Origin of the sequence: Chitinophaga lutea, from assembly GCF_003813775.1 — a bacterium.
Taxonomy (GTDB): domain Bacteria; phylum Bacteroidota; class Bacteroidia; order Chitinophagales; family Chitinophagaceae; genus Chitinophaga; species Chitinophaga lutea.
In genome coordinates this window covers 519,043-749,728 of record NZ_RPDH01000001.1, presented here as the reverse complement: position 1 = coordinate 749,728, position 230,686 = coordinate 519,043, and the positions used below count along the sequence as shown (strand labels likewise).

Annotated in this window: 176 protein-coding genes, 2 tRNA genes and 1 riboswitch (2 of these 179 running past the window's edge); of the genes, 103 read left to right on the top strand and 75 right to left on the bottom strand. The window is 55.0% G+C overall.

What is annotated here, in order from left to right; genetic code table 11:
* The 21 genes from EGT74_RS02900 to EGT74_RS02800 all read left to right on the top strand — a co-directional run.
* Positions 1 to 7, top strand: the 3' end of a protein-coding gene (locus tag EGT74_RS02900) for a glycoside hydrolase family 38 N-terminal domain-containing protein (protein ID WP_158617975.1). The gene continues 2,621 nt to the left of window position 1, outside the view; the window shows 7 of its 2,628 coding nt (coding positions 2,622-2,628); its start codon lies off the left edge, out of view; its stop codon occupies positions 5 to 7.
* 29 nt (positions 8 to 36) lie between these two features.
* Positions 37 to 1,008 carry a phytanoyl-CoA dioxygenase family protein gene (locus EGT74_RS02895; protein WP_123845034.1) on the top strand — a complete coding sequence of 324 codons (972 nt, stop codon included), beginning with the start codon at positions 37 to 39 and terminating at the stop codon, positions 1,006 to 1,008.
* Positions 1,009 to 1,177: 169 nt separating this feature from the next.
* Entirely contained in the window at positions 1,178 to 1,756 is a 579-nt protein-coding gene (locus EGT74_RS02890) for a Crp/Fnr family transcriptional regulator (RefSeq protein WP_123845033.1), read from the top strand.
* 89 nt (positions 1,757 to 1,845) lie between these two features.
* On the top strand, positions 1,846 to 2,253 hold the full coding sequence (locus EGT74_RS02885) for a VOC family protein (protein ID WP_123845032.1): 408 nt from the start codon (positions 1,846 to 1,848) through the stop codon (positions 2,251 to 2,253).
* Between the two features lie 783 nt (positions 2,254 to 3,036).
* A complete protein-coding gene (locus tag EGT74_RS02880; RefSeq protein WP_158617974.1) occupies positions 3,037 to 6,006 on the top strand; it encodes a SusC/RagA family TonB-linked outer membrane protein in 2,970 nt (989 codons plus the stop codon).
* A 25-nt stretch (positions 6,007 to 6,031) separates the two neighbouring features.
* On the top strand, positions 6,032 to 7,564 hold the full coding sequence (locus EGT74_RS02875; protein WP_123845030.1) for a RagB/SusD family nutrient uptake outer membrane protein: 1,533 nt from the start codon (positions 6,032 to 6,034) through the stop codon (positions 7,562 to 7,564).
* An 8-nt stretch (positions 7,565 to 7,572) separates the two neighbouring features.
* Positions 7,573 to 8,244: a hypothetical protein gene (locus EGT74_RS02870; protein WP_123845029.1), complete on the top strand. Its 672-nt coding sequence runs from the start codon at positions 7,573 to 7,575 to the stop codon at positions 8,242 to 8,244.
* Positions 8,245 to 8,252: 8 nt separating this feature from the next.
* The gene (locus tag EGT74_RS02865) at positions 8,253 to 9,299 is read left to right on the top strand and encodes a DUF5007 domain-containing protein (protein ID WP_123845028.1); all 1,047 of its coding nucleotides are present in this window, start codon (positions 8,253 to 8,255) and stop codon (positions 9,297 to 9,299) included.
* Between the two features lie 26 nt (positions 9,300 to 9,325).
* Entirely contained in the window at positions 9,326 to 12,487 is a 3,162-nt protein-coding gene (locus EGT74_RS02860; RefSeq protein WP_123845027.1) for a SusC/RagA family TonB-linked outer membrane protein, read from the top strand.
* A gap of 19 nt (positions 12,488 to 12,506) precedes the next feature.
* Complete coding sequence (locus EGT74_RS02855; protein ID WP_158617973.1) at positions 12,507 to 13,994, top strand: RagB/SusD family nutrient uptake outer membrane protein; 1,488 nt, start codon at positions 12,507 to 12,509, stop codon at positions 13,992 to 13,994.
* A 34-nt stretch (positions 13,995 to 14,028) separates the two neighbouring features.
* Positions 14,029 to 14,784: a hypothetical protein gene (locus EGT74_RS02850; RefSeq protein ID WP_123845025.1), complete on the top strand. Its 756-nt coding sequence runs from the start codon at positions 14,029 to 14,031 to the stop codon at positions 14,782 to 14,784.
* Positions 14,784 to 16,454, top strand: coding sequence for a DUF5008 domain-containing protein (locus EGT74_RS02845; protein WP_123845024.1), 1,671 nt, complete (start codon positions 14,784 to 14,786; stop codon positions 16,452 to 16,454). The genes EGT74_RS02850 and EGT74_RS02845 overlap by 1 nt, the downstream gene beginning before the upstream one ends.
* A gap of 29 nt (positions 16,455 to 16,483) precedes the next feature.
* Complete coding sequence (locus tag EGT74_RS02840; protein WP_123845023.1) at positions 16,484 to 18,226, top strand: alkaline phosphatase family protein; 1,743 nt, start codon at positions 16,484 to 16,486, stop codon at positions 18,224 to 18,226.
* Between the two features lie 24 nt (positions 18,227 to 18,250).
* Positions 18,251 to 19,714, top strand: coding sequence for a M60 family metallopeptidase (locus EGT74_RS02835; protein ID WP_123845022.1), 1,464 nt, complete (start codon positions 18,251 to 18,253; stop codon positions 19,712 to 19,714).
* Between the two features lie 14 nt (positions 19,715 to 19,728).
* Positions 19,729 to 21,411 (top strand): LamG-like jellyroll fold domain-containing protein, encoded by a 1,683-nt coding sequence (locus tag EGT74_RS02830; protein WP_123845021.1) that lies wholly within the window; start codon positions 19,729 to 19,731, stop codon positions 21,409 to 21,411.
* A 30-nt stretch (positions 21,412 to 21,441) separates the two neighbouring features.
* The gene (locus EGT74_RS02825; protein ID WP_123845020.1) at positions 21,442 to 23,175 is read left to right on the top strand and encodes a LamG-like jellyroll fold domain-containing protein; all 1,734 of its coding nucleotides are present in this window, start codon (positions 21,442 to 21,444) and stop codon (positions 23,173 to 23,175) included.
* 191 nt (positions 23,176 to 23,366) lie between these two features.
* On the top strand, positions 23,367 to 23,963 hold the full coding sequence (locus tag EGT74_RS02820) for an RNA polymerase sigma factor (RefSeq protein WP_123845019.1): 597 nt from the start codon (positions 23,367 to 23,369) through the stop codon (positions 23,961 to 23,963).
* A gap of 79 nt (positions 23,964 to 24,042) precedes the next feature.
* On the top strand, positions 24,043 to 25,218 hold the full coding sequence (locus EGT74_RS02815) for a FecR family protein (protein WP_123845018.1): 1,176 nt from the start codon (positions 24,043 to 24,045) through the stop codon (positions 25,216 to 25,218).
* A 257-nt stretch (positions 25,219 to 25,475) separates the two neighbouring features.
* Positions 25,476 to 28,733, top strand: a complete 3,258-nt coding sequence (locus tag EGT74_RS02810) for a TonB-dependent receptor (RefSeq protein ID WP_123845017.1) — start codon at positions 25,476 to 25,478, stop codon at positions 28,731 to 28,733.
* A gap of 26 nt (positions 28,734 to 28,759) precedes the next feature.
* Entirely contained in the window at positions 28,760 to 30,208 is a 1,449-nt protein-coding gene (locus tag EGT74_RS02805) for a RagB/SusD family nutrient uptake outer membrane protein (RefSeq protein WP_123845016.1), read from the top strand.
* A 103-nt stretch (positions 30,209 to 30,311) separates the two neighbouring features.
* A complete protein-coding gene (locus tag EGT74_RS02800) occupies positions 30,312 to 32,297 on the top strand; it encodes an FAD-dependent oxidoreductase (RefSeq protein ID WP_123845015.1) in 1,986 nt (661 codons plus the stop codon).
* A 181-nt stretch (positions 32,298 to 32,478) separates the two neighbouring features.
* Here EGT74_RS02800 and EGT74_RS02795 read toward each other — a convergent pair whose 3' ends face one another.
* Genes EGT74_RS02795 through EGT74_RS02785 form a run of 3 tightly spaced genes read right to left on the bottom strand, consistent with a single transcriptional unit; the run spans position 32,479 to position 33,794 of the window.
* A complete protein-coding gene (locus tag EGT74_RS02795) occupies positions 32,479 to 32,955 on the bottom strand; it encodes a hypothetical protein (protein ID WP_123845014.1) in 477 nt (158 codons plus the stop codon).
* Entirely contained in the window at positions 32,952 to 33,425 is a 474-nt protein-coding gene (locus EGT74_RS02790; RefSeq protein WP_123845013.1) for a hypothetical protein, read from the bottom strand. Before EGT74_RS02790 ends, EGT74_RS02795 begins: the two co-directional genes overlap by 4 nt.
* A gap of 36 nt (positions 33,426 to 33,461) precedes the next feature.
* Positions 33,462 to 33,794: a DUF4870 domain-containing protein gene (locus EGT74_RS02785; RefSeq protein ID WP_123845012.1), complete on the bottom strand. Its 333-nt coding sequence runs from the start codon at positions 33,792 to 33,794 to the stop codon at positions 33,462 to 33,464.
* 239 nt (positions 33,795 to 34,033) lie between these two features.
* Here EGT74_RS02785 and EGT74_RS02780 point away from each other — a divergent pair, with 239 nt between their 5' ends.
* A complete protein-coding gene (locus tag EGT74_RS02780) occupies positions 34,034 to 35,938 on the top strand; it encodes a LuxR family transcriptional regulator (RefSeq protein ID WP_158617972.1) in 1,905 nt (634 codons plus the stop codon).
* 154 nt (positions 35,939 to 36,092) lie between these two features.
* Here EGT74_RS02780 and EGT74_RS02775 read toward each other — a convergent pair whose 3' ends face one another.
* From EGT74_RS02775 to EGT74_RS02755, 5 genes are all read right to left on the bottom strand, one after another.
* Positions 36,093 to 37,022: an alpha/beta hydrolase gene (locus tag EGT74_RS02775; protein ID WP_123845010.1), complete on the bottom strand. Its 930-nt coding sequence runs from the start codon at positions 37,020 to 37,022 to the stop codon at positions 36,093 to 36,095.
* Between the two features lie 73 nt (positions 37,023 to 37,095).
* A complete protein-coding gene (locus tag EGT74_RS02770) occupies positions 37,096 to 38,010 on the bottom strand; it encodes a helix-turn-helix transcriptional regulator (RefSeq protein WP_123845009.1) in 915 nt (304 codons plus the stop codon).
* 99 nt (positions 38,011 to 38,109) lie between these two features.
* The gene (locus EGT74_RS02765; protein WP_123845008.1) at positions 38,110 to 39,189 is read right to left on the bottom strand and encodes an alkene reductase; all 1,080 of its coding nucleotides are present in this window, start codon (positions 39,187 to 39,189) and stop codon (positions 38,110 to 38,112) included.
* A gap of 67 nt (positions 39,190 to 39,256) precedes the next feature.
* Positions 39,257 to 39,883 carry a chloramphenicol acetyltransferase gene (locus tag EGT74_RS02760; RefSeq protein ID WP_123845007.1) on the bottom strand — a complete coding sequence of 209 codons (627 nt, stop codon included), beginning with the start codon at positions 39,881 to 39,883 and terminating at the stop codon, positions 39,257 to 39,259.
* Entirely contained in the window at positions 39,880 to 40,575 is a 696-nt protein-coding gene (locus EGT74_RS02755; RefSeq protein WP_123845006.1) for an HAD family hydrolase, read from the bottom strand. Before EGT74_RS02755 ends, EGT74_RS02760 begins: the two co-directional genes overlap by 4 nt.
* A gap of 81 nt (positions 40,576 to 40,656) precedes the next feature.
* Between EGT74_RS02755 and EGT74_RS02750 the strand changes: the two genes are divergently transcribed.
* The 5 genes from EGT74_RS02750 (at position 40,657) to EGT74_RS02730 (ending at position 49,861) form a co-directional block, all read left to right on the top strand.
* Complete coding sequence (locus EGT74_RS02750) at positions 40,657 to 41,232, top strand: Crp/Fnr family transcriptional regulator (RefSeq protein WP_123845005.1); 576 nt, start codon at positions 40,657 to 40,659, stop codon at positions 41,230 to 41,232.
* A gap of 79 nt (positions 41,233 to 41,311) precedes the next feature.
* Positions 41,312 to 42,799, top strand: a complete 1,488-nt coding sequence (locus EGT74_RS02745) for an amidohydrolase family protein (protein ID WP_123845004.1) — start codon at positions 41,312 to 41,314, stop codon at positions 42,797 to 42,799.
* A gap of 534 nt (positions 42,800 to 43,333) precedes the next feature.
* A complete protein-coding gene (locus EGT74_RS02740; RefSeq protein WP_123845003.1) occupies positions 43,334 to 44,512 on the top strand; it encodes an ROK family transcriptional regulator in 1,179 nt (392 codons plus the stop codon).
* Positions 44,513 to 44,825: 313 nt separating this feature from the next.
* Positions 44,826 to 48,242, top strand: a complete 3,417-nt coding sequence (locus EGT74_RS02735; protein WP_220392797.1) for a SusC/RagA family TonB-linked outer membrane protein — start codon at positions 44,826 to 44,828, stop codon at positions 48,240 to 48,242.
* Positions 48,243 to 48,259: 17 nt separating this feature from the next.
* A complete protein-coding gene (locus EGT74_RS02730) occupies positions 48,260 to 49,861 on the top strand; it encodes a SusD/RagB family nutrient-binding outer membrane lipoprotein (RefSeq protein ID WP_123845002.1) in 1,602 nt (533 codons plus the stop codon).
* A gap of 83 nt (positions 49,862 to 49,944) precedes the next feature.
* On the opposite strand, the gene EGT74_RS02725 is transcribed toward EGT74_RS02730, so the two are convergent.
* Positions 49,945 to 50,829 carry a carbohydrate kinase family protein gene (locus EGT74_RS02725; protein ID WP_123845001.1) on the bottom strand — a complete coding sequence of 295 codons (885 nt, stop codon included), beginning with the start codon at positions 50,827 to 50,829 and terminating at the stop codon, positions 49,945 to 49,947.
* Between the two features lie 12 nt (positions 50,830 to 50,841).
* Positions 50,842 to 52,371: a hypothetical protein gene (locus EGT74_RS02720; RefSeq protein ID WP_123845000.1), complete on the bottom strand. Its 1,530-nt coding sequence runs from the start codon at positions 52,369 to 52,371 to the stop codon at positions 50,842 to 50,844.
* A 121-nt stretch (positions 52,372 to 52,492) separates the two neighbouring features.
* Between EGT74_RS02720 and EGT74_RS02715 the strand changes: the two genes are divergently transcribed.
* The 10 genes from EGT74_RS02715 (at position 52,493) to dapA (ending at position 66,526) form a co-directional block, all read left to right on the top strand.
* Entirely contained in the window at positions 52,493 to 54,547 is a 2,055-nt protein-coding gene (locus EGT74_RS02715) for a glucosidase family protein (protein WP_123844999.1), read from the top strand.
* A gap of 137 nt (positions 54,548 to 54,684) precedes the next feature.
* The gene (locus tag EGT74_RS02710) at positions 54,685 to 55,665 is read left to right on the top strand and encodes a GlxA family transcriptional regulator (RefSeq protein WP_123844998.1); all 981 of its coding nucleotides are present in this window, start codon (positions 54,685 to 54,687) and stop codon (positions 55,663 to 55,665) included.
* Between the two features lie 179 nt (positions 55,666 to 55,844).
* Positions 55,845 to 56,399 (top strand): RNA polymerase sigma-70 factor, encoded by a 555-nt coding sequence (locus tag EGT74_RS02705; protein WP_158617971.1) that lies wholly within the window; start codon positions 55,845 to 55,847, stop codon positions 56,397 to 56,399.
* A gap of 50 nt (positions 56,400 to 56,449) precedes the next feature.
* Positions 56,450 to 57,379: a FecR family protein gene (locus EGT74_RS02700; RefSeq protein WP_123844996.1), complete on the top strand. Its 930-nt coding sequence runs from the start codon at positions 56,450 to 56,452 to the stop codon at positions 57,377 to 57,379.
* Positions 57,380 to 57,425: 46 nt separating this feature from the next.
* A complete protein-coding gene (locus EGT74_RS02695; RefSeq protein ID WP_123844995.1) occupies positions 57,426 to 60,830 on the top strand; it encodes a TonB-dependent receptor in 3,405 nt (1,134 codons plus the stop codon).
* Positions 60,831 to 60,849: 19 nt separating this feature from the next.
* Complete coding sequence (locus EGT74_RS02690; RefSeq protein WP_123844994.1) at positions 60,850 to 62,376, top strand: RagB/SusD family nutrient uptake outer membrane protein; 1,527 nt, start codon at positions 60,850 to 60,852, stop codon at positions 62,374 to 62,376.
* A 70-nt stretch (positions 62,377 to 62,446) separates the two neighbouring features.
* Positions 62,447 to 63,712 (top strand): kynureninase, encoded by a 1,266-nt coding sequence (kynU, locus tag EGT74_RS02685; RefSeq protein WP_123844993.1) that lies wholly within the window; start codon positions 62,447 to 62,449, stop codon positions 63,710 to 63,712.
* Positions 63,713 to 63,799: 87 nt separating this feature from the next.
* Positions 63,800 to 64,381, top strand: a complete 582-nt coding sequence (locus tag EGT74_RS02680) for an SGNH/GDSL hydrolase family protein (protein ID WP_123844992.1) — start codon at positions 63,800 to 63,802, stop codon at positions 64,379 to 64,381.
* Positions 64,382 to 64,606: 225 nt separating this feature from the next.
* Positions 64,607 to 65,560 (top strand): acetyl-CoA carboxylase carboxyltransferase subunit alpha, encoded by a 954-nt coding sequence (locus tag EGT74_RS02675; RefSeq protein ID WP_123844991.1) that lies wholly within the window; start codon positions 64,607 to 64,609, stop codon positions 65,558 to 65,560.
* 84 nt (positions 65,561 to 65,644) lie between these two features.
* Positions 65,645 to 66,526 carry a 4-hydroxy-tetrahydrodipicolinate synthase gene (gene dapA, locus EGT74_RS02670; protein ID WP_123844990.1) on the top strand — a complete coding sequence of 294 codons (882 nt, stop codon included), beginning with the start codon at positions 65,645 to 65,647 and terminating at the stop codon, positions 66,524 to 66,526.
* Positions 66,527 to 67,175: 649 nt separating this feature from the next.
* Here the strand turns inward: dapA and EGT74_RS02665 are convergent.
* Positions 67,176 to 68,087 (bottom strand): ribonuclease Z, encoded by a 912-nt coding sequence (locus tag EGT74_RS02665; RefSeq protein ID WP_123844989.1) that lies wholly within the window; start codon positions 68,085 to 68,087, stop codon positions 67,176 to 67,178.
* Positions 68,088 to 68,106: 19 nt separating this feature from the next.
* The gene (locus EGT74_RS02660; protein WP_123844988.1) at positions 68,107 to 68,481 is read right to left on the bottom strand and encodes an STAS domain-containing protein; all 375 of its coding nucleotides are present in this window, start codon (positions 68,479 to 68,481) and stop codon (positions 68,107 to 68,109) included.
* 254 nt (positions 68,482 to 68,735) lie between these two features.
* Here EGT74_RS02660 and EGT74_RS02655 point away from each other — a divergent pair, with 254 nt between their 5' ends.
* The 8 genes from EGT74_RS02655 (at position 68,736) to EGT74_RS02620 (ending at position 80,746) form a co-directional block, all read left to right on the top strand.
* Positions 68,736 to 71,267, top strand: coding sequence for an ATP-dependent Clp protease ATP-binding subunit (locus EGT74_RS02655; protein ID WP_123844987.1), 2,532 nt, complete (start codon positions 68,736 to 68,738; stop codon positions 71,265 to 71,267).
* A gap of 30 nt (positions 71,268 to 71,297) precedes the next feature.
* A complete protein-coding gene (locus EGT74_RS02650; protein WP_123844986.1) occupies positions 71,298 to 71,621 on the top strand; it encodes a hypothetical protein in 324 nt (107 codons plus the stop codon).
* 452 nt (positions 71,622 to 72,073) lie between these two features.
* Positions 72,074 to 73,783: a hypothetical protein gene (locus tag EGT74_RS02645; protein WP_123844985.1), complete on the top strand. Its 1,710-nt coding sequence runs from the start codon at positions 72,074 to 72,076 to the stop codon at positions 73,781 to 73,783.
* A gap of 69 nt (positions 73,784 to 73,852) precedes the next feature.
* The gene (locus tag EGT74_RS02640; RefSeq protein ID WP_123844984.1) at positions 73,853 to 75,010 is read left to right on the top strand and encodes a hypothetical protein; all 1,158 of its coding nucleotides are present in this window, start codon (positions 73,853 to 73,855) and stop codon (positions 75,008 to 75,010) included.
* A 12-nt stretch (positions 75,011 to 75,022) separates the two neighbouring features.
* Entirely contained in the window at positions 75,023 to 76,618 is a 1,596-nt protein-coding gene (locus EGT74_RS02635) for a T9SS type A sorting domain-containing protein (RefSeq protein ID WP_123844983.1), read from the top strand.
* Positions 76,619 to 76,700: 82 nt separating this feature from the next.
* Positions 76,701 to 77,390, top strand: a complete 690-nt coding sequence (gene cmk / locus EGT74_RS02630; RefSeq protein WP_123844982.1) for a (d)CMP kinase — start codon at positions 76,701 to 76,703, stop codon at positions 77,388 to 77,390.
* A gap of 619 nt (positions 77,391 to 78,009) precedes the next feature.
* Positions 78,010 to 79,956, top strand: coding sequence for a tetratricopeptide repeat protein (locus tag EGT74_RS02625; RefSeq protein WP_123844981.1), 1,947 nt, complete (start codon positions 78,010 to 78,012; stop codon positions 79,954 to 79,956).
* A gap of 25 nt (positions 79,957 to 79,981) precedes the next feature.
* Positions 79,982 to 80,746 carry a LytR/AlgR family response regulator transcription factor gene (locus EGT74_RS02620; protein ID WP_123844980.1) on the top strand — a complete coding sequence of 255 codons (765 nt, stop codon included), beginning with the start codon at positions 79,982 to 79,984 and terminating at the stop codon, positions 80,744 to 80,746.
* Positions 80,747 to 81,558: 812 nt separating this feature from the next.
* Here EGT74_RS02620 and EGT74_RS02615 read toward each other — a convergent pair.
* Positions 81,559 to 82,785, bottom strand: coding sequence for a 4-hydroxy-3-methylbut-2-enyl diphosphate reductase (locus EGT74_RS02615; RefSeq protein WP_123844979.1), 1,227 nt, complete (start codon positions 82,783 to 82,785; stop codon positions 81,559 to 81,561).
* Between the two features lie 680 nt (positions 82,786 to 83,465).
* The gene (locus EGT74_RS02610; RefSeq protein WP_123844978.1) at positions 83,466 to 84,362 is read right to left on the bottom strand and encodes a rhomboid family protein; all 897 of its coding nucleotides are present in this window, start codon (positions 84,360 to 84,362) and stop codon (positions 83,466 to 83,468) included.
* Positions 84,363 to 84,568: 206 nt separating this feature from the next.
* On the opposite strand from EGT74_RS02610, the gene rpsA reads away from it, so the two are divergent.
* A complete protein-coding gene (gene rpsA, locus EGT74_RS02605; RefSeq protein ID WP_123844977.1) occupies positions 84,569 to 86,464 on the top strand; it encodes a 30S ribosomal protein S1 in 1,896 nt (631 codons plus the stop codon).
* A 198-nt stretch (positions 86,465 to 86,662) separates the two neighbouring features.
* Here rpsA and EGT74_RS02600 read toward each other — a convergent pair whose 3' ends face one another.
* Positions 86,663 to 87,397, bottom strand: a complete 735-nt coding sequence (locus EGT74_RS02600; protein WP_123844976.1) for a DUF3800 domain-containing protein — start codon at positions 87,395 to 87,397, stop codon at positions 86,663 to 86,665.
* A 214-nt stretch (positions 87,398 to 87,611) separates the two neighbouring features.
* Here EGT74_RS02600 and EGT74_RS02595 point away from each other — a divergent pair, with 214 nt between their 5' ends.
* Together EGT74_RS02595 and EGT74_RS02590 are read left to right on the top strand one after the other, a co-directional pair.
* A complete protein-coding gene (locus EGT74_RS02595; RefSeq protein ID WP_220392796.1) occupies positions 87,612 to 90,788 on the top strand; it encodes a SusC/RagA family TonB-linked outer membrane protein in 3,177 nt (1,058 codons plus the stop codon).
* 14 nt (positions 90,789 to 90,802) lie between these two features.
* Positions 90,803 to 92,341, top strand: a complete 1,539-nt coding sequence (locus EGT74_RS02590; protein WP_123844974.1) for a SusD/RagB family nutrient-binding outer membrane lipoprotein — start codon at positions 90,803 to 90,805, stop codon at positions 92,339 to 92,341.
* A 326-nt stretch (positions 92,342 to 92,667) separates the two neighbouring features.
* Here the strand turns inward: EGT74_RS02590 and hxpB are convergent, their stop codons facing one another.
* The gene (gene hxpB, locus EGT74_RS02585) at positions 92,668 to 93,330 is read right to left on the bottom strand and encodes a hexitol phosphatase HxpB (protein ID WP_158617970.1); all 663 of its coding nucleotides are present in this window, start codon (positions 93,328 to 93,330) and stop codon (positions 92,668 to 92,670) included.
* Between the two features lie 866 nt (positions 93,331 to 94,196).
* On the opposite strand from hxpB, the gene EGT74_RS02580 reads away from it, so the two are divergent.
* Genes EGT74_RS02580 through EGT74_RS02570 form a run of 3 tightly spaced genes read left to right on the top strand, consistent with a single transcriptional unit; the run spans position 94,197 to position 97,717 of the window.
* The gene (locus EGT74_RS02580) at positions 94,197 to 96,314 is read left to right on the top strand and encodes a HEPN domain-containing protein (RefSeq protein ID WP_123844972.1); all 2,118 of its coding nucleotides are present in this window, start codon (positions 94,197 to 94,199) and stop codon (positions 96,312 to 96,314) included.
* A 26-nt stretch (positions 96,315 to 96,340) separates the two neighbouring features.
* Positions 96,341 to 97,117, top strand: coding sequence for a uroporphyrinogen-III C-methyltransferase (gene cobA, locus EGT74_RS02575; RefSeq protein WP_123844971.1), 777 nt, complete (start codon positions 96,341 to 96,343; stop codon positions 97,115 to 97,117).
* Positions 97,118 to 97,135: 18 nt separating this feature from the next.
* On the top strand, positions 97,136 to 97,717 hold the full coding sequence (locus EGT74_RS02570) for a precorrin-2 dehydrogenase/sirohydrochlorin ferrochelatase family protein (protein WP_123844970.1): 582 nt from the start codon (positions 97,136 to 97,138) through the stop codon (positions 97,715 to 97,717).
* Between the two features lie 59 nt (positions 97,718 to 97,776).
* On the opposite strand, the gene EGT74_RS02565 is transcribed toward EGT74_RS02570, so the two are convergent.
* Positions 97,777 to 98,649, bottom strand: coding sequence for an AraC family transcriptional regulator (locus tag EGT74_RS02565; protein ID WP_123844969.1), 873 nt, complete (start codon positions 98,647 to 98,649; stop codon positions 97,777 to 97,779).
* Positions 98,650 to 99,045: 396 nt separating this feature from the next.
* On the opposite strand from EGT74_RS02565, the gene EGT74_RS02560 reads away from it, so the two are divergent.
* Genes EGT74_RS02560 through EGT74_RS02540 form a run of 5 tightly spaced genes read left to right on the top strand, consistent with a single transcriptional unit; the run spans position 99,046 to position 104,509 of the window.
* Positions 99,046 to 99,813: an SDR family NAD(P)-dependent oxidoreductase gene (locus EGT74_RS02560; RefSeq protein ID WP_123844968.1), complete on the top strand. Its 768-nt coding sequence runs from the start codon at positions 99,046 to 99,048 to the stop codon at positions 99,811 to 99,813.
* Between the two features lie 22 nt (positions 99,814 to 99,835).
* Positions 99,836 to 101,056, top strand: coding sequence for an enolase C-terminal domain-like protein (locus EGT74_RS02555; protein ID WP_123844967.1), 1,221 nt, complete (start codon positions 99,836 to 99,838; stop codon positions 101,054 to 101,056).
* 10 nt (positions 101,057 to 101,066) lie between these two features.
* Positions 101,067 to 102,707, top strand: a complete 1,641-nt coding sequence (locus EGT74_RS02550; RefSeq protein WP_123844966.1) for a sodium:solute symporter — start codon at positions 101,067 to 101,069, stop codon at positions 102,705 to 102,707.
* 46 nt (positions 102,708 to 102,753) lie between these two features.
* Positions 102,754 to 104,079, top strand: a complete 1,326-nt coding sequence (locus EGT74_RS02545) for an alpha-L-fucosidase (RefSeq protein WP_123844965.1) — start codon at positions 102,754 to 102,756, stop codon at positions 104,077 to 104,079.
* 10 nt (positions 104,080 to 104,089) lie between these two features.
* Positions 104,090 to 104,509 (top strand): L-rhamnose mutarotase, encoded by a 420-nt coding sequence (locus EGT74_RS02540; protein WP_220392795.1) that lies wholly within the window; start codon positions 104,090 to 104,092, stop codon positions 104,507 to 104,509.
* Positions 104,510 to 105,174: 665 nt separating this feature from the next.
* On the opposite strand, the gene EGT74_RS02535 is transcribed toward EGT74_RS02540, so the two are convergent.
* Positions 105,175 to 105,696 (bottom strand): acyl-CoA thioesterase, encoded by a 522-nt coding sequence (locus tag EGT74_RS02535; RefSeq protein WP_123844964.1) that lies wholly within the window; start codon positions 105,694 to 105,696, stop codon positions 105,175 to 105,177.
* 377 nt (positions 105,697 to 106,073) lie between these two features.
* Between EGT74_RS02535 and EGT74_RS02530 the strand changes: the two genes are divergently transcribed.
* The 3 genes from EGT74_RS02530 to EGT74_RS02520 all read left to right on the top strand — a co-directional run bounded on the left by EGT74_RS02530 (position 106,074) and on the right by EGT74_RS02520 (position 110,701).
* Positions 106,074 to 107,729, top strand: coding sequence for a CTP synthase (locus EGT74_RS02530; protein WP_123844963.1), 1,656 nt, complete (start codon positions 106,074 to 106,076; stop codon positions 107,727 to 107,729).
* A gap of 120 nt (positions 107,730 to 107,849) precedes the next feature.
* Positions 107,850 to 109,706, top strand: coding sequence for a membrane protein insertase YidC (gene yidC / locus EGT74_RS02525; RefSeq protein ID WP_123844962.1), 1,857 nt, complete (start codon positions 107,850 to 107,852; stop codon positions 109,704 to 109,706).
* A 50-nt stretch (positions 109,707 to 109,756) separates the two neighbouring features.
* Positions 109,757 to 110,701: a M20/M25/M40 family metallo-hydrolase gene (locus EGT74_RS02520; protein WP_123844961.1), complete on the top strand. Its 945-nt coding sequence runs from the start codon at positions 109,757 to 109,759 to the stop codon at positions 110,699 to 110,701.
* A 111-nt stretch (positions 110,702 to 110,812) separates the two neighbouring features.
* Here EGT74_RS02520 and EGT74_RS02515 read toward each other — a convergent pair whose 3' ends face one another.
* A complete protein-coding gene (locus tag EGT74_RS02515) occupies positions 110,813 to 113,224 on the bottom strand; it encodes a penicillin-binding protein 1A (RefSeq protein WP_123844960.1) in 2,412 nt (803 codons plus the stop codon).
* 91 nt (positions 113,225 to 113,315) lie between these two features.
* A complete protein-coding gene (porW, locus tag EGT74_RS02510; protein WP_158617969.1) occupies positions 113,316 to 116,288 on the bottom strand; it encodes a type IX secretion system periplasmic lipoprotein PorW/SprE in 2,973 nt (990 codons plus the stop codon).
* 309 nt (positions 116,289 to 116,597) lie between these two features.
* Between porW and EGT74_RS02505 the strand changes: the two genes are divergently transcribed.
* Genes EGT74_RS02505 through EGT74_RS02485 form a run of 5 tightly spaced genes read left to right on the top strand, consistent with a single transcriptional unit; the run spans position 116,598 to position 118,701 of the window.
* The gene (locus EGT74_RS02505) at positions 116,598 to 116,993 is read left to right on the top strand and encodes a hypothetical protein (protein WP_123844958.1); all 396 of its coding nucleotides are present in this window, start codon (positions 116,598 to 116,600) and stop codon (positions 116,991 to 116,993) included.
* A 57-nt stretch (positions 116,994 to 117,050) separates the two neighbouring features.
* The gene (locus EGT74_RS02500) at positions 117,051 to 117,500 is read left to right on the top strand and encodes a bactofilin family protein (protein ID WP_123844957.1); all 450 of its coding nucleotides are present in this window, start codon (positions 117,051 to 117,053) and stop codon (positions 117,498 to 117,500) included.
* Positions 117,466 to 117,690 (top strand): AtpZ/AtpI family protein, encoded by a 225-nt coding sequence (locus EGT74_RS02495; protein ID WP_123844956.1) that lies wholly within the window; start codon positions 117,466 to 117,468, stop codon positions 117,688 to 117,690. Before EGT74_RS02500 ends, EGT74_RS02495 begins: the two co-directional genes overlap by 35 nt.
* Positions 117,680 to 118,075, top strand: a complete 396-nt coding sequence (locus EGT74_RS02490; RefSeq protein ID WP_123844955.1) for a hypothetical protein — start codon at positions 117,680 to 117,682, stop codon at positions 118,073 to 118,075. Before EGT74_RS02495 ends, EGT74_RS02490 begins: the two co-directional genes overlap by 11 nt.
* 5 nt (positions 118,076 to 118,080) lie before the next feature.
* The gene (locus tag EGT74_RS02485) at positions 118,081 to 118,701 is read left to right on the top strand and encodes a SprT-like domain-containing protein (RefSeq protein ID WP_123844954.1); all 621 of its coding nucleotides are present in this window, start codon (positions 118,081 to 118,083) and stop codon (positions 118,699 to 118,701) included.
* Between the two features lie 64 nt (positions 118,702 to 118,765).
* On the opposite strand, the gene EGT74_RS02480 is transcribed toward EGT74_RS02485, so the two are convergent.
* The 4 genes from EGT74_RS02480 to sucC all read right to left on the bottom strand — a co-directional run bounded on the left by EGT74_RS02480 (position 118,766) and on the right by sucC (position 123,947).
* Positions 118,766 to 119,173 (bottom strand): OsmC family protein, encoded by a 408-nt coding sequence (locus EGT74_RS02480; RefSeq protein ID WP_123844953.1) that lies wholly within the window; start codon positions 119,171 to 119,173, stop codon positions 118,766 to 118,768.
* Positions 119,174 to 119,323: 150 nt separating this feature from the next.
* Positions 119,324 to 121,222, bottom strand: a complete 1,899-nt coding sequence (locus tag EGT74_RS02475) for a DUF4139 domain-containing protein (protein ID WP_123844952.1) — start codon at positions 121,220 to 121,222, stop codon at positions 119,324 to 119,326.
* 61 nt (positions 121,223 to 121,283) lie between these two features.
* On the bottom strand, positions 121,284 to 122,306 hold the full coding sequence (locus EGT74_RS02470) for a DUF4407 domain-containing protein (RefSeq protein ID WP_123844951.1): 1,023 nt from the start codon (positions 122,304 to 122,306) through the stop codon (positions 121,284 to 121,286).
* 426 nt (positions 122,307 to 122,732) lie between these two features.
* Positions 122,733 to 123,947: an ADP-forming succinate--CoA ligase subunit beta gene (sucC, locus tag EGT74_RS02465; protein WP_123844950.1), complete on the bottom strand. Its 1,215-nt coding sequence runs from the start codon at positions 123,945 to 123,947 to the stop codon at positions 122,733 to 122,735.
* A 193-nt stretch (positions 123,948 to 124,140) separates the two neighbouring features.
* On the opposite strand from sucC, the gene EGT74_RS02460 reads away from it, so the two are divergent.
* Both EGT74_RS02460 and EGT74_RS02455 read left to right on the top strand, forming a co-directional pair.
* Positions 124,141 to 124,953, top strand: a complete 813-nt coding sequence (locus EGT74_RS02460; protein WP_123844949.1) for a purine-nucleoside phosphorylase — start codon at positions 124,141 to 124,143, stop codon at positions 124,951 to 124,953.
* Between the two features lie 30 nt (positions 124,954 to 124,983).
* Entirely contained in the window at positions 124,984 to 126,972 is a 1,989-nt protein-coding gene (locus EGT74_RS02455) for a putative porin (protein ID WP_123844948.1), read from the top strand.
* Positions 126,973 to 127,031: 59 nt separating this feature from the next.
* Here EGT74_RS02455 and leuB read toward each other — a convergent pair whose 3' ends face one another.
* From leuB to EGT74_RS02430, 5 genes are all read right to left on the bottom strand, one after another.
* A complete protein-coding gene (gene leuB, locus EGT74_RS02450; protein WP_123844947.1) occupies positions 127,032 to 128,105 on the bottom strand; it encodes a 3-isopropylmalate dehydrogenase in 1,074 nt (357 codons plus the stop codon).
* 25 nt (positions 128,106 to 128,130) lie between these two features.
* Positions 128,131 to 129,624 (bottom strand): alpha-isopropylmalate synthase regulatory domain-containing protein, encoded by a 1,494-nt coding sequence (locus tag EGT74_RS02445; RefSeq protein ID WP_181954726.1) that lies wholly within the window; start codon positions 129,622 to 129,624, stop codon positions 128,131 to 128,133.
* A 33-nt stretch (positions 129,625 to 129,657) separates the two neighbouring features.
* Positions 129,658 to 130,254 (bottom strand): 3-isopropylmalate dehydratase small subunit, encoded by a 597-nt coding sequence (gene leuD, locus EGT74_RS02440; RefSeq protein WP_123844945.1) that lies wholly within the window; start codon positions 130,252 to 130,254, stop codon positions 129,658 to 129,660.
* Between the two features lie 28 nt (positions 130,255 to 130,282).
* Positions 130,283 to 131,689: a 3-isopropylmalate dehydratase large subunit gene (leuC, locus tag EGT74_RS02435; RefSeq protein WP_123844944.1), complete on the bottom strand. Its 1,407-nt coding sequence runs from the start codon at positions 131,687 to 131,689 to the stop codon at positions 130,283 to 130,285.
* Between the two features lie 181 nt (positions 131,690 to 131,870).
* Positions 131,871 to 132,362: a DinB family protein gene (locus EGT74_RS02430; RefSeq protein ID WP_123844943.1), complete on the bottom strand. Its 492-nt coding sequence runs from the start codon at positions 132,360 to 132,362 to the stop codon at positions 131,871 to 131,873.
* A gap of 284 nt (positions 132,363 to 132,646) precedes the next feature.
* Between EGT74_RS02430 and EGT74_RS02425 the strand changes: the two genes are divergently transcribed.
* The 4 genes from EGT74_RS02425 (at position 132,647) to EGT74_RS02410 (ending at position 135,327) form a co-directional block, all read left to right on the top strand.
* A complete protein-coding gene (locus tag EGT74_RS02425) occupies positions 132,647 to 132,988 on the top strand; it encodes a YciI family protein (protein ID WP_123844942.1) in 342 nt (113 codons plus the stop codon).
* A 10-nt stretch (positions 132,989 to 132,998) separates the two neighbouring features.
* Positions 132,999 to 133,457 carry a DUF1569 domain-containing protein gene (locus tag EGT74_RS02420; RefSeq protein WP_123844941.1) on the top strand — a complete coding sequence of 153 codons (459 nt, stop codon included), beginning with the start codon at positions 132,999 to 133,001 and terminating at the stop codon, positions 133,455 to 133,457.
* 6 nt (positions 133,458 to 133,463) lie between these two features.
* Positions 133,464 to 134,690, top strand: a complete 1,227-nt coding sequence (locus EGT74_RS02415; RefSeq protein ID WP_123844940.1) for an RNA polymerase sigma factor — start codon at positions 133,464 to 133,466, stop codon at positions 134,688 to 134,690.
* Positions 134,691 to 134,787: 97 nt separating this feature from the next.
* Positions 134,788 to 135,327: a hypothetical protein gene (locus tag EGT74_RS02410; protein ID WP_123844939.1), complete on the top strand. Its 540-nt coding sequence runs from the start codon at positions 134,788 to 134,790 to the stop codon at positions 135,325 to 135,327.
* Here the strand turns inward: EGT74_RS02410 and EGT74_RS02405 are convergent.
* Positions 135,311 to 135,718: a nucleoside deaminase gene (locus tag EGT74_RS02405; RefSeq protein ID WP_123844938.1), complete on the bottom strand. Its 408-nt coding sequence runs from the start codon at positions 135,716 to 135,718 to the stop codon at positions 135,311 to 135,313. The genes EGT74_RS02410 and EGT74_RS02405 overlap by 17 nt on opposite strands.
* Before the next feature lie 104 nt (positions 135,719 to 135,822).
* Here EGT74_RS02405 and EGT74_RS02400 point away from each other — a divergent pair, with 104 nt between their 5' ends.
* Entirely contained in the window at positions 135,823 to 137,019 is a 1,197-nt protein-coding gene (locus EGT74_RS02400) for an exo-beta-N-acetylmuramidase NamZ family protein (RefSeq protein WP_123844937.1), read from the top strand.
* A gap of 4 nt (positions 137,020 to 137,023) precedes the next feature.
* On the opposite strand, the gene EGT74_RS02395 is transcribed toward EGT74_RS02400, so the two are convergent.
* Positions 137,024 to 138,286, bottom strand: a complete 1,263-nt coding sequence (locus EGT74_RS02395; protein ID WP_123844936.1) for a voltage-gated chloride channel family protein — start codon at positions 138,284 to 138,286, stop codon at positions 137,024 to 137,026.
* A 38-nt stretch (positions 138,287 to 138,324) separates the two neighbouring features.
* Positions 138,325 to 138,397, bottom strand: a riboswitch (Fluoride riboswitch).
* A 164-nt stretch (positions 138,398 to 138,561) separates the two neighbouring features.
* Between EGT74_RS02395 and EGT74_RS02390 the strand changes: the two genes are divergently transcribed.
* From EGT74_RS02390 to EGT74_RS02380, 3 genes are all read left to right on the top strand, one after another.
* Entirely contained in the window at positions 138,562 to 139,431 is an 870-nt protein-coding gene (locus tag EGT74_RS02390) for a polysaccharide lyase (RefSeq protein WP_123844935.1), read from the top strand.
* 147 nt (positions 139,432 to 139,578) lie between these two features.
* Positions 139,579 to 140,166 (top strand): SRPBCC family protein, encoded by a 588-nt coding sequence (locus EGT74_RS02385; protein ID WP_220392794.1) that lies wholly within the window; start codon positions 139,579 to 139,581, stop codon positions 140,164 to 140,166.
* 5 nt (positions 140,167 to 140,171) lie between these two features.
* Positions 140,172 to 140,906, top strand: coding sequence for a DNA alkylation repair protein (locus EGT74_RS02380; protein ID WP_123844934.1), 735 nt, complete (start codon positions 140,172 to 140,174; stop codon positions 140,904 to 140,906).
* A gap of 100 nt (positions 140,907 to 141,006) precedes the next feature.
* On the opposite strand, the gene EGT74_RS02375 is transcribed toward EGT74_RS02380, so the two are convergent.
* The 9 genes from EGT74_RS02375 to EGT74_RS02335 all read right to left on the bottom strand — a co-directional run bounded on the left by EGT74_RS02375 (position 141,007) and on the right by EGT74_RS02335 (position 155,048).
* A complete protein-coding gene (locus EGT74_RS02375) occupies positions 141,007 to 141,735 on the bottom strand; it encodes a 3-keto-disaccharide hydrolase (protein WP_123844933.1) in 729 nt (242 codons plus the stop codon).
* A 10-nt stretch (positions 141,736 to 141,745) separates the two neighbouring features.
* Positions 141,746 to 142,903 (bottom strand): Gfo/Idh/MocA family protein, encoded by a 1,158-nt coding sequence (locus tag EGT74_RS02370; protein WP_123844932.1) that lies wholly within the window; start codon positions 142,901 to 142,903, stop codon positions 141,746 to 141,748.
* Between the two features lie 27 nt (positions 142,904 to 142,930).
* On the bottom strand, positions 142,931 to 143,971 hold the full coding sequence (locus EGT74_RS02365; RefSeq protein ID WP_123844931.1) for a sugar phosphate isomerase/epimerase family protein: 1,041 nt from the start codon (positions 143,969 to 143,971) through the stop codon (positions 142,931 to 142,933).
* Between the two features lie 30 nt (positions 143,972 to 144,001).
* Entirely contained in the window at positions 144,002 to 145,204 is a 1,203-nt protein-coding gene (locus tag EGT74_RS02360) for a cupin domain-containing protein (protein ID WP_181954725.1), read from the bottom strand.
* 32 nt (positions 145,205 to 145,236) lie between these two features.
* Entirely contained in the window at positions 145,237 to 146,295 is a 1,059-nt protein-coding gene (locus tag EGT74_RS02355; RefSeq protein WP_123844930.1) for an aldose 1-epimerase family protein, read from the bottom strand.
* Positions 146,296 to 146,299: 4 nt separating this feature from the next.
* A complete protein-coding gene (locus tag EGT74_RS02350; RefSeq protein WP_123844929.1) occupies positions 146,300 to 148,978 on the bottom strand; it encodes a c-type cytochrome in 2,679 nt (892 codons plus the stop codon).
* Positions 148,979 to 149,017: 39 nt separating this feature from the next.
* Entirely contained in the window at positions 149,018 to 150,499 is a 1,482-nt protein-coding gene (locus EGT74_RS02345) for a RagB/SusD family nutrient uptake outer membrane protein (RefSeq protein ID WP_123844928.1), read from the bottom strand.
* 21 nt (positions 150,500 to 150,520) lie between these two features.
* Positions 150,521 to 153,583 carry a SusC/RagA family TonB-linked outer membrane protein gene (locus tag EGT74_RS02340; protein ID WP_158617968.1) on the bottom strand — a complete coding sequence of 1,021 codons (3,063 nt, stop codon included), beginning with the start codon at positions 153,581 to 153,583 and terminating at the stop codon, positions 150,521 to 150,523.
* A gap of 325 nt (positions 153,584 to 153,908) precedes the next feature.
* The gene (locus tag EGT74_RS02335; RefSeq protein WP_123844926.1) at positions 153,909 to 155,048 is read right to left on the bottom strand and encodes a TlpA disulfide reductase family protein; all 1,140 of its coding nucleotides are present in this window, start codon (positions 155,046 to 155,048) and stop codon (positions 153,909 to 153,911) included.
* A 195-nt stretch (positions 155,049 to 155,243) separates the two neighbouring features.
* On the opposite strand from EGT74_RS02335, the gene EGT74_RS02330 reads away from it, so the two are divergent.
* From EGT74_RS02330 to EGT74_RS02310, 5 genes are all read left to right on the top strand, one after another.
* On the top strand, positions 155,244 to 155,672 hold the full coding sequence (locus EGT74_RS02330) for a secondary thiamine-phosphate synthase enzyme YjbQ (RefSeq protein ID WP_123844925.1): 429 nt from the start codon (positions 155,244 to 155,246) through the stop codon (positions 155,670 to 155,672).
* A 132-nt stretch (positions 155,673 to 155,804) separates the two neighbouring features.
* Positions 155,805 to 156,194 carry an HYC_CC_PP family protein gene (locus EGT74_RS02325; RefSeq protein ID WP_123844924.1) on the top strand — a complete coding sequence of 130 codons (390 nt, stop codon included), beginning with the start codon at positions 155,805 to 155,807 and terminating at the stop codon, positions 156,192 to 156,194.
* Positions 156,195 to 156,281: 87 nt separating this feature from the next.
* Positions 156,282 to 156,827: a heavy-metal-associated domain-containing protein gene (locus EGT74_RS02320; protein WP_158617967.1), complete on the top strand. Its 546-nt coding sequence runs from the start codon at positions 156,282 to 156,284 to the stop codon at positions 156,825 to 156,827.
* Positions 156,828 to 156,838: 11 nt separating this feature from the next.
* On the top strand, positions 156,839 to 157,705 hold the full coding sequence (locus tag EGT74_RS02315) for a transporter family protein (protein ID WP_123844922.1): 867 nt from the start codon (positions 156,839 to 156,841) through the stop codon (positions 157,703 to 157,705).
* A 1-nt stretch (position 157,706) separates the two neighbouring features.
* Complete coding sequence (locus EGT74_RS02310) at positions 157,707 to 158,279, top strand: AraC family transcriptional regulator (RefSeq protein WP_123844921.1); 573 nt, start codon at positions 157,707 to 157,709, stop codon at positions 158,277 to 158,279.
* Here the strand turns inward: EGT74_RS02310 and hemN are convergent, their stop codons facing one another.
* The 9 genes from hemN to EGT74_RS02265 are packed head-to-tail and all read right to left on the bottom strand — an operon-like array spanning position 158,280 to position 168,134.
* Positions 158,280 to 159,590 (bottom strand): oxygen-independent coproporphyrinogen III oxidase, encoded by a 1,311-nt coding sequence (gene hemN, locus EGT74_RS02305; RefSeq protein ID WP_123844920.1) that lies wholly within the window; start codon positions 159,588 to 159,590, stop codon positions 158,280 to 158,282. It lies immediately after the preceding gene.
* A gap of 1 nt (position 159,591) precedes the next feature.
* Positions 159,592 to 160,263 carry a sulfite exporter TauE/SafE family protein gene (locus tag EGT74_RS02300; protein ID WP_123844919.1) on the bottom strand — a complete coding sequence of 224 codons (672 nt, stop codon included), beginning with the start codon at positions 160,261 to 160,263 and terminating at the stop codon, positions 159,592 to 159,594.
* On the bottom strand, positions 160,260 to 160,697 hold the full coding sequence (locus EGT74_RS02295; protein WP_123844918.1) for a FixH family protein: 438 nt from the start codon (positions 160,695 to 160,697) through the stop codon (positions 160,260 to 160,262). Before EGT74_RS02295 ends, EGT74_RS02300 begins: the two co-directional genes overlap by 4 nt.
* 17 nt (positions 160,698 to 160,714) lie before the next feature.
* Positions 160,715 to 162,169, bottom strand: a complete 1,455-nt coding sequence (locus EGT74_RS02290; protein WP_220392793.1) for a 4Fe-4S dicluster domain-containing protein — start codon at positions 162,167 to 162,169, stop codon at positions 160,715 to 160,717.
* A gap of 9 nt (positions 162,170 to 162,178) precedes the next feature.
* Positions 162,179 to 163,216: a cbb3-type cytochrome c oxidase N-terminal domain-containing protein gene (locus EGT74_RS02285; RefSeq protein ID WP_123844917.1), complete on the bottom strand. Its 1,038-nt coding sequence runs from the start codon at positions 163,214 to 163,216 to the stop codon at positions 162,179 to 162,181.
* Between the two features lie 8 nt (positions 163,217 to 163,224).
* Positions 163,225 to 163,404, bottom strand: a complete 180-nt coding sequence (locus tag EGT74_RS02280; RefSeq protein ID WP_123844916.1) for a CcoQ/FixQ family Cbb3-type cytochrome c oxidase assembly chaperone — start codon at positions 163,402 to 163,404, stop codon at positions 163,225 to 163,227.
* Positions 163,405 to 163,415: 11 nt separating this feature from the next.
* The gene (gene ccoN, locus EGT74_RS02275) at positions 163,416 to 165,539 is read right to left on the bottom strand and encodes a cytochrome-c oxidase, cbb3-type subunit I (RefSeq protein WP_123844915.1); all 2,124 of its coding nucleotides are present in this window, start codon (positions 165,537 to 165,539) and stop codon (positions 163,416 to 163,418) included.
* 9 nt (positions 165,540 to 165,548) lie between these two features.
* Positions 165,549 to 165,701, bottom strand: a complete 153-nt coding sequence (gene ccoS, locus EGT74_RS02270; RefSeq protein ID WP_123844914.1) for a cbb3-type cytochrome oxidase assembly protein CcoS — start codon at positions 165,699 to 165,701, stop codon at positions 165,549 to 165,551.
* Between the two features lie 57 nt (positions 165,702 to 165,758).
* A complete protein-coding gene (locus EGT74_RS02265; protein WP_123844913.1) occupies positions 165,759 to 168,134 on the bottom strand; it encodes a heavy metal translocating P-type ATPase in 2,376 nt (791 codons plus the stop codon).
* Between the two features lie 233 nt (positions 168,135 to 168,367).
* Between EGT74_RS02265 and EGT74_RS02260 the strand changes: the two genes are divergently transcribed.
* Positions 168,368 to 169,846, top strand: a complete 1,479-nt coding sequence (locus EGT74_RS02260) for a hypothetical protein (protein ID WP_123844912.1) — start codon at positions 168,368 to 168,370, stop codon at positions 169,844 to 169,846.
* A gap of 198 nt (positions 169,847 to 170,044) precedes the next feature.
* Positions 170,045 to 171,691 (top strand): L,D-transpeptidase family protein, encoded by a 1,647-nt coding sequence (locus EGT74_RS02255; RefSeq protein WP_123844911.1) that lies wholly within the window; start codon positions 170,045 to 170,047, stop codon positions 171,689 to 171,691.
* A 263-nt stretch (positions 171,692 to 171,954) separates the two neighbouring features.
* Here EGT74_RS02255 and EGT74_RS02250 read toward each other — a convergent pair whose 3' ends face one another.
* The 3 genes from EGT74_RS02250 to icd all read right to left on the bottom strand — a co-directional run bounded on the left by EGT74_RS02250 (position 171,955) and on the right by icd (position 175,870).
* The gene (locus EGT74_RS02250; RefSeq protein WP_123844910.1) at positions 171,955 to 173,085 is read right to left on the bottom strand and encodes a TlpA disulfide reductase family protein; all 1,131 of its coding nucleotides are present in this window, start codon (positions 173,083 to 173,085) and stop codon (positions 171,955 to 171,957) included.
* Between the two features lie 159 nt (positions 173,086 to 173,244).
* Positions 173,245 to 174,477, bottom strand: coding sequence for an NADP-dependent isocitrate dehydrogenase (locus tag EGT74_RS02245; RefSeq protein WP_123844909.1), 1,233 nt, complete (start codon positions 174,475 to 174,477; stop codon positions 173,245 to 173,247).
* Positions 174,478 to 174,604: 127 nt separating this feature from the next.
* The gene (icd, locus tag EGT74_RS02240) at positions 174,605 to 175,870 is read right to left on the bottom strand and encodes an NADP-dependent isocitrate dehydrogenase (protein ID WP_123844908.1); all 1,266 of its coding nucleotides are present in this window, start codon (positions 175,868 to 175,870) and stop codon (positions 174,605 to 174,607) included.
* Positions 175,871 to 175,983: 113 nt separating this feature from the next.
* Between icd and EGT74_RS02235 the strand changes: the two genes are divergently transcribed.
* The 5 genes from EGT74_RS02235 (at position 175,984) to EGT74_RS02215 (ending at position 179,852) form a co-directional block, all read left to right on the top strand.
* Complete coding sequence (locus EGT74_RS02235) at positions 175,984 to 176,646, top strand: FAD-binding oxidoreductase (protein WP_123844907.1); 663 nt, start codon at positions 175,984 to 175,986, stop codon at positions 176,644 to 176,646.
* A gap of 260 nt (positions 176,647 to 176,906) precedes the next feature.
* Positions 176,907 to 177,623 carry a LiaF transmembrane domain-containing protein gene (locus EGT74_RS02230; RefSeq protein ID WP_123844906.1) on the top strand — a complete coding sequence of 239 codons (717 nt, stop codon included), beginning with the start codon at positions 176,907 to 176,909 and terminating at the stop codon, positions 177,621 to 177,623.
* Between the two features lie 78 nt (positions 177,624 to 177,701).
* Positions 177,702 to 178,055: a DUF4288 domain-containing protein gene (locus tag EGT74_RS02225; RefSeq protein ID WP_123844905.1), complete on the top strand. Its 354-nt coding sequence runs from the start codon at positions 177,702 to 177,704 to the stop codon at positions 178,053 to 178,055.
* 17 nt (positions 178,056 to 178,072) lie between these two features.
* Complete coding sequence (locus EGT74_RS02220) at positions 178,073 to 179,146, top strand: sensor histidine kinase (protein ID WP_123844904.1); 1,074 nt, start codon at positions 178,073 to 178,075, stop codon at positions 179,144 to 179,146.
* Positions 179,121 to 179,852, top strand: coding sequence for a LytR/AlgR family response regulator transcription factor (locus EGT74_RS02215; RefSeq protein WP_123844903.1), 732 nt, complete (start codon positions 179,121 to 179,123; stop codon positions 179,850 to 179,852). Before EGT74_RS02220 ends, EGT74_RS02215 begins: the two co-directional genes overlap by 26 nt.
* A 6-nt stretch (positions 179,853 to 179,858) precedes the next feature.
* Here EGT74_RS02215 and EGT74_RS02210 read toward each other — a convergent pair whose 3' ends face one another.
* The 4 genes from EGT74_RS02210 to EGT74_RS02195 form a co-directional block, all read right to left on the bottom strand.
* Positions 179,859 to 181,067, bottom strand: a complete 1,209-nt coding sequence (locus EGT74_RS02210; RefSeq protein ID WP_220392792.1) for an acyltransferase family protein — start codon at positions 181,065 to 181,067, stop codon at positions 179,859 to 179,861.
* Between the two features lie 130 nt (positions 181,068 to 181,197).
* Positions 181,198 to 181,587 carry a thioesterase family protein gene (locus EGT74_RS02205; protein WP_123844902.1) on the bottom strand — a complete coding sequence of 130 codons (390 nt, stop codon included), beginning with the start codon at positions 181,585 to 181,587 and terminating at the stop codon, positions 181,198 to 181,200.
* A 15-nt stretch (positions 181,588 to 181,602) separates the two neighbouring features.
* A complete protein-coding gene (locus tag EGT74_RS02200) occupies positions 181,603 to 183,483 on the bottom strand; it encodes an Nramp family divalent metal transporter (RefSeq protein ID WP_123844901.1) in 1,881 nt (626 codons plus the stop codon).
* 67 nt (positions 183,484 to 183,550) lie between these two features.
* Positions 183,551 to 184,210 (bottom strand): metal-dependent transcriptional regulator, encoded by a 660-nt coding sequence (locus EGT74_RS02195; RefSeq protein WP_123844900.1) that lies wholly within the window; start codon positions 184,208 to 184,210, stop codon positions 183,551 to 183,553.
* Positions 184,211 to 184,317: 107 nt separating this feature from the next.
* Between EGT74_RS02195 and EGT74_RS02190 the strand changes: the two genes are divergently transcribed.
* Positions 184,318 to 185,223: a hypothetical protein gene (locus EGT74_RS02190; protein ID WP_123844899.1), complete on the top strand. Its 906-nt coding sequence runs from the start codon at positions 184,318 to 184,320 to the stop codon at positions 185,221 to 185,223.
* Positions 185,224 to 185,297: 74 nt separating this feature from the next.
* Positions 185,298 to 185,684, top strand: a complete 387-nt coding sequence (locus EGT74_RS27135) for a VOC family protein (protein WP_123844898.1) — start codon at positions 185,298 to 185,300, stop codon at positions 185,682 to 185,684.
* Here EGT74_RS27135 and aat read toward each other — a convergent pair.
* Entirely contained in the window at positions 185,679 to 186,326 is a 648-nt protein-coding gene (gene aat / locus EGT74_RS02180; RefSeq protein ID WP_123844897.1) for a leucyl/phenylalanyl-tRNA--protein transferase, read from the bottom strand. The two genes, EGT74_RS27135 and aat, sit on opposite strands and share 6 nt — an antisense overlap.
* On the bottom strand, positions 186,326 to 186,631 hold the full coding sequence (locus EGT74_RS02175; RefSeq protein ID WP_123844896.1) for an ATP-dependent Clp protease adaptor ClpS: 306 nt from the start codon (positions 186,629 to 186,631) through the stop codon (positions 186,326 to 186,328). Before EGT74_RS02175 ends, aat begins: the two co-directional genes overlap by 1 nt.
* 132 nt (positions 186,632 to 186,763) lie before the next feature.
* Here EGT74_RS02175 and EGT74_RS02170 point away from each other — a divergent pair, with 132 nt between their 5' ends.
* Positions 186,764 to 188,938, top strand: a complete 2,175-nt coding sequence (locus tag EGT74_RS02170; RefSeq protein WP_123844895.1) for a cation:proton antiporter — start codon at positions 186,764 to 186,766, stop codon at positions 188,936 to 188,938.
* 62 nt (positions 188,939 to 189,000) lie between these two features.
* On the opposite strand, the gene EGT74_RS02165 is transcribed toward EGT74_RS02170, so the two are convergent.
* Entirely contained in the window at positions 189,001 to 189,447 is a 447-nt protein-coding gene (locus EGT74_RS02165; RefSeq protein ID WP_123844894.1) for a hypothetical protein, read from the bottom strand.
* Positions 189,448 to 189,661: 214 nt separating this feature from the next.
* Between EGT74_RS02165 and EGT74_RS02160 the strand changes: the two genes are divergently transcribed.
* The 6 genes from EGT74_RS02160 to EGT74_RS02135 all read left to right on the top strand — a co-directional run bounded on the left by EGT74_RS02160 (position 189,662) and on the right by EGT74_RS02135 (position 198,672).
* Positions 189,662 to 190,261 carry an RNA polymerase sigma-70 factor gene (locus EGT74_RS02160; RefSeq protein WP_123844893.1) on the top strand — a complete coding sequence of 200 codons (600 nt, stop codon included), beginning with the start codon at positions 189,662 to 189,664 and terminating at the stop codon, positions 190,259 to 190,261.
* 214 nt (positions 190,262 to 190,475) lie between these two features.
* Complete coding sequence (locus EGT74_RS02155) at positions 190,476 to 191,642, top strand: FecR family protein (RefSeq protein WP_158617966.1); 1,167 nt, start codon at positions 190,476 to 190,478, stop codon at positions 191,640 to 191,642.
* Positions 191,643 to 191,745: 103 nt separating this feature from the next.
* Positions 191,746 to 195,105 (top strand): SusC/RagA family TonB-linked outer membrane protein, encoded by a 3,360-nt coding sequence (locus EGT74_RS02150; protein ID WP_123844891.1) that lies wholly within the window; start codon positions 191,746 to 191,748, stop codon positions 195,103 to 195,105.
* 18 nt (positions 195,106 to 195,123) lie between these two features.
* The gene (locus tag EGT74_RS02145; protein WP_123844890.1) at positions 195,124 to 196,410 is read left to right on the top strand and encodes a RagB/SusD family nutrient uptake outer membrane protein; all 1,287 of its coding nucleotides are present in this window, start codon (positions 195,124 to 195,126) and stop codon (positions 196,408 to 196,410) included.
* Between the two features lie 21 nt (positions 196,411 to 196,431).
* Positions 196,432 to 197,343 (top strand): phosphodiester glycosidase family protein, encoded by a 912-nt coding sequence (locus EGT74_RS02140; RefSeq protein WP_123844889.1) that lies wholly within the window; start codon positions 196,432 to 196,434, stop codon positions 197,341 to 197,343.
* A 12-nt stretch (positions 197,344 to 197,355) separates the two neighbouring features.
* Positions 197,356 to 198,672, top strand: a complete 1,317-nt coding sequence (locus tag EGT74_RS02135; RefSeq protein ID WP_123844888.1) for an IPT/TIG domain-containing protein — start codon at positions 197,356 to 197,358, stop codon at positions 198,670 to 198,672.
* Between the two features lie 69 nt (positions 198,673 to 198,741).
* On the opposite strand, the gene EGT74_RS02130 is transcribed toward EGT74_RS02135, so the two are convergent.
* The 4 genes from EGT74_RS02130 to EGT74_RS02115 form a co-directional block, all read right to left on the bottom strand.
* Complete coding sequence (locus EGT74_RS02130; protein ID WP_123844887.1) at positions 198,742 to 200,322, bottom strand: RagB/SusD family nutrient uptake outer membrane protein; 1,581 nt, start codon at positions 200,320 to 200,322, stop codon at positions 198,742 to 198,744.
* Between the two features lie 27 nt (positions 200,323 to 200,349).
* A complete protein-coding gene (locus EGT74_RS02125; RefSeq protein WP_158617965.1) occupies positions 200,350 to 203,667 on the bottom strand; it encodes a TonB-dependent receptor in 3,318 nt (1,105 codons plus the stop codon).
* 192 nt (positions 203,668 to 203,859) lie between these two features.
* Positions 203,860 to 205,035, bottom strand: coding sequence for a FecR family protein (locus tag EGT74_RS02120; RefSeq protein ID WP_123844885.1), 1,176 nt, complete (start codon positions 205,033 to 205,035; stop codon positions 203,860 to 203,862).
* A 102-nt stretch (positions 205,036 to 205,137) separates the two neighbouring features.
* Positions 205,138 to 205,728 carry an RNA polymerase sigma factor gene (locus EGT74_RS02115; RefSeq protein WP_123844884.1) on the bottom strand — a complete coding sequence of 197 codons (591 nt, stop codon included), beginning with the start codon at positions 205,726 to 205,728 and terminating at the stop codon, positions 205,138 to 205,140.
* Positions 205,729 to 206,194: 466 nt separating this feature from the next.
* Here EGT74_RS02115 and EGT74_RS02110 point away from each other — a divergent pair.
* A tRNA-Val gene (locus EGT74_RS02110) sits at positions 206,195 to 206,269 on the top strand.
* A gap of 64 nt (positions 206,270 to 206,333) precedes the next feature.
* Positions 206,334 to 206,408, top strand: a tRNA-Val gene (locus EGT74_RS02105).
* 28 nt (positions 206,409 to 206,436) lie between these two features.
* On the opposite strand, the gene EGT74_RS02100 is transcribed toward EGT74_RS02105, so the two are convergent.
* Together EGT74_RS02100 and mtaB are read right to left on the bottom strand one after the other, a co-directional pair.
* Positions 206,437 to 207,075: a hypothetical protein gene (locus tag EGT74_RS02100; protein ID WP_123844883.1), complete on the bottom strand. Its 639-nt coding sequence runs from the start codon at positions 207,073 to 207,075 to the stop codon at positions 206,437 to 206,439.
* A gap of 253 nt (positions 207,076 to 207,328) precedes the next feature.
* On the bottom strand, positions 207,329 to 208,606 hold the full coding sequence (mtaB, locus tag EGT74_RS02095; protein WP_123844882.1) for a tRNA (N(6)-L-threonylcarbamoyladenosine(37)-C(2))-methylthiotransferase MtaB: 1,278 nt from the start codon (positions 208,604 to 208,606) through the stop codon (positions 207,329 to 207,331).
* 53 nt (positions 208,607 to 208,659) lie between these two features.
* Between mtaB and EGT74_RS02090 the strand changes: the two genes are divergently transcribed.
* Positions 208,660 to 209,424 carry a lysophospholipid acyltransferase family protein gene (locus EGT74_RS02090; RefSeq protein ID WP_123844881.1) on the top strand — a complete coding sequence of 255 codons (765 nt, stop codon included), beginning with the start codon at positions 208,660 to 208,662 and terminating at the stop codon, positions 209,422 to 209,424.
* Complete coding sequence (priA, locus tag EGT74_RS02085) at positions 209,421 to 211,862, top strand: replication restart helicase PriA (protein WP_123844880.1); 2,442 nt, start codon at positions 209,421 to 209,423, stop codon at positions 211,860 to 211,862. The genes EGT74_RS02090 and priA overlap by 4 nt, the downstream gene beginning before the upstream one ends.
* Positions 211,863 to 211,970: 108 nt before the next feature.
* Here the strand turns inward: priA and EGT74_RS02080 are convergent, their stop codons facing one another.
* Positions 211,971 to 212,615, bottom strand: a complete 645-nt coding sequence (locus tag EGT74_RS02080) for an NAD(P)H-binding protein (RefSeq protein WP_123844879.1) — start codon at positions 212,613 to 212,615, stop codon at positions 211,971 to 211,973.
* A gap of 57 nt (positions 212,616 to 212,672) precedes the next feature.
* Between EGT74_RS02080 and murB the strand changes: the two genes are divergently transcribed.
* Together murB and EGT74_RS02070 are read left to right on the top strand one after the other, a co-directional pair.
* A complete protein-coding gene (gene murB, locus EGT74_RS02075; RefSeq protein ID WP_123844878.1) occupies positions 212,673 to 213,689 on the top strand; it encodes a UDP-N-acetylmuramate dehydrogenase in 1,017 nt (338 codons plus the stop codon).
* 83 nt (positions 213,690 to 213,772) lie between these two features.
* The gene (locus tag EGT74_RS02070; RefSeq protein ID WP_246008106.1) at positions 213,773 to 214,489 is read left to right on the top strand and encodes a DUF3800 domain-containing protein; all 717 of its coding nucleotides are present in this window, start codon (positions 213,773 to 213,775) and stop codon (positions 214,487 to 214,489) included.
* Between the two features lie 218 nt (positions 214,490 to 214,707).
* Here the strand turns inward: EGT74_RS02070 and EGT74_RS02065 are convergent, their stop codons facing one another.
* The 6 genes from EGT74_RS02065 to nagB form a co-directional block, all read right to left on the bottom strand.
* Entirely contained in the window at positions 214,708 to 215,670 is a 963-nt protein-coding gene (locus EGT74_RS02065) for a YpdA family putative bacillithiol disulfide reductase (protein ID WP_123844876.1), read from the bottom strand.
* A gap of 9 nt (positions 215,671 to 215,679) precedes the next feature.
* Positions 215,680 to 216,351 (bottom strand): type 1 glutamine amidotransferase, encoded by a 672-nt coding sequence (locus tag EGT74_RS02060; protein WP_123844875.1) that lies wholly within the window; start codon positions 216,349 to 216,351, stop codon positions 215,680 to 215,682.
* Between the two features lie 6 nt (positions 216,352 to 216,357).
* Complete coding sequence (locus EGT74_RS02055; RefSeq protein WP_123844874.1) at positions 216,358 to 217,065, bottom strand: phytanoyl-CoA dioxygenase family protein; 708 nt, start codon at positions 217,063 to 217,065, stop codon at positions 216,358 to 216,360.
* A gap of 26 nt (positions 217,066 to 217,091) precedes the next feature.
* Complete coding sequence (locus EGT74_RS02050; protein ID WP_123844873.1) at positions 217,092 to 217,817, bottom strand: YqjF family protein; 726 nt, start codon at positions 217,815 to 217,817, stop codon at positions 217,092 to 217,094.
* A gap of 3 nt (positions 217,818 to 217,820) precedes the next feature.
* Complete coding sequence (rmuC, locus tag EGT74_RS02045) at positions 217,821 to 219,242, bottom strand: DNA recombination protein RmuC (RefSeq protein ID WP_123844872.1); 1,422 nt, start codon at positions 219,240 to 219,242, stop codon at positions 217,821 to 217,823.
* 76 nt (positions 219,243 to 219,318) lie between these two features.
* Positions 219,319 to 221,244, bottom strand: a complete 1,926-nt coding sequence (gene nagB, locus EGT74_RS02040; RefSeq protein ID WP_123844871.1) for a glucosamine-6-phosphate deaminase — start codon at positions 221,242 to 221,244, stop codon at positions 219,319 to 219,321.
* Between the two features lie 254 nt (positions 221,245 to 221,498).
* On the opposite strand from nagB, the gene EGT74_RS02035 reads away from it, so the two are divergent.
* Complete coding sequence (locus tag EGT74_RS02035) at positions 221,499 to 221,903, top strand: hypothetical protein (RefSeq protein ID WP_123844870.1); 405 nt, start codon at positions 221,499 to 221,501, stop codon at positions 221,901 to 221,903.
* Positions 221,904 to 222,032: 129 nt separating this feature from the next.
* Here the strand turns inward: EGT74_RS02035 and EGT74_RS02030 are convergent, their stop codons facing one another.
* The 3 genes from EGT74_RS02030 to EGT74_RS02020 form a co-directional block, all read right to left on the bottom strand.
* Positions 222,033 to 224,348 (bottom strand): glycoside hydrolase family 20 protein, encoded by a 2,316-nt coding sequence (locus EGT74_RS02030; protein WP_123844869.1) that lies wholly within the window; start codon positions 224,346 to 224,348, stop codon positions 222,033 to 222,035.
* 27 nt (positions 224,349 to 224,375) lie between these two features.
* Positions 224,376 to 227,291, bottom strand: a complete 2,916-nt coding sequence (locus EGT74_RS02025) for a GH92 family glycosyl hydrolase (protein ID WP_123844868.1) — start codon at positions 227,289 to 227,291, stop codon at positions 224,376 to 224,378.
* 283 nt (positions 227,292 to 227,574) lie between these two features.
* Positions 227,575 to 227,877 (bottom strand): hypothetical protein, encoded by a 303-nt coding sequence (locus EGT74_RS02020; RefSeq protein WP_123844867.1) that lies wholly within the window; start codon positions 227,875 to 227,877, stop codon positions 227,575 to 227,577.
* A 915-nt stretch (positions 227,878 to 228,792) separates the two neighbouring features.
* Here EGT74_RS02020 and EGT74_RS02015 point away from each other — a divergent pair.
* Positions 228,793 to 230,686 carry the 5' portion of a SusC/RagA family TonB-linked outer membrane protein gene (locus tag EGT74_RS02015; RefSeq protein ID WP_123844866.1) on the top strand. 878 nt of this gene lie beyond the right edge of the window, so 1,894 of the gene's 2,772 nt are visible here — the first part of the coding sequence; its start codon is at positions 228,793 to 228,795; the stop codon falls past the right edge of the window.

Here is a 230,686-nt window from a genome sequence, read left to right as displayed (position 1 = left end):
GGAATAAAGCGCGCCCGATTGTTAAAAATTGCATGTATGAATCAGTCTTTTCAACCAGTTCGCGATCTGTCTCATTACAGCAGCCCGATCGCCGATATGTTCGAACAGCCGAAAACCGCGGCGGAATGGGAAAAATATATGCTGACCGAACACCAGGTGGCTGCTTTCCGGGAGCACGGGTTCATTAACGGTATTCAGATATTGACGGAAGAGCAGGTCGGCATCCTGAATGAGGAGCTCGTGAAACTGCAATCCGTGAATGAAGAAGACCGCAAATTGTTTTATCACTATGAAAGCAACGAGGCGGAAGACCCGGGCAAGGTACTGTTTCACGCCATTGGCGGCTGGCGGGTAACCCCTGGTTTTCACGACCTGATCTGGTCGCCCGCATACCGGATGGCCACTTACCAGTTACTGGGGCATCCGTTCCGGCTTTTCCATGATCAGCTGTTTTGCAAGCCCGCCCTGCATGGCGGCGTAGTGGCCTGGCACCAGGATTTTTCGTACTGGACTTTTACGAAGCCGATGCACCACCTTACGTGCTGGATTGGGCTGGACGATGCTACCACCGAAAACGGCTGCCTTTATTATGTGCCGCACAGCCATAAATGGGGCCTGCTCCCGATCACGGGTTTGACGGGGGATATGACCGCCATAAAAGAGGTATTGACAGACGAGCAGTTTGCGATTTTTGAGAAAAAGATACCCAACGAACTGCCGAAGGGATATGCCAGTTTCCATCATCCGCTGACGATTCACGGGTCGTACGCCAACTATTCCGAAAGGCCGAGGAGAGCGGTGGTGCTGAATGCAATGGCAGACGGTACGCTTGGCAACAGCGCCAACTACGAACGGCTGGACGCGCTGCACAATTTTCCGGCCATGGAACAGGACCAGGTGCTGGACAGCCGTTTTTTCCCGCTTTTATTCGAGGGCGACAGGGAGCTGGGGGCCCTGATCAACGAAATACCCAGAATTGACCCTGCATGTTTGTACAATGTGGAATAACAGCATGTTCCGGAATCCCGACACAACTAACAGTAGATGGATTTTAAGAATATGTGGAAAGCAAACGCCTGCTGATCTTTATCAGCGGGCTTTGATTTTTCTTGGTAACTTGAGTTTGAATTACCTGCGATAATAGAGCGCAGTCCGTTTAACTTAACGAACCGTACAAATGAACACCGATCAATTCTTCAGGAAAATCCGGACCTACTACGACATTTCCGCCGCGGCTGAATTGGCCTGGACGAACCTTCTTCAGGAGAAAACGTACAAAAAGGGCGACAACTTTGTATCTGAAGGACAACATCCCAGGAAAGTCGGATTTGTGGTAAAAGGGCTTTTTTCCCAGAATTATATTGCAGACAGCGGCGAGGTGGTCATCAAGTATTTTTTTCCGGAGGAAAGAATGGCCGGCTCCATGGGCGCCATGTTGTCGGGTAAGCCGAGTGTGTTCTACATAGCCGCCATTGAAGATACGACCGTGCTGGAGTATGATTTTTTTGAGTTCAGAAAATTATTCGCTTCTCACCCGGACATTGCACAGTTTTATATTCATTATAATGACCGGCACTGGATTGTGGAAAAGGAGCCCCTGGAAATCATCCTGAGAGCCGAAACAGCCGCTAAAAGGTACGACGACTTCCTCCGGAAGTATCCCAACCTGGAAAAAAGGCTCAAAAAGCACCACATCGCTTCATACCTGGGCGTTACCCCCACGCAGTTGAGCAGGATATTTTTTGCCAACAAGTAACTTTTTTCCGTTTTCTCAACATATGTAAAAGTTTAAGGAAATCGGCTGCCTCATCTTTGTGTCATCATTCACAACAAAAACTTACAAAGATGGCAACTAAAATTTTTCTGAACCTCCCCGTAAAGAATCTCGAACAATCCATTCACTTCTTCACCCAGCTCGGTTTTTCCTTTAATCCTCAATTTACCGACGAAAAGGCCGGATGTATGGTGATCAGCGAAAACATTTTCGCGATGCTCCTGGTTGACAGTTACTTCCAGACGTTTACCAAAAAGCAGCTCTGCGACGCCAAAACGGCAACAGAGGTGTTAATTACCATCGACGCCGAGTCCAAGGACGCGGTCCGCGACCTGGTAAAAAAAGCAGCGGAGCTGGGGGCTGTGATCTACAATGAGGCGCAAGATCATGGTTGGATGTACCAGCACGGCTTCGCCGACCTCGACGGGCATCAATGGGAAATCGCCTATCTCGACGCTTCCCAGCTCCCAAACCAGTAAGAAAAGCGGCACAGGGCAGGCAGCAGTAATAAGCTTTATTACCGCTGCCTGCTTTAGTTAATTGTAGAAAGCCCCATATTAACGGCCGTTGGTGTTTTATGTCATCTGTCATAGAAAAGTCATGGCGATAAGCCTTTAATAACCTTATGCGTACTTCCTACACTACGCGATGATCAAAAAATCCGGGTCATTTGAACGAAAAAACGGGTATTCCGTTCACTTGTTAACATGACTTTTAAAATCGCATATCAGATATTGTCGATGAAGTGTCACATTTAAAAATGTTGCTAACGGCTTCACTCATTAGCATACTATCTTGTGCTTACAAACAGCACGGGGATGTATGGAAAATTAGGAGCCTAAAATATCCCGGAAATTGAGCAAATGAAATACACCCTGACCCAACATCCCGGCTGATAAACCAGAATCATTTTTGTAACGAATCGCTTTTTATTGTTGTTGTATGACTACAGGATTTCCCGTACAGTAAGGCATTGTTATGTTTGTTCCACCAGGCAGGAGTCGCTCTTGTGAATAAGCATTATTCCATCGGGTAAATCAGTTGTAATCACCATCACTACAAGTCTGTCAAAAAAAGCTTGTCCGCATGCGGGCCTGCTGAATTTTTGCAACAAATATTCGTCGTATCGAACGAAGGCTACTCTTTATTGTGCTTTCCGGGCTTCCTGTGCCCGGAAAGCTCCTTTCACGCTTCCGTTCTCCGAATAAACAATGCCGGGGGCCACAGCTCCGGCACTAACATTTAAAACATTCTGGCATACTATGAAAGATAAGCATTCCATGCGATGGCCTGGGGTAGGGGGACGTGTATCTTTTTCCCTCCTGGCGGCACTGTCCCTGCTGCACACGGCAAACCGGGCTTATGCTCAGGAAGCGGTGAAACCGGATGCGCCTGCGATCGAAATATCGCACCACAACGACGATGGCCGCTACGGGCGTCTGCTGCGCACTACCGACACCCTGCCCGTGAAAAAAACGGCCCTCGTGCCTTTTGTGAATCTTCAGCAAATGGTGAAAGGCAATCTTAGAGGCGTATACGCACAGGAATCCACCGGCGAGCCCGGTACGGAGCAGTTTATGTTCATCCGCGGCCTTTCCAACCCGCTGCTGCAACGTAAAGACGTTTACCAGGTGCAGCCGACGGTGTACCTGAACGGCATCCCGCTGTTGCAGGACAATACCCTGGTGTTCGACGTACAGCCTTATGATTTCACGAGGCTGGGCCCCGGCATCAACCTGCTTTCCATCATCAATCCCGACAACATCCGTGAAATACAGGTTGGCAAGGATGCGGCTACCGCGGCCATCTTCGGCCCGCGCGGCGCGAACGGGGTGATCAACATCATCACGAAAAACGCCGTGTCCGGCAAACGGAAAATCAGCATCAACAGTTATTATGGCCTGGCGATGCATGATCCGGTGTTCACAACCAATGCACAATATGAAAACGGTTTCCGCCGTCAGTTCTATCTGAAATATGCGACCGCCGCGGATTCACTGAGTTATCCCGCCTACCTGCGCGATTCTTCCAACATGCTGTATTACGGCCCCGCCAACTGGAGTGATGCATATTACCAGAACGCTACCGTGCACAACATCAACGCCAGCATTTCCGGCGGTACCGAACGCGCCAACTTCCGGTTTTACGGGGATAAAACGCAAAGCAACGGCATCGCCGGCGATTCGCGGATGGACAAGTACAATGCCTCCTTCCTCGTGAACATGGCGCCTTTGCCCTGGCTGATGGCCTCTACCATGATCAACGCCAGCCGTATGGACCGCGTTCCGGTGAAAACACTCCGCAGCCGCTTTGCGGAAGCAGCCTACATCCCCGACGTTACGGCTCCGCTCACGCCCGGCCTGGATGGTTACAACAAATACTTATACTCCTTTAATAAGTCGTTCGACAAAAATCACATGAATTCCGTGCAGGGGATTTTTGCGTTGAGCGCAAAATTCCAGCGCCTGAAAATCACTTCGCGACTGTTGTATGATTACAACGAAAGCCTGCGTGATATATTCTGGCACTCGTCGTTAATGGATGGTAACAACTACATCTCCAACTACTTCGGAAACAACCAGCGCGTGGGTATTGAAAATTCTGCCGGCTACAGCTTTCAGCTGGGCGGCGAAAAGTGGCTGGATGTGGAAGCAGGGCAGTCGTTCCAGTCCGAGCTTTACCGCTATGAGTATTCCCGTGGCTACAAAGGCCCCAGCGACCGGGTGAAGATGAACATCGTGGAGCCGAACTCGCAGAGCGAGAACTATCTCAACCCGCTCTCGTACGGCAACCAGCTGATCTACCGTTTTCTTGACGGGCAGAAGCATCGCCTGTTTTCCCTGTACGGCAACTTCACCTACCGTCACCACGACCTGTTTTCGGTGAACGTTTTGCTGCGCAACGACGGCTCGTCGTACATGCCGGCTCATGCGCGCTGGCTGTTTACGCCGACTGTAGCGTTTGACTGGAACCTGAAGAAACAGCTGGCGGCGGATAACGGCCGCATCAATGCCTGGAAACTCCGCGCATCGTGGGGAAGAATGGGCCGTTTGCTGACGGACGACCGGTATGCCGTAGGGCCGCAATATAAAGTGGATCTGGGCTGGACGGGGCATGAGAACGCCGCATCTTACAACGCTTTCCCCGGCATCAGCAGGCCGTACTCCTCCGGATGGGTGGGCAACGATATTGCATGGGGGTATACCGACATCGCGAACCTCGGAACCGACCTGGCAGTATACAATAACCGCCTGCGCCTTTCGCTCGACGTTTATTCCAAAAACGACAAAAACATGCTGCTGCCCATGCCGGTGGTGGCCGAAACTGGTTATAAGTTCGCCTACCGCAACGGCCTCGACGTGAATAACAAAGGCATCGAACTGATGGCCGCGGCGGACGTGATCAAAAAAGGCCCCTGGCAATGGACGCCTTCCCTGCAGGTGTCGTACAACAGGAATTCGCTGAAAGCATTGCCCGGCGGCGCATCGCAATTTGTGAGCGGCAACCGGAAACTGGTAGTGGGCGAGGCGATCGACCGCTTCTGGGTACTGGAGAACAACGGCATTTATGCTACCGATGCGGACGTGCCGAAGAATCCCGCCAAAGATGCGCCTGTTACTTACAAGGGCATCGCTTTCAAAGGCGGCGACCCGGCGTGGCGCGATAATAATGGCGACTATACCATTAACGACGACGACAAAGTGCTGAAAGGAAACTTCATGCCACCGGTAACCGGCGGTTTCGGGAGCAACCTGCAGTACGGTCACCTCAACGTTGAATTCAACCTCTATTTTGCTCTCGGGCAGAAGGCGGTGAATGAAGAAGCAGCGGCGCGCTACGATTTCATCAACCGTGAAGGCACTTACGATATCAACTCCGTGAAGGAGATCACGTTCTGGGAGAAGCCGAAAGACATGAAGGCGTATCCCGTATACAATCCCTGGAGCCAGGTGATCCCTTATCGCCTCGACCAGGACCTCTTCCTCGAAGACGCCTCTTTCCTCAAACTGCGCTCCGTGACTATCGGCTATGATGTGGCCGGCACAGCATGGCTGAAGAAGAAAAAAGCCGGCATTACCCGCTGCTACTTCTATGTGTCGGGCACCAACCTGCTGACCATCACCAAATACACTGGCCGCGACCCGGAGCTGACCACCTACAACGGGTACGACAACGGGTTTGCCATGCCCATCCCGAAAACGGTGATCGTAGGCCTGAAACTGGATTTATAAACACAAAGCATATCAGTTGTATATCATGAATAAATTATTCCGAACCTTCCCAAGAATAGCCATACTGGCGGCGCTGTGCTCGGTGTTGTTCAGCTGCAGCAAGATGCTGGATGTGGAGAGCAACCGTGTGAAGCCTGAAAAAGACAACTGGGAAGATATTGAAGACACCCGTAACGCCCTGATCGGCGTGTACGGATTGATGCGTGCGGCTTTGTGCGACAATGCGACGCACTGGATGCAGGGCGAGTTCCGCATGGGAGATTTTTCCGCGGTGGCGCGGCCCGACCTGAAAGCGGTGATCGGTAACAATCTCAATGCTTCTTACCCGCTTGTACAGAACCTGCAGAGCTGGCGCCGTTTTTATGCGGTAATCAATGCTGCCAACCTCTTCATCGAGCGGGCAGGCGAGGTGCGGGCGAAAGATGCCTATTACTCCGAAGGCAACTATAAGATAGACATAGCGCAGATGCGTTCGATGAGGGCTTTCGCTTATTTCTACATGACCCGTATCTGGGGCGATGTGCCTTTGCTGGTATCGTCGTTTGACGGGCAGTTTCCCCAGCTCCGCCGCACCAGCCAGGACACCGTGCTGGCTTTTGCGGAGCGCGAACTGGTGGAGGCGGCCAAAGACCTTCCATACATCTACAGCGGCGCGGACCCCCAGTTACCGAATTTTTATTACAGTGAATCCATGGGCCGCTGGAGCGGTACGCTCTTCAACAAAGTCTCCGCTTACGCTGTACTGGCGCATATTGCAGCCTGGCAGGAACGGTATGCAGATGTGATCGCGTACACCCGTTTCATCATCGATAACTATCCGAAGGCCAGCATCCGCTTTACGCCTACTACGGTGGAACTGACGCGTGCAAGCGACGGTTTCTTCGCCCGCCGCACGCCCACCCAGATACTCAACTTCACCTTCGACTACATGAGCCAGGAAGGTACCACCACCGGGCACATCGAAGAATACACCCTGGCCAAACCTTTTATCAGCAAAACGGTGCCGGAAGTGTACGTGCCGAAAGACTCCATCGTAAAAATATTCAACCAGCCCGGCGATGAGCGTTTCAGCATCGACCCCGGTACCGGTTACCCGCTGCGGGATTATTATTTCTCCAGCTACAACCAGAACATCCCGGTGTTCAGCAAAATCAAGGTGATCGAAAACGGTGCTTCGTCCGGCACTTTCCGACTCTTCACCGGCACCCTTTCTTTCACCCGCATGGAGGAGCTGGCGCTGTTGCGCGCCGAAGCCGCGGTGATGACAGGAGACAGGGGGGAAGCGGAGCTCTGGCTGGCCAACGTGATGAAAAGCAGGGGCATCGTCAACCCTGCGTTCACAGGTAAAGACCTCATCGAAGAAATATTCGCCGAGCGGCGCCGCGAGCTGATGGGCGAGGCCTGGCGCTTTTATGACCGCATCCGGTACCAGCGCATCAAAAAAGATGATCCGGCTTTCCTGAAGCTTATCGGCGAAGGCGGTATCTACTGGCCGGTAGCCGCAGACGTGCTGTCGCAAAACTCCCTGCTCACTCAAAATTCTTACTGGTTAAAATAACTGCCGACATGAAAATGCGCGATTTATATAACAACAGATTCGTGGTGGCCCTGGTAGCTTTGGCGCTGATGATGGCGGCCTGCCAGAAAGACGGCGGCTATGCGGAATACTCCCGTTCCAAAAGCCAGGTGAACCTCAATACCTACGATTACCTGAAAAGCCGCACCGGTGTGTACGATTCCATGGTGAAAGTGATTGACCGGCTAAACCTGGAACGGACCGTAAAAAGCAACCGCCTCACCATAATGGGCATCACCAACAGCAGCTTTACCGCCGCCATCAAAAACCTCAACATTATGCGGGGTGGTAATTTCAAAGAGCCGCTCTACATCGCCGACCTCGACATCAATCACCTCGATACGCTGTTCTGCCGTTACATCATGCCGGGCCTCATGCCTACCGACAGCCTGAAAGGTGCGCCGGACGGCAAATTGTACAACAGCCTGAAATTTAATGCCGTGATGAACATGCTGCTCTTTTTCCAGCCGGCATCCGGCCTGGATAAAGGCGGCCCGCAGTACATCACCTTCAGCGATACCAAAGGTTCTTTTTACATCAGCAAATGGGCCAGAACGAATACAGCCTCTATGGACACCTACACCATCAATGGCATTGTACATATGGTATCGCCGGATCATGAGTTCGGGTTCAATGAATTTATCAGCCGTTTTAAAAACTGACTTCCGATATGAGAAAAGATCTGATCATAAAAGGTGTGATGCTGCTGGTGATGGCTGGCGCTGTAAACGCCTGCATCAAGGTGCCGGCGGATATCGACTTCATCAGCTCGCAGGCCGCCTATACAAAAACCGTGTACGAACCGGTGCTGGGTCGCACCACGCTGTACCCCGAGGAACTGGGCTCCGTGCTGTTCAACGCAGACAACTCCACGCAGCCGCTCTCTTTCAAAATACTCAACATCAAAGACAGCCGCGGCGACTCGGCTGAGATATTCTATAAAACCTTCCCCGTACAGGTGTGGAAAGACGCCTACACGGGCGAAGAAACGACCCGGGCCGAACTGGAAAAGAAAAGGGTGATCGAGCACCACCGCCTCTTCGAAGTAAGGGAGCATTCGGGCCAGTTCGTGATGTGGGCGCCGGTTAACCTGGCCTACCTCAACGCCGTGCGCCAGCAACCAGATGCGGGGTATAAGTTCGATGTAGAGGTTTCCAATTCCGGTGGTACCAAAGTCATCCGCGACATGCAGCTGAAACCTTTCCGCAGCCGCCCCTTCGAGCCGGCGGTAACGGACCCCATCACAGGCAATACTTTCGGTTATGCGCGGCCTACCACACTCTTTGGTATCATGGACGTGCACACGCAGCGCACCATCACGTCGGGCGATGTGGCCGTGGTGTTCTACAAAGAACCGGAATCCACCGGCCGAACGCTCACCTTCGAATTCAGGGACACGGCCTACCGGCCCATTGATCCGAAAAACTTTGCGGCCACCAGATGGGAAGAACTGGTGCATCACTACGGCACGGCCAAATTTGAAAGTGACCGCGTGGTGTTCGATGTATCGTATCCCATCCCTCTGTCTCGCGTACCTACACGCTATACCACCGCAGGTGGTTCCCGCGCCCGGGTGAAATTCGGTTACGACCGCATCGTGAACGGCACCTCCCGCATTCAGGCGGTACTGGGGCTCGACTTTGCGATCTATGAGCCGGGCGACTGGAAAGTAATTTTCTGGTTCAAGGAAGGGAATCCTGATTTTAAAGACAACTGATCATCAAGTTTTAAAAAATAAACTGAATGCATAAGTACACAAAATCCTTTCTCGCGCTGCTGTGGATGGCCCTTACCGCCTCCGCCGCCTTTGCGCAGCAGAAAATGATCACCGTAAAGGGGATTGTTTATGAAAAGGGTTCCAATCAACCCCTGCCGGGCATCGCTATCTGGGCGGGCAATCCACCTAAAGGGGTGGCCGTTACCGGAGGGGATGGTTCCTTTACCGTTACCGTGCCGGAAGGGACCGATCTGAATTTCCGCTCCCTGGCATATGAGCAGGCCAAAGTAAAAGCGCGGGAGGGCGCGACTATGCGGATACAGCTCTCCATCAAAGAAAGCAAGCTGGATGAAACGGTGATCATCGGTTACCAGAAAAAGAAAAGGGAAACCACCACCGGCTCCACCGTGGTGATCAGCGGCAAGGAACTGCAGGATGTGCCGGTGGCGAACGTAATGGAGCTCATCCAGGGCAAGGTGCCGGGCCTCAACATTCAGAACAATACCGGCGCCCCGGGCTATGCAGGCACCATCCAGATGCGTGGTGTTTCGTCCATGAACATCACCGGCTCGGGGAACGATGCTTTCCTGTCGCCCACCTCTCCGCTGTTTATCGTAGACGGTGTGCAGGTGGATCCGAACTCCAACTTTGAATACGGTTTCCAATCGTCCGGCCCGGGTCTCAGCCCGCTGTCGCTCATACCGCAGGAAGACATCGAGTCCGTTCAGGTGTTGAAAGACGCGCAGGCTACCGCCCAGTATGGTTCCCGCGGTGCATACGGCGTTATCATCGTGACCACCAAACGCGGTAAATCTTCCGTGCCCATCGTAGCCTACACCGGCAACTTTTTCGTGAACATACCGCCAACCCTGCGGCCGGTAATCGGCGGGCATGGGGAGCGCGAACTGAGAATCTGGCAGGCGATGCTCAATACGGATTCACCGTACAAAACGGCCGGCGACATCAACCGTACGCCTTTCCTGGCCGACAGCCTCAACCCGTATTACAACCAGGCCACGGACTGGCAGGGTCTGTTCTATACCTATACCTATAACCAGACGCATAACATGACCGTGTCTGGCGGGGATAACAAGTTTAACTACAAAGCCAACCTCGGTTATTACAACGAAAAAGGCATCGTGAAAAACACGGGCTTCAACCGGTATTCGCTGGGTACCAACTTCCAGTACATGCCGTCTGAAAAGCTCCGGGTTTTTTCCAATATCAGCACGAGCCTCGGCGTAAACAGCAAGGGTAGCGGGAACGGCCTTCAGCAGGCCGATGCGGCAGACGCAGGCAACAACTCATCATTGCTGCCGCCGCCGTCATTCTATTCTTCCACTGCCTCCGCCATCGCGGCGCTGCGGACCTCGAACGTCAACAAAACGGCCAGGGTGGCTACCAGCCTTGAAGTGGATTATGAGCTGATCAAGGGCCTGCATGCCGTCAGCACTTTCAGCTTTGAAAACACCACCGCCACCGAAAACAACTACAGGCCCGCCGCCATCAACGATAACTTTTCCGAAGTTTATTCTTACAGCGACCGTAAAAGCAAGGTGTACAACCGTAACAGCCTTTCCTATTTCAGGTCGTGGGGCGCACAGGTGCACAATGTCACTATCGGCGTGTTCAACGAACTGAGCCGTACTACTTTCCAGGCGAACGTGAACCGGCTGCAAAGAACGCCTGGCGATAGCTACTACGGGCCCATCGGTTCCGATCCGTATTACAACCGTGGCGGCGTACTGCCCAATGCGGCGGACCTGCGGGAGATGTCGATCGCCACTTCGCTGACTTACGACTTCCGCAAAAAATACGTGGTTGATCTGTCGTTCCGGAGAGACGCTACTTCCCAGGCCGGCCGGAATACGCCGTTCTCCAATAACCCGGCGGTTGGCTTGCGCTGGAACTTTTATAAGGAAAACATTTTTGAAGACGCCTCCTGGCTGGAATACGGTTCCATCCGCGCCACCTGGGGCCGCAACATGATGCCGCAGGGCAGCATTTTCGATGCTTACGGCACATACGACGATCGCGGTGGGAGAAGGTATAACGAAGAACTGCAGAGTGGTATCATCTACGACGATTTGCCGAACGCCAACCTGAAACCGAAATCGGCTACCACGTACAACCTGGGTTTCGACCTTGGTTTATGGCAGGGCAAACTGCAGCTGGAGTTTGACGCCTATCACCGTTTTGTGAACAACGACATTCTTGACGTGCCGCTGCCTTCGATCAACGGGTTTAAAAATGTAAAATCCGACGATGCAGCCATCCTGAACATGGGTCTCGAAACCATGATCACGTACCGTCCGCTCTCCAAAAGCAGTGCCTTTACCTGGACAATCACGTTGACCGGCGCACTTAACAAGGATTACATCGCACGACTGCCATACGGCAAACGGGAGATTCTCCGGCCCGATCCCACTACGGGCCAGATGATCCTCCGCCGCGTAGGCCGCAATACCTTTACCAACGTGCTTTACGGGAGCAACGGCGTGTACCGCAACGACGGCATGGTGCAGGTAGACCCTGCAACCGGTGCGCCCGTGGCGGTTGCGCAGAACGGTAGCTCCGTTTATTCGTACCTGCAGGGCGGCGATGCCCGCTGGATAGACGTGAACGGCGACTACCTCATCAATACCAGCGACTACGTATACGCCGGCAGCTCGCAGCCGCTGGTGACCGGTGGTTTCAACAACTTCATCCAGTATAAGAACTATTCACTGAGCATCAATACTTCTTATACCGCCATCCGCTCCATTCTGAACAACGCGGTGGCGGCGCGGTTCCAGAATTTCTCCGACCCGCTGGGCAATTCGTCGCTGGTGCCGATCGATAATTACAACTACTGGAAGAACAACACGTCTGATGCGAAGTATCCCAACCCGTACGACTACCGCCGTTATCCTTACCTGAACCCGTTCCGGTACGATCAGACGCTGTTTGAAGAAGACGGTTCGTACTGGAAGGTGAATAACATCACCTTGTCGTACAACGTAGACAGGAGCAGGCTGAAACGGATTGGCATGAGCTCCGCGCGCGTGTACCTGTCTGTGGCCAACCCCGTGATGTGGCAGAGCTATACCGGGCCGAACGCAGAGAACGTGACCGCCCTGGGTCGCGACGACTCCAAAGGATATCCGATGCGCCGCTCCGTGAACCTCGGGCTCAACGCACAGTTTTAATCATGCAAAAATGAAGGAGATGAAAAAATATATTGTGTTCGTTGCGGTACTGCTGGTAGCCATGGCCACCACGCCCGGCTGCAAGAAGTTCCTCGATACGGAGTCGCCCACCCGCGAATCCGGCGCCAGTTTCTGGAAAACCCGTGCCGACGCCGAGCGGTTCACCAATAATCTTTACGGGGAGATGGCAGACATCCTGCTCAATAATTCCTTTTTCCTTGCCGCGGAATTCCGCTGCGGGCTTTACCGCCAGACCCGTGTATACCCCCGCGACTATTTCGACTGGTTCCCGGTGAATAACATCAAAAGCATCGTATACGGTAATAACTACTGGAATGGTTTTTTCCACTTCGACCGGCTCATCGACTGGAACCCTTATTTCAAGATCATCCAGTCGGCCGGCATCCTCATCGATCGTGCGCCGGGTGTGCCTGATTCGGAGCTGAGCCCCGAAGAAAAAAAGCAGTACGTGGCGGAAGGCGTGTTTGTCAGGAATTTCTGTTATTTCCTGATGGTGCGGCTGTACGGTGACGTACCGTATTATACCAAGCCATACTTCGATAAGGTCATCGGCCGCAGCAATTTTGTGGAGGTGCTCAACCAGTGCATCGCCGAGCTCGACAAATACAAGAACGACCTTCCCTGGTCGTACCCCGACCCTCGCAAACGCGCCGTGCGCCCGACCGTCGGTACCATGTACGCGCTGATGATGCACATGAACATGTGGAATGCCGGTTTCGACGATCTCAACAGAGGAAAATATCATGAGCATGCCGCCGCTTTGTTCAAAGAGTTTGAAGGGAAGAACAACGGCACCTATCGCCTGCTCACCACGGCGGAGTTTACCCGGCTGTTCCGCGGCGGTTCTGAAGAAGGGCTTTTTGAATTTTCACAGAACGTGAACTATGGTGAACTGCGCGGACTGGGTTATCAGTATCTGAACGACAACGTGATACGCGGCGGCTACGACCGGCCTTACCTCTACCTCCAGAAAAAATTCCTCGAAAAAATGTATCCCCTCAGCGACCCTGACAAAAGAAGGGATATCTGGTTCGATGGCAATATGATGAGTGAGAGCAGGGGCGAGTTCCTGAAGTTCAGCGGCAACCGTGGCAGCGGATCCGGGTACGACGGTAGCCTGATCGTATTCCGCCTCGCCGACATGTACCTGCTGGCTGCCGAAGCCAATGCGGAGTTGGGCAGCGACCGTTCGGAAGAAGCTATCCGGCTGCTGAATGTGATCCGCGGACGTGCGGAAGCACCAGCCTATAGCGGTGTTACCCAGCGCGACCTGCAGGATGCCATTTACTGGGAACGCACCAAGGAGCTGATGGGCGAAGGTCATTATTTCTACGACCTGGTGCGCACCAAAAGGATCCTCAACAGTGAATACTGTGCCTTCCCGATTTCGCAGCCTGCGTTCCAGCGAGGCGCATGGACCTGGCCCATCACCGAGGAAGCCCTGAAAAACAATCCGCTGATGCGGCTGAACGAATACTGGCGCTAACACCCGATTGTATCACTACCAAGAATTATGCAACATGAAACAGATGATGCGATATGAAAAACTGCTGCTGGCGATGATCGTTTTCGCAGGCCTTTCGACCGCCTGTAAAAAAGATTACTTCCAGGATACCGGCCTCGCCAAAGGGAAGTTCGACGGCAGTATCATGAAATACCTCGAATCGAAACCCTTCTACTTCGATACCCTCGTGCAGGTGATCAAGCTGGCAGGAATGCAGGATGTGCTGGAGAAAGAGCGCGTTACTTTTTTCGCTCCGCCCAATATGAGCTTCGACAGTACCCTTTCCCTGACCAATACTTTGCTGTATGCCGAAGGCAGGGATACCATCAAACGACTCGACCAGATTCCAGCGGCCATCTGGAAAAAAATGCTGGGACGGTACATCTTCAAAGGCAAAAACATGCTGAACGATTACCCGCAACTCGACCCCGTGTATTTCGCCACTTATCCCGGCCAGTTTTACGCCTCGTACTACGGCGACCTGATGAACATAGGTGTGATTTACAACAGCGAAGGCGGCGCGCAGTATGCCGGTTACCGGCAGCTGGTGATCTCCTATACACCTGATATCACCTTCAAACCCGTATCGTGGAGGCTTTGTTTCGTTGCCTCCTCGAACATAGAACCGGACAACGGGGCCGTGCACGTGTTGCGCTTTGCGGCAGGCTTCCGGAAGCAGGGTAACACGCTCTTTTATGAGCCTGGCCATTCTTTCGGATTTGATCCCTATGAATTTTATCTGTTGTGCAAACAATACGGGGTAGGAGAATAATGAAAAAGATCCATCAACAAACAAGCGTATTCAAGATGATGCAACTGCTTAAATATACTACGGGCGTTTTGCTTGCGGCGGTCATCATGACCGGCTGCAACAAGCAGGAAAAGGAATATCCCAATCCCTACCTGGGCGGCAAGGAAAAGCTGGGCATATTGTTCAGCCAGGAGCTGCCTTCCCCCCAGAACGGTAGCGTGGGCGACGTCGTTACCTTCAAAGCTGAGGGGCTGCTGCCGCATAAAGACAACCTGAAATTTTATCTGAATGGCGAACTGGCGCAGATCACCGGCGTAACCGATAAAACCATCAGCATCAAAGTTCCTGCTTCGGCCAGTTCGGGCGGCTCGCTGGTGATGGTGGGAGACCAGCTGTTTCCCGCGCCGGTGTTCCGCGTGAACGGTAAAGTGGGGCTCGACCGTACTTTCCAGGCGGGCAAGGGTACCGACGGGCTTACCACCGCCATTATCCCCACGCGCCGCAACCGCTTCCTCGTGATGGGCTCCTTTATGGAGTACGCCAGCGCCGGTGTGAGCGATCCGATGTTCGGGCTGGTGATGACGGAAAAGCATGGCCAGTACGTGAGCACATTTAAAACCGACTCCGCCGTGGGCCGCAATGGTGTATTGTTCTGCGGGGTGCAGCTGCCGGACGGCAGGTTTATCCTTGGCGGTTCCTTCGGCCAGTACGGTCGGAAAAAAGGTGTGTTCAACCTTACACGCATTCATGAAGGCGGCCAGCTCGATTCGATGGTCGTGAACGTGATCCCGCGTGACCTGGGCGGCGATCCGCACGCCGGGCACGAGGCCGAAGTGGAAGCCAGCGGGCGCGATACCGTGCCGGCCTTCAATGGCGGCTTTTTAGGTACCGTGAAAAATGTATTCCTGCAGGGCGACAAGCTCATCTGCGTAGGTGACCTGCTGCTTTACCGGCAGTATTTTTACCGGAACTCCACGCGCGACAACCGTGTGGTAGACCATCGCTTTGTGGGCGATGTGGTGCGCCTCGATCTCGACGGCAACCTCGATTCCACTTACCACTACGACCTGACAAACCACCGCGGGAAAGACGGTCCCATCGGTGGCCTCAGCAACGGTGTGCTGCTTCCCGACGGCAAACTTATCGTGATCGGTTCATTCAAAACATTCGACGGTGTGCCCGCCGGCAATATTGCACGGCTGACGGCTGCGGGTGATCTGGATCCTGCTTTCCAGGCAGGCACCGGGGCGGACGATATCATCACCGATGTGCACTACAACAAAAATACCCGCAAGCTGGTGATCGCCGGGCGTTTTAAAACCTATAACGGCCGCCCCCGGGCGGGCCTGGCCATGATCAATGAAGACGGCTCGCTCGACGAAACCTTCGTGCCCGGCACGTTTACCGACGGTGTGCCTTATTTCAGCGGCCAGATCAGCGACGGGAAGGTGATCGTAACCGGTACCTTCAAAAAATACAACGGCGTGAACCGCGAGGGTTTTATGGTGCTGAATGCAGACGGTACGCTGGCCGCCGGTTACAACAACACAGGCCGCCTCAACGGACAGGTGTACAGCATGACGGAATCGGTGACCGCAGAAGGCGAGCCCGCCGTTATTCTCACCGGCCTCATCAATTCATTTGACAACACCAGCCTGGGCGGTATTATGCGCGTTGTGCTGTCGAAATAACCTGGTTTAAAATTTAATAAGCTACGATCATGAATAAATTCATTCCGCTTTTCCTGCTGGCCCTGGCGATGGCCTGTAACAAAAAAGCAGAAGACATGCCGGGAGATGTTGAGTACAAAAACGACATCGGGCAGCTCCCCGGCACGCCCAAGGTGCTTTACCTGGTGATCGACGGGGCAAGAGGGCTTTCCATCCGGGAAATCAAACCGCCCACCATCTGGAAGATGCGCGACAGCGCGGTGTACACCTGGAACGGTATCGGCGATTCCGCAGCCGTGGACGGCGGCAACTGGGCTACCATGCTGACCGGTGTGCGGCCCATCAAACACGGCATCGTCAACAACGATTATACCAACAGCAAACTTGGTCAATACCCTGTTTTTTTCCAGCGCATCAAAGAAAGCAAACCGGCCATGCGCACGGTGGCGTTGACGGCCTCGCCGGACCTGAGCAATAAGCTCATCGGTGCAACCGCCACCGAAAACAAGTCGCTGGGCAGCGATGCGGCCGTGAAAGATGCCGTGATCGCCGAACTGCAAAAGGATGAAGCCTCCGTGGTGCTCGGCCAGTTCAAAGGCGTGGCCGATGCCGGTACGCAATTCGGGTACGATGTATCTGTTCCCCAGTACACCGACGCCATCCTGAAAACCGATGGCTACATCAAAGAGATCATGAACGCCCTCTATGCGCGTAAAACGTATAAGAACGAACGCTGGCTCGTGGTGCTGACTTCGAGCAGGGGCGGCGCCTGGCAGCAGGACCCGGAAGACAGTACAGCCATGGGTAACCCCAGGCTGAATACCTTCACCCTGTTTTTTAACAGCCGCTTCCAGAGCAAAGTGATCGTAAAGCCGCAGGACCTGCGGGTGCCGTACGAAGGCAAAACCGTCCGTCTCACCGGTGACGCCGCTGCCACCGCGGTAAGAGGCCGTTGTGTGGATAATACCATCGGCGATATTGGCAAACTGAACGGGCTGACGGTGGAACTGAAAATGAAACTCAACCGCGGGCCGAATAATAATTTCCGTTACACGTTCCCACCCTTTTTCAGTAAAACCAAAGACCGTACCGGCAGTACTATCGGCTGGGCGCTGTTTAAAAATGGACAGGGCACCACGCTTTTCCTGGCCGACGGCTCCACGAACCTGCAGTTGGTGACTGATGCTTCAAGAGGCAGCAAAAACACGGACGATGGCAACTGGCATACCTACACCGCCGTGTTCGAGCGAAGCGGGAATACCTACAAAGCATCGCTCTTCATTGATGGGGGCAACAAATTGACAGGTACTTATACGGCGAGCCGCGAAATCCTTGCGCCGGAAGGGCCGCTCACAGTGGGCTTCAATCCGTCCAACTTCGGTAATGCGATCGACTGTTACATCACCGATGTGAAAATCTGGAATACGGCGCTGCCCGACGATATTATCAAAGACTGGGCGCCACGCACCTATATCAACAAGGAACACTTTTATTTCAACAACCTCATCGGGTACTGGCCCTGCATGGACGGTAGTGGCAACCGCTTCAAAGACTATGGTCCCAATAAAAAAGATATGCTGATAGGCGGTGCTTACCTGTGGACGCCCTTCTCCGATCTGAGCAGCTACCTGTTACCCGGCATCGCCGACGGCACCAAATACGTGCCCAATACTTTCGATATTCCATACCAGATCCTGGAATGGCTGGGCATCAGGAGAGAAGACAGCTGGGGGCTCGACGGCCATACCTGGCCGGCGGAATTCCGTGACTATCCGCTGTATGGTGGGATTTGACGTTGAACTTTAAAAGCACTAGCAATGAAAACAACCGCAATAAAATGCTTCCTGATAGCTGCGCTGGCAGCCACCGCCGGCGTTTCGGGCTGCCGCAAGAACTACAATTTCAGTAACGGCTACGACCGGCCGCCTAAAATAGACACGGCCGGCATAGGCGACCTCGATACGAGCCTCAGCCGGATCGACAGCAGCGGCTTTGCTGAGGCGCGCAAGTTTCCCGGCCTCATTTCGATAGTGGAGCCACGGTTGCAAAATTACAACGTGGAGGTAGACATGAACTACAAGCTCCTCAGCCCCTACATCCGTATCAACGTGGTGCCGGGCAACTGGATCAGCACCGGGCTGTATGCCGCGCCGGGAGAGCTGGTGAAGATCGTGCTGCCGCAGGATTCCGAAGGGCTCACGGTACAGGTCGGCGCCCATACGGATAATGTAGGCAATAAAGTACCGATGCTACGTCCTGCCGTCATTTCCACGCGCAAACTGCTGCTGCCGGGCGTGAACTATGTGCGCAATATTTACGGCGGTACGATTTACCTGATTCCCGCCGCTCCCGTGGCGAAAAAAATGACGGTAACGTTCAGCAACGTGGTGAAGTCGCCGGACTTTGTGCTGGGCCAGACCACCAGCGCCGAATGGAAAGAAATGCTGCGCCGTTCCAACGTGCCGGTATTCGAAATGCGCGGCGAGCGTTTCATTATCACCATGTACCGCAAGATGATGCTGACCATGCTCGACCGGTTCGACGCAGAAGCTGTAATGAGAAAATGGGATGAAACCATCATAAAAGATTATAATGAATGGTACGGCCTCGAAGATAACCCCGTGGATGTACGCGACCAGGCGCCCACTACGCCGCACCGTTTTGTGCTCGATATCCAGATTTCGCTGGGCAGCGGGCATAGCGGGTATCCCTGCATGGCGTACCTCGACTGGCACAGCGATTTCATCGACACGGCCGTGATCAACAAAGGCGCCAGCTGGGGGCCTTTCCACGAGATCGGGCATAATTTCCAGATGAGCGACATGTGGAGCTGGGGCGGATCCGACGCATTGGGCGAAGTATCCAACAACCTGTTCGTGTTCAAGATCGCCAGTCGCTACGGCCGCAAACCACCGCGCATCTATTCAGATGAGTTCGTGACGCCTGCGCTCGCCTTCGCCGAGAAGGTGGATGCCGCTAAACGGTTTTCACAGGTAACGGACGTATTCCAGCGCCTCGTACCGTTTGTGCAACTGTTCCAGCGCTACGGTTACGGGATGATGACGGCGGTATCCAAAGCAGCGCGCCGCGAAGCCCGCGTACCGATCGTAGACGAGGTAAGAAAAAACTTCTTTTTCGTGCAGGCCAGTCTCTACGCCAAAACCAATCTTAAACCGTTCTTCGACCAGTGGGGCATCGTAGTATCGCCATCCGCCGTGGATGAAGTGAAACACCTGCCGCTGCTGACGGAGCAGCTCTGGAAAAAAGACATTCGCCTGTAAAAAATATCAAACCGATGAAGATATCTAAGAACATACAACGCAGCTGGATGGCCGGTATCATGGTGTTTTCCATGCTGGTGGCAGCCTGCAGCAAAGTACCCCTGGTGCCCTCCGACAAATCGGAAGAATTTCCTTTCCGGGACAACAGCAAGGTGTTGCTGATACTGGTAGACGGAGTGGTGGGCAAACAGATCGAACGCATCACAACACCGGAACTGGACGCCCTCAAACCGAACAGCATTTTCAGTTTTGAAGGCTCCGCCGATTCGGTAACCACCGACCCGGCGTCCATCGCGCATATTATGACCGGCAACGCTGTGGGCAACACCGAGATCAGGGACAGCTCGCTCGTGCCCCGGGTGCCCCGCGGCGAATTATTTCCTTCTTTTATCAAAAGGGTGAAAGAGCAGAAAGCCCGCCCGTTCCGGGTGGTGACGGTAACACCCTGGGAAACACTGAACAAAACACTGTTCAAAGAAGCCGATATCAGGATATCCGTTGCCGGCAACAATAATGATGTGGTGCGCGACTCCGCCATCAACCGGCTGAAGACAGACAGTGCCGACCTGGTGATCGCGCATTTTAACAGCGCCAACCTCGCCGGGCTGCAGGAAGGTTTTACCACCGATGCTCCCGCCTACCGCGACGCCCTGCTGAAAATCGACGCATACATCGGGGCACTGGTGAAAGCCATGCGGGGGAGAACAAAATTCCCGGAAGAAGATTGGCTGGTGATCGTACAATCCACCCACGGCGGTAACGGTAAAAAATACGGCGGTTTCCTCGAAAACGAGCGCAACACCTTTTCCCTGTACTACAACGCCCGCCTGAAATCGAACCTTGTGATAGCGCCTGCCGGTGTGAAGTTCGGCGTGAAACTGGCCGGCTCCGATGCCAATGCGGTGAACGCCAGCCTCAGCGATGCGGCTGCGTACAACGTGGGTGAAAAAGACAATTTCACCATCGAAATGAAAATGCGCCATGTTCAGAAGGGACAAACGGCGAACTATCCCGCGTTTTTTTCCAAACGTGCCAACTTCGCCGGTGGCGTGGTGGGCTGGGTGTTTTTCCAGGAAGGCGCATACTGGCAGTTCAATGCGGGGCAAACAGGAAAGGGGAACGTACAGGCCCGTGGCGCCAACATCAACGACGGCGCCTGGCACCACCTCACCGCCGTGATTTACACCAACTATTCCACCACGCCGTTCAAACGTTTCGTACGGGTGTACACCGACGGTATTTTTAATGCACAGTCGGAGATCACCGTATTGGGGAATATCAACAGTCCCTCCCCGCTGACCCTCGGCGCCACCCTGCCGCCGAACGGTTCCATGATAGACATGTACGTGAACGATGTGCGTATCTGGAACGACTCCCTGCCGGCAGACATCATCAAACAATACGCCTGCACCAACAAAATCGACGCTACGCATCCCAAATACGCCAACCTCATCGGGTACTGGGGCTGCGCCGAAGGAGAGGGGAACCGCTTTAAAAACAGGTTTTCCACGTCCCCGGATTTTGTGATCAAAAATGCATACAAATGGGAGCCGATGAACTCCATTTTTACCTGCGGTAAAAGTGTGCCCGATGCGCCTTATTCCAAAGAAGTGTTCAACCAGATCGCCTACTGGCTCAACGTGCCCGTTGCAAAAGAATGGGAGATCAACGGCCGCCTCTGGCTGGCGCAACTGTAGGAAAAACTATCAATCAAAAAGACATTCAACATGCGGAACATACCATTCAGGATATTTCAGGGAACGCTGGCATTGCTGTGCGCGGGCATCTTCACCACTTTGCCCGGCTGTGTGAAAGAGATACCCGATAAGCCTTATTACGATACGGACAGCAGCCGCCAGCAGTTCGGGAACATCAAACTGAAAAAGAAAAAAGTGCTGCTCATCGGCATCGATGGCGCCAATGCGAGCGTGGTAAAGGATTTGAACCCTCCCGTGATCAAAGACCTGCTGCCGGCGAGTATTTACAGTTTCAACGGCCTGGCCGACACATCGGTGTCCGTAGCATCCAGCTGGGCTACCATGACCACCGGCGTACGATACGACCTGCACCGGATTTACGACAGCTCGCTGATTCCCCTTACCGACAAAGGCGGGCATGCGGACGTGAAATATTACGAAAGTTTTATCAGCACCGTGAAGCTCGACGATATCGCCACCAAAGTAACGGTGATCACGCGTTGGGAAGACATGACGAGTTTCCTGCTGAGCAGCGCCGATAAAGTAGTGAACACGTCGCCCGCCGCCGGCGACCAGGGGGTGGAAGATGCCGCCCTGGCAAACCTGAAAGAAAGCGGCGCGGACATCACGCTGGTGAATTTCAGCGCGCCGGCCGTAGCGGGACAAACCTCCGGCTTCAGCGCCGCCAATCCCGCTTACACCAAAGCAATCCTGGATACCGATACACGTATAGGGAAGCTGCTGGCCGCCATGAAGGCGCGAAGCACCTTTGCCGATGAAGACTGGCTGGTGGTGATTCAATCCACCGGCGGCGGCTACGGCACCCGCCTGGGCAGCCATAAGGCAGAAGCCAGATATACATTCTCCATATACTATAGTCCGAGTCTTATTGCAGCTGAATATACCAAAGTGCATAAGATCGCCGATGAGGTGGTCCGTTTCAACGGAGGGGCTTCCGACTATGTGCGCGCCGTGAACAACGACGGGGGATTGTACAATGTAGGCACGGGTGCTATCACCATAGAAGCGAAAGTGCGGTTCAATAAAAACGCCGCAGGGAAATACGAATGGTCGTTCCCTCCATTTATCAGTAAAATCGCCGTGCGTAGCGGCAATACTCCCGGCTGGGCAATGTTCCGGAACGGCGATAAGATCGTCTGGTTTGTAGGGGACGGGAATAACAAATCCGAATTATTGTCCAAATCCCTCCCGGACGGCAACTGGCATACAGTGACCGGGGTGGCCTATAAAGAAGGCGCCCAGTATAAGACGACCTTCTATATCGATGGTGAAAACAAACTGACCGGCTCCATTACGTCCACGCCCACCGGCAACGTATCCACTACCGCGTCATTCATCCTCGGCTACATCACGGACCCTTTTACCAACGCCACAAACAATACGGATTTGTACATGGCGGATGTAAGGGTGTGGAACACCGTACTGACAGACCAGGAGATCAAGGACTGGGCTTATAACACCGGTGACCTCGGTGCCCACCCGAAAATCGCGAACCTCGTCGGTTACTGGCCGGGGCAGGAGGGCAGCGGAGGGGTGCTGAAAGACCTCAGCCCGTCAAAAAAGGACTTCACGCTGCAGGGGAACTATACCTGGAATTTTATGGGTAATACTTTCGATGCGGCTTCCGCCAATCCGCCGTCGCTGATCGATGTGGTGCCGTCTGTATATTACTGGCTGGGCATTACCCTGGAAGGCAATAAGAAGCCGGCCGGCACCAACTGGCTGAAACTGAAAGTGCAGTAATTTCCGTCGAGAATAACCAATATGCCGGTTCAGTCACCCGGCATAAGAAGGAGGGAGGCCGCAAGGTTTTCCTCCTTCCGCGTTATGGGGGGTGGGGGCCCGGATTTCTTCCATCTTGCAAAAAACTTTTTTTTCACTACTTTTAACATGAGGCTTCTAACCAAAATCAGCAAAAAACACCGGTCTCCCGTATGCAGAATATTCCACATAGTGAAAGCGAGTTGTTGCGTCGTATTGCTGCCGGGGACGAGTACGCCTACCAGATCATCTTCGAATCTTATTGGGATGCGGTGTATTCCGCCGCGCTGCTGCTGACCAAATCACCCGGACTGGCCGAAGATGTGGCGCAGGACGTGTTTACCATGGTTTGGGAAAAACGGACTACGCTGCCCGCTGTCGAAAAGCTCGACGGTTTCCTGTTCATTACCGCCCGTAATATCATTTACAGCCGTTTCCGCAAACTGGCGTCGGGAGATGCCTACCGCCGCTACGTGCTGGAGCGGTTTCCCGAAGAGGCTGCCGAAGGCGCCGACCGGCAGGCGGAGTTCCGGGAGCTGGAACAAACGGTGCTGCGGGCCATCCAGCAGTTGCCACCCCAGCAACAGAAAGCATTCAAACTGAGCCGTTTCGGCGGCATGCGGCATGAAGAGATCGCCCTGACAATGGGCGTTTCCCGCATTACTATAAAAAGTTATATCGTACAGGCTATTGCCAGTTTGCGCAAGGCTTTGTCCAACCACCCTTCCGGCGCCCTCGCCATCCTTTGGGGGCTGCTTTTCCTGCACTGAAATTTTTTTTGAAAATGGCACCTCCCTTTTCCGCCGATACGCGTCTTCATAATACGACCGGCATTCCGGCATTCGCGTTATGGACCATCAAACTTTTTCCACTTTATTAGACAGGTATCTGCGCGGAGACCTCAGCCGCGAAGAGGCGGCCCGCTTAATGGATTCGCTGCACGACGAAGATATGCGCCGGCAATGGGAATCCGCTGTAGGAGGGCTGCTGGAGAATAAGGCAATGCATGGCCTCTCTGACCCCGCGCGTATGGACGCCGTGCGGCGCTCCATCATGGCCGGCAAGGCCCCCGCTCGCCAAACGCAGCCCATCCTGAAACGGCTCATCCGCTATGCTGCCGCAGCCGCTGTTTTACTGTCCGCTACGCTCACTACCGTTTATTTGTTCAGGCAGGCGTCGCAAAACCGGCAGCAGGCTGCTATCCCCGTGCATGCCGGAGCATTGATCCCCGGCGGCGATAAAGCCATACTGACTTTGGCCGACGGCAGCCGCATTACGCTCGATACCGCCGGTAACGGCGCTATTGCCAGCCAGGGGAACGTACAGGTGATCAAGCTGAACAGCGGGCAGCTGGCGTATAACACCGACGCCTCCGGGAAAGGGGGCGGGATCAGTTACAATACGCTGTCTACCCCGAAGGGAGGCCAGTTCCGCATCATCCTCCCCGATGGTTCCAATGTGTGGCTCAATGCTGCATCGTCCCTGCGTTTCCCCACCGCCTTCAGCGGTAAAACGAGAGAGGTGCAGCTGAATGGCGAAGCCTATTTTGAAGTGGCGAAGAACCCGGCCATGCCCTTCACCGTGAAAGTGAACGAGATGGCGGTGCAGGTACTGGGCACGCATTTTAACGTGATGGCTTATAAAGACGAAAACAGCATACAAACCACCCTGCTCGAAGGCGCGGTGAACATTCAGCACGGCGCGCAGGCAATGCTCCTCAAGCCCGGCCAGCAGGCCCGCCTCAGCGCGGCCGGTAAAATGACGCTGAACGACAGGGTGGACGTGGAAGAAGTGACGGCCTGGAAAAACGGCTACTTTCATTTCAACCACGAAAGCCTCGAAGGGGTGATGCGCCAGATCGGGCGCTGGTACGATGCGGAAGTGACTTACGAGGGCGATATTCCGGCCAGGGAGTTCGGCGGAAAAATCGAAAGAAGCAGCAGCGTAACGGAAGTGATGAAAATACTGGAACTGAGCAAAGTCCGCTACCGGATAGAAGGTAAAAAGATCGTTATAACACCATAGTAAAAATCGTTATGTAGAAAACTAAACAAATGAAAAAAAACAGGCTCCATTGTCCTTAAAAAAATAACCGGACCCGATGGCACTCGGATCCGGTCGTGTATAAGGGCAATCCATGATCAGTTATTTCCACGGTACTCCACGTTCCCGGCCCATGGCCGGGTGGGAATTTATTACCCTAACAAACCAAAATTATGTTTTTTAGTTCTATTTGCACGCGGTATTTTAAACGGCGCACCACCGCCAAAATGCTGTTAGTTATGAAGTTCTCCGCTATCATCCTTTTAGCCGCATGTTTACAGGTCAGCGCAAAAAGTTTCGCTCAGCAGGTAACGCTGTCCGAGAAGAATGTATCCCTCGAAAAATTGTTCCGCAGCATTGAAAAACAAACGGGATACGTGTTTTTCTTCGACCACCTGCTGATCGACAAGGCGCCGAAGGTATCGGTCGACGTCAAAAAGATGCCGCTCGAAGAAGCGCTGCTGGTGTGCCTCCGCAACCAGCAACTGTCGTATTCCATCGTCGGGAAAAATATCGTCATCAAACAAAAAGAAACGTTCTCCGCGCTGTCGGTGGTGAAAACCCTGGTGCAGGATACCATAGTGACGGCCAACGGCCGGGTGACGGATAAAAGCGGGTCGCCGCTGCCGGGGGCTTCCGTGGTGGTGAAAGGTACCACCAACGGGGCCGTGACCGATGCCAACGGAAACTATAGACTGCGCGTGGCGCGCGGCACCACGCTGCTGGTGTCGTTCATCGGTTTTAAAAGCGAAGAGGCGCAGGTGATAGGCGACCAGCCGCTGAACTTTTCGCTGGAAGACCAGGTGAGCAGCACCGAAGAAATTGTCGTGATCGGCTATGGCGCCATCAAAAAGAGCGACCTCACCGGTTCGCTGAGCCAGGTGAAATCGAAAGACATCACCTCCTATCCATCCACCAACATCATGCAGGCGCTCAACGGCCGCGCGGCCGGCGTGCGCGTGATGCAGAACAGCGGTGCGCCGGGTGGCGGTATCAGCGTGCGCATACGCGGCACCAACTCCATCCTCGGCGGCAACGAACCGCTGTATGTGATCGACGGATTTCCATACAACGGCAATCCCACCTTTCTGCAAAACTCAGATATCGCTTCCATCGAAATCCTGAAAGACGCTTCGTCCACCGCCATCTATGGTTCGAGGGGCGCCAATGGCGTGGTGATGATCACCACCAAAAGCGGTCGTAAAAAAGATGCCACTACGGTAGATGTGGAAGCGGGCTACACCCTGCAGACCGTTTCGAAAAAGATGCCGCTGATGACTGCGCAGCAGTACGCATTACTCTATAACGAACAGGCCAAAAACGACGGGCTGGCCGCCTATTTCACGCAGGCGCAGATCGACAGCCTGGGCGGCAATGCGGGCACCGACTGGCAGGATCTTGTGCTGCGCACCGCACCGATCTACAACATCAGTGCGACGGTGAACGGCGGTACGGAAAAGACGAAATTCTCCCTGTCGAGCTCAGCTTACCTGCAGGACGGTATCATCGAAGCCAGCGACTATAAACGTTACAATATCCGCGGCAACATCGAGCACGACATCAGCAAGATGTTCAGCGTGTCTTTCAACACCGTGCTCACCCGCCTCAACAGTTCCCGGCAGAATTCCAGCCAGGGCAACCGTGGCAGCGACCTGATCTCCGCCATGCTGATGGCGCCGCCTTCGCTTACGCCTTACCTGGCGGATGGCACGTACAGAAGATTGAACACAGCGTATCCGTTTATTTCCAATGTGATCATCAACCCCCTCATCCCGATCAATGAACAGACAGACCGGATCAAGGGTGACCGGGTGTTCACCAATGCCGCTTTGACGATACGTCCGCTGGAAGGGCTTACCATCAAGATTTCCGGCGGCATCGATAACCTGAACGACCGGGTAGACAGGTATTCCAACATCGAGCCCACCACCAATTCCGTGGGCAACGCCGCTGTGGAAACTTCCCAGCAAACAGGGCTCCTCAACGAGAACGTGGTGACATACATGAAAGAAGTGGACAAACACTCCTTTACCCTCATGGGCGGGTTCACTTACCAGGACCATACCAGCACCTCCCTGAACGGATCCGGCACCGGTTTTCTGAGCGATGTGACCGGCACCGGCAACCTCGGCAGCGCCGCCACGCCCGGCATCCCGTCGAGCGGGTATTCCAAATGGGCATTGCTGTCGTATCTCGGGAGGATCAATTATTCCTACAACGACAAATACCTTTTCACCGCCAGCATCCGCCGCGACGGTTCGTCGCGCTACTCCAAGGAAAACCAGTGGCAGAACTTTCCGTCCGCCGCCATTGCGTGGAAGGCTTCCAACGAAAATTTCCTGAAGCAGTCACGCATCATTTCCGACCTGAAACTGCGGGCTACTTACGGCCTTTCCGGCAGCACGTCCATTTCGCCTTACGCCACGCTAAACCAGCTGGGCTCGTCCAACACCATCTTCGGCGATGCACTGTACGTGGCGTTTGCCCCCGGCACCACATTGCCCGGCGACCTGAAATGGGAAACCACCAAACAGCTGGATATCGGGGCAGACATCGGTTTCCTGCAGAACGCCCTGCGTGTTACGCTCGATTATTATAAAAAGAGAACGGAGAACCTGCTGAACACCGTGCGCCTTCCTTCTTCTACCGGTTACCTCACCACCCTGCAGAACGTGGGTGAAATGCAGAACACCGGTTTTGAGTTGGGCGTGGAAGCAGACATTCTGAAACGTGAAGTGAACTGGAGTGTGAACGGCAACATCGCCTTCAACCGCAACAAAGTGGTGAAACTCTACAAAGGGCAGGACATTTTCGGGCAGTCTTTTTACACCGGTTCCCTCAACGATTACGTGAACCTGCTCCGTGAAGGTCAGCCGATGGGGATTTTTTACGGGTACCGCGAAACGGGCTACACCTCCACCGGTCTCCTGCAATACGAGGATATCAATAAAGACGGCGCTATCAGCGCGGCCGACAAGACCTACATCGGCGATCCCAACCCGGATTTCATCTACGGCCTGAATTCCGTAACAAGCTGGAAAGGGCTGGAACTGACGGTATTCATCCAGGGCTCGCAGGGCAACGACATCTTCAATCTCAACAAGGCCGCTTCCCTCGACCTGGGCATGGGCCTGAACCTGCCGCGCGAAGTGTACGAAAGCCACTGGACGCCGGAAAATCCGAACGGCAAATACCCGAAGATCACAAGGACTTTAAACGGGAATATGTCGACCCGCTTCGTGGAAGACGGATCCTACCTCCGTTTCAAAAACATCCAGCTGGCTTACAACCTGCCCGTGCAGAAGTTTGGCTGGAAATGGATGAAGAGCGCACAGGTATACGCCAGCGGCCAGAACCTGATCACGTTCACGAAGTACTCCTGGTACGATCCTGAAGTGAACGCATACGGCGGCGCCAACTCCGTTAACCAGGGGATCGACTACGCCATTTATCCCACGAATAAATCCGTAACGTTCGGTATCCGCTGCGGGTTCTAGTTTTTTAACATCACAAGTCATTACGTATGAAACAATCCTTTCTCCTCATATTCACCGCGTTGCTGATGGCTTCCTGCTCGAAAGTGCTCGAAGAAAAACCGAAGTCCATCGCCGCAGAGCTTTTTTACAATACGCCCACTGAAGTGGAAGCCGGTTTGAACGCCATTTATACGCCCGTTCGCGGCAGCGGTACGATGGGCGCGCTCTATCAGTGCCAGCAGGAAATTTACGGCGACTACCTGATCGGCCGCGGCAGTCATGCCCCGCTGAACGATTACAACGGTCTCGATAACACCAACATTACCCGCGTCGGCGACATGTGGAGCGCCTTTTACCAGGGTATCCGCAACGCCAACATCGTGATACAGAAAGCCCCGGCCGGCAAGGAACTGACGCCCGCGCAGCTGCAGCGGTACCTTGGTGAGGCGAGGTATATGCGCGCGCTGTACTATTTTTTCCTGGTGCGTAACTGGGCCGGTGTGCCGCTGCGCACGGAGACCAATATGGATACCATCAACCTCCGCCGCTCCACGCAGGAAGAAGTGTACAGCTACATCCTGGCCGACCTGGAATATGCCGAGCAGAACCTGGGCGATGCGCCCCGCCTCATCGGCACGCCTTCCAAGTGGTCCGTGAAAGCCGTGCTCACCGATGTGTACATGAATCTGCTCCAGTATGGTAAGGCGCGGGACAAAGCGCTGGAGGTTATCCAGTCCGGCAAGTTTTCGCTCGTAAATGTAACTGTGGCCGCGGATTTTGATAAACTCTTCGGACCGGATATCGCAACGTCCACGGAGGAAATCTTCTACATCAAATACGCCCGTACGCCGTCTGGCCAGGGTTTTGCTTACCCGCAATACTGCCATTATCCGAACTCGGGGTATTATCCTCCCGGTGGGTTTTATACTTTTTACAGTGATTCGCAGCAGAACAGCTTCATCAAAAACTGGGACAAGAACGACCTGCGCTACAGCTTTAACTGGTACAGCCAGACTTTCGGCCTTGGTCCCGCTACCATCCTGAATAAAAAGTTCAGCGACAAGGGTGCGGTAACCGCCGGTGGCAACGATTATCCCATGTACCGCTATGCAGACATCCTCCTGTTTTACGCGGAAGCCGTGGCCCAGGCCGATGGCGCGCCGTCTGCCGACGCGATGGAGAAACTGAACATGGTGCACCGCAGGGCGTACGGTAAAAATCCCACCGCTGCCGATGCCACCGTGGATTTCAAACTCGCGGACTATGCTGCTAAACAACCTTTCATCAACCTGGTGGTAAAGGAGCGTGGATATGAAAACTGTGCGGAAGCCAAGCGCTGGCTCGACCTGAAGCGCCTCGGCATCGCCCAGCAAACCATCCTGGCGGTGAAAGGAAAAACGATGACGCAGCGTCATTTGCTGTGGCCCATCCCGACCATCGAGTACAACTACAATACGGCCATCGACCCGGTGAAAGATCAGAATCCCGGATACTAGACGATTGGTCCGGTAACGCGAATTTTTTAACACAACATGCCGCCGCCCCGGAGTGAATCTGTATTCCGGGTGCGGGGCGCTTTTTCAAACAAACCCGATAATAATGAATAAAAGATCAGGATTACTGCTCTGCCTGTTCGTGCTGCCGCTGGCGGTGCTCGCGCAGGCGGTGAAGCAGGTAGACATATGTGTGTACGGCGGCTCTTCGGCAGGCGTGATAGCCGCGTATACCGCCAAAAAAATGAACAAGACCGTGTTGCTGATCGAGCCCGGCAAAAGACTGGGTGGCCTTACGTCCGGGGGCTTGGGTTATACCGATATAGGGAACAAATACGCCATTACCGGGCTTTCCCGCGATTATTACCGGCGCATCGGCAAACATTATGGCAAGTTCGAACAGTGGATATTCGAGCCCGGTGTAGCGGAACGGACCTTTCACCAGTATATCAGGGAAGCGGATGTAGCAGTGCTCTACCAGCACCGCATCACTGCCGCGAAAAAAGAAAACGGCCGCGTGACGGAAATTCAGCTGGAGCCTTCCGCCGGAGGAACGGCCAGGCACAGCGTAATCAGGGCTAAAATGTTCATCGACTGTTCCTATGAAGGCGACCTGATGGCGAAGGCGGGCATCTCTTACACGGTGGGCCGTGAGGCGAATGCACAATACGGCGAAACCTACAATGGGGTGCAGCTTCGTGATAAACACCAGTTCCCCGACAGCATCGATCCCTATAAAGTGCCCGGCAAACCGGAAAGCGGGCTGGTATGGGGCATCAGTCCCGCTCCGCTGGAACCGCAGGGTACAGGCGATAAAAAAGTGCAGGCGTATAATTTCAGGATATGCCTCACCAACCAGCCTGCCAACATGGTGCCCATCACGCAACCGGAAGGATATGATCCGGCCCGATATGAACTGCTGGCAAGGGTGGTGGAAAAAATAAAACCCGGCAGCCTCAACGGCATCCTGAAATTCGACCGCATGCCGAACAACAAAACAGACATAAACAATAACGGCGCTTTTTCCACCGATATGATCGGCATGAACTACGACTACCCCGAAGCGGATTACGCCACCCGCGAAAAAATCATCAAAGAACATGAACTGTATAATAAGGGCCTGCTGTATTTCATCGGCCACGACCCGCGCATGCCCGCCACCCTGCGCGCCGACATGCTGAAATGGGGCTATCCCAAAGATGAATACAGGGAATCCGGCTATTGGTCGCCACAGATGTACGTGCGCGAAGCCCGCCGTATGACCGGCGCTTACGTGATGACGCAGGCCAACTGCGAAGGCCGCGAAGTGGTGAAAGACGGTGTAGGCATGGCTGCTTATACCATGGATTCCCACAACACCCAGCGCATCGTACATAATGGCATGGTCAAAAATGAAGGTGACGTACAGGTGGGCGGTTTCGGTCCGTACCCGATTGCGTACCGTTCCATCATTCCCAAAGCGGAGGAATGTAGCAATGTGCTGGTACCGGTTTGTTTGTCGGCTACCCACATCGCCTACGGCTCCATCCGCATGGAGCCTGTGTTTATGGTGCTGGCGCAATCAGCCGCCACCGCAGCTGCCATGGCGATCGACAAAAAACAGGCCGTGCAGGACATTGACGTGCCCGCATTGCAGGAGGAGCTTCGCCGCAGGCCGCTGGCCACCAATGCCACCGCGGAAATTCTCGTGGACAACGACGACGCCGGTAACGTGGAGATCTCGGGTGAGTGGACGAAAGAAAAAAGAGGCGCCTACGGCCCGTCGGTACATATCGCTTCCAGAAACGGCGGCAGCATCCGCTTTACGCCGGAGGTGGTGAGCAATGGCGTTTACCGCGTTTACACATATGTACCGAAACATGCCGGTCTCACTACTGTTACTAAAATCAACCTTTCCCCCGATGGAAAAACCACCACGCCAACGAAGTACACCGCGGCATCGGTGCGGGTGGAAGGACAAACGTCCGGTGAGTGGGTAGACCTCGGGACGGTGCGCCTCGAAAAAGGCCGGAAGGGTTACGTGGAAATCACCACCGAAGGCGCCGACGGAACCGTGGTAGCGGATGCCGTGCTGTTTGTGCCGGAAAAATAAAATACATCGTCTGCAGTAAAAAGAAGAGAGGCCGCACATCGCGGCCTCTTCATTTTGCATGGTCCCCGTTTTTACTATCTCCTCAACATCACAGATTTAATAACGGCATTGATGTCAGCCGGAGCGACGGTTGCCGGCAGTTGCTTTGAATGCCCGGTAATCCGGTTCCGGTTCAGCGGCTTTACCTTTGAGGCAGCATTACTTCGAGCGGCACACCACTGGCGGTGGTCCGCGGGCTGGCGTGGAAGCTGATGTTCAGCACGTCATTGATCTCACCGTAAGTGCTGGTGATTTGTGTGCCCTGGTAAAGGCTTACACCGTAAAACACCAGCCGGCGCAGCAGTTTGCCGGTTGCGCTTGATTTAATTTCTGCAGTAATGTTCATTGCGCGCCCTGGATTACAGACCCATTCCAGCGCCAGCGGATTATTACCAAGCACCACATTCGTTTGTACAAGCATTTCCCCTATGCGGCTTGCCGAAGGGATGCTGTCCGGGTAAAGACGGTTCATGGAATAGATCAGCGAGTTGGACGTATAAGTGGCTTGTTGTCCGCTGGCCGGATCGCTCAGTGCCAGCTGAATGGTAATCCCCGTTTTTTGTGCAAAGGCGCCGGAACCGAGGAAGGTTGCCAGTATGGGTAAGAGGTGTCGTTTCATGGATGCATTTTTACCGGTACACGATTCAGTTCCAGGGTGCCCGGGCTGATGACGATGGAGGCTTTGTGTTCCGCCTGTCCGTCTTCGCCTGCATAGAACACTTCCGTCGCTTCCTGCAGGTGGGCTTTCCGGAAAACGGCTTCCGCTACGATGCGGCCCGTGCGGATATTTTTTGCCACGAGCCGGCCGTCGAGGGCAATGGCGCTTTTGCCGGTCCATTGCAGGAGCTGCTCGTCCATGATGTCTGCCAGTTCGATGGAGAGATTCTGCCGGATACCGGCGCGGTAGGCGCCGGACGTAGGCCCGTCGGTTTGGAACGAGTATCCCTGCACGTTGTACCGGCTACTGTCGGTACTGCCGGTTTTTTTCAGCACGAGGGTGATCTCCACATCGCCTTGCTGCGCCAGGGCGCAGGCAGGAGCGATGGTGAAGAGCCATGCGCAGCACAAGAGCATGTATCCACTTTTCATCGGGTCTGGGTTTGGTGGGTTAAAAAACGAAAGCGCTTAGTTGAGAAAGCTGAAACGGTTCTCAAACAGCCGACCCACACCGGGCACGGGGCTGCAGCTTTCGTTATTGGCGGCAATGATGCCGAAAATGAGCAATATCAATGGAAGAAGGCCGGCGATAGACATCAGGAAGCTCAGCGGGGGCGCAACAGCCACCACGACGCCGGTGACGATGCTCAGGGCCAGGCCCAGGATCATGATGCCGAGCGACTGGCCCAGGTGGTAGCTCACGAGCGGGCTTTTTTCCGGCATGTCTTTGTGCTTGAAATAAACAATCAGCCATCCGATCAGGGTAATGTAGGCAACGATGGCCATGGTTTTGTTTGTCATACGAAACGGTTTTGTGTGATAAGGAATGTGAAGCAAAGCTATGGGCCGGCCACCGCGTTTCGTTTTTTTGGGCGCCTACAGAGCTACTACGTGGTAGTGACGGAGCGTCTACAAAGTGTCTACGGCAAATCTTATCTATTGAGGAGGGTGTATTTAGGTATTATGTAGAATGTTCATATGTAACAGGGAATACCGAATAGCCTTATTTTTACCGCATGGTAAACACCCGCAAATTGTGTTTGGCATTCATTGTTTTGATTTACCTGTTGCCCGGCAGCAGTCATGCACAAACCATTCTGATTGATTCACTCAGAGGCGCGCTCAACGCGGCCGACCTCACTACGGGAAACCGCATCATGACCATGGGCCGGTTGGCCCGGGCCCTGCACTACAAGGATATACACGAAGCCATCCGGATAGAACGGCAGGCGCTGGTATTGTCCAGGCGCGAAAAGGACGGGCAGTACGGTGCGTTCACCTACGGCACCCTCACCTATTTATATATACAGGCCAATGATGTGGCCGCGGCGAAGCGGAGCATCGACAGTGCCCTGTGGTTTGCCGAACGCACTTCCCGGAAAGACATCCAGGGGTTCGTATGGTACCGCAAGGGCTGGCTGGAATATGTGAACGACGAATCCGACAAAAGCATGCAGAGCCTGCTGTATGCGCTCAAGCTGCTCGAAGGCGGCGAGGCGTACAGTTGGGAAAGCGGGGTCTGTTATTATATAGCCGGGCTCTATTTTCAATGGAAAGACGAAAAGAAGTATGATAAATATGTGCGGCAGGGGCTGCGAGCCGCACTGCTGGGCGGCGACCCGGACGATATCTGCCGGAGCTACCAGGCCATGGGCAGCAATTTTATGTCGAGGTACCGGAAAGATACCGCACAGCACGTGCTCCTCGATTCCGTACTCCATTACAACAGCCTGGCGCTGGCGGTAGCGGAGAAAGAAAAGGGCCGCCTCATTTTCAGGAATACCGCAGCAGTAGTGGCGTTGAACAACGGGAATTTGTATTTCGAATATTTTCCGCCCGCGTATCGCGACAGTGCGGAGAGATATATCAACATAGCCCTGCAACTGGCCCGGGAGCTTCGTTACCCGGACGTGATCGCCAATTGTTACGGCATTCTCAGCGAATACGAGATCCGGGAAGGGCGGTACGATGCGGCCGAAAAGATTTTGTTGACCGCCCTGGCCGAACTGGAAACCGACTCTTCCAGCGGTAATATCACCAGGGCCCGGATGTTCCGCGGCCTGTCGAACGTAGCCGAACGTGCCGGCGACCCCGTGAAGGCACTGCGGTATTATAAAGATTACGTGCGGCATTACGAGGCCTTTTTCGATGCGGAAAAGATGGCCATTTCGAAGAAACTGGAAGCCCAGTACCAGTCCGAAAAACAGGAGCAGGCGCTGCTGGCCTTACAGGAGCGGGCCGCCTTTAACCGCAAGCTCAACTTTATTTACGGGTACCTCATCATTGCGGCACTGGTGGCGCTGGTGTTTATTTTCCGCGCATATCATTTCAGGCTGAAGGCGGCTCGGAGGCAACAGGAGTTGTTGGCCCGGGAGAAGGACGACGCGCATTGGCAGTCGCAACTACAGGCGGCGGAAGCCAAAAGGCTGGAAATGGAAAAGCAGGAAGCCCTGCTGCAGGCCAATCTCCGTGAGGAAGAAGCGGCGCGCCTCCAGGCGGAGCAACTCCTGTTGCAGGAAAGGCAGGAGCGGCTGCAGAAAGAGCTGCTGGCCGGCACGCTGCAGGTGGAAGAGAAGAATGAACTGCTGCAGGCGCTGCAAAAGAAAATCACCGAACACGCACGGCAATACCCCCCGCTGCGGCAAATGGACCGTATTATCACGGAAAACCGCCGGCAGGACGATGATTTTGAAAGTCTCAAAGCCGATTTCGCGGGTATTCATCCCGAATTCTTTACCCGTTTGCAGGAAAAATCCGGCAACACCCTCACCCGCCTCGATCTCAAATATTGCTCCTATATATTAATGGGGCTCTCCACCAAAGAGATCGCCGGCCGCCTCGCCGTGGAACCGAAAAGCATCCGCATGGCGCGTTACCGCCTCAAACAGAAGCTTGGTTTGCAAAAAGATGACAACCTCGATCAGTTTATCGGTGGACTGGTGTAATGAACCGATCGGGCAGACTGCGTGTTTATCCTTCGCTGCGTACCTTCGTAATTGATCAACTTCATCAGCGGCGTGAGTAGTTAACCGGACAGGCTGATGGCATGTTCATCCTTCGCTGCATACCTCCACAATTGATCAACGCATCTTTCCGGGCTTACTTCACCAACTGCGAAGAGGCGCTTTCCAGAAGCCCGTTTTCCGTCAGCCAGTTCCTGCATGAATGTGGCCAGTTGTCTTTGTTGTCCGGGTTCTCCACGCCGAAGCCATGGCCGCCGGCCTGATAAATATGCATGGATGCCTTCACTTTGGCGTTCACCAGCGCATCAAAGAAAACAAGACAGTTTTTTACCGGCACCACATCATCATCCGCCGCATGTACCAGGTAGCTCGGGGGGGTAGCGGCAGTTACCTGTTTTTCGCTGCTGTACAGATCCAGTATGGCTTTTGAAGGGGCCGTGCCGATCAGTCGCTCGCGCACGCCGCTGGGGATGGCCGGGTCGAAAAGCAGCACCGGGTACACCAATACCATAAAATCAGGACGAAGGCTGATCTGCTCCGGGTTCTCAATGACGGGCCTGTTGAACTGCGTGCCCACCGTGGAAGCCAGGTGCCCGCCTGCGGAAAAACCGACGAATCCGATCTTATGCGGGTCGATACCCCATTCTGCGGCGCGTTTGCGTATTATCAGCAGGGCCGTTTGCCCGTCCTGCAACGGGCCGATGGTTTTGTCGACCATCACCGCATCGTTGGGCATGCGGTATTTCAGTATGAAGGCGGTAATCCCCATATCGGTAAATGCTTTGGCTGCCTGGATATTTCTCTGCGCCGTGGGCAGCACGGCGTAACCGCCACCCGGACAAATGATCACAGCCGTACCGGTAGCCTTGGTTTTATCGGGCCGGTACACCGTGAGGGTGGGGCGGGTGACGTTTCGCGTAAGACCGGTGCTGTCTATATGCTCCACATAGCCCGGAGGCGCAGGTTTTGAGTTGGGAATGACAGAACCGTATAAAGGTATTTCTTCCTGGGCCTGAGCAACATAACCTGCGGCAGCCAGCAGGGCAGTAATGAAAATCGTTTTCAATGAAGGTGTTGATTTGATGTACGTGCCGAAATTAGCACGGCATGCAGGAAGGGCATGTGCAAAAATGCTCAATTTAGCCTTTCAGCTTTCTATAGTTCATGGGCTGAACGCCGAACATGGATTTGAATGCGCGGCTGAATGCGCTGGCATCTTCAAATCCCGTTTGCCAGGCGATCTCCTGCACAGGTGCGCCGGTATGTTGCAGGAGCTCGGCGGCGTGGTGAAGCCTGATGCGGATCAGGTACTGGTGCGGCGTGGTGCGGAACACGGCTTTAAATTGCCTCACCAGTTGCGGCACGGATAAACAGGCGGCACGGCTGAGTGCCTCCAGGTCGGGATTGTCCGTGTAGGAAGAATGCAGCAGGTCTTTGGCGATGCATAACCGTTTGTACACCTCGGTGCGCGTAATGGCCTTCAGCGCATGTACATCGCCCACCCGTTTTATATCCGACCGGTGGGTGCGGAGAAGGTAATGCAGCAGGAAAACGAGGTATTCATCCGTCATCGTCCTGTTATACCCCTGGTTGTCCAGCGCGCCGAGTAGCCGCGACAATTGCAACTGCAGTTCCGGCGTAACGGCATTGAGCGCCTGGAAAAACTCGGGCCTTGTTGTGCCGGGATGGAAAGGATCATCTAGCAGGGCATCTTCGCGGTGCAGTGCGTCATGCAGTACGGATGAAGCGAATTCCTGCTGGAAGAAAACCGACAGGATTTTTACGTGTACGCCTTTGTCGACGCGGCAGGAATAATGTTGTTCGTCATTCAGGATGAGGAACTGTCCGGGCCTGATAGCCAGCCGGTGCCGATCGATCCCGTACCATTCTTCCCCTTCCAATACCGTTTTAAAGGAAAGGCAGCCCACGTGGTCGTCACAATGGCTTTCAGTGCCGGCGGCGTTGAAGATGATGTTGTGTTTCCTGAACCTGCTGAAATGCAGTTCCTCATCAAACCCCGGCTGCGTATGATCGGGCAGGCTGGTAAAGTACATATCCCTTTTTGCGGTAGCTGTTGCAATATAGCGAATATTAGCGCCCGATGTAACAAAGGGGAAGCCGGCTGAATAAGCTGGCTTCCCCTTTACGCCTGCCTATGCGGTAACCACCTGCTCCATCCGGGGATAGTCGGTGTATCCAACTTCGCCGGGTGTGTAAAAAGTGGTGGGGTTGGGCACATTCAACACGGCATCCTGCCTGAACCTTTCCGGCAGATCAGGATTGGCCAGGAACAGTTTACCGTACACGATGGCGTCCGCCCCATTGGCGGCCAGCAGTGCTTCGCCAGATGATTTGGTGAAACCTCCGTTAGCGAAATACACGCCGCGGTAGGCTGGTCGCAGCAGCTGATGCCAGTCCACATCCGTAGCGGGCACGGGGCCCAGCGCAACGTGCAGGTAAGCGAGGTGGCGACTGCTCAGTGCGTCTGCCAGGTAGGGGTAGAGGGTGGCCGCATCGTTTTCTTCCATGTCGTGAAGGGGCACGCCCGGCGAAAGCCGGATGCCTGTTCTGCCTGCACCGATAACGGAAGCAACAGCGTCGAGGGTTTCAAACAGGAACCGCGCGCGGTTTTCCAGGCTGCCGCCGTATTCGTCGGTGCGGATGTTGGAGTTGGTGCCTAAAAACTGGTGGATGAGATAACCGTACGCCGCGTGCAGCTCTACACCGTCGAAGCCTGCTGAAATGGCATTCCCGGCGGCCGTGGCAAAATCACGGATGGTTTGCCGGATGCCGTCGGTGGTCAGTGCGGTGGGCATGACCAGGTCTTTTAAACCGGACCGGGTAAAGTTCTGCCATTTGGCGGTAACGGCACTGGCGGAAACAGGCTGTGCGCCGCCGGGCAGCATCTCGGGGAGCGAGAGGCGCCCGGTGTGATAAAGCTGCATGAAGATTTTACCGCCTTTTTCATGAACGGCGCTGGTTACTGCTTTCCAGCTGTCGATCTGTGCCAGCGTATAAATGCCCGGCGTATTGTCGTTGGCTTTCGTCAACGGCGAAATATTCACGGCTTCCGAGATGATCAGTCCGGCTGAAGCGCGCTGCGCATAATATTCAGCAGCAATGTGCGCCTGGTTACCGTCGTCGTCCGCCCTTCCGCGGGTCATGGGGGCCATGATGATACGGTTTTGCAAGGTGATGCTGCCGGCTGTCAGTGGGTCAAAAAATGTGGTCATATTGTTACTTTTTTCGGGTGGTTTGTAACAATAACGACCGGCGGCGCCCAACGGGGACAAATTATTTTCAGAGCCCTTTCATCCCTTCCTGGAACGTCTCCACAAACTGCCCCACATGGAACCCGTCTGCCAGCGCATGGTGCACATGCACGGAAACGGGCATCGTCTTAACGCCGTTTTCTTCCGTCACTTTGCCGAACGATATTTTAGGGCAGCTGTCGGGGAAATGGTAGTTGCGCGCATGGGAGAGGCTGGTGAAATCGAGCCATGGAACGGCGGAGAAATGGATGACGTTTTCCCCCGCCACGGCCGGTATCAGGCCAGTGCTTTGCTGCACCGCATCGATCTCCTGTTGCGCCGCTGCGTAAAACTCCGCCTCACCCTCATGGAAGTCCATATAGGCAAACCCGAAGGTGCCGTTCGGCCGGTTGATGGTGGGCGAAGCGTGCACCTGGTCGAACAGGAATACCCTCCCGTCCGTGATGCGGTACCGGAACGCTTCCGTCCGGTTGGCCGCTTTCAGCGCCTGGTACAGGTATACGAGGAAAAAAGAAAGGTTGTTTTCCTTAGCGTAGCGGTAGGCCTGCGTACAGTCGATCCGCACGGTGACGCCGAAAAACGGTTCGGTGAATGAAGAGAAAAACCGGAACTGGTCGGCGCGTTCCCAGACAGCGATGTTTATTTCCCGTTTCATGTGCCGAGATGGTTTAAAATGTCGGAGATCCTTTCCAGTTCGAGGAAATTCGGGTGTTCCAGCCGATGTTCATGTACTTCGTGTACCCAGGTGGTATGATAGGGGATATGCGCGGCATGGCTGTTCAACTCGAGTACGGGCAGCACATCCGATTTGATGGAATTGCCCAGCATGAGGAAGTTTTCCGGGGCACAGTCGAGGTGCTTGAGCAGCTTGCGGTAATCCGCCACCTGTTTGTCCGACATGATTTCGATATGATGGAAATAATGCTGCAGCCCCGATTTTTTCAGTTTCCTTTCCTGGTCGAGCAGATCGCCTTTGGTGGCCATCACCAGGCGGTATTTGCCTTTCAGGGCGCCGAGCACTTCTTCCACACCGTCGAGCAGCTCGATGGGTTTTTGCAGCAGTTCCTGTCCGAGACGGATGGCTTCTTCCACCAGCCTGAGGTTCGCCGTGCCCTGTGTAACGCGGTGAATGGTTTCGATCATGCAGAGCATGAATCCTTTCACGCCGTACCCATACAGGTGCAGGTTGGTCATTTCGGTTTTATACAGCTCCTGCGATACGGAGTGGTGGGGAAGATAGTCTTCCAGCAGGGCGCAGAACGCTTTTTCCGTTTCCTGGAAGTAAGGTTCGTTGACCCACAGGGTGTCGTCCGCATCGAAGGCGATGATTTTAATTTTGTCGTTCATGGCTTTTTTGTACCTTTTGCAACGCGAAAATCGGCGTTAAAATCATTGTAGAAAAGGACATTTGTCCAAGCCCGGCCTTTTATGTTACGAACCAATCCTTCCTTTTTGTCGTTCATCGAAGATATCTACCAGCAAAACCAGCATGTTGGAGATGTGGTGCTGAAGTCTTTTTCCAGGGGCAGGTTTTTGCTGGAGCAGGGGAGCCGTCCAACCAAGGTGTTCATCATCAAAGAAGGCATCGCCAAAGTGTTTTTCAGCGAGGAAAACGGAAAGGATTTCATTTTTGAGTTCCTGAGCGCCGGTGAGATCGTGGGGGAGCTGGAAGCTATCCGGGATACCGATTGCCTTTGTAATATCGGGGCGGTGTCCGATGTGCTGGCGTACGCGCTGGATAGCCGGTATTTCAGGGCATTGATGAACAGGGATATTGCATTTAACCGCCTTTTACTGAACGAACTGGCGGAGCGGCTGGCCAATACGAGTACCCGGTCTTCTTTCCAGCAGTTGTATACGATAGGGCACGGGCTGAAAAAAATCCTGGAACTGCAAAAGAAACAACAGATCACTTTGTCAAAGGAAGATATGGCCGCATATATGGGCGTTACGCTGCGGAGCCTCAACCGGGCGTTGAAGGAGTTGGAGCAGGCTAAGGAGTAATGGCGCGGAGTACGGCGGCAGCGGAATAATGTCGTAACTTAATTAAGGTGCTGCTGTATTGTCATTTAAAAACGATCTTATGTTACGGACCTCACTGTTATTGCCCCTTCTTTTGTTTGCCTGCATTTTCCTCGGAAGCAGGCCGCCGGGTGTTGATCCTGCCAGACTGTTGCTCAAAGACGTGAATCTGATCGACGGCACTGGCGCCGCTGCCAAACCGCACATGGATCTACTGATAGAGAACGGCGTCATAGTGGCCATCGGTAAAAACCTCAGCGGCGATAATGCTAGCATTGTTACGCTTACCGGCAAAACCATCATGCCGGCGCTGATCAGCGCGCATGTGCATGTGGGCACGCTCAATGGTACCACCGCCAGTGCGGAGCATTATACAAAACCAAACATCCTGCGGCAGCTGAAACTTTATCAGGATTACGGTGTGCTACAACTGCTGGTGATGGGGACCGACCGGCCGCTGCTATTTGAAAACGGGTTTTATGATTCCTCCCTGAACGGCTCCCTGCCCGGTGCGCGGTATCATTCCGCCGGTTTCGGGTTTGCAGCGCCGGGTGGTACACCGCCGCCGGTGAATGGGATGGACCGGGTCAATCGTCCCGCGAATGCCGAACAGGCGCGACGGCAGGTGGACACGCTGGCGGGCCTGCATGTCAAAACCATCAAAATGTGGGTGGACAATCTGGGCAGCACTACCCCGCGCCTGCAACCTGAGGTATGCCGGGCGCTCATCGACGCGGCGCATCGCAACGGCATGCTGGCTGCAGCGCACTTATTTTACCGTGAAGATGCACGGCGGCTGGTGGCCGATCGCCTAGATATCATCGCCCACAGCATCCGCGATCAGGAAGTGGATGATGCGCTGCTGAGGGATATGAAAGCCAGGAACATCATTTACATTCCCACCCTTGCCCTCGACAAATTTGCATACAGTTATGGCGACACACCTCCCTGGCTCAACGATCCCTTCTTTAAGCAATCGCTGGAGCCGGGCACACACGACATGATTTCCGCCCCGGCGTACCGGCAGCAAATGAAAACATCGCCTGCTTACCAGCGAAGCAAAACCGCCCACCAGGTGGCGCTGAAAAACGTGTACCGCATTCATAAGGCGGGCATCCTGGTTGCATTGGGCACCGACTCCGGCGCGAGCGCCATCCGGGCGCAGGGGTTTTCAGAGCATCTTGAACTGGAATTGCTGGTGGAGGCGGGACTCACCCCGTTAGAAGCCATTACGGCCGGAACATTGAACGCCGCACGCGCGTTGAGAGTTGACCGGCAGTATGGTACGCTCGAAAAAGGGAAGGTGGCGGATTTGCTCATCTTATACTCGGATCCTTCTTTCAGTGTTGCCAATACGCGCAATATCGCAGCCGTGTATAAAGCCGGGAGGGAAGTGAGCAAGGGGCCATTCGCAGGAGCGGATGTAACTGCATCCGGCTTACTTCAGCCCCTTTATACATTACCGCTGCGCTCCGTCTTTTTTTATTGCAGGAGCGTGGCGTCTTATGTTGATACAACTGTCATTTTTCGCAGGAGGCTTCATTTCTAGCAGGTGCCGCCATTGTATTGTCCGCGGCGGGTTGGCACCCGTTCATAGCCCTGTCTGGGGGCACTTGCGTTATCAACCGATGCTGTGCTACGGCCTGTGTTGGGATTCGTTTTACATAGGCATGCTGCATCTGCCCTTCCATGAAAGCAAAAAAGCAACAACGCTACTGGGATTGGGAGATCAGGATTTTTTACCGCCTTTCTGCGTCCTGACTTTCATTCGCCTTGATGTCTTGTCATCTCCTCAAAAAAAACGGCCCCGGAAGGAGGGGAGAAGTCTCGATTTTTACAGACCTTCTACACCCTAATTTTTCATTCGCCGTTATATCCCGCGATCTCCCACCTGAAAACAGCCAAAAACAGCCCAGGAAACATGTCGAAGTCGGGTTTTTCTATCACCTTCGGCAACCATTTTTTGTCATTTATTACCTCTCGCTTCCATTATTTTGTCCAAATTTCCCCTACTTTCTAAAAAAAATAGAAAGTATCTTGTTCATTTTAAAAATGTAAGTATCTTGTGACGGATATCCACTCTATGAAAAAATACGAGCAATACAAACGCTTAATTCTTCGAGAGTTCTACTACACCAATATTCTGTCGGCAACTGAGCTGAGCGAGCGGATAGGAAAGAGTTTGCCTTTGATCATACGGACCGTGAATAACCTAGTGAAGGAGAATATTTTGCAGGAATCCGGTTATGCACCTTCCAGCGGCGGACGCCGCCCCATTATTTATACCATTAATAAAAAAGCACTGTACATATTGTCGGTGTCCATGGACCAGCTTGTAACGCGTGTATCGCTGATGGACCTGGAAAACCGCCACATCACAGGGATTGAGAAGTTCGAACTGCCGCTGAAAGATAACCCTGACGTACTTCAGAACCTGTCCCGGAAGCTCCTTGAAGTAGTGAAGCGCTCCGGGGTCAGCAAATCGAAAATAGCCGGTATCGGCATCGGGATGCCGGGGTTTATAGATGTGGAAAAGGGAATGAATTATTCTTTCCCCATGCAGGACGGCAGCGGGCAGACGATCGTGGAATACCTTTCGGAGGCCACCAGGCTGCCGGTGTATATCGATAACGATTCAAGCGTCATCGCCCTGGCGGAGTACCGCTTCGGCAACGCGCAGCAGAAGAATAACAGCATGGTGATCAACATCGGCTGGGGCGTAGGGTTGGGCATGATCCTGAACGGGCAGTTGTTCCGCGGGAACAACGGGTTTGCCGGGGAGTTCAGCCACCTGCCGCTTTTCAACAACAACAAATTATGCAGCTGCGGAAAGAGCGGCTGCCTCGAAACAGAAACCTCGCTGCTGGTACTTTTGGAAAAAGCGGCGGCAGGCGTGAAAGCGGGCAAAACCACCGCATTGCCGAAACACTTCCCCGACGGTGACATTGAAAAAGATTGCGAGCGCATTATGCAGGCGGCGGCGAAAGGGGACAAGTTCTGTGTGGAACTGCTGGCAGCCATCGGCTACAACATCGGCCGGGGCATCGCCATCCTGATTCACCTGCTCAACCCCCAATCGGTGATTCTCAGCGGCAGGGGCTCTTTGGCTGGCAAGCTGTGGATGGCACCCGTGCAGCAGGCATTGAACGAACATTGTATCCCCCGCCTGGCAGACAATACGGCGGTAGAAGTATCGCAACTGGGTTATGAAGCGGAATTGATCGGATCTGCCGCATTGGTCATGGAGAATTACGTCAACTAAATATAAGAGGGCTGTTAAATAGTAGCAAAGATCCCGAAGAACAGGAATATCAGTGAACAGTTAAATTAATCAGTGAACATGTTTTTGGATGCAATTGCCGGTCCGGCAACGATGCAACCAAAAATAACAATCGAAGTAGTCGCTGCTTCTCAAAATTCTACAGTGAACATTTTTTAAATTTTTCGCACATGATGAATCGCAAACTGTCGTGACTCTGCGATCCCTGAAGTAAGAGTTATGAAAATTTAGTCAACCAAATTCCGGTGGTATGCAACGCCATGCCTGCCAAAATCTATCGTTAAAATTTAATCACATGAACAGATGCAAACTGCTCTTGTGGGCAATCCCCCTATTGCTCATGAGTAACGCCACGCTATTCGCCCAGGTGAAACGCACTATCACGGGCATCGTCAGAAGCGCTGACGGTAATCCTGTCCCCTTTACTACCGTACACGTCAAAGGCACTACCGTCGGCACCGTTGCAGACGGCAACGGCGCCTACAGCATTGTGGTGGATAAAGCGGACGCGGTGCTGGTATTCAGCTCCGTCGGTTTTTCCAACCGAGAAGTGCCTGTGGGCGAAGGCAATGTGCTGAACGCACAGCTCGACCCGGCAGTGGCCATGAATGAAATCGTGGTGACGGCCATGGGTATCAAGCGGGAAGCGAAATCGATCGGCTACTCGGCCCAGAAGGTGAGCAGCGTGGAAATCACGAAAGCTGCCGCGCCGGATATCGCTTCGGGCCTCATGGGTAAATCCGCCGGCCTGAACATCACACCCAACAATGGCGTGCAGGGCGGGTCCAGCCGTATCGTGATCAGGGGCAACAACAGCATCCTCGGCAACAACCAGCCGCTGATCGTCATGGACGGCATCCAGGTGCAGAACGACCCGGTGGGTGGCTCCGCGCAAACAGCCGCTACGAGCATCGATAATCCGAAAGACTGGGGCTCCTTTCTCAACTTCATCAACCCGGACGAAATCGACGATATTACCGTGCTCAAAGGCGCGACGGCTGCAGCCCTTTACGGCGCCCGCGGCGCCAACGGCGTGATCCTCATCACCAGCAAAAAAGGCGCGAAACGGAAAGGCATCGGCGTGGACTATAATTATTCTTCGGTGTGGACCAAAGCCTACCGCTTCCAGGACGTACAGAACGAATACGGCTACGGCGGCTCCAATTCCATGTGGTCTGCCGTTCCCGAGTTCCCGAAAACCACTTCCGGCGAGCTGCGTTACCCCGGTAACTACCCCTGGGACGGCCAGCCCGCAGGCGATAAATACCAGGCGGCCGGCGCCATTCCGGGCGGCTATTCCACCTGGGATATCTTCAGCTGGTACGGTCCCGCCGCTTCATGGGGCCGCAAGCTCGACGGTACGCAAATCATCTGGTGGGACGGTGTGAAACGCACCTGGTCGCCCCAGCCCGATAACCGCGAAGCGTTCTTCCGCACTGGCAACACGCAGACGCATAACCTGTCGTTCAACGGCGGCGGCGACTTCGGCACCATCCGCGTGGGCCTCACCCACGTCGGCAACACCTCGGTGCAGCCCAACAGCAACTATAAACAGAACAACGTCAACCTCGGCTCCAATCTTAACATCTCCCGCAAACTGAAAGCGGAGATCAACGCGAGCTATACCAACTATACGCGTCTCAACACGCCGGACGTAGGCTCTGAAAACGGGTGGAGCAAATTCATGATCCACGGTATGTCCAGAGACTACCGCCCGCTGGAGTTCACGAGCTATAAAAACGCAGACGGCAGCAAGAACATCTTCAACGAAACTTCGCCGCTGGGTTTTTATCCCTACAACAACAACGCGTTCAAAGACCTCTTCTGGAACCTCTACGAACATAACCAGCACCTGACCCGTAACCAGTTACTGGGCTCGGTGAGGTTGTCGGCGGATGTGACCGACTGGCTGAACGTATCGGGCAGAACCTCGCTGAACTACGCGAACACTTCCATCGAAAGCAAATACACGCCCATCGATGCCATCGGCGTACGCGGCCAGTACGGTCTGGAGCAGGTGCGCAACCAGGATGTGAACTTCGAACTGTTCACTACCCTGCATAAAGACAAACTCTTCGGCGAGCGCATCAACGCCAGCCTGCTGATCGGTAACAGTGCGCTGAAAAGCCGCATGAGCGGCAACAGCCAGTGGAACAACGGGGAGAAAACAGCGTTCTCCGTACCGCATAAATATTTCCTCGCCAACACTACCGGTACGCTCGACCTGCCGAAACAGACCTTTGCAGATTACAATCTCAACTCTTTGTTCGGCGTGCTCGACCTGTCGTACAACGATTACCTCTTCCTGCAGCTGACCGGCCGTAACGACTGGTCGTCTACCCTGCCGGTGAAAACATCGTCTTATTTCTTCCCCTCCGCGAGCCTGAGCTTCGTGTTCACGGAAGCATTTAAAATGAATGCCAGCTGGCTTACGTACGGTAAACTGAAAGTGTCTGCCGCACAAAGCGCCAACGGCGCGACGCCTTACCAGACCACCTATACGTATAACTCGAGGGTGATTTCCAATTACCTGAATGTGGATGCGAACAGCGCACCCACCACCTTCGGCGGTTTGACGGTAAGAAGGCTGCAGCCCAACCTGCCGCCGGCCGACCTGCTGGTGCCGCAACGCAACACTTCTTATGAAGTGGGCCTCGAAATGGGCTTCCTGCAAAACAGGCTGAATGCCGAGCTGACCTACTACCAGGCTAAAGCCACCAGCCAGATCATGAGCGGTTCGCTCGCATGGTCTGCCGGTGCGAACGCCATCACGTTCAACAGCGGCGAATTGTCCAACAAAGGTTTTGAGTTCATCATCCGCGCTACACCCATCGCCGGCCGTGATTTCCGCTGGAACCTGGCGCTCAACGGCGCGCACAACACCAATAAAGTGGTATCGCTGGCGGAAGGGATCGACAAATACCTGCTGCAGGACCTGTGGGGTAACAACGGTGTGCAGATGTACGTGAAAGTGGGAGAGAACTACGGTACCATTTACGGCTACGACTATACTTACAAAGACGGGAAGAAAGTGGTGAAACAGGTGCTGGATAAAAACAACGCGAACAACGTGGTAGGTACACAATATGTGACCACCGACGATCCCGTTCCCATCGGCAATGCCACGCCGAAACTGACCGGCGGTTTGAGCAATACCTTCAGCTACAAAAATTTCAGCCTGTATGTGCTTACCGACTTTAAACTGGGCGGCGACATTTACTCCGCCGACTACGCTGCGGCCATCGGTATGGGCTTATCGCCCTCCACGCTGCGCGAGCGTAACGGCGGCGGCCTGCCTTACACCTATCCCGACGGTTCCAAAGCCAACCATGGCGTGATCCTCGACGGGGTGTTCGCAGACGGAAAACCGAATACGGACGTTGTGCATTACATGTATAAATACGCCGCCGTATCGCAGGGCTGGTCGAACGTAAAAATGCCGCGGAGCGAAGGCGTTTTCGAAAACTCCTGGGCCAAACTGCGTGAGCTGACGCTGACTTACAGCCTGCCGCAGCACATCGTAAAACGTACACGCATCTTCCAGGGACTGGACATTTCACTCGTAGGGCGCAACCTGTTTTACCTGTACTCCTCCCTGCCGGATAACCTGAACCCCGAAGCCATCAACGGCATCGGCAACGGTCAGGGCATCCAGTGGGCACAGTATCCGCCCATGCGTGATTTCGGTTTCTCCATTAAAACCAGGCTCTAATCCAAAAACTGAAGACAATGAAATACGTTCAACATATATCGAAAATATGCCTGTTTGCGGGAGTGTTGGTTTTTGCATCCTGTAAAAAGAATTTCGAAACGATCAATACTCCGCCCGTTGAGGCTACGAACGCTTCCACGCCAGAGATGTTCAACGCCGTGATCAGTTCCCTGCCGCTCGATGCCGGTGAACAATCCGTACTGCATGCCTGGATATATCCCGTCACGCAGCAGGCCATCATCACGTCAGGCTCTTATCCTTACGAAAATGCGATCAACGGCTTATGGGCCAATTATTACGGCGCCCTGGCCAACTTCCGCATGATCGAAGACCGCATCAGCAAAGAAGCCAACCCGGCTTCCATGAACAACGTGTACGCGATGCTCAAAACCGTGATGGCGTACAAGACCATCAAAATGACCAACTACTTCGGCAGCATGCCGTATAAGGAGGCCGGTTACGCCGCCATCAAAAAAGCGGCGGGCTATAAAGTGCCGTACGACAAACAGCAGGATATCTACGCGGCAGTGCTGACGGACCTGAAATGGGCGGTAGACAACCTGAGCACAGCTGCCGGCCAGTACACCGTAGGCAACTATGAGACGCTGCTGAAAAACAATATCCCCCTGTGGATCAAGTTCGCGAACAGTTTGCGTTTGCAGGTGGCCATCACCATGTACGACAAGAACACCACGCTGGCCGCCACGCACATCACGGAAGCGCTGGGCAAACCCCTGCTGGAAGGCAGCGAGAATATCGGTTTGTGGCCTTCGCAGATCCCGGGCCTGAAGTTCGAATGGCGCCAGTGGTCTTTCTCCGCCAACTGTTACCTGCGTTTCGGTTCAACGATGTGGAACCTGATGTCGAACAACACGAACAAAGACGGCAGCGGTATTTTCGACGTGCGGGCGAAAGTGTTCTTTGAAGGCAACAATGCCGGCGAATGGGTGGCCTATCCGCAGAACCCCCTCACCACCACACCGTCTGAAGGCGGCGCACCGTACGATCTGGACAAGCGCAGCAAGGTATGGGGCGATAAAGGAGCGGGCTGTATCTATTCTCCTTTCAACTTCTATTTTGAAAAGGACATGACCTCCATTCCGGAGCTGATGCTCACCGCCGCGCAGGTACACCTGCTGAAAGCGGAAGCCTATAACCGTGGCCTGGGCGTTACCGCCAACCCGGCGCTGGCAAAAGTGGAATATGATAAAGCTATTGCGGCTTCGGTGAATATGTGGAAAGGGATTGCATTCAACTCTTCCGACTGGACGGTGAACAAGCCGGCTTCCGCCACCGCTACCGCAGCGGAGCTCACAGCCATCACCACCAACCCGAAAACGGCTTACGATCTGGCCAATGCGGCCAACGCCCTGCGCCAGATCTATGCGCAATTCTGGATAGACGCGTTCCGCCAGCCCTGGGACGCCTGGACGCTGCTGCGCAGAACAGGCGGTAAAACACCCATGTCGCCAGACAATACCGCGTACTATACCAAAAACTTCGCGAGCTATACACGTTTCGTATATCCGCAGGAAGAATTCAACTTCAACTTCGAAAACTGGAGGGCGGAAACGAACTCTAACGACGTGTCGTCTACCAAACTCTGGATCATGCCATAACTGTCAGGAGCAACGACCGTGTTTTTTACAAACGGAACGGCAGGCGGATTCGCCTGCCGTTCCGCATTTTATACCGGGCGGTTCTATCGTTTGATGAGGTCAATGTCTTCCGGCCCGTAAGCCGGCCAGGCGCCTGTTTTAGAGGCCACCAGGGCACCGAGCGCTGATGCGAAAGCCAGTGTTTCGGCCGGCGGCGATTGCCGCAGCACACCGGAAAGATAGGCTGCGAGGAACGCGTCGCCGCTGCCCACGGTATCTGCTACCTGTACTTTATAGCCGGGATGTTGGTGCAGGGTGTTGTTGCTGTACACCGCCGCGCCATCGCCGCCCATGGTAACGATAACAGTGGATAAACCGAACCGTTGCTGCAGCAGGGTGATCTTATCCGCCAGCGTAGCGGCGTTGCCATACCAGCTGCTCACCAGCTCCAGTTCGGAAAGGTTCATCTTGAGAATGTCGGCTTTTTGCAGCAGCGCTTCCAGGGTGGCACGGGTATAGTGGGGCGGGCGCAGGTTGATGTCGAGCACCTTCACGGCCGGCGTATCGAGCAGGCGGAAGAGCGTGGCCTGCGAATCGGGGTGGCGGGCGGCGAGGCTGCCGAAAATGAAATAACCGGCCTGCCGCACCTGTTGCGCCAGCTCCGTGCTGTAAGCGATGTGATCCCAGGCGGAAGGGATCACGATGTCGTAATGCATTTCATGATTTTCGCCGGGCTGTGCCAGTACGATGCCGGTGGGTGTCTGTTCGTCTTTTTGAATGCCGGCGGCGTTGATGCCGTGCTGTTCCACGATGCGGATCAGTTCCTGCCCGCGCTCATCGGCGCCCACACGGGTGATCAGCGAAGGCTGCATGCCCAGTTGTTTAAGATGGTACGCCACGTTCATGGGCGCGCCGCCGGGCAAAGCACCGGTGGGCAATACATCCCAGAGCAGTTCGCCGAAACATACGATCGATGGTGTTGTTTGCATGTGCGTTACGTGTTAACGGGTTTTAATTGTACCCGCGTTGCGGGCTTTCCGTTGCGCGAAGTATAAAGATGACGGCTCCAGGCCGGGCTGGTTTTGTCCTTCCCATTCCGCATCGGGCCTGCCTTTCAGGCGGCCGGTCACTTTTTCGCCCTGCAGGCCGATGCAATAGTTTTTACCGGAAGCCCACGGGTTTTGTACGGCGGCTTTTTTGACGGTGCAGTTCCATACCACCTGCGTAACACCGGCCCAGCCGTGGCCGCTGCCCCAGTTGCCCCGGTCCTGGATGTTGATGTCGCCGTCGGTAACGATGTTATCATACAGTGTGCCGCTGGCCCAGCGGTGATGGGGGCCGATGTCTGCATGCGTGCGTTTGGCGGTGCAGTTCACGAACACATTCGGGCCGCAGGTGATCGCGCCGGTCACATAATCGTGGCGGCCGTCGGTGGCGTGGCAATCCATGAAGAGATTCAGCTGGCCGGAGTTATTGAACGAATAACGGCGGCTGCCGGTGATGATGGATTTATGTTCGAAGCAGTGGCTTTCCGTAACGGTGATGTTGCGGGCATGGCGTTTCAGGTTCACACAGCTGTAACCGAAGTACCTGGCGGTCACGCCTTTCACCCAGCCGTGCTCTGCTTTATCGAAGGCAACGGCATCCCAGGCATGGTTTTCGGCGGTGTCGGAATCGAACGTCGATTCGCAGGTGAGGTCTTCCACACCCACCTGCCGGATACGGCCGTCGAAGGTATATTTGTACAGCTCGCCGCCGCCGTACTTCGTTTCCATCGGCATCACCACGGGATTATCGAGCGTTACGCGATTGCCCTGCACGGCAACCACCGTGCGCTCGTACCGCAGATCGTATTCTTTGGGTTGCCACTGGCGCGTGCCGCCGCGGCTTTCGATCTGGTCCATTTTGATATCGGTGATCCATTGCTGCGTGCCGGGCCTGAAAAGGATAACGGCATCGCCGGGTTTGAAGCCGCGGGCATTGCTGACGTTAAACGATGTGGCGCCGGTTGGGATATATTCATCCGTGATTTTTACGCGTGTGCCGGGTATTTCCGCGATCTGGCCTTCACCGTAAATATCGATGAGTGACACCTGTTTTTTGGAAGCGGCCACCAGTACCGTACCTTCTTCACCGCGCAGCACCACGCCGCCGGCCGTAATATGGATACGGTCGGGAATCGTGTAGCGGCCCTTCTTTAACAGCAGCGCGCCGCGGAAACCGTTTTTATCGGGCGTTCTTTTCGATACTTCATCGATCGCCGACTGGATCAGTTCCTGGTCGTTGTCCGTGCCGGTGGGAGCGATGGTTTTTACCACCGCCACTTCAGGCAGCGGCCGGTCGCCGAAATAATAGCCCACCCGGCTGAAATCGGGAATGGTATTGCCTTGTGCGTCGGGGATATATCGGATGTGGCCTTCTTTGTTCTGCTGCACGAATTTGCTTTGCCAGCCGGCCGGCGCCGGTTTGAAATAAATGAAACAACCGATGCCGAGCAGGAGTGCGGGAAGGGCGAATTGTCTGAATTTCATAACGTGTGTAATTTGTCGCCGGTAATTTTACATAATATTCAGAATATTTTCTCATATATTGTCGCCCGTCATTTTCCACGTTTGCAGCAACATTTTTACCTCAGCACTTAAATCCGAACTGATGAAACTGTTACAAGTATTAACTGTTGCCTGCCTGCATGTTATCCCTTTATCCGCCGTCGCGCAGGTGCCGCTGCCGGAGCAGCACGACCGATGGGGCATCCGGGGGAACAGCATCCGGTGGAATGTGGATGGCCGCCTGCCGCACACCGATCATCTTGAAATGAGCGGCGAAAAAGTATCCCTGTGGGTGCAGTACGGGCTCGACAGCACCGGCAAATCCACCGTATTCCGCACCGTGGTGTTCCCGACGTTCCGCATGCTGCCGGACAATACCCGTTCGCATATCAGCTATTCGTTTACCGACGCAGACCTGCCGCGGTTGTATGTCAACAACCGCCTCATGAGCCTCGAGCGTGTGAAGAACGGCCCCGGCCGGAATGGCGAACTGTCGTACAATATCAGGTCCTTCTCCATCAACGGTACCCTCGAAATGGATGGTGCCTCCGGTACGCCCGCCGTGGTAGCCGTTACCCGCCGACTGTTCCCTTCCGCGGATAAACCGCTGGTGGTGGAGATGTTCTCGTTCAAAAACCTCACCGACCAGCCAGTGACCGTGTTCATGGAATATCTCCGCAAAGAGGTAAGGACCGATGCCAGCCGTAGCAAAGGCGCGCAGCATTCGGTGATCATGGGCACGGTGAACGACGGCACGCACACACTGCAGCCGGGCGCTACGGCCGATTTCTCCGTCTTTTATACCGCTACCGATACGCCTGCTTCCCTGCAACTGCCCGATCCCCGTGCGGAGCAACAGCAACGGCTGGCGCGCGTGGGAGAGATCGGGGACAGGCTGCAGCTCGAAACACCTGATTCCGTTCTCAACGCCGCTTTCCAGTTCGCCAAACTGCGCGCTACCGAAAGCATTTATAAAACCAAAGGCGGCTACATGCACGGTCCCGGCGGGCTGGCGTATTACGCCGCCATCTGGGCCAACGATCAGGCCGAGTATGTCAATCCTTTTTTTGCATTTTCCGGCGATCCGATCGGCAACCTTTCCGCCATGAACGCCTACCGTCATTTCGCGCGTTTCATGAACCCGGCGTATAAACCCATTCCCAGTTCGATTGTGGCCGAGGGCGACGCTACCTGGCACGGGGCCAAAGACCGCGGCGATCAGGCGATGATCGCTTACGGCGCATCGCGGTATGCCATGACGCACGGCAACCTGGATTCCGCGAAAGTGCTCTGGCCGCTCATCGAATGGTGCCTCGAATACAGCCGCCGCAAGATCAACGACCAGGGCGTGGTGCTGTCTGACAGCGATGAACTGGAAAACCGTTTCTCCGCGGGGAAAGCGAATCTCTCCACCAACATCCTCTATTACGACGCACTGCGCTCCGCCGCCATGCTGGGCCGCGAGCTGGGTGTGCCGGCCGCGCAGACCAATGGTTATACCAGGCAGGCCGCCACGCTCCGCGGCAACATCGAAAAATATTTCGGCGCCACGGTAGAAGGTTTCAACACGTACCGCTATCACGAAAACCTCGACGTGCTGCGCGCATGGATCTGCCTGCCGCTCACCGTGGGTATCCTGGACCGGAAAGAAGGCACCATCAACGCCTTGTTTTCCCCGCGCTTATGGACGGCCGACGGGCTGGCCACCGAAGCCGGCAAAGGCACTTTCTGGGACCGTTCCACCCTGTACGCCTTGCGCGGCGTATTGCAGGCCGGTGAAACGGAAAAGGCGATGGACTTCATCCGTTACTATTCCCGCCGCCGCCTGCTGGGCGAGCACGTGCCTTACCCGGTAGAAGCCTACCCCGAGGGCAACCAGCGCCATTTATCGGCCGAAAGCGGGCTCTATTGCAGGATATTCACGGAAGGCCTATTCGGCATCCGCCCCGCCGGCCTGCGCAGCTTCGAATGCACGCCGCGCCTGCCCAAAGGCTGGGACCGGATGGCCCTGCGCAACATCAGCGCCTTCGGCCACGGTTTCGATCTCGAAGTGGCGAGAGCTGCCGGGGGGAAACTGGCCGTCACGGTGCGGGAGAACGGTAAGCCTGTCAACAGGTACACCATCAAAGACGGCGCCACGCAGGTGGTAAAGCTGTAGCCATGGCAGCTGCCTTTAGCCTGCGAGACTTATCCCGGGCTAAAGGTTGAATTATCCCCGGGTCAACCCGGTTTGAAGGGGCAAATATGCCAATCCGAGGGGTTGGATGCGCCAGTAATTCAGGGTACTTTAGCATTATGAAACACATCTCCGTTCTTGTCCCCGAAGGCGGTTCCCTCGCCAGCATCGAATGCCCCCGTTTTGTATTCGCCGAAGTGAACAAATTCCTCGAGCGGCAGGGAAAACCCGCCATGTTCCACATTGAGCTGCTGGGCCTCGGCGATACCGTGGTGCTCAATGGCGGCATGTACACGGTGCAGACCAAACCCCTGGCGGATGTCGGGAAAACCGACCTGGTGGTGGTGCCCGCGCTCAATGAGGATATGGAAAAGAACCTGGAGGCCAACCAGGGTTTCCAGGAATGGATCATCCGGCAATACCAGGCCGGCGCCGAAGTGGCGAGCCTGTGTGTAGGCGCCTTCCTGCTGGCGTCTACAGGTTTGCTGATCGGGAGGAAGTGCGCCACCCACTGGATGGGCGCCAACAACTTCAGGAGAATGTTCCCGGATGTCAATCTCGTGGAAGACAAGATCATCACCGACGAATCCGGCATCTATTCCAGCGGCGGCGGCCTGTCGTTCATGAACCTCATCATTTATATCGTGGAGAAATACGCGGGCCGGGAAGCCGCCGTGTTCTGCGCCAAGTTTTTCCAGATCGATTTCGACCGCGCCAGCCAGTCGCCTTTCATTATTTTCCAGGGACAGAAAGGCCACGAAGACGAAGGCATCAAAAGGGCGCAGGAATTCATAGAACTGAACTTCAAAGACAAGATATCGGTGGAGCGCCTGTCTGACCTGCTGGCCCTCAGCCGCAGAAGCCTCGAAAGAAGATTCAAGAAAGCGACAAGCAATACCGTATCGGAATACATCCAGCGGGTGAAAATCGAAGCAGCCAAAAAACAGCTGGAAATAAGCGCCAAGAACATTTCGGAAGTGATGTACGAAGTGGGATATACCGACCAGAAAGCTTTCCGGGCGTCATTTAAAACCATCACGGGTTTGTCGCCCATCGAATACCGGAACAAATACAATAAAAATGCGGCAGTAGAGGCGTAAGCGCTGAAGCCGCCGCCACTACCGTATACGACTGCAGAAAAGCGGCGAAGGAAGTGTCCGTCATGACCAATTTTGTACAGGAAAAGGGCCGGCGCGATCGGGCGCGGGCCCTTATTGTTTACGTACCCGCTTGGATTATCGATCCTGTTTTATTAATTTTCATACCTGTCCACAGGTTTATGGAAAACGAGCTGTTTATAAAAATCACACAAGGAGATGAGCATGCTTTTGAAACGGTGTTCCGTACGCATTTCAAAAGCATGTGTTTCTATGCGGGATTGCTGGGCCTGCCGCCGGAGGAGGCCACCGAGGTGACGCAGCTGACGTTTATCCGTTTCTGGGAACGGCGGCTCGAACTGGACCCTGCCGGCGGGCGGCTGGATGCTTACCTCTATACGGCGCTTCGCAACAACAGCCTCGACCAGCTCAGGAAACTCAAAAGGCACGGCAGGGCGGAGGTGTTGCCCGAAGGCATGGCGTCCGCCAATCCGGACTGGCTGGCTTACAAAGAGCTCGAAAAACGTTTCCGCGAGGTGCTTGATACCCTGCCGCAGCAGATGAAACAGATCTTTACGCTCAGCCGCCTCGAAGGGATGAAGTACAAGGAAATATCCGCCGCCATGAACATTTCGGTAAAAACGGTGGAAACACAAATGACGCGTGCTCTAAAACGGCTCCGCACAGACCTGAAAGATTACCTGCCTTTCCTGTTGTTCCTGTTCCTGCCGGAATAAATTTTTTCAGCGCTTGTAAGGGTATTCCCTTTTTTCAACATTATTATAGTATGCACGAGTTGCCGGACGACATACCGCTGATGCGCCACATGCTGGGAGAACCGGATGAACGGATAGACCTGGCGTTGACCTGCGACGGAAAGTTCCGGCAGCATTATGAGGCGTTGCAGGCCCAATGGAAGGCATCCGGCCTGCTCGATACGGTGGCAGCGGTGGATGTGGACCGGCAATGGGAGGCGTTCAAACGCCGCCGGCAGAAACGCACGGTGCCGTTGCTCCTCAAAATAGCCGCCGCGGTGGTTGGCGCGGCCATCCTCACGGCATTGCTGTGGCGGCAGCCGGAAAGGCATGAGCTGGTGCATCATTCGATGCCGCACGGAGAGCAGGGACAGGTGGTGCTGCCCGACAGTACGAAGGTGTGGCTGAACGCCGGTTCGGAACTTACATACGACGCCCGGAAACGGGAAGCCGTTTTACAGGGCGAGGCATATTTCGAAGTGCAGGCCGACCCGCAGCATCCCTTTTACGTGCAGGCGGGGGCCGTACGCGTGGAAGTGCTCGGCACCCGGTTCAACCTGATGGCCTATGCCGGCGACTCGCTCGTGAGCACATCCCTGCTGCAGGGAAGCGTGCGGCTGCACAGCGGCCGCGATACCGTGCTCATCCGGCCGGGAGAAAAAACGGTCTGGCACGGACAGCAACAGAAATTCAGTACAACGGATACGGGAACGGAAACGGATACACGCTGGAAAGACGGAGAGCTGGTATTCAGGAAAGAACCGCTGGAAAGGGCTTTCGCGAGGCTCGAACGGTGGTTCGGTACAACGGTGGTGTACGACAGGGACAGTTTTGCCGGTCACCAGATCACGGCGAGGCTGGAGAAAGGGGAGACGCTCGACAAAACACTGCTGTTGCTGCAGGAAATCCTGCCCATGCATTATTCCGTCAACAACAACGTCGTATACATACGGCACAAGTAGCATCATTTTTCAGCCAAATTTTATCATCGCTTAATTCAGACATGTTATGGCTTTTTTTGCAACCTGCTGTGCGCGCCTGCGCCGCAGCCTGAGAATGTTATGCCTTGCAGCGATTCTTTTGCAGGGCGCGCTCCCGGCCTTTGCGCTGAAAGCGCCGCAGCCCCTGCTGCTGACGTTCTCTCTCAAAGAGCAGCCCATCACCGCGCTGCTGGAAACCATCGAAAAAGTGAGCCGGTTCAAAGTGGTGTACGATCACAACCATGCAGACCTGCAAAAGAAAATTTCCCTCACCGCCAAAGAGCAGCCGCTGGAAGATGTGCTGAAAAACGCCTTCCGCAATACCCGGCTCAGATACAAGATCATCGACAATTACATCGTGATCACAGCGGAAGCGCCCGCGCCCGATCTGCCCGTGCAGGCGGTAACAGTCGCGCTGCCGCAGCAGGATAAAACCGTGACCGGCACCGTGAAAGGAAAGAACGGCGAAGCGCTGCCCGGCGTGAGCGTATCTGTGAAAGGCACCGCCAGCGGTACGCAGACGGATGCCGGGGGAAAGTTCCGCCTCGCCATACCGGAAGGGGACGTCGTGCTGCATTTTACCTTCATGGGTTTTTTGCCGCAGGATGTGCCCGTTTCGGGTGCGGTGATGAACATCGTGCTGGAGGAAGATGTAAAGGCGCTGGAAGAAGTGGTGGTTGTGGGATACGGCACGCAGCGGCGTAAAGAACTTACCGGGGCCGTGGCTTCGGTGAAGTCGGCCGATCTCGCCAAACTGCCTACCACCAGCGTTACAGCGGGCTTACAGGGCAAGGTGCCCGGCGTGTATGTATCGCAGGTGTCCGGTGCGCCGGGCGCGCAGGCTTCCGTACGCATCCGCGGCATCGGCACCACCGGCGGCAACCAGCCGCTGTATGTGGTGGATGGTTTTCCCATCAACACCGGTGCGCTTAACATCGGGGGCAGCGCCGACCGCATCGACGGTTTGTCGATCGTCAATCCGAACGACATCGAATCGGTGGAAGTGCTCAAAGACGCCGCCGCTGCCGCCATCTACGGCGCACGCGCGGCCAACGGCGTTATCCTCATCACCACCAAACGCGGCAAGGAAGGCGTAACCCGCGTGAACCTCGCGCTTTCCGGCGGAGTGCAGCAGCTTTGGAAAAAACCGGAATACCTCAATGCACAGGAGTTCGCCACGCTGGCCAACGAAATACATAAAAACTCCGGCATCACCCCGAACCCCGAATGGGCCGAACCGGAAAAACTGGGTAAGGGGACAGACTGGATAGACCTCATTTTCCGGAACGCCGCCCTCCAGGAATACAACATCGGCGTAACCGGCGGTAACAGCAAACTGCAAAGCGCCTTTTCCGCCGGCTACCTCAAACAGGAAGGCACCATGATCGGCACCTGGTACGAGCGTTATACCGCCCGCGCCAATATGGACTATAAAGTCAATGAGCGGCTGCGGTTCGGGGGCACCTTCTCGTTCTCTTACTCACAGGCCAAAGCCAATACCAACAACGAATTCAGGCTGGGTATCTTTAACCTCGCCAAAATGATGTACCCCACCCTCGGGCAGGACGCGGTTATCCAGGGTAAACCGGAATACTATACCACCCAGGGTGATAACCCGCTGCTCCGCGCACAGTCGATGGACCAGCGGATGCGCGATTTCCGTACGCTGTTGTCAGGCTACGGCGAATGGGAGATTATCAGCGGCCTCAAATGGAAAACCAGCGTGGGCGCCGATGTGTCCAACAACCGCAACCGCTCCTGGCTCGATAAATTCGAGCGCGGCTTTGCACGCAACCTCTCCGCCACGCTCAATGAAACGTATTCGCAGAACTATACCTGGCTGATCGAAAACACGCTCAGCTATGCGCGTTCCTTCTCCGGCCACCAGCTCAACGTGGTGCTGGGACAGTCGGCGCAGAAAAACAATTCCTCCTGGATTTCCGCCACCGGCATCGATTACCTGAACGATCAGCTGCAGGTGATCAACGGCAGCAAGGAAGACCTCCGCAAAGCGGGCGGCACGGAAGGGCAGTATGCGCTGGCGTCGTACTTCGGCCGGGTGAACTATGATTATAAAGGGAAATACCTGCTGTCGGCGAGCCTTCGCCGCGACGGTTCCTCCAACTTCGGCCCGAAAAACAAATGGGGCATGTTCCCCTCCGTGTCCGCCGGCTGGAACGTGGTGGAAGAGCCGTTCCTCCAGGATGTGCGCGCCATCGACATGCTGAAGCTGCGCGCTTCGTGGGGCCAGCTGGGGAACGACGCCATCGGCGCGTACAACTACATGAGCACCTTCCGGCTCGGCAATGCGCTCGACAACTATGTGCTCGGCACCGGGCAGGACCTGGTGGTGGGCGCCAGCATGCTGCGCCCCGGTAACCCCGATCTGAAATGGGAAGCCAGCGAGCAGGTGAACATCGGCATCGACGCCGCTTTTTTCAAAGGTAACGTGTATGTAACCGCGGATTATTACATCAAGAACACGCGCAACATGCTCGTGAGTCCCCCGGTGTCTATCGAAGCGGGTTTTCAGAATGCGCCTTTCATCAACGCCGGCATCGTTACCAACCGTGGCCTGGAATTGCTGGTGGGTTACCGCAACAAGGTCGGTGAATTTTCATTCGACGTGAACGCCAACATCGCCACGCTCAAAAACAAGGTGGTGAGCCTCGGGGTAGGGCAGCCCATTACCGGCGCTTCCCTCTCCGGGTATTTCGACCTGCGCGGTACGTACACCGAGGTAGGCAAACCCATCGGGTATTACCGCGGGTATGAAACCGGCGGTATTTACCAGACGAAAGAAGAGGTGAACAAAACCCTCCAGCCGAACGCCACCGCAGGGGATTTCCGGTTTGTTGACCAGAACGGCGACAATAAATTGTCGGACATCGATAAGATATACCTCGGCAAACCCTGGCCCGACCTGACGTACGGCCTGAACGTGAACCTGGGCTGGAAGGGATTCGACCTCAACCTGTTTTTGCAGGGCATGACCGGTTTCCAGATTTACAACATCAGCAAAATGACCGGCTACGCCATCAAATACTTCGGCGGCTCCGGCCTGATGAACGGCACCAAAGGCGCGCTCAACCGCTGGACGCCCGGCAGCAACCGCAACGACGTGCCCCGCCTGGCGTATACCGACGTGAACGGCAACTATTTCAACAGCTCCAGCTTTTATGTGGAAGACGGCGACTTTATGCGCGTGCGGAACCTGCAGCTGGGTTACAACCTGCCGCAGTCGCTGCTGCACCGCGTGAAGCCGCTGCAAAGCGTGCGGGTGTACGTGGCTGCGCAGAACCTGTTCACCTTCACCAGATACAGCGGCTTTGATCCCGAGATCGGCGATACCTCGCCGCTGGCCAGCGGCATCGACGACGGGGTGTATCCCCAGCCGCGCACTTTCAGGGCCGGCCTCAACATCGGTTTTTAATCTTTAAAATGTTCGCATTATGATACGCTTTTCAATGACGATGGTCCGCATGCTGTGTATCACCCTGCTGCTGACCGGTTGCACCAAGGATTTTCTGACACTTCAGCCCCGCGATACCCTTACCTCCGATAACTTCTTTAAAACGGAAAACGATGCACAGGCCGCGCTGATTGGTGTGTACAACATACTGGAAAGGGAAACCGGTTTCGCCAACGTGCGCGACGCGGCGGATATCGAATGGTCGATCAGCGGCGATATGGAAGAAGAAGACGGCAGCGCCAACAGGGTGGAGCTGCAAACGCTCAACTTCCCCGCCAGCAACACCATTCTCCGCGACGTGTACGAAACGGCTTACCTCGGCATCGGCCGCGCCAACATCGTGATTGCGCGCGTGCCCAAGATGACCATCCCCGAGAATGTCCGCAATGTGATTGTTGCACAGGCCAAATTTCTGCGCGGCATTTTTTATTACCGCCTCGTGAATTACTGGGGCGGCGTGCCGATCGTGCTGGAAGAACTCGATGCCAGCTCCGACCTGGAAATTCCCCGTGCTACGGCGGAGGAAGTATGGGCGCAGGTAGACAAAGACCTGCTCGAAGCCACGGCTTACCTGCCGCTGGAGTGGGACGCCAAAAACAAAGGCCGCATCACCCGCGCCGCCGCCTGGGGATTCCTCGCCAAGGCAGCCTTGTGGCGCTCCAAATGGGATGTGGCCATCCGGTTCAGCGACAGCATCCTCAAAATGCCGCAGCATCATTTGCTGCCCGTGTTCAGGGACGTGTTCCGCGAAAAGAACGAGAACAACGCGGAAGTGATTTTCAGTACGCAGTTCCGCCCTGACCGCAGCTCGCAGGGTAACAACCTCGTGAAAAGGACCGCCCCCCGCGGCGCGCCTTCCCAATACGTGGGCGACGGATCGTGGAGCAACTTCGTGCCGCAGAAACACTGGGTGAATGCGTATGAAAAGGATGCCAACGGGAAGATCAAAGACAAACGTTACTGGCAAACGATCATCGGGCCGGGCGAGCAGCACCAGGACAATGGCTTCGTGATGCCCGTGCCCGTACCGGCCGGTTATTCCAGCACCGGGTACATCATGACCAAATATTGGGAATTCCCGCCGAAAGACAATCTGCCCAATGCGGGCATCAACCCGCCCGGCCTTCGTTATGCCGAAGTGCTGCTGAACTACGCCGAAGCGCTCAACGAAAGCGCGCGCACGTCCGAAGCGCTGCAGCAGGTGAACAGGATTCGGGTACGTGCGGGGCTCGACGAACTGCCGCTCACGCTCGACAAAAACGCCACCCTCGACGCGATTTTTTATGAGCGGCGTATGGAATTCATCTGGGAGCCCGCCGGCGCGTTTTCCGATCTCAACAGGCGCGGGCGCTTCCTCGACTTTATTAAAAAGAACCGGAAAGATATCGCCACACTCGAAATAGAAAAGAAACCGTGGCTGACCGCCAACCCCATCCTGCTGCCCATTCCGCGCGCAGCCTGGGAGCGGAACAAAAAACTGACGCAGAACCCGCATTATACGTTCTGATCGTAACCCTCAGGTTGATTCAGGCTGCTCCGTTTTCGGGGCAGCTTTTTTTTTCCTTAAATTGCTGTTCATGAAAACAGCTTACGAAGCCACCGCCGCCTTTGCCCGCAGCATGGACGCGGCCGACCCGCTGGCTCCATTCAAAAACCAATTCCATTTCCCGCAGCACAACGGGCAAAACAGCATTTACTTTTGCGGCAACTCCCTCGGCCTGCAGGCCAAAACAGTGGAAGCCGCCATCCGGCAGGAGTTGAAAGACTGGCAGGACATGGCGGTGGAAGGCTACTTCAGGGCGAAACATCCCTGGCTGTATTACCAGTATAATTTCAGTACGGCCCTTGCCGCCATGATGGGCTGCAGCGAAGAAGAAGTAACGGTGATGAATACCCTCACCGTGAACCTGCACCTCATCCTGCAGAGTTTCTACCGGCCGGGAAAAGAACGGTGCAGGATCATCATGGAAGCCGGCGCATTCCCGTCGGACCAGTACGCGATTGAAACGCTGGTGCAACTGCACGGCCTGCAGCCGGATGAAACCATCGTGGAAATACATCCGCGCGCCGGCGAAAAGCTGTTACGCACGGAAGATATTCTGCAAACCATCCGCGAACAGGGCCCGTCGCTCGCGCTCGTGCTGATGGGCGGCATCAACTACTACACCGGGCAGTTTTACGACATGCCCGCCATTACCGCCGCTGCGCACGAAGCAGGCGCCTATGCCGGCTGGGACCTCGCGCATGTAGCCGGCAACATCCCGCTCGAACTGCACAACTGGGACGTCGACTTTGCCGTGTGGTGTTCTTACAAGTACCTGAACGGCGGGCCCGGTGCGGCCGGCGGGTTATATGTGCATGAACGTTTCGGCAACGATCCCGCATTCCCGCGGCTCGGCGGCTGGTGGGGGAACGATGAAAAGACGCGTTTCAAAATGGAAAAGGGTTTTGTGCCCCGCAGCGGCGCGGCCGGGTGGCAGATCAGCACCGCGCAGGTGTTCAACATGGTGGCGTTGAAGGCTTCGCTGGAACTGTTGCACCAGGCCGGCATCCGGCAGCTGAGAAACAAAAGCATCGCGCTCACGGGTTACCTGGAGTACCTGTTGCAGCAGTTGCCGCTGCCCTGCGAGATCATCACGCCCGCCGACCCGCAACAGCGCGGCGCGCAGCTGTCGCTGTTTTTCCCGGAGAACGGCAAAGCCATTCACACGAAGATGATGGAGCAGGGGATCATCTGCGATTACCGCGAGCCCGGTGTGATACGGCTGGCGCCCGCACCCATGTATTGTTCTTTTACCGATGTATTCCGTTTGTACGAGGTGTTGCGGAATTTTAGTGTGTAAGCCGGGATTTGAATCGTTGCAGCCGCTGAAAAAAGCAGCATGGCTATCCCATCACAGGACAAAATTTATCTATCCAAAATCCACCATATGAAACCACAAACCTGGCTGGCGCTCGGGGATTCCTACACGATAGGCGAAGGCGTTCCCCTCCACGACAGTTATCCCTACCAGGCCCTGCAAATGCTGCGGGCCGGCGGGCGGGCGTTCCATGCGCCGGAGATCGTGGCGCGCACGGCATGGACGAGCCACGAACTGATCGCACATGTACAGCAAATCCACCTCCAGCCCACCTACGATTATGTCAGCCTGCTGATAGGGGTGAACGATCAGTACCGGGGATTGAAAGAAGACGATTACGAAAGCAGTTTTGAATGGCTCGCCGAAAAAGCATTGCTGCTCACCCGGGGCCTCGCCGCGCATGTGACGGTGCTCAGCATTCCCGACTGGGGTGTGACCCCCTACGCCGCCGGCCGCGACACTCATGCCGCCATCGACCGGCACAACGCCATCAACCGCAACATCAGTACGCGCAAAGGGTTTCATTACATCGACATCACGGAAGAGTACAGGCGCACCGGCGGTCTGGCGGAGAATGTGGTGGAAGACGGGCTGCATCCTTCCGCGGCCGTATACCGCCGCTGGGCGGAGGCGCTGGTGAAAAATCTTTGATAATATACCCTGATATACTACATTTGCAGGCACCCCGGGAGTTCCCGGGTTTATCATTTTATGCGAAAATCCCTGTACCATGGCGGGCCTTTGGGCCGGATGGCAGGGTTTACTATCTTTATGAAACATTGCGCAGGAATAAAAGATGCCCGCGCAGTCATCCATCAGGCCATTGAAAGCAGGCAATCTCCTGGTGTAAGTACTTTAACCTTTTTAAAACTGTGTATGCAATTTCTGGATTTTGAAAAACCAATTGCGGATCTGTACGAACAACTGACGAAGCTGAAAGAGAACGGCGACAAATCCGGTGTGGATGTGTCTGCTACCGTTAAGGAGTACGAACAGAAAATAAACGACACCAAACAACAGATCTATAACAATCTTACCAGCTGGCAGAAAGTGCAGCTGAGCCGGCATCCCGAGCGGCCGTACACGCTCGAATATATCGAAAGGATGACCACCAGTTTCGTGGAGCTGCACGGCGACCGGAATGTGAAGGACGATAAGGCGATGGTAGGCGGCTTTGCCGACCTCGACGGTGAAACGGTGATGTTCATCGGCCAGCAGAAAGGCGTGAACACGAAGATGCGCCAGATCCGCAACTTCGGTATGGCCAATCCCGAAGGGTACCGCAAGGCCCTCCGCCTCATGAAACTGGCGGAGCGGTTCAACAAACCCATCGTTACCCTCATCGACACGCCGGGCGCTTATCCCGGCCTCGAAGCAGAGGAGCGCGGGCAGGGCGAAGCCATCGCACGCAACCTCTTCGAAATGGTGAAACTGAAAGTACCCGTGATCTGCGTCATCATCGGAGAAGGCGCTTCCGGCGGCGCGCTGGGCATCGGCATCGGCGACCGCATCTTCATGCTCGAAAACAGCTGGTACACCGTGATCTCTCCCGAAAACTGCTCCACCATTCTCTGGCGCAGCTGGAACTTCAAGGAGAAAGCGGCCGAAGAACTGAAACTCACCTCCGGTTACATGAGCCAGTTCGGCCTTGTAGACGGTGTGATCAAAGAACCCGTCGGCGGCGCACATTCCAACCATGAAGAAATGGCAGACATCCTGAAAGCCTCGCTCAAAAAAACACTGGCCGAATTAAAGCAGATCGATCCGGAAACCCGCATCACTCAACGTATTGAGAAGTTTTCGAATATGGGCTTTTTTGAGGAGCGTTAATACATTTCTATTGCGGGAACCAATCCAAATTTCAATATTTGCATTTTTTTCCGGGCCTATAAGGCTATTTTGACAAAGTTCGATATGCTACAGCAACAACTGAGGGGAACCGGCGTAGCGCTGGTAACGCCCTTTACTACACAAGGAGCGATAGATTGGACAGGCCTCGAAAGGCTGATCAATCACGTGATCGGAGGCGGCGTAAATTATGTGGTGACACTGGGCACTACCGGTGAAACGCCCACACTGTCTTCCGAAGAAAAGCTGGACCTGATAAAATTTACGTTCGAGAAGGTGAATAAACGGGTTCCGGTGGTAGTAGGTATTGGCGATTACAATACCGCCGATGTTGTGAAGCGCCTCGACAGCTGTCCCCTCGACGAAGCCGCCGCCATCCTCAGTGTGGCGCCTTACTACAGCAAACCTACACAGGAAGGCATCTTCCAGCATTATAAGGCCATTGCCGCCGCTTCACCCAAACCGGTGATCCTCTACAATGTACCGTCCCGTACCGGCCGTAACATGACCGCCGAAACCACCCTGCGCCTGGCGCACGAGGTGAAGAACATCGTGGCCATGAAAGAAGCTTCCGGCGATATGGTACAGTGCATGCAGATCATCCGCGACAAACCGAAGGATTTCCTCGTGATCAGCGGAGACGACGCCGTGGCCATGCCCCAGCTCGCCTGCGGAATGGACGGGGTGATTTCCGTGGCCGCCAACTACTTTGCGAAAGACTTCTCCGGTATGGTGAAAGCCTCCCTGGAAGGAAACTTCGAAGAAGCCCGCCGCCTGCATTACAAAATGCTCGAAGGTTTCGACCTGATGTTCGCAGAGAACAACCCGGCCGGCATCAAGGCGTTCCTGCACCACGCCGGCATCGTCGACAACACTTTCCGCCTGCCGGTAGTGCCCGTAACAGTCCCTTTACAGGCTAAAATCGACGCTTACCTGAAGAATTACTAAGCAGTTATTCCATCTTGTTATAGGGCCGCATCCGTTGGGTGCGGCCTTTTTTATTGGTGCTGACAGGGAGTTTTCATTCATCCCGGCCATTTCTCCTGCTTATATCCACTTTAGTCTGGCTATAGTTAAGCCATATCTTTAATAGTATGAAGGAAGTATGAAGGAGATATGACGGGAATATAAAGGAGATATGACGGAACCCCCTGTAAACATAATACCAGTAACAGTTTCAGGCTAATTCAGGTTCGAAGTTTCCCAAAGCTTGCTCCCAACGGGCCCTGGAAGGAAAGGGGGGAAGTGGTAAGGAAGTGTCATATTGTCATGTTTTTTGTGTGTAAATGACTGATAGATAATTTGTTATTTTTAGACGGTTGCATTGCCGGCTACTATGCGCCGGGCCATAAAAAAGCCCCCGCCGGAGCGAGGGCCTTTCCTGATATGGATGTGCTTGCCTGAAAACGTTGCGCCCGTGGTGAGGGCCGCCCGATGACGAAACAGGCTGACGGTCACCTGGTGAGGAAGGCTGAATGTCCCCGGGATGACGCCGACGCTGTTACCTTTATAGGTACCCGCACGGTTATAGTGTTTATTGTTTTAATGCGTAAATATAGTATCTATTAGCGCATTGCGAAATAAAATATGTCATTTTTTATTGGATAAGATAAGTCGTGCCTTCCAGGGCCAGCTCGGTGTTGGGGAACACGGGAATGCTTTCGTCGAGGAAGGGCTGGAGCTCGGTGTATTTGGAGGAGAAATGCCCGATCAGCAGGCGTTTGGCCGCTGCTTTCTGCGCCAGGGTGGCGGCCTGCACGGCCGTGCTGTGAAAACGGTCCTGCGCCCGCTGTACGAGCGCGTGCAGGTAGGTGGCTTCGTGGTATACCAGGTCGGCGCCTTCGAGATGCGGCAGCAGGTCTTCGTCGTAGATACTGTCTGCGCAGTATACATATCGTTTGCCAGGGGCCGGGGGCAGGGTTACCCAGTCGTTTTTCACGAGCTGTCCGCTTTTCTGTTCATAGTCGGCGCCGTTCTGCAACTGCGAATAATACGCCGCCGGAATATCGTATGCCCGTGCCTGTTCTGGTATCACGCGGCGTTTGCGGCGCTGCGCGGAAAAGGAAAAGCCGTAGCAGGGGATGCGGTGTTTGGTGGGGAAGTAACTCACTTCCATGTCTTTTTCGCGGAAGAGCACGCCTGTTTTATCGGGCAGCAGCGCGTGGAAGGAGAGGTTGAACTTCAGGGTGGTGGCCGCGCACTGCAGCTGCAGGCGCAGGATTTCCTCCAGCTCCGGCGGGGCGTAGAGGGAGAGGGGCTCGGTACGGCCCAGCAGGCTCATGCTGTTGATGAGGCCGATGAGGCCGAAGTAATGATCGCCGTGCAGGTGGCTGATGAAGATGTGGCGGATTTTGCTGCGCCGCACTTTGTACTTCGTCAGCTGCATTTGTGTGCCTTCACCGCAATCCACCAGCATCAGCTGATCGTTATACGAGATCACCTGTGCGGTCGGATGCCGGTCGGGCGTGGGGATGGCGGAGTTATTGCCTAATATCGTTACAGCGAACATAAGTGCCTAAAAATAGTGATTATTCCTCGTCCATATTCAGTTCACGCTCCAGGTCCTCCATCATCACCATGTCGATGGCTTCGGAGAGGGTAGGCACCACGTTGAGCATTTCGGGGTACTGCGCGGCGAGCTCAGCTGTTAAATCGCTGTTAAGGTGGGCAACGGCGGCGGACAGTCCGCGATCGTACTGGCGGCTGTACACTGTAAAAATGGCTTTCAGTCCCTCGGGAGCGACAGACTGTACGGAACCCAGGTCCAGTATAAGATTCTTTTCCGCCAGTTCAGGTAAGCCATCCGCTTCCCGGAGCAGTTCTTCTGACATTTTAGCATCCAGCGCGGGCTCTTCCAGCCGTAAAACCACTATTTTTTCTTTGGTATCAATTTTGAATTGCATATTGCCGGATGTTGTTATTTTAACATTTAAAAAAAAGGACAATCGAAAAAGGAACCAGTCCGATAAATTATCCTTGCCGGAAGCAATACCCAATCAAAACATCCATTCTTCTCGTAAGTATATTTACCCAACAAGGCCTTTCAGCGCAAAAGTAAATCTTAACTTTTTATGTACAAGGATAAAAACTAATTCCAAATTTATTTGGTAATATTGTATAAGCAAGCCCCTGTAAGGGTTTAACAAAATCAACTACAATGGATCAGAATTTTTCACCGCAAGTAAAGGAGATCATTTCGTTTAGCAGGGAGGAGGCTTTACGCTTGGGAAATGATTTCATCGGTACGGAACACCTGCTATTGGGTATTATTCGTGAAGGTGAAGGGACGGCTGTTAAAATTCTACAGGCACTGAACGTGGATCTTTATGAACTGCGCAAGGAAGTAGAACTGGCGATAAAAGACAAGACGGGCAAGAACATAGCGAATATCAATAGTCTGCCGCTCACACGACAGGCAGAGAAAGTGATCCGTGTAACCGTGCTGGAAGCGAAAGCGCTCAAGAGTCCCACCGTGGAAACCGAGCACCTGATGCTTTCCATCCTCAAGAACAAAGAAAACGTATGTACTCAAATCCTTCAACAGTTTGACGTGGACTACGATACTTTTAAAAACGAATTGGGCTTCGTAAAATCTGCAGATCCGAAAGCAGAATTCGATGACCCCGGAGAAGAGGAGTTTGAAGACGAGCGTAAGAGTTATGCTTCAAAAGCAAAACAAGCCAATACGAAGTCTAAAACACCTGTACTCGACAATTTTGGCCGCGACATCACCAAGCTGGCCGAAAGCGGTAGCCTCGACCCCATTGTGGGCCGTGAGCAGGAGATCGAACGCGTTTCGCAGATTCTCTCCCGCCGTAAGAAGAACAATCCCATCCTCATCGGGGAGCCGGGTGTAGGTAAAACCGCCATCGTGGAAGGCCTGGCCCTCCGCATCGTGCAGCGCAAGGTTTCCCGCGTGCTGTTCGATAAAAGGGTGGTCAGCCTCGACCTCGCTGCGCTGGTGGCCGGTACCAAATACCGCGGCCAGTTCGAGGAAAGGATGAAAGCGATCATGAACGAGCTGGAAAAAAACAGGGACGTGATTCTCTTCATCGATGAGATTCACACCATCGTAGGCGCCGGCGGCGCTTCCGGTTCGCTCGATGCTTCCAACATTTTCAAACCCGCTCTCGCCCGCGGCGAGCTCCAATGCATCGGCGCCTCCACACTGGATGAGTACCGCATGTACATCGAGAAAGACGGCGCGCTCGACAGAAGGTTCCAGAAAGTGATGGTGGATCCCCCGACCGTTGAAGAAACCATCCAGATCCTCAACAACATCAAACCGCGCTACGAAGAATACCACAACGTAAGCTATACGGACGATGCGATTGACGCCTGTGTGAAACTCAGCGACCGGTACATGACCGACCGCCTGCTGCCCGACAAGGCCATCGACGTGCTCGATGAAGTAGGCGCCCGCGTCCACCTCAAAAACATCAATGTTCCGCAGAACATCCTCGACCTGGAGAAACAGATCGAAGACATCAAGCAGGAAAAAAATAAAGTAGTGAAGAGCCAGCGCTTTGAAGAAGCCGCGGCCCTGCGCGACACCGAAAAGAAACTCGGCGAAGACCTCGAAAAGGCCAAAGCCGTGTGGGAAGAAGAGGTGAAGCACAAACGCTACCCCATTGATGAAGAGGCCATCGCCGAAGTGGTGAGCATGATGACCGGCATCCCCGTGAAACGGATGGTGCAGGCAGAGAATGAAAAACTGCGCCGCATGGGTGAAGACCTGAAAAGCGCCGTGGTTGGACAGGAAGAGGCCATCAGCAAGGTCACCAAAGCCATCCAGCGTAACCGCGTAGGGTTGAAAGACCCGAAAAAGCCGATCGGTACCTTCATCTTCCTCGGGCCGACCGGGGTGGGTAAAACCGAGCTGGCCAAAGCGCTCGCCAAATATATGTTCGACTCCGAAGATGCGCTCATCCGCATCGACATGAGCGAATACATGGAAAAATTCTCCGTAAGCCGCCTCATCGGCGCGCCTCCGGGATATGTAGGATACGAAGAAGGCGGCCAGCTCACCGAAAAAGTGCGCCGCAAACCTTACTCCGTGATCCTGCTCGACGAGATCGAAAAAGCACACCCGGATATCTATAATATCCTGCTGCAGGTGCTCGACGATGGTATCCTGACGGATGGCCTGGGCCGGAAAGTGGACTTCAAGAATACCCTCATCATCATGACCTCCAACATCGGCGTACGCCAGTTGAAAGATTTCGGTGCAGGGGTAGGCTTCACCACCAACGCAAGGGCCGTAACGGAAGAAGAAAACACCAAAGCCGTGATCGAGAAAGCGCTCAAACGCACCTTCTCTCCGGAGTTCCTCAACCGTATCGATGATGTGATCATCTTCAACTCCCTGTCCAAGGAGCACATCTTCACCATTATCGATATCACCATGAAGAGCGTACTGGCGCGTTTGCAGAACCTGGGCTTCAGCCTGGAACTGACCGACGAAGCCAAAGGCTTCCTGGCGGAGAAAGGCTACGACCAGCAGTTCGGCGCCCGTCCGCTGCACAGGGCCATCCAGAAATACCTGGAAGATCCCCTGGCGGAAGAAATCCTCAACATGAACATTCATAACGGGGATATCCTGATCGCCGACCTGGACAAAGAAAACCAGAAACTGGTGTTTTCGCTGAAAAATCCATCGAAAAGCAAATCAGAAAAATCAGAAGCTTAGTTTTTAAGGACTGTTAAATAGAGAAGAAGGTTGCCGGAGTATTCCGGCAGCCTTTTTTTATGGGGATGCTTTGCACGGCGGCAACTGCCCGCGTTGCAGGAAGCCTTTAGCCTTTGCCTGTTTGCCGGTGTATCCCGACAGCGTTTAACCTTTGCCTATTTGCCGCTGTATTCCGGCAGCCTTTTTTATCAGGACAGGATTTTTACAACAGCATCTCCCTGCGTTGCAGGAAGTCGTTTAACCCTGGACTATTTGCCAGGAAAAACGATGGCTCTGCGTGTGTTTTTCAACGAAGCCCATTCATCGCAGAAGTCAACGGCAACTCCCTTTTTTCATAATAATACAGTGCCGTAACCACCCCGAATTTTTCACATCAATTCACCCCTCCGGGCGGGTACGCACCCTCTTTCTGAAACCCTCTTTTAGCACGGCCTGGCGAAGCGCCGGCTCCGTATTTTGTCTTCGGTATCTTATTGGAAATCAATCGCACTTTTGCAACTGCTCACAGAGATAGAAAGCCTGCAGTAACTTTATTCAATTGATTATCAAAAGTTATATTCCCCTTCCATTATTCCTTAGATATTAAATAAATAAAAAACATTATAGAAATAACGTATTAATCAAAATATATATGTAATATTGTGCCTGCGTTGTTACCCTAAGATCGGGAGGTGGAAAATATAAATGTTCAGGCATAGTAGCTCCCGTTTTTATAGGGTTTCAGAGAGAGGTTTTTTTATCACATCGGCATGATCATCAAAAATCATATATCGTAAACTTAAGGACTTATTTTTAACCTATTACCTATGAAAAAATCACTACGCATAGCCAGTATGCTACTGGGTGCGCTGTTGTTCTTCTCCTACAGCAACAGTTTGAAAGCGCAGGTCAAAATCGGGGGCAATCCGGCAGTTGTGGATCCGAACGCCATTCTCGAACTCGAAAGCACCCGTAAAGGTCTTTTGCTGCCGAGGCTGACGGACGCCGGTTTCCAGTTACTGAACGCCAGCCCCACCATCGCAAACGGTTTGCTGATTTACCTGAGCCAGCCCTCCGGCGCTTTACAGCCCGGTTTTTATGTAAGGCAGAACAACCAGTGGCAGCTGATCGACGCCAGCGGCGGCGCATCTTCTCCCTGGAGGATCAATGGTAACGGTTTCCCCGCTGGGCAGTCGCCCTGGCTGGGTACCAGTTCGGCCAACCCGTTCACCATCCGCACCAACAACCTGCCTCGTTTAGGCATCGATGAAAACGGCGTGTTCAACTTCACGGGTACGGGTTATTCATTTGCGGGCGTAGGCGCTGCGGCTCCCACCGACAATGATGTGCTGGTGATCAACGCCAGCGGGCAGATCTTCAAAAAAGACCTCAGCCTCGTATCGGTTACTTCCCTGAACGGCCTTTCCGGCGCGCTCAACCTCGACATCAGCGCGGCCACGCATGCGCAGGCGGCGTTCACCACCACCGCCGGCAGCCCCGTTATTTCACTGGAGCTCCCCATCATGCAGGATCATACCACGCAGCAATACGGCTTCATTACGGCGGCCGATTATGAAAAGTTAAAGAACCTCACGGCCGCCAACGCTTTCACATTTGCGGACTTTGTGGCCGACGACGCGCTGGCCAACAACGGCGGTAAATTCGAATGGACCGGTACCCAATGGGAACTGCGGTTGAATGAGGCGGGCGAAAACCGCGCAGGTATCGTTACCACCGGTGCGCAAACCTTCGCAGGCGATAAAGTATTCAAAGGCAACGTAACGCTCGGAAGTGCTTCTTCCCAGCTCAACATCAACGGTCCCGTGATGTTTAACTCCCTCGTGGACATTGATGCGGCGGCTACGGAATACAACGTGCTGCTGTCGAACAGCGGCAAACTGCTCCGCTCCGTGACCGTACCCAAATGGAAATTCGGCGGTACGGGCATCTCCGGTATCTCCATCGTGGACGGTGCCACTACGCACCCCGCGGTAGCCGGTACTACGGCAGACGGCACACTGACGTTCGAAATGGTGAAAACCGGAACGGACTTCGCCATCACACCAGGTACTAATAAAATCACTTTCGATATGCCGGACGCATCCGCCACCGCGGATGGTCTGATCACCAAAGACGCGCAGGAAATCGGCGGCACCAAAACCTTCAAAGGCGAGATCGTGGCCAACGGCGCTTCCAACGCCCTGAAAGTGGACGGCGGCCTCAAGATCAAACACCGTGCGCTTGACGCAAGCGGCAACGTACTGGAATCCGATTACGTACTGCTGGTGAAAGGCAATAACGGTTCCCCCGAAGTGCCCGTTACCCTGCAGCCCGCAGCCAGCAACAGCGGCCGTGTGTACGTGTTCACCAGGCTGCCCCAGAGCGGCGTTTCTTCCGACGACGAATCTACTTCCGTAGTGCGCATCCGCGATGCGGGCACGATCGTAGCGGAAATCAGCGAACCTTATACTTCCATCACCATTTTGTCTGACGGCACCAAATGGATCGTAGTGAGCAGGTCAATGGGTGGTATATAATTTTTATCCGATTGAAGTGAACGGCCGGTAAGTTGGCCGGCCGTTCCTTTATAATCCAATTAAAAAGGTATGCACATATTCTACAAGACAAACCCGCGCATTTTCAGCCGCCTGCTGCCTTTGATGCTGACCCTGTTCGCTTTGCCGGCCGCAGCGCAGATAAAATTCGGGGGGCCTCCCGTACTCCGCAACGACGCCATTCTTGAGCTGGGCTCGGGGAAAAAGGGGCTGTTACTGCCACGTGTGAACAACGCCGCCATCGCTTCCCATCCGCTCGATACCGCGGCGGCCGGTATGTTGGTGTTCAATACCAACGATCAGAGCCTTTACATCAAAAAATTCGATGCGCTCACGCCCTGGACGCGCATCAACGACGGGAATAATCTTTCCCTGAACAGTCTGACCGACGTGAATATCGGCGCACCCGCCGCCAACCAGCTGATACGCTTTCAGGCCGGCAAATGGAGCAACTGGACCCCTGACTTTATTTCAACATCACAGCTGTTGACCTTTACCGGCGGTGATGTGGAAGGCACTACCGCACTAACCGGAAACATCGTCCTGAACCTGAAGAATTCCGTTGCCGCGGGATCTTTTCCCAAACTGACCTACAACGCCAAAGGATTGATAACCGGCGGAGGACCGCTGCTGGCTGCGGATATCACCGGCGGCTCCAATAATTACATCCAGAACCAGACGGCCGCGGCGCAAACATCCGCCGGCTTCCGCATCGACGGGGCAGGTACCGTCAAGTCGATGACCGTGACGGATATGACTGTAGACGGTGGTGTGGTGTTTACGAACGCAACAGGAACGGTTGCACAGAAAGCCGCGCAGCTCGTATGGGATAATGCCAGTAATGAACTTGGCGTTGGTACGGCTACGCCGGGAGCGAAACTCGATGTGAACGGCGACTTCAAGCTGGGTACAAACGGCACGCCGCTGGTTGGTATCCAGAAAACATCCGTGAGCGTCACGGACATCACTCCCTTTTCCTGGAGCGATGCGCCGAGGCAGGTAGTGGCGACGCTACCCACGGGGATCGTACTGAAAAGCAACGACAATATTATTGTGAACCCGCGTACGAATTTGACTGCCAGGGTTGGTATTGCATGGTCGCGAGTGACCAACGCGGGCGCGCGGCAAATCACGGTATGTTTTAATAACACCGGTAATGATGCCACAGTAGGCACAGTGGTGTTAGACGTCACCATCATTCAAAACTGATCATCCAGACCCATGCGTACCTGTCTTTCCATATTGCTCCTGTTGTTTGCACTGCCGCTGGCGGCGCAGCAGGACCTTTACATTGCGCCCGGCACCCGTTTGCAGGTAGCGCAGGGCGAGGCGCTGAGCATTTATGGCAGCGTGGTGAACGATGGGGCGCTGGGCACGGCGGATAACGCCGTGATCAACTTTTTCGGCAAAGCCTGGAACAACGGCATGGGCGCATCGATGCCCGACAACAGCCAGAATGGTTTTTCGGCGAAGGGAGGACTGTTCCGTTTTTCCGGTAACAATCCTCTATACGGCAACCTCGGCGCGCAACAGGTGTTCGGCGGGTACAGCATCGCATCGCGCCTGGGCGCTACTTTCCCGAATCTTGAAGTGGACAACCGCCTTGGTTTGCTGCTGGCCGACCTGAGCGATCTCAAGGTGCGCAATACCCTGCATTTCACCAGCGGCCATCTGTTCCTCAACGGATGGAACCTGGTGGTAGGGCACGGTAATCCCGGCACCATCACGGGGTACAGCGATCAGTCGTTTATCATCACCGGCACCGGCATCGCCGGCGGTTTCGTGTACCGCGAGCAGGTGAATGCGGCGGCGGGCAAAATCATATTTCCCATCGGTACATCCATTTCCACATACGCCCCCGCAGCCATTGAATTCGACGGCGCTGCCGACGACATCCGCGCACGGGTGTTCGACAGCGTATACCAGTATGCTATTTCCGGCATCACCAATAAACTCGACTTCACCAACAAAACCTGGAACATCGCCAAAACAAAACCGGATGCTGCCGCTACCAAACTCACGTTGCAGCATATGGATGCGGATGAAGGCTCCGATTATGCCGCTTTCCGCTCCGCCAGTTACGTGACGCGCTTTGCCAACAACACCTGGGATTACGTGGAGAATCCCGGCAGCCTGCCCATGCCCGGCAATATCACTACCCGCGGCACGCTCCGGAACGCCACCATGCACCTGCGCGTGTTGCAGGACGGCATCACCACCAATGAATATTTCACCAAGGCTTCCGTTTTATACGGACCGTATGCACCTGCTGTTTTTATTCTCTTTAACGCCTACCGCCTCAACGAAAGTTTCGCGCAACTCGACTGGTCGGTGAACCGCGAACTGAACAACGACCGCTTCGAGATCGAAAGGCGTTTCGAAAACGAGACCGATTTCACCAAGGCCGGCGAAGTGCGTTCCATAGCACCCAACGGCAACGCCAACATCCGCCTGGATTACAAATATGCCGATCCGAATTCATACGACGGCTGGACGTATTACCGCATCAAAGCCGTGTCGCGCAACGGCCGCGTGAGTTATTCCGAGATCAGGGCCGTGCCGCCGTTCCTCAGGGTGGACGTATGGCCCAACCCCAACGTGGGCCAGTTCCAGGTGCGCATCCGCGGCCAGCAGACGGAGCTGTTCATGCAGATCGTGAACAGCGCGGGCCAGCTGGTGAACCAGTACGAAATCGTCGGCGAGCGCACCATTCACGTGAGCCATCTTTCCAAAGGCACTTATGTGCTGGCATTCTACGATCAGGCCACACGCCGCCTCGTACGCACCTTCAAAGTCATCGTCATAGACCGCAGGTAACAGAAAACTCTTTGATTATTCCCGGATTTGCGGCAAATTTGCAGAAGCAATTGGTACTATCTGCATATCTAAAATCCGGGGCTTGAAAAAGATCATCATTACAATAGACGGTTATTCCTCTTGTGGAAAGAGCACGCTGGCCAGGCAACTGGCGGAACAGCTGAATTACCTGTATATTGACAGCGGGGCCATGTACCGGGCCATTACGCTGTATTTCATCCAGCAACGGGTAGACTGGGCGGACCAGGTGCAGGTAAAAAATGCGCTCGCCAGCATTCATCTCGAATTCGTTTACAACCAGATTTCAGGGCGGAATGAAATGTTCCTCAACGAAGAAAACGTGGAGCAGCTCATCCGTGAAATGCTCGTGGCCGAGAAAGTGAGCGAAGTGGCCGCTATCCGCGAGGTGCGCGAGTTTGCCGTGGCGCAGCAGCAGAAAATGGGCGTGCAGAAAGGCATCGTGATGGACGGGCGCGACATCGGCACCGTAGTATTCCCCCACGCCGAACTGAAGATCTTTATGACCGCAGACCCCGCCGTGCGCGTGGAACGCAGGTTCAAAGAGCTTTACGAAAAGAATAAGAACGTGACCCTCCACGAAGTGAAAGAAAACCTCGAGCTCCGTGATTATATCGACGCCAACCGCGAAGTAAGTCCCCTCCGCAAAGCCGAAGACGCCATCATATTGGATAACAGTCAGTTATCGATGGATGAGCAGCTGGAGCTGGTAAAACAGTGGGTGGAAGACGCCATTATGGAGCATTCATCTTGAAACTTTTTTTGTATATATCAAAAACGTTATTACCTTTGAAGTAAGAGGGATTGTTTTCCCCGGTAATACTTTATACCTCATCCTCAGAAATTCCTGCAATTTTAATGGTCTTGGCCCGTACGTTCCATAAAATGGAAATGTGACGATATATGCCGCTGATACTTTTTGGACCTGATTGACACATACCTTGAAAAGAACCTGAATTTTGTTGCACATCAGAAATGATCTGAGCTACCGGATGGCGCTACGGCGGATCCCGTAACTTTTGTATCGCAGCAAAGCGGTTCGGCGTGATGTCCAAAAAAAGGCTTTTTGCCATATCCCGGACGTATATCCAGAAAAAGACCACACTATTAACCGTTTATAACGAACTACGATATATATATCAGGCATCCGGGCTTTCGTATGGGCCGGTGTGTTTAAACTTAATGTGAGATACGGCCGTTATGGTCCTGTTTCATATTTTCAGTAGGTGTATTCGGTTAATAGGAAAGGGGCGAATTCTTTCGCCCCTTCACCATTTTAACCGGCCCGGGAAATCGCCGCGCAGCAGCTGCACCCGATTATTTCCGAATGGCCGCCGATTTCTGTATCTTAGTTGCGCTGTTCACCTATTACCATGTCTTCCAAAGGACTGATCTTTACCATCATCGTATTTTTATCCCTGTGGATGCGCGCATCCGCCCAGGACTCGTTGCAGGTATCCCGCAGCCTCGATTCCGTGCGTAAAATGCCGGACGATACGGCCAAGGTGAACCGGCTGATCAGCAAAGCCAAGGGATTATACCGCTTTTACGACAGCCGTGGCCAGGATAATGCCTACCTCCAGGAAGCCATCACCGTTGCGCAGAAACTGCGTTACGCAAAAGGCCTCGCGGAGGCCTATAACGAATTGGGGACTTCCAAACGCAACAGGTCGCAGTACCTGCTGGCCACCGATTATCACGAACGGGCCCTCAAAAGTGCGGAAGACGCCCGCGATAACCGTTTAATCACCATCTCGCTCAATAATATCGGCGTCGACTACCGGCGCCGCGACATGCTGGAAAAAGCCTTCGACTACCACTTCCGGGCCCTCAAGGCCGCCGAAAAAGATAACGACGAACGCAGCATCGCCATTGCCACCAATTCCATCGGCAACATCAAACTGTCCGACAACAAATTCCACGAAGCCATCGAGGTGTTCAACCGCAGCCTGAAACTCGAACAGAAACGGGAAAACGACCTCGGCATCGCCATCAACCTGGGCAACCTGGGATATGCCTACGAGGGGCTGGGGCAGCTCGACAGGGCCATCGAGTTTTACAGACAGTCGCTGGCCGTGAATGAAAAACTGAACAACACCACCGGCATGTCCATTTGTTACACCTGCCTGGGCACGGCCTACCAGAAAAAGAAGAACTATCCCCTGGCCATGGAGTACCTGCAGAAGGCGCTGGCCATCAATGACAAGGTAGACGACAAGATACATGTGGCCGACAGTTATATCAGCATCGGCCGGCTGCTCAACGAAGAAGGCAAGTACGAGGAAGCCCGCAAATACCTGCAGCAGGCCATCGACCTCGGCCTGAAATGGGGCTTCAAATCCACCCTCATGGAAGCCTACAAATCGATGGGCGATAACTACAAAAGGGCCGGCGACCTGACCCTCGCCATGGACAATAACAACTATTCCATCCTGTATAAAGACAGCCTGCTGCGGGAGAAGTCGAGCATCGAGTTCGCGCAGATGCAAACCCTGCACGACGTGCACCAGAAAGACAACCAGATCAAACAGCTACAGCAGGACCAGGACCTCAGCCAGTTGCGCATCCGCCGTAACCTGGCGCTGGCCATTGCGCTGGCCGGCTTCTTATTCATGCTCATCGTGGGCGGTTTCTTTTACATCCGCCACCGCAACCTGCAGGCCAACCGGCAAACCCTGCAGCTGGAACTGCGTTCGCTGCGCTCGCAGATGAACCCGCACTTTATCTTCAATTCGCTCAGCTCCATCCACCGGTACATCTGGAGCAACAACCAGGAGGAAGCGTCCGACTATCTCACGAAGTTTTCCAAACTGATGCGCATGATCCTCGACAACAGCCAGCATACGTTCATCCCGCTCAATAAGGAAGTGGAATCGCTGCGGCTGTACCTCGACCTGGAGGCCCTCCGCTGCAACAACATGTTTGACTACAGCATTTCGGTGGAAGAGCATATCAACGAAGAAGAGGTGCTGATACCGCCCATGATCATCCAGCCCTATGTGGAAAACGCCATCTGGCACGGTCTCGTGCACCGCAAGGAAAAAGGGATGCTGGACATTACCATCGGGCTGAAGGGCAAGGTGCTCGAGGTAACGGTAACGGATAATGGAATCGGCCGCAAGATGGCCATGGAAATAAAAGAGAAGAAAGACCGCATGCACAATTCAATGGGCATGAAAGTAACCGAAGGCCGCATAGCGCTCATCCGCAAGATCAACAATACCAAAGACGCAAATGTAGAGATCCACGATCTGCAGGACAACGGGCAGGCCACCGGCACAAGAGTGAGAATTGTATTGCCGGCAGAGTTTTTATTTTAAGCAGAGAAAATTTAAAAATCACCACATGAGCGAAATCAAAGCGATTATCGTCGACGATGAGCAGCATTGTATTGATGCCCTGCAGGCGATGCTGCAGAAAAAATGTCCCGAAGTAACCGTACTGGCCGGCGTAAACAGCGTACAGGACGCCCGGCGTGTGATAGACGAACTGCAGCCCGACCTGGTGTTTCTCGACGTGGAAATGCCGCATCAGAACGGGTTTGAATTGCTGAAGCAATACGAACGGATTTTCTTCGACGTGATTTTCACTACCGCCTATGAGCAATACGCCCTGAAGGCGATCAAATTCAACGCCCTCGATTACCTGCTCAAACCTTTCAGTGTACAGGACCTCCAGGAAGCGCTGCGCAAGTTCCAGGAGCGCCGGGCCAGCAAAGCCAACGATCCCGCCATCGCGCCGCTGGAGGTGTTTCTGCAGAACATGAAAACCATGCAGCAGACCAATAAAAAAATCGCCCTGCCCACCATCAACGGCCTGGTGTTTATGCCCGTGCAGAACATCGTGCGTTGCGAATCGACAGGGAACTATACCAAGCTGTTTTTCACCGACCGCAAGCAACTGCTGGTGTCGAAACCGCTGAAGGAATTCGAGGAGCTGCTGACCGATGCGGACTTTTTCAGGGTGCACAACTCCCACCTGATCAACCTGCAGCAGATGGAATCCTACATCCAGGGAGAGGGCGGCTTCGCCCTGATGAGCGACGGCACGCAGGTGGAAGTGTCACGGCGGCGTAAGGCCGATTTCCTGAAAAAAGCGATGCAGTTCTGACGGTGCAGAAGGGTCTGCCGGATTTACACCCAATCTTGCCACTTATCGGCTGTTCGATACCGGATATTAAATGGGGGTTGCGGTGGCTGAAGTGAGGTTGTACATTTGTTACACAATCAGAAAATCAATTGTTTGTTAGAAAAAAGAATTTTCTCTGCATTACTAGCGTTTGATTAGCCCCAAAGGAAAAAGGCACCTTCTGGTGTCTTTTTTGTTTTATATACCTCCCGTGTAATCAGGCGTTCGCCGGACGCTTGTTCCTTTCGGCCCGGATATGGAATGGCCGGTTGGGAGCATTTCACCCACTTTTCATGATACATGAAATATACCAGGCAGCGGTTCCTTTCGGCCCGGATATGGACAGCCGGTAGGCGTATTCCGTCAACCTTCCGTGATACGTGAAATATGCCAGGCAACGGTTCCTTTCGGCCCGGATATGGACAGCCGGTAGGCGTATTCCGTCAACCTTCCATGATAAGTGAAATATGCCAGGCAACGGTTCCTTTCGGCCCGGATATGGACAGCCGGTTGGAGTATTCCATCAACCTTCCACGATAGGTGAAATATGCCGGCCGCCGGTTCCTGTCGGCCCGGTGCGGAATAACCGGTTGCGCACATTCCATCCACCTTTCAAGTTGCCAGGCGCTTGTTCCTTTGGGGATGCGTGAGGAGCTACGCGCTGCCGTCGACCATTCCTTTATCATGAAATGATGTGTAGTCCCGACGCTTTTGGCGTTCAGGCAGGGCATACTGATCATGTCCGCGAAACTTTCATTTCATGCAGGCAGGTAACGGAAGGCAGTCGCCGGTTATCAGGAGAAGGCTGCCGCTTTCTCTTCCAGTTTTTCTTCGAGACCGTAAAAACCAAGGAGTTTGCGAATCACTCCTTCCACCACCGCATCGGGGCAGGAGGCGCCGCTGGTGAGCAGGAGGGTGACCACTTCCTTGCCGGGCAGGTAGCCGGTGCTGTGGAGTTCCTGGTGATGGTGGAAATCCCAGTGCAGTATTTCATTGGCGGAGAGGAGTTTCTCTTCCGACGAGATAAAGTAGGTGGGGAGTTTTTCTTCGCAGAGCTCCACGAGGTGGGAGGTGTTGGAGCTGTTGTAGCCGCCCACCACGATGGCGAGGTCGGCCGTAGCCTCGAGCATGCCGGTAACGGCCGTCTGGTTGTCGTTCGTGGCGTAGCAGAGCGTATCGCGGGTGTCGGCGAAATGCGCCGCCACCTGGTCGTCGGCCAGCCCGAACTTTTCGATGATGGCCTGTTTGATATAGTCGGCGATAGCCTGTGTTTCGGAGGCCAGCATGGTGGTCTGGTTCACTACGCCCACCCGTTGCAGGTGGCGGGTAACGTCGAAACCTTCAGAGTACTGTCCTTTGAACTCCTCGTAAAACTGTTCCGCCGGTTTACGGCCGTGTATGTATTCGGCGAGGCGGTGGGTTTCCTCCATGTCTTTCACCACCACGGTGGGGGTATGAAAGCGGCTGTGGGAAAAGGTGGCCCGGGTTTCTTCGTGTTTGGGTTTGCCGTGCACGATCACCGTGTATTCACGCGCGGCGATCTGCTCTGCTTTGTTCCAGACGCGTTCCACGAAGGGGCAGGTGGTGTTGTATTGCAGCGGCGTAATGCCGATGGCCTGGAGGCGGGCTTCTATCTCGAGGGTGGTGCCGAAGGCGGGGATGATCACGATGTCGTCCGAACGCAGGTCTTCCCAGGGAATGAGCTGTTTGCCGGAGGTATCCATCAGGAAACGCACCCCGCGGGAGAGCAGGTCGCTGTTCACCTGGGGGTTATGGATCATTTCGCTGAGCAGGAAAATCCGCTTTCCTTCGTTTTCGTCGATGGTTTTAAAGGCGATTTCGATGGCGTTCTCCACGCCGTAGCAGAACCCGAAGTGGCGGGCCAGCAGGATGCGTACCGGGCCAAAATCGAGCAGGGTAGGGCTGAAGTCTTTCTTCATGCGGTCCTGCTGCTTACGGTGCTGTTTAATGGCGGAAATCAGCGGACTGCGGTATATGATGGGTACGTTGAATGTTTTCATGTGTTCGGCCTCAATTGGGCAAAGATAAATGATATCTGCCGCAAGTACGAATGCGGAAATCTCAACTTTTCTAGTTAACTTTCATGTACTAAACCTTTTGTAGTAGAAACATCCAAGATCGTAGTATGTCCGGGCGCAGCCATGTGCCTGTAGGTGCCGTATATGCGGGCGTCAGTTTCCCCTCCGGAAAATGCCCGGTACGGTTGTGTTCCAGTGTATTCAGCGGGATGTTTTTTGCTGCCGGGAGCGGAGCAGTGTTTCTTTTTATGAGTATCGGGATTGCGGGAGCATGAATTGAAATGCGTTGCGGAACGGTTGAACGGGTTCCGGGTGCTCATTGGGGTACGGTGTGGTGCAGGCAGCGGCGCAGGTGCCAGTCTCCCGGAATTACGTGCTCATCGGGACACGTTGCGGTGTACGGGCAGGGATTCAGGTGCACATATCTTCCTGAATCAGGGTGCCCACTGAGTACAGGGACCGGTCTTCACAGGCGCTGCGGCCAGGTTTTTAACAGGCGGAATCGCTTCACAATGTTCGCGGAGTAGCCTTTAACAAGCATTTTACGTTTACTGATATAGACAAATGCAGTAGCCCTGGTTCTCCGGGGCTTTTTGCTTTTCTCAGGAAAAGATACGGCTGTCAGGTCTGGTTGGTTTTTTGGCCGGGCGCAGGCGAGGCTGCTATTTCTCGTCGCTGTACTTCTTCAGCCACTGTTTTTCTTCCGAAGTGAGGCTGTTGTAGCCTTTTTCGTTGATTTTATCGAGCAGCTGGTCGAGCCGGGTGGTATGCGAAGGCTCGTTATTGCGCACCACGCGGAGGGGTGATTTTTTAGGTTTGAATTTCTGGGGTTTCGGCCGGCGGGAAAACAGGCTCGTGATTTTTTCGAACAGGGCGATGAGGGGGGCGCAAAGGTCCGTGCCGTTGTTCTGGAGCGTGCGCACGTACACATACCCGAAAGCCGCTCCGCCGAGGTGGGCCAGGATGCCGCCCACGTTCCCGAGGGGGATGGTGATGATATCGATGACGATCACGCCCACGGCCACCCATTTCAGTTTGATGGTACCGAGGAACAGCAGGCCAATTTCGAGGTTGGGCATGAGGGTGGCGCTGGCGACCAGGAAACACATCACGGCCGCGGAAGCGCCGATCATGGGGCCGCCGAGCACGCCGGAAGTGGGGAGCGCGTAGTAGAACAGGACATATACCAGGGCGCCGAAGAGCCCGCTGAGCAGGTAAAGGGGGAGTACCCGTTTGTTGCCCAGCGTACTGCGGAACATATTGCCGAACCAGTAAAGGTTGAGCATGTTGAAGAAAATATGGAAAATCCCGGTGTGGACAAACATATAAGTCAGGATCCCCCAGGGCTTATACAATAATTCGTTATTATATATATTCAACTGGAGGTTATTCAGCAGGAACTGGTGGGCAACCGCCGCCACATCGAGCTGGAGAAAGGCGAGGAGGTACAGGATGCCGAGGAGGAGGAAAATGCCGATGTTCACAAACATGAGGTGATTGACCGTATTCTCCTGTTTGAGCCAGTGTTTGATATCCGATTGAAAAGAAGTGCCATTCATACCGGAAAATTAAAGAAAATTGTTGAGCTAAACGCGCAGGGGCCTGCATAGGAGGCGGGACGGGCGCTTCCCGGGTGATGAATAACAATATATGTAATCATTTGATTGACAGCCCGGATTTCGCCTAAATAAAATTGCCCGAAAGGGAATATTGGCGTATCTTTGCCTCCCTTAAAATACTTTACTTTAAAAGGAGGAAACAAATTTTGACAGAAAACAACATTACTAACGAACAAAACGCTGAACAACAGGCCCCGGAAGCAGCAGCTCCGGCAGCAACAGCGACAACAAATGCACCTGTTGCCACCGCTCACGACGATTTCGACTGGAGCGTGGACAAACGTAACGTATCTTCTTACACCAAAGAAGAGAAGGAAAAGTACGACCAGACTTACGACAGCACTTTCAAAGTGATCGAAGAGAACGGTCTGCTCACCGGTACCATCGTTGGCGTCACTAAAACAGATGTGGTGATCAACATCGGGTTCAAATCCGACGGTCTTATCTCCCTCAATGAGTTCCGCGATCTGCAGGGCATCAAAGTGGGCGACGAGGTGGAAGTACTGGTAGTTGAAAAAGAAGACCGCGACGGCAACCTGCACCTGAGCCGCAAACAGGCTCGTATGCAACGTGCATGGGAACGCATCGTGGAAGTTTACAAAACCGGCGAAGTGGTTACTGGTACCGTTACCAGCAAAACCAAAGGCGGCCTGATCGTGGACGTTTACGGCATGGAAACCTTCCTGCCCGGTTCTCAGATCGACGTTAAACCGGTTACCGACTACGATCAGTTTGTAGGTAAAACCATGGAGTTCAAGGTAGTAAAGGTAAACGAAGCTATCCGCAACGCCGTAGTATCTCACAAAGCCCTGATCGAAAGCGATATCGAACAACAGCGTGTAGACATCATCTCCAAACTGGAGAAAGGTCAGGTACTGGAAGGTACGATCAAGAACATCACCGACTTCGGTGCGTTCATCGACCTGGGTGGCCTGGACGGTCTGCTCTATATTACCGATATCAGCTGGGGCCGTATTTCTCACCCGAGCGAAGTACTCCAGATGGATCAGAAGATCAACGTGGTGGTACTGGACTTCGACGACGAGAAAAAACGTATCAGCTTAGGTTACAAACAACTGACTCCCCATCCTTGGGATACCCTGCCGGCTACTATCACCGAAGGTGCAAAAGTGAAAGGCAAAGTGGTAAATATCGAAGACTACGGCGCATTCCTGGAAATCCTCCCCGGTGTGGAAGGCCTGGTGCACGTATCCGAGATCTCATGGGCTTCCACCCCGATCAACGCCAAAGAGTTCTTCAAACTGGGCGAAGAGTACGAAGCAGTGGTAGTTACCCTGAGCAAAGACGAGCGCAAAATGAGCCTGTCTATCAAACAACTCACCGAAGATCCCTGGTCTACCATCGAAACTAAATTCCCGCTGGACAGCCGTCACAAAGGCATCGTGAAAAACATCACTCCTTATGGCGTATTCGTTGAGCTGGAAACCGGTATCGGCGGCATGATCCACATCTCCGACCTGAGCTGGATCAAACGCTTCAACCATCCGAGCGAGTACACGAAAGTGGGCAACGAGATCGAAGTGGTTATCCTGGGCATTGATAAAGACAACCGCAAACTGAGCCTCGGTCACAAACAGATCGAAGAAGATCCCTGGAACACTTTCGAAACTATCTTCCCGATTGGTTCTATCCACGAAGGAACTGTAGTGAAGAAAGACGACAAAGGCGCTACCGTGCAGCTGCAATACGGCCTGGAAGCTTACGCTCCCGCCCGTCACCTGCGCACTGAAGATGAAAAACCGATCGCCGTTGAAGATGTGAAAGAATTCATGATCATCGAATTCGACCGCAACGAAAAACGCATCCTGGTTTCTCACGCTAAAGTTTGGGAACAGGCAAAAGCCGACGAGAAAGACGCTGTGATCAAAGAAAAACGTGCTGATGCTGAAAAAACCCGCAAGACTGTGAAAAACATCCAGTCTAAGGTAGAAAAAGCAACCCTGGGCGATCTGGGCGCGCTGGCCGAACTGAGAGAAAAACTGAAACAATCCGAAGGTGGTGAAGAAAAGAAAGGTGAATAATTGACCTGATTGTTTTAAAAGATAAAAGTCCCCCGGTGTTGAGCCGGGGGACTTTTTTATTCGGATAGTTTTTGTAAATTTGTTATAGTCTGTTGCAATTGAAAGTCGTTCCAAGAACGTCGCAGGCCAATCCTGCTTAGGTTGACAATGGGCTTTTTTTATGCCTCATAGTGTCCATTTCCTCCGGCCCCACTGTTGCTATGCCTTCCTCGTACCATCGCCATACAAATGAATTTTTAAGCGGAATTTGTCAGCAATATAATTATAGAACCTTCGCTCTCCCTTTTCATATACCCGCTGTAAACTCCAGCACAAATAATCCGCAATGTTCAGTAATGGTTCACTCAACTGATCCTGTACATTAAATACGACATCCGGCGAAACGGTTGTTAAGGGCGCCTCCGTATTGAACATGCGAACTGCCTTTTCAAGGCCGGACATCAGGTTTTCATGCCGTGTACTGGCGGCAAGCTTGGCAATATTTAATACAAGCCTGTGTTCAGACGGGATATGCTGACACAGCAGGTGCGAAAGCAACTCGGCATAAAACTCATTGGAATTGTTGCCATGTTTGAGATTGAATACAATGGGAATTTTTGTAGCAATCACCGCTTCGAAAGAGCAGTCCTGTTTTTTGATAAAGTCAAAAAACAACTTGCGCACCTCAGGGATATCGTCGGTAGCATGGAAAAAGTAACCATGTTGCTGCTTCTTCTTTTCAATGCTACTGATGCCCCCAAAGTATGGAGAGGCAAGTACTTCCCGTTGAAGTTCGAGCACCTTTGCCCGAACAGCGGCCAGGTCGTCTCTAAAACCAACCATCCCCAAAATAAAATGTGTCGAAACCCCTTGCTGTCCTACAATTATCCTTTTCCCTTTGCCATAAAAAGTCGGATCGCCGGCTTCATCCAAAAAAAAGTGTTGTTTCTGCATATCCTGATTTAAAATTGTCAGTAATACGCTCTTGACGGACAACACGGGAGGTAATATAGAGGACTGAATTTAAGCATTTACACCATTCCACTAACACGCTTCATCACTTTTATACCCCGATCAATAATATTTATTAGGATAGTTTTAACACATGCCCTACCTTCGCTCCCTATAAAGTCTATATAATTAATAGGGTAAACGAACCATGAGACATTTGTACAAACTAACCCTGCTTTTGCTGCTGGCCAACCTGACTACATATGCGCAAAACAGGAAAATTACCGGCAAAGTGACTGCCGAAAGCGGACAACCACTACCAGGCGTTACTGTCTTCATCAAAGGAACCGCCACCGGTACCGTTACCTCCGCAGAGGGCAACTACACCCTCGCCGTACCGGATTCCGCCACACTGCTCACCTTTGCATTCATCGGGATGGAAACCAGATCGGTAGACATCAACGGGCAGACCTCCATCAACGTGGTGCTGCTGCCTGCCGATAAACAACTGCAGGAAGTGGTCGTAACGGCCCTCGGCATTTCCCGCAGCAAAAAAGCGCTGGGTTATTCGGTGCAGGAAGTGAAAAGCGCCGAACTGCAAACCCGGCCCACCAACGCTTTGGGCGCCCTTTCCGGCAAAGTGGCCGGCCTCCAGGTGGTTTCATCGGGCGGTAACATGGGTGGCTCCAGCAGGGTGCTGCTGCGCGGCATCAACTCCATCTCCGGCAACAACCAGCCGCTGTTCGTGATCGACGGGATTACGATCGACAACGCGGACCTCAATACCAAAAGCACCGTAAACGGTTCTGCCGGTAAGGATGTAGGCAATATGATCCAGGACCTGAACCCGGACGATATTGAAAGCATCAACGTACTGAAAGGGCCCGCCGCCGCCGCATTGTACGGCACGCGCGCCGCCAACGGCGTGATCGTGATCACCACTAAAAAAGGCCGCGCCGGCAAAGGGCTCGACGTGACCGTGAACTCCGGCATCGAGTTTGAAAAGATCGTGCGCCTCCCCGAACGCCAGAAACTCTACGGCGGCGGTAAAAGCAACACATTCCAGGAAGCGGTGATCAACGGGCAGACCTATAAGATCGTCGACTACGGCATGGACGAAAGCTGGGGCCCGAAACTCGACGGCACGCCGGTACTGCACTGGTACAACCTCGATCCGGAATATACCGACACCTATCTGAAACCGGAGCCCTGGGCATATCCCAAACACGATGTGACCTCGTTCTTCCGCACGGGCATCGCCTCCACCAACAACGTATCCATCAGCGGCGGCGGTGAAAACCAGACCTTCCGCCTTTCTTATACCAACAGAACGGTGCGCGGCACGGTGCCCAATTCCAGCCTGCACCGCAACACCATCAACTTCTCCGGCTCTTCCCGTTTTTCACGCTTCCTGGCCACGGCCAACTTCAACTACGTGAAAAACCAGAGCACCGGCCGTCCCTGGACGGGCGCATCCAACCGTAACATCATGCTCGAAGCCTTCCAGTGGGGCCAAACGCAGATCGATTACGACAAACTGCGCGAGTATAAACGCCCCGACGGTACGCCCCGCGCCTGGAACAGGAACAGCTGGGAAAACACCACCATCGGGCGCAGCACCAAGTACATCGACAACCCGTACTGGTCTGCCTACGAAAGTTATCTCAAAGAAAACCGCGACCGCTTTTACGGGAATGTGGGCCTGGCATACGACGTGAACAACTGGCTGCAACTGAGCACCAAAGTGAACGCCGACCTGTACAACTATCAGCAGCAGGACAGGATTGCGGTGTATTCCCGCAGCCAGAGCAACTACTCCGAGTACGCCAATAACTTCAGCGAGTTCAACTACGAGTTCCTGGCCAACGCCAATAAACGCTGGAGCAACATTTCGCTGACGGCTTACGCAGGCGGTAACGTGATGAACCAGAAACGCCGTGTGTCCAACGCCATCACGCAGGGCGGTCTGATCATTCCCGGTTATTACAACCTGAAAAACGCCGGCAGCGTGCTGAACGAATCCAACTTCTATCACAAGAGCATTTACTCCCTGTTCGGGAGCGTGTCGCTGGGGTATAAAAACTTCTGGTTTGTGGACGGTACCATCCGTAACGACTGGAGCAGCACCCTGCCGCTCGATAAAAATTCATTCGCCTATCCTTCCGTATCGTCCAGCCTGATTTTGTCCGAGCTGGCGCCGTTCAAGGAAAGCAGCTGGCTGAACCTGCTGAAGCTCCGGCTGAGCTGGGCGCAGGTGGGTAACGATACCGACCCGTACCAGCTGCAACAGGCCTATGAAGCCAGCCAGGCATTCAACGGCAACCCCGGTTACAAACTGCCTTCCGTGCTGGCCAACAAAGACCTGAAACCGGAGATCACCAGCTCCACTGAAGCCGGTGTAAGCCTGCGCGCTTTCTCCAACAGGATTGGCCTCGACGTGACGCTGTATAACAACAACAGCCGCAACCAGATCATCAACATCCCGGTGTCGACCGCCTTTGGGTATGAATCCAAATACATCAACGCCGGCAAGATCAACAACCGCGGTATCGAAGTAAGCCTGAACGGCACGCCGGTACAGACGCAGGACTTCACCTGGGACGTGACCCTCAACTGGTCCGCCAACCGTAACAAAGTGGTGGAACTGAACGAAGGCGTTACCACCTTCCCGCTGACGGACCCCACCGGTTCGCTCGTAACCCTGGTGGCCCGCGAAGGAGAGCCTTACGGCCAGCTGATGGGCTATGATTTTGTATATGCTCCCGACGGACAGAAAGTGATCAACGCCAACGGCGCCTACGCCCGCACGGAGCAGCTGATACCCATCGGCAGCGTGTTGCCCAACTGGCAGTTCGGCATCCAGCAGCATTTCACTTATAAAAGATTCGACGCCGGGTTCCTGGTAGACGGTCGCGTGGGTGGTAAATTCTTCTCCCAGACCTATAAAGTAGGGATGCAGACCGGTATGCTGAAACCCACCGCCGAAAACGGCATCCGCGAAAACGGCCTCGTGCTGGGCGGCGTGAACGGCACCGTGGTGTACAATGCGGACGGTACTTACACCGTGAGCAACGTGAAAGAAAACACCACCCGCATTTCCGCATACGACTGGGCATACGGCTTCTCGACGGGCCCCACTTCCCAGAGCATCCTCGATGCCACATTCGTGAAACTGCGGGAAGTGACCGCCGGTTACACCATTCCTTTCAGTAAGACTTCGACGGTGCGCCAGGTAAGGGTATCCGCTTACGGCAGGAACCTCTGGAACATTTATACCGCCAGCAAATACATCGATCCGGAGCTGACCAACAGCGGCGGCAACATCCAGGGCGTGGAAGGTGGTAACCTGCCTATCCCGGCTACTTTTGGTTTGAACGTACAGGTGAAATTCTGATAAATAGATTCGACATGAAAAAACATCTCATTTTAGTATATACATTCACGTTAGCGGCCGCCGTGGGGCTTGTTTCCTGCAGCGACAAGAAGTTCGCCGAAATCAATACGGACCCGAACCGCCCTGTAGACGTGCCCACCACCACCATTTTATCGGTTGCACAGAAACTGGTGCTCGACAATGCGCGCGGCTCCGCCGGTAACTTCCGCGGCTCGATGCTGTTCGCACAATATTTTTCACAGAACCAGTACACCACCGAATCGCGCTACGACCTGCCGCGGAGCAATTCGGATACTTACTGGGACAATGCCTACAAGGCGCTCAACAACCTGGAGCAGATCATCCGGCTGAACACCGACCCGGCTACCAAAACCAGGGTAACCGCCAACGTGGGCCCGAACGAGAACCAGATCGCCATCGCCCGCATCCTGAAAACATATGCTTTCCTCTCGCTCACCGATGCGTTCGGGAACATTCCTTACAACTCCTACGGCAATCCCGACCCGGATTTCCAGGCGCTGAAGGTGAACCCCGATGTGGTGAAACCCAAATACGCCTCGCAGGAAAAAATTTATACCGACCTGCTGAAGGAACTGAAAGAAGCCGCTGCTCAAATTGACGTGAGCGCCGTTACTTTCGGCAACTACGACGGTATTTACAAAGGCAAGCCCGATTTATGGAAGAAGTTCGCCAACTCCCTGCGCCTGCGCATCGCCATCAGGGTACGCGCCAAACTGCCGCAGCTGGCTGAAACCCATATCCAGGAAGCGATTGCCGGCGGCCTCATCGGCAGCAACGCGGAAAACGCCGCGCTGAAATATGAAGCCAAAGCCCCGAACGAGGCGCCGCTGTATCGCAATACGGTGACCGAAAACCGCCGCGACTTTTCCGTATCGCACATCCTCATCAATGTGCTGAAAGGGACTGCCGGACCGTTTACCGCGCCCGACCCGCGCCTGCGCATTTACGCACGGCCTAACAGTCGCGGTGAATACGCAGGGCAGCCCTACGGCCTGCACCCGAGCGTAGCGTCCATCCTCAAAGCGGAAGACATCAGCCTGCCCGGCACCGTAGTGAACGCGGCCGATTACAGCGAAGTGCTGATGGAATATGCCGAAGTGAGTTTCCTCTTATCCGAATACAAAAACTGGGACCAGGCCGAATACATCAAAGGCGTACGCGCTTCTCTCCAGAAATGGGGAGTGGATGCCGCCGCTGAAAATGTCTATGTAGCCGCGTTGCCCGTAGCCAGCCAGGAAACCGTGCTGTCGCAGAAATACCTCGCCCTTTACATGCAGGGGAATGAGGCCTGGGCCGACATCCGCCGCACCGGCTTCCCGAAATTCCTCGTGAAACCGGGCGACGTGGTATGGCCCACTGCCCCCGTGACCGATCCCGAAATGAAGAAGTTCATCCCGCTGGCCGGCAACGGCATTCCTTCAAGGGTGTATTACCCGCAGAAGGAGCAGACCGTTAACCTTGAAAACTTCCAGGATGCGGTAGCTGCACAGGGGAACGACAAGATCGAGACGAGGCTGTGGTGGAATAAATAGACCAATCATTATCATAGTAGAAACGGCACAGATGAATGTTTGTGCCGTTTTTTTATGGATGCCGCCGCGGAAAGCAAGGCAATTGCAGAAGAACGATGTTTTCCGGGCAATAGAATGGGCAGGTTCTAAGCCCACAAGTAAATGGACGCATCTTAACTAAAGCAACAACAGCTCAAATATCATTTGAGCCGTTGTTGTTATTGAGCGCCTTTTATTCAGAGGCAGATAATTGTCGAACTGCCAGCGTAACCGGCTCGATGTTTTCTGATTGGTAGAAGAACATACATGAAGATAGCGGCCGGACTGCCGGTGTAACCGGCGAGCCCTTATGCACCGCCCAGTTCCTTCAGCTGCACATCCCCGAATTCCAGCAGTGAATCCAGCTGGAGGTCCGCGAGGTTGAAGCGGCGGTCGTGCCGGCGGTGTGCCTCAGGTACTACGACCACTTTCATGCGCGCGGCTTTGGCGGCTACCATGCCGGTTACCGAGTCTTCAAAAGCCAGGCAGGCCAGCGGGTTGCTGTTCAGTTCCTTTGCGCAGGCGAGGTATACGGCGGGATGGGGCTTGCCGTAGGATTCGAATTCCGCGGAGGTAACCGCGTGAAACCGGTCGCGGATGGATAAATGTTGCAATACCGACTCGATGAGGCGGCGGGGAGAGGAAGAGGCCAGCCCGATTTTGAAGTTCCGGGCGTGGAAATAGTCGAGGATGTAGGAGAGGCCTTCCATGGCGCGGCCGCCCCGCAGTATTTTACCGGTGACGGTATCGATGATCTCGGTGGTGACCTGTTCGGGGCTTTTGCTGTCCCATTTGAAGTAATCGTGCCAGTAGCTGACTACTTCCTTGGTTCTCAGGCCGGTAGTATGCGATGTGAGCTCGGGGGACAGGCTGACGCCCACCGAAGAGAACACTTCGCGGAGGGCTTCGCCCCACAGCGGCTCCGAGTCGATTAAAAGACCATCCATGTCGAAAATCACCGTATTGATCATAACTTTTACTATTTGCGCCGCAAAGGTAGCTAAAATGGGGCAACTGTAACTGCTGCTGTTCAACGGAATAGGAGGGCCCCTGCAACGCCGCCGCAGGATACCGGCTTCGGTACAAGGGCATAACAGCGGTTGCCTTTGTGGGCCAAACTTCACACCAGCCCGGTGGTCACCGTGCATGGGAGGTGCGGTGGCATAACTGCCGTAGCCTCAATGTTTGCCAGCAAACCCACGAACCCGCTGGTTGTCACCGTACATCGGTTGTAATGACAAGCGGTTTACCTTAATGTCCGCCAGCTAAACCTCGCACCGGGCCGGTTGTCGTAGTACAGGGGCTTCCGTCAAACAACCTCACCAGGTGCAATGGCATACCTGCCGTAACCTCATTGCCCCGCCTGCCAAACCACCGCACCGGCCACATCGCCCGCCCGGAAGCATAACTGCCACCGCCTCAACGCCTCCCGCTTCCGCCCATGCCCCTACCGCCGCTGAAGAGTGCGACGCAACGGCCGCCACACCAGGGCGCCCCCGCCGGGCCGGCCCACCCATTAGATATTTTCTAATTTATCCCCCTGTTTTTTTATGAAAAAAGTTTTGTGTTTACATTCCCAGACTATACCTTTGTATTACTCTACAAATTCTATAGGAATATGGGTTATAATAATATGATGATGAATATGTGCGTGTACTGTTGGGATGTCTCAACAGACTAGGAGGGTTTCAATATATGAGCGAAATAAAGTTTTCAGGATCATACAACGAAGGCCTCCGATATGCAACGGGGGTTTTGTTTTTTAAGGGCCTGTGCCGGAAGTTTAAAAAAAATACCACGACTGAATACCAATTTTATCACGAGCAACTAAATTATCATGCAAAGCTTCAGAACCGAACTGGAAAATCCGATCGTAGAAAGAGACATTATCGAACTGGAACAAAAGATCAGGCTGTTTCGCGAAGGAAAGATTGCGGACGAAAAATTCCGCAGCCTCCGTCTTGCCAGGGGCGTGTACGGTCAGCGCCAACAAGGGGTGCAGATGGTGCGCATCAAACTGCCGTATGGTAAAATGACTTTGCAGCAGTGGAAACGTATTTCGGATATTTCCGACGAATATGCAACGGGCAACCTGCACCTGACCACCCGCCAGGATATTCAGATCCACTACGTATCGCTCGACAGAACGCCCGAGCTCTGGGCCAAACTGGAGCTGGACGATATCACGCTCCGCGAAGCCTGCGGTAACACCGTTCGTAATATCACCGCATCAGACAAGGCCGGCATCGATCCGGAAGAACCGTTTGATGTAACGCCATACGCCGACGCGGCTTTCCGGTATTTCCTGCGTAACCCGATCTGCCAGGATATGGGCCGTAAATTCAAGATCGCCTTTTCCAGCAGCGAAAGGGATACGGCCCTGACCTTCATGCACGACCTGGGTGTGATTCCCAAGGTGCGCGTGGTGGACGGTAAAGAAGTGCGCGGCTTCAAAGTGCTCGTGGGCGGCGGTTTGGGCGCACAGCCTTACCTCGCCAAAGTAGCCTTCGAATTCCTGGAAACAGACCAGCTCATCCCCTACATCGAAAGCGTGCTGCGCGTGTTCGACCGCCACGGCGAAAGGGCCAGCCGTCATAAGGCGCGTATCAAATTCCTCATCCAGAAAATCGGCATGGAAGAATTCGAGCGCCTCGTGAAAGAAGAATACAAAGCCGTTAAAAATAAATCCGTGCCGGTGGACTATGCGGCCTGGGCCGAACCTGCCGCTCCCGCGGCCGGTGTGGAACTGCCTGCCTTCACCATCAAAAACGAAAAACAGTTCGAAGCCTGGAAAAAGACCAACACCTTCGAGCAGAAGCAGAAAGGTTTCTTCGGCGCGTACATCCGCGTACCGCTGGGCGACATCGGCTCCGTTACCTCCCGCGCGCTGCTGGAAAAACTGCGCCCCGTGGTGGCAGACGATGTGCGCGTAACGGTGAACCAGGGCCTGCTGCTGAAATATGTGCGCCCCGAATACCTGCCGTACGTGTTCAGCCTGCTGGAAGAAGCCGGCTTCTCCGCCGCAGGTTTCGACAGCATCGCGGACATCACGGCCTGCCCGGGTACAGACACCTGTAACCTCGGTATTTCCAGCAGCACCGGCATCGCCGCCGCACTGGAAGGCGTGATCCACGACGAATTCCCGGACCTCATCTACAACAACGACATTAAAATAAAAATCAGCGGCTGTATGAACTCCTGCGGCCAGCACGGTCTCGCGCACATCGGCTTCCACGGCTCTTCCCTGAAGAGCGGTGGTAAAGTGCTGCCGGCCCTGCAGGTGCTGCTCGGCGGCGGTACGCTGCGCGACGGCGCCGGCCGGGTGTCTGACAAGGTGCTGAAAGTTCCCAGCCGCCGCGGCCCGGACGTACTGCGCACCCTGCTGTACGACTACGAAGCCAACGCGGAAAACAAGGAGCTGTTCAACGACTACTACGACCGCAAAGGCGAAAAATATTTCTACGAACTGCTGAAACCGCTGGCCGACCTGACCAGCATCCAGGACGGTGATTTCATCGACTGGGGCCAGGCCGAATCCTTCAGCACCGCCATCGGTGTAGGGGAATGCGCCGGCGTGATGATCGACCTGATCGCCACCCTGCTGTTCGAAGCGGAAGAAAAACTGGAATGGGCCGCACAGTCGTTCGCCAACAACGCCTGGGCCGACGGTATCTACCAGGCCTATGCCTGCATGATCCAGACCGCCAAGTCCATCCTGCTCGACGAGAACGTGAACTGCAACACGCAGCACGGCATCATGAGCGATTTTGACAAACACTTTGTAGAAACCGGCCGCTTCCCGCTGGAGGGTACTTTCCGTAACATGGTGCTGCAGATCAACCAGCACGAGCCTACCGAAAGCTTCGCCAAACAGTATTACCAGCAGGCCAAGGCATTTTATGACCGCGCGCAGCAGTACCGCGCGGAGAAACAGGCGGCTAACGTGAACGCCTAACCGATCAACCTTAAAAAATAACGATCATGCAAACAACACAACCGAAAGTGACGCTGGTAGGGGCAGGGCCCGGTGACCCGGACCTGATTACCGTAAAGGGGCTGAAGGCGATCCAGAACGCCCGGGTTATCCTGTACGACGCGCTGAGCAACAATGAGCTGCTGGACAATGCGCCGCAGAACTGTCTGAAAAGATTTGTGGGCAAACGCGCCGGCATGCATGTGTATACCCAGGCGGAAATCAACCGCATGATCGTTAAATATGCGCTCACCTACGGCAATGTGGTGCGCCTGAAAGGCGGTGATTCATTCGTGTTCGGCCGTGGCCAGGAAGAACTGGCTGCCGCACAGCAATACGGCATCGAAACGGAAGTGGTGCCCGGCGTGAGCAGCGCCATCTCCGTGCCCGGCGTCAATAAAATCCCCGTTACCGCGCGTAACGTGAGCGAAGGGTTTTGGGTGATCACCGGCACCACGCAGGACGGTAAACTGTCGCGCGACCTGGAATACGCCATACAGGCGGATACCACGGTGGTGATCCTCATGGGCATGAGCAAGCTGGAGGAGATCGCCGCCATCTATAGCCAGCTGGGCAAAGGCCAGGTACCCGCGGCCATCATCCAGAACGGTACCCTGCCCAGCCAGAAAATAGGCGTAGGGGTGGCGGCTGACCTGGCGGTGTTTGCCGCGCAGCAGGGCCTGCGCAACCCCGCCATCATCGTGATCGGCGAAGTTGTGCGTTTCCATGAGGCATTTCAGGCTTTACAGAGTAAATTAGCGGAAGATTATAAACTGGCCGTTTAACAATAAAACCGCGCGCGTATGGAGACCAATCATTTATTTCCCGTTTTCTTCAAACTGGAGCAGCTCCAGGTGCTGGTAGTGGGAGGCGGAAATGTGGGCTGTGAAAAGGTGAACGCCATTTTGCAGAATTGTCCCGCTGCGCGTGTGACCGTTGTAGCGACCTGGTTTCTGCCGGAGATGGACACCATTACCGCGGGTTATCCGAATGTTACCCTGGTGCAGAAAGCCTTTTCGTGCGGCGATATTTTCGGGAAAGACCTGGTGATCGCCGCTACGTCCGACAAAGAGCTGAACACCTGCATCTGGGAAAAGGCCAAGGCCTCCAAAGTGCTTATCAATGTGGCGGATACGCCGGCGCTGTGCGACTTTTACCTGGGCTCCGTGGTGCAGAAGGGCAACCTCAAGATCGCGATTTCCACCAACGGCAAATCGCCCACCATCGCCAAAAGACTGAAAGAAGTACTGGCCGACGCCATTCCCGATTCGCTTGAAAACGTACTGCAGCACCTGAACGCCATCCGCGACCGGCTGAAAGGGGATTTCGCCGACAAGGTGAAAAAACTCAACGAGCTGACGAGCGTGCTGGTGGACAAAAAATAAACATGATCTGAGACTATAAAAAGAACGAGGCTGTTCCGGACGGAGCAGCCTCGTTCTTTTTATACGGCCAGCAGCTTGATGTATTCCCGCGGCGACATGCCTTTGATCTCCCTGAAAAAGCGGTTGAAATTGGAAAGACTGTTGAACCCGCATTCATAAGCCAGGCTGGCGATCTGCCGCTCGCCGTCGGCCATCAGCTTGCAGGCATGCCCGATGCGCACTTCGTTTAAAAACTGCACGAACGTTTTTTGCGTACGGCTTTTGAAATACCGGCAAAAAGCCTGTTTGTTCATATGCGCGAGTTTCGCGACGGCATCGAGCTGGATGTCTGTTTTAAAATGGCTGAATACATGGGTGAATACGCGGTCTATCCGGTCGTTGTCTTTCGCCTGGTACGTATTCACGTAGCCTTCGCTGGCCAGCAGTTCGAATTCTTTCGAACGGATGAGCACTTCCAGTATCTGCATGAACGTGGTCAGCCGGTGCATGCCCTGCTGTGCGGTGATGTTGTGCATCAGCTGCTTCAGTTCCTCTTTCGTTTTGCCGGAAAACTTCATGCCGCGGCGGGCTTTTTTCAGTAAAGCGGCGATGTGATTCCCCTCCCCGAACATCTCCATGGCGGTCGTCAGTTTATCGGGGTCGAAAAATAAAGCGAGCGAACGGGCATGTGTTTCGTTTTCCCCTTTTTCGAAGTACCGCCGGTCGTTGTACCATACATGCGGAATATCCGGTCCCAGCAGGATGAGCTCCCCGCTGCTGAAAATCTCCACGCTGTCGCCGATGATGCGTTTGCCCTCGCTTTCTTCCACGTACACCATCTGGCATTCCCTGTGAAAATGGAATTCCGTGGAGAAGTTCGGGAGGTCGATGACGCGGACGGCAAACACATCCATCTGCACGTCTTCCTGTATTTTGGTAAAAACCGGTTTCATATTAGCGGGCAGGCTGAATTAGTGAACGAATACAGGCTAATATTAGGGAATTATGGGCATTCTGCAAATTCTGCTTCTCAGTGGAGCGGGGAAGGGATGCGTCCCAAATTAGCAGGATTGTACTGCCGGGTGAGATTGCATGCTAATATACGCCGATAACTGGTCAATGAGCCGGTTGTATTCCGGTGTGGCCGCCATTAGTTTTGTTGATATCATATTCCACGGAAAAACCACGAATGAGAGGAAGAACGTGCCGCGGCGTGGGCTCATGCCGCGGATACGGTTACAGTGTGAAAAGACTGGCGGATATGGATGGAGGTGCAGGATAGTGATCACCGCCACACCGGATGCTTTAACTTTATCCAAACGTTCAAGGTATCCCAAAAAAATTCAGACATGCAATTATTAAAAGATAAAGTGATGCTCCTCACCGGCGGTGCAGACGGCATCGGATGGGAATGTGCAAAGGCTTATGCTGCTGCCGGGGCGCTGGTCTGTATCGTGGACATTCATCCGGTTGATGAGGCGAAGCGTGCGGCGCTGAAAGGCGATCATGCCTTTTTTACGGCGGACGTGACGCGGGAGGACGATGTGCAACGCGTCATGGCGGATATCATCAGCAGGTACGGCCGGCTGGATGGCATTCACAACAACGCCGGCATCGCGCGGCCGTCGAGCCCGCTGCACAGCACCACGGAAGACGAGTGGGACCAATTGATGAACGTGAACCTGAAGAGCATTTACCGCACCACCAAAGCCGGTATCGGTCATTTACAACAATCCCGCGGCTGTATCCTGAACACCAGCTCGCTGGTAGGCAGCATCGGGCAGGAGAATCACGCCGCCTATGTGGCCACGAAAGGCGCGGTGAACGCGCTCACCAAAGCGATGGCGCTGGATTACGCATCCGCCGGCATCCGGGTGAACGCCGTAGCGCCGGCGGCCGTGAGCACGCCGATGCTGGAAGCCTGGAGCCGTGAACAGCCCAACAGGGAAGCCATGCGGCAATACCTGGATCAACTGCAACCGCTGGGCCCCATGCCCAAAGGCGACGTGATCGCCGATGCCTGCGTGTTCCTGCTGAGCGATGCGGCGCGTTTCATCACCGGGTGCATATTGCCCGTCTCCGGTGGGGCTGAACTAGGATACCGGGCGCTTATTTAAAAAAACGAGTCAACACAACTGCATGATAAAAAGTATTGAAGCGGCGGACAGGCGGTACGATCTGAAAAACGGCGCCGGCAGCGACGCGGTACATACCAACCCGCAATATGCCTACGCCGTGGCCAAACTGACGGACGACGACGGCACCACCGGCGCCGGGCTGGCCTTTACACTGGGCGAAGGGAACGACCTGGTGTGCAAAGCGGCGGCATTTTACGCCGGCCGTTTGAAGGGGCAAGACGTTGAAACGCTGATGCACGGCTTCGGCAACACCTTCCGTGCGCTCTCCAACGAGCAGCAGTTCCGCTGGCTGGGCCCGCATAAAGGCGTGGTGCACCTCGGCCTCGCCGCCGTCACCAATGCCTGCTTCGACCTCTGGGCCAAAAAACGCGGTGTGCCGCTCTGGAAATTGCTGATCAGCCTGAGCCCGGAAGAACTGGTGAACACGCTCGACCTCTCTTACCTCGAAGACGTGCTGACGCGCGAAGAAGCGATCGCCCTGCTGCAAAAGGAAGCGCCCGGTGCAGCCGCCAGGGAAGCCATCCTGCAAAGCGGTTACCCGGGTTACGATACCTCGGTGGGCTGGTTCAATTACGACGACGCACAGGTGCGCGAGAACTGTAAAAAAGCGCTGGCGGAGGGTTTCGTAGCGATGAAACTCAAAGTAGGCTCCGCCGATCCCCTGCGCGACATCCGCCGCGCCAACATCGTACGGGATACGGTAGGGGAGCAGGTAAAAGTGATGCTCGACGCCAACCAGCAATGGACCCTGCCGCAGGCCATCTCCATCTGCAACGAATTAAAACACATGCACCCGTACTGGGTGGAAGAGCCCACGCATCCGGACGATGTGCTCGCACACGTTACGCTCGCCAAAGCGATTGCGCCGGTGAAGCTCGCGCTGGGGGAGCATGTGCCCAACCGCGTGGTGTTCAAGAATTACCTCCAGACCGGCTGCGCGGGGTTCATCCAGGCGGATGCCGTGAGAGTGGGCGGGGTGAGCGAGTTCATCACCATCAGCCTGCTGTGCCGGAAGTTCGGCGTGCCCGTAGTGCCGCACGTGGGAGATATGGGGCAATTACACCAGCACCTCGTGCTGTTCAATCATATCGCTATGGGGCACGATGCTTTGTTTCTCGAGCACATCCCTCATTTGAAAGAACATTTCCTGCACCCGGTGCGCATCGAAAACGGCGTGTACGTTACGCCGCAGGAGCCGGGCAGCAGCTGTGATTTAAAATAATCTGGAAAAAATGGTCAATACGGCGGATATCGTTATTGCAGTAGGTTACATCCTGTTGATCGTGGTCATCGGTCTGTGGGCGGGCACACGCAGGAAAACGGCGAAGGATGCTTCGTCCAGCGAATATTTCCTGGCAGGCAAAACTCTGCGCTGGCCGATGATCGGGCTGGCGCTGTTCGCCACCAACATTTCGTGCCTGCACCTGGTGAGCCTTGCCCAGAGCGGGTTCGATACGGGGTTGCTCAATGGCAACTTCGAATGGATGGCCGCTTTCACGCTCATTTTGCTGGCGCTGTTCTTTGTGCCGTTTTATATCCGTTCGGGGGTGGCCACGCTACCCGATTTTCTCGAAAGAAGGTATAACAGGGCTTGCCGTGACTGGCTGGCGTTCGTGTCCATCATCGCCGCCGTCATCATTCATATCGCCTTTTCTTTTCTCGCCGGGGGCATTGTACTGGAAACCTTGTTCGGCATCAACATGTACACCAGCATCATCATCATTGCCGCCCTTACCGGGCTCTATACCATCGTAGGCGGCCTGCGGGCCGTGGTGGTGACGGAATCGATACAGAGCGTGGTGCTGATCGCAGGCGCCATCATCATCACCATCGCCGCCTGGACCAAAATGGGCGGCTGGCAGCCGATGACGGCGGTGCTACAGGAGCACAACGCGATGGATAAACTCAGCATGCTCCGCCCCGCGGGCGACGCCAGCGGCATGTCGTGGCTGGCGGTGTTCCTCGGCTACCCCGTACTGGGCATCTGGTACTGGTGCGCGGATCAGACCATCGTGCAGCGGGTGCTGGGCGCGAAAGACGAAAACAACGCCAGGGTGGGCGCACTGTTCTGCGGATTCATCAAAATACTGCCGGTTTTCATTTTTGTGCTGCCCGGTTTGTTCGCCTACGCATTGTATCGGTCCGGCGGGCTCAACGTCAGCGCCCTGCAGCAGGCGGGCAGCGACACCCTTAACACCAAAGGCATTTACACCCTCATGATCACCCAGTTGCTGCCTTCCGGCTTGATAGGTGTGCTGGTGGCGGCGCTGCTCTCGGGGCTGATGAGCCAGATCGCGGGCGCGCTCAATTCCATCGCCACCCTGGCGAGTTACGACCTGTACAAAAGATTCAAGCCGGACACGCCGGATGTTAAACTGGTCAAAGTAGGGCGGTGGGCATCCGGCATCGCATTGCTCGTGTCGGTGGGATTGCTGCCGCTGCTGAACCAATACCAGAGCCTCTTTGAGGGAATCAACGATGTGATCGCGCACATCGCTCCGCCCATTACCTGCGTGTTCCTGCTGGGCATCTGGTGGAAGAAGGCGTCGCCGAAGTCCGCGCAGTTCACGTTGTGGATCGGCTCGCTGCTCGGTGCGGTGGTGTATGCGGTGAATAAACTGTACCCGTCCAGCGTATTGGCGAAAGTGCCTTTTATGATGATGGCCTTTTACCTGTTCGCGGCCTGTGTGGTATTGCAGGTAACGCTGTCTTATATCTACCCGGTTACGCATACGGCGCAAAGCGGCACGCTCTACTGGCGCTCGTTCCGCGAACCGTTGCAAAGCAGGGGATGGAATGGAATCGGAAACTATAAAACACTGTCCGTGCTCCTCCTGCTGACAATGGGAGTATTGTACTGGATTTTCAGATAAGCACCACGTTGATAGCCGTTAGATGTTACTCTTTTAAACCACCACAATGAAAACTGTTATGGTAAAAAAAATCTCATGCCTTGTATTGTTGATTGTATTGTCCGGCACATGGCTCCGGGCCCAGTATGCCGGTACTGCACCGGTGAAAACAAGCCCTGCCGTGATGGCGGAGTTCATGGACCTTCGTTTCGGGATGTTCATTCACTGGGGGCCGGTGAGCCTGCGCGGAACGGAAATTGGCTGGTCGCGCGGCCAGCAGGTGCCGCAGCAGGAATACGACGAGCTGTACAAGGAATTTAACCCCGTACTGTTCGATGCAGACGCCTGGGTGAAAACGGCCAAAGACGCCGGCATGAAATACCTCACCATCACGGCGCGGCACCACGACGGTTTCTGCCTCTGGCCTACGGCATATACGTCTTACAACATCATGAACACGCCGTACAAAAAAGACATCGTCGGCGCGCTGGCGAAAGCCTGCAAGAAACAGGGCATCCGCTTCTGCATTTATTATACGATCCTCGACTGGTACCACCCCGACTATCCCGTGCACATCACCGGCGGTAAAATCGATCCCAAGGCGGACATGCCCCGTTATGTGGCCTTCATGAAAAACCAGCTGAAAGAACTGATTGAAAAATATGATCCGTATATGCTGTGGTTCGACGGCGGCTGGGAGTCGCCCTGGACCGATGAGATCGGCAGGGACATGTACGCCTACCTGAAAAAACTGAAGCCCGATGTGATTGTGAACAATCGTTTGGGAAAAGAAATAGCCGCTACCGACAACAAAAAGATCGACGTGGAGAAGATGATCGGCGATTACGATACGCCCGAACAGGTGGTGGGCCGGATGAACATGGTGACGCCCTGGGAAAGTTGTTTTACCATCTGCAAACAATGGTCGTGGAAACCGAACGATGCCATGAAAACGCTGCCCACCTGCCTCGATATCATTTCCAAAACTGCGGGCGGTAACGGGAATCTTTTGCTCAACGTAGGCCCCATGCCGGACGGCCGCATCGAAGCCCGGCAGGTAGCCCGCCTCAAAGAGATCGGCGACTGGTTGAAGCAGAACGGCGAAGCGGTGTACGGCACCATGGGCGGCCCTTATGCGCCCACGGACGAATATGCCGCTACCAGGAAGGGCAACAGGATCTTCCTGCACGTGCTGAAGCCCGGGCAGACCTCCCTCGCATTGAAAAACATCCCCGGCAGGAAAGTACTAAAAGCATCGGTGCTGCACGGGAGCGCTGTGGACGTACAGCAGCAGGACGGTAACATCCGCCTCGCGCTGCCGGCCCGCTCCACCGGCAACTACATCGTGGTGCTGGAGCTCGACGGTGATACCAGTGATATTCAGGTGATATAATCTTACGCGCATGAAAATCTATATCCGTATTTGCATCATGGCCTGCGCGCTGTTCGTGGCGGCCTGCACACAACCGGGCGGCTCCGGGAATGTGAAGCGCTATGCGATGGTTACCGGCATCAGGCCCGAAAAGATCGACGACTATAAAAAGCTGCACGCGGCGGTATGGGACGGGGTGGTGCGCCAGATCAGGGCGTGCAACATCCGGAACTATTCCATCTACCTCAGGGAAATCGCCGGTCAGCATTACCTTTTCAGTTACTTCGAATATACGGGAGACAACTTTGAGGCCGACATGGAAAAGATGGCGGCCGATTCTACTACGCAGCGGTGGTGGAAAGAAACCGCGCCGATGCAGCTGCCGTTGCCCGATGCGGCGGCGAAAGGGGAAACGTGGAGCGGGATGGAAGAGCTGATGTTCATTCCCTGAGTGGGTTGCAGGAGGAAAGCAATAATATGCAGACGGCCGATGATCGTAATGGTCAATGTACAGGCCGGAGCAGGCATCATCGCAGGCCTCCCTGAAATGGAAGATCAAACTGGCCAGATGGAACAGATTTCCCTATGACAGCAATGGTCGATGTACAGGCCGGAGCAGGCATCATCGCAGGCCTCCCTGAAATGGAAGATCAAACTGGCCAGATGGAACAGATTTCCCTATGACAGCAATGGTCAATGTAAAGGCCGGAGCAGGAATCATCGCAGGCATCCCTGAAATGGAAGATCAAACTGACCAGAAGAAACAGACTGTCCGATGAATGTAAAGGTCGGGAATAATCGCAGGCGTTCTTATAGTGGAAGAGTAACTGACCAGAGGAAACAGACTGCCCGATGAACATAAGGGCCGGGACAGGAATCATCGCAAGCCTCCCTGAAATGGAAAATCGAACCGGAATGAGGGAAACAGACGGCCCGACGGCCGGAACGATCAATATGCAGGAGAGGTTGCCGGAATTTGGACGATCGTAGCAGCCGGAGGGGAGCAGACGGCCCGATGGCGAGTACGGTCAACAAAAAAGCCGGTGCAGCGATGTTCCTGCCCCGGCCTTTGTTATGTAAAGAAAACCTGTCGTCAGCGGTTTTCCTCGAAACGGATTATTGTTCGTAAAACAGCGCTTTCAGTTCCCCTGCATCCGCCGGTTTCATTTTTCCGCCGAGGATAAGGCGGAGCTGGCGGCGGCGGAGCGCGCCTTCATATAACTTTTTTTCTTCCTCCGACTCGGGGACCACCGGCGGTACGGGCCTGGATTTGCCGTTCGGGTCGAGGGCCACGAAGGTCATGAAGGCTTCGTTGGATTTGTAGCGGTACTGCAGCACCGGGTCTTCGCCCCATACCCGCATGTGCACTTCGATGGAAGTGGTAAAGGCGCGGGTGACGATGGCTTCTATGTGTACCACGTTGCCCAGCTTGATGGGGGTTTCGAAGGAGATATTGTCTACCGAAGCGGTCACCACCGGGGCGGCGCAGTGTTTCATGCAGGCCAGTGCGGCGGCGATGTCCATCCAGTACATCAGGCGGCCGCCCATGAGGTTGCCAAAGGTATTGGTGTCGTTAGGCAGCACCAGTTCGGTCATCTGAATCAGGGAATCCTGTGCCTTTTTGGGCGTTAAGGTCATATCGGTCGTATTTCTTTCCGTTAATAATCGGCTGCTGGCAGCCGGCTGGCGCCTTGCACGAAACTTTCCCCGGAGGGATAATTCTCATGCCCGGCTTCGGCCCGCAAATTTACGGGAATGGCGGCAGAATTTCCCGCTTTCCACGGCGCCCCCGGAAAGTACAACCGCGCGGCAAAAGGAATTTTTTTTGAAACGCAATACCGTAGCGGGTTTGACGCGGATGGGCCATGGCTCCCGGAAAAATAGACTTGGGTGCGCAGCAAATTTGTGTAACTTTGCATGACCTTACGGAAGTAAATTACTTGACAGGATACACCAAACAGTCCGGCATCACTTCCTCTTTAGGTCAAGTAAAATTTCGGGAACATTAGTTTTTTATGGCAAAATATATCTTCGTTACGGGAGGTGTTACTTCCTCATTGGGTAAAGGAATTATCGCAGCGTCCCTCGCAAAACTATTGCAGGCACGCGGCCTTAAGGTGACAATTCAGAAATTCGATCCATATATCAATGTGGATCCCGGGACATTGAACCCCTATGAGCACGGGGAGTGTTATGTAACCGAAGATGGCGCCGAAACCGACCTCGACCTGGGGCACTATGAGCGTTTTCTCAATACGCCCACCTCTCAGGCCAACAACGTGACCACCGGCCGCATTTACCAGACGGTGATCAACAAGGAGCGCGAAGGCGCTTACCTGGGTAAAACCGTACAGGTGATCCCCCACATTACAGACGAAATCAAACGCCGCATCCTGCTCCTGGGCAAAGATGCCAAATACGATATTGTGATCACCGAGCTCGGCGGTACCGTGGGCGACATCGAGTCGCTCCCCTACATCGAGGCGGTTCGCCAGCTCCAGTGGGAGCTCGGGGAAGAAGATTGCCTGGTGGTGCACCTTACCCTCATCCCTTACCTGCGCGCGGCGAAAGAGCTGAAAACCAAGCCCACGCAGCACTCCGTAAGGCTGTTGAGCGAAAACGGGGTACATCCGGATATCATTGTATGCCGTACCGAAGAGCCCATGTACCGCGAACTGAAGAAAAAGATCGCCCTGTTCTGTAACGTGCAGGTAGATGCGGTGATCGAGGCCAACGACGTAGGCACCATCTATGAAGTGCCCCTGGAAATGATGCGCGAGAAACTCGATGTGATCTGCCTCAAAAAACTCAACCTGCCCGTGGAAAAAGAACCCGAGCTGATCAAATGGCGCGAGTTCCTCGATAAGCTGAAATATCCCAAAACCAAAGTGACCATCGGCCTCATCGGTAAATACGTGGAGCTGCAGGACGCTTATAAATCCATCCTCGAATCATTCATCCATGCGGGTGCGGTGAACGAGTGCAAGGTGATCGTACAAAATATTCATTCCGAACATATTACGCCTGAAAACGTGTGCGAGAAACTGAAAAACCTCGACGGTTTGCTGGTAGCACCCGGTTTCGGCCACCGTGGAATCGAAGGCAAGATCACGGCCATCCAGTATGCCCGCGAAAACAGCCTGCCCTTCTTCGGTATCTGCCTCGGCATGCAAATGGCCGTGGTAGAGTACGCCCGTAACGTGCTCGGCCTGCGTGAGGCGCATTCCACCGAAATGAACCCGGAAACGCCTTACCCGGTGATCAACCTGATGGAAGAACAGAAAAAGATCACCAAAATGGGCGGCACCATGCGCCTGGGCGCTTATGCCTGCGACCTGAAGGCCGGCTCACAGGCTTCCGCCATCTACGGCGGCGCTACCGCCATCAGCGAACGCCACCGCCACCGCTACGAGTTCAATAACGACTTCCTGGAACAAATGGAACAGGCGGGCCTCGTCGCTTCCGGCAAAAACCCGGAAACCGGCCTCGTGGAAATGATCGAATTGCCCTCCCATCCCTTCTTTATAGGCGGCCAGTTCCACCCCGAGCTGAAAAGCACCGTGGAAAGCCCGGCCCCCATCTTCGTGAGTTTTATCAATGCCGCCAAAACCTTTGCGGAAAGCAAAAACGGCAAGGCTAAGGCCACCGAAGAGAAGGTTATACACGATTAATAATTTTTACATATGACGTGCGCCCTCCCGCAGATGGAACTTTAACAATATCATCTGCCGGAAGGCGTACATCATTATCCCTTATATATTACCTTTGCTCCTTAAATTTTAATTTTCGACATGGATAGAAATTCGGTCATTGGTTTTGTTCTGTTAGGAGCTTTACTGATCGGTTATATTTTCTGGAACCAGAAATCAACGGAAACGGCACGGCTGGAAAAAGCTCGTCAGGATTCTATTGCCAATCTGAATAAACCCAAGGAAGAACAGGTTAAGCTGGACACTGCACTGGCTGCGGTGGTGGACTCCAACCGTCCCGTGGCGGCCTTTGGCCAGGACGCCCTGGCCGGCGAAACGGAAACTGTACTGGAAAATGATCTGGTGAAGCTCACCTTTTCCAATAAAGGGGGTATTCCCAAAACGGTGCAGCTGAAAGCGCTGCAGACCTCCGAAAAGGAAGGCAAAAACCAGCTGAAGGAATTCAAAACCTCCGACGGCCAGCCCCTCTACCTGCAGAAAGGCTCTTTTAACCGGATGGGCCTGAAATTCCCCTCCGCAGGCGGCGAGCTCAATACGGCCGACCTGTATTTTGCGCCCGCTACCTCCGAAAAAACAACCGACGGCGGCCAACGCATCACCTACCGCCTCAATAAGAACAGCGGCGCCAACCAGTATATCGAATACGTGTACACCCTCAAGCCCGACAGCTACCTGGTAGATTTTACCATCAACGCCGTGGGCATGCAGGCCGACCTGCCGAAAGGCAGCGTGCCGTTCCAGTGGAACAGCCAGGCAGACCGCCAGGAGCACGATATGACCCAGGAGCGCCTGAACAACCAGATGCACTGGCGCCTGGCCGATAAGGAGCACGATTATTTCACCCTGCAGAACCGCGCCGAAGAGAAACTGGGCCCCCTGCAGTGGCTGAGCTTCAAGCAGCAGTTCTTCAACGTGACCCTGCTGGCGAAAAAAGAAAACTTCGCTTCCGCCGAGATCCACAGCAAAGTACCGGAGAGCGGCAACATCGTAGGGCAGGAAATGACCACGCTGGCCATCCCGTACAACGGGGCTTCCAGCTTCAGTTTCCCGATGGAGATCTACTACGGTCCCAACCACTATAAAACACTGAAGTCGATGGATGTGAGCCTGGAGAAAATCATTCCCCTCGGCACCGGCATCTTCGCTTTCGTAAAATATGTGAACAAGTGGATCATCATTCCCGTGTTCAACTTCCTCGGCGGGCTGACCTCCAACTACGGTCTCATCATCCTGCTGCTCACCATCTTCATCCGTATCATCATTGCGCCGTTCACTTACCAGAGTTATGTGTCCGCCGCGAAGATGAAAGTGCTGAAGCCCGAACTGGATGAGCTGCGCGCCAAACATAAAGACGATCAGCAGGCCTTCGGCATGGAGCAGATGAAACTCTTCCGCAGCGCCGGCGTAAACCCGCTGGGAGGCTGTTTGCCGGCTTTGCTGCAATTGCCTATCCTGGTAGCGATGTACTCTTTCTTCCCCTCGTCCATCGAGCTGCGGCAGGAAAGTTTCCTCTGGGCCAAAGACCTGTCTACCTACGATTCCATTTACAACTTCGGGTTTACCATCCCGCTCTACGGCGACCACATCAGCCTGTTCACCATCCTGATGACCATCACGAGCCTCGTGCTGGCCTTCTATAACAGGGGGATGACCGACCAGAGCAACCCCGTGATGAAATACATGCCGTACGTATTCCCCGTGATGCTGCTGGGTATCTTCAACAGCATGGCCGCGGCGCTGACGTATTACTACTTCCTCAGTAACGTGATCAGCATCCTGCTGCAGTGGGTGATACAGACGTTCATCATCAACCACGACAAGATCCACGCAAAAATCCAGGCCAACAAGCTGAAGCCGGCAGGCAAAAGCAAGTGGGCGGAAAGGCTGGAAGAAATGCAGAAACGGCAACAGGACATGCAAAAAACGAAAAAGAAATAAACCGAATAAAGGCCCCGAAAACCGGGGCCTTTATTGTTTAAACAGTGAACATGAGAGTTATTTTATTAGCCGGACTATTAGCGACGGGCTTTTGCAGCGCAGCGCAGGACTATGCGCCGTCGGCAGGCAGGATTACAAAAACGGTACAGTACCTCGCGTCAGACAAACTGAAAGGCCGCGGCACCAACGAAAAAGGCGGGCAGAAGGCCAGCCGCTACGTGGCGCAGCAGTTTCAGAAACTGGGCCTGGAGCCCGGCAATAACGGTGCATTTTACCAGCCCTTCAATTTCAACCGTAACAAACACCTCAACATCCCCAGCCGCAACGTGATCGGGTATCTCGATAACGCCGCCGCCTACACGATCGTGATCGGCGCGCATTACGACCACCTGGGCACGGCCGGCCTGTTCGACGGGCGGTACCCCATCGGGCAGATACACAACGGCGCGGACGATAATGCCTCCGGCATCGCCGGCCTGCTGGAACTGGCGCGGTATTACGTGAAGAACGGGGAGAAGGAACCGTTCAACTTCCTGTTCATCGCATTCGGCGGCGAAGAGCTGGGACTGCAGGGCTCGAAGTATTACACGCAGCATCCCGTCGATTCGCTCGACAATATCCACTTCATGCTGAACATGGACATGATCGGCCGTTACAATCCCGCGCGCGGTGTGGGCATCGGCGGGTATGCCTCCGCGGTGGAATGGCCGGAGATCTTCAAAGACGTAAAAGCAGATACGATCAAATACTTCACCGATGGCGCGGGCCGTGGTGGTTCCGACCACAACAGTTTTTACGTGGCGGGCGTACCGGTGCTGTTCCTGCATACGGGCGGGCACGACGACTATCACAAACCCACCGACGATGCGCCCAAAGTGGACGCGGGCGCGGAAGCGGGCATTCTCAAGATTGCCATTCAGCTGATCAACAACGCCATGAAAAAGCAGAAGCTGGAGTACAAGGGTGAGCCTGCGCCGGTTGCTGCGGAGAAATAGCTGGCAGGCATACCTTCCGGAGCCACTGTTCAATGGCCCGGTACGTAGTAAATAAGCCATCCGGCACACATAAAAAAAGCGGGTGTATCTTGTCGATACACCCGCTTTTTTTTATTGGTTATTTTTCGGCTTCGGCGGCATCACTGCTTTGGGGCCTGTGCCGGGAGTGGTGGTTTCATCTTTCTTTTTCTCGTCTTTCTTCACCGGTTCTTTTTCCTTCGGGGTGTCTTTCGTCGGTTCCGCCGGTTCACCGTAGTCTCTCACATCGATGGTTTCGTAGTCGCTGGCGGCGCCGTTGCCTACGTCTTCGGCTTCCGCGCCTGGCTGTACGTTGCTTTCGTAGTTAAAGTACAGGTCGTTGCGCATATTGGCCGGCACCGGGAAAGTAGAGCTGGGATCGATGCCAAGTGTTTTATCGGCGTACACTTTCTGCATGAACAGCGCCCAGATGGGGAGGCCGGTGTTGGCGCCCTGGCCGAGGGCCGTGCTGGCGAAACGGAGGTAGTTGTTTTCGCAACCCACCCATGCGCCGGCCAGCAGCTGCGGGGTGTAACCGATGAACCAGCCGTCCGTATTATCGTTGGTGGTGCCGGTTTTACCGCCTATTTCGCCGGGGATGTTGTAGCGGAAACGCAGGCGTGCGCCCGTACCGCCGGAGGTGGTCACGCCTTCCATCATTTTCACCATGGTGTAGGCATCCGTTTCGCTGATCACTTCGCGTTTCTCCGGCACGTTCGTTTCGAGGATGTTGCCGTTACGGTCTTCGATGCGGGTGATGTACACCGGTTTGGTGATCACGCCGCGCGCCGGGAACATGGTGTAGGCGCGCATCATATCGAACAGCGACAGCTCGGAAACACCGAGCGAGATGGACGGGTAGGGATCTATCTTGTTGGATTCAAAACCGATTTTCGAATTGGCGAAGTTGGCGAAAGCCTGTGCGCCGAACTGTTTGATGAGGTATACGCTCACCAGGTTCAGCGATTTGGCCAATGCGCCCGCCATGGAAATGGAACCGCCTACGCTGCCTTCGGAGTTGCGGCTCACTGTCCAGTTGCCGATGGTCACCGGTTCGTTGGGCAGCATCGTGTTGGGGCTGAAGCCGTTCATGAGCGCGAAGCAGTACAGGAAGGGTTTGAATGTTGAGCCCACCTGGCGGCGTGTTTTGAACACGTGGTCGTTTTTGAAATAGCGGAAATCGGGGCCGCCTACCCATGCCTTCACCTCGCCGCTCTCAGGGTCCATGGCCATAAAGCCGGTCTGCAGCACCGCGCGGGAATATTTGATGGAGTCCATCGGCGTCATCACCGTATCGATCTCGTTCTGCTCGGGATCGGTGAAGCTGCGCCAGGCGAACACCTTCATTTTCGTAGGGGTGTTGAACGATTTGATGATATCTTCTTCCGGCACTTCATCTTCCATCATCGTTTTATACCGGTCGGATTCCTTCATGAATTTCACGAGGTCTTTTTTGGCGTCCTCGCGTTTGGTCCACACGCTGCCGGTTTTGATATTGCTCTGTTGGTAGAAGGATTTCTGCAGGTCTTTCAGGTGTTTGGCCACCGCTTCCTCCGCATACAGCTGCATGCGCGGGTTGATGGTGGTGTAGATCTTCAGGCCGTCGCGGTACAGGTTGTATTCGGTGCCGTCGGCTTTTTTATGGTTCTTGCACCATTCCTTCATTTCAGCGCGGAGCACTTCGCGGAAGTAGGGGGCCAGGCCCTTGTTGTGGTCTATTTTGTTGTAGCGCAGCGCAATGGGGCGGCTTTTGGCGGCCTCGCCCTCGGCTTTGGTGATGTAACCGGTTTCCACCATGTTTTCGATCACGGTGTTGCGGCGGTTGAGGGCGTTCTGCGGGTTCCTCCGCGGGTTGAACACGGTGGAGCCTTTCAGCAGTCCCACCAGCATGGCCGCCTCTTCCACGCTCAGCCGGCTGGGGTCTTTACTGAAAAACGTGCGGGCGCCGTTTTCGATGCCGTACACGTTATCGCCGAAAGTAACGGTGTTCAGGTATAAGGTGATGATTTCTTTTTTGGTGAAGTTCCTTTCCAGTTTGATGGCGATCACCCACTCGGAGAGTTTCTGGAAAGCGCGCACCAGCATGTTGCGGGAGCGGGCCTTGCCTTCCACGTCGGCCTGCAGGTTGAGGGCCAGCTGCTGGGTGATGGTGCTGGAACCGCGTTTTTTACCCACCAGCAGGTAAAACGGGATGGCCGCCGTGCCTTTCGGGTCGATGCCGGAATGGTCGTAAAAACTGCGGTCTTCCGTAGCCAGCAGGGCATTGATCACGTTCTGGGAAATATCCTTGTATTCGATATTGGAACGGTCTACCTGGTAAAACTTCCCCATGATGGTGCCGTCTTCCGCGATCACCTCGGAGGCCAGCGCGGTACGCGGGTTTTCAAGCTCCTCCAGGCTGGGCATATGCCCGATCAGCCGGAGATTGATGAGCAGTAAAAGGAGCAGGAACAGCGCTACGCCGCTGCCGAATACCACCCATAATATCTTGATGGATTTTCTCATATATTATTTTATGTGAAACAGTCTATAGTGCAAAATTATTCATTTTCCCCCGGAGTTCATAGGCCAGGGTGCAATACTGTATGTGCAAATATTATTCCGTTATGTAGTTGTTGCCAAAGAATTTGCGATAGCCCTCGATGTCTTTTGTATTGTTGAGCAGGATGAAGTTTTCCCTGGAAATAATGAAGAATTTATACTCGGAAGGCCGGATCCTGGGCACAATGACGGTGGACGCGGAGCGCACGGCCTCGTCGAAGTAGGTGAGGGCCTTTTCTTCCGTGGGGAACAGCCGTATGATCACCATGATCTCGGTGGGCGTGAGCACGAAACTGCTCGTTTCGAGCTGCTCGCCGGCGTGTTTTTCGGCGTTGTATTTCGAGAACTGGGTCACGGCCTCGTCTACCAGCACCTTGGTGACCCGGTTGAAATACATCACCACAAAATGCGGCACGGCGGCTTTTTCGTCGCCGAGTTTATACGGCGTTACGGGCGGCGGTGGCGGGGGCGGCGGCAGGTTGGCGGCCACCGCTGCGAGGGAATCGGCCTTTGCCTTCGCTATGCGGGCGGAATCCAGTGCAAACTGCGGCGTGGGGCTCTGCCAGGGGTACCGCATGGTGACGTTTTCGTCCACCCTGGCGGCTTGCGTGCTGTCGCGGCGCAATTCCAGCCGGCTGAGGTAATCGGTCACCTCGGCTTTGCGGTTGAGGGCGTCCATGATGGCGTTGGCCTGGCCCAGGATGGCGGGCTCGCCGGGATATTTGGCGATCACCGCGCCGATGGCGGCCTTGCCGGTACTGTCGGATTGTGTTTTGATCAGGGCCATGGCCTCCAGCAGGTCCCATTTGGGCTGCAGGGAAGAATAGCCGTAGGTGGAGTCCGCGTGCTTTTTGAGCTGGAAAACGGTATCGTAACGGCCGGTGAGGTAAGCGATGTACGCGGAATCGTAGATCATGCTCACGGCCTGCTTTTTCTCCTTGTCTTCATCCTTGGGCAGCCCGAATTGCAGGATGTTGGCGTAGTTGGTGCCGCTGAACTGCGTGAGCACCATCTGTTTGTATCGCTGCGCCTGCTGGGTATGGTTCAGCCGGTCGTGCCACACATACAGGGAATAGAGAATTTCCGCTTTGCGGGGATTGTCCGGGAAACGTATCAGCAGCGAATCGTACGAGGCGATGGCCTCGCGGGGATCGTTGAGTTTATCGTGGTACAGTTTGCCCAGCTCGTACCAGGCGTCCATCTGTTTGTTGCGCGACTCGGCGAGTTTCTCCGGCGTCAGGGGCAGGTTGGCGGCCAGTGCGCTGGTATTGAGGCTGTCGGTCGGCATCCGGTCGATGGCGGCGCTCACATCCCCGGGGGCGGGAGTTTCCGTATTGGTGGCCACAGGCGCATTGAACGCCACGCCGGCGCCCTGGCTGCGGCGCCAGTTATCGCCCAGCTGGCGGTTGCCCCAGCGGCGCTTGAATTCGGTGTAGCCGGTGGATTTGCTGGCGGGATTATAGAAATACCAGTCGCCGCTTCCCTCGTCCGTTCTGGGCGCATAACCGCTGGTGGAGGGGAAGTTCGGGTTGAAGGCGTTATTGTTCGTTTCGGTGTTGTTGCCCTTGCGGCCTTTTTCTTTTTCAGACGGCGCGGTGCGGGCGGTACGGATGGCGTTGAGCTGCTGCGACAGCAGGGAGTCGCGCATGGCCGGCGGCAGGCTGGCGATGTACTGCAGGCTGTCTTCCTGGCGGATGAGGCGGGTGCGGGCCACCACGTCGCCGAGGGCCTCCTTGCGGGTGTTCACCAGTTCCGCTTCCTCGAATTCCGGCCCCATCACGGCGGCCGTACTGTCGTAATACCGCTGGGCCGCGGCATAGTCTTTCCGGAAATAATGGATGTCGGCGATGCCTTTGAACGTCAGGGTGCGCTGGAGCATGTTGGCGCTTTCCACTTTCAGGGCCTTGGCGAGATATTCGAGGGCCCGCTCCGGCTGTTCGTTGGCGCAGAGCACGGCCATGTTGTAGTAGATGGCGTCGCGGAAGGGGATGAACCGTTCCTTGCGCAGCATGCCTTCCAGGGCGGCGATGCTCTCTTCGAGGCTGCCGCCGTTAGCTTTGGTGTTGCAGCGCGCGATCTGCACGCGGGCGTTGAAGTCGATGGTGGCGTCCGGCTTGTAGGCGATCACGTCGCGGAAGGCGTTCATGGCCGAATCGAGGCGGCCCTGGGAGGCGTACAATTGCCCCAGGATGAAGCTCATCCGCGCTTTCTGGTCGCGGCCGCTGTTGCCTTTTTTGATGGCTTTCACCAGCGGGTCGATGGTTTCGGCGTACAGGCCCTGTTTATAGAAGCGATAGGCCTGGATTTCCGCGAGCTGCCCTTCGAGGCGCTTCGGGAAAAACGGGTCGCCTTCCAGGATGTTGAGCAGGCTGCGGGCCTCGTCGTACTGTTTCTGCTCCAGGAACACGCGCGCCTGCCAGAGGAAAGCCTCGTTGCGGGCGGATTTGTGGTTGAAGCGGTTGAACCAGCTTTTTTCCTTTTCGCGGGTGGCCACGGAAATGCGGGAATCCTCGCTCCGGCCCACCACGGTATTGTACTCCGATTTCTTTTTCGGGGCAAAGGTGGTATTGATGTATTTGAACGTATTGGAGGCGTTTTCCCAATCGCCCTTGTAATAGTAGGCCTTGCCCACCAGCAGGTAACAATCGTCTATCCAGCGCCCGCGCGGGTCGTGGATCTGCACGGCCACCGAGGCTTTCTGGATCACGGAGTCGAGATCGTTGGTGTTCAGGTTGAGTTTTTCTACCGTAAAGGGGTAAAAGGGGAGAAAGACGTTGTAATTATCCTGGCGCTCGCGGTTGATACCCTTCAGGATCGCTTCGAGCTTGAGTTTGGCGTGGTAATAATAGTTGTAGCGCGTAACGGTGTTCTGCACCACTTTACGCTTGAAAGTGAAAGGCTTCTCGGCCATTTTTTCAGAAGGCGGGCGGCGGTCTTCCTGTTTGGCGGGCCTGGCCGGCGCCTGATTTTGACCAAATGCGGCCAGCACCCCCGTGCACAACGTCAAACTCAACCACCAGGCGCGCATATATAAGGATCTAGAACAATTCATGAAAAATATCAGGGTCGATATTATATAACAGTAAAACAGCGAAAATATTTTAAAGATAGCGAAGATTTGAACAATTATGAATTTGAAATGTGTATTTGGGCCCGAATCCGGGGAAATAGAAAATGACCATTATTTTATAAATAAATTTGAACGAACTTGCTATTTTACACCTTTATTCTGAATCTATTATCATATTTTTACATTCGTTTTGCAAATTACCCGCATGTATGTGCTTCTGACAGTGTGTATGCATGTATTTTACCTGTTCTAATTCGAAACTGAAAGATGGCTTTGGACGATAAACACAAGGGGCGGAGCCTGGACCGGCTGAACCACAAGTACCGGCTGGTGATCATGAACGACGACACGTATGAGGAGGTGACCGCCTTCCGCCTGTCGCGCATGAGTGTGTACGTGGCGTTGAGCACCCTGTTTGTGTTACTGGTGGCCATTACCGTGGCCACGGTGGTGTTTACGCCGCTGCGGTATTACATCCCCGGCTACGGCGATCTCAAGCAGCGCAAGGAAATCATCCAGCTGCGGATGCGGACGGACTCCCTGGAAAGGGCGATCTCGAGCCGCGACCGGTACCTCGACAACCTGAAGAATGTTATTGGCGGCAATATCAAGCTGGACACCAACATGTTAAAGGTGCCCAAAGTGGATAACAGTACTTATTAAATATTTTTTAACTATCTTGTAGCTATCTTTATTTAAAACAGAAAAACCTGAGAACCTATGTTTAACCAAAGCAAGAAAGGTGAAGGCAAAAGCCTGATGCCCACCTCCAACATCAACCTGATTGGCAGCGGCACTTCCATCCACGGCGATATCGAGTGCGAAGGGGACATTCGTATAGACGGGCGCGTGAACGGCGTGGTGACCACGAAAGCGAAGATCGTGGTAGGCCCTGAAGGCGAGATCACGGGCGACCTGGTATGCCAGAGTGCGGACATCCTGGGCAAAGTGACCGGCATCATCAAAGTGGAAGACTTATTATTCCTGAAAGGCAATGCCGTGATCAAGGGAGATATTTACACCGCCCATTTCGAGATGGAGCCTTCGGTGAAATTCAACGGGCGTTGTTATATGGACCCCGCTGAGGCGCCGCAGCCCTCACATTCATCAATAGAAAAACACTCGGATTCCAAATATGGAAGACCCGTCCTCGAGGAAGAAACCGCATAACCTGCTCTGGCGTTACGCCGGACTCGCTTTTCAAATGATGGCAGCCATTGGTATCGCCTTATGGGGAGGCTATATGCTGGATCAGTGGATAGGGATGCGTTTCCCGCTCTTCATGATCATTTTTTCTTTACTCGCATTAGCCCTACTTTTGTGGCAAATTGTAAAAGATACCGGCAAGCATGACCGATAAGTTTATCCAATGGCTGGCAGTCGTTTTCATCCTGATCTCGGCGGCACTGTTTTTATTAAAGGGCTGGCTCCTGCAATCGCTGGGCGTGCAGTTTCCCGTGCTGATGGGCGGCAACGTCGCCCTCGCGCTCATTACCATGATCAGTTATTCACTGGGCAGCAAAGGGATGTCGGCAGACAATCCCAATGCCATGGTGCGTGCCGTTTATGCGGCCACGCTGGCCAAGCTGATGCTTTGTGTGGCATGTATTGCGGTATACATCTTCATGAACCGGCAAAACGTGAACAAGGCGACGATTTTCCTGTTCATGTTCTTTTACCTCGTGTACACGGTGTTTGAAACCATCCACCTGTACCGTAAAAGTATGCGGCAAAAGAAATCCTGAAGGCGTTGAAGCAAGAAGCACCTTTACATGCATTAGCGAGTTACCTGCCCGACGGTACGTTCGAGCAGGTGATCGCCTATATCACGGAATTCAAGGTACATCTCACCATCACCCGCGAAAGGGCCAGCGTACTGGGCGATTACAGGCACCCTTACGAAAACAAGGGCCACCGCATCAGCATCAACGGCGGGCTCAACAAATACGCCTTCCTGCTCACCCTGCTGCATGAAATCGCCCACCTGGTGACGTTCATGGTATACGGCAACCGCGTATCGGCCCACGGAAAGGAATGGAAACAGGAATACAGTAAAATCCTCCGCGAATTCGTTGGTAAAAATTACCTGCCGCCCGATGTGGAAGCGGCGGTGCGCGACAGCCTGCACAACCCGGCCGCCAGCTCCTGCGCTGACGAAGACCTGATGCGGGTGCTGAAGCGGTACGACCGGAAAAAGGAAAACCATTACCTGGTGGAGCAGCTGCCCCCGGGCCAGTTGTTCAGGACCAAGGACGGGCGCATATTCCGCCGCGGCGAGCGCATCCGTAAAAGATTCCGTTGCGAGGAAGTGGACACCCGGCGGGTCTATCTTTTCAGCCCGGTGTATGAAGTGGAACTGGTCAGCGAGTAAAATACACATTATCCCTGCGGCCGCCCGGCCGCAGCAGTTCACGGTAAAGCCCCTGCCGGAAAAATCACCCTGAAATCTCCATCATATTCAGCCTCACCGGCGTGCCGGCCCTGAGCGTATGCGGTATTTCCGCGATGTGGTCCGTGTGTTTGATCAGTTCTTCGGTGGCTTCTCTCGGCGCGTTCGACTGCACCTTGATGTCGTACCGGAGGTTGCGGGCCTGCGCCGGTTCCCCGCTCCAGTCGCCGTTGATGATGATCTCGACGTGCTGCAGCTCGATGCCGCGGATGGCCGCCTCCCTGTACAGATCGTTGCACAGGCTCGCCCCGATCGACATCATGAAGAGCTCTTCTCCGCTAAACCCGATGCCCAATCCGCCTGCCCTTGGCGTACGGTCTATCACCAGGCTCCTCGGCCCCGCCCAACCGGCGGCGGCACTGCTTTCGTGGATTGTTTTCAGGTGTACTTGCATAATATGTTTAATCTACGCAAAGTTGGGGTCATAAACAAATGTCCCGGGCCAATGCCCGGGACGGAGGGTTAACATGCATTACCAGTGAATGTGTTTTTGACCGGCCTGTATTGTACGCACAGGCCAGGGCAGGCTTATCTCCGCCGGACGTTAATCGAAGTTCACCACCTTGTCTTTGGGGAATTTCACCGCGTATTGCAACTGCATTTTTTTCTCTTCCCGCGAGGCAACCTGCAAATCCCAGGTCACCTGCTGCGTGGTTTCGTCGAGGCGCGCACCGGGGTAAGCCGTTTTGCTGATCTCTATTTCCTTCTGCGTGGAAATGGGCAGCTGATCTTCCACCAGTATCCGCACCGGTTCCCGTTTATTATTTTTTACGCTGATCTCCCAGTTGTGGGTAATGGTTTGCGCGCCGCTCAGGAACTGGTGCCGCGCATAGTCTTTTTGCAGTTTGCGGTTGATCACGATGTTCTTGTCTTTGCCGAGCGACACGAACAGCGTGTCTGACGCTTCCTGCAGGTTGAGCAGCGTTTTGCCGAGGTAAGCGCCTTCGTAATAAATGCTCGCCTCGCCTTCCATCAGGTTCAGTTCTTCCCAGCCCGTAATGCCCGCCAGCAGATAGGCGGAGAGGTCGGTCTTGGGTGCGGTGTGGTACTCGTAAATGGCCGGTATCTCCATATCGCGGATGGTAACGGTGTAAGCCTTGCCGTCCGAAGGGATCGTGTAAGGGTTGATGATTTCGAAGCTGACGGTGGTGGGCTTGTAAGTGGTGGTCACATCCAGCGGGATGGTGGGTGGGGGCGTCGTTTGATTCTTGCCTTTGATGTTGATGCCCTTGATGGCGCCGGCGAGGCTCGCCGACACTTTCCGTTGTGAACTATACCCTACCACCACCACTTCATCCAGCGTTCTTTTGCTTTCCACCATGGTGATGCGCAGCGGCGAGCCCGTTACATTCACCGTCTGGTTCGCAAAACCGATATACGCCACGTTCAGCGAGCGCACATTGGGCGGCAGCTGGAGGCTGAACGCGCCGTTTTCGTTGGTGGTGGTGCCGATGCTGCGCTCCGGCACGAATATCGACGCGCCGGGCAGGGGCTGCCCGCTGCCGTCCGTCACCACGCCGCGCGCCTCGCTGTTGCCGGTGCGCGATAACAGGGAACGGGCGTTCAGCATGTCCGCGCGGGAGTTGAACGTACGCATCTGCCAGGGCTGCAGTTCGGCCCGCTGGCCGCTTTCCGAAGGGTTGCCGCTGCTCAGGCGGAGTTTGACGTTCTTCCAGTCTTCCCCGCACTGCTGGTACACATTGGCTTTGTATTCCATCGCCAGGGGGCGGCTGATACTTTCTACCCGCAAGGCGTAATTGGGATACCAGCCGGCGTTTTTCACCAGGTAACTCAGGCTGAAACCGCCGCTGATGGCTTCTTTGGCGGATACGGTGATGAGCAGGTCGCTCGTGGAACTGTCGCTGCCCGCCATCAGTGCGCTTTGCTGCGCTTCCAGGCGGTCTATCTGGTCCGTGATGTCGCGGATATTCCTGCGGATGGCCATCTGGAGGTCGAGGATCTCCGTCAGGCGGTTGCGCTGGAAGTCCATGGCCTCGCGGAGATCCTGCGTTTTCAGGCCGGTGTTGGCGCCGCGGATCTCCTGGTTTTTGGTGAGCATGTTTTCTTCCTGCGTATATACTTTCAGGCGGTTGTTTTCCCGCGTCAGTTTTTCTTCCAGGGCATCCTGCTGTTGCTGCAGCTGCCGGATGTCCGCATTGGGGGCCTGGTTGCGCAGGTAGTTCCGGTCGCGCGCCACGGAAAGAATGGTGAACGCGCCGCGGCCTTGCACCTGGATGCTTTTTTCTTCCAGCTCCGGCGATATCTGCGGGAACACGAGCGTGGTGGTGCCGGCGGGAATAGACGTAGTGGCCGAGCGCTGCACCTGCGCGCCCTGCGTATAAACGGTCACGTGATCGATGGTGGAATGAACCGTCACTTTCTTCGTTTGGGCTTGCACGTTAGCAGCCACCACGATCGTGAGCAGGGCGTACAGTTTTTTCATATCAGGAATTTATGGAAGGATGCGGGCAGGCCGCCTGATTCCATAAATTCCTGTTAAAAAATTATACGATGGCCTGTTCCACCCGCTGGCCGGTGCGCATGGCGCCTTTGGCGATGCGCTCTTCGGTTTCCATGGAGAGGATGGCTTTCTTTTCCTTTTTGTGCATGATGAAGGCGTACTCGTGCTGTTCCAGCAGATCGTCGTATGGCCCGCGGGGAGAAATGAGCTTCACGAATACCGGCGCGGTTTCGATGGCGATGAACAGGAGGATGATAAACCAGTTGGCCCAACGGATGGGCTCGCTGTTTTGGGTGAGGGTGCCGAGCGCTTCGAGGCGGGAAGCGAGGCCGTCAAGACTGGTACGTTTCAACTGGGTAACGGCGGCGGCGGTCGTGGAGTCCTGCGAGGCCAGTTCCTTGCGGAGGTCGCCGTGGCGTTGCTGCAGAAGGGCGAGGGCGGCCGTGGCGCTGTCCGCATCTGCTTTTTTAGCCTTGTAGATGGGCCCCAGGTTTTTCACGCGGGAGCCCCCGGTACCGTCGGCTTCCTGCTGGGCAAGCAGCATCAGCGTATCGCGGCGGGCGGTCTGTGCATTGATCTGCTGCTGGAGGGTTTGCAGGCGGGCATTCAGTTCCTGGGTGCGGGACTGGTACCGTTCTTTGACCTTTTCCTCCTGTGTTTTGAACTTCTGCTGCTCCATGATCACCAGTTCCGCCTGTATTTCCCGGTCGAAAATCTGCAGTTCCAGGGGTTTGGAGATCACGATGGCGATGAGCACGGCCAGGATGAGACGCGGGGTGGCCATCCACAGCTCCTGCCCGAAGCGTTCCCGTTTTTTCATACTGGCCACGATGTAGCGGTCGAGGTTAAAGATCATCAGCCCCCAAACGAGGCCGAAGAGCACGGCCGCCCAGGGCTGGCGGAACACCGTCCATAGGGCGTACCCGCCAGACAGTGCGGCCAGCAGGCCGGTGAAAAATACGGTGCCGCCGATACCGGCGTACTTGTTGAGCTCGGCGGGCGCGCGGCGAAGCAGCGGCAAATGGGCGCCGGAACAAATGAGGAAAAACTGTCTGATTCTTAACATGAAATGGCTGTGTTAATGGGAAACCAATAACCGGTCATGTTTCGGGTAGTAAGGAGGATGGGCCATAAAGGTAAAGGTTTTTTATCATGCCATGTTGGAAATGGGATGAACAGCGGTGTTTTTGTGTTGAATCAGGGGTTTGCTATACTGATGTTTTTTTACCGGTTTTTGAGCAGGATGGTACTAATTTGACATTATCGGGGAAGTACCGTTGCTGCTGGATCTACGGTGTTACACAGGAGGAAAACACAGTGTAAACAAAGGGTTAATTGGGAGATAGGTGGACTTGATGTGGACATAACGTGGAGATGGTGTGGGGATGATGTGGAGTTGTGGTGGTTATATAGTATAAGTAAGTAATATTTGACATAAAAAAAGTGCCCCGGATCACCGGAGCACTTTCAAAATAGTATTATTCTTTTCAGCTTAGGCGCTTACTGCTTTGTTCACCAGTTCGGCCGCTTCGCTCAGCAGGATGGCGGACTGTACTTTCAGGCCGCTCTGCTCGATGAGTTGTTTGGCTTCGGCAGCGTTGGTACCCTGCAGGCGCACGATGATGGGCACCTTGATGGTGCCGATGGAGTTATAGGCGTCGATCACACCCTGGGCCACCCTGTCGCAGCGAACGATACCACCAAAGATGTTGATGAGGATCGCTTTTACTTTCGGGTCTTTCAGGATGATGCGGAAACCTGCTTCCACGGTCTGTGCGTTGGCGGTACCGCCTACGTCCAGGAAGTTGGCCGGTTCGCCGCCGGAGAGTTTGATCATGTCCATGGTAGCCATGGCCAGGCCGGCGCCGTTCACCATACAGCCTACGTTACCGTCGAGTTTCACGAAGTTGAGGTTGAATTTGCCGGCTTCCACTTCGGTGGGGTCTTCTTCGGTGATGTCGCGCAGGGCTACCAGGTCGGGATGGCGGAGCAGGGCGTTATCGTCGAGGTTCAGTTTGCAATCCACGGCGATGATTTTCTCGTCGCTGGTTTTGAAGAGGGGGTTGATTTCGAGCATGGCGGCGTCGAGGCCTACGTACGCGTTGTAGAGGTTGGTCACGAACTTCACCATGTTTTTGAAAGCTTCACCGCTCAAACCGAAGTTGAAAGCGATTTTGCGGGCCTGGAACGGCTGGAGGCCGCCACCGGGGTGAACCCACTCCTTGAATATTTTTTCCGGGGTGTTGTGGGCCACCTCTTCGATGTCCATACCACCTTCGGTAGAGTACATGATCACGTTCTGGCCTTTCGCCCTGTCGAGCAGGATGGAGAGGTAGAGTTCCTTGATGGGATTGGGGCCGGGATAGTACACGTCCTGCGCCACCAGTACTTTATTCACCACTTTACCGGCCTCGCCTGTCTGTATGGTTACCAGGGTGCCGCCAAGGATGTTGCCGGCAATGGTTTTAACGTCTTCTGAATTTTTTCCCACCGCTACACCGCGCTGTTCAGTACCTCTAATTTTGCCTTTACCACGGCCACCGGCGTGGATCTGAGCTTTAACTACGGCAAACTCGTTGCCAAACTGCACTTTCAGTTGCTTATAAGCTTCTGCCGCCGCTTCGGGAGTATCTACCGGGATACCTTCCTGTACCGGTACGTTATATTTTTTCAACAGTTCTTTAGCCTGGTACTCGTGTAAATTCATCGGTAATTAAATTTGGGCGCTAATTTAGTCATTTTATGTTTTATCCGTGTATTATTTATCTTACCGATTGCCGGGCGGAGCGGCCCCTGCGGCCATGGGAACGGATGGCGCCCGGTTTGGCCGGATGAATTCTTGGGGGCTGGCTGATGGTATGGTTTATAGAATTAACTTTGCCGGGCATAAAACTAGGCTAATGCTGGAACAGATCAGGGAAGCGACCGCTTACATACAACGGTCCGTCACGGAAACCCCCGTGGTGGGCATCATCCTGGGCAGCGGCCTGGGCAACCTGGCGGCGGATATTACCGACAAGGTGGAGATTTCGTATAACGACATTCCGCATTTCCCGCCGGCAACGGTGGAAGGGCATGCGGGCAGGCTCATCCTGGGCCGCCTGGGCGGACGCCCGGTAGTGGCTATGGCAGGCCGTTTCCACTACTATGAAGGCCTCAGCATGCAGCAGGTGACCTTCCCGGTCAGGGTCATGAAGGCCCTCGGCATTCATACCCTGCTGATCTCGAACGCGGCCGGCGGCATGAACCGTCATTTCAAGGTGGGCGACCTGATGGTGATTACCGATCATATCAACCTGCAGCCGGAGCACCCGCTGCGCGGCCGTAACATCGACGCGCTCGGCCCCCGTTTCCCGGACATGAGCGAGCCTTATACCAAGGCGCTGATCGCCAAAGCGGGGGACATTGCTGCCGCCAAAGGCATATCTTTACACAGCGGCGTGTATGTGGGCGTACAGGGGCCCAGCTTCGAAACCCGCGCCGAATACAAATACATGCACGTCATCGGCGGCGACGCCGTGGGCATGAGCACCGTGCCCGAAGTGATCGTGGCCGTGCACAGCGGCCTGAAAGTGTTCGCGATGAGCGTCATCACAGACATCGGCATACGCGAGGAAGAGAACGTGATCACCCACGAAGAGGTACTGGCAGCCGCCAAAGCAGCAGAACCACATTTAACATATATTTTCAGCGAATTGGTCCGACAATTGTAGAGAATTGCGGGCCCTACACGAATCATCAGGATGAGGCATTTCACGATCGTTTTTCTTTTGCTGGTATGCACCGGCGGCGCCCTGAAAGCGCAATTCAATACCAACCGCCTCCCGGTGGGCGGTGGTGGCGGAGGCAATTCCCGTATGCAGCGGGACACATCCTCCCATGATCACGAGCCGGACACGCTCACCATCCGCTACCGGTACCTCGGCGAGCCTACGGACTTCATGCTCGATTCGTCGGTGGCCGACTTCTCGCTGAACTACCTCGGGGTGCCCGGCTCCTTCATCAACCTGGGCAACAACGGCAGCGCCTCGCGCAACCTCATCTTCACGCCCCGGATGATCCCCGGTTTCGACCCCGGTTTCCATTCGTTCGACGTATACGGTTACAACCACCAGAACGCGCAGTTCTTCAATACCAACCGTCCGTATTCCGAACTGGGCTACCTCATCGGCGGGCAGCAGGAGCAGATGATCAACCTGATGCACACGCAGAACCGCGGAAACAAGTTCAATTTTCATTTCGCCTACCGCAAAATCAACTCGCCGGGTTATTTCCGCGCGCAGGCCACCAATCACGACAATTACAAAGTAACGGCCCACTACAACAGCCAGAATAAACGGTACCACATCCTCATGAGCTATTATCTCAACAAGCTCAACGCCGGTGAAAACGGGGGGATTGTGGACACGGTGTCGTTAAGCGACCCGGAGTATAACCGGCGCCGCCTCATCCCCACGAGAATGGGTGGCGGTACGGCGCAATCCAGTGCGTTTTTCAACACCAACATCCCCGTAAAGAACGATTACCAGGAAGCCAGCATTCTGCTGCGCCAGCAATTCGACTGGGGCAGGGGCGATACCGTGCATGTGAACGATACCACCGAGTATTATAAATTCGACCCGCGGTTCAGGGTGGAACATACGTTCAGCTACACGCAGAACACGTATGAGTTCATCGACCTGAACCCCGATTCGCTGTATTATGTCAATAACTACAAACTGAAGCTGTGGCCGGAAGCCTTTGGCCAGGACACGGTGCTTACCCGCCATCGCTGGCGCGTGCTCAGCAACGACCTTTCGCTGATCTCCTTTCCCGTACTGGGCAATATGGCGCACTTCATCCGGCTGGGCGCAGGGTTCGACTATATCCAGGGCGACTTCCTGACGGCCACCACGAAGTTTTCGAACATGCGGGTGCATGGCGAATACCGCAATAAAACCCGCAACCAGAAGTGGGACCTGTCTGCCAAAGGCGAGCTGTACACCCTCGGCGAAAACATCGGGGATTACGCCGTGAGCGGTGTATTGAGCCGGTACCTGAACGAAACGTTGGGCAACATCAGCTTCATGTTCAGCAACGTGAACAAGGAGCCGTCGTACGTAAACCGGTATTTCGGCACCAACCACTTTACGGTATACGAAAACAATAACCTCGGCAAGGAAAACATCACCCAGCTGCAGTTCAAGGCAGACAACCGCCGGCTGAAATACAATGTGGCCGCCAATTATTTCCTGTTCAACAAATACACCTATTTCAAAAGTTATACGGAAAGCGATCAGTTTGCCGGGCTGTTCAACCTGTTGCAGATCGTCGCTTACAAACGCCTCGACATCAAAAGTTTTACCCTGGATGCGAACTTCGCATTCCAGCGGGTGATCGGCGATTCGCCGCTGCAATTGCCGACCGTATGGGCCCGGGCACGCATGGCGTACAACGCGCGCCTCTTCAAAAACCTGAACCTTTACACAGGTATCGAGGCCAAGTACAACACGCCGTATTACGCGGACGATTATTCCCCGGTGCTGAGCCAGTTCGTATACCAGCGCCGGTATAATATTTCGAACTATCCCGACCTGGCGGCGTTCGTACATTTCCGAATCAAATCCTTCACGGCGTATGTGCGCACGGAGAACCTCAATACGTTCCTGTGGGACAATAACATGACGGCGCCGTTTTATCCTGCCAACAACTTTGCGTTGCGCATCGGGTTGAGATGGTGGTTCATCAACTAACAACATTAAAAAAAGCCTTGCGGAGTGCAAGGCTTTTTTGTTATTGAGTATTTATTTGCTTACAGAAACTTCAGCACTTCTTCGCCGATGGCCTCGGTACCGAGGATCTTGTCGGCCGGCGTCTGCTGGTCGGCGATGTCGCGGGTGCGGAAGCCGGCTTTCAGTACCTGGTCTACCGCGCTGATCACGGCTTCCGATTCCGCTTTCATGCCGAACGAAATGTCGAGCAGCAGGGCGGCGGACAGGATGGACGCGAGCGGGTTGGCTACGCCTTTGCCGGTGATGTCATGCGCGGAGCCGTGAATGGGCTCGTACACGCCGGTGCCGTCGCCGATGGAGGCGGAGGCCAGCATGCCCATGGAGCCTGCGATCTGGGAGGCCTCATCGGTCAGGATGTCGCCGAACAGGTTGGCGGTCACCACCACGTCGAAGCGGCGGGGATCTTTGATCAGCAGCATGGCGGTGGCGTCTACGAACTGGTGTTCCACTTCCACGTCGGGGTATTCGGGCGCGATTTTCTGGATCACTTCCCTCCACAGGCGAGATGTTTCGATCACGTTGGCTTTATCTACAGAGCAGAGTTTTTTGCGGCGGGTGCGGGCGGCTTCAAACGCTTTGCGGGCGATGCGCTCCACTTCGTAGCGGCTGTATTCGGCAATGTCGAAAGCGGTGTCGCCATTGTTCTTGCGGCCTTTTTCACCGAAGTAGATATCACCGGTCAGCTCGCGGAAAAAGAGGATGTCGGCTCCTTTCAGGATTTCCGGTTTGATGCTGGACGCGCCCAGCAGTTCGTCGAATAATTTGATGGGGCGCAGGTTGGCGTAAAGGCCGAGTTCCTTGCGCATTTTCAGCAGGCCCTGTTCGGGGCGCACTTTCGCGGAGGGGTCGTTGTCGTACTTCGGGTGGCCTACGGCGCCGAACAATACAGCATCGGATTTCCGCATTTTCTCCAGCGTTTCATCGGGCAGCGGGTTGCCGGTGGCCTCGATGGCTACGTGGCCGATCAGCGCTTCGTCGTAAGTAAAGGTATGGCCGAATCTGGCGGCTATCTTTTCCAGCACCTTTTTGCCGACCGCCGTTACTTCCTGTCCTATTCCATCGCCTGGAACAATTAAAATATGTTTCGTTGCCATTCGTATTGTGTGAGTGATAATTGAATCAGATTAAGTTGAGCATTTTTTGCGTGGCTTTGATGGCCGATACGGTCTGGTCGCTGTCCAGGCCGCGGGTTTTGAATTCCCGGTTGTTGAACCGCCAGGTGATGATGGTTTCGCAGAGGGCGTCGCTTTTGCCGCCGGGCGGGATGCGTACGGCATAGTCCGTCAGCACGGGCAACTCCTGCTTCTGCTTTTTGTACACCTTTTTGAGCGCGTTCATGAACGCATCGTACTGTCCGTCGCCCTGGGAATGTTCTTCGAACTGCTCGCCCTTGACGGATATGCGCAGCGTTACCGACGGTTTGAGATTTTTGGAGTGGGTGAGCACATAGTTTTCTATCCGCACTTTGTCCTCGATGGTGTTGCTGTCGAGGATGTCGGAAATAATATACGGCAGGTCTGCCTGGGTCACCATTTCCTTTTTATCGCCCAGTTCGATGATGCGCTGGGTGACCTTTTTGAGGTCGGGGTCGGAGAGCTGGATGCCCAGTTGCTGCAGGTTGTTTTCGATGTTGGCTTTGCCGCTGGTTTTACCCAGGGCGTATTTGCGCTGGCGGCCGAAACGTTCGGGCATCAGGTCGCTGAAATACAGTTTGTTCTTTTTATCGCCGTCTGCATGGATGCCGGCGGTTTGGGTGAACACGTTTTCGCCCACCACCGGTTTGTTGGCCGGGATGCGGAAGCCGGAGAAGGTTTCCACGAGCTTGCTCACGGAATACAGCGACCCTTCTGCCACGCTGGTTTTGATGCCGGGCATGAAGTCGTTCAGCACCGCGATGGCGCTGGCCAGCGGGGCGTTACCGGCCCGTTCGCCCATGCCGTTGATGGTGAGGTGCAGCCCGTGCGCGCCGGCTTTCACGCCTTCGAGCACGTTGGCGGTGCCGAGGTCGTAGTCGTTGTGCGCATGAAAATCGAAGTGGGCCTTCGGGTAGCGCTGCACGATTTCGGTGATGTATGCATGTACTTCGGAAGGAATGAGCACGCCGAGCGTATCCGGCAGCATGATGCGTTTCACCGGCTGCTGCGTCAGAAAATCGAGGTACTGGAACACGTAGTCGCGCGAGTGGCGCATGCCGTTGCTCCAGTCTTCGAGGTACACGTTGCACTCCAGTCCCTTTTTGCGGGCGAGGGCAATCACGGCGGCCACCTCGGCGAAGTGCTGTTCCGGTTTTTTCTTCAGCTGGTGCGTTAAATGATTGAGCGAACCTTTGGTGAGCAGGTTCATCACTTTAGCGCCGGCTTTCTGCATCCATTGTACGGACACGTCGCCGTCCACGAAAGTGAGCACCTCCACCTTGTTCAGGAAACCGTTGGCTTTTGCCCATTTGGTGATGGCCTTCACCGCCGCCAGTTCGCCGTCAGACACGCGCGCCGAGGCGATCTCGATACGGTCTACCTTCACTTCCGTGAGCAGCAGCTGGGCGATGGTGAGTTTCTCTGAAGGGGAAAAAGACACTCCGCTGGTCTGTTCGCCATCGCGGAGTGTGGTATCCATAATTTCTATATAACGCTTGTCAACCGGCATTTTTTAGTACATGCTTTTTGAAGCAAACTCCGCTATCTCGCCTTTCATGGCCTGGAGATAGTCGATGTCGTCGAACCCGTTGGTGAGGTTATGCTTCTTGTAAGAATTGATGTCAAAAGATTCCTGTTCTCCCGTAGCGGCGATGGTGATGGTTTGCGCGGGCAGGTCCACCACGATCTCGGCTTTCGGATCGGCTTCGATGGCGGTGAAGATTTTATCGAGGAACGCGGGGCTCACCTGAACGGGCAGGATGCCGATGTTGAGGGAGTTGCCTTTGAAGATGTCTGCAAAGAAGCTGGATACGACACAACGGAATCCGTAGTCGTAAATAGCCCAGGCCGCGTGCTCACGGCTGCTGCCGCTGCCGAAGTTCTTGCCGGCCACGAGGATTTTACCGGAGTAGATCGGGTTGTTCAGCACGAAGTCCTGCTTCGGTGAATTATCCGGGTTGTACCGCCAGTCGCGGAACAGGTTGTCGCCAAAGCCTTTTCTTTCGGTGGCTTTGAGGAATCGGGCAGGGATGATCTGGTCGGTGTCCACGTTTTCGATGGGCAGGGGCACCGCGGAGCTTTTTAAAATGGTGAATTTATCGTAAGCCATTGTTTGTGTTTTTGTTGCTGATAAAAGATTAGGCGATCAATTCGCGCGGATCGGTTACCACGCCGGTTACTGCTGCTGCGGCCGCCACGAGGGGGCTTGCCAGCATGGTGCGGGCGCCGGGGCCCTGCCTGCCTTCAAAGTTGCGGTTGCTGGTGCTTACCGCGTATTTGCCGGCGGGGATCTTGTCGTCGTTCATCGCCAGGCAGGCGGAACAACCGGGCTGGCGCAGCTGGAAGCCGGCTTCGGTCAGGATGTCGAGGATGCCTTCGTCTTTGATCTGCTGCTCAACGATGTGCGAACCGGGCACTATCCACGCAGTCACATGATCGGCTTTTTTACGGCCTTTGATGATGGACGCAAAAGCGCGGAAGTCTTCGATGCGGCCGTTGGTGCAGCTGCCGATGAACACGTAGTCCACTTTTTTGCCGAGCATCGAATCGTTTTCATGGAAGCCCATATAGTCGAGCGATTTTTCGTAGCTGCTTTTGCTGCCGCCTGCTTCCGCTGCGAGGGGGATATGCCGGGTGATGCCCATGCCCATACCGGGGTTGGTGCCGTAGGTGATCATCGGTTCGATATCCGCCGCATCGTAAGTGAATTCGGCGTCGAAAGCGGCGCCTTCGTCTGTTTTCAGCGTTTTCCAGTAGGCGAGGGCTTTGTCCCAGGCTTCGCCTTTCGGGGCTTTTTCCCTGCCTTTGATATATGCGAAGGTAGTTTCGTCGGGCGCAATCATACCGCCGCGGGCACCCATTTCGATGCTCATGTTACACACGGTCATACGGCCTTCCATGCTCATGTTGCGGAACACTTCGCCGGCATATTCCACAAAGTAACCGGTAGCGCCGGCCGTGGTGAGGCGGGAAATGATATAGAGGGTTACGTCTTTCGGCGTAACGCCTTTGCCCAGCTGGCCGTTTACGTTGATGCGCATTTTCTTCGGCTTGGGCTGCATGATGCACTGTGAGGAAAGCACCATTTCCACTTCGGACGTACCGATGCCGAAGGCGATAGCGCCGAAGGCACCATGGGTGGAGGTATGGGAGTCGCCGCACACGATGGTCATGCCGGGGAGGGTGATGCCGTTTTCGGGGCCTACCACGTGCACGATGCCGTTTTTAGGGTTGCCCAGCCCCCAGTGGGAAATGCCGTATTTGGCAGAGTTGGTTTCCAGGGCTTTCAGCTGGTTGGCGGAAAGCGGGTCCTGCACGGGCAGGTGCTGGTTGATGGTAGGCGTATTATGGTCGGCCGTTGCGAACGTCCTTTCCGAAAACATCACCTTCAGGCCGCGGTTTTCCAGGCCCAGGAAAGCCACCGGGCTGGTTACTTCATGAATAAAGTGCCGGTCAATAAAAAACACATCAGGCCCGTCCTGGATCTTCCTGACTACGTGTGAATCCCAAACTTTGTCAAATAATGTAGCGGGTACTTTGCTCATTTTTTATATTTTATAAACGTAACTACAAAATTGTTAAAATATATCCAGAAAATCTGCTTTTTTATCACGTTTTCTCTAATAAAATCCCCGGAATACTGACGGATGGGGCAGGGGGAATGTGCCCTGGAGCTTATTGAGTTGAAAATCAGGAGGTTGCCTGAAGACTCCCTCCTGACAGTCGTTATTTATTCCGCAGATGGTATAAATAAAAACCATAATCTGTGGGCACGCCGGCGTGGCCCAGCTGGTGCAGCATCGCCGAAATGTTGCCGCGATGGTAGGTGCCATGGTTGGCAATGTGCAGCATCACCTCGCCGAGCTGCATGGGCACTCCTGCGTACACGGCTTCTTCCGTGAGGGAGCGGCTGCGGGCGATGGCGGCAATCGCCGCGCATACCTGCTGCTGCCTGGCGGCCAGTCCTTCAAGGCTATCTTCCCGCGTTTCCCCCAGCAACCGGTCTATTTCCCGGCGGATGGTCCCGTAATCGTCCGCCGCATGCTGTCCGGTGAGCACGGCATGCCAGCCCGTGTCGATGATGTACACATGCACCAGCACGTCGAACAGCGATGGGAACACGCTTTTGACCGGCTCGTGCAGCAATAACGGGGGGAGGGTTTTCAAATGATCGTACACCCGGGCATGGGCCCAGACGTTATAATCGCAAATGGTCATGATATGAATTTTAGTCAGTAAAGATCGCCGTCAGTTCAGATCGGTGAATACGCGCACGGCCGGGGAACTGCCCCGGGAAACAACTGACCGGCACTGCAGGGTTTGCAGTTAAAACGATGCGCTATGGTGAATGTGGCTGTGCATGGTAACCTCCTTTTTTACGGTGAGCAAGGAAAGTTGACATCGTAAAAATAATATTTTTCGCTGTTTTTGTCCAATCCGGGAAAGCAAGCTCGTCATAAGAGCGAAAAACAAATTATTTTAACAATCTAAACGCAGTTACCATGACTGAATTCATGCTCATCTTCCGGCACCCCCAGCAACCTTCCCACGACGTATCGCCTGAACAGATGCAGGCCGGCATCAAGCAGTGGCGCGACTGGATAGGCGCCATTGCCGCCCAGGGAAAGTTCGTCAGCACCAACCGGCTCGGTTTTCAGGGCAAAACCCTCAAACCCGGCAACGTGGTGACCGACGGGCCATATGCCGAAGTAAAGGAAATGATCGGCGGCAACCTGATCCTCAAAGCGGCCTCCATCGATGAGGCGCTGCGGCTTGCAGAAGGCTGTCCCATCCTGCTGACCGGCGGGCATGTGGAAGTGCGCGATATTATGAAAATGGACTAAACCGTTACCCATGGAATTACCAAACATCTTCACCCAACCTGTGGCGCAGGATATAATCAGGCGCATCAACCTGCTACAGCCCGGCACCACGGCGCAATGGGGAAAAATGAACGCCGGGCAGATGCTGGCGCATTGCAATGTGCAATACGAACTGGTGTACGACGACAATCATCCCAAACCCGGATTCGTGATGCGGTTCATCCTCCGGTCGTTTGTGAAGAAGATCGTTACCAGCGCGCAACCGTACAAACAGAATGCACAAACTGCCCCTGCATTTATCATCAAAGGCGACCGGGATTTTGACCGGGAGAAAACCCGCCTGATCGGCTACATCCGGCAAACGGCGGAGCTGGGGGAACATGCGTTCGAGGGAAAAGTATCGCACTCGTTCGGTGCGCTTAGCAAAAACCAATGGAACAACCTGTTCTACAAACACCTCAACCATCACCTGACGCAGTTTGGTGTGTAACAGCGCATGCAGGAAAAGGAGCTCATTCCCCGCTTGTTTAAAACAGAGTACAGCAAGATCATTGCTGTACTCTGTAAATTATTCGGCAGCAACCATCTCGAAGTCGCCGAAGATATCGTGCACGACACTTTCCTGCTGGCCAGCGAAACATGGGGGCTGAAGAGCATCCCGGACAATCCCACCGCCTGGCTGTATACCGTGGCGAAAAACAAAACCATCGATTACCTGCGGAGGAATAAAGTGTTCGCGGAAAAAGTATCCGCCGTGCTCAGCAATTCGCAGGCCGGCGCCGCCGAACCGGCAATCGATCTCTCCGGGCCGAACATTGAAGATAGCCAGCTGCGGATGCTCTTCGTGGTATGTAACCCCGCCATTCCCAAAGAAGCGCAGGTGGGCCTGGCGCTACGCATCCTCTGCGGTTTCGGGATCGATGAAATCGCGGAGGCTTTCCTCTCCAATAAGGAAACCATCAACAAAAGACTGCTGCGCGCGCGGCAGAAACTCCGCGAAGAAAACATCTCCACCGACCTGCCGGCGGAAAAAGAAATGGGTGAGCGGCTGGAGGCGGTGCTCACCACCATTTACCTGTTGTTCAACGAAGGGTATTATTCTTCCACGCAGAACAGCGTGCTGCGGAAAGAGCTCTGTATGGAGGCGATGCGGCTGTGTTATTTCCTGTTGCAGCATGCGGCAACCAACACCCCGCCGGTGAATTCCCTGCTGTCGCTGATGTGTTTCCACGCTTCCCGGTTCGACGCGCGGCTGGATGCGGCGGGGGAACATGTTTTGTATGAGGCGCAGGACCGCGAATTGTGGAATGATGATCTGATAGAAAAAGGCAATTATTATCTGATCCAAAGCGCCCAGGGGCAGCAGGCGTCGCGGTACCATCTCGAGGCGGCCATTGCTTATTGGCACTGCCAGAAAACGCCGGTGCCCGGCAAATGGGAGGAGATACTCGACCTGTACAACAAACTGCTGATGCTGGAATATTCACCGGTGGCCGCCCTCAACCGGACGTACGCGCTGTCGAGGGTGAAAGGCAAAGCGGCCGCCATCAGGGAGGCCGAGCAATTGCAGCTGTCCGGCTCGCATTTGTACCATTCGCTGTTGGGGAATCTTTATACCGGGGTGGATGGAGGAAAGGCAGCGGAGCACTATCAAACCGCGTTGCAATTGGCCAGAACGGAGCACGACCGGGCGGTGATAATGCGGCATTTGAAGGCGTTGTGAGGTCGGGAAAAAGTTGTATATTTTGAATATGCGATTTATCCCTTTACTGTTGCTTGTTTTGCAGGCCTGTTCTTCCGGAACCGTTACGAGGGTGCCGTTGAAAAACAATCTCGGTGACATAACGATGGAAATGCCAGCCCGTTGGGATACCACCCTTCAGTGGACGGACTACAGTTGCAATGCTGAAAGCGACCGGATAAAATACCGTTTTCAGCAGCGGTCAAACCCCGTAGTGTTGGAAAGCGGGTTTATTTTTTCGAACTATCCCGAAGACTCCGTGAACCAATTGACGATTATGCATAGTGGCGCGGCAGCCCCTGGCCCGGGCGGTTGGAAAACCATGGCCGAAGTGCACGTCGGCAATAAATATTATTGCACACTTTTAGATGCAAACACCCAATTTTCGCTGGATACCATCATCCGGGCCGGCCAGGATAGTTTTTCCATACTTGCACCTGTATTTACGGATACGACTGCATACTATCATCGGGAGGTGCGCGTGGCAACCATCATGAATGGCCAGTTGCTGGAGTTTGAATTCAAACTGCTGTCGAAAACCCCGCAACCTGGTATGAACCGGTTCACCGGCGAAGCTCTGGGTATTATCCGGTCCACCCGCCTCAAATATCAGCGATAACCTCCACCGCCGGGGCCTTACCCCATTTTACAATATCTTCCGCCGTCAGGATCGCATAGCGCGAGCCTGCTCCGCCCAGTTCGCCGGAATACCTGCTGAAAACGACTTTCCCGATTTTATGATGCCTGATCACGTAGGAGCAAAGGATGCAGGGCTCCACATTGGTATAGAGGGTGGCCCCATCGCAGCTGCCGTGCCGTGCCAGGGCGTCCATCACGGCGAGTACTTCGGCGTGGCGGGTGATGTCTTTGAGCTGCCTGCTTTTTTCGAAGGCTTCGCCCAGTATTGTCCCGTCTTTCACGATGAGGCTGCCCACGGGGCTTTCGCCTTCGGCGGCGGCCATGGCGCCCAGTTCCAGGCAGCGCTGCAGGTATGGATGATGTTCGCTCATATTTCAAAGGTAGGCGAAAAAGAAAATGGGTTAACTTGGTACGGGGTTAACGGTAAATGGCACTGAGTTTGTCTCTACAGTTGCAACCAGTTTAAATCATCATCATGCAAATACGATTGATCGTTATCATCCTCCTGCTGGCCACACCTTTTGTAGGCGCGGCGCAATATTCCAGTAAAGGCATCATCACCGGCGCCGACCAGGTGAAGGCCTACCTGCCGTACCTCAAAGGTAAAAGGGTGGGCATGGTGGTGAACCAGACGTCCATTATCGGCAATAAGCTGAGCGTAGACAGCCTGCGTTCGCTGGGGGTGAACATCAAGGCGATTTTCGGGCCGGAGCACGGCTTCCGCGGCAACGCCAGCAACGGCGCCGAGGTGCACGACGAAGTGGATAAGGCTACCGGCATTCCCATTATTTCCCTCTACGGAAACAAAAGGAAACCGGCCAAAAAAGACCTCGACAATCTCGATATCATGATTTTTGACATCGCCGATGTGGGCTGCCGTTTTTATACGAACATCAACACCCTGCGCGACGTGATGGAATCCTGCGCGCAGTTCGGTAAAGAGCTGCTCATTCTCGACCGGCCCAACCCCAACGGGTATGTAGACGGGCCCATCCTGGATATGGAAAATAAATCCGGCATCGGCCAGTTCCCCATTCCCATCACGCATGGCATGACCATCGGGGAATTTGCCCACATGCTGAACGGCGAAGGCTGGCTGCAGAATAAAATGAAATGCAAGATCAAAGTGATACCGGTGGCCAACTACCGCCACGATATGGATTATGAGATGCCCGTGGCCCCGTCGCCGAACCTGAATACACAGCAATCGGTGATATTGTATCCTTCCCTCTGCCTGTTCGAAGGCACCATCCTCAGCCAGGGCCGCGGCACATACATGCCCTTCACCGTACTGGGCGCGCCCCGCCTGAAAGGGATCTACGATTTCACGTTCACGCCCGTGAGTATCCCCGGCAAATCCGAAACGCCGCTGCACCAGAACGATGCCTGCTACGGCCTGGACCTGCGCCGGTTCGATATTTCCCCGTTCCGCAAGGCCGGGAAAATCAATGTCGGCTGGATGATCGACCTGTACAAAGCGTACCCGGACAAAGCAAAATTCTTTGACCGTTCCTACAGCACCCAGATCGGCGACATCAACAAACTGGCCGGCGTTAAACAGTTCAGGGAACAGATCATTGCGGGTAAAAGTGAAGCGGAGATCCGCAAAAGCTGGGAACCGGGCTTAAGCGCGTACAAAAAAATGAGGACGAAATACCTGCTCTACAAATAAGCCGTCAGGTTTTGGATTGCATGCGCTGCGCGGCATAGATGCCCGTGTGGCCGCTGAAATAATACGCCGTAAAACACGCCACGGCATAATACAGTACATATTCCCCGCCGAATAATTCCACGCCCATGATAGTGCAGGCGATGGGCGTATTGGTAGCGCCCGCGAACACCGCGATGAAGCCGAGGCCGGCCATGAGGTCTACGGGCGCGCCTGTGAGCAATGCGATGGTGTTGCCCAATGCCGCGCCGATGAAAAACAGGGGCGTTACTTCGCCGCCTTTAAAACCCATGCCCAATGTGATGGCGGTGAACAATAATTTCCAGCACCAGCTCCAGTAACCGGCGCCGCCTTCGCGGAAAGAAGATACGATCGATACGCCGTCGGGATCGGGATTGGTGACGCCCAGCCCCAGGTAATCATCCGTGCCCAGCAACGCAGTCAGCGCGATGATGACGATGCCGCCAACGAAAGGGATGAGCCATTTGACGGGGATGAACTGCCCGCTGTATTTTTTAATGGTGTGCGACAGGGTGGAGAAAAGATAACCGGCCATCCCGAAACAAACGCCGCCCCCGATCACTTTCAGCAGGAGCCAGAAGTCAAAATGGATAAAGTCGACCGTGCTGCTGATCACTTCGTTGATGGCGATGTGATAATGGGTGTGCTGTATCTGCCAGGCGGAGCAGGTCACGTCTGCCAGCACGCTGGCCATCAGGCAGGGCAGGAGCGCTTTGTGGCTGATGCGGCCCACGGTGAGCACTTCCAGCGCAAACACGGCGCCGGTGACGGGCGTACCGAACACGGCCCCGAAACCTGCGGCGATACCGGTGGTGAGGATGATACGCACATCTTCTTTCCCCAGCCGGAACCATTTGCCGAGCTGGCCGGCCAGGCTGCCGCCGATCTGCACAGCCGTACCTTCCCGGCCGGCGGAGCCGCCGAAGAGGTGGGTGATGATGGTGGTGGCCAGCACCAGTGGCGCCATTCGCAAGGGAACGCCGCCGCCGGGCTCATGGATCTCGTTCATGATGAGATTGTTGCCGGCTTCGGCGTTTTTGCCGAGATACCTGTACAGCGCATAGATCAGCAACCCCGCTACGGGCAGTAAATACAGGAGCCAGGGACGCTGCTGCCGCAGCTGCGTCACTTCATCGAGCGACCATAAAAAGAATGCGACGAGAGAGCCCACGGTAAGCGCTACCGGAACGGTGATGGCGGTCCATTTTAACAAGTGAGCGGCTATGTGTACCTGTTCTGGTTTTTTCATACCTACAAATTGAAATGAAGGCCTTTTGCAAAGCCCCTGGTTTTGTAGGCGCCATCAGTCTTTCCGGGAGGAAGACGGTTCAGGTAGGAAGACACCATTTCCTTTTTTACGGAACAAATATAACGAGATCGGGGGAGTTTTTATATACCGGCGGAAAGTCGGCCGGCCGGGCAATTTCCCCGAACCGGTTTTTTTCGTTAAATTAATAACGCAGTTAATATTGTTTGGATAACCAGGTAAACCCGAATTTTTCACGTTCATGAAAACAGCACACCATGAAAGATCATCTGAAATCTGTCAGAGCAGGCATGATCCTGCTTGTACTATCCGCTGCAGCCTGCAGCAAACCCGCAGTAACAGACAATGAACTGCTTCCTGCAAATGAAAACACGCTATCGGTGACGGATATTTCCATCGCCGCCATCAACGGCTCTTTTTCCGAGAACTGGGACAGTTACACGCACGGAACCGCCTATACGCAGGCGCAGGCCGAAGCCGATTTCGGCAACATCACCGGCTGGAACAGTTCCCGCTCGATGATCTCCAACGGCAACCTGCGCGTGACGCTTCTTAAAGACGCGTTGGGCGGAGCCAGCGGCATCATTGCCCGCACGGACATTTCCGACGGCAGCGAATACCAGGTATCGTTCAGCATCCGGTTCCACAGCGCGTTCGACTGGAGCCGCGGCGGCAAGCTGGGTTTCGGTTTCCTGATCGGCGATGGCAATACCGGCGGCGACCCCGGCTGGGACGGCAACGGCGGCAGTATGCGCCTGATGTGGTATAATAACGGCAGCAGGGTGTACTTCCATCCCTACGTGTATTACCGCGACCAGCCCGGCGAGTTCGGCGACAACTTCGGTAAATCGTACCCGGCCACCGGCAGCCTCAACAGGGGCCAGACCTACCAGGTACAGATGTATGTAAAAAGCAATACCGGCACCAGCACCAACGGGCGGGCCAAACTGGTGATCGACGGCGTTACCGTGCTGGACACGGCCATCCGCTGGACCACCAACGACAGCAAGCGCCTCATCCGCAACCTCAGCTTCCATACTTTCCGCGGCGGCAGCCAGGCGCACTGGCAATCCACCACCGACGGATATATTTACTACGACGACCTGGTGGTGACCAAAATACAATAGGCCCCGCACGATATTAACTGCCGGCCGCAGCACGCATACCCGTGTTGCGGCCTTTTTTTGGCGCACCCACCCCTTCATATTGTCGCTTCCGCACCTGCCCGGAACGGGGAATAGGGCGTACGTTTGTACCGTTAAAACACCCCGCGTATGAAAAAGACGTTACTCTTACTGACACTGCTGTATCTGTTTGCATGGCAACGAAGCGCCGGCGGTGTGATCGTTCACCCTGAAAATCAAAATCATATGACAACAGACACTTCCAAAACGCGCGACCTGATCGTGACCCGCACCTTCGATGCTCCACTTGAAGAGGTATGGAAAGCCTGGTCGGATTCCGGTTATGTAAAACAATGGTGGGGGCCGAAAGTGTTTACCTGCCCGGTGGCCAAAATGGACTTCAGGGAAGGCGGGGCCTCGCTGGTATGTATGCGTACGCCGGACGGGCACGACCTGTACAACACCTGGAACTACCATAAAATAGTGCCGATGGAACTGATAGAATTCGTCATGCGCTTCTCGGACGCCGATGGTCAGGCCGTTGACCCCGCCAAAATGGGATTGCCGGCGGAACTGGCAGCCGGCGTACGGCACAAGATCACTTTCCGGCCGGTGGATGGGAAAACGGAAATGACCGTTACAGAGTTCGGGTATACGAACGATCAGACTTACGAGATGTCGAAAGCAGGGCTGGAGGAATGCCTCGATAAAATGGCCCTGATATTCAGCAAAAAATAAAGCATATGCCGAAACAAACCATCCGTTTAACCGCGGCCGAATTCCTGGAAGGTTTGAAAGCGCTGCAGTCTGATGCCGAACAGAAAAAAATACAACGCTATTTCAAGTCAGGCGAAGGTGAGTACAGCCAAGGGGATCAGTTCATAGGCGTGCGTATGGGGCAGGTGTTTCAGTTGGCCAAAGAGATGATGGACATGCCGCTTGCACAGATCGAAAAGTTGCTGGAAAGCCCCATTCACGAGGCGCGCGTGGGAGCGGTGAGCATCATGGACTTTCAGGCGCGCAGCAAAAAAACGCCCGAAAGCCGCCGGAAGGAATTGTACGAACTGTACCTCCGCCGGCATGACCGCATCAACAACTGGGACCTCGTAGACCGCAGCGCACAGTATGTAGTGGGTGGTTACCTGTACGACAAGCCGCGCGCCGTGTTGTACAAACTGGCGCGCTCTAAAAATATCTGGGAACGGCGCACGGCCATCGTGGCTACCAGTTATTTCCTCAAACACCGCGATCGCGCGGATACTTTCAAGATAGCGGAAATGCTGCTGAAGGATAAGGAAGACCTGATTCACAAGGCGGCCGGCGGCTGGGTGCGGCAGGCCGGCAAAGGTGACCGGGATCAGCTGCTGGCGTTCCTCGGCAAACACGCCGCCACCATGCCCCGTACTTTTCTGCGGTACGCTATCGAGCACCTCAGCGCCTCGCAAAAAGCGCATTATATGGGCCTGAAAAATGCCTGACGGTGGACTTCATCGCCGGGCAACAGCAGGCGGCAGGCAAAAAAAATAACGGGCCTTTCGCCCGTTACCTGTTGAAATAAATATCGCGGGAAAACACTGCTTACCGCAGTACTTTCAGTGCTATATCCTTATACTCCACTTTCATCGGCGGGCCCACATGCACCTGCATGCCGAGCATGCCCTTGTTTTTACCGTTCACCGTGTCATTGTCGGTGACGTCGCTCATCAGCACCCCGTTGATATAGTGCTGGAGGCGGTTGCCTTTCACAACGAGGCGGCAGGTGTTCCAGTCGCCGCTTTTGATTTTTTCTTTCAGCGCATCGCCGCTGCCCAGCGAGCCCGTTACTTTGGCGGGCGTCCAGGCGTTGCCTTTGCTGCCGTCTTTCGGGCTGAGTTTGGTGTCTGGAATGGTCACGATCTGCCCGCGGTAGGCGAGCGTGGTACGGCCTCTTTCTTCATAATTCTGGCCCGTATAACGATTGGCGCCGTCGATATCCGCCTGGTAGCCTTTGAGGGCGTGCGGGACGTCGCTGAGCTTTTCGCTGCGGTAGTTGATGCCGCTGTTGCCGGCGGCGGTGATCCTGAATTGCAGGGTCAGTTCAAAATCCGCGGGCGCGCCGCCCTGCCAGATGATGAAGCTGTTTGTTTTGAGGGGTTTGTCCGGCTTGATCTCACCCACCAGGCAACCGTTTTCCACGCGCCAGTATTCGGTGTCGCCTTCCCAGCCATTGAGCGTTTTGCCGTCGAATATTTTCACGGCTTTTTGCGCGCAGGCCAGCTGCGGCAGTAAAACGGCCAGCAGCAGCGTGTATTGGAGGATTCTCAGCATATGCTTGTTGTTATTTGATCGCAAAGTTTACGTTTTCCCATGTTCCCGCTGCGGCGGAGCTCAGCACAGCTTCGCATACGGCCTGCGTTTCGTAGGCCTCGCGGAAAGTGGGGGAGCAGGGGGTGTTGTTTTCCAGGCTGCGCAAAAAGTCTGCCACCTGGTGCACGAACGAATGTTCGTAGCCGATGCCCAAACCGGGTACCCACCACTTGTTCATATACGGCTGTTCGCCATCTGTCACATGGATGGAGCGCCAGCCACGCAGCTGCGAATCGTCCGAATTCTCGAAATATTCGAGCCGGTTGAGATCGTGCAGATCCCAGCGGATGGAGGCATTCTCGCCGTTGATCTCGAAGGTGTACAGCGCCTTGTGGCCGCGGGCGTAACGGGTGGATTCGAACAGGCCGAGCGAGCCGTTCTCGAAGCGGCAGAGGAAAGCACAGGCATCGTCGATTTTTACTTTTTCCACCTTGCCGGTGAGCTGGTGCATTCTTTCTTTCACGAACGTTTCCGTCATGGCCGTTACGTTGCTGATGCTGCCGTTGAGCCAGATGGCGGTGTCGATGCAGTGCGACAACAGGTCGCCGGTTACGCCGGAGCCCGCTACGTCCGCATCCATGCGCCAGAGGCCGGCGCCGCCCTGGGGCAGGTTGGCGTTGATCGTCCAGTCTTGCAGGAAGTTGGCGCGGTAATGGAAAATACGGCCCAGCTTGCCCGAGTCGATGATCTGTTTGGCCAGCGTTACGGCGGGCAGACGGCGGTAGTTATACCATACCGTGTTGGCCACGCCGGCTTTTTCGATGGCTTCCACCATTGTTTTCGATTCCGCCAGCGTGCGCGCCAGCGGTTTTTCGCAGAGCACCATCTTGCCCCTTTCGGCGGCGGCAATGGCGATTTCGGCATGCGTATCGTTCGGCGTGCAGATGTCTACCGCATCGATGCTGCTGTCGGCGATCACCTTTTTCCAGTCGGTTTCCACTTTCTCATATCCCCATTGTTCCGCGAATGCGCGGGTTTTTTCTTCGTTGCGGGAGCAAACGGTTTTCAGTACCGGCTGGTATTGCAGGTCGGGGAAAAAATTCGGGATGCGGCGGTAGCCGTTGGAATGCGTCCGGCCCATGAATCCCGTGCCTATCAGTGCTATGTTGAGTTGTTTTTTCTGGCTCATGTTGTGTGATTGATTTGAAAGTGTCGTTTACTCGTACCAGCCGTGCTGCTCGCGTACTTTGATCATGGCGGCCAGGATATTGTTCCAGGTGCCGGGCTGTGTCATCTGCTGGTTGGGGAACATGCAGCCGTCCCAGCAGATGTGCCTGAAAGCTTTGGTGAGCTCGCCATTCTCATTCCGCAGCCAGTAGCCGGCGTCGCGGGCAATGTCGAGTTTGCCGTTGGGATCGTTGGCGAGGCAGTGGCGGCCGGTTTTGTCGTGTGATCCGGTGCCGTGTACGGTGCCGTCGTTCTGCGCCACGTGGAAATCGATAGTCCAGGGGCGGAGTGCGGCCGTAAGGGTTTTAAGCCCCTGCTGCAGCGCGGCGGTGTCGCTCCAGTCGAAGTTGGCGGGCAGAATCCTGTCTTCGGGTTTGTTGTAGCCCATCAGGTACAGCAAGGTATGCGCCATGTCCGCCTGAAAGCCCATGTTGGGGCGGCCTGTGGCTTCGAGTGTGTCGATCATGGTTTTCCAGCTGTGCATCCCGCCCCAGCATATTTCGCCTTCGGCGGCGAGCTTTTCGCCGTAATCAGCCGCTACGTCGCAGGCTTCACGGAATGTTTCGGCGATGAGCTTCGTATTGCCGGCGGGATCTTTCGCCCAGGCTTCCGGGGTGCTGGCGGAATCGATGCGCACCACACCGTGCGGGCGGATGCCGAGGCCGCGCAGCACTTTCGCGATGTGGCACGATTTGCGGACCTGTTCCACGAAACGTTTTCTTTCTTCCCTGCTGCCCATCGCGGGGCCACCGTCGGGCGGCCAGATGGGAGCTACCAGGCTGCCGATCTCAAGACCGTAAGACGATACCTTGTCCGCGAGTTTTTTGATATCGTCGTCCGACCCGTCTACATTAAAATGCGGGTTGAACAGGCCGATGTCCACACCATCGAATTTCACACCGCCTACTTCGGCGGCGGCGGTCATTTCCAGCATTTTGTCGAATGCGATCACGGGCTCTGAGCCTTCTCCCTTGCCTACAATGCCCGGCCAGGTGGCATTGTGGAGTTTCGGATAATTATTCTGCGGCATACTGATGTATTTCTTTGAAGGTGGATGTAATTATAACACGAGATCGGGATTACCGGGCCCGAAATGTTTCAGCATCACGATGGGATCGGTGGCGGATGCGTTAGTGATGGTAACGCCCTCACGCGCAGCTTTTTCACTGATGAAATATTCGTCGTGGGTAAGCTGCCCGTAGCGGATGAGCGCGGGCGTTTCGATATCCCACACGCCCATTTTGCCATGCCCCTGCATCATGATGATGCCGTAAGCGGCGGCGTCTTTGATCACCACGGTAGCGCCGGGCTCGATGGTCAGCTCCTTGGCGCTGAACGCATCGGATTTATAACATACCCAGTTTTCCGTATAGCCTTTGGCGTTAGCGGATGCGGGTTTGGGGGCCATAAAACGGTTCTGGTACAGGTTCGGGTCGAGGTTCAGGTCCCAGTCGATCACATCGAGCAGCGCTTCATAGTCGCCGATGCTTTCTTTGGGTGTGCCGTTCCAGAGGAGTTCTTCGGGTATCACGGCGTTGTTCACGAGCGACTGGTACATCGCAAACACGTCCGACGCTTTTTGCGGCTCGTAGGTGCAAAGGCTGCCGGGCGCGTGCAGCAGGCCGGGAGGCACGTCCCAGCCGGTGCCGGGGCGCAGTAAAAAGGCCTGTGAATAGTCGGTGATCTTGTTATCGCCTTTCGTGAAATTACGCAGGCATTCGCCGATCTGCTCGCGGGTGGTGCCGGGCGCGATGCCCATGAACGTGTAAGGAAAATCGCCGCCGTGGTTGTTGAGCTGCGGCGGGAAATAATACGCTTCCGGTTTGCCCAGCTGCCCGATCAGTTTCGCCTTTTCGTCGTTGTGATGGATGTGGTGGGGAAGCGGCCCCAGGTTGTCGAAGAACTTGGAGTACATGGGCCACGACTGGTACTCGTCCCAGAGCCGTTGCCCGATGAGCTCGCCTTTGAGTTCATCCACCGCATCTTTGAGCAGGAAGAGCACTTCCTTGCCGCCGTCGTTGAACACCACTTTGCTGAGGCCTTCGTGTTCGCCGGTAAGGGGGCCGTTTTTGGCAGGCGTGGTGGACGACAGCCAGCGTTCGTCGATACCGCCGCGTTGACCGCCCAGTACGTAATAATCATCCGGGTGCAGTTTGATCCTGCGGCCGGGCACGCAGAAAGACCGCGGTACCCAGGTGGGGGCAAGGCGAAGGATGCCTTTGCCCTGTTCCAGCGCTTGCGCCGCTACACTTGTTTTCGCCATTGGCATTGCATTAAGGGTGTTGGATTGTTGACTCATCGTGGAAATATTTTTTTGATGTTATTTGATTGATTCAGTATCTCCAGCTCCAGTTCGTAGGAGCGGCGCTCTCCGGGTTCAAGGAATATCAGTGTGCCCTGTTTTCTGGCGGCGGCCTGCCCGATGGGCGGATGGGTGCCCGGTTCCAGCCCGGTCACATATTCGCCCGGCCCCCAGTGTTGCCAGTTAGTGAGCCAGGGCAGCTGCGATTTTTTGAAACGCAATACGGCGGCCAGCTCTATCCGCGGATTATGCAGCCCGCAAATACTCCATCCGTCCGCATCCGCCGCTACGTCAATAAAAGCGGCCGCTTCACCGGTGCCTGCATGGTTTTCCAAGGGCGGCGCACAGCTCCTGAAATTATAATTTTTATTGAAGATTTCTATACTTAATTCATCTCTCGGCTGCCAGTCGCCTTCCCAGAGCAGGGTAGCGCCTTCATCGGCCAGCGGCCAGCCGAAATTGAAATGATAGAGCAGCATATGCGGCGCGGTGGTATTGCCGCGGTTGGTCACTTCGTCGTGCACGCGTATCACGGGTTCACCGATGCGCGCGGAAATGGTGCGTTTCAGTTCGAGCTGGGTGCCGAGCGCCGTGGCTTCTTTGATGATGCCGGTGATGCGCATGTCCATCTTTCCCATCACAGGGTCCGGCTGCTCTATGGCAATGACCTCCGCGGGTGTATTGCTGATGGGGCCATGCAGCCCGCGCTCGCCGTGCGCATCGTTTTCGGGGCCGCCGGCATGGGTCAGGCCGCAGGTGGTGAACAGGCCGCCACCAAAGGTCCTTAACCAGGTAATGCCCCTGTCCGATAACGGAGCAGGGGCAGTGAGGCCGGTATAACTGAGCCATACCAGGCTGTGTTGATTGAAAAACGCATCGGCGATATCCATACACCGGTCTGTCGCTACCTTGAACCGCAGGCCCGTTCCGGTATTGAACCAGGCGATGCGGCTCCCTTTGCCGGGACCATTATCCAGTACTGATGTTTCTATGCCTCCCAGTTGCGCATGATGCGATATTTTGTTGTGCCATTGCGGCTTGTCTGATGCCATTGTATCAACGTTTACCAAGTTTAGCGGGATGGAGGAACATACTGTCTGCCTTGTTGCCGCCCGATTTCAGGTAGGCCATCAAATCGCGCAACTCGTCGGGGTTCAGGCGGTTGATGAGGCCGGGCAGCATCACGGATACCTGCGAGGCTTTTGTGCCGGCCACTTCCTTTTTCGGCAGATCGCGCTGCATTTGCGGGGAGAAGGGGTTCTGCGAGATGACGTATTTTTCTTTGTCCTCGCTCACCAGCCTGCCCGTCACCGTGCTGCCGTCTTTCATCGTGAACACGGTGGCGCCGTACTGATCCGAAATGGTTTTGCTGGGCTCGATGATGGCCTCCAGTATGTCTTTGCTGGAGAAGCGGCTGCCGAGCTGCGTAAGATCGGGGCCTGCCGTGCCGCCTTCGCCTTTCATGATGTGGCACGATGCGCAAAGCGTGGCGTTGAACATGGCTTTGCCCTGTTCGAAGTTGCGGCCGGCCAGCCCGCTGTCGATCACCAGTGTGGCTTCTTCCAGCTTCCATCTCCTGCCGGGGCCTTTGGGCTGCGCCATACCCAGCGCCGTCCTGCCGTTGTTGTTCAGCAGGCTGTCGCCGGAAATGGTATTGAAATGCGCGTACTCGCTTTTCGGTACGTTTTTCAGCGCGTTCTTGCGGGCGTTGTTGATGAAGCCGAGGAAACTGTGGCCGCCCTTAAACCCGAACGCATTGTGGAACCAGGAGAAATAACTTTCCTGCAGCTCGGGCGTCCAACCGGTTTTGGCTTCGCTCAGCACGGTAGCGTAAAATGTCTGCTGCAGCGGCGGCATTTTCGACAGCATGCCGGCAATGTCGAGGCCGTATTGCGGGTTGCGCATGATGAGGTCGGCAGACGACATGGCGGTTTTCATCGCAGTGGTATCGTCTTTCGCTGTTTTCATCAGCGCCACCGTTTTCTGTACGGCATCGGGCGCGCCGAGGTACACGAGCAGTTTGCTGAGCGGGCTGTTCAGTTCATTGGTGGCGGCAGGGAAATGGGCGTTGAGATACGCGATGGTGGATTGTTTTATGCTATCTTCCGGCATGCCCATCCGCGCCAGCACGAGTTCGAACGCACGCAACAGGTCTACCTGCTGCGAAGCGCTGAGCCCTGCGAAGTTAACGGTTTGCAACTGCTGCAGCAGGCTGTTGCGGAGCGTGGAGTCGCCACGGCGGGCCAGGGCAATGGTGGCCTGGATGATCGTTTCCGGATCTTTTTCCGCCAGCGCCCTGGCCTGCCAGCTGGCTGCCGGCTGGTTTTCCAGCACCGTTCTGGCGGCATAGCGTACAAAACGGTCGGCATGTTTCAGTTGCGGCCATGCTGCTTCCACTGCACCGGCTTTCGCGCCGCCATGGTAACTTTCGAGCTGGCGGCGGAGCTGGTGCGCTTCACTGAGGGCCGGGGCCTCGTCTTTCGCCGTCATCTTTTCACCGTCGTCGTAATACACGCGGTAGAGATCGGATTCGAGGCGGCGGCCGCCGGTGAGGAAATACATTGCGCCATCGGGACCAATGACGCCATCAGTCAATGGGAGTGGGGCTCCTGACAAAAATTCTTCTGCTTCTGCTTTATATCCTGCGCCGTCGGGCTGCAGGTGAATGGCGTAAATGATACCAAAACTCCAGTCGAATGCGAACAGCGCCTTCCGGTATTTTTCCGGGAAGCTGGCATCGCGGCACGAAAGCAAGTTGGTGGGCGAGCCCTGGCCGATGTTCAGCACCGCGGGCAGGTTGTCGGGCCAGGAAGGCGACCATTTATCGGTGCCCGGCCGCCAGCCGAATTCGCTGCCGCTGCTCACGAAACAGATGCGCGTGGGGCGGTACCATGGTGTGCCGAAATCCCATTCCATGTCCGAGTCGTACGTGAACATATCGCCGGCATCGTTGAACGCCATGTCGAAGGGGTTGCGGAAACCGGAGCTGATCAGCTCCCAGTTGGAGCCCGTGGAATCGATGTGCGCTATCCAGCCGCCATGCGTGTTCACCACATTGTCGTGCCCGTTCGGGTCGCGGATGAGCGGCAGCAGGTTGTCGATTTCGGCGGAGAGCGGCATGCGGTAACTGTTCATCTCCGGGATCTTGGTGAAGTTGCCGGCGATCACGTACATCGATTTTTTGTCGGGCGCCAGCACAATGCTGTGCGGCCCGTGCTCGCCTTCTCCTTCGAGCGCCTTGATGAGGGTGACTTTGTCGAACTGGTCGTCGTTGTCCGTGTCCTGCAACCGGTACAGCCCGCTGCCCTTGTTGAATTTGTCGTCGCTGTTGTGATTCACCATCACATACAGGCTGTTGAACGCGTACAGCAGGCCCTGCGCATAACCCATGGATACTTTCGGAAGGGTGTCTGCCGGGTTGACGGGGCCGATGTTGAGCCGCTCGATCTTAAAGTCGGCCGAATCGCCGCCGATGGCGGGCAGTTTCAACCGGTACAGGAAACCGAACTGGTCGGATACGATGAGGCGGCCTTTGTCGTCGAAGGTCATCGCCACCCAGGAGCCCTGTTTGTTGTCGCCGGGGCTGTACAGGTGCTCTACATTGAATTGATCGGGCAGTTTGAGTTTGTCGATTTTAGGATTGCCCGTTGGTTGTTTTTGCTGCGGTTGCTTACAGGCGGTGGTGGTCGCCAACACGGCCAGCATCATCCAGCAAAGCGTTTGTTTCACTCCCATATATGTTATTTGTTTCTCTAAGGTGGATAATGTTAAAAATCACCAGCCCGTGTTCTGCTCGAATCCGTTCAGGCGTATTTCGCGTTCCGGGATGGGGAAGAGCAGCTTGTAAGGCTTGACGTCATACGATGCGGCGCTCAGGCGGGTGAGGCGGGCTTTTTCCGCTTTGCCGTGCTCGGTCATCACATCTACCGTCTTGCCGGTGCGCAACAGCTGGTACCAGCGGTGGTTCTCGAACGCCAGTTCCACCCGTTGTTCATGCTGTATGGCATCCCTGAAGCCGGCCTGTCCCAGCCCTGCCAGCGGCAACAGCCCGGCGCGCTGGCGCACGAGGTTCAGGTGCGGATAAGGATCGCCGCTGCCGCTTTCGTTGATGGCTTCGGCCAGCATCAGCAGCACATGCGCGTAGCGGTATACCGGCCAGTTTTCGTTGGCGCGGCCGTCGCGCTCGTACGGCGGGTGATAGTATTTTTTGATGAAAGGCAGTTTGCCGCCGAAGGCTTTCGCTTCCTCGAACGGCGTATTCGTCGGACTATCATACAGCGCCACGGATGCGGCTTTCCTCGCATCGTTCGGCTCGTAGGCATTGTAGATGCCGGGGGTAGGCGTATTGTTGCCGCCCAGGTTGCCGTTGTAACCGGTGAGGTCTTTCTTGCCGTTGATGGGCCCGAACACAAAAATGTAATTACTGTTTTCGGTTTCGAGCCCGCTGTTGAACTGCACGGAAAACACCGATTCGATGTTGTTCTTTCTGGAAGGCTCGAAGTTGTCGCCATACTGCGGCAGCAGGCCGTAACCCAGCGTCAGCACCTGCTGCAGCGAGGTCACTGCGTTGGCGTAATCTTTCCGCGTGAGGTACACATCGCCCAGCAATGTGAGGGCTGCGCCTTTGGTGGCACGGCCAACGTTGCTGCCCGTGTAATTGGGCGGCAGGCCGGCAACGGCGTCTTTGGCGTCCGCGATGATCTGCGCATACACTTCATCCACGGTGGCGCGCTTGGGCGTAAAGGCTTCCGCCGGCGTGGCCGCTTCTTTCAGGTTCAGCGGCACACCGCCAAACAGACGCACGAGGTGGAAGTAGTACAGCGCCCGGAGGAATTTCGCTTCGCCGGCGTATTGCAGTTTGGTGGCCTCGCTGGAAAACTTCACCCCGTCGATGCGGCTGATGATCACATTACACTGATTGATGTTGCGGTACAGCTGATTCCATACGGTGTTGACGTAGTTGTTGCTGGAGGTGATGAGGAACTCGTCGATCTCCTCCCTTTGCTGTGCGCCGCGGTCGCTGGCGTTGTACTGGTAATTGGTATTGTCTGCGCTCATTTCGGTGAGCGCCCAGAAATCGCTCGTATAGAGATTTTGCAGCGTGCCGTACGCGCCATTGACGGCGCGCAGCACCTGCTGTTCCGTCTGGTAGTAGTTTTCACCGGCGGAGAAAGCTGCGGGCTTTACATCCAGCATATGGTTACAGGCAGTGGATGACAAGGCCAGCAGGCAAATACAATATATACTCGTTTTCATGTTAGCAGTTTTGAAGCACGGTTAAAAAGTAAGGTTCGTACCCAGCGAAAAAATGCGCGGAACCGGGTAGTTCGAATAGTCGATGCCCGGTACCAGCGCGCCGCTGCCGCCTTTGCCGAGGTAATTGCTCACCTCGGGATTGCCGCTGTATTTGGTGAACAAAAACGCGTTCTGCACACTGGCGTAGATGCGTGCGCTGGAAATGAACCCCTTTTTCGGGATGGTGTAACCCAGCGTAATGTTTTTCACCCATGCATAGTCATTTTTCTCCACGGTGAGCGAACTCACGTCGCGGAACATTACGCGGCCGCGGCCGGAGCCGTTGGTGGTGGGAATGCGGCCGTTGCCGGGCTGCGATTCCGAACGCCAGCGGTCTTTTACTTCGCGTCTTACATTGAACACCCCGTCGATGTTGCCGTTATAATCGTTGGTGGCATGCAGCCGGTCGGCGCCCATCGACCCGACCACGAGCACACGCAGGTCGAAGTTGCCGTACGTGAGCGTGTTGGTGAGGCCCCAGATGAAATTGGGGTAGGGGTTGCCGATCACGTCAAAGTCCTGCCGCGGCGTGATCTGCCCGTCGCCGTTGACGTCTTTGAACCGGATATTACCGGGGATAGCGCCGGGGAATGCCGGGCCTTTTGCTACTTCCGCCTGGTTCTGGTAAATGCCGTCGAACACATACCCATATAGCATCGCGAGCGGACGACCTACCATCGTTACGTTGGTGGGATTGCCCTCGCTGCTGTTGCCGGAGTAAATGGGATCGTTGCTGCGGCCGAGCGCCAGCACCTTGTTCCGGTTGAACGCTATGTTGAAGCTGGTGCCCCAGGTGAAGCGGGAATTTTCGATGTTGCGTGAGGCGATGCCGATCTCAAGCCCCCTGTTCTCCAGGTCGCCACGGTTTTCCGTAACGGTGGTGAAGCCGGATGAGCCGGGGATTTCCACCTGCAGCAACAGGTCTTCCGTATTCCGCTTGTACAGGTCGGCGGTGATGTAAAGCCGGTCTTTCCAGAGCCCCACGTCCAGCCCGATGTTCAGTTCGCGCATTTTTTCCCAGCCCAGCACGGGGTTGCCGAAGCTGTTCATCACGCGGCCGCCTGCGAGCGCGCCGCCCAGCACGTAATCCGCCGTACCGATGTTGCTCATGTAGGAATAGTTGCCGATGTTGAAGTTGCCGGTGAAGCCATACGAAGCCCTGATTTTCAGATCGCTGAATACGGGTGCGCCGAGCATGAAATTTTCCTGCGATACGCGCCAGCCGAGAGCCAGCGAAGGAAAGGTGCCCCAGCGGTTGTCCGCGCCGAAGCGGGAAGAACCGTCGCTGCGGATGGTCGCGGTCACGAGATATTTGTCTTTATATGCATAGTTCACACGGGCGAGGTACGACAGCAATACCCATTCCTGTTTGTCCGTTCCACCGGTGAGGGTGGCTGCGGCGTTGAGGGTTTTGATATTGTCGTCGGGGAAATTGGTGCCGGTGAAGTTTGCGTACGTTTCGCGCTGCTGCTGTACGGTGTAACCCAGCAGGGCCGTCAGGTTGTGACCGCCCGCGGGCGCCCAGTTGTAGGTGAGCGTATTTTCGTTGAGCCAGTTCATGATATTGGCGTTGCCCACGCTGCCGGAGGGAATGGTGGGCGGGGCGGAATTGGTGCCGCCGAGCGTGGAAGGGCGGAAGTATTCCGCTTTCGCGCTTTGCCAGTCAACATTGAACGTGCTTTTGAACTTGAGGTTTTTGATTACCTCCAGTTCGCCCCAGCCGCTGATGATGAGCCGGTTGTTCTGTGCGTTGTTGATGGTTTCGTTGAGCAGCATCACCGGGTTGGGCAATCCGAACGTGCCGGGGCTCTGGATGAACGCGTTGTATGAACCATCGGGACGATATACGGGCTCGATGGGGCTGGCGATGCCGAACACTTCATCACGGCCCTCGCCGCGGATGGAGCCCTTTTTCGTGGCGAATGAAGGAGCGATGTTCAGCCCCACTTTCAGTTTGTTGCTCAGGATGGTTTCCACGTTGGCGCGCACGGTGTACCGTTTGTAGCCGGTGTTGATCATCACGCCGTCCTGGTTGAGATAACCGGCGGATACATACGTTCTTGTTTTTTCGCCGCCGCCGCTCACGCTGACATTCACTTCCTGCATGGGCGCCACCCGGGTCACTTCTTCAAACCAGTCGGTGCCTTTGCCGATGAGGGCGGGGTTCCGGTATTTTTCCGGGATGTCCGCTTCGGTGGGCTCGCGGTGCTGCTCGAACCGGATCTTGTCTTCCGTCAGTTCTCTCCAGAACTGGGCGAACTCCTGGCCGTTCATGAGATCGGGACGGCCCTTCTGCGGCACGGTTTGCCAGCCGGTGCTGGCGGATACCTGTACCGCGGGTTTGCCGCTGCTGCCGCGTTTGGTGGTGATGAGCACCACGCCGTTGGCGCCGCGCGAACCATAGATGGCGGTGGCGGATGCGTCTTTCAGCACGGCCATCGACTCAATGTCCTGCGGGTTGATGGCGTTCATCGGGTTGGAGGTTTCCACCGAGGTCGTGGATAACGGGAACCCGTCGATCACATACAGGGGCTGACTGCCGGCGCCTACCGCGCCGATGCCTCTTACCTGCACCTGCGGGCCGCCGCCGGGGATGCCGTTGGAGGTGTTGACCTGGATGCCGGCTATCTGGCCGGACAGTGCCTGGTCTATCCCTGCCACCGGCAGGTCTTTGATGTTTTTCATGGGCACGATGCCCACGGAACCGGTCACATCTTTTTTCTGTTGTGTGCCGTAACCAACTACAACCACCTGCGTCAGCACCTTGTTGCTGCTTTCGAGCTGGATGTCTATTTTGCTGCGGTTGCCCACGAGCACGGTTTGCGAAACGAAGCCGATCATACTGAATACAAGCGAATCAGCAGGTGCGGCTTTCAGGGAGTAACGCCCGGAGGCGTCTGTAAATGTACCTTTGTTGCTTCCTTTTACGCCTACGGTAACGCTGGGGAGGGCAGCGCCGGTGGCCGCATCGGTAAGGCGGCCGGAAATGTCGGTGATGTTTTGAGCGTAAGCGAAGGAAGAGATACATAAAAATGACAACAACATCTTTCCCGCACGGTGTAGACGTGGATGTTGGGCGCGATTCAGAAATACGGGTTTCATCATAACTGGTGGAAATTAAGTGGTGGAATGTTGCGGGTACCCGGAATCTAATTTAGACGAATGATTAAAGATTCCTGTCCTGTTGCGTCCTGTTCCATCCTGTACTGTCCTGCCGGAATGGGGAATTGCGGCCGGCAGCGGTTGCGTTTAATGCACGGCGTAATTGAGCCCGGCGGGCATGTTTGCTACACGTAAATTCTTGCGGGCATAGTTTTTCCATTCAGGCGGAATGCCTGTTGGAGTGGGTTTCAGAGGTGTCTGATGATTTTCAGGGGAGTGTTTTTTCAAGGAATGTCCGGAGCGCTTCACCCCGAAGATTTTTCGCGATGATCACCCCGTTGGGATCGATCAGGAAATTCATGGGAATAAGCCTGATGCCGTATTGCCGGGATACCGCGTTTTGCCAGCCTTTCAGGTCGGAAACCTGTTTCCAGGGGAGATTGTCTTCCCGGACGGCGGCCAGCCATTTGTGGCGGTCGCTATCGAGTGAAATGCCGAGTATGTCGAAGTTCTTCGGGCTGAATTGTTTGTACGCCGCCAGCAGGTTGGGATTTTCCGCGCGGCATGGGCTGCACCAGCTGGCCCAGAAATCGATCAGCACATATTTGCCTTTGTAGGAGGCCAGCGAGATCCAGTTTTGCAGGCTGTCCTGCTGGCGGAAATCGGGCGCTTTCTTTTGCAGGCCGGTCAACTCCTCTACGGTGAACAATTCATAATACAGCCTGGCGGCTTCGGAGTGGTTCCTGATCCTTTCGGAAAGCGTGTTGAAAGCGAGCCGGGCGGTATCAGGACCCAGGCGGTCCCGGATCCGGTTAATGCACGTCAATGCGGCGTACCGGTCAGGATTGGCGACGAGCAGCCGGTAATTGGCACGCGCCTGTTCATCGGCATACCAGCGGTCCATCCAGATGTACTGTTTCGCCAGCACGGTATCCCCGCGGCGTGCGGCTGCATTTATGCTATCGGCCATGGCTCTCATACCAAACCCCGGTGGTGATGTGAGGCGGTGGGTTTCTGCAAACAAGGTGAACTCGGTGGTGATGGTAACGTCTGCGCTCCCGAATTTCGCGGTGTCTCCGGTCATGATCACCTGTTCATTGTCTAACAGAATGGGGCGCCAGTTCATCGGCTTGGCCGCCATCTCCACAGACATGAACCCGGGCTCGGCCTGCACGCCGCGGAAAACAAAATGCCCGTCGGTGGCAAAAACGGAGTCGTAGTATTTCACCTCGAATCCGGGCCCCATGCCGAATTGTTTGTTGGTCAGGTACACTTTCTGATTGCCAAGCCCCCTGATGTTTCCTTCAATTACAAAACCGGGTGTGCGTTTGGCCGGCTGGCCGGCTTTCTGCTGGGCATGGAGGCAGAATGGGAACATCAGTAACAGGAAGAGGGTAGCAATGCGCATGGGGATCAGCGTTTATGCATCCAAGTTATGCAGGGAAATCCTAATAAAATGTGAAACAACCCCCGGCCGGCTGAATTTCACATTTTATTAAGAATAACCGCCGGGTGACTGCCTGCTTCTTTGTCATCCGTCGATTCGGCCTATCTTTGCCGCAAGCTGCATTCGAAGCTTGCTTCACACCACATTTACCGGCTCATGAAAATATTCCAGTCATCACTGCAACTGCCGCCTAAAAAAAGAGGCTTCCATCTGGTCACTGCGGACGTATTGCACGCGCTGCCGCAGCTGCGCGAATTAAAAACGGGCATCTGCCAGGTTTTCATCCAGCATACCTCCGCGTCGCTCACCATTAACGAAAACGCCGACCCCACGGTACGGAAAGATTTTGAGACCTACTTCAGCAAAGTGGCGCCGGAAAATGATCCGGATTATGTGCACAACGATGAGGGGCCGGACGATATGCCGGCGCACCTGAAGGCGTCTTTGCTGGGCTGCTCCGTTACCATTCCCGTGCACAACGGCCGGCTGGCCCTGGGCACCTGGCAGGGCATTTATTTATGCGAGCACCGCAATTATGGCGGCGGCCGCAGGCTGGTGATCACGGCGTGGGGGGAAGAGGGTTGATGAATGCCTGCCCGCCGGTGGATTGCCTGCGCTGAAGGGAATTCATCAGCCTGATCTGCGAAAAGTACCACCCGGCCTCATGGCTGTTGTAGGGCCCAAACCGGAAAAATCGTACCTTTGTGCACGAGCAACATGAAGAAACTCATAACCATATGTATTGCAATTCTTTACACGCTGATAACCAGTGGGTTCAGTGTGAATGTGCATTATTGTATGGGGGAGCTGGCGTCGGTAGACCTGCACGATTCCCACGACGAAGCCTGCGGTAAATGCGGCATGTCGGTGAAAGGGGATTGCTGTAAAGATGAAGCCAAATTCCTGAAGCTCGATAATACCCATCAGGCCGCCAAAGCCTTTGCCGGCCTCACCAACACGGCCATCACCCTACCGGTGGCCCTGCAGCCCCAGTGGTTGCAGCGGGTCTATGCCGCTCCCGTTCAAAATACCTGGGCGCCGCTGCATGCGCCGCCTTTAATACCGGCTACTCCACTCTACGTGCATCATTGTATTTTCCTGGTGTGATCTGCGTTCCCCTCCGCCCGAAACAATCCGGGCAGGATGGCGATACGTTTATTATTCATCAGGCATCTGCCGTAAAATCCAATGATCATGAAATTTCTTTTGATAGCCATCGCGCTGATCGGTACACAGTTCACCGCTTCAGCTCAATATAAAAAAGCCTCCCTGCAGGCCGCCGGCCTTACCTGCGCCATGTGCTCCAACGCCACCTTCAAAGCGCTGAAAACACTGCCGTTCGTAGACAAGATCGACACCGATCTCAACAATACCACCTTTGTACTCCATTTCAAACCGAATGCCGCCGTGAACCTCGACCAGATCCGCAGCAAAGTGGAAGGCGCCGGTTTTTCGGTTGCCAAACTGACGGTGACCGCCAACTTCGATAAAACGAAGGTGGAAAACGATGCGCACATCGCATTCGGCGGGCAAACACTGCATTTCCTCGATGTGAAGCCGCAGGTATTGCAGGGCGAAAGGGACATCACGGTGGTGGACAAGGATTTTGTGTCCGCCAAAACCTTCAAAAAATACAAGGCCCAGACCCAAATGGCCTGCTACGAAACCGGCACCATGGCAGCCTGTTGCAAACCGGGCTCCGGCACGGCCAGTAAAAGAGTTTATCACGTTACCATTTAATACGCCGCCACATGAGAAAATTTTTTATGCTGCTGGCGATGATCTGCACCGGCATGGCCGCTGGGGCCCAGGAGCTGTACGTGAATACAGAGCCGGCCAGCAATATGCCGGCCAATTCGCTGGGCATCCGCGTCACGAACAAACTGTTCCCGATGGACCATGCGGATTATACCGGCTACCGGATGTCGCCGGAAGTTATGCTGGGCCTCTCCAAAAAGCTCATGGTGCATGCCTCCGGGTATTTTTCCAATATGATGCAGCGGCAGTTCGAGTTTGAAGGGGCCAGTGTGTACGCCAAATACCGCTTTCTGTCGAAAGACGATGTCCATTCCCACTTCCGGATGGCCGCCTTCGTCAAAGGGGCGCTCATCAATAACCCGTACTACCCGGTCATGGGAGCGGGGCACAATCATAACGCGAAACCTTACTTCAACGAAGAGCTTGACCTCGAGGGCAGCAGTTCCGGCGTCAGCGGCGGCGTGATCGCCACGCAGCTGCTGCATAAACTGGCCCTGTCCGGCACGCTGGGATACGACCGGTATTTCAAAAACGTGAAAGACGACATGCCGCTGTTCTTCTCCAAAAACGCGCTGAACTACAGCCTCTCCGCGGGCTACCTGCTGCTGCCGCGCACGTACAAAAGCTACAAACAGACGAACCTGAACCTGTACGTGGAACTCCTGGGCAAATCGAACCTCGACCAGTACCGCCGCAAACATTATGTAGACGTGGCGCCGGCGATCCAGTTCATTTTCAACAGCACCACGCGCATTGATCTCAGTTACCGCACCCAGCTCTTCGGCGATATGGAGCGGAACATGACCACCACCTACCTGGTGCGGCTCGAACATAACATCTTCAACATCAGAAAAAAATAGGATGGAGAACACCACTTTACATATCAAAAACATGGTTTGCCCGCGGTGCATCAAAGCGGTGCGCCAGGTATTGGAGCAGCAGGGGCTGGATGTAGCGGATGTAGGCCTGGGCAAGGCTATGCTGAAAAGCAAACCCGACGGGCCCCAAACGGAAGCCATCGCCAAAGCGCTGGAAGCGGAAGGGTTTCTGCTGCTCGACGACCGCCGGCATCAGCTGGTGGAAAGCATTAAAAATATCGTGGTGGAAACGGTGCATTACGGGGAGCTCGACGAACTGAACGAGAATTTCTCCACTCTGCTGGCGCAGCGCCTGCAGAAAGACTATCATCAGCTCAGTAAACTGTTTTCGGAAGTGGAGAACACCACCATCGAACAATACATCATTCACCAGAAAATCGAACGGGTGAAGGAACTGCTTCTGTACGGGGAACTGACGCTCAGTGAGATTTCTTACAAACTGGGCTACAGCAGTGTGGCGCATTTGTCCGGGCAGTTCAAGAAAGTGACGGGGCTTACCCCCAGCCAGTTCAAACAACTGAAAGAAGGCATGCGCAAGCCGCTCGACAAAATATGATCAGATGGCGCCGCTGAACACCCGCGTGTTCGGCGAGTTTTTCCACAGATACGCATCGAAGGCCATACATATGTTCCGTATGTATGGCTTTCCTTTTTCAGTCACCGCTACCCGGCCTTCCGCAATTTCCACGAGGCCGTCGTGCAGGGGCTCCTGCAGATGCTCGAGAATATCGGGAGAAGGGTTGCAGCGGGTTTCGAAGTTGCACATCAGTTCGCGGATGTGGTGGCCGAGGCGAAGGTCTTCATCGTCCTGCACATGCGCACGGGCCACGGGCAGCCGCCCTTCTTCGAGGGCCTGCAGATAAGCCGAAAGGTTCTTTTCATTTTGCGTGTAAGCGCTGCCGTGGTCGCTGATGGCGGACACGCCCAGACCCAGCAGGCGGGTGGTGCGGGTGATGGTGTAACCCATGAAGTTGCGGTGCAGGGTGCCGTTGCGCCGCGCCAGGCATAGCTCATCATCAGGCAGGGCAAAATGGTCCATACCGATTTCCTCATAAGCATATTCCTTTAGCATGGCGCAGCCCAGTTCGTACAATCCGCGCTTCACCGCCGGTTTCGGCAGGTCATTTTCCGTGAACAGGCGCTGGCCGTTGCCTTTCACCCAGGGCACGTGCGCGTAGCTGTAGAACGAAATCCGGTCGGGTGACAGCAGCATCACTTTGGTAATGGTTTCGCGGATGCTCTTCGGCGTTTGCAGGGGCAGACCGTAGATCAGGTCGAAGTTGATGGAGGTGTAACCGATCGCCCGGGCGTCTCTCACCACCTTTTCCACGTTCTTAAACGGCTGGATGCGGTTGATGATGGTCTGTACAGACAGGTCGAAATCCTGGATGCCGAAGCTCACCCTTCTGAAACCCAGCTGATACAACGTTTGCAGGTGCTCGTAACTGGTGTTGTTAGGATGGCCTTCAAATGCGAAGGCCGCATCCGGGAGTACGTCGCAGTGATGCAGGATGGATTCGACGAGGTAACGGAGATTCTGCGGGCTGAAAAAAGTGGGTGTGCCGCCGCCGAGGTGGAGCTCGCGCAGCTTCGGCCGCGCGCCGAACTGTTGCAGGTAAAGATCCCATTCGCGGAGCACGGCCGCCATGTACGGCGCTTCGTGTTCGTGGTTGACGGTGATGTATTTATTGCAGCTGCAGTAAGTGCACAGCCTTTCGCAGAACGGCAGATGGATATAGAGACTGAGGGGCTCCGCACTGTTCTGCTGCAGGCTGCTTTCCCAGCCGGAACGGTTGTTCCAGAAGGGTACGGTGGGGTAACTCGTATATCTCGGTGCAGGTATGTTGTATTTTGTGATGAGGTCCATGTTATGAAGGTTTATGACAACAATTGATTTCAGCGGGTTGCATGACGGGGCTGATATACGGAATACCGAGGTTCATGCCGCGGAGGATGAGCAGCACCGCCATCACGCCCACCGCCACGGGTATCAGCTGCCGGATGCGCTGGCGAACGGGAATGCTGATGAGCTGGCTGAACCAGGTGACGGCCATCATGGCCGGCAGGGTGCCGGCGCCGAAGATGCCCATGAACAGCATGCCTTTCCAGATGCTGCCAGCCGCCAGTGCGCCCGCAACGCCGAGGTATACGAGGCCGCAGGGGAGCAGGCCGTTCAGGAAGCCGATCGCATACAGGGTGCTGAACCGCTGCTTCGATAACAATTGCCCCAGCGCTTTTTTTACGAACTGTAATTGCGGGAATGGAATAAACCGGTAAAAGAACATGCCCGCCAGCAGCAGGATGCCCAGCGCCACCGATAGCCACTGCTGCAGCCCGCCGATGTAAAACTGCTGCCCCAGCCATCCGAATACGAGCCCCATCAGCATGTAAGTGGTTACGCGCCCGGCGTTATACAGCAGGATACCGGCCATTTTTTTAGCGCCCCGCAGGTGCTGCACCGGCAGCGTGAGCGCAATGGGGCCGCACATGCCGATGCAGTGGAAGCTGCCGAGGAAGCCGAGTAATAATGCCGCTATCATTGGATGTAATATTGTGTTTCCTGGTAATAAGGTTTACCACCCGCTTCCCACTGCATTTTAATACTGTAGCGGCCTTTGCTGAAACGCTGGCGGCCTACGAATATCCGGCCCTCCACATCCGGTGTGAGCGGCATCTTAAAATCTTTCCGTGCGTCGGAAGGGCGGTAGAAGTGGATCTCTCCGGTCAGCTGCTGCTCCCGCATTTCCGCCGGCAGCACAATCTCCAGCACTTCATCGTGCTGGGTGATGCGCACGGGCGTAAGGAGGCGGTTGGCGTTGGAAGTGGCGTCCATCGTTTGCTGGTGCTTCAGTTCCGCGGCGTAGTAATTGTCACTGGCCATGTCGATGCGGGTGCGCATGCTTTTGGTCACCAGCGTGAGCATACCTGCAGCAAACAGGATAAAGACGATCGTGATTTTATGTCCCCAGTTCATAACTTTTTATTTAAACGTTACCGGCTTGCGGGGCCGAGGAATGTGGTTTGTTTTTGTTCGAGCCGCCGCTCGCCTTCGTACAGGCCGATGGTGAGGGTCGTTTTTCTTTTTTCGATGGCGCTGCGCGGCAGTACCACAAAGAAAGTGCCTTCGCCCTGGCCTTCGGCTTTGATATGGATCGGTGAATGACCCACCAGTTCCACCTTGCCGCCGCTTTCCTCGAGCCTGAGCGTCAGCGGCACGTCGGCTACGGTTTTGTTCACCAGTTTGATCCGGTAAAGGTTGCTGATGCTGTCTTTGCCCCGTTCCTGGTAGAGCATGCCCGCCGTCCGGATAATGGTGCCGCTGACGGGTTTGCGGCTGATAAGCAGGAAGGTGATGGCGCCTGTGATGAGCAGCAGCACAGTTGTATATGTTTTCATCCTTGCGGTGAAACGGAGCGGCTTTTTCTCCGCGATGCCATTTTCAGAGGCGTAGCGGATCAGGCCTTTGGCGCGGCCGGTTTTTTCCATCATAAAATCACAGGCATCCATACAGGCGGTGCAATTGATGCACTCCAGCTGGGTACCGTTGCGGATGTCGATGCCGGTGGGGCATACATGCACGCACTGGAAGCAGTCGATGCAATCGCCCAGCACCGGTGCCGGCTCTTTTTTCTTGCAGTCGCCGCAGTCGATGCAGTTGCAGTTGTCTTTCTCCGTTTCTTTTTTCTTTTTGAATTTTCCCCTCGGTTCGCCCCGCACATAATCGTAGGCCACCACCACGGAGTTTTTGTCGAGCAGCACGCTTTGCAGGCGGCCGTAAGGGCATATCGTGGTACATATCTGTTCGCGGAAGAAGGCGAACACGCTGTAGAACACGCCCGAAAAAATGATCATGGCCGCAAAGCCGCCGGGATGCTCGGAAACAGGGGCGGTCACGATGGCCTGTAATTCTTTCACCCCGATGATGTACGAGAGGAATGTATTGGCGATGATGACGGACAAAGCAAAGAAGAGGGCGTGTTTGACGGCCTTTTTCCTGATCTTTTCCCCGTTCCAGGGGCCGTTGTTCAGCAGGCGCTGCGCGGGCGCGTCGCCTTCCACCCAGTACTCTATTTTCCGGAAGAGCATTTCCATAAAAACCGTCTGGGGGCATACCCAGCCGCAGAAGAGCCGGCCGAAGGCCATGGTGAAGAGAATGATGAACAGGATGAAAGCCACCATCGCCAGCCCGAAAATGAAGAAATCCTGCGGCCAGAACACTGCGCCGAACAGGATAAACCGGCTTTCGGTAACGTCGAACAAAAACAGGGGCCTGCCGTTTATTTGCACAAACGGCAGGCTGAAAAACGCTATGAAGAAACACCAGCTGACGATGCTCCTGATGTTGTAGAGCCTGCCTTTCGGGCGTTTGGCATAGATCCAGTTACGTTTGCCCTGTTCGTTCACTGTAGCCAGTCTGTCTCTGAAAACTTCTTCTGCTTCCATCATACGTTCACTTTATTCTTCTTTATATTCGATACCTTCTTTTGCTTTCGGGTTGGGCGGATTGGAGCCCTGTACGGATTTGATATACGCCGTGAGCTGCGCCAGCTGTTTGGGTGAAAAATCGTCCTTCCACGACTTCATTCCTTTCTCCGGCACGCCGTATTTGATGGTGGAGAAAATATCCTTCACGCTGCCGCCATGGAGCCAGAATGCGTCGGTGAGGTTGGGGCCCACAACGCCCTGTGCTTCGGGGCCATGGCAGGGTGCGCAGCTGGTGATGAACGCTTTTTTACCGTCGGCGATGTCGGCCGCATCGGTGAGCAGCTTCACATTGTTTTCGTCGATGTTGTTTGCGGCGTTGGCGAGGTAAGCGGCTTTTTCTTCCGCGGCTTTGGCCTGTGCGATCGCCAGTTCTTCGAGCTGCAGCGGAGCGCTCTGGGCTACGTGATAGCGCCAGAGGTACACCACGGCGAACACGAGGGAGAAATAAAACCCGTAGCGCCACCACGGCGGGGTGGGATTGTTCAGTTCGCGGATACCGTCGTAATCGTGGCCCATGTCCACATCCGCTTCACTTTCGGCGTCAACGCTTTTTGTTTTGTTCAGTTTTTCGAGCCAGTTGATGCGGCGTTTGGCGGTAGCGGCTTTAGGCTTGCGCGTTCGCTGAATGCCGGCCAGCACGCGGAGGGCGTACAGCAGCATCATGATCACAAGCAGTTCCACGCCGATCACCGATATCAGCAAGTACAAACTGGAATCCGCCAGGCCGCTGACGAGATTGGTTTTGACGGCCTTCGCGGTTTCTTCCGCCGCTTCCTGCGCGCGGGCGCCCTGCGTGAGCAGTGAGCCGGCCACGATGAGCAGCAGCACGGCCGGGATTTTTTTCATTCTTTCGCGGTAAATGTCCATGGCGCCGATCACGGTATAGGCCAGCACGCCGATGGCGATGAGCAGCCCCACGGCGATGCAGAGCAGCATGAGGGCCACGGGGTGGTTGAGGCCCGCAAAAGGGCTGGGGGGCGCCTGTAGTAATATAGAACTAGTCAACATGGCGATGGTTATTGATTTTTAGGTTCATCGTTGTCTAAGGGAATATGACTGATGCTGTCCATCATACGTTTGTCCGCCTTCAGCGCCCAAAACGCCGCCAGCAGGAAAAACACGGAGAAGATCAACAGCGAAGCCATCGGGTAAATGCTTACGCCGGAAATGCTTTCGAGATATTTGATGAATTTCATGCGTATCGGTTTTAGTTATTTTTTGCTTCGGCTACTTTGATGTCTGTTCCCATTCTTTGCAGGTAGGCGATCAGCGCTACGATCTCACGGTCGGCGGGGATTTCGAGCTTGTCTTTTTTCAAGCGGTCGGCAATCTGCCCGGCCTGTTTGTCGAGGTCGGCTTTCGACTGCGTTTCATATCCATCCGGATACGGCACCCCCAGCTTGCGCATCACGTTGATCATCGCCGGGGTGGCGGCTTTGTCTACTTTATTGTCGAACAGCCAGGGATACGCGGGCATAATGGAGCCGGGCGACATGGACGTCGGGTCGAGCATGTGATTATAGTGCCAGGAGTCCGGGTACTTGCCGCCGAGCCTCGCCAGGTCGGGCCCGGTGCGTTTGGAACCCCACTGGAACGGGTGGTCGTACACAAACTCACCGGCTTTGGAATAGTCGCCGTAACGGGCCACTTCGTCGCGGAAGGGGCGTATCATCTGGGAGTGGCAGGTGTAGCAGCCCTCTCGGATGTAGATGTCGCGGCCATGCAGTTCCAGCGGTGTATAAGGCCGTACGCTGCTGATGGTGGGCACATTGCTGCGCACCAGGAAGGTGGGCACCAGTTCGAGGATGCCGCCGATGCCGACCACGATCAGGCTGAAGATGGTCATCTGTACGGGGCGGCGCTCGATCCAGTTATGCCAGTGCGATGTGCCGTAGGTGGCCGTTACTTTGGCCAGCGGCGGCGCTTCGGCAGCTTCGTTGGCCACGAAGGAACCGCGGCGGATGGTTTTGGCGAGGTTCACGATCATGAGCACCAGGCCGCCGACATACAATAACCCGCCCAAAGCACGCAGCGCGTACATCGGAACGATGGTGGTGACAGTTTCGAGGAACTGGAATTTCAGCGTGCCTTCTTCGGTGAATTGTTTCCACATCATGCTCTGCGTAAATGCGGCCCAGTACAGGGGAATTACATACAGGATAATGCCCAGCGTCCCGATCCAGAAGTGGGTGTTGGCCCATTTGCGGGAGTAGAGCTGCGTGGAGAAGATGCGCGGGATCATCCAGTAGAGGATGCCGAAGGTGAGGAAACCGTTCCAGCCCAGTGCGCCCACATGCACGTGTGCGATGGTCCAGTCGGTATAGTGACTGATGGCGTTCACGTTTTTCAGCGACAGCATCGGCCCTTCGAAAGTGGACATACCATAACAGGTAAGGGCCACTACAAAGAACTTGAGGATGGCGTCTTCGCGCACCCGGTCCCAGGCGCCGCGGAGCGTCAGCAGGCCGTTGAGCATACCGCCCCAGGAAGGCGCGATGAGCATGATGGAAAACACCGTGCCGAGCGATTGCGCCCATTCCGGCAAAGCGGTATAGAGCAGGTGGTGCGGCCCCGCCCAGATATAGATGAAAATCAGGGCCCAGAAGTGGATGATCGACCAGCGGTAGGAATACACCGGGCGGTTGGCCGCTTTGGGAATAAAATAGTACATCAGCCCGAGGTAAGGCGTGGTCAGGAAAAACGCGACGGCATTATGCCCATACCACCACTGCACCAGCGCATCCTGCACGCCGGCGTACCAGGAATAACTTTTGAACAGCGAAAGGGGCATTTCAAAAGAGTTGATGATGTGCAGCATGGCTACCGCCACCCAGGTACCGATGTAGAACCAGATGGCCACATACAGGTGGGATACGCGGCGGCGGAGGATGGTGCCCAGCATGTTGGCGCCGAATACCACCCAGATGAGCGTGATGGCGATGTCGAAAGGCCACTCCAGCTCGGCGTATTCCTTGCCGGTGGTGAAACCCATGAACAATGTGAGGGCGCCGCCGGCGATGATGGCCTGCCAGCCCCAGAAATGGATTTTGCTCAGCAGGTCGCTGAACATGCGCGCTTTACAAAGGCGCTGCAAGGAATAATACACCCCCATAAAAATACCGTTGCCCACAAAGGCGAAAATCACGGCGTTGGTGTGCACGGGCCGCAACCGGCCGAAAGTAGTGGGCGCGTAACCCAGGTTCAGGTCGGGATAAACAAGGGCAGTGGCCGCCCACAAGCCCGCCAGCATGCCGATGAGCCCCCAGAACATGGTGGCGTAGGCAAACCATTTAACGGTGCGGTTGTCGTACGAGAATTTTTCGAGAGACATAATATTGATTTATTCGTTGTCGGTTTTGTCGTCAAATAACATGCGGTGCGCGGGAGAAAAATCGTCTTCGTACTGCCCGTCTTTCACAGACCAGATAAAAGCGCCCAGAAAAAACAGCGCAACGACCAGGCTCGCGCCCAGCAGGAGTATGATCACGCTCATAACTGTATTGGTTTCAACAAATGTACTTGTATACTGTAGCCGAGTGCATGATAGCGATCAAGCGCGCCGATGATAGTCATCACTCAATAACCTCCTGCCGGCCCATTCGCTCAGCCCGTAGGTCAGCACAATGATGCTGATGGAGCTGGCCGGCATCAGGATGGCGGCGGTGAGGGGCGACAGCAGTCCCTGCACGGCAAAGAACAGCCCGGTGATATTGTAGAGCACCGACATGGCGAAGCTGATGAGAATGATTCGTTTATTGACTTTGCAGAGCCGGATGAAGGCCGGCAGTTTGCGCAGCTGCTCCGCTTCCAGGATGCCGTCGCTGGCGGGGGTGAAGTTGTTACTGTTTTCCGTGAGGGAAATGCCGGTGTTGCTTTGTTTGAGCGCGCCGGCGTCGTTCAGCCCGTCTCCGATCATCAGCACCTGTTTGCCCTGCTGCTGCAGGGCGATGATATAATCGAGCTTGTCGTGCGGTTGCTGGCGGAAGCGCAGATCGGCCTGCGATCCCATCATTTCCCGGAGGCGGGGCGCATCGCCGTCGTGGTCGCCGGAAAGAAGGGTGAGCGGATAGGGAAGGGCATGCAGCATATCGCCGATGCCGGCACGGAAGGTGTGTGACAGCAGGAAATACCCTGCGTAGTCGCCGTTGATATTCACGTGCACCTGGCTACCGTTTTTTTCTTTCGCACCGGTGTACCCGGCGCTGCCCATCTGCACATGCATCCGCTGCGCCCAGCCTTGCAAGCCGCGCCCGGTTTCTTCCGAGAACCGCTGCACCGAAGTGTCATCGGGTTTTCCGCAATACGCCAGTACGGTGCGGCTGGCGGGGTGCTGGCTCTGACTGGCCAGTGCGCCGATGGCGTTTTTTTCGGCCACGGAAAGCGTGCGGCCGTGCCAGGTGGTGCTGGCCTGCGTTTTGCCGGTAAGCGTACCGGTTTTATCGAATACGATATGCGTGGTGTCTGCCAGTGTTTCGATGGCCTGCGCATTCCGCAGGTACAGCCGGTGGCGGCTGAGGATGCGGAGGATGTGGCCGTTGGTGAAAGAGGCGGCCAGCAACAATGCGCAAGGGCAGGCCACGATCAGGATAGACGTAACGGCCGGCCATATTTTCGATGCATCATAAATGCCCCAGTAAATAGTGGTGACGGCGGCGATGAACAGAACGATCCAGGTGAAGTTCCTGCCCAGCAGGTGAATGAATGAGGCTTTGTGCTGTTTATGCTGCAATTCGTCGCGGTTCCACAGGCTGGTAAGATAACTCTGGGCCACCTCCTTGATGGTGAGTATTTCCATGTTTCCCTCCAGCTGCCGGCCGCCAGCATATATGATCTCGCCCATCTGTTTGGCCACCGGCGCGGATTCGCCCGTTACAAAACTATAGTCGATCAATGCTTTGCCTTTTACCAGAATGCCGTCTGCCGGCACCAGTTCCTGGTGGTGTATCAGCAGTGTGTCGCCGGCTTTCACATCGGGCAACTGCACGGGGATTTCCGCCTTGTCTTTCACCAGCGTCACGGCGATGGGGAAATAAGCGGTGTAGTCGCGGTCGAACGACAGCCCTTTATAAGTTTTATCCTGCAGAATGCGGCCGGTGAGCATGAACAGCACGATGCCCGTCATCGAGTCGAAATAGCCGGTGCCTGCGCCGGTCAGCACGTCGGTAAGGCTTCGCAGGAACGTAACCATGATAGCGAGCACGATGGGTACGTCGATATTGAGGAAGCCGTGTTTAAGGCCTTTCCAGGCGGAACTGTAAAAAGGTTGCGCACTGAAAAAGAACACCGGCAGAGAGAGTGCGAGGTTGAGATACCGGAACACGAGGCTCATCGTGCTGTCCATATGGTTATCGCCCGAAAAATATTCCGGGAAGCTGAGCAGCATGATGTTGGCGAAACAAAAGCCCGCCACGCCCAGCTGGTAAATGAGGCGGCGGTTCACCGGCGGTTTTTTCTTCTGCAGATCCTGCAGGCTGATATACGGCTCGTAGCCGATGCTGTTGAGCGTTTCGGCTACTTCCCGCAGGGAGGTCTGTTCCTGGAAGAAAACAACGCGCGCTTCTTTCTGCGTGAAATTCACATTCACCTGTTGTACGCCCGGGTTGATGCGGTGCAGGTTTTCCAGCAGCCAGAGGCAGGAACTGCAATGGATGTTGGGAATGTGGAAAGTGACATGCGTCTGCTGATCGTCCCGGTACTGGATCAGCTGCTGTTGTATCTGCGCGTCGTCGAGGAATGCAAATTTGTCCTGCCGCACCGGAGCCCTCTGGGCCGTACCGGGACGGTTGTTCAGGGTGTAATAATCACACAGGCCGTGCTCGTTCAGCAGTTCGTACACCATTTTGCAACCCGAACAGCAGAACTGTTCCCCTTTTGAACAAGGCTCGCCGCAGTGGGCGCATTGGGTGGCGGCAGTGGTTGTTTGCATGGGCCAAAAGTAAGCTACGGCCGTTTCCCGGCCGATGAGGCGCGTCAAGGGGAAAAATGATACCGGTCAATAATCCTGTAATACATTCCCATAATTATATAAGAACCGGTGGGGAAAAGGGGCCTACCTTTGCATAAACCTTGGTACTAATGGGAAAGATAGCGATGAGTATACTCCGGTTCATCCGGTCGTTATTTGTAAAGAAGAATTGCTGTAAATAAAAACGGGCAAATATGAAAAGGTTAACAGGACTGTTAGTTATGCTCTTCATACTGGCAGGCAGCGCACAGGCGCAGCACGAGCACCATCAACCGGTAAAAAGGGAAACTAAACCGGTAAAAAAGCCGGCGCAACAAAAAACTACGCAACAACATAAAGACCATCAACCGGCCACAAAAGATACGGTACCTCTCCGGAAACAGGAACATCAGGGACATCCGCCTGCAAAAAAGGATACCATGCCTGCCGAAGATCACAGCATGCACCAGATACAGCAGGAAGATCACAGCATGCACGAAATGACCAGCGCATATTCGCTGAACCTGCCGATGAACCGTAACGGTTCCGGTACCAGCTGGCTGACGGATAATACGCCCATGTATATGTATATGGCGCAGAAAGGCAAAACCTCTTTCATGTTTCACGGCAACGTGTTTCTCCGGTATACTTCCACGGACTTCACGGCAAAAGGCTCCCGCGGCGCTGCCAAATTCGATGCACCGAACTGGGTGATGGGGATGATGAACCATCGCGTAGGTAAAAAAGGCCTCTTGAATGCAACCGTTATGCTGAGCTTCGACCGGGCGGTGATGGGCGGCGAGGGTTACCCGTTGCTGTTCCAGAGCGGGGAAACCTGGCAGGGCAAACCGCTGGTTGACCGTCAGCACCCGCACGATATGTTTGCAGCTTTGAGTGTGGGGTATACCCACGCAATCAATAAAGACATGGATGTATACGCCTATATCGGTTATCCCGGTGAACCGGCCATCAGCGCACCGGCTTTCATGCACCGCGTATCATCCATGAATAACCCCGATGCGCCGCTGGGCCACCACTGGCAGGACGCAACGCACATCACTTTCGGCGTGGGCACGCTGGGTTTCCGGTACAAACAAATAAAAGCGGAATTCTCCAGCTTCACCGGGCGCGAACCGGATGAAGACCGTTATAACTTCGATAAACCGCTGTTCGACAGTTATGCCTATCGCGTCAGCTACAACCCGTCCCGGCAGTGGGCCCTGCAGTTCTCACAGGCCTTCGTGCACAGCCCCGAAGGACTGGAGCCCGATGAGAACGTTACCCGTACCACCGCTTCCGCCATTCACACCGCACAGTTCAGGCAGCCGGGCAATTTTGTCGCTTCCGCTGCGGTGTGGGGCCTGAATAGCAAAAGCCACGGCGGCAAGGAGCACTCCTTTCTGCTGGAAAGCAATTTGCAGCTGCAGAAAAACGCGGTGTACGGGCGATACGAGTTCGTGGAAAAATCGAGCCATGAGCTGCAGCTGGAAGAGCAGGTTCCCCACGGAAAATTCAACGTACATGCCTTTACGGTAGGGTATGCGCGCACGCTGGCAACAGTGTGGAAAACCAACCTCGCTGTGGGCGCACAGGGTACATTGAATGTGGAAGATAAGGCGTTGTACGGCATTTATGGAAAGAACCCGCTGAGCGCTCAGGTGTATCTGCGTATCAGTCCCGCGCTACACCGGTAAACCAACAAACGATATTTGAAAGGCTCCCGTTTTCGCGGAGCCTTTTTTGTTGCGTGACCGGTTCGTTTCCTGCGTCACGTCGATTATACCAGGCTGTGAATGAAACGCCGCCGCCCCAATTGTAAATAACACGTTAATTCCTGCACGGTATTTGTAATTTATTCTACATTCGATGAATAATAACAGATCGTTACCCGCATGAATTACTTGAGAGCAGGATGGATTTTACTGATCATCATTGGCATCGCGGCCTGTGGCCGTAAAAAAGGACAACCCAAACAGCAGCAAATCGTACAGGATCCGCGTCAGCTGAATGAAGTAGTGGCGGCACAGGTGGCCGAACGCCTGGAATATATTGCCGGTAACGACGGGTTGATGGAAGACAGTGTGGCCGCCTTCCGTTTGTCCGCATTGCAATACGCTTACGCACAACATCAGGGCGCAGCCATCTGGTCGGACAATGGCCGCATGCACAAGTCGGTGTTCAGCCTGCTCGACTGGATCAAAAACGCCGATAACTACGGCCTGCCGCCCGCGCGTTATCACAAAGCCGCGCTCGAGGGTGTTCAGCAGCAACTGGATCGTTCGCGGAAAGATGCCGCGCTCTGGGCGAAAATGGATGTGCTGCTCACCGATGCGTTTGTGAAAATGGCCAGTGACCTGCATTACGGCATCGCGCCGCGAGACAGCATCACCCTGCGCAGCGATTCCGCTTATTCCGACACGGTACTGGCCGGTTTCCTGAAGGAGGCGTTGCGGCAGGGCGACGTGAGCGCCACCCTGCAACAGCGTGAGCCGGTGCATACGGGCTACGTGGAGCTGAAAGAGGGCATCCAGCTGTTTAAATCGCAATACGGCGGCAAACAATGGGACACACTTCCCCAGACATATACCGACACCCTGCAATTCCGCCGCCTGCTCGCCATGAGGCTGATGGCTGCCGGGCTGTACGATACCACCGGCATGCCGGCGACCGATACCGCCGGATTAAAAAACGCGGTGAAAGCATTTCAGCGGGAGTTTAATATTTACCCCGATGGCGTGGCCGGCAAACGCACTATCCAGACGCTGAACAAACAGCCTGAAGACTGGCTGCTGCAGGCGGGCCTCAATATGGACCGCTGGCGGAAGTTCCCCGATTCCCTCCCCGAACGTTATCTGCTCGTCAATATACCCGCCTTCCGCCTGAACGTGATGGAGCGCGATACGATGGTGCTTGAATCGCGCGTGATCGTAGGTACGCCACGCACGCGCACGCCGGTGCTGAACTCGGTCATGACCAACTTTGTGCTGTACCCGTACTGGCGCGTTCCTTACAGCATCGTGTTTAAGGAAATGCTGCCGCAGATCAAAAAGAATGTGGGCTACCTCGCGGAGAAAAACCTCGAGGTAGTGGACCACCGGGGTAACGTAGTGAGTCCCGATACGATCAACTGGAGCAGGCTCAGCAAAAACTATTTTCCATATGTGCTGCGGCAGATGGATGGCCTGGATAATTCGCTCGGTGTGATGAAGTTCAATTTCATGAACAAATACAGCGTATACCTGCACGATACCAATGCCCGCGGGCTTTTCAGCAACTCTAACCGTGCGTTGAGTCATGGCTGCGTGCGGGTGCAACAGTGGGACAGCCTGGCCATGTACATGGTGCGCGCCGATCCCCGGCCCGCTATCCGCGACAGTGTGCGCACCTGGCTCGACAACGAGCAGCAGAAACAATACACCATGCACAAGCGCCTGCCGATTTACATCCGTTATTTCACGGCGGAACTGAGAGACGGGAAGATGCAGTTTTATGAAGACGTGTACGGGGAAGATAAAAAGCTGATGACGTATTTCCGTTAAAGCGAATATTCCGGGTATTCAGATATTTTATTAAGGCCGGTATCCTGGAGATACCGGCTTTTTTTTGCACACAGCTGGTTGTTTATCGGTGCGCACACCGCCAGTTATCAGGGTTTGCTTTCCTCGGCGGCAGGGCCTGTTGCGTTTTTGCAAGGGCCCATTCGCTGTGTGGCCGCCACTTTCAGGCACATACAGCATTGTTATAAAACAGAACAGGCTGCCTTGATTGGAAAAGGCAGCCTGTTCATGCAAATTATCAAAAACTACTTGATTACTTCCTGCAGTTTTTTGGTCAGGCCTTCGCCTCTCAGGTTTTTACCGATGATGACGCCGTTCGGGTCGATCAGGAAATTCTGCGGGATGGAACGTACCGCATAGAGTTTGGCGGCAGCATTGTCCCAGAAAGCCAGGTCGGATACCTGCGTCCAGGTGAGGTTATCGTCCGCGATCGCTTTCAGCCATTTGTCTTTGGCATCCGGCTGGTCGAGCGAAACGCCGAGGATGGTGAAGTTTTTGTCTTTGTATTCGTTATACGCTTTCACCACGTGCGGGTTTTCAGCACGGCAGGGGCCGCACCAGCTGGCCCAGAAGTCGATCAGCACATATTTGCCGCGGAAGGAAGCCAGCGATACGGGTTTGCCTTCGGGGTCGTTTTGTGTGAAGGCAGGCGCCACGGCGCCGATGGATACCGCTTTGATTCTTTCCAGCTGTTCTGCATACGCCTTGCCGCTTTTGCCGTCACGAACGGCCGGGGCGAGTTTGGCGAACAGCGGTTGTATGTCGCCGTATTCCGGTGCGCCGCCGGCGTATTCTTTCAGTGCATTCAGCGCCACTACGGATTTGTTGTTCGTTTCGAAAAATTTCTTCAGGATGGCTTTCCGCTCTTCGAAATAACCTTTGCCTTTTTCCTGCAGGGAAGCGATGAAATCTTTGTCTTTACGTTCCGCTTCGGGTTTTGCATAGTATTCGGCATCCAGCGCTTTGAACTTCTGCTCGTTCGGTTCCAGGGCGGTTTGCAGCGCTTTGCTGTCTGCATTCACCGGACCGCCTTTCACCTTGGCGAATTTCATTGAATCGGCGCTTTCTACATTCACTACACCGCTTTCGAGGTAGAGCTTAACGCTCTCCGCATTCATGGCCGCACGTGAATCGGCGGGAGTGTGACGGAGGAGCAGGGTAGCATTGACCGGTTCGGCAACGGTGCCGGTAAACTGGAAGGTACCGTTCACCAGGTCGGCAGAGTCGCTTACCAGCTTGCCGTCCTGCGGGTAGCGGAGGAAAACTTTGGCGGGCGTATTGTGCTGCCCTACTTTGCCTTTAACGGTGAACTGGGTTTGTGCGCTCGCCAGCGCGGGCATCAGCAGCAGCGCGGGGAGAAAATGGCTTTTTTTCATGATGGTTTGGTTTTGACCCCTTAAATGTAAGAAAGTAAACGAACACTTTCGTTCACTTTCTGATGAGCGGGGCTATGGTGGCCTGAAGGGTCGGCCGGGCGTAAAAAAAGCACGTCCCGCGGTGAGGCGGGACGTGCTCGTTATCAGCTGTATAACAATCTATTTGTTCAGTTTGGCTTTCAGCGCGGTATCCAGCGCTTCCAGGAACTCCTCGGTGTACAGGTAGTGTTTACCATGCTCCACTTTGTTGCCGTGGATACAAACCGCGAGGTCTTTGGTCATCTTGCCGCTTTCCACGGTTTCGATACAAACCTGCTCCAGCGCCTGGCAGAAGTTGATCAGCTCCTGGTTATTGTCCAGCTTGCCACGGAACTCCAGGCCGCGCGTCCATGCGAAAATGGAAGCGATCGGGTTGGTGGAAGTGGGTTTGCCCGCCTGGTGGTCGCGGTAGTGACGGGTAACGGTACCGTGCGCTGCTTCCGCTTCCATGGTTTTGCCATCGGGCGTCACCAGGGTGGAGGTCATCAGGCCGAGAGAACCGAAGCCCTGCGCCACGGTGTCTGACTGTACGTCGCCATCGTAGTTTTTACAGGCCCACACAAAGTTGCCGTTCCATTTCAGGGCGCTGGCCACCATGTCGTCGATGAGGCGGTGCTCATAAGTGAGGCCCGCTTTGTCGAACTCGGCTTTGAATTCTTTCTGGTAGGTTTCTTCGAAAATATCTTTGAAACGGCCATCGTACTTTTTCAGGATGGTGTTTTTGGTGCTCAGGTACAGCGGCCATTTTTTCAGCAGCGCCTGGTTGAAACATGCACGGGCGAAACCACGGATGGATTCGTCGGTGTTGTACATGGCCAGGGCAACGCCGTCGCCTTTGAACTGGTACACTTCATGCTCGATCACTTCGCCGTTCTCGCCTTCGAATTTGATGGTGAGCTTGCCTTTGCCTTTTACCACGAAGTCGGTAGCGCGGTACTGGTCGCCGAACGCGTGACGGCCGATGCAGATGGGCGCCGTCCAGTTGGGAACGAGCCGGGGCACGTTCTTCATCACGATGGGCTCGCGGAACACGGTGCCATCGAGGATGTTACGGATGGTGCCGTTCGGTGATTTCCACATCTGTTTCAGCTTGAATTCCTCCACGCGTTGCTCGTCAGGCGTAATGGTAGCGCATTTGATGCCTACATTGTATTGTTTGATGGCGTTGGCGGCGTCGATGGTTACCTGGTCGTTGGTGGCATCCCTGTGCTCCATGCCGAGATCGAAATATTTGATATCTAAATCGAGATATGGAATGATCAGTTTGTCCTTAATAAACTTCCAGATGATTCGCGTCATTTCGTCGCCATCCAGTTCAACCACAGGGTTTGCAACTTTGATTTTTTGTGACATCGATGTAATGTTTTTTTAATATGTGCTGATAGTAAACACGAAATATACAAAAGTCAATTTCGAATTTCAAATACGGATAACGAATTAAAGAATTTCTATATCCATATCCGTTATCCGTATGGCGGTATTAAAGCTGTTTGATGATTTCGTCGGCGAACTCGCTGCATTTTACGAGTGTGGCGTCGTCCATCAGTTTGTAGAAGTCGATGGTCACCCTTTTGCGCATAATGGCGGTGCTGAGGCCTTCCACGATGATATCTGCCGCTTCTTTCCAGCCCATGTATTCCAGCATCATCACGCCGGAGAGGATCACGGAAGAGGGGTTCATGGTGTCCGTGTTGGCGAAGCGGGGCGCGGTACCGTGTGTGGCTTCGAATACGGCGTGGCCGGTGGCGTAGTTGATGTTGCCGCCGGGTGCGATGCCGATGCCGCCTACTGCGGCCGCCAGTGCGTCGGAAATGTAGTCGCCGTTCAGGTTGAGCGTGGCGATCACGGAGTAGTCCTGCGGGGCGAGCAGTATCTGCTGGAGGAAGTTGTCGGCGATCACATCGTTGATGATGATCTTATTGTGGGCCTGCGCTACCTTGATTTCGCGGTTGGCTTCGTCTTCGCCTTTTTCCTTTTTGGTTTTTTCCCATTGTTCCCAGGTGTACACGTAGTCGCCGAATTCGCGGGCGGCGAGTTCGTACCCCCAGTTTTTGAAACCGCCCTCGGTGAATTTCATGATGTTGCCTTTGTGCACCAGGCTCACGGTGGGGCGTTTGTGCTCGATAGCGTACCTGATGGCCGCGCGCACGAGGCGTTCCGTACCTTCCTTGCTCACGGGTTTGATACCCAGTGAAGACGTTTCGGGGAAGCGGATCTGCTTCACACCCAGCTCTTCCTGCAGGAATTTCAGGAGTTTGTTGGCGCCTTCGGTGCCATACATGTATTCGATGCCGGCATAGATGTCTTCCGTGTTTTCGCGGAAAATCACCATATCCACCTTATCGGGGCGTTTAACGGGAGAGGGCACTTTGTTGAACCAGCGTACCGGGCGCACACAGGCGTAGAGGTCCAGCTCCTGGCGCATGGCCACGTTCAGGGAGCGGATGCCGCCGCCTACCGGGGTGGTGAGGGGGCCTTTGATCGATACCAGGTACTCCTTCAACGCGTCGAGCGTGGTTTTCGGGAGCCATTCGCCGGTTTCCTGGAAAGCCTTTTCGCCCGCCAGTACTTCCTTCCATTCGATTTTCCGCGTACCGCCGTAGGCTTTTTCCACGGCCGCATCAAATACCCTTACACTGGCACGCCAGATATCCGGACCAATGCCGTCGCCAATAATAAACGGAATAATGGGATGGGCAGGGACCTTGATCTGCCCGTTAATCATCTGAATTTTTTCTGCCGGCATATTGCTGAGTTATTGTTTTAAGAATTGCCGCAAAGGTAACACATTTGAGGGGAGGATGAAGGCCGTAAATGTGATAATTAACTTAAATTCGGAGAAGAATAAACCCGGGCGTCATGGAAGAACATATAGTGTCAATATTAGATATAACTCCCGTTACCCACAATGTGAAACGCTTTACTGTCGAGAAGCCCGCCGGATACCGGTTCATACCGGGGCAGGCGACGGATGTGGCCGTTAACAAACCGGGCTGGGAGCAGGAGCTGCGGCCGTTCACCTTTACCGCGCTCAACGAGTGGGACCACCTGGAGTTCACCATCAAGATTTACGACGACCATTCCGGGGTGACCCACCAGCTGGGGCAGCTGCAGGCGGGCGACAGCCTGCGGATACACGACGTATGGGGCGCCATCCAGTACCGGGGCGAGGGCACGTTCATTGCCGGCGGGGCCGGGGTGACGCCTTTTATCGCCATTTTCCGGCAGCTGCAGCACGAAGGCCGGGTGGGGCTGAACAAACTGATCTTTTCCAATAAGACCCGGGAAGACATCATCCTGGAACGGGAGTTCCGGGAAATACTGGGCGGCAATTTCATCAACACCCTCACCGAAGAGGCCCGGCCGGGCTACGACCATCACCGGATCGACGAGGTGTATCTCCGGTCGAAAATCAAGGACTTCCGCCAGCCCTTCTACCTCTGCGGGCCCGATGCGATGGTGGCCGGGGTGAAAGACATCCTCGAAAAACTCGGCGGGGAAACGATCGTGGTGGAGCTGTAACCGCTCATAACGCCGGCCGCCATGCCGGAGGCCCTCCTTGTACGCCCTGAAACCGGCTGAACAGCCTCGGCCGGGCGCAAACGCGGCGATTTCACCGGTTATCCCGTCCCCTAAACCCTCATTTTGCTGCAAATCCTGTCAATTTCACCGGCGATTTCCCCCATTTTACCGGTAAAACCCCCTGCTATACCTAAGCGGCATTGTTGCCCCAGGGGCGCCGTTGTAGATTTGTGTCATAAACTTAAAAACAAATACAATTTATGAACAGCTATAATCGTCATCCTGATAACAGAAGTAATGGCATCCTGGGTGGGGTAGTGGTACTGATCATCGGTGTCGCTTTCCTGCTCCGCAAGCTCGACCTGCATTTGCCGCACTGGGTGTTTTCATGGCCGATGCTGCTGATACTGATCGGTTTCATCATGGGCCTCAAAAACAAATTCCAGGGGGCGGGCTGGTTCATCCTGACGTTCATCGGTACGATATTCCTGATCAACGATATCCTGCCGTTTTCCTGGCAGTTGCAACGGTTCTTCTGGCCCATCGTGCTGATCGTGATCGGTGTGGTGATGATCGGGCGGTCTGCCAGCCGCAACCGGCGGTATAACGATATCATCGCCGGCAGCAGCTCCACCGCCAGCCCGGAAGATTTTTTACAGAGCACCACCATTTTCAGCGGCACCAATAAAGTAGTGCTGTCGAAAAACTTCAAAGGCGGCAATGTGACCACCATGTTCGGCGGCACGGAGCTGAATTTCATGCAGGCCGATATCCAGGGCGAAGTCATCCTCGACGTCACCACGATGTTCGGTAGCATTGAACTGGTTGTGCCCTCGCACTGGGACGTGAAAATAGACGTGAATACCGTGTTCGGGGGAATTGAAGACAAACGGATGGTAGTGCCTGCGTCCGTCGATAAAGTACTGGTGCTGCGAGGTTCCTGTACGTTCGGCGGGGTCGAACTCAAAAGCTTTTAAACTCTCTTTCCGCCATTACTTTTATCCATTGTTTTGATACCTCCATCCATCCTTACATCACCTGAAAACCGTTTTAACATGTATTGGTTTGTTGCGAAGATAGTTTACCAGATCATTTGCGGAAAAGGGGAACACCTGCCGCAATTCGATGAGCAGCTGCGCCTCATCAGCGCAGTGAGCAAACAGGAAGCCTGGAAAAAAGCCCAGCAGATCGGGGAGCAGGAACAATATGCGTTCCGCAACCAGAAGGAAGAACTGGTGGAATGGCGTTTCATCAACGTGCCGGAACTGCTTGCGCTGGAAGACCTGAAAGACGGCATGGAGCTCTATTCCCGGGTGGAAGAGCCCGAAAATGCCAGCAGCTACGTAGCGCTGCTGCAGATGAAAGCGGCGCAGCTGCAATCACAGAAGTCCTTTGAGCTGAATGTATAAATCTTAAAACGTCTGTTTTGGCTACACACCTGCTCAAGGAAAAACCTTACCGCTATACTTTCATCATCGGCTTCGTGGTATTCGTCAACCTGCACCGCATTATTTTGCATCACTGGCTGGGGCAGGAAGGCATGGTATCGCTGGTAGACAGCCTGGTCCATAACGGCGTGCTGTTCACAGTGATCGCCGTGCTGACGCAAATGCAGGCACACTACCGCCCGACGAAAGGGAAATATGCTTATGTGGCGCTGATCACGCTGATGAAAAGCGCCCTCTGGGCCGCCCTCGTGATGTTTGTACTAAAGCTGATCTATAACGACGGTGAGCATACGGCCTACATCCAGTGGCTGTCCGACACGCTGCCCATCCGCTTCGCCATGGGCTGGGCGCTGATCGCGGGCACGGGGTTCATCAGTTTTTTCATGTACGAGATAGACGAGCAGCGTGAGGCCCTGGCCCGCAAGGAAACCGCCGAAAAACTCGCCCGGGAGGCCGAGCTGTATAAACTCCGCCAGCAGTTGCAACCGCACTTCCTGTTCAACAGCCTGAACTCCATCAATGCGTTGGTGAGTTTGCGGCCCGAGGAGGCGCGGCAGATGATCCAGAAGCTGAGCGATTTTCTGCGCGGCACGCTTAAAAAAGAAGACCAGCTGTGGATCCCACTGCGGGAAGAATTGCAGTATCTCCAGCTGTACCTCGATATCGAAAAAGTACGCTTCCGCCACCGTTTAACCACCACCGTTACACAGCCCGACGATGCGGACGGCCTCCAGATACCGCCCATGCTGCTGCAGCCCGTCGTGGAAAACGCCATCAAGTTCGGACTGTACGACACCACGGAAGCGATCAATATCACCATCGAGGCGAAGCGCGAGCGCAATGTGCTGACAGTGGCCGTCAGCAACCCCTTCGACCCGCAGATGCACCAGCAGGTACAGCAGGGCACCGGCTTCGGCCTCAATTCCATCCGCCGCAGGCTCTTTTTGCTCTTCGGGCGCCACGACCTGCTGGAAACTCAAACGAATCAGAATATCTTTACCACCATCATAAAAGTACCGCAGCTCCATGATAAAAGCAGTGTTGATCGATGACGAACCCCTGGCCCGCGAACTCGTCAGGGAATACCTGCAGGCCTACCCGCAGATAACGGTGCTGGCTGAATGTAACGACGGGTTTGAAGGACTGAAAGCCATTCAGCAGCATCAGCCGGATCTGTTGTTTCTCGACATCCAAATGCCGAAGATCAACGGCTTCGAAATGCTGGAACTGGTAGACAAGATCCCCTGCGTGATCTTTACGACGGCCTTTGAAGAATACGCCATCCGGGCATTTGAAGTGAACGCGATCGACTACCTGCTGAAACCCTTCTCCCGCGACCGGTTCGATAAGGCCCTGCAGAAAATGCTGGAGCGAAAAACGGAACTGACGCAGGAGCTCCTCGACACCGCCGGCCGTGATATGCCCGCGCAGCACAACCGCGTGGTGGTGAAAATCAACGGGCGCATCAAGATCATTCCCGTGCAGGATATCCACTACCTGGAGGCGGCCGATGATTATGTGAAAATCGTTACGCAGGAAGGGGCTTTCCTGAAAAATAAAACCATGTCGTTTTTCGAGCGAATGCTCGATGCACAGCAGTTCATCCGCGTGCACCGGTCGTATATCCTGAACGTGGGGCAGATCACGCGGATAGACCCGTATGAAAAAGAAACCTACCTCGCCATCCTGAAAGACGGCAGCAAGATACTCGTCAGCAAAACCGGTTATCCCCGGCTGAAAGAAGTGCTCGGGCTCTGACGCGGTTTATATTTTGATAAAGATTTTCTTCCGGTACATCCAGTACAATACCAGCCATTCCAGCGCCAGCACCGGTATGCCCCGTACCAGCGGGGCATAAGCGTTACCGAACACCTGCCCGAAATTCTCACCGAGATGGGTGGATAAGGAACTGCTGATAAATGCCGCGATCCCGGCGTCGGCTATCACGTAGGCGGCGATGGAATTCATGCCGATCACCATCAGGGGCAGCATGATTTTTTTATGCCCGGCCACGTCGGTGAGCCAGTAAAAGAATGCCAGGAAAAAGAAACACAGCCCGCCGCTGAAGAGCGTCCAGGAGGGCGTCCAGATACGTTTTACGATGGGGCAGATGCCTGTGAAATGAAGAAGCGCCGCCACCGCAACGAGCGCCGCGCCGGTGAGCAGGAAAAACCGTATCCGTTCCCGCGGCGCCGATCCGGATTTGAGCGAGTGGCCGGCGAAGAGACCGAGCACCATGGTGCCCAGGGTGGGGATGAAACTCAGCGTAGTATAACCGCCGCGGTTATACAGGAAAGGTTTTTCACGGGGAAAGAGATGGAGGAACCAGCGGTCGAATGCGGCGGCCAGGTTGGTGTTTTTATTCCAGTGCGCGGCGAACCCGTTCATGTTGTGCTCCCAGCCCGCCGGTACGCCCACCGTGGTGGTGTCGAAGCCTGCGGGAGGAAGGGGATATAATGCGAATGCCAGCCAGTACCCCACCAGCAGCAGTACCAGCGCGATCACCTGCGTTCGCTGCCGCGAATAGCCGATGAGAAACAGGAATGGATACCCCAGGCCTATCATGGTCAGTGTGTCTTCGAACGTAAAATTCGTCTGGCTCCGGTTGATCGACCGGAGGAAGATGCCCAGCAGGATAAGTATCAGCGAACGGACGAGCGTATGTTTCAGCAGCGCGCCGAACGTGGCGCCTTTGGCCATGCGGCCGGCGATGGAAAAGGGCAGGGCAACGCCTACAAGGAAAGAAAATGAAGGCTGTATCATGTCGTGGAGCGAGCAGCCCGTCCAGGGCACATGGCTCTGGTTCCAGCCGAGAAAAGCCCAGAAATCATTGCCGGGCAAAGCTTCTGCAACGTTGGAAAGGCGCAACACTTCCGCCATCATCAGCAACATCACGAAACCACGGTACACGTCAACGGCAACAATTCTGGCGGGCATAGGGGCAGGGCTGGCCACAGGAGGTGGAATTTTCATGCTTAAAGATAATTATTGCCGCGTAAAAAAAAGACCAGCATTGCGGCCGGCCGGTGCCCGGTTCAACCGGGCCGTTTTTTTTATGGCTTTATAATGTGAAGAGGCAGTCTACACTGCCCGGTGAAACCGTTTAAAGCGTGGAGAACAGTTTTTCGAGCTTTTCTTTTTTGAGCACTTTCTGTTCCTGTTCTCCCCGCGCTACGAGGCGTTCCCCCACCTGCGCCGTGAAGCTGCAGAGAATGGTATGTGCTTCGATCTTTTTAACAACCGCCGTAAAGGTCACCGTGGTGCCGACAACGGCCGGCGACAGGTGTTCCACGCTGATCATGGTGCCGATGCCTTCTTCGTTCTCTTCTTTCATGTCCAGCACAAACAGGCGGCAGCACCATTCCGCATCCCTCGCCAGCGCAAAGGTGGCATACACGGGATGCACGGCCCCGCTGTCGAAGGTGGCGCAGTCTTCCGCGCGCACCTTGCGGGTAAAGGTTTTAATGTCGCCGGGTTGAAACAGGTGTTGCATACGATGTGTTTTAACCTATTGGATCACGAGCACGGGGATATGCACATAATGCCGCACATAGTTCACCGTTTCGCCGTACAGCCAGTCTTTCAGGCCCGTATGGCCGTGCCCGCCGAGCACGAGCAGGTCGGCTTCTTCCTGCTGCACGATGCGTACGATCGATTTGGCGCGGTGTTTATATCCGAGCACGCCTTTCGCTTTGACGCCCCTGCCGGCCAGCAGGCGCAGGTAGGTGTCGAGCTGTTCCTGGTCTTTCTGCGTTTCGAAATCGTTGGCTTCCTTGCCGAAGTAACGGGCCGAGGCGCTTTCCACCACGTGGATCAGCACGTACTCCGTATCGGGCCGGCCCTGCGCCAGGGCGTTGGCGATGACCTTTTCGTCGTTCTGCGAAAAGTCGAGCGCCAGGGCGATTTTTTTATATACAGGCGCTTCCAGGCTGCCGAGCGTTACTTTGGTAGCATGCATACGCGCGGATCCTTTTTGCCGGTAGCGGCTGATGAAAGGATAGATCACCGTGATCACGAGCAGGGCGATAAAAGCGAAGCCCACCAGGTAGATAAGCACATCCACCCACCACAGCTGGTTCTGGCTGATGAAACTGCCGGCTTCCGACCACACCATACGGACGTTGAGATATACCAGCACCGTGGAAATCAGCCATGCGGCGACTTTTACGATAGGTTTGATGGTGAAATTGCCCATGGTATGTTTGTCGCTCACAAAGTGAATGAGCGGGATAATCGCAAAGCCCAGCTGCAGGCTGAGCAATACCTGGCTGAACACCAGCAGCTCGCCGATCTTTTCTTCGCCCGCAATCCAGATCACGAGCAGGGCCGGGATAATGGCGACGAGGCGCGTGATCAGCCTGCGCAGCCAGGGATTGATACGCAGGCGCAGGTAACCTTCCATAACGATCTGACCTGCCAGTGTACCCGTTACCGTGGAGCTTTGCCCGGCGGCAATCAGCGCCACGGCAAAGAGGATGGGCGCCAATTTGCTGCCCAGCAGGGGTTCCAGCATGCGGTGCGCTTCGTGGAGGTCGGCTATTTCGGTGTGGCCGGCCGTGAAAAACACGGAGGCGGCCAGTATCAGGATGGCGGCATTTACAAAAAACGCGAGGTTCAGGGCGATGGCCGTATCCCAGAAATTGATCTTCAGCGCCTGTTTGATGCCCGCATCCGTTTTCTGGATCTTGCGGGTTTGCACCAGCGCGGAATGCAGGTACAGGTTGTGCGGCATGACCGTAGCGCCGATGATACCGATGGCGATGTACAGCGCCGTATCGTCAGGCAGGGAAGGAATGAAGCCTTTGGCCACTTCGGGCAGATCGGGTTTGGCCAGCAGCAGCTGTATCAGGAAAGAGGTGCCCACGATGGCCACCAGTGCAATGATGAACGCTTCCATTTTGCGGATGCCGTAGCGCTGCAGGAGCAGCAGCAAAAAGGTGTCGAGCACGGTGAGGGATACGCCCCACATCAGCGGCAGGCCCGTCAGTAATTGTATACCGATGGCCATGCCCAGCACTTCAGCCAGGTCGGTGGCGGCAATGGCGATTTCGGCGAGGATGTACAACAGAAAATTGACCGGGGCGGGATAGGTTTCGCGGTTGGCCTGCGCGAGATCGCGGCCCCGCACGATGCCCAGCCGGGCGCTGAGGCTTTGCAGCAACAGGGCCATCAGGTTGCTCATCAGCAGCACCCAGATGAGCGTGTAGCCGTACTTACTGCCGCCGGCCAGGTCGGTGGCCCAGTTGCCGGGATCCATATACCCCACGCTCACCAGGTAAGCAGGCCCGAAAAAGGCCAGTATCTTCCGGAAACCTGATTTATGCTGAACGGTCGTGTCTACGCTCTGATGTACTTCGCTGAGTGATGCCGCGTGATCCTGTACTTTCATGTGAATCGTATTCGTCTTTTTACAGCAACAGCATAGCGGGATGCGCTATGCTGTCAATATTTCGTGCTTACAATGTTTTTACCATAATGCTCTTCGATACCTGCTCGCTGATGGTGAAGGCGGGCTGGTTTTTTATTTTGATCTCCACCGAGTTGTCGAATTCATACCGCTCGATGATATCGATCTGGATGCCGAGCTTCACCCCCTTGGCATGGAGGAACTCCAGCAGCGCGGACGACTGGTCGGATACACCGGCCACCTCCAGCCGGCGCCCCGTCGCTTTGTCGAGCGATACCAGCTGCCTGCTTTTGCTGATCTTGCCGTGCGCGTCCGGTATCGGGTCGCCGTGGGGATCGGTGGTGGGGTTGCCCAGGTATTCGCTCAGGCGGTTTACCAGTTTCTCACTCCCCACATGCTCCAGCTCTTCGGCGATTTCATGCACTTCGTTCCAGCTGAACGACAGTTTCTCCACCAGGAACACCTCCCACAAACGGTGCCGCCGCACGATCTGGAGGGCCAGCTTGCGCCCCTCGGCCGTGAGCGTGATGCCCTGGTACTTTTCGTAGTCGATCAGTTTTTTCTCCTTGAGCTTCTTGGCCATGTCCGTCACAGAGGCCGGCTTGGTGTCGAGCTCATAAGCAATGGCGTTGGTGCTCACCGCCGCGTTTCCGTCCTGCAGCTTGTAAATGGATTTGATATAATTCTCTTCCGCCGTCGTCAACTTCATGATATCTAAAATATAATTTAGACAAATCTAAATAATATTTTTGAATTACAATAACCTATGGGGATATATGGAATATTATTTACCTTTTCGGCCAATTACAGCAAAATATGAGCAGAATCCTACTCCTGACACTAATGACCGGCCTGCTGGCGGCTTGCAACAACAAACCCAAAGCGGTAAACGAAGAAGACCGTGTGCTCACCTTTGCAGATTTCCGCAGTTTTTTCCCGGAGGGTAAGGTTTACCGGCTGAATGCCGATTCGCTGCGGCGCCCGCTGGCAGACAGCCTGGCGTTCAAGGCCAAGGTCGTGAAACAGTTTTTGCCGGATACCCTGGCCAAAGGCGTATTCGGTGCCACGGAGCAACCGCGCTTTTTCCCGCGCGCGCTGATCAGCCGCGACGAGATGCTGTATTTTGTGGTGGAAGGCAAAACGAAAGCAGGCAGCGCGGCCTGGCTGAGTTTGTACGACAAGAAAGGCACTTTCCTGAAGCGCCACCTCGTAGCCCGGAACATCAGCGGCAAACCGCGCATGGGATTTGTGCTCGACGAGAAGTTCAACATCCGCGTGAGCACGGAAACGCAGCGTTCCACCCGCGACGATGTGTATGCCGCCAATCCCGACGGCAGCCTCATCCTCATCCTGACCAATTCCAACGAACCGCTGAATGCGGGCATTTATAATCCCATCGATACACTGCCCCGTAAACATAAGTTCTCCGCCAACTACACGGCGGGCGAACAGAACCTGGTGTCTATCCGCGACGGGGAAACGCCGAAGGAATTCCAGTTCTATATTCATTTCTCCAAAGATAAAGGCGCCTGTACCGGGGAGCTCGACGGGGTAGGGCGTTTTACATCCGCCACCACCGGGCAGTTCCGCGACAAACGCACTTCCTGCATCCTCGACTTCAAATTCAGCAGCAGCCGGGTGACCATCACCGAAACCGGCTGCGGCGCATACCGCGGCATCAAATGTTTCTTTGAAGGTTCATACACGAAGAAGAAAAAATAGCGGGTGGTATGGGGAGCATTCCCGGGCCATTGCGTTTATCAGCATGCATTCATTGACGACATAATCATTTACTTATGAAAAGAGTGACAGGTATCGGCGGGATGTTCTTCCAGTGCGAAGACCCGCAGCAAATGAATGAATGGTACGGCCGCCACCTCGGCCTGCCGGTGAACCAGTGGGGCGCTTCGTTCCAGTGGCGCGATGCGGATAACCCGGAAAAGGTCTGCATTACGCAATGGAGCACGATGAAAAACGGCACGGAATATTTCGCGCCGTCTGAAAAGAAATTCATGATCAATTACCGGGTTGAAAACCTCGAAGCCTTGCTGGCCGCGCTGAAGGAAGAAGGCGTGCAGATAGTGGGGGAGATGCAGGTGTTCGAGTACGGCAAGTTCGCCTGGATTATGGATCCGGAAGGCAACAAGATCGAGTTATGGGAACCGGTGGATGAGAAGTTATAGCGCGTGCCGCTGCACCAGGTCCACGAAACTCACGCGGCTGATGAACCGCGCCCCCAGCGAGGCGAGGTGATGCGTGTGCACCTGGCAGTCGATGATTTCCAGCGCATCCTGGTATTGTTCCACAAACGTAATGAAAGCCGCTTTGGAGGCATTGGTGACTTTGGCAAACATGCTTTCCCCGAAAAAGCAGCGCCCCAGTTTTACGCCATACAAGCCGCCCACCAGCTGGTCATCCTGCCAGCATTCCACAGACAGTGCATGCCCTTCCTTATGCAGCCGCAGGTAGGCTTCCATCATATCGCGGGTGATCCAGGTACCGTCCTGCCCCTCGCGGGGAATGGTGCGGCAGTTATTGATCACGCCTGCGAAATCGGTGTTGATGGTGATGTTGAAATCCCCTTTCCGGAGCACCTGCCGCATGGAATGCGATACCCTGATTTCTTTCGGGAATAATACGAAGCGCGGGTCGGGCGCCCACCAGAGAATGGGTTTACGGCTATACCAGGGAAAAATGCCCGAGCGGTAAGCCAGCAGCAGCCGCTCTGTGCTAAGGTCGCCGCCGATGGCCAGCAGGCCGTCCGGATCCGCTCCGGATAACGGCGGGAAAATCAGTTCGTCGTCGGGTATATAAAAAAGGGGCATTAAGAAGGAACCGTTTCAACAATGGTGGCGCTGATGCCTCTTTCCAGCAGGGCCTCGCACATGGGTTTCAGGTCGCTGTACTCGCCTTCCTTCACCGCGTATTTGCCGTTGTAATGGATGATGAGCGCGCACTGTTCCGCCTGCTCCTCCGTATGGCCGCATACTTCCATGAGTGAGGTGATCACCCATTCGAAAGTATTGACATCATCGTTCCATACTATTAAACTGAAAGGGAACTGCTCGGCTGTTTCCACCAGCATTTCTTCCTTTTCTTTCACGGACACGCCTGTTCCCGTATAACCCATGGTCAGTCAGCTGTTTTTGCAAAGTTACATTTTTTTGGCAATGCCGTGGTTTGAAAGAATGGTTGTAAATTAACGGCCATGAAACCACCATGTGAGAGGTTCCATCTGACATTGAATGATAAATATTTATAGATGAAAGGATTGGTTTTATTAATGAGTTTCAGTTTGCCGCTGAAGGACCCGGTGCCCATTTTTTCGCTGGTTTTGTTTATTATACTCCTGGCCCCCATCATCCTGCGGAAATTCCGCATCCCCAGCATCATCGGCCTCATTCTGGCCGGCATGGCCATCGGCGACCATGGTTTCAAGATCATAGAAAAAGGCAGTATCAACCTCTTCGGCAACGCCGGCCTGCTGTATATCATGTTCCTGGCGGGGCTGGAGCTGGATATGACCGAGTTCCGCAAGAACCGCCACCGCAGTATGGTGTTCGGCGCCTTTACCTTCTTCATACCGTTGATACTGGGATACGTTCTGTGCACCTACGTGCTGCATTTTTCCCTGATGGCCTCGCTGCTGATATCGAGTATGTTCGCCACCCATACGCTGGTGGCTTACCCGCTGGCCAGCCGGCTGGGCATCACCAAAAACGAAGCCGTTACCGTGGCCGTGGGCGGCACCATTATTACAGACACTGCGGTGCTGCTGATACTGGCCATCATCACCGGGGCGGAGGAAGGCAACCTCAATACCGCTTTCTGGCTGAAGCTGGGCATTTCGCTGGCCGTGTTCACGGTGATCGTGATGTGGGGCTTCCCGGCGGTGGGGCGGTGGTTTTTCAAGAAGATCAAAGACGATAAAACATCGCACTTCATATTCGTGCTGGCCCTCGTGTTCCTGGCGGCCTTCCTGGCGGAACTGGCGGGCGTGGAGGCCATCATCGGCGCGTTCCTGGCCGGGCTGGCGCTCAATACGCTCATCCCGCACACCTCGCCGCTCATGAACCGCATCGAGTTCGTGGGCAACGCCCTGTTCATCCCGTTTTTCCTCATATCGGTGGGCATGATCGTGGACCTGCGGGTGCTGCTCAAAGGCCCCGAAGCGCTGATCATCGCCGGCGCGCTGACTGCCATGGCCCTGCTCAGCAAGTGGCTGGCCGCGTTTTTCACCCAGTTGTCGTTCGGCTACACCGCCACGCAGCGTAACGTGATATTCGGCCTCAGCAGCGCACATGCGGCCGCCACCATCGCGGTGGTGCTGATCGGGTTCAACATGGGAATCATCAACGAAAATGTGCTCAACGGCACCATCGTGCTCATCCTGATCACCTGCATGGTAGGCTCGTTCGTGACCGAAAGCGCGGGCCGTAAACTGGCCATCCGCGAAGCGGAAAAGAAACCTGAAATCACCGGCGGCCCGGAGCACTTCCTCATTCCCATCGCCAACCCCGGGAAAATGGAAGCCCTGCTCGATTTTACGCTCATGGTGAAAGACCCTGCCAACGCGGCGCCCATCTACCCGCTCGTAGTGGTGCAGGACGATGAGGAAGCGAAGGAAAAAATATTCGTCAGCAACAAGATGATGGAAAAGATGGTGATACACGCCGCCGCCTCCGAAAGCAACGTGCAGGTGGTGACGCGGGTAGACCTCAACGTGACCGACGGCATTTCCCGGGCCGTGAAAGAACTGCTGATCTCGGATGTGGTGCTGGGCTGGAGCGACAAAAACTCCGCCACCGACCGCATTTTCGGCAACCTCTTCGGTACCACCACAGACAATGTGCTGCAGAGCGTATGGGAAACCGTGTACGTCTGCCAGCTGAACCATCCCATCAACACCACTAAAAAAATGGTGCTGGTGATGCCCCAGAACACCGAATACGAACTGGGCTTCGCGCATTACATGCAGAAGATCATTTTGCTGGCCAAACAGGCCGGGGCGAAAATAGTGGTATACAGCACCGGCCGCACCCAGGCCGCGGTGCAGCGCTTTATCGCGGAAGCGAAAGCCAGCGTGGAGATCACGTTCAGGCACCTCGACAACCTCGAAGACTTCCTCGTGCTGGCCCGCAACATCTCGCGCGACGATCTGCTGGTGGTGGTGTCTGCCCGCAAAGGCACCCTGTCGTATCAGCCTTATCTCGAAAACATCCCGGCCCGCATCGGCCGTCATTTTAAAGACAACAACGTGGTGCTCGTGTATCCCGAACAGCGCACCACGGAGAATAACGAACCCGGCATGCAGGAAGGCGATATCACGCTGCGGCCCATACAGGAACAGCTGCGCAACATCAGCCGGCTGGGCAAGGTGGTGAAGCGGATATTCAAAGGCGGGGAAAAGAAAAACGATTTCGACGAAGGGGAATAACAGTTTCCCGGAAATAGAAAAGGTGGCGCTCCAAGGAACGCCACCTTTTTTGTTGTGAGGAATTACCGGTCTCTTACTTTCTGTACGGCCGGCAGCAGCAGGCCGATGGAGTAGATGTCGTCATTGTCTTTCACATCGCAGGCCTTGCAGATGCACATACCGTATTGCTGGCTGTCGGGAAAAGAAAAACAGGCGTCGGGTAGCGGGCAGTCGCAATCCGGCTCTGCGGCGCCGCTGGTGCCGTCGTTCGGTACCAGGCGCGTTTCGCGGCCGTTTACATCGGTAAACACCACGTCGCTGAAGCTGTCGCCGCGTTTTACCAGCTGAATGCTCCCGTGATGGCCGGGCAGGCGAACGGTGTTGGTGCCTTCGGTGAGTTTGATGGAGCTTACCAACAGATCGGTGAATCTTACCTTCATGGAACTGGTGGGGGCGGGGCCGGAAGTTTTCTGGGCTTTTGCCGCGATGGCCGTTACGAACAGTACGGCGAGGATCAATACTTTTTTCATGGTGAAATGTACTTTTGGGGTTTGTTAAAAAATTTGACAGCACAAAGAAACGGCGGGGCGGATTCTTCCGGAGAGCAGATTTAACGGGAACCGGATTTGAGTTAATGGATATGCGGGTTGTATTATTTTTATATTAACTTGCCCCCATCCACTTAACGATTCAACCAATAATTAGAATATTTGCCGGCCGCAATTTTAAAATAAGCATAGAGGCATGTCTTCCAAAGCGTCAGAAGAAATAGCATTAGTAGCAGCATTGCAGGAGGATAGTGTAACGGCATTCGATGCCCTTTACCGCATGTATTTTTCCGCAGTGTACGCCAACATTCTCCACCTGGTGAAGGATGAAACGGCCGCGCAGGATATTGTGCAGGAAGTGTTCATCCGTTTATGGGAGAAAAGGAAATTGCTGCATGCCGGCCAGCCGGCAGGCAACTGGCTGTTCGTGGTGAGTTACAACCGGGCGCTGAACCACCTCCGCTCCAGCCTCCGGCAGCGGCTGAAAATAGCGGAGATCGCGCCGGATACCGCCGAAATGCCGGAAGACGAATGGCAGGTCACCTCCATCCAGCTCGATATGCTGGAAAGGGCCATCGAACAGCTGCCGCCGCAGCGGAAGAAGGTATTCCTCCTGTGCAAGATGCAGGGTAAAACCTACGCCGAAGCGGCATCCGAATTACAGATCTCCCACTACACCGTCAAGGAACATATCACCAAAGCCAGCCGCTTCATCCGCGAATACGTACGCCTGCAGCCGGAATGGCGGGCCCTGGTGGCGGCATTCCCGCTGTTCGCGAAGATTTTCGAGCAATAGGAATGGCGCGGGGTGCCGGCGGGGCCATTCTCCCGAAGGATTTTTAGTAATGAAACTGCCTGGTATGGTGGCCGGCACCGCTACCGCTTCTTTTCCCGGCCCGATGGTGCGGAGACTGAGCTGCTCCGCCCGCCCCGCGAATTTTTTTTTAAAAGCTGTTCCCCCAACCCCCCTTTTTCCACACCCCGGTGTATTTATCCCGAAAGCTGTTCATTTGAATCAACCTGAAACATATTTACACGAGCTGCTGGCCAAAGCGCACTGGACGGACGAAGAATGCCGCTGGCTGCTGCATTACCTGGATCATACGCCCGGTACGGCCCTGCAAACCCATCTGCTGGAACGCTTCCGGCAGCAGGGTTTCGAACCGCAACACCAGCAATTGTCCGACGGTATTTTAGCACGTATCCACGCCCGGATACAGCCGGCCGCACCGGTTACGCCGGTGATGCCGATGTACCGCCGCTGGTGGAACATCGCGGCTGCGGCGGTACTGGTAGGGGCCGCGGTGGCCGGTGGCATTTACTGGCTGCGACCCGTGGCGAACGTACAAACGGCGGGCGTGCAGGCGCTCCCTGCCGTAACCGATGTGGCGCCGGGCGGCAACAAAGCCAGGCTGGTGTTAGGGAACGGACAGGCCGTGCTGCTCGACCAGGCGGCCGACGGCCCCATTGCGGGCAGCGGCGAACAGGTGCATAAACAGGACGCAGAGCTGGTGTACGGCCCGGGGGGCGGCTCCGGCAGCAATACCCTGATCACCCCCAATGGCGGGCAGTTCCGCGTACAGCTGGCGGACGGTACGAAGGTGTGGCTCAACGCCGCCAGCTCCCTGCAATATCCGGCCGCTTTCACCGGCAGCGACCGTACGGTGACGCTCAAGGGCGAAGCCTACTTCGAAGTGGCGCAGAACGCCGATAAACCGTTTTTCGTAAACGTGAACGGGATGACGGTACAGGTGCTGGGCACGCACTTCAACGTCAACGCCTATGCGGAAGAAAAACACTTCACCACCACTTTGCTCGAAGGCGCCGTGCGCGTGGTAGCCGGCAACCAGCGCCTGACGCTGGCCCCGGGGCAGCAGACCACCCTGGAGCAACACTCGGGTGTTTTGCAGCGCAGCGCCGGCGATACGGAAAATGCAGTGGCCTGGAAGAACGGCCTCTTCACGTTTAAGAACGATGAACTGGTGGCCGTGATGCGCGACATCAGCCGCTGGTACGATGTGTCGGTGGTGTTCGAAGACGGGGCCGACGAAAAAATTCACGTAACGGGCGCCATGCGCAGGCAGGAGTACCTGCAGCAGGCCCTGAAAATACTGGAGCTGACGGCCGATCTGCATTTTGAGGTGCAGGGCAGAACCGTGACCGTCCGCAAAAAATAAATCATCACACATACATACAACAGCTGAACCGGCAGGCGCCTGCCGGTACGGTCCTGCTTTTTAAAAATTCAATCAGTTGCACTATAAAAAAACGGCTCCATTTATGAAACGATCATTACGCAACCAACGCAGCCCGCGGCCATTTTCCGGGCGGCTGCTGCGACCGTTGTTCCTCTTCCTGCTCGTGGCAGGGCTGCAGGTAGCCGCCACGGCCAAGGCGCAGAACAAACGGCTGAATGTGGAAGTGAACAATGCCAGCCTCGAAACGGTGTTCCGCATCGTGCGCCAGCAAAGCAACTACCTCTTCATTTTTAAGGATGAAAATATTGCCGCCGCGGGCAGCAAAATCACGCTGCGCCTCAAAGAGGCCACCATCGAGCAGGTGATGGAACGCTGCCTCGAAGGTTCGCCGCTGACCTACCGGATCGTGGACAACACGGTTATCCTGGTGAAACGGGAAGAACCCGCCGCACCACAGCAGAAAGCCGCCAGGGTTTCGGGCAGCGTCAAGGATGCGGACAACGGCGACCCGCTGCCGGGAGTGACGGTAGCCGTGAAAGGCACCAGCAACGGGACCACCACCGACGGCAACGGCAACTTTTCCCTGAATAACGTACCAACGGGCGCCACCCTGCTTTTTTCCTATATCGGTTTTTCCACGCAGGCCGTGGAAGCCGGTACCCGTACGGAACTGCACATCCGCCTGCAGCGCGAAAGCCGCAACATGCAACAGGTAGTGGTGGTAGGGTACGGCACCCAGAAAAAAACGGAGCTCACCGGCGCCATCGCCACCTTCAAACCCGACGACCTGAACGCGCGCCCGGTGCTGGGCCCCGATCAGCTGCTGCAGGGCCGCATGGCCGGCGTGAGCGTATCGTCCGCTTCCGGGATGCCGGGCGGCGCGATGCGTGTGAGCGTACGCGGCATCGGTTCGCTGAGCGCCAGCAATGAACCGCTGTATGTGATAGATGGTGTGCCCATCATCCCGCACGACGCGGCGATGACCAACTTCGGCACGAAAATGAACCCGCTTTCACAGCTCAACCCTTCCGATATCGCTTCCGTGGAAGTACTGAAAGACGCCGCCTCCGCAGCCATCTACGGCTCGCGCGCCACCAACGGCGTTATCCTCATCACCACCAAAAGCGGGCGCAAAGGGAGTGGACAACTCACCGTAAACGCCTATGCAGGCCTGCAGGAAGTGCCCAACCTTCGCAAGGTGAAAATGGCGGATTCCAACCTGTACCTCGAAGTGGTGAACGAAGGGATCGACAACTACAACAAACAATACGGCTACCAGCCGGGCAACAGCAAATTCATCCCCGGCATCGATCATCCTTATCCCGGCCTGCCGGATACCGACTGGATGAAACTGGTGCTGCGCACGGCGTACACACAGAACGTGGATCTCTCCGTATCAGGCGGGAATGATAAAACGACTTATTACATCTCCGGCGGTTTCCTCAACCAGCAGGGCACCATCATTCATAACGACCTGAAAAAATACACGGGCCGCATCAACCTCAGCACGGAACCGCTGAGCTGGCTGCGCGCGGGTGTGAACCTCAGCTTCAGTTATTCGGACAACAACCGCGTGCCGGGCTCCAACCTGGGCTCCACCGTGATGGGCAGAAGCCTGCCGCAGCGCCCGTTCGACCGGCCGTATAAACCGGACGGCAGCTATTATGTGGGCGGTACGGCAGACCTGGTGTATCACAACCCCATCCAGATACTGAAGGAAGAAGTGGCCAACCTGAAAAACTACCGCATGCTGGGCAATGCGTTCGCGGAACTGAAGTTCACGAAAGCCCTCAGCTTCAAAACGGCTTTCGGCTCAGACATCGGTTATACGCAGGATTATATCTACTACAACCAGAAACATCCCTACGGCACGGGTAACGGGCGCATCGTGGACGAACGCAGGCTGCTCACCAACCTGCTGTTCGAAAACACGCTCAACTACTCGCGTACGTTCGGAGAATTGAAACTCGACCTGCTGGGCGGCCATTCCTTCCAGCGGATGAACGTGTCGACCAACGGCATCGACGGCAACGGTTTCCCGGCGCCCTCTTTCGATGTGCTGGCGGCGGCTTCCGTGATCAACAACGCGTCTACCAACCTCTACGGCAATGCGATGGAATCCTATTTCGGCCGTGCGAACCTGGCGTGGAAAAACAAATACATGCTGGGTATGTCTATCCGTACCGATGGTTCTTCGCGCTTTTCGCCCGATAACCGCTACGGGTATTTCCCCTCTGTGTCCGCAGGCTGGCAGGTGAGCAAGGAACCTTTCTGGACGCTGCCGCACACCGACCTGAAGCTGCGCATGAGCTACGGCTCCACGGGCAACCAGGAAGGCGTGAGCAACTACGCCTACCAGTCGCTCACCGGCGGCGGTTACAACTACGACGGTAAAAGCGGCATCGCCATCACGGGTTTCGGCAACAACCTGCTCACCTGGGAAAAAGCGAACCAGCTCGATGCCGGTGCGGAACTGGGATTGCTGGGCGGGGCCGTCAACCTGACGCTGGATTATTTCCGCAAGAACACCACCAACCTGCTTTATAACATGCCCATACAGGCTACGTCCGGCTTCACCAGCATCACCAGCAACATCGGCTCCATGCTGAACACGGGCGTTGAAGCATCGTTGAATACCGACTTTAATTTCGGGGAGCTGCGCTGGACGTCGGACTTCAACATCTCCTTCATCAGGAACCGCATCACCTCGCTGATCGGCAACAACGATGTAATGTCTGTGGGGAACAACCGCGCATTGCAGGTAGGCCACGATATCGGCAGCATCTGGATTTACCGGATGACGGGCATTTACCAGGACGACAAGGAAGTGCCGGAGCCGTTGAAGAAAATCGGCGTGAGAGCGGGCGACGTGAAATATGAAGACCTGAACAACGACGGCAATATCGACATCAACGACCGCCAGATCGTGGGCAGTTCCAATCCTGATTTTTACGGCGGCTGGAACAACACCTTCCGTTACAAAAACTTCGACCTCTCCGTGTTCCTCAATTACGTATACGGCCAGGATATGTACGCCACTTCGCGCATCACCATCGAAAGGCTGGGGCAGAACGCGGTGAACGTGCTGGAGAAAGTGGCGAAGAACAGGTGGACGGGGCCCGGTACCAGCAACACCGTACCGCGTGCGATCTATAACCACGCTTACAACCTGTACAACTCAACCCGCTGGATGGAAGACGGTTCTTTCCTGCGCGTGCGCACCGTATCGCTCGGGTACGAACTGCCGGCGGATTGGCTGCAAAGGGCCAAGGTGAAGCGTTTGCGCGTTTACCTGCAGGCGGATAACCTGTGGCTGCTGACCAACTACTCGGGCCTTGATCCGGAAGTGAGCTCCGACATGGATCCCCGTTTTATGGGAGAAGACAACCTGGTGCTGCCGCAGCCCCGTTCCTTTAACCTGGGTATTAACCTGAATTTCTAAACGATGCAAAATATGTTTATGAAACGAATCATATGGCCTGGTGTATTGTCTGCGTTGTGCCTGTTCACGTCCTGCAGCCACCTGCTCGATGTGAAATCGCATTCCGCCGTGGCCACCAATACGTTATCGGCCGCCGATGTGGAGGCCTTCCTGACGGGCATTTATAACCGCGTGCAGAATGCGCCCGGCGCGGAATCGTACATTTCGTTCGACGTGGTGGGCGGCAACCTCATCAATTCCGGGGCCACTACGGACGGCGGGCTGAACACCTTTATCAGCAATGTGCTCCGGCCGGAAAACGGGCTGATGTCCGGCGCCTGGAACGGCTATTACGCCGCGCTCTACCAGGTGAACAACCTGCTGGAAGCGACGGCCGTGTTGCCTGAATCCACCCGCAATACCGAAATAAAGGGCATCGCGCATTTTTTCCGCGGATATCTCTACTACAACCTCGTGACCCGCTGGGGCGCGGTACCGGTGCTGGAGAAAAACACGCAGGAAAAAGTGAAACAGCAAACCGTACCGGAAGTATGGGCTTTTATCGAAAAAGAACTGCAGCTGGCCATCGATGGTGCGCCTGCTTATGCAACCGGGCAATACTACCAGGTATCGTCCGTTGCCGCAAAAGCGCTGATGGCCCGTGTGAAACTGGCGCAGGGCAAAAAGGCCGAAGCGGCCGTGCTGGCGGAAGAAGTGATCGGCAGCGGCTTGTTCAAACTGGACGCCTTTGAAAAGATCTTCCGCGCCACGGCGAATACCGAAGAGATCTTTTCATTCAAGAACCTCACCATCGAATCGTCCGTGCGCGTGAGCACGCTCTTTTATACCTACGCGCATCCGGTGAAGGGAAGTTATGTGTACCGTCCCACGCAGGAAGTAATGGACCTGTTCACGGCCACGGATAAACGCACCGCCATTTCCATCGATACCTACCAGGGCCTGCGGGTGATCAACAAATACCCCAGCGGCCAATCCGGCACGGATCCGATCGTGGTGATCAGGCTGGCGGAAATGTACCTCATCAGCGCGGAAGCGAGAGGATTGGCGGGGCTCAGCAGGCTGAACGAACTGCGGGCGGAAAGAGGCCTCGCGGCGATCAGCCCGGCGGATGAAAACGCCTACCTCGACGCGGTGCTGCTGGAAAGAAGGAAAGAATTCCTCGGTGAAGGGTACCGCTGGTACGATCTGGTGCGCACCGGTAAAGCCGTTTCGGAACTGGGACTGGCTACGCGTGAAGTGAAATACCCCATCCCCATGAACGAGCTGGCGTTGAACAGCCTGCTCAAACAAAACGACGATTATTAAACGATTCCAAAAAGTAAAGATATGAACAGGATAAGGCTCGTATCCCTGCTTGCGCTGCTGTCGCTCGCCGCCGCCGGGTGCAAAAAAGATTCACAGGCGCAGGTGCCGCACTATACCATCGAAAGCCCGCTGGTGAAGCGGATTGCAGACAGCACCGACCTGATGGCGCAGGTATTTTCCGATACCGTTTTCCAGGTGAGCGAAGGCGTCCGGGAAAGTGACGTGCACTACCTCAGCAAGGAAGGTTATGCCATGCATGCGTTCATCCTCGAAGTGGACCTGAACAACCCCAAGCTGAAGCTCGAAGCCGGTATGCCATACAACGTGCCCGCTTACGCGATGCAGACGGTGCCTGATATGGCCAAATACATGCAGGCGGCTGGCAGCCCGGTGCTGGCGGCGGTGAACGCCGATTTTTTCAACACCTCCACCGGCGAGCCCCGCGGCATCCTGGTCATGAACGGCAAAGTGATGAAAACCACCTGGGCCAACGCCCGCAGCAGCACGTTCATCGGCGTGAAAAAGGACGGCAAGGTGTTCATCGGCGACCGGGCCGATTTTGCCGCCATGCAGAACGATTTTGAAGACGCCCTCGGCGGCGGCCCCATGCTCGTGAAAGACAATCAGATACTCACCCAAACCGATCTTTCCGTGGAGCCGCGCACCGGCATCGGGATGAGTGCCGACGGGAAGCTGTACTTCATCGTGGTGGACGGCCGCAGCTTTTATTATTCCAATGGCATCACCATCACGCAGCTGGGCCATATGCTGAAAGCATGCGGGGCGGTGAAAGCCATCAACGTAGACGGCGGCGGTTCTTCCACCTTCATGATCAAACATCCGCTGGCCGATGTATGGCAGGTGCGCAACCGCCCTTCCGACGGCACCAACCGCCCGGTAGGCAATGCCTGGCTGATTGTTACCAAACCTTAAACGCCCGTACCCATGCAAAGAATCTTATCGTGCTGCTTCGCCGTACTGCTGTTGGCGGCGACGGCCTGTAATAAAGACGACGACAACAATACCGCCGCCACGCCCGTGATCAATACGGTATGGCCGCTGGAAGGAGCGCCTTCCACCATCGTGACCATCCGCGGCAAACACTTCAGCGGCGTGCGCACGGAGAACACCGTGAAATTCAACGGGGTGGATGCCGTGGTGATAGAAGCGGCAACCGGTCAGCTGCAGGTGGTGACGCCCGCAACCGGCGCTACGGGCCCCGTTACGGTGGCCGTGCGGAATATGGTGGTGACGGGCCCCGTGTTTACCTATACCGCCGCACCGGAAGAATATATCGTCAAAGTACTGGTCGGTGACGTGACCGCTGGCTCTGTAGACGGCCCGGTGGCTACCGCCCGGCTCCGCAACCCGGAAGGAGTGGCGACGGACGGCGCGGGCAACCTCGTGATCGTGGACCGCGGCAATAACCGCATCCGCAAATTCACCGCAACGGGTGTTTTAAGCACGATCGCCGGCGCCGATGCGGCAGGGTTTGTGAACGGAGCAGGTACGGCCGCGCGTTTCAGGTTGCCCTGGAAATCGGCCGTAGATGCGGCGGGCAATATTATCGTGGCGGACCGCGATAACCATTGCATCCGTAAAATCACACCGGACGGCACGGTGAGCACAATCGCAGGCGACGGCACGGCCGGTTATGCAGACGGGGATAAAAGCACCGCCCGCTTCAACCAGCCGCTGGACGTGGCGGTAGATGCCGCCGGCAACATTTATGTAGCGGACAATCTCAACCACCGCATCCGTAAAATTTCCCCCGCGGGCCAGGTGAGCACCGTAGCCGGCGACGGCACTGCTGCCTTTGCGAACGGTATTGGCGCTGCCGCGAAATTCAAAAATCCCAGCGGGCTGGTGCTGGATAAAGACGGCAACATCCTGGTGGCCGACCGGCTCAACCACCGCATCCGGAAAATATCGCCGGCAGGGGAGGTGACGACGCCGGCAGGCGACGGCACGACCGGTTTCAAGGATGGAGGCGCCGGTGCGGCGAGGTTTGCCGACCCCTACGGCATCGATGTGGACCGTAAAGGCAACATCATCATCGCCGACCTGACCAACAACAAAGTGCGCAAGCTGGCGGGCGCCATCGTGAGCACCATCGCGGGCGCCGGCAAAGGTTTCCAGGACGGGTCAGGCGCTGTTGCCCAGCTGAACCAGCCCACCGATGTATGCACGGACGCAGACGGGAATATCTACGTGGCCGACCTTGGCAATAACTGTATCCGGAAAATATCCCTCCTGAAATAACCGGAGGATCGATGAAAAACAAAAGGCCGTCTCAAATGAATGAGACGGCCTTTTTGTTAGTTGTGTTGATTAATAATTGGGGTTCTGCCCCAGCTTTTTATTGATGTCTATTTCCTTCTGCGGGATGGGCCAGAGATAATGCATCGCGGGGTTGAACAGCCGCTGCTCTATCACCTGGTGGTTCGGCGTGGTGAAAGTAACCTTGCCGGTGTTCTTGTCCACCGTACCCTGCCTTGCGCCGTACACGGTGCCTTTCCTCACTTCCTCGCCGGTTTTCCAGCGTTTGATATCGTACCAGCGGAGGCCTTCCAGCGCGAGCTCTATCCTTCTTTCCCGGCGTACCAGCGTTCTCAGCGCGGCCTGTGTGTTGTACACCAGCCTGTCGGTAACGGGCATGCCTGCACGCACCCTGATGCGGTCGATCGCGTCATACACGGTATTGTCGATCAGGCCGCTTTCGATTTTTGCTTCGGCGTAGGTCAGCAGCACTTCCGCATAACGGATGATGATCATGTTCAGCCCGGTGTTCCACATATCCGGGTAATCGGATAACTGCTGGATGAACTTTTTCGGCATGTAGCCCGTCATCGGGTTGTTATCGCCCGTCATGAAGTCGGCGGACGCAGGATCGATGGAATTGAAATATCCGCCTTCATACAATTGCCCGGGGTAAACGATCGATGCGGCGAGGCGGGGATCCCTGTTGCTGTAGGGGTCTTCCGCATTATAACCGGAACCGGCCTCGGTGATGGTTTTGCCGTTTTTCATTTCATAGGCGTCTACCAGCGACTGCGTGGGACCGATGGAGCCCCAGCCGCCCAGGCTGGACGACGGCAGGATACCGATGTTGCCGTTGGCGTAATCGTTCTCCTTGTATTGCATATCCAGGATAACTTCTACGTTATTTTCATGCTGGATACGGAACAGGTCGCCGTATTTGGGGAACAGGTCGTATCCCAGGCCCATTACCCGCTCGCAATCCTTGATGCTTTCGGCGTATTTGCCCATATACAAATTCAATCTCGCGCTGAGGGCGTACGCGGCGCCACGGGTAATGCGGCCCACATCGTTACCGGAATAGGAGGGCTCCAGCTGCGGCGCGATGGCGGCCAGTTCGTCGAGGATGAACTTTTGTACTTCCGCAAGCGGAGTCCTGGTGATGTTATTCGCTTCGACCGTGGTGATGTTTTTGGTTACCAGCGGCACATCGCCATAAAGTTGGGAAAGCGTGAAGAACTGGTAAGCTCTCAGGAAACGGGCTTCCGCTTTGAACCTTGTTTTCAGCGCCTCGTCCATTTTGGTGCTTTCCACGTTCTCCAGGAACCAGTTGCATTTCTGGATGGACTTGAAATTCCAGCGGTTGGTCACGTTGTTGTCCGACGGGGTGAGCGAGCCGTTGCCGATGTTCATGTAGCCTTCCCATACCCAGCGGCTGTAGGCGTTGTCCGTAACGGCATCCATGTAGATGACGTTGTAGCTGTCTTCCCAGTCGCGGTAACATCCGTTCAGTGCGGCCTGCGCGTCTGCAGCGGATGTCCACAGGGAAGTGTTGCTGTATGAATCTTCCGGGTTGCGGTCGAGGAAGTCTTTGTTACATGCTGTCAGGAATAAGCCTGATATTGCTATGAGAGAGAATAATTTCCTTTTCATCTTGATGATTTTTCGCTGCGGTCAGCCTTAAAAAGTTACGTTTAAACCTACGGTATTCACTTTCACCTGCGGGTAATAATAGATGCTGCTGGAGGCCGGTGCTTCCGGATCGATCCATTTGTACAGCCCGCTGAAGGTAAGGATGTTCTGCCCGCTGTAGAAAATGCGCGCTTTTTTAATGCCGATGCGGTCGAGCAGGTTTTGCGGCACCGTATACCCGATCTGCAGGTTTTTCAGGCGCAGATAGGAACCGTCTTTCACCCAGAAAGAAGAAGGCGTATTCGACGGGTCGTTGTGCTGCTGCGTGGTCAATGCCCTGGGCAGGTCTGCGGCGGTATTGGAAGGCGTCCAGGTGTTCAGCAAAGCGGAAGTGGGTTTGCCCACGGAAGAACCGATCTGGCCCATTTTGCCGGCGTCCATATAGGTTTTAACGCCTGCGGCGCCCTGGAAGAAGAGGGTCAGGTCGATGTTTTTCCATGAACCGCCGAGGTTAAGGCCGTAGGTCACTTTGGGATAGTAGTTCCCGAGGTACTGGCGGTCTTTGGTGTCGATCACCTTATCGCCGTTGCGGTCCTGGTATTTCAGGTCGCCGGGTTTGGTGTTGGCGGATTGTTTCGCATGGGCCGCTATTTCTTCCTGCGTCTGGAAGATGCCTTCGGCCACATAGCCCCACAATGAATTGATGGGCAGCCCTGCGGTTTTGATGGTGTAGCCTGAAATTTCATCGGACACAAATTTGATCACCTTGTTGTTGATGAAGGATACGTTACCGGTGGCGTTCCAGCTGAAATCACCTTTGCGGTCGTTATACCCGGCGGTAAATTCCCAGCCGGTGTTTTCCACGATCCCGGCGTTCTGCGTGGGCGCATTCAGGCCATATACGGAACCCACGGGCACCGCGATGAGGATATCGGTCGTTCTCTTTTTGAACCAGTCCGCGGTCAGGCTCAGCCTGCCGTCGAGGAAGCCTGCATCCAGGCCCACGTTACTCTCCGTGGTGGTTTCCCATTTGATGTTGCTGTTGGCGCCGTTCACGGGAGCGATGCCGGCCGCGATAATGGAAGAGGTGCCGCCGAAGGTGTAGTTCTGCCCCGCGCTCACTGTCGTAATGTACGGATAGTAAGGGTAGGTGGGGTAGTTGGAATCATCGAACCCGGTGAGCGTCTGGTTGCCCAGTTCGCCCCAGGAAGCCCTCAGTTTCAGGTTGTTCACCACATCCTTGATGGGCGTGAAAAAGATCTCCCGGTCTACGTTCCAGCCTGCGGAGAAAGAAGGGAAGGTGCCCCAGCGGTTATCCGGTGAAAAGCGCGATGAACCGTCGCGGCGGATGTTCGCTTCGAAGAGGTACTTGCCGTCGAAGTCATAATTCAGCCTGCCGAAGAAGGAGCGTAAAGCGGCTTCATAAGCGTAACCGCCCGCGCGCTGCCCGTCTGTAGAACCAAGGTTGATCTGGCTGAGCGTATTGTTGAGCAGGTTTTTACGGAAACCTTCGTTCCAGGTGTATTTGGTGTACTCCTGGAAATAACCGGCCAGCGCCTTGAAGTTATGTTTGCCGAATGAATGGCCGTACTCCAGCAGGTCCTGCAGGGTCACTACATTGCTGGTGGTGTTGCCGTCGGTTACGGAGTTGGGGCCCTGGTAGAATGTCTTATCGCCATTCACATTGTAATACTGAATGTCGGCGACAAAGGATTTCGTTTGACCCATCCGCATGGTATAAGCGATGGACGGTTTAAAGTGGAGGCCTTTCACGATCTCCCAGTCTGCGCCCACATTTCCCAACAGGTCCGCATAATTCTCGCGGCCATAGCTGGATGATTCCAGCCACGCGGCGGGACTGCCGTCGCTGATGCTGCCATATCTGCCGTTGGAGAATTTATAGGGCACGATGGGGGAGATGCGGTTGAACTGGCGCACGATCTGCGTAAAGCCCGGCACGCCCGGATAGCTGCTCTGCGGTTCTTTCACGATCGAGTAGGTATACGCCAGGTTACCGGATATTCTCAGTTTGTCGTTGAGCTGCTGGCTGATATTGAACCGGCTGGTATATCTTTTGGAATTGGTCTTTTCCATCAGGCCTTCCTGGTCGTACATGCCGAGTGAAAACGAATACTGGCTTTTATCGCTGCCGCCGCTCACGCCGAGGTAATAGTTCTGCTGGATGCCGCTGCCGCGGTAGGCGATGTCGAGCCAGTCTGTATTCGGATACTTGTCCAGGTCGGAACCGTCGCGGAATTTGTTGATCTCCGCATCCGTATAACGGGCGGGTTTGCCTTCGTTGACGAGCGCCTGGTTATACAGCCGGGCCGCATCCCAGGATGGCAGGAAGTCCGGCAGGTAGGTGGCCTGCTGTTTGCCTACGTAGCTGTTGAATACGATCTGCGGCGTTCCTTTTTTGCCTTTTTTGGTGGTGATCAGTATCACGCCGTTGGCTGCGCGTGAACCGTAAATAGCGGCGGAGGCCGCATCTTTCAGTACGGAAATGCTCTCAATATCATCCGGGTTAACATTGTTCATGGAAGAAATCACACCATCCACCATCACCATGGCGTTGCTGTTGTTGAGGGTGCCGATGCCCCTTACGCGGATAACACCGCCGTCTTTACCGGGCTGGCCGCTGTTGGCCGCGGTTACCGTTACGCCGGCCATGGTGCCCTGGAGGGCGTTGGATACGCTGGTTACCGGCCTGTTCTCCAGTTGTTTGCTGCTGACGGAGGAAACGGAACCGGTCAGGTTTACTTTTTTCTGCACGCCATATCCTACTACCACTACCTGCTCCAGTTCGCTTTGTTTGGGTGCGAGCACTACATTCATCTGGTCTTTCCCGACGGTCAGTTCTTTCGACTCGAAGCCGATCAGGGAGATGACCAGTACGGCATTCGTTTCCGCATCGATCTCGAACTGACCGTTCGCATCGGTCACCACCCCTTTGTTGGTGCCCTTGATCACCACCGTGGCAGCGATCAGCGGGGAACCGGCGGCGTCCGTTACTTTCCCTTTCACTTTTTCGGGCGGAGCGTTGGCCTGAACCGCCTCAACGGCGGCGGCCACGGCTTTTTCCTTGATGATCACCATGTCGTCCAGCAGGGTGTACACCAGCGGCTGGTCGCGGAAACAGAGGTCCAGCGCCGCCCTGATATTGCCGTTCCGGATGTTGACCGTAACCGGCGCCGCCTTCGCCAGCTGTTTGGCGGTGTACACAAACGTGTAACCCGTCTGCTTTTTGATCTCGCGGAACACCTTGTCCAAAGGCGCGCTTTTTTCCGATAATGTAACGGTCTGACTAATGCTTTTGGCGCTTACGCCCATACAAACCGTGAGTAGCAAAATGGCGGTGATTTTCATGATCCGCATTTTTTTGGTAAGTCCCTCCCGGAAGGAGGCACAAAGGAGCTTTAAATGCATAAATTTGCATAGTTTGAGTGATTCAAAAAAACTGATACTTCGATAACGGGATTCTTGGATGGGCTCAGACTTTTCCGGCGCTCTGCGGACCAGGCAGAGCGCTTTTTCATGCCTGTACCATCCAGACGATCTTTATTTCATAACCCTGATTTTTTTTCCTTCTATCCTGAATTTTACCTTGCCGGTCAATTCCAGTGCTTTCAGTACATCCGATAGTTTTTTGTTGCGCGGCACATCTGCAAAAAACAGTTCATCCACATCATCCCCGGCTTCCACTTCCACATCGTACCATCTGGCCAGCTGATGCATCACCGTTTTTATCGGCGCGCCTTCAAACACGAACCGGCCGTTTTTCCAGGCCATGGTTGCAGAGAGGTCTACGCCCGTTTTCACGGTCAGCCTGCCTTCTTCCGTCGTCTGCGCCTGTTCTCCCGGTGCGATCACCCGGCTGCCGGCGCCCGTGTGTACTTTTACGCTTCCCTCCAGCAGGGTGGTTTTCACCGTTTTCTCGTCGCCGTAGGCATTGACGTTAAAATGTGTGCCCAGCACTTCCAGCCGCGTTCCGCCGGCTTTTACGAAAAACGGTTTCGTTTTGTCCCTTGCCACTTCCAGGTATACTTCTCCCGTAATGCTGACGCTTCTTTCCCTGCCGGTGAATGTGGTGGGAAAAGTGATGGACGATGCGGCGTTGAGCCAGGCTTTGGTGCCGTCGGGCAGGCTGAGCTGGTAGGCGCCTCCCCTGGGCGTGCTCATGGTGTTGTATACCGGTTCTCCGGCGTTGTCGCCGTTGCTGTTGTAGATGATCTGCCCGCCGGCCTGTTTGCTGATACTGGCGCCGCCCTGTTGGGCGAGCATACCGTCAGACGCACTGTCGAGCAGGATCTGCTGGCCGTTGGACAGTGTGAGGGTGGCCCTGTTGCCGCCCGGTAACACATCCTGCGTGGCAATGGCGGTTGTTTGCTGCGGCGGCTGTTGCTGCCCGTTCCCGAGCCAGTAATAATAGATGCCGGTGCCTACGGCGAGTAAAATGGCTGCGGCGGCCGCATATTTTGTGATCAGGCGAAAGGGGCGCGTCTGCGGGGGCGGTTGGGAAAACAGGCGGCCGCTTATCCTGTTCAGCGCAGGGTCTGCCGCTTCCTTTATAGTAGCATCCGGTTCGTATTGTTCCCAGGCCCGCTCCAGCACTTCTTTTAACGACGCATCCCCTTCAGCCTGGTTGACCCAGTCTGCCAGTTCTTCCTTTTCCGCCTGTGTACAGCTGCCTTCCAGCAAGCGCGTGATGAGATAGTGGATCCTGGCGTCAGACATATTGGTTGAATGTTTGATGAATACGGGGAATCCCCGGTACAGTCAATAAGACAAGCGGGAAAACAAACAGGCATAGTCTGTTTTAAAAAAAAGTTAAATTTTTCAGAGAAGGGAGAGCAGGAGAAATACCAAATACGTGGTATCCAATGAGTTGGGGTATTGCTGCAGTTGTTTGCGCAGGCTGCGCAAAGCCTGGATCATGTGATTTTTAACGGTGCCGGTGGTGATATGGAGCCTTCTGGCGATTTCTTCGTGTTTGATGCCTTCTTCGCGGCTGAGGAGGTACACTATCTTCTGCTGGGGAGGAAGCTGCTGGATGGCCCAATGGAGGCGTTCCTGCGTTTCTTTAAGGGTAAGGGTGGCCTGGGGGGTGATATCCGGGGTGGACTGGGAATTGTCTGCCAGGGTCTTGAGAATGGTCACTTCCATCGCCATCCGCTTGAAACCGTTGATAGCGGCGTTTTGCGCCATGCGGAACACATAACGCTGGAAGCTGTCTATCCCCCGCAGCACGTCCCGGTCTTTCCACAGTTTTTCAAAGATATCCTGCACGAGGTCTTCCGCCGATTGATGCGACCCCGTGAGCCTGTAGACGAACCCGTACAGTTTATATTTATACCCGTGGAAAAGACTTGTGAATGCCAGTTCATTTCCCCCTGCCGCCTCCAGCAGTAATTCCTTCTCTGATTGCATATCCTTGGATGATGGAATAGATTCAGTTGATCCGGCAACAAATTTATCAAGAAAAACACACTGCCGCCACTTTTTTTGCAGATGCCCCTTTACCTGCAGCCAACCCCCGGTTCAGACAACTCCCTTGTTTGTATTTTTAAACCGCGGTGTCAGCAACAAAAACAGGGCCAGCGCGCAGGCCGCTATAATGAATTTATTAAATGTAATAGGGCCTGACGCCCAAAAGCTGCGGCGGCCGGAAAAAGGACAAAAACGCGGGGCGCCGAAAGGTGTGAAGCAGGTTGCACGGCGGCGGCGGATATGGCGGTATCTGTTTTATCTTTGAAAAAGCGGGATGGCTGAAGAACCTTGTAAACAGGGGCTTTCACAGAAAAAATTTAAAAAATATTTGGCAGAATGAAATAAGTTTTTACCTTTGCAATCCCGTCAAACGAAAAGCGTTAGACAACGAGAAAAAAACAAATATGGGAGTTTAGCTCAGTTGGTTCAGAGCATCTGCCTTACAAGCAGAGGGTCGGCGGTTCGACCCCGTCAACTCCCACATCACTTCTCCAGCAGCACCGGAACGCTGTCGTCGGAAAAGTTTCAAAAGATCTTACCATTCCGGGAGTTTAGCTCAGTTGGTTCAGAGCATCTGCCTTACAAGCAGAGGGTCGGCGGTTCGACCCCGTCAACTCCCACAAGGCCTTGCAGCAATGCAGGGCCTTTTTATTTCCCCTTACCGGCCGGTAATGCTCCACCAGGTGGGGTTTTCACTCCGGCAGGCCCGCCCTGAGGGAATGTAAACAGCCAGTTGCCGGTATGGCCGAACAGGTCCTCCAGTTCCACCCTGACCAGGTGCGATCGCACGTTTTTCTCCCTGAACGTGTATTCCCACCGTTCCCGCTTCGCGGAATAAACGGCCGCGCCTTTTTCCATTTCATAACCGGAAGCGTGCAGCAGGTATACTTTCAACGCCTTTACCCGGCCCGGGGCCTGCGGGGAAAATGCACGCCGGTCTTTTTCCATCACGTTTACGCCCACCGTGCGGCCTTCAACATGAAGATGCGCCTCCACGGCCTTGCCTCGAAAAGCATCCCGGAAAGCCACGTTGAAAGCGGACTGTCCCTTTTTGGCTTTCGACTGGTAATATTTCTTCTGTACCGGATCCAGGATGGCCGCCTTTGCGTATGCGTTCGCCTTTTTAAAACGGTCGCGGTTCGCCAGCTGGCCGGATGTGGGCGGTTTTTCGTAAGGCTTCGGCAGTTTACAGATAACGGTCTTCCCATTGCGCTGGCGGACCACGAACATGCCGCCCACTTTGCCGCTTACGCCGGCCAGTAATACATTGGTGATTGACGTTGCCATACCGGGTGTGTTTTCAATATAAACAACGGGTGCCAGCAGATGGTTTACAAAGTGTCAAAATTATGTGAAGCCTATGTGAAGCCTATGTCAGCATCTTACATAGGCTTCACATAGGCTTCACATTCGGTAAACACATAAATAAAACCTTGTTATACAGTACTTTGAGAACTGGCCCGCAAGGGCATGAAAAAACGGCCCGCCCGGCGGTTACCGGGGAGATGGGGATGGTGTGAGGAAAAGGAGGAAAAACCGGTCAGCGCAGGTCCCAGTCCACGATGCTGTTTTCCCATTCCTTGCGGAAATGCGTGGTGACGCGGATGTAGTTGTCCGTGTACCCCTCCATCATGCCGTCTTTCTGCAGGCCTTCGAACAAAACTTTCCGGGTCTGGCCGGTATGTAGCTCCGTGAAGTACTGCATCTTTTTGTGGCTCAGGTTGCGCAAGGCTTTGTTGCGCTCGTGGCGGATGTTGACGGGCACCACGGGTTTGATGTCGAGGGCATGGGTGTTGGCCCTTTCGGAGTAGGTGAATACGTGCAGGTAGGAAATATCCAGTTCGTGCAGGAAGTTGTAGGTTTCCATGAAATGGGCGTCGCTTTCGGCGGGGAAACCCACAATCACGTCCACGCCGATGGCGCAATGGGGCATGAACTGTTTGATGAGGCCCACTTTTTCCGCGTACAGTTCGCGGCGGTAGCGGCGGCGCATCAGGGCGAGCACCTCATTGCTGCCGCTTTGCAGCGGGATATGGAAATGCGGCATGAACTTTTTGCTGCCGGCCACAAATTCGATGATCTCGTTGGTGAGCAGGTTGGGCTCGATCGAGGAGATGCGGTAGCGCTCGATGCCGTCCACTTCGTCCAGCGCCTGTATCAGTTCGAAAAATGATTCTTCGCGTTTTTTGCCGCCTTCGAACCCTTTCCCGAAGTCGCCCAGGTTCACCCCGGTCAGCACGATCTCTTTCACGCCGCCGGCCGCCAGCGTTTGGGCATGGCCGATCACATTGGCCACACTGTCGCTGCGGCTGATGCCGCGGGCCATGGGGATGGTGCAGAACGAGCAGTTATAGTCGCAGCCGTCCTGTACTTTCAGGAAGGTGCGGGTACGGTCGTTCAGGGAGTAGGAGGCATGGAAGGTGTTTACCTCCCCGATGTCGCAGGAGCAGATTTTGGCGCTGTCGCCCTTCGCCAGTTCGCGGATGTGGTCGGCGATGTTGAATTTCTCCGCGGCGCCCAGCACGAGGTCTACCCCGGGAATGTCTGCGATCTCTTTCGGTTTCAGCTGGGCATAACAACCCGTGATCACCACCAGGCTTTCCGGCGAGCGGCGCTGGATGCGGCGCACCAGCTGGCGGCACTCTTTATCGGCATTGTCCGTCACCGAGCAGGTATTGATCACATAAACGTCCGCCACTTCGTCAAAATCCTTTTTGACGAATCCGTCCTTTTCCAGTAACCTGCTGATGGTGGAGGTCTCTGAAAAGTTCAGCTTACAGCCGAGGGTATGAAATGCTACTGATTTTTCCCGAGTCATAAGAACCGCAAAGGTACGATATTGCACTATAATTCTGTATCTTTCGGCTTTTTATGCACGTGCTACTGAAATGTTTCCGGGCGCTGTACAGCGTGTACGCCCTGATTGTCTGGCTGGCGATCATGTTCCTGATATTGCCACCCATTGTACTGGTGTCTTTCCTGGGAAAGGTGAAAGGGGGCAATATTGTGTTTTATTTCCTCCGTTTCTGGGCCCACGTGTGGTTCCCCGCGGTGGGCATTTTCGTCAGGAAGACGTGGAAAGCCCCTAAAAGCAACGATCCCTGCATATATCTCGCCAACCACTCCTCTTACCTCGACGCCGCCCTGGCCGTGAAAGTGATGCCACTGCCGTTTCGCCCGCTGGGGAAGAGCGAACTGTCCAGGATACCCCTCTTCGGCCTCATTTACAGCCGTTCCGTGGTGCCGGTAGACCGTTCCACGGCCAAAGGCCGCGCTCAAAGCATGCGGGATATGTTATATATGATTAAGCGGAATGTATCGCTGCTGATTTTCCCCGAAGGCACCACCAACGAAACAGAGCAGCCCCTGCTGCCGTTTCACAGCGGCGCTTTCAGGATCGCCATAGAAACACAAACACCCATCCGGCCGGTGCTGTACGTAGACAATCATGCCCGGCTGGCGAAAATAAAGTTCCTTTCCCTCAACCCCGGCCCATGCCGTGTGGTGTTTCTGCCCCTGGTACCGGTGGAAGGCCTGACGATGGAAGATGTGCCCCATCTCAAAAAACAGGTGCGCCACATGATGGAGGAAGAATTACGTAAATACCGCAATTACCAGGCCTTACAGGCGATATGAAATTTGCCGACGTCATATTACCCCTGGCACTGCCCAGAAACTATACGTATGCCGTGCCCCCTGATATGGAGAATGCCATTCAGCCGGGCAGCCGCGTTGCCGTGCCGCTGGGCAATAAAAAGTACGCCGGCATCGTCAAATCGGTGCACGACCAGGCGCCCGGCGCCTACAAAACCAAAGCCATTCACGACCTGCTCGACAAAGAGCCGGTCGTATACCCTACCCAGCTGGCCTTTTGGGAATGGATGGCGCAATATTACATGTGCAACGAAGGGGATGTGCTCAACGCCGCCCTGCCCGCGCACCTGAAACTCTCCAGCGAAACGGTGCTGCTTTTCAATGATGCGTTCGGCGACGATTTTACGATGCTCGACGAGTATGAGTACCTCGTGGCGGAAGCGCTGCACATCCGGCAGGAACTGCGGATAGGGGAGGTGCAGCAGATCCTCGACCGCCCGGACGTGTATTCCATCATTAAAAAACTCATCGAAAAAAAGGTTTGCCTGGTATACGAGGAGCTGAAAGAAGTGTACAAGGAAAAGACGGAGAAATTCATCCTCCTCAACCCCGCATACGAAACCGATGAAGCCATCGCCCCGCTGTTCGACGAGCTGGCCCGCGCCCCGAAACAGCTGGAGCTGCTGCTGGCATATCTTCACCTCATCAAAACACAGGGCGAAGTGGCGCAGAGCGAACTGCTGAAAAAATCAGGCGCTTCCGCCGCGCAGCTGAAAGGGCTGGTGGATAAGGAAATCCTCCAGGTAGACCAGCGCATCGTAGGGCGTGTGCGTATGGGCAAGGTAGACGTGCAGATCAAATTCGACCTGAGCCCTGCCCAGGAAACCGCGCTGGCAGCCATCCGCGAATGTTTTACGGAAAAACAGGTGACGCTGCTGCATGGCGTTACTTCCAGCGGTAAAACGGAGATTTACGTCAAACTCATCGAAGAATACCTCGGCAGCGGCAAACAGGTGCTGTACCTGCTGCCGGAAATCGCGCTCACGGCGCAGATCATCCGCCGGCTGCAAAAACACTTCGGAACGCAGATCGGCATTTATCATTCCCGTTTCTCGAACAACGAACGCGTGGAGATCTGGAACAAAGTCAAGAGCGGCGAAATCAGGATATTGCTCGGTGCGCGTTCCAGCCTGCTGCTGCCTTTCCGTGATCTGGGCCTGATCATTCTCGATGAAGAGCATGACGGTTCCTTCAAGCAGCAGGATCCCGCCCCCCGTTACCACGCGCGCGACGCGGCCATCTATTACGCCGGCCTCTTCAAAGCGAAAATACTCCTCGGTTCCGCCACGCCTTCCCTCGAATCGTACTACAATGCGAAACAGGGCAAATACGCCCTCGTGGAACTGCAGGAACGTTACGGCGGCATCGCCATGCCGGCCATCGAGATCGCCGACCTGAAAAAAGAAATGGCGATGAAGGAAATGGTGCACAACTTCACCTCCGTGCTGCGCGGGCATATCACGCAATCGCTCGAAGCGGGCAAACAGGTGATCCTGTTCCAGAACCGCCGCGGCTATGCGCCGTTCCTGCTTTGCACCACCTGCGGCTGGATCCCCAACTGCAAACAATGCGACGTTTCGCTCACCTATCATAAACACCAGGATAACATGCATTGCCACTACTGCGGCACGCGTTATCCTTACGTCTATACCTGCGCCGCCTGCGGCAGCCAGACGCTGGTGCCCAAGAATTTCGGCACGGAAAAAATCGAGGAAGACCTGCAGGAACTGTTTCCCCAGGCCCGCATCGCCCGCATGGACATGGATTCCATCCGCAGTAAAGACGGCCATAACCGGATGATACAATCGCTCGAACAGGGAGAGATAGACATTCTTGTGGGTACGCAGATGGTGGTGAAAGGCCTCGATTTCCAGAACGTGAACCTGGTGGGCGTGATCAGTGCAGACAGTCTGCTGAGTTACCCGGATTTCCGGGTGAACGAGCGGGCCTTTCAATTGATGGAACAGGTGAGCGGCCGCTCCGGGCGCCGCGACGGGCAGGGGAAAGTGATCATCCAGGCCAGCAACACCCGCCATCACATCCTGCAATTTGTGACCGAGCATAACTACAAGGCGATGTACGAAGCGGAGATCACGGAGCGCGAGCAGTTCGGTTATCCGCCGTTTTCCCGCATCATCAAACTCACCATCCGCCATAAAAAACAGAAAACGGTGGATGAGGCCGCACTCGTGTTAGGCAACTGGCTCAGGCCCCACCTGGGCGCGCAGCTGGTAGGGCCGGCGGCACCATTGGTGAGCCGCGTGCGGGGTTTCTACCTCCAGGAAATGCTGATCAAATTACCGCGCGACTCGCGGCGTATTGCACAGGTCAAAAACATGCTGAAAGAGTTCTTCGGACAGCTGACGATCGAGAAACAGTTCCGTTCGGTGGTGATCACCCCGGATGTGGATTGTGTGTAACTTCCCGGTATCCCGGTTCTTTCCCATCTTCTTATTGCTGTCAGAAAGAGCGCGTTTGCACCGTGAACAGTGCGGCTGTTTAGAGGGCCTTGTTATTCATGGCGCCTGTCAATCCGCAAACCCTTCCACCACTTTTATGCCCACCGCCCCGCTTTTTGCGTTGGCCAGCATGGTGGCCGCCACGGTGGCTGCCTTCACGGGGCGATATTTCCGCCAGCCGCCTACCATCAGGAATTTAAATACCGGCATGAACAGCTGCCCGACCTGTTCACCGAAACGCACTTCTTTACGCTCGCCCATCAGCAGCGAGGGCCGGTATATGAAGAGGGAGGGGAAGCCCATCTGGATAAGCGCTTCTTCCGTTTGCCCTTTCGTACGGAGGTAGAAGTTAGCGGAGCGCGCATTGGCGCCCACGGCGGATACCAGGTGGTACTGCGTCACGCCGTTGCGGATGGCGATGCCGGCCGTTTTCACGGGAATGCCGTAATCTACCGCGGTGAAAGCGGCCTGGCTGCCGGCTTTTTTGATGGTGGTGCCGATACAGCAAAACAATACGTCGCCCCGCAACGCTTCGGCCAGCGCACGGTCGTCGTCGAACGACACCACCACGTTCTCGAGCCGGGGATGCTGTATGGGCAACGGTTTGCGCACGATGGCCCGCACCCGCTCATACGAGCCGTCGTTCAAAAGCGCCTGCACCAGCAGGTTTCCGATCAGGCCGGTGGCTCCCGTAACAATTGCTGTTTTTGGCATTTTATAGTTGACTATATTTGTTCCGGTAATAAAGATAGGATATTTGAATACTACGCTATGACGGTCAACGAAAATGTTTCTCTCCGCCCATACAATACTTTCAGCCTGAATGCCACGGCGCGTTATTTCGCCGCATTCCACTCCACCGAAGCGCTGCAGCAGATCCTCCGCGACGAACGCTGGCGCGATACGCCGAAAATGATCCTCGGCGGCGGCAGTAACCTGCTGCTGACAAAGGATTTCGACGGGCTCGTATTAAAAAACGAGATCAAAGGCATACACGTGGTGGGGGAAGACGACGACTATGTGTACATCAATGCCGGCGCCGGCGAAAACTGGCACCAGTTCGTGATGCATTGCATCGGTAAAGACCTCGGCGGCCTCGAAAACCTTTCGCTGATACCCGGCAATGTAGGCGCCAGCCCCATGCAGAACATCGGCGCATACGGCGTGGAAATCAAAGACACCTTCTGGGAACTGGAAGCCCTCAACCTGGATACCCTGCTGCCCGTCCGCTTCGACAATGCCGCCTGCGAATTCGGTTACCGCGAAAGTGTATTCAAACGGCAGTTTAAAAACCGGTTCGTGATCCTCAACGTCACTTACCGGCTGCATAAAAAACCGGTAGTCAACACCACCTACGGCGCCATCGAGCAGGAGCTGGCCAAAATGGGCATCACCGCACCCACCATCCGCGACGTGAGCCAGGCCGTTATCCATATCCGTTCTTCCAAACTGCCTAACCCCGCCGAAATCGGCAATGCCGGCAGCTTCTTCAAAAACCCGGAAGTGAGCGCGGAAAAATACGAACAATTGAAAGTGGCGTTCCCCGACGTGGTGGCGTACCCCTTACCCGGCCATCACTTCAAACTTGCCGCAGGCTGGCTGATCGAACAATGCGGCTGGAAAGGCTACCGCGAAGGCGATGCCGGCGTACATGCCCGCCAGGCGCTGGTGCTGGTCAATTACGGGAACGCACAGGGCGCGGACATTTACAACCTCTCTACGAAAGTGCTGCAAAGCGTGGAAGAAAAATTCGGCGTGGTACTGGAGCGGGAAGTGAATGTGGTGTGATTTATTTAATTTTATTGTTTCCAATTAGCCGAAGATGGATTTGATCCGAACTACAAATCAAATTCATGAAATATTGTTTGTACATGGACGAAAGTGGCGACCATGGATTAACGCAGGTGGACGACCGGTTCCCTGTGTTTTTGTTATGCGGGGTATTGGTACAGGAGAATGACTATCAGGCAATCAGAAATAGCATCAATGCCGTCAAACTGGAGTTTTGGAATAACATTCATGTAATCTTTCACTCGCGTGATATCCGGAAATGTGAGAAGGAGTTTAGTGTGCTGTTTGACCTCGAAAAAAAACAGCGGTTTTATGAGCGTATCAACGATGTTGTACGTGAAAATAACTATACGGTTTTCGCGTCGGCCATAAGAAAAGACAAGTATATTAACAGGTTCGGACGCCTTGGAAACGATGTGTATGAAATTGCACTGTCGTTTATCATAGAGCGGACTATTTTCTTCCTTGACGACATCAGGGACGATCAAAAGGAATTGCAGATTATTATAGAGAAAAGAGGACTAAAAGAAGACCGCGAGTTGCATGAACACTTTCAACGTCTTTTAGCACGGGGAACGGGTTATATTACGCCTGAAAGGCTAAAGGGATGCAGGCTCTCAATTTCCTTTAAAAGCAAGCGTGAAAATATAAATGGATTGCAGTTGGCGGATTTAATTGCTTATCCGATAGCGCGGTACGTGATTGAAGAGCACAGGCCCAATTTACCTTACGAGCTTATCCGAAACAAAATTTACACGAAGAAAGGAAACCTTTACGGGTTGAAAGTATATCCCTAAAAGTATAAAGCCAGACTTACGCCTGGCTTTATACCGATCGGGGACACCCCGGTCCAAGAATTTAAGGGCAATTGCCCTTTGTTGGTACAAATATACTGAAAATTCCTGTTTGTATAGTGATTTTTTTCAGTGACATGCTGAAAAACTTCGGATCTCCCATGAATATGTGTAATGATCTCATGTGAACAATTTCGGTGGCTTTCATGAAAGTTTTCATTTTACCCGCGGATATGCGCAATGATCTTATCCGCGTGCTCCCTTGAATTTTCGATGAACCAGATGTGCGTGTTCATGCCGCCGCATACCACACCGGCGAGGTACACGCCCGGCAGGTTGGTTTCCATCGTGTCCGGGTTGTACGACGGGCTCCTCACGGCGTCTGCGGATAAGGTAATCCCCGTTTTCTCCAGGAAATTAAAATCGGGCTGATACCCCGTAGCGGCAATCACAAAATCGTTAGGGATGGTCACGGAGCCGTCCGGTGTGCGGATGTCTACAGAATTGTCGTGAATGGCGGTCAGCGTGGAATGAAAGTAGGCTTTGATGCTCCCTTCCCTGATGCGGTTTTCGATATCGGGTTTCACCCAGTATTTCACGCGCTTCCCGATTTCTCCTTCCCGGATGACCATCGTCACGTCGGCGCCTTTGCGATAGGTTTCGAGCGCGGCGTCTACGGAAGAATTGTTCGCGCCCACCACTACCACTTTCTGAGTGGCGTAATAGTGCGGGTCTTTGTAGTAGTGGGTGACCTTGGCGAGGTCTTCGCCGGGGATATTGAGCAGGTTGGGAATATCATAAAAACCGGTGGCGATAATGATGAACCGCGTATGGTAAATTTCCTTGCCGGTGATCACCGTGTACCCGTTATCGTTCGGCCGCACGTTTTCCACTTTTTCGAAGAGACGGATGCGGATATGCTGCGAAGACGCCACCCTTCGGTAATACTCCAGCGCTTCGGGCCGTGTGGGTTTGGCGTTGTTGGACACAAAAGGAACGCCGCCGATCTCGAGCCTTTCGCTGGTGGAGAAAAAGGTCATGTTGATGGGGTAGCGGTAGAGGGAATTGACGAGGCATCCTTTTTCCACGATCAGGTAGTCGATGCCCGCTTTCTGCGCCGCCAGCGCACATGCCATTCCTATCGGCCCTCCGCCTACGATGAGTAACTCCACTTGTTGTGCCATTCGCTAAAATTAAACCAATTTTTCCAACCTGTTGAGGAGGCCGTACATCCACACATTGTTCGCGGCGGCATGATGCGCCCCGGCACGGATCTCCTCCGCCGTTTGCACGTAAGGGCCCGGTTGCAGTTCGTGGCCGAGGTGCTGCAGCATGCTGTCCATCGCCGCCGGCGTCACTTCAAAGTGGAACTGGAGGCCATACACCCGGTCGCCGATGCGGAACGCCTGGTTTTTGCAGACGGGGGTTTCGGCGAGGTGGACTGCGTTGTCCGGCAGGTCGAAGGTATCGCCGTGCCAGTGAAAAACGGTGGCCGGCGAAGGCGCCAGTTCATCATGGAACTGTACGGGGAACCAGCCGATCTCCTTTTCCGCGTTAGGATACACTTTCGCGCCCAATGCGGCGGCGATCAGCTGCGCGCCGAGGCAGATGCCCAATACGGGCTTTCCGGCGGCTATTGCGCCGCGTATGAGGGATTTTTCCCTGGCCAGCCAGGGGTATTGCGTTTCTTCATACACGCCCATGGGGCCGCCCATCACCACAAGCATATCGGCGCCGCCGATATCGGGCGTTGCGGGTGGATTGTACCAATGTGTGGCGGAAAGCGTATGCGATTTTTCCGCCGCCCAGTCTGCAATGCAGGCCAGGCCTTCAAAAGGGGCGTGCTGGAAATAATGTATATGCATATATAGTCAGTTGATGGATTGCCGCTCGGCCCATTGCAGGGGAGCCGGCAGTTCGCGGTTACAGCATTCGAGGTGCAGCACCCGGCGGCTTTTTCCGTTTACGGTGCGGCCGGAGGCATGGAGCAGCAAGGGTTTCATCACCATCACGCCGCCCTGTGGCACGGCGCAGGTATCTTCCGTTTCCATGCTCCAGTCGATATCGGCAGCACGGTACACCGACTTGCGATGGGAGCCGGGCACCACGCGCAATGCGCCGTTGTCGGCGTCCGTTTCGTCGAGGTGGATGCGCAGCGTGAACATGTTCTCAAGAATATCCAGCGGCGGCTGTACGGCGTATTGTTCCTGCTTCACCGTCCACGGCCCAAAGCCGGCTATATCCGCCCGGGTGTTCACCGAAATGGTGAGGTCCTGGTGGTAAGACACGAACCAGTTGGACGCGCCGGGTTTGTCGAAGTAAATGGATTTGACGAGGAAATACCCCTTGCCGAACAAGGTATCGATCCAGTCGCGCAGCGCCGGTGTGAAAACGGCGTCATACAATGCCGGGATTTCTTTCAGCACCCGGCGGATGGCGAACAGGTCGGCCGTTCTGCGGAAACTGGCATTGTCCTGCGCCGCGGATTCGATGATCGAAGTCAGCTGCGCGATGGCTTCGCCGTCGTACACCGGCGGTAATACGGTGTATCCTTTTTCTGTGATGGCGTTGTGATGCATGGTTGCAATGTCGGTGTTGTGCAATATTATCGATGCCGGATCTTCATCCCTTTCATCACCGCAATACCGGAGCCTTCCGCCAGGAATACCGAAGCAGGCGACTGGTCGAGCGTGCTTACGAATTGTTCCCCGTAAATGCCGGCGGTATCGCACTGGTACGAAAAATCGTGTACCGGGTGCACGCGCCAGCTGGGGTGCGTTACCTGGTATTCCGACGTGCGGTGCGCATCGAGCTGGGTATACCCCCAGTAATGCTCCGTGATAAAATGTTCTTTGGTGCCTTCGGCGATGGTCACCGGCGTTTTGTCTGCAATGGCTTCCAGGTGGTTCCACCCGCGCCCGGATTCCCATTCATAGCGCACTTTCAGGCGTGCGGCGGGCTGCGGTTCCCAGCTGTGGCGCATGTTGCAGGTGGCGTATTTTTCCCCGTAGAGCGTATTGGCCACGAAGGTGATCATCGGCAGGGGCACCAGCTCCCTGACAAATACCACCCCGCGCCGCCAGCCTTCCGGGTGTTTGTAGCGCACATAGAAACGGAGGTTCACTTCTTCGAACGTTTTATGAAAGGGCACGGCAATGCCTTTTACCCTGGTGTTGGCGAAGAGGAAACCGACGAGGCTCACGTAATGTCTGCCGTTCCAGTCGTCGAGCTCCGTGCCGCGCGGCACATACGGTTTCAGCAGGGAAGGGTCCGTTTCAAAGTTGGCCATCAGCAGGTTCCGCCAGTCGGCCGTCAGAAATTTTGAAGGCATAGGTTATGCGTCTTTTCCGTTTACCAGTTTTATATCGTCGTCCGGAAACAGGATATCCATTTCCGTGATAATTTCCTTCGGGAGGTTTTTGTTCGTGCGGGCATCCAGGTTGCGGATGGTCTCAAAACGCCCGATGATCGTATCGCCTTTCCGTTTCCCGTCTTTCAGCCGGTTCATGGCATCGTCGTAGGCGTTGGTGGCTTGCTTCAGGTTGTTGCCGAGGCTTTGCATCTCTTCGAGGAAGAGCGCGAATTTATCGTACAGCAACCCGCATTGCCGGAATATTTCTTCCACGTTGCGCGTTCTGTTTTCGTGCTGCCACAGCAGGCGCACGATCTTGAAAGTGGCCACGAGCGTGGAGGGTGTAATGAGCACGATCTTTTTCTTCAGCGCCCGGGTAAATATATCGGGGCTTTCGTTCAGTGCCAGCGTGAGCGCGGATTCGAAATGCATGAACAGGAACACGAAATCGGGCGTGTTCAGGCTGCCGAGCGAATGATAGTTACGCCCGGAAAGCTCGTCGATATGTTCGTTGATGTTTTTGACGAGCTGGCGCAGGTGCCCTTTCTTTTCTTCCGGTTCGCTGGCGTTAAAATAAGCCACATAGGCGTTCAGCGACACCTTGCTGTCGATCACGAGGTGTTTGCCGTCGGGCAGTTTCAGGATAAAATCGGGACGGCGGTTGCGGTCGGCTTCGGTGTCGCGGTGCACTTCCTCGCGCGTGTAATCGATGTACTGCTGCAGCCCTTCGGATTCGAGGATGAGGCGGAGGCGGTCTTCGCCCCAGTTGCCCTGCACCTTCACGTCGGATTTAAGGGCGCCGGCGAGGCGCTGCGCGTCTTCGCTCAGCTGGCTGTTGAGCCGGTGGAGCGATTCGATTTCCTTTTTGAGGGAAGTGATGTCCTGTATGTCTTCTTTGCGGGTGTCTTCAATCGTCTTCCTGAACTGGCCGATGTCTGTTTTCAGCGGCGCCAGGATGTGGTCCATGGCGGTTTTGTTGGTTTCCACGAAGTCGCGGCTCTTTTCTTTGAGGATATCGGCGGCGAGGTTTCTGAATTCTTCGCGGTTGGCCTCGTGTATCTTCCGGAGGTCCTGCCCCAGTTCCGCCAGTTGCTGCCGCAGCAGCTCGCTTTCTTTGCTGGTGGCGGAAAGCCGGCTGTCGAGGCTCCTGATCTCGGTGTGCTGCGCCTCGAGCTGTTTGTCTTTTTCCTGCAGGGTGTACAGCGTATTGTCGTACATCTCGCGGAGCACATACTCATCCTGCACCTGCTGACGTGTCAAACGCTGCGCCAGTGCGGCTTCCAGGTCGAGCCTGTCTTTTTGTGCCTGATGTAGTGGTATGTAATATTTCCGGAGGAAGAGATAGCTGCCCAGGCTGCCCGCGAACAGCCCGATGATCAGTCCGGATAGGAGGGTCCAACTCATATCTTCCAAAGTTAAAATAAAAAAACGGTCCGGGGTGTTACCCGGACCGTTTTGACGATTTATCCTTAAAACTGGATTACATGAAGTGGTAGCGTACGAATGCCTCCATGGCGGCGTACTTCTGCAGACCGAGGCGGTCGTAGAGGTCGGCGGTGTTGGCGTTCCTTTCTTCGGCGCGCTGCCAGAACTCGCGGGCGTCGGTACCCTGGAAAGGCACTACGTCTTTCTGGCTCTGGTGGATGAAGATGCCGAGGCGTTTCTGCATGATCTGGTCGGGGCTCATCGGCACGGCCATTTCGATCTCGTGGATGTCCCATTCCTGCCATGCGCCCTTGTAGAGCCAAACCCAGCAATCTTTCGCCCAGTCGTCGTTTTTCACTATTTCGAGCGCGGCGAAGATGATATCGAGACACACCTTGTGGGTGCCATGCGGGTCTGCGAGGTCGCCCGCGCAGAAGATCTGCTGGGGCTTCAGCTGGCGGAGCAGGTCTACGGTCAGCTGCACGTCTTCGGGGCCCATGGGCTTTTTCTCTACCAGGCCGGTTTCATAGAACGGCAGGTTCTGGAAGTGTGCATGATCGTCGCCCACGCCAACGTAGCGGCAGGTGGCTTTTGCTTCGCAACGGCGGATGAGGCCTTTGATGGCGCGGATTTCCGGTGTGTCTTTCTGGCTCGGCTTTTTGATCTGGATGAATGCTTTCGCATCTTCGAGGATCTGGGAGCTTTTGCTGCGGTCGATGTCGAACATTCCTTCGAAACCTACGGCGAAGTCGATGAAACGCAGCAGGAACTCGTCGGTCACGGCGATGTTGCCGGAAGTCTGGTACGCTACGTGCACATCGTGGCCCTGCTCGTGCAGGCGGATGAAGGTGCCGCCCATGGAGATGATATCATCGTCCGGGTGGGGGGAGAAGATCAGCGCGCGTTTGCGGGCCGGTGTGGAACGCTCCGGATGGTTGGGGAGGTCCGCACCGGGTTTACCGCCGGGCCAGCCGGTGATGGTATCGCGGATGCCGTTGAATTCCTTGATGTTGAGCTCGTATGCGGAGCCGTATTGAACGATCAGGTCGTTGAGACCGTTGTTGTTGTAGTCTTTATCCGTCAGCATCAGGATGGGCTTGTTCAGCTTCAGTGCCAGGCCGGTAACGGCTTTACGGATGAGTTTGGGCGTCCATTCGCAGTCGCCGGTGAGCCAGGGCTCTTTATAGCGGGTGAGCTCCAGGGCGGCCTGTTCGTCTACCACGAACTTGCAGTTACGGTGCTGTTGCAGCAGGGAAGCGGGTACCTGATCGGTGCTGTTGCCTTCCACGGAACGGCACACGATTTTGGCTTTGTGCTGGCCCCAGGCGAGCAATACCACCTTTTTGGCTTTCATGATGGTGTTGATGCCCATAGTCACTGCCAGGCGGGGCACCGCACTCATGTTGGAAAATTCGTATGCGTTGGCGAGGCGGGTGGAATTGTCCAGCGTCACCAGGCGGGTATGTGAGTTCACGTTGGCGCCCGGCTCGTTGAAGCCGATGTGGCCGTTGTTGCCGATGCCCAGTATCTGGATGTCGATACCGCCCGCTTCGTCGATCTTGCGCTCGTACGCTTCGGCGTAGGCTTTGATCTGCTCTTTCGGCACCGTTCCGTCGGGAATATGGTAATTGCCTTCTGGGATGTCGATATGATTGAATAAATGTTCTTTCATGAAGCGGTTGTAGCTCTGTAAAGCATCCGGTTCAATGGGGTAATACTCGTCCAGGTTAAAAGTAACCACGTTTTTGAAGCTCAGCCCTTCTTCCTTGTGCAGGCGCACCAGTTCGGCGTAGAGGTATTTGGGAGTGGAACCTGTGGCCAGGCCCAGCACGGCCGGTTCTTTGGCGGCCTGTTTTTCGCGAATAAGTGCGGCTATCTCCTGCGCAACTGCCTTTGAGCCATCCTTGGCTGTAGGGTGGATTTCCACGGAAATCTGCTCGAAACTGTCTATCAGTTCAATTTCCTGGTGATTGATGGTCATTGTTCAAGTTTTTTAATGCGTTTTTAAAAACGAGCCCGAAAATTAAATAAAATACAGGGATTGTTCTGAAAAATTTATCATTTACTATCGGGAACGCGCTATAGTAAAGGAAATATAATATTCTCGAGCCGCCAAAATCCAAAAGTATGGAGCCAACGTAACTATATTCTGCAAGCCTGCAGGCGGTAACACATTCAGACAGACCCTGATGTGTTTGTGCGTAACCATATATTCCAGACCTTAAAAATTGCACGATGAAAAAATTGTTAATGCTGGCCGCCGTGATCATCTTAACGGTCCCGGCTGGTGTAGCGGCAAACTCCGGAAAAACTGCAGGTGGGTACACAAATATTGACCAGGACTGGGAAAAATCCAAAACAGGCACCTGGTCCGGCAAAAAAGACGGCAAAACTTACTGGTACAAACTCGACAAAAACGCCCAGCTATGGTGGAGCACCGACGGGCAGCAATGGGCCGTTGTGGACGGCGGTATGTGGGCGGACAAAGACGGGCGCTGGCTGAAGATCGGGGACGGAAAGCTGTGGTGGACGGCAGACGGCGGCAAGAACTTCGCGGAAGTGCCCGAATGGAAATGGGAGGCGCCCGACGGTAAGTGGTACAAGTTTGATGCAAAGTGGACTTTGTGGGTTAATAAATAAACACGCACAGTGTAGGACTGAGTCACGAATAGTATACAGAAGGACGGGCCGGTGCTTAGCGCACCGGTCAAACTGCGAAAAAGGCCGCCCCGGTGAACGGAGCGGCCTTTTTTATGATGACAAACGTTATTACTTCACATAGATCTCATCCACGAACAGCCAGGCCGGGTTGCCTTCTCCCGCGGCCCCTTTGGGGATCGTACCGGCATTTCTCGCGATGATTTTCACATACCGCGCTTTTGCTTTCTCCGGGCGAACCGAGAGTTTCCGGATGCCTTTCTGTTTCACGTCTATTTCTTTCAGCTTGTCGGCGCTTTTGAAGTTTTTCCCGTCAGCCGACAATAAAAAGTCCACTTCTTTCGGCAGGTAAATCCACTGGTCGGGGTTGCCGAGCGTGCCGATGGCAATTTCCGTGATCTCCACGGAATCGATGCCCAGGTCTACCACCGCTTCGAAATTGCTGCCGTTGAAACCGGACCATTGGTTGTCGTTGAATTCCTTCACACCGGCAATGCCGTTCACGAGGGCAAACGCGCTGCCGGGATTGTAGCTCTGGTGCGGTGGTTTGGCCAGGGTCACGTTTTTGCCCACTGCTTTGTGCAGCGTAAATGCCTGCTGGAATTCGTTGCCGTACTGTTTGTCGCCCTGGAACACCGCCGCGCGGATGGCGCCGGTTTGCTGTACCGCCACCGGCCCGGAGTAGCGGGTGGATTGTGCGGTGGGCGCCGTACTGTCGGTGGTGTAAGTGATCACGCCGCCGTCGAGCTTGCTGTCGAGTTTCACCTGCACGCCGCCTTTCTGATCGCTTTCCACCTGCCCTCGCACTTCAAACACATGTTTGGCGTAATTCACGCCTTTCATTTCAAGGCGGGGAAGATGGGTTTTCAGGCGGTCGAGGAAGTTGTCGTAATTTTTCTTTTCCGCGGGCGACCACAGCACTTCCGCCAGCGCAATGGCGCGGGGATAGACCATGTATTCCACGTGCTCGGAGTTTTTGATGTACTCCGTCCATACGTTGGCCTGCGCGCCTTTGATGTACTGGCTTTCTTCCTTGCTCAGTTCCTGCGGCACGGGTTCGTAGGCATACACCTCGCTCACCGGCGTAAAGCCGCCGATGGCCACCGGCTCGTTTTTGCCCTGCGACTGGTAGTGATCGAAATACACGTAGTTGCCGGGCGTCATGATCACGTCGTGATGTTGTTTGGCCGCCGCAATACCGCCTTCGGTGCCGCGCCAGCTCATCACGGTGGCGTTCGGCGCCAGGCCGCCTTCCAGTATCTCGTCCCAGCCGATGATCTGGCGGCCTTTGCTGTTCAGGTATTTTTCCATGCGCTGGATAAAATAACTCTGCAGCGCATGTTCGTCTTTCAGTCCGAGTTCCTTGATGCGTTGCTGGCATTTGGGGCATTTCTCCCAGCGCACTTTCGGGCTTTCGTCGCCGCCGATGTGGATGTATTTGCCGGGGAAGAGCATCATCACTTCGTCGAGCACATCCTGCAGGAACATATACACACTGTCGTTGCCGGCGCAATACACGTCGTCCAGCACGCCCCATTTGGTGCCTACTTCATACGGCCCGCCGGTGCAGCCCAGTTCGGGATATGCAGCGAGCGCAGCCAAAGAGTGGCCGGGCATCTCGATTTCCGGCAGCACGGTCACATGGCGGCTTTCGGCGTATTTCACCACTTCCCTGATCTGTTCCTGCGTATAAAAACCACCGTAGGGTTTGCCGTCGAATTGCTGATCGTTGTAATGGCCCACCATGCTTTCTTTACGGCGCGAGGCCACTTCCTGCAGCTTCGGGTATTTTTTGATCTCGATGCGCCAGCCCTGGTCTTCCGTGAGGTGCCAGTGGAAAGTATTGAGCTTGTGCATGGCCATCAGGTCGATGTATTTTTTGATGAACTCCACCGGGAACATGTGGCGGCCCACATCCAGGTGCAGCCCGCGGTAGGCGAAGCGGGGCTGATCGAAAATGTCGACGCCGGGGAGCCAGAACGCCTGGGCCTTCTGTACGGGCAACAGCTGGATCAGTGTTTGCATGCCGTAGAAAGTGCCGGCGGCATCGTCGCCGCTCACGGTCACCTGGTCTGCGCTCACTTTCAGGTGGTACGTTTCCGGCAGCCCTTTTTCGCTGGCCGGCATGCTTTTGAAGATGATGGCGTTGCGGGCGCCGCTGTCCTGCATCTTCAGTTCGTAGCCGCTGAGGCTTTTGAAGTATTCGTTGAACAGGGCGGCGGCCTGTTTGTCGGCCTCCGCCACGGCTACCAGCACGGTCTGTTTGTCGAGCCGGAATGAATCCGCCTGTTCGGTGAGCCGCGCGGGCATGGGAATGATATTCACGGGCGCTTTGGGCGCGGTTTCGGCCGGCCCGGCGTCTCCGCAGGCGGCGAGGCCCGTTGCGCCGGCCAGGATGGCCAGGTGGAATAGGTTTTTTATCGTCATGTTCAGGTCGTTAGCTTCCGGAAAATACTACTCAATAATGATTTCATCGGCAAAAATATGACAGGGCTCGCCTTTGCCGGGGTGCCAGTCGGGGATGATGCCATGGGTAGTAGCCACCACTTTTACGTAGCGGGTTCTGATGTTTACCGGCAGGCTCAGCACCTGGGTGAAGCTGCCGTATTCCCGGTCGGAGAACGTGTTTTTCACCACGCCGGCGCTGCTGAAGTCTTTCCCGTTATCGGACACGAAGAATTCCACCTGTGTGGGATACCAGATCCACACGCCGAGGTCCTGCAGCACGCTCAGGCCGAGCTTTTTCAGCTGGCGCGGCGCTTTCAGGTCCACGATCGCTTCGAGGTTACCGGGATAGTGGCTCTGCCAGGCGCCGAGCCTGAAATCGTCCTGCCCGCGGATGCCGTCGATCAGGCCGTCCGGTCCGCCCGCTTCGAACTGCGGATGGATTTTGGATAATACCTGGATGGTTTTATCGGTGGGGATGAGGTAGAAAGGCGTCTGCATCACCTGGCTGTACTGGCCGTTGCGGAAAGCCACCGCTTTGAGCGTGGTGGTTTTGTTCAGGGTGACGGGCTGCGTGTATTTCGTGGAGCGGCTGGTAGGGGTGGAGCCATCCAGCGTATAATAAATAACGGTGTTGGGCTCCACTTCTTTCAGCGATACCTTCATGGTGGCGGTAAACCGGTCGGAAGCCGCTTCCGCGTACGGCACGGCTACGATCTGGTTGCTGGCGATGCTGCTGTGTGGCACGTTCGCGTCGGTTGCGGCCCATGTTTTATTGGGTGTTGCGCCCATGGTGAATTCCATGCTGCCGCCCTGCATCATGGTGCTGTGCGCGATCCACGAATTGGGGAGCGCTTTGCCGTTCACTTTGACGCCCTGTACATAAAAATTTTTGTCAGAGAGTTGGCTGGCTTTGATGGTGAACGATTTGCCGTTCTCGAAATGCAGCTTCACCTCGTCGAAGGTGGGCGTGCCGAGGGCATAAGTGCCCGCGCCGGGCGTTACCGGGTAGATGCCCATGGCGCTCATCACGTACCATGCGCTCATCTGGCCGCAGTCTTCGTTGCCGCTCAGCCCGTCGGGCGCATTGTGGTACAGCGTGGTCATCACCTGGTGCACCAGTTCCTGCGTGCGCCAGGGCTGGCCGAGGTAGTTGAAAAGGTAAGCGATATGATGGCTCGGCTCGTTCCCGTGGGCATACTGGCCGATGAGGCCGGTAATGTCCGACTGGTGGCGGCCGGAGAGTTTATCTTCGGTGGTGAATAGCAGGTTCAGTTTTTTGGTGAATTTTTCCTTGCCGCCATAAAGCCTGATCATCCCGCTCACATCCTGCGGAACGGCGAAGCTGTACTGCCAGGAATTGGCTTCGGTGAAGAAGTTGTTCACCTCGGTAGGGTCGAAGGGGCTCATCCAGCGGCCGCCGATTTTGCCGCGCATAAAGCCGGTAGAGGCGTCGTAGAGGTTTTTGTACGACTGGGCGCGTTTCATATAACGGTTAAACACTTCGGTGTTGCCGAGCATTTTTCCCATCTGTGCGATGCACCAGTCGTCGTACGAATACTCCAGCGTGCGCGATACCGATTCCGGCTGCGTGTCCATGCTCAGGTAACCCTGGCGGATGTAGTGCTGCATGCCGAAACGTTCCCCTTCCGCGTAGCTGCGCATGGCTTCGAGGGCGTATCTGGCGTCGTAGCCGCGGATGCCTTTCTGGTAGGCGTCTACGATCACGGGCACGGAATGGTAACCGATCATGCAGAAGGTTTCGTTGCCGCTCAGTTCCCATACCGGCAGCATGCCGCCGTATTTATATTGCGCCAGGAAGGTATTGATCCAGTCGTTGGTTTTCTGCTGGTTGATGAGCGTCATGAGCGGGTGGAGGGCCCTGTGGGTATCCCAGAGGGAGAACACGCTGTAGTTGTCGAAACCTTCGGCTTTGTGGATTTTCAGGTCAGTGCCGCGGTACTGGCCGTCCACATCCATATAAAGATTCGGATTGAGGCAGGCGTGGTAGAGCGCGCTGTAAAAAATCGCCTGCTGGTCGGCCGTGCCGCCTTTCACTTCGATTTTGCCCAGTTCTTTATTCCAGGCTGCTTTGGCGTCGGCGAGGGTTTTATCGAAGTCGAAGCCCGGCATTTCCGCGTCGAGGTTTTTGAGCGCGCCTGCTTCACTGACGCCGGAGATGGCCACTTTTACATAGAGCGGCTGGGCGGTGTTGAAAGTGAAATAGGCTTTGATATTGCGGCCTTCGGCCTGGGGGAGCGCGCCTTTGGTGCTGTCAGACAGGGCCACTGTGTGCGACCGGAAGGGCCGGGAAAACTTCATGGCGAAGAACAGGATCTGGTCTTTGGCCCAGGAGGTGGAGCGGCGCATCCCGATCACGGTACTGTCGTTCACCACTTTCAGGCTGGAATTGATGACGATGTCGCGGTGATAGAGGTCGAGCAGCACATGCCCTTCCTGTGCCGAGGCGGGGAATTCGTATTTATGCAGGCCTACCCGTTTGGTGGCGGTGAGGGATGCCTTGACGTTATATTTGTCGAGCAGCACGCTGTAAAAGCCGGCGTACGCTTTTTCGTTGCGGTGGGAGAAAGGGGAGGCGTATTCTTCGTTATTCCAGGAAGGTTTGCCGGTAACGGGCATGAGCAGCACGTCACAATAATCTTCGATGCCAGTGCCGCTGAGGTGGGTATGAGAAAACCCGTACATCACGGAGTCGGTGTAGTGATACCCGGAGCATCCGTCCCAGCCTTTGAGGCGGGTATCAGGGCTCAGCTGCACCATACCGAAGGGCATGCTGGGGCCGGGATAGGTGTGGCCGTGGCCACCGGTACCGATGAATGGATTTACTTTTTCTGCGTAATCTTTCTGCTGAGCTTGTGCAGCACACGCCACCCCCAGGGCTAGCGCAACCAACCAATTTTTCATTCACTGTTTTTTTAGTTCTCAAACCCGGCATGGGCGCCGGAAAGGGCTAAAATAAGAAAAGATTCGCTAAAACGTTTTAGTAATTTGATGACCGGATGGGGAGGGGGAATGGGGGTGGGAATGTAGCGTGTTATGGGGATAGGAGGCTGTTGAATAGGGGACATGAGGGGCTGTTCGTACCGTTTGAATCAATTCTATTAAGCCCGAGGCAGGACCCGGTAATCCCGGGGCTCATATTCTTTCCTTCATTTTCCCTCAGTTTGCAACCGGCACCTTTCATTTTTCAATCTGACAATTTTCCGGCTGCCACTTTCGAGCTGGAACCGTTTCGTTTTCCACCCATCAATTCCCAGTCGCCCATTTTCAAACCCGGACCTTTTTCCGTTTCCCTGCTGCCAACCCTCCCGTCCGGATCTTTTTCTCTTCTCCAATCTGCCAATCCCTCAAACGCGCCTTTTCCGGCCGCAACCTTTTTCCGTTTCCCTGCTGCCGACCCTCCCGTCCGGATCTTTTTCTCTTCTCCAATCTGCCAATCCCTCAAACGCGCCTTTTCCGGCCAGAACCATTTTCGCTGCTCGGCTGCCAATCCTTAACATTTCATTTTCCACCTGAGCCTTTATCGCACCTCCATTCGCCAATCCCCAACACGCCATTTTCCACCCTGCACCATTTTCTTTTTCCATCCATCACCCATTACACTCTTCGTTTCCCCACCGCCCAATCCAAGATGGAACTCTTATCCACCCATCCCTACACACCACTTTCCAACCAGTACCTTTATGTACCCCGCCTTTTTGCTGAATCATTCCCGCCGCACCCGCCTTTCTATTCCACCTCCGAACCGGAATACGCACAGAGAACCCGGACCTCTATATTGAATAAAAGGACTGGCCGTCTTGCCCTGACACTCAGAATATCTTAATAATATGAATTGCCCGTGAAGTTGTCCCAACCCGAATAAAAGACGTCTTCAACAAAGTCGCCATATCCATAATCCGGCTTCCAACCCCACCTCACCGCCCGCTTTTTTAAAGCAATCCACGATCCACTACAACGGTGTAGCAAAAAATGCCCTGTCCGGAGATTGTAAAAACGTCTTGTTTTATGCTTTGTATTTAATTGAAAAACAATGATTTAAGGGGCATTTATAAAAACAGCCCTTTTTTTAACGATTACAGCCCTCCTTTTTGACAGCAGTCCGCATTTTTGTTTTCAATGAACTAAATCGCTTTTACCTAAACTTATTGAATCGCATTAATTGAGACTGAATCTTGAATCGCATTAACTGAATCGCCAAGCATTAACACGTTATTTATTTCTTCACCTTCGTCAACCAAATTTACAATGTCAACATTCCTTCTATTTACCACAGGTAATCATTAAATCCGCTTTTACAATAAAGCTGCTACTCTTTATTGCCTTGTCGAACCCAGGGACCGCCGCCGTTTGATGAGACCGGCCGTGCCATGGGCATTATTACTCACTGTATCTCCTAACGTTTATGAAAATGTTTGTACTAAGATCAATCTTTACAGCATTCGGCGCTGTGACCTTCGCGCTCGTGCAGGCACAAAGCACAGGCGCCGCACAGGCTGAGACGGCTGTAGACACACTGCGGCCCGACAGTACGCCCCGGCTGCATGTGCTGTACCAGCGCCAGGCCAGGTCGCGGCTGGTGCAGTCCGCCGCTTCCATCGGCAACGAAGAGCTGCTGAAAAGTCCTACCTCGAGCTTCCGGAACGCATTGTCCGGCCGCCTGGCAGGACTGTACACGCTCCAGACGAGCGGTGAGCCTAACAGCGACCTTCCCTCCACCTCCCTGCGCGGCATGGACCCGCTCATCCTGATCGACGGCATCCCGAGAGGCATTACCTCCATCGACCCGGAAGAGATCGAATCCATCACCGTGCTGAAAGACGCGCTGGCCACCGCCATGCTGGGCATGCGCGGCTCCAACGGCGCCCTGCTGGTGACCACCAAAAAAGGGATACCGGGGCGCCGCCGCATCTCCTTCACCGCACAAACCGGCGTGCAGCAAACGGGCAAAATGCGGCAGCCGCTGAATGCCTACGATTACGCACGCCTTTATAATGAAGCGCTGGAAAACGACGGCAAAGCACCCGTTTACACCCAGGCCGACCTCGACGCCTATAAAAACGGCTCCGACCCGGTAGCGCATCCGGACGTGAACTGGATGGACCAGGCCATTAAAGACCAGTCGCAGTTCAGCCGGTTCAACCTGAACGTAGACGGCGGCAATAACATCGCCCGTTATTTTGTATCGCTCGACTATATGAACCAGGACGGTTTCCTGAAAACCACCGGGGAAAATTCCTACAACACCGGTTCCAACCTCAAACGGTACATCTTCCGTTCTAACGTGGAGGTGAACCTCAATAAATACCTGACCACTTCGCTGAACCTGTTCGGCCGCATCATCCAGGAAAACCAGCCCGGCGCTACTACCGCCAATGTGCTGACGGCCCTGGGCAATACGCCTTCCAATGCGTACGCCATGCTGAACCCGAATGGATCGCTGGGCGGCAACCAGGTGTACCAGAACAATATCTTCGGCCAGCTTAACCGCTCCGGCTACCGCCAGGGTTACTCCCGCCAGGCGTTTGCCGACTTTGCGATCAAACGCCGGCTCGACGATGTGGTGCCCGGCCTGTGGGCGAAAGCGCTCATTTCATTCAGTTCCGTTTTCGATCAGGACATTAACCGCAGCAAAACCTTCAAGGTGTACAACTGGCAGGGCGGCACCAACTACCAGGAATTCGGCACCTCGGCCGACCAGGTGAACTCCACCAGCATTGCCAGCCAGAGCCGCCAGTTCTATACGGAAGGAACGATCGGTTACGAAAAACAGCTCGGCGCCCATCACCTCGATGTGCTGCTGCTCGGCAGTAAAGACAACGTGATGAACAGCAACGACCTTCCCCGCAATTCATACCAGTTCACCAGCCGCATCGCTTACAATTACGACGGCCGCTACCTGCTTGAATTGTCCGGCGGTTATTCCGGTTCCGAGATCTATGCGCCGGGCAGCCGTTTCGGCTTTTTCCCGGCGGCGGGCATCGGCTGGAACATTGCCCGGGAGCCGTTCATGGCCGGCCTTGCCTGGCTGGGCGAACTGAAACTGAGAACATCCTACGGCCGCACCGGCAATGCCAATGGCGGTTACTTCGCTTATAAACAATATTACGCCAACGGGCTCGCCGGTTACACGTTCGGCACATCGCCTTCCTCCACGGCGGACGGCGTGGCGCAGACCGTGATGGCCAATCCCGGCATCACCTGGGAAAAGGCGGACAAGTTCAACGCCGCCATCGACATCGCACTGTTTAACGACCGCCTCACTTTCACGGCGGAATATTACAATAACCGTTATTTCG

What these genes read in the sequence shown, in the direction of transcription:
- EGT74_RS02895 (WP_123845034.1), top strand. Translation starts at nt 37, where the DNA reads ATGAATCAGTCTTTTCAACCAGTTCGCGATCTGTCTCATTACAGCAGC.
- EGT74_RS02890 (WP_123845033.1), top strand. Translation starts at nt 1,178, where the DNA reads ATGAACACCGATCAATTCTTCAGGAAAATCCGGACCTACTACGACATT.
- EGT74_RS02885 (WP_123845032.1), top strand. Translation starts at nt 1,846, where the DNA reads ATGGCAACTAAAATTTTTCTGAACCTCCCCGTAAAGAATCTCGAACAA.
- EGT74_RS02880 (WP_158617974.1), top strand. Translation starts at nt 3,037, where the DNA reads ATGAAAGATAAGCATTCCATGCGATGGCCTGGGGTAGGGGGACGTGTA.
- EGT74_RS02875 (WP_123845030.1), top strand. Translation starts at nt 6,032, where the DNA reads ATGAATAAATTATTCCGAACCTTCCCAAGAATAGCCATACTGGCGGCG.
- EGT74_RS02870 (WP_123845029.1), top strand. Translation starts at nt 7,573, where the DNA reads ATGAAAATGCGCGATTTATATAACAACAGATTCGTGGTGGCCCTGGTA.
- EGT74_RS02865 (WP_123845028.1), top strand. Translation starts at nt 8,253, where the DNA reads ATGAGAAAAGATCTGATCATAAAAGGTGTGATGCTGCTGGTGATGGCT.
- EGT74_RS02860 (WP_123845027.1), top strand. Translation starts at nt 9,326, where the DNA reads ATGCATAAGTACACAAAATCCTTTCTCGCGCTGCTGTGGATGGCCCTT.
- EGT74_RS02855 (WP_158617973.1), top strand. Translation starts at nt 12,507, where the DNA reads ATGAAAAAATATATTGTGTTCGTTGCGGTACTGCTGGTAGCCATGGCC.
- EGT74_RS02850 (WP_123845025.1), top strand. Translation starts at nt 14,029, where the DNA reads ATGAAACAGATGATGCGATATGAAAAACTGCTGCTGGCGATGATCGTT.
- EGT74_RS02845 (WP_123845024.1), top strand. Translation starts at nt 14,784, where the DNA reads ATGAAAAAGATCCATCAACAAACAAGCGTATTCAAGATGATGCAACTG.
- EGT74_RS02840 (WP_123845023.1), top strand. Translation starts at nt 16,484, where the DNA reads ATGAATAAATTCATTCCGCTTTTCCTGCTGGCCCTGGCGATGGCCTGT.
- EGT74_RS02835 (WP_123845022.1), top strand. Translation starts at nt 18,251, where the DNA reads ATGAAAACAACCGCAATAAAATGCTTCCTGATAGCTGCGCTGGCAGCC.
- EGT74_RS02830 (WP_123845021.1), top strand. Translation starts at nt 19,729, where the DNA reads ATGAAGATATCTAAGAACATACAACGCAGCTGGATGGCCGGTATCATG.
- EGT74_RS02825 (WP_123845020.1), top strand. Translation starts at nt 21,442, where the DNA reads ATGCGGAACATACCATTCAGGATATTTCAGGGAACGCTGGCATTGCTG.
- EGT74_RS02820 (WP_123845019.1), top strand. Translation starts at nt 23,367, where the DNA reads ATGCAGAATATTCCACATAGTGAAAGCGAGTTGTTGCGTCGTATTGCT.
- EGT74_RS02815 (WP_123845018.1), top strand. Translation starts at nt 24,043, where the DNA reads ATGGACCATCAAACTTTTTCCACTTTATTAGACAGGTATCTGCGCGGA.
- EGT74_RS02810 (WP_123845017.1), top strand. Translation starts at nt 25,476, where the DNA reads ATGAAGTTCTCCGCTATCATCCTTTTAGCCGCATGTTTACAGGTCAGC.
- EGT74_RS02805 (WP_123845016.1), top strand. Translation starts at nt 28,760, where the DNA reads ATGAAACAATCCTTTCTCCTCATATTCACCGCGTTGCTGATGGCTTCC.
- EGT74_RS02800 (WP_123845015.1), top strand. Translation starts at nt 30,312, where the DNA reads ATGAATAAAAGATCAGGATTACTGCTCTGCCTGTTCGTGCTGCCGCTG.
- EGT74_RS02795 (WP_123845014.1), bottom strand. Translation starts at nt 32,955, where the DNA reads ATGAAACGACACCTCTTACCCATACTGGCAACCTTCCTCGGTTCCGGC.
- EGT74_RS02790 (WP_123845013.1), bottom strand. Translation starts at nt 33,425, where the DNA reads ATGAAAAGTGGATACATGCTCTTGTGCTGCGCATGGCTCTTCACCATC.
- EGT74_RS02785 (WP_123845012.1), bottom strand. Translation starts at nt 33,794, where the DNA reads ATGACAAACAAAACCATGGCCATCGTTGCCTACATTACCCTGATCGGA.
- EGT74_RS02770 (WP_123845009.1), bottom strand. Translation starts at nt 38,010, where the DNA reads ATGTACTTTACCAGCCTGCCCGATCATACGCAGCCGGGGTTTGATGAG.
- EGT74_RS02765 (WP_123845008.1), bottom strand. Translation starts at nt 39,189, where the DNA reads ATGACCACATTTTTTGACCCACTGACAGCCGGCAGCATCACCTTGCAA.
- EGT74_RS02760 (WP_123845007.1), bottom strand. Translation starts at nt 39,883, where the DNA reads ATGAAACGGGAAATAAACATCGCTGTCTGGGAACGCGCCGACCAGTTC.
- EGT74_RS02755 (WP_123845006.1), bottom strand. Translation starts at nt 40,575, where the DNA reads ATGAACGACAAAATTAAAATCATCGCCTTCGATGCGGACGACACCCTG.
- EGT74_RS02750 (WP_123845005.1), top strand. Translation starts at nt 40,657, where the DNA reads ATGTTACGAACCAATCCTTCCTTTTTGTCGTTCATCGAAGATATCTAC.
- EGT74_RS02745 (WP_123845004.1), top strand. Translation starts at nt 41,312, where the DNA reads ATGTTACGGACCTCACTGTTATTGCCCCTTCTTTTGTTTGCCTGCATT.
- EGT74_RS02740 (WP_123845003.1), top strand. Translation starts at nt 43,334, where the DNA reads ATGAAAAAATACGAGCAATACAAACGCTTAATTCTTCGAGAGTTCTAC.
- EGT74_RS02735 (WP_220392797.1), top strand. Translation starts at nt 44,826, where the DNA reads ATGAACAGATGCAAACTGCTCTTGTGGGCAATCCCCCTATTGCTCATG.
- EGT74_RS02730 (WP_123845002.1), top strand. Translation starts at nt 48,260, where the DNA reads ATGAAATACGTTCAACATATATCGAAAATATGCCTGTTTGCGGGAGTG.
- EGT74_RS02725 (WP_123845001.1), bottom strand. Translation starts at nt 50,829, where the DNA reads ATGCAAACAACACCATCGATCGTATGTTTCGGCGAACTGCTCTGGGAT.
- EGT74_RS02720 (WP_123845000.1), bottom strand. Translation starts at nt 52,371, where the DNA reads ATGAAATTCAGACAATTCGCCCTTCCCGCACTCCTGCTCGGCATCGGT.
- EGT74_RS02715 (WP_123844999.1), top strand. Translation starts at nt 52,493, where the DNA reads ATGAAACTGTTACAAGTATTAACTGTTGCCTGCCTGCATGTTATCCCT.
- EGT74_RS02710 (WP_123844998.1), top strand. Translation starts at nt 54,685, where the DNA reads ATGAAACACATCTCCGTTCTTGTCCCCGAAGGCGGTTCCCTCGCCAGC.
- EGT74_RS02705 (WP_158617971.1), top strand. Translation starts at nt 55,845, where the DNA reads ATGGAAAACGAGCTGTTTATAAAAATCACACAAGGAGATGAGCATGCT.
- EGT74_RS02700 (WP_123844996.1), top strand. Translation starts at nt 56,450, where the DNA reads ATGCACGAGTTGCCGGACGACATACCGCTGATGCGCCACATGCTGGGA.
- EGT74_RS02695 (WP_123844995.1), top strand. Translation starts at nt 57,426, where the DNA reads ATGGCTTTTTTTGCAACCTGCTGTGCGCGCCTGCGCCGCAGCCTGAGA.
- EGT74_RS02690 (WP_123844994.1), top strand. Translation starts at nt 60,850, where the DNA reads ATGATACGCTTTTCAATGACGATGGTCCGCATGCTGTGTATCACCCTG.
- kynU (WP_123844993.1), top strand. Translation starts at nt 62,447, where the DNA reads ATGAAAACAGCTTACGAAGCCACCGCCGCCTTTGCCCGCAGCATGGAC.
- EGT74_RS02680 (WP_123844992.1), top strand. Translation starts at nt 63,800, where the DNA reads ATGAAACCACAAACCTGGCTGGCGCTCGGGGATTCCTACACGATAGGC.
- EGT74_RS02675 (WP_123844991.1), top strand. Translation starts at nt 64,607, where the DNA reads ATGCAATTTCTGGATTTTGAAAAACCAATTGCGGATCTGTACGAACAA.
- dapA (WP_123844990.1), top strand. Translation starts at nt 65,645, where the DNA reads ATGCTACAGCAACAACTGAGGGGAACCGGCGTAGCGCTGGTAACGCCC.
- EGT74_RS02665 (WP_123844989.1), bottom strand. Translation starts at nt 68,087, where the DNA reads ATGTTCGCTGTAACGATATTAGGCAATAACTCCGCCATCCCCACGCCC.
- EGT74_RS02660 (WP_123844988.1), bottom strand. Translation starts at nt 68,481, where the DNA reads ATGCAATTCAAAATTGATACCAAAGAAAAAATAGTGGTTTTACGGCTG.
- EGT74_RS02655 (WP_123844987.1), top strand. Translation starts at nt 68,736, where the DNA reads ATGGATCAGAATTTTTCACCGCAAGTAAAGGAGATCATTTCGTTTAGC.
- EGT74_RS02645 (WP_123844985.1), top strand. Translation starts at nt 72,074, where the DNA reads ATGAAAAAATCACTACGCATAGCCAGTATGCTACTGGGTGCGCTGTTG.
- EGT74_RS02640 (WP_123844984.1), top strand. Translation starts at nt 73,853, where the DNA reads ATGCACATATTCTACAAGACAAACCCGCGCATTTTCAGCCGCCTGCTG.
- EGT74_RS02635 (WP_123844983.1), top strand. Translation starts at nt 75,023, where the DNA reads ATGCGTACCTGTCTTTCCATATTGCTCCTGTTGTTTGCACTGCCGCTG.
- EGT74_RS02625 (WP_123844981.1), top strand. Translation starts at nt 78,010, where the DNA reads ATGTCTTCCAAAGGACTGATCTTTACCATCATCGTATTTTTATCCCTG.
- EGT74_RS02620 (WP_123844980.1), top strand. Translation starts at nt 79,982, where the DNA reads ATGAGCGAAATCAAAGCGATTATCGTCGACGATGAGCAGCATTGTATT.
- EGT74_RS02615 (WP_123844979.1), bottom strand. Translation starts at nt 82,785, where the DNA reads ATGAAAACATTCAACGTACCCATCATATACCGCAGTCCGCTGATTTCC.
- EGT74_RS02610 (WP_123844978.1), bottom strand. Translation starts at nt 84,362, where the DNA reads ATGAATGGCACTTCTTTTCAATCGGATATCAAACACTGGCTCAAACAG.
- EGT74_RS02600 (WP_123844976.1), bottom strand. Translation starts at nt 87,397, where the DNA reads ATGCAGAAACAACACTTTTTTTTGGATGAAGCCGGCGATCCGACTTTT.
- EGT74_RS02590 (WP_123844974.1), top strand. Translation starts at nt 90,803, where the DNA reads ATGAAAAAACATCTCATTTTAGTATATACATTCACGTTAGCGGCCGCC.
- hxpB (WP_158617970.1), bottom strand. Translation starts at nt 93,330, where the DNA reads ATGATCAATACGGTGATTTTCGACATGGATGGTCTTTTAATCGACTCG.
- EGT74_RS02580 (WP_123844972.1), top strand. Translation starts at nt 94,197, where the DNA reads ATGCAAAGCTTCAGAACCGAACTGGAAAATCCGATCGTAGAAAGAGAC.
- cobA (WP_123844971.1), top strand. Translation starts at nt 96,341, where the DNA reads ATGCAAACAACACAACCGAAAGTGACGCTGGTAGGGGCAGGGCCCGGT.
- EGT74_RS02570 (WP_123844970.1), top strand. Translation starts at nt 97,136, where the DNA reads ATGGAGACCAATCATTTATTTCCCGTTTTCTTCAAACTGGAGCAGCTC.
- EGT74_RS02565 (WP_123844969.1), bottom strand. Translation starts at nt 98,649, where the DNA reads ATGAAACCGGTTTTTACCAAAATACAGGAAGACGTGCAGATGGATGTG.
- EGT74_RS02560 (WP_123844968.1), top strand. Translation starts at nt 99,046, where the DNA reads ATGCAATTATTAAAAGATAAAGTGATGCTCCTCACCGGCGGTGCAGAC.
- EGT74_RS02555 (WP_123844967.1), top strand. Translation starts at nt 99,836, where the DNA reads ATGATAAAAAGTATTGAAGCGGCGGACAGGCGGTACGATCTGAAAAAC.
- EGT74_RS02550 (WP_123844966.1), top strand. Translation starts at nt 101,067, where the DNA reads ATGGTCAATACGGCGGATATCGTTATTGCAGTAGGTTACATCCTGTTG.
- EGT74_RS02545 (WP_123844965.1), top strand. Translation starts at nt 102,754, where the DNA reads ATGAAAACTGTTATGGTAAAAAAAATCTCATGCCTTGTATTGTTGATT.
- EGT74_RS02540 (WP_220392795.1), top strand. Translation starts at nt 104,090, where the DNA reads ATGAAAATCTATATCCGTATTTGCATCATGGCCTGCGCGCTGTTCGTG.
- EGT74_RS02535 (WP_123844964.1), bottom strand. Translation starts at nt 105,696, where the DNA reads ATGACCTTAACGCCCAAAAAGGCACAGGATTCCCTGATTCAGATGACC.
- EGT74_RS02530 (WP_123844963.1), top strand. Translation starts at nt 106,074, where the DNA reads ATGGCAAAATATATCTTCGTTACGGGAGGTGTTACTTCCTCATTGGGT.
- yidC (WP_123844962.1), top strand. Translation starts at nt 107,850, where the DNA reads ATGGATAGAAATTCGGTCATTGGTTTTGTTCTGTTAGGAGCTTTACTG.
- EGT74_RS02520 (WP_123844961.1), top strand. Translation starts at nt 109,757, where the DNA reads ATGAGAGTTATTTTATTAGCCGGACTATTAGCGACGGGCTTTTGCAGC.
- EGT74_RS02515 (WP_123844960.1), bottom strand. Translation starts at nt 113,224, where the DNA reads ATGAGAAAATCCATCAAGATATTATGGGTGGTATTCGGCAGCGGCGTA.
- porW (WP_158617969.1), bottom strand. Translation starts at nt 116,288, where the DNA reads ATGCGCGCCTGGTGGTTGAGTTTGACGTTGTGCACGGGGGTGCTGGCC.
- EGT74_RS02505 (WP_123844958.1), top strand. Translation starts at nt 116,598, where the DNA reads ATGGCTTTGGACGATAAACACAAGGGGCGGAGCCTGGACCGGCTGAAC.
- EGT74_RS02500 (WP_123844957.1), top strand. Translation starts at nt 117,051, where the DNA reads ATGTTTAACCAAAGCAAGAAAGGTGAAGGCAAAAGCCTGATGCCCACC.
- EGT74_RS02495 (WP_123844956.1), top strand. Translation starts at nt 117,466, where the DNA reads ATGGAAGACCCGTCCTCGAGGAAGAAACCGCATAACCTGCTCTGGCGT.
- EGT74_RS02490 (WP_123844955.1), top strand. Translation starts at nt 117,680, where the DNA reads ATGACCGATAAGTTTATCCAATGGCTGGCAGTCGTTTTCATCCTGATC.
- EGT74_RS02480 (WP_123844953.1), bottom strand. Translation starts at nt 119,173, where the DNA reads ATGCAAGTACACCTGAAAACAATCCACGAAAGCAGTGCCGCCGCCGGT.
- EGT74_RS02475 (WP_123844952.1), bottom strand. Translation starts at nt 121,222, where the DNA reads ATGAAAAAACTGTACGCCCTGCTCACGATCGTGGTGGCTGCTAACGTG.
- EGT74_RS02470 (WP_123844951.1), bottom strand. Translation starts at nt 122,306, where the DNA reads ATGTTAAGAATCAGACAGTTTTTCCTCATTTGTTCCGGCGCCCATTTG.
- sucC (WP_123844950.1), bottom strand. Translation starts at nt 123,947, where the DNA reads ATGAATTTACACGAGTACCAGGCTAAAGAACTGTTGAAAAAATATAAC.
- EGT74_RS02460 (WP_123844949.1), top strand. Translation starts at nt 124,141, where the DNA reads ATGCTGGAACAGATCAGGGAAGCGACCGCTTACATACAACGGTCCGTC.
- EGT74_RS02455 (WP_123844948.1), top strand. Translation starts at nt 124,984, where the DNA reads ATGAGGCATTTCACGATCGTTTTTCTTTTGCTGGTATGCACCGGCGGC.
- leuB (WP_123844947.1), bottom strand. Translation starts at nt 128,105, where the DNA reads ATGGCAACGAAACATATTTTAATTGTTCCAGGCGATGGAATAGGACAG.
- EGT74_RS02445 (WP_181954726.1), bottom strand. Translation starts at nt 129,624, where the DNA reads ATGGATACCACACTCCGCGATGGCGAACAGACCAGCGGAGTGTCTTTT.
- leuD (WP_123844945.1), bottom strand. Translation starts at nt 130,254, where the DNA reads ATGGCTTACGATAAATTCACCATTTTAAAAAGCTCCGCGGTGCCCCTG.
- leuC (WP_123844944.1), bottom strand. Translation starts at nt 131,689, where the DNA reads ATGAGCAAAGTACCCGCTACATTATTTGACAAAGTTTGGGATTCACAC.
- EGT74_RS02430 (WP_123844943.1), bottom strand. Translation starts at nt 132,362, where the DNA reads ATGACCATTTGCGATTATAACGTCTGGGCCCATGCCCGGGTGTACGAT.
- EGT74_RS02425 (WP_123844942.1), top strand. Translation starts at nt 132,647, where the DNA reads ATGACTGAATTCATGCTCATCTTCCGGCACCCCCAGCAACCTTCCCAC.
- EGT74_RS02420 (WP_123844941.1), top strand. Translation starts at nt 132,999, where the DNA reads ATGGAATTACCAAACATCTTCACCCAACCTGTGGCGCAGGATATAATC.
- EGT74_RS02415 (WP_123844940.1), top strand. Translation starts at nt 133,464, where the DNA reads ATGCAGGAAAAGGAGCTCATTCCCCGCTTGTTTAAAACAGAGTACAGC.
- EGT74_RS02405 (WP_123844938.1), bottom strand. Translation starts at nt 135,718, where the DNA reads ATGAGCGAACATCATCCATACCTGCAGCGCTGCCTGGAACTGGGCGCC.
- EGT74_RS02400 (WP_123844937.1), top strand. Translation starts at nt 135,823, where the DNA reads ATGCAAATACGATTGATCGTTATCATCCTCCTGCTGGCCACACCTTTT.
- EGT74_RS02395 (WP_123844936.1), bottom strand. Translation starts at nt 138,286, where the DNA reads ATGAAAAAACCAGAACAGGTACACATAGCCGCTCACTTGTTAAAATGG.
- EGT74_RS02390 (WP_123844935.1), top strand. Translation starts at nt 138,562, where the DNA reads ATGAAAGATCATCTGAAATCTGTCAGAGCAGGCATGATCCTGCTTGTA.
- EGT74_RS02385 (WP_220392794.1), top strand. Translation starts at nt 139,579, where the DNA reads ATGAAAAAGACGTTACTCTTACTGACACTGCTGTATCTGTTTGCATGG.
- EGT74_RS02380 (WP_123844934.1), top strand. Translation starts at nt 140,172, where the DNA reads ATGCCGAAACAAACCATCCGTTTAACCGCGGCCGAATTCCTGGAAGGT.
- EGT74_RS02375 (WP_123844933.1), bottom strand. Translation starts at nt 141,735, where the DNA reads ATGCTGAGAATCCTCCAATACACGCTGCTGCTGGCCGTTTTACTGCCG.
- EGT74_RS02370 (WP_123844932.1), bottom strand. Translation starts at nt 142,903, where the DNA reads ATGAGCCAGAAAAAACAACTCAACATAGCACTGATAGGCACGGGATTC.
- EGT74_RS02365 (WP_123844931.1), bottom strand. Translation starts at nt 143,971, where the DNA reads ATGCCGCAGAATAATTATCCGAAACTCCACAATGCCACCTGGCCGGGC.
- EGT74_RS02360 (WP_181954725.1), bottom strand. Translation starts at nt 145,204, where the DNA reads ATGGCGAAAACAAGTGTAGCGGCGCAAGCGCTGGAACAGGGCAAAGGC.
- EGT74_RS02355 (WP_123844930.1), bottom strand. Translation starts at nt 146,295, where the DNA reads ATGGCATCAGACAAGCCGCAATGGCACAACAAAATATCGCATCATGCG.
- EGT74_RS02350 (WP_123844929.1), bottom strand. Translation starts at nt 148,978, where the DNA reads ATGGGAGTGAAACAAACGCTTTGCTGGATGATGCTGGCCGTGTTGGCG.
- EGT74_RS02345 (WP_123844928.1), bottom strand. Translation starts at nt 150,499, where the DNA reads ATGAAAACGAGTATATATTGTATTTGCCTGCTGGCCTTGTCATCCACT.
- EGT74_RS02340 (WP_158617968.1), bottom strand. Translation starts at nt 153,583, where the DNA reads ATGTTGTTGTCATTTTTATGTATCTCTTCCTTCGCTTACGCTCAAAAC.
- EGT74_RS02335 (WP_123844926.1), bottom strand. Translation starts at nt 155,048, where the DNA reads ATGCGCATTGCTACCCTCTTCCTGTTACTGATGTTCCCATTCTGCCTC.
- EGT74_RS02330 (WP_123844925.1), top strand. Translation starts at nt 155,244, where the DNA reads ATGAAAATATTCCAGTCATCACTGCAACTGCCGCCTAAAAAAAGAGGC.
- EGT74_RS02325 (WP_123844924.1), top strand. Translation starts at nt 155,805, where the DNA reads ATGAAGAAACTCATAACCATATGTATTGCAATTCTTTACACGCTGATA.
- EGT74_RS02320 (WP_158617967.1), top strand. Translation starts at nt 156,282, where the DNA reads ATGAAATTTCTTTTGATAGCCATCGCGCTGATCGGTACACAGTTCACC.
- EGT74_RS02315 (WP_123844922.1), top strand. Translation starts at nt 156,839, where the DNA reads ATGAGAAAATTTTTTATGCTGCTGGCGATGATCTGCACCGGCATGGCC.
- EGT74_RS02310 (WP_123844921.1), top strand. Translation starts at nt 157,707, where the DNA reads ATGGAGAACACCACTTTACATATCAAAAACATGGTTTGCCCGCGGTGC.
- hemN (WP_123844920.1), bottom strand. Translation starts at nt 159,590, where the DNA reads ATGGACCTCATCACAAAATACAACATACCTGCACCGAGATATACGAGT.
- EGT74_RS02300 (WP_123844919.1), bottom strand. Translation starts at nt 160,263, where the DNA reads ATGATAGCGGCATTATTACTCGGCTTCCTCGGCAGCTTCCACTGCATC.
- EGT74_RS02295 (WP_123844918.1), bottom strand. Translation starts at nt 160,697, where the DNA reads ATGAACTGGGGACATAAAATCACGATCGTCTTTATCCTGTTTGCTGCA.
- EGT74_RS02290 (WP_220392793.1), bottom strand. Translation starts at nt 162,169, where the DNA reads ATGATGGAAGCAGAAGAAGTTTTCAGAGACAGACTGGCTACAGTGAAC.
- EGT74_RS02285 (WP_123844917.1), bottom strand. Translation starts at nt 163,216, where the DNA reads ATGTTGACTAGTTCTATATTACTACAGGCGCCCCCCAGCCCTTTTGCG.
- EGT74_RS02280 (WP_123844916.1), bottom strand. Translation starts at nt 163,404, where the DNA reads ATGAAATTCATCAAATATCTCGAAAGCATTTCCGGCGTAAGCATTTAC.
- ccoN (WP_123844915.1), bottom strand. Translation starts at nt 165,539, where the DNA reads ATGTCTCTCGAAAAATTCTCGTACGACAACCGCACCGTTAAATGGTTT.
- ccoS (WP_123844914.1), bottom strand. Translation starts at nt 165,701, where the DNA reads ATGAGCGTGATCATACTCCTGCTGGGCGCGAGCCTGGTCGTTGCGCTG.
- EGT74_RS02265 (WP_123844913.1), bottom strand. Translation starts at nt 168,134, where the DNA reads ATGCAAACAACCACTGCCGCCACCCAATGCGCCCACTGCGGCGAGCCT.
- EGT74_RS02260 (WP_123844912.1), top strand. Translation starts at nt 168,368, where the DNA reads ATGAAAAGGTTAACAGGACTGTTAGTTATGCTCTTCATACTGGCAGGC.
- EGT74_RS02255 (WP_123844911.1), top strand. Translation starts at nt 170,045, where the DNA reads ATGAATTACTTGAGAGCAGGATGGATTTTACTGATCATCATTGGCATC.
- EGT74_RS02250 (WP_123844910.1), bottom strand. Translation starts at nt 173,085, where the DNA reads ATGAAAAAAAGCCATTTTCTCCCCGCGCTGCTGCTGATGCCCGCGCTG.
- EGT74_RS02245 (WP_123844909.1), bottom strand. Translation starts at nt 174,477, where the DNA reads ATGTCACAAAAAATCAAAGTTGCAAACCCTGTGGTTGAACTGGATGGC.
- icd (WP_123844908.1), bottom strand. Translation starts at nt 175,870, where the DNA reads ATGCCGGCAGAAAAAATTCAGATGATTAACGGGCAGATCAAGGTCCCT.
- EGT74_RS02235 (WP_123844907.1), top strand. Translation starts at nt 175,984, where the DNA reads ATGGAAGAACATATAGTGTCAATATTAGATATAACTCCCGTTACCCAC.
- EGT74_RS02230 (WP_123844906.1), top strand. Translation starts at nt 176,907, where the DNA reads ATGAACAGCTATAATCGTCATCCTGATAACAGAAGTAATGGCATCCTG.
- EGT74_RS02225 (WP_123844905.1), top strand. Translation starts at nt 177,702, where the DNA reads ATGTATTGGTTTGTTGCGAAGATAGTTTACCAGATCATTTGCGGAAAA.
- EGT74_RS02215 (WP_123844903.1), top strand. Translation starts at nt 179,121, where the DNA reads ATGATAAAAGCAGTGTTGATCGATGACGAACCCCTGGCCCGCGAACTC.
- EGT74_RS02210 (WP_220392792.1), bottom strand. Translation starts at nt 181,067, where the DNA reads ATGAAAATTCCACCTCCTGTGGCCAGCCCTGCCCCTATGCCCGCCAGA.
- EGT74_RS02205 (WP_123844902.1), bottom strand. Translation starts at nt 181,587, where the DNA reads ATGCAACACCTGTTTCAACCCGGCGACATTAAAACCTTTACCCGCAAG.
- EGT74_RS02200 (WP_123844901.1), bottom strand. Translation starts at nt 183,483, where the DNA reads ATGAAAGTACAGGATCACGCGGCATCACTCAGCGAAGTACATCAGAGC.
- EGT74_RS02195 (WP_123844900.1), bottom strand. Translation starts at nt 184,210, where the DNA reads ATGAAGTTGACGACGGCGGAAGAGAATTATATCAAATCCATTTACAAG.
- EGT74_RS02190 (WP_123844899.1), top strand. Translation starts at nt 184,318, where the DNA reads ATGAGCAGAATCCTACTCCTGACACTAATGACCGGCCTGCTGGCGGCT.
- EGT74_RS27135 (WP_123844898.1), top strand. Translation starts at nt 185,298, where the DNA reads ATGAAAAGAGTGACAGGTATCGGCGGGATGTTCTTCCAGTGCGAAGAC.
- aat (WP_123844897.1), bottom strand. Translation starts at nt 186,326, where the DNA reads ATGCCCCTTTTTTATATACCCGACGACGAACTGATTTTCCCGCCGTTA.
- EGT74_RS02175 (WP_123844896.1), bottom strand. Translation starts at nt 186,631, where the DNA reads ATGGGTTATACGGGAACAGGCGTGTCCGTGAAAGAAAAGGAAGAAATG.
- EGT74_RS02170 (WP_123844895.1), top strand. Translation starts at nt 186,764, where the DNA reads ATGAAAGGATTGGTTTTATTAATGAGTTTCAGTTTGCCGCTGAAGGAC.
- EGT74_RS02165 (WP_123844894.1), bottom strand. Translation starts at nt 189,447, where the DNA reads ATGAAAAAAGTATTGATCCTCGCCGTACTGTTCGTAACGGCCATCGCG.
- EGT74_RS02160 (WP_123844893.1), top strand. Translation starts at nt 189,662, where the DNA reads ATGTCTTCCAAAGCGTCAGAAGAAATAGCATTAGTAGCAGCATTGCAG.
- EGT74_RS02150 (WP_123844891.1), top strand. Translation starts at nt 191,746, where the DNA reads ATGAAACGATCATTACGCAACCAACGCAGCCCGCGGCCATTTTCCGGG.
- EGT74_RS02145 (WP_123844890.1), top strand. Translation starts at nt 195,124, where the DNA reads ATGAAACGAATCATATGGCCTGGTGTATTGTCTGCGTTGTGCCTGTTC.
- EGT74_RS02140 (WP_123844889.1), top strand. Translation starts at nt 196,432, where the DNA reads ATGAACAGGATAAGGCTCGTATCCCTGCTTGCGCTGCTGTCGCTCGCC.
- EGT74_RS02135 (WP_123844888.1), top strand. Translation starts at nt 197,356, where the DNA reads ATGCAAAGAATCTTATCGTGCTGCTTCGCCGTACTGCTGTTGGCGGCG.
- EGT74_RS02130 (WP_123844887.1), bottom strand. Translation starts at nt 200,322, where the DNA reads ATGAAAAGGAAATTATTCTCTCTCATAGCAATATCAGGCTTATTCCTG.
- EGT74_RS02125 (WP_158617965.1), bottom strand. Translation starts at nt 203,667, where the DNA reads ATGAAAATCACCGCCATTTTGCTACTCACGGTTTGTATGGGCGTAAGC.
- EGT74_RS02120 (WP_123844885.1), bottom strand. Translation starts at nt 205,035, where the DNA reads ATGTCTGACGCCAGGATCCACTATCTCATCACGCGCTTGCTGGAAGGC.
- EGT74_RS02115 (WP_123844884.1), bottom strand. Translation starts at nt 205,728, where the DNA reads ATGCAATCAGAGAAGGAATTACTGCTGGAGGCGGCAGGGGGAAATGAA.
- EGT74_RS02100 (WP_123844883.1), bottom strand. Translation starts at nt 207,075, where the DNA reads ATGGCAACGTCAATCACCAATGTATTACTGGCCGGCGTAAGCGGCAAA.
- mtaB (WP_123844882.1), bottom strand. Translation starts at nt 208,606, where the DNA reads ATGACTCGGGAAAAATCAGTAGCATTTCATACCCTCGGCTGTAAGCTG.
- EGT74_RS02090 (WP_123844881.1), top strand. Translation starts at nt 208,660, where the DNA reads ATGCACGTGCTACTGAAATGTTTCCGGGCGCTGTACAGCGTGTACGCC.
- priA (WP_123844880.1), top strand. Translation starts at nt 209,421, where the DNA reads ATGAAATTTGCCGACGTCATATTACCCCTGGCACTGCCCAGAAACTAT.
- EGT74_RS02080 (WP_123844879.1), bottom strand. Translation starts at nt 212,615, where the DNA reads ATGCCAAAAACAGCAATTGTTACGGGAGCCACCGGCCTGATCGGAAAC.
- murB (WP_123844878.1), top strand. Translation starts at nt 212,673, where the DNA reads ATGACGGTCAACGAAAATGTTTCTCTCCGCCCATACAATACTTTCAGC.
- EGT74_RS02070 (WP_246008106.1), top strand. Translation starts at nt 213,773, where the DNA reads ATGGACGAAAGTGGCGACCATGGATTAACGCAGGTGGACGACCGGTTC.
- EGT74_RS02065 (WP_123844876.1), bottom strand. Translation starts at nt 215,670, where the DNA reads ATGGCACAACAAGTGGAGTTACTCATCGTAGGCGGAGGGCCGATAGGA.
- EGT74_RS02060 (WP_123844875.1), bottom strand. Translation starts at nt 216,351, where the DNA reads ATGCATATACATTATTTCCAGCACGCCCCTTTTGAAGGCCTGGCCTGC.
- EGT74_RS02055 (WP_123844874.1), bottom strand. Translation starts at nt 217,065, where the DNA reads ATGCATCACAACGCCATCACAGAAAAAGGATACACCGTATTACCGCCG.
- EGT74_RS02050 (WP_123844873.1), bottom strand. Translation starts at nt 217,817, where the DNA reads ATGCCTTCAAAATTTCTGACGGCCGACTGGCGGAACCTGCTGATGGCC.
- rmuC (WP_123844872.1), bottom strand. Translation starts at nt 219,242, where the DNA reads ATGAGTTGGACCCTCCTATCCGGACTGATCATCGGGCTGTTCGCGGGC.
- nagB (WP_123844871.1), bottom strand. Translation starts at nt 221,244, where the DNA reads ATGACCATCAATCACCAGGAAATTGAACTGATAGACAGTTTCGAGCAG.
- EGT74_RS02035 (WP_123844870.1), top strand. Translation starts at nt 221,499, where the DNA reads ATGAAAAAATTGTTAATGCTGGCCGCCGTGATCATCTTAACGGTCCCG.
- EGT74_RS02030 (WP_123844869.1), bottom strand. Translation starts at nt 224,348, where the DNA reads ATGACGATAAAAAACCTATTCCACCTGGCCATCCTGGCCGGCGCAACG.
- EGT74_RS02025 (WP_123844868.1), bottom strand. Translation starts at nt 227,291, where the DNA reads ATGAAAAATTGGTTGGTTGCGCTAGCCCTGGGGGTGGCGTGTGCTGCA.